Annotated in this window: 213 protein-coding genes, 1 tRNA gene, 5 pseudogenes and 1 riboswitch (2 of these 220 running past the window's edge); of the genes and pseudogenes, 110 read left to right on the top strand and 109 right to left on the bottom strand. The window is 62.2% G+C overall.

Annotated features, from left to right (window positions below; genetic code table 11):
- A protein-coding gene (locus ABIE49_RS11940; RefSeq protein ID WP_192740192.1) for a helix-turn-helix domain-containing protein crosses the window boundary here: on the bottom strand, positions 1-51 show its 5' end (the start). Its footprint begins 177 nt before the window's first position; 51 of the gene's 228 nt are visible here — the first part of the coding sequence; it begins with the start codon at positions 49-51; its stop codon lies off the left edge, out of view.
- 224 nt (positions 52-275) lie between these two features.
- Between ABIE49_RS11940 and ABIE49_RS11935 the strand changes: the two genes are divergently transcribed.
- The 23 genes from ABIE49_RS11935 (at position 276) to ABIE49_RS11825 (ending at position 20,611) form a co-directional block, all read left to right on the top strand.
- The gene (locus ABIE49_RS11935; protein WP_192740191.1) at positions 276-548 is read left to right on the top strand and encodes a DUF2285 domain-containing protein; all 273 of its coding nucleotides are present in this window, start codon (positions 276-278) and stop codon (positions 546-548) included.
- A gap of 164 nt (positions 549-712) precedes the next feature.
- Positions 713-925 carry a transcriptional regulator domain-containing protein gene (locus ABIE49_RS11930; RefSeq protein ID WP_192740190.1) on the top strand — a complete coding sequence of 71 codons (213 nt, stop codon included), beginning with the start codon at positions 713-715 and terminating at the stop codon, positions 923-925.
- A gap of 166 nt (positions 926-1,091) precedes the next feature.
- Complete coding sequence (locus tag ABIE49_RS11925) at positions 1,092-1,484, top strand: DUF2285 domain-containing protein (RefSeq protein ID WP_354066767.1); 393 nt, start codon at positions 1,092-1,094, stop codon at positions 1,482-1,484.
- 132 nt (positions 1,485-1,616) lie between these two features.
- The gene (locus ABIE49_RS11920) at positions 1,617-1,898 is read left to right on the top strand and encodes a helix-turn-helix transcriptional regulator (RefSeq protein WP_192740189.1); all 282 of its coding nucleotides are present in this window, start codon (positions 1,617-1,619) and stop codon (positions 1,896-1,898) included.
- A 22-nt stretch (positions 1,899-1,920) separates the two neighbouring features.
- Positions 1,921-2,802 (top strand): replication initiator protein A, encoded by an 882-nt coding sequence (locus ABIE49_RS11915; RefSeq protein WP_192740188.1) that lies wholly within the window; start codon positions 1,921-1,923, stop codon positions 2,800-2,802.
- Positions 2,803-3,103: 301 nt separating this feature from the next.
- Positions 3,104-3,568 (top strand): DUF2840 domain-containing protein, encoded by a 465-nt coding sequence (locus ABIE49_RS11910; RefSeq protein WP_192740187.1) that lies wholly within the window; start codon positions 3,104-3,106, stop codon positions 3,566-3,568.
- Positions 3,565-4,077, top strand: coding sequence for a S26 family signal peptidase (locus ABIE49_RS11905; protein WP_192740186.1), 513 nt, complete (start codon positions 3,565-3,567; stop codon positions 4,075-4,077). The genes ABIE49_RS11910 and ABIE49_RS11905 overlap by 4 nt, the downstream gene beginning before the upstream one ends.
- 390 nt (positions 4,078-4,467) lie before the next feature.
- Positions 4,468-4,935, top strand: coding sequence for a lytic transglycosylase domain-containing protein (locus ABIE49_RS11900; protein ID WP_354066766.1), 468 nt, complete (start codon positions 4,468-4,470; stop codon positions 4,933-4,935).
- A gap of 250 nt (positions 4,936-5,185) precedes the next feature.
- Positions 5,186-6,949 (top strand): relaxase/mobilization nuclease domain-containing protein, encoded by a 1,764-nt coding sequence (locus ABIE49_RS11895; RefSeq protein WP_192740185.1) that lies wholly within the window; start codon positions 5,186-5,188, stop codon positions 6,947-6,949.
- Positions 6,950-6,987: 38 nt separating this feature from the next.
- Positions 6,988-8,973, top strand: a complete 1,986-nt coding sequence (locus ABIE49_RS11890) for a conjugal transfer protein TraG (RefSeq protein WP_192740184.1) — start codon at positions 6,988-6,990, stop codon at positions 8,971-8,973.
- 5 nt (positions 8,974-8,978) lie between these two features.
- Positions 8,979-9,407, top strand: a complete 429-nt coding sequence (locus ABIE49_RS11885) for a CopG family transcriptional regulator (protein WP_192740183.1) — start codon at positions 8,979-8,981, stop codon at positions 9,405-9,407.
- A gap of 119 nt (positions 9,408-9,526) precedes the next feature.
- A complete protein-coding gene (locus ABIE49_RS11880; RefSeq protein WP_192740182.1) occupies positions 9,527-10,843 on the top strand; it encodes an MFS transporter in 1,317 nt (438 codons plus the stop codon).
- Between the two features lie 226 nt (positions 10,844-11,069).
- Positions 11,070-11,984 (top strand): P-type conjugative transfer ATPase TrbB, encoded by a 915-nt coding sequence (gene trbB, locus ABIE49_RS11875; RefSeq protein ID WP_192740181.1) that lies wholly within the window; start codon positions 11,070-11,072, stop codon positions 11,982-11,984.
- A gap of 1 nt (position 11,985) precedes the next feature.
- The gene (locus ABIE49_RS11870) at positions 11,986-12,312 is read left to right on the top strand and encodes a TrbC/VirB2 family type IV secretion system protein (protein ID WP_192740180.1); all 327 of its coding nucleotides are present in this window, start codon (positions 11,986-11,988) and stop codon (positions 12,310-12,312) included.
- Positions 12,312-12,575 (top strand): VirB3 family type IV secretion system protein, encoded by a 264-nt coding sequence (locus tag ABIE49_RS11865; RefSeq protein WP_192740179.1) that lies wholly within the window; start codon positions 12,312-12,314, stop codon positions 12,573-12,575. The genes ABIE49_RS11870 and ABIE49_RS11865 overlap by 1 nt, the downstream gene beginning before the upstream one ends.
- 9 nt (positions 12,576-12,584) lie before the next feature.
- Complete coding sequence (gene trbE, locus ABIE49_RS11860) at positions 12,585-15,020, top strand: conjugal transfer protein TrbE (protein ID WP_192740178.1); 2,436 nt, start codon at positions 12,585-12,587, stop codon at positions 15,018-15,020.
- Between the two features lies 1 nt (position 15,021).
- The gene (trbJ, locus tag ABIE49_RS11855) at positions 15,022-15,753 is read left to right on the top strand and encodes a P-type conjugative transfer protein TrbJ (RefSeq protein WP_192740177.1); all 732 of its coding nucleotides are present in this window, start codon (positions 15,022-15,024) and stop codon (positions 15,751-15,753) included.
- Complete coding sequence (gene trbK-alt, locus ABIE49_RS11850) at positions 15,753-16,124, top strand: putative entry exclusion protein TrbK-alt (RefSeq protein ID WP_192740176.1); 372 nt, start codon at positions 15,753-15,755, stop codon at positions 16,122-16,124. The genes trbJ and trbK-alt overlap by 1 nt, the downstream gene beginning before the upstream one ends.
- On the top strand, positions 16,121-17,350 hold the full coding sequence (gene trbL, locus ABIE49_RS11845; protein WP_192740175.1) for a P-type conjugative transfer protein TrbL: 1,230 nt from the start codon (positions 16,121-16,123) through the stop codon (positions 17,348-17,350). Before trbK-alt ends, trbL begins: the two co-directional genes overlap by 4 nt.
- Before the next feature lie 100 nt (positions 17,351-17,450).
- Entirely contained in the window at positions 17,451-18,134 is a 684-nt protein-coding gene (gene trbF / locus ABIE49_RS11840) for a conjugal transfer protein TrbF (RefSeq protein ID WP_192740174.1), read from the top strand.
- Positions 18,131-19,165 (top strand): P-type conjugative transfer protein TrbG, encoded by a 1,035-nt coding sequence (gene trbG, locus ABIE49_RS11835; protein ID WP_192740173.1) that lies wholly within the window; start codon positions 18,131-18,133, stop codon positions 19,163-19,165. Before trbF ends, trbG begins: the two co-directional genes overlap by 4 nt.
- A complete protein-coding gene (locus ABIE49_RS11830) occupies positions 19,162-20,367 on the top strand; it encodes a TraB/TrbI/VirB10 family type IV secretion system protein (RefSeq protein ID WP_192740172.1) in 1,206 nt (401 codons plus the stop codon). Before trbG ends, ABIE49_RS11830 begins: the two co-directional genes overlap by 4 nt.
- A 1-nt stretch (position 20,368) precedes the next feature.
- Positions 20,369-20,611 (top strand): DUF2274 domain-containing protein, encoded by a 243-nt coding sequence (locus ABIE49_RS11825; RefSeq protein ID WP_192740171.1) that lies wholly within the window; start codon positions 20,369-20,371, stop codon positions 20,609-20,611.
- On the opposite strand, the gene ABIE49_RS11820 is transcribed toward ABIE49_RS11825, so the two are convergent.
- The 9 genes from ABIE49_RS11820 to ABIE49_RS11780 all read right to left on the bottom strand — a co-directional run bounded on the left by ABIE49_RS11820 (position 20,584) and on the right by ABIE49_RS11780 (position 29,081).
- A complete protein-coding gene (locus tag ABIE49_RS11820; RefSeq protein ID WP_192740170.1) occupies positions 20,584-21,507 on the bottom strand; it encodes a LysR family transcriptional regulator in 924 nt (307 codons plus the stop codon). The genes ABIE49_RS11825 and ABIE49_RS11820 overlap by 28 nt on opposite strands.
- Positions 21,508-21,775: 268 nt before the next feature.
- Positions 21,776-22,963: an ABC transporter substrate-binding protein gene (locus tag ABIE49_RS11815; RefSeq protein ID WP_354066765.1), complete on the bottom strand. Its 1,188-nt coding sequence runs from the start codon at positions 22,961-22,963 to the stop codon at positions 21,776-21,778.
- Between the two features lie 202 nt (positions 22,964-23,165).
- A complete protein-coding gene (locus ABIE49_RS11810; protein WP_192740169.1) occupies positions 23,166-24,077 on the bottom strand; it encodes an NAD(P)-dependent oxidoreductase in 912 nt (303 codons plus the stop codon).
- A gap of 101 nt (positions 24,078-24,178) precedes the next feature.
- Positions 24,179-24,592: a (R)-mandelonitrile lyase gene (locus ABIE49_RS11805; RefSeq protein ID WP_192740168.1), complete on the bottom strand. Its 414-nt coding sequence runs from the start codon at positions 24,590-24,592 to the stop codon at positions 24,179-24,181.
- Between the two features lie 587 nt (positions 24,593-25,179).
- Entirely contained in the window at positions 25,180-25,461 is a 282-nt protein-coding gene (locus tag ABIE49_RS11800; protein ID WP_192740167.1) for a hypothetical protein, read from the bottom strand.
- A gap of 131 nt (positions 25,462-25,592) precedes the next feature.
- The gene (locus ABIE49_RS11795; protein ID WP_192740166.1) at positions 25,593-26,282 is read right to left on the bottom strand and encodes a type 1 glutamine amidotransferase domain-containing protein; all 690 of its coding nucleotides are present in this window, start codon (positions 26,280-26,282) and stop codon (positions 25,593-25,595) included.
- 130 nt (positions 26,283-26,412) lie between these two features.
- Positions 26,413-27,177, bottom strand: a complete 765-nt coding sequence (locus tag ABIE49_RS11790; RefSeq protein ID WP_192740165.1) for an alpha/beta fold hydrolase — start codon at positions 27,175-27,177, stop codon at positions 26,413-26,415.
- A 293-nt stretch (positions 27,178-27,470) separates the two neighbouring features.
- Positions 27,471-28,151, bottom strand: a complete 681-nt coding sequence (locus tag ABIE49_RS11785; protein ID WP_354066764.1) for a tripartite tricarboxylate transporter substrate-binding protein — start codon at positions 28,149-28,151, stop codon at positions 27,471-27,473.
- A gap of 57 nt (positions 28,152-28,208) precedes the next feature.
- A complete protein-coding gene (locus tag ABIE49_RS11780; RefSeq protein ID WP_192740163.1) occupies positions 28,209-29,081 on the bottom strand; it encodes a LysR family transcriptional regulator in 873 nt (290 codons plus the stop codon).
- A 159-nt stretch (positions 29,082-29,240) separates the two neighbouring features.
- On the opposite strand from ABIE49_RS11780, the gene ABIE49_RS11775 reads away from it, so the two are divergent.
- Both ABIE49_RS11775 and ABIE49_RS11770 read left to right on the top strand, forming a co-directional pair.
- The gene (locus ABIE49_RS11775; RefSeq protein ID WP_192740162.1) at positions 29,241-30,209 is read left to right on the top strand and encodes a Bug family tripartite tricarboxylate transporter substrate binding protein; all 969 of its coding nucleotides are present in this window, start codon (positions 29,241-29,243) and stop codon (positions 30,207-30,209) included.
- A gap of 182 nt (positions 30,210-30,391) precedes the next feature.
- Positions 30,392-31,375, top strand: a complete 984-nt coding sequence (locus ABIE49_RS11770) for a Bug family tripartite tricarboxylate transporter substrate binding protein (RefSeq protein ID WP_192740161.1) — start codon at positions 30,392-30,394, stop codon at positions 31,373-31,375.
- 492 nt (positions 31,376-31,867) lie between these two features.
- Here ABIE49_RS11770 and ABIE49_RS11765 read toward each other — a convergent pair whose 3' ends face one another.
- Entirely contained in the window at positions 31,868-32,503 is a 636-nt protein-coding gene (locus tag ABIE49_RS11765; protein ID WP_210337542.1) for a TetR/AcrR family transcriptional regulator, read from the bottom strand.
- Positions 32,504-32,572: 69 nt separating this feature from the next.
- Between ABIE49_RS11765 and ABIE49_RS11760 the strand changes: the two genes are divergently transcribed.
- The 4 genes from ABIE49_RS11760 (at position 32,573) to ABIE49_RS11745 (ending at position 36,984) form a co-directional block, all read left to right on the top strand.
- On the top strand, positions 32,573-33,442 hold the full coding sequence (locus ABIE49_RS11760; RefSeq protein ID WP_192740160.1) for an inositol monophosphatase family protein: 870 nt from the start codon (positions 32,573-32,575) through the stop codon (positions 33,440-33,442).
- A 38-nt stretch (positions 33,443-33,480) separates the two neighbouring features.
- Positions 33,481-34,119, top strand: coding sequence for an NADPH-dependent F420 reductase (locus tag ABIE49_RS11755; RefSeq protein ID WP_192740159.1), 639 nt, complete (start codon positions 33,481-33,483; stop codon positions 34,117-34,119).
- Between the two features lie 384 nt (positions 34,120-34,503).
- Positions 34,504-35,232 (top strand): helix-turn-helix transcriptional regulator, encoded by a 729-nt coding sequence (locus ABIE49_RS11750; RefSeq protein WP_210337541.1) that lies wholly within the window; start codon positions 34,504-34,506, stop codon positions 35,230-35,232.
- Positions 35,233-35,493: 261 nt separating this feature from the next.
- Positions 35,494-36,984 carry an amidase family protein gene (locus tag ABIE49_RS11745; RefSeq protein ID WP_192740158.1) on the top strand — a complete coding sequence of 497 codons (1,491 nt, stop codon included), beginning with the start codon at positions 35,494-35,496 and terminating at the stop codon, positions 36,982-36,984.
- Positions 36,985-37,540: 556 nt separating this feature from the next.
- Here ABIE49_RS11745 and ABIE49_RS11740 read toward each other — a convergent pair.
- Positions 37,541-37,825, bottom strand: a complete 285-nt coding sequence (locus ABIE49_RS11740) for a hypothetical protein (protein ID WP_354066763.1) — start codon at positions 37,823-37,825, stop codon at positions 37,541-37,543.
- A 491-nt stretch (positions 37,826-38,316) separates the two neighbouring features.
- Here ABIE49_RS11740 and ABIE49_RS11735 point away from each other — a divergent pair, with 491 nt between their 5' ends.
- Complete coding sequence (locus ABIE49_RS11735) at positions 38,317-39,558, top strand: tyrosine-type recombinase/integrase (RefSeq protein ID WP_192740157.1); 1,242 nt, start codon at positions 38,317-38,319, stop codon at positions 39,556-39,558.
- Positions 39,559-39,572: 14 nt separating this feature from the next.
- Here ABIE49_RS11735 and ABIE49_RS11730 read toward each other — a convergent pair.
- Together ABIE49_RS11730 and ABIE49_RS11725 are read right to left on the bottom strand one after the other, a co-directional pair.
- Positions 39,573-39,648, bottom strand: a tRNA-Ile gene (locus ABIE49_RS11730).
- A gap of 126 nt (positions 39,649-39,774) precedes the next feature.
- Positions 39,775-40,759: pseudogene (locus tag ABIE49_RS11725) on the bottom strand (Bug family tripartite tricarboxylate transporter substrate binding protein).
- Between the two features lie 122 nt (positions 40,760-40,881).
- Between ABIE49_RS11725 and ABIE49_RS11720 the strand changes: the two are divergent.
- On the top strand, positions 40,882-41,847 hold the full coding sequence (locus tag ABIE49_RS11720) for a TAXI family TRAP transporter solute-binding subunit (RefSeq protein ID WP_192740156.1): 966 nt from the start codon (positions 40,882-40,884) through the stop codon (positions 41,845-41,847).
- 172 nt (positions 41,848-42,019) lie between these two features.
- Here the strand turns inward: ABIE49_RS11720 and ABIE49_RS11715 are convergent, their stop codons facing one another.
- On the bottom strand, positions 42,020-43,231 hold the full coding sequence (locus tag ABIE49_RS11715; RefSeq protein ID WP_192740155.1) for an ABC transporter substrate-binding protein: 1,212 nt from the start codon (positions 43,229-43,231) through the stop codon (positions 42,020-42,022).
- Between the two features lie 207 nt (positions 43,232-43,438).
- On the opposite strand from ABIE49_RS11715, the pseudogene ABIE49_RS11710 reads away from it, so the two are divergent.
- From ABIE49_RS11710 to ABIE49_RS11700, 3 genes and pseudogenes are all read left to right on the top strand, one after another.
- A pseudogene (locus ABIE49_RS11710) lies at positions 43,439-44,552 on the top strand (molybdopterin-binding protein).
- Between the two features lie 13 nt (positions 44,553-44,565).
- Positions 44,566-46,515, top strand: a complete 1,950-nt coding sequence (locus tag ABIE49_RS11705) for a molybdopterin biosynthesis protein (RefSeq protein ID WP_192740153.1) — start codon at positions 44,566-44,568, stop codon at positions 46,513-46,515.
- 15 nt (positions 46,516-46,530) lie between these two features.
- On the top strand, positions 46,531-47,661 hold the full coding sequence (locus ABIE49_RS11700) for an FAD-dependent monooxygenase (protein WP_192740152.1): 1,131 nt from the start codon (positions 46,531-46,533) through the stop codon (positions 47,659-47,661).
- Positions 47,662-47,816: 155 nt separating this feature from the next.
- Here the strand turns inward: ABIE49_RS11700 and mobA are convergent, their stop codons facing one another.
- On the bottom strand, positions 47,817-48,440 hold the full coding sequence (gene mobA, locus ABIE49_RS11695; RefSeq protein ID WP_354066762.1) for a molybdenum cofactor guanylyltransferase MobA: 624 nt from the start codon (positions 48,438-48,440) through the stop codon (positions 47,817-47,819).
- Positions 48,430-49,320 (bottom strand): formate dehydrogenase accessory sulfurtransferase FdhD, encoded by an 891-nt coding sequence (locus ABIE49_RS11690; RefSeq protein ID WP_192740150.1) that lies wholly within the window; start codon positions 49,318-49,320, stop codon positions 48,430-48,432. Before ABIE49_RS11690 ends, mobA begins: the two co-directional genes overlap by 11 nt.
- 93 nt (positions 49,321-49,413) lie before the next feature.
- Between ABIE49_RS11690 and mobB the strand changes: the two genes are divergently transcribed.
- From mobB to fdhF, 5 genes are all read left to right on the top strand, one after another.
- Positions 49,414-49,941, top strand: coding sequence for a molybdopterin-guanine dinucleotide biosynthesis protein B (gene mobB / locus ABIE49_RS11685; protein ID WP_192740149.1), 528 nt, complete (start codon positions 49,414-49,416; stop codon positions 49,939-49,941).
- Between the two features lie 6 nt (positions 49,942-49,947).
- Entirely contained in the window at positions 49,948-51,201 is a 1,254-nt protein-coding gene (locus ABIE49_RS11680) for a molybdopterin molybdotransferase MoeA (protein ID WP_192740148.1), read from the top strand.
- A 42-nt stretch (positions 51,202-51,243) separates the two neighbouring features.
- Positions 51,244-51,483: a sulfurtransferase TusA family protein gene (locus ABIE49_RS11675; RefSeq protein WP_192740147.1), complete on the top strand. Its 240-nt coding sequence runs from the start codon at positions 51,244-51,246 to the stop codon at positions 51,481-51,483.
- A 282-nt stretch (positions 51,484-51,765) separates the two neighbouring features.
- Entirely contained in the window at positions 51,766-53,475 is a 1,710-nt protein-coding gene (locus ABIE49_RS11670) for an NADH-ubiquinone oxidoreductase-F iron-sulfur binding region domain-containing protein (RefSeq protein ID WP_192740146.1), read from the top strand.
- Positions 53,472-56,237: a formate dehydrogenase subunit alpha gene (gene fdhF, locus ABIE49_RS11665; RefSeq protein WP_192740145.1), complete on the top strand. Its 2,766-nt coding sequence runs from the start codon at positions 53,472-53,474 to the stop codon at positions 56,235-56,237. The genes ABIE49_RS11670 and fdhF overlap by 4 nt, the downstream gene beginning before the upstream one ends.
- Before the next feature lie 266 nt (positions 56,238-56,503).
- Here fdhF and ABIE49_RS11660 read toward each other — a convergent pair whose 3' ends face one another.
- The 4 genes from ABIE49_RS11660 to ABIE49_RS11645 all read right to left on the bottom strand — a co-directional run bounded on the left by ABIE49_RS11660 (position 56,504) and on the right by ABIE49_RS11645 (position 60,399).
- Positions 56,504-57,298: a Crp/Fnr family transcriptional regulator gene (locus tag ABIE49_RS11660; RefSeq protein ID WP_192740144.1), complete on the bottom strand. Its 795-nt coding sequence runs from the start codon at positions 57,296-57,298 to the stop codon at positions 56,504-56,506.
- A 430-nt stretch (positions 57,299-57,728) separates the two neighbouring features.
- The gene (locus tag ABIE49_RS11655) at positions 57,729-58,901 is read right to left on the bottom strand and encodes an Ig-like domain-containing protein (protein ID WP_354066761.1); all 1,173 of its coding nucleotides are present in this window, start codon (positions 58,899-58,901) and stop codon (positions 57,729-57,731) included.
- A gap of 117 nt (positions 58,902-59,018) precedes the next feature.
- A complete protein-coding gene (locus tag ABIE49_RS11650; RefSeq protein ID WP_192740142.1) occupies positions 59,019-60,035 on the bottom strand; it encodes a magnesium and cobalt transport protein CorA in 1,017 nt (338 codons plus the stop codon).
- 151 nt (positions 60,036-60,186) lie between these two features.
- Complete coding sequence (locus ABIE49_RS11645; protein ID WP_192740141.1) at positions 60,187-60,399, bottom strand: hypothetical protein; 213 nt, start codon at positions 60,397-60,399, stop codon at positions 60,187-60,189.
- A 303-nt stretch (positions 60,400-60,702) separates the two neighbouring features.
- On the opposite strand from ABIE49_RS11645, the gene ABIE49_RS11640 reads away from it, so the two are divergent.
- Both ABIE49_RS11640 and ABIE49_RS11635 read left to right on the top strand, forming a co-directional pair.
- On the top strand, positions 60,703-60,897 hold the full coding sequence (locus ABIE49_RS11640) for a hypothetical protein (protein ID WP_192740140.1): 195 nt from the start codon (positions 60,703-60,705) through the stop codon (positions 60,895-60,897).
- 49 nt (positions 60,898-60,946) lie between these two features.
- Complete coding sequence (locus ABIE49_RS11635) at positions 60,947-61,120, top strand: hypothetical protein (protein ID WP_192740139.1); 174 nt, start codon at positions 60,947-60,949, stop codon at positions 61,118-61,120.
- A 97-nt stretch (positions 61,121-61,217) separates the two neighbouring features.
- Here ABIE49_RS11635 and ABIE49_RS11630 read toward each other — a convergent pair whose 3' ends face one another.
- The 6 genes from ABIE49_RS11630 to ABIE49_RS11605 all read right to left on the bottom strand — a co-directional run bounded on the left by ABIE49_RS11630 (position 61,218) and on the right by ABIE49_RS11605 (position 64,250).
- Positions 61,218-61,556 carry a hypothetical protein gene (locus tag ABIE49_RS11630; protein WP_192740138.1) on the bottom strand — a complete coding sequence of 113 codons (339 nt, stop codon included), beginning with the start codon at positions 61,554-61,556 and terminating at the stop codon, positions 61,218-61,220.
- Between the two features lie 59 nt (positions 61,557-61,615).
- Positions 61,616-62,596 (bottom strand): 4-hydroxy-tetrahydrodipicolinate synthase, encoded by a 981-nt coding sequence (gene dapA, locus ABIE49_RS11625; RefSeq protein WP_192740137.1) that lies wholly within the window; start codon positions 62,594-62,596, stop codon positions 61,616-61,618.
- Between the two features lie 6 nt (positions 62,597-62,602).
- On the bottom strand, positions 62,603-63,010 hold the full coding sequence (locus tag ABIE49_RS11620) for a hypothetical protein (protein WP_354066760.1): 408 nt from the start codon (positions 63,008-63,010) through the stop codon (positions 62,603-62,605).
- A 71-nt stretch (positions 63,011-63,081) separates the two neighbouring features.
- On the bottom strand, positions 63,082-63,339 hold the full coding sequence (locus tag ABIE49_RS11615; protein ID WP_192740135.1) for a hypothetical protein: 258 nt from the start codon (positions 63,337-63,339) through the stop codon (positions 63,082-63,084).
- Between the two features lie 143 nt (positions 63,340-63,482).
- Positions 63,483-63,767, bottom strand: a complete 285-nt coding sequence (locus ABIE49_RS11610) for a hypothetical protein (protein ID WP_354066759.1) — start codon at positions 63,765-63,767, stop codon at positions 63,483-63,485.
- A 15-nt stretch (positions 63,768-63,782) separates the two neighbouring features.
- A complete protein-coding gene (locus ABIE49_RS11605; RefSeq protein WP_192740134.1) occupies positions 63,783-64,250 on the bottom strand; it encodes a hypothetical protein in 468 nt (155 codons plus the stop codon).
- Positions 64,251-64,732: 482 nt separating this feature from the next.
- On the opposite strand from ABIE49_RS11605, the gene ABIE49_RS11600 reads away from it, so the two are divergent.
- The 8 genes from ABIE49_RS11600 to ABIE49_RS11565 all read left to right on the top strand — a co-directional run bounded on the left by ABIE49_RS11600 (position 64,733) and on the right by ABIE49_RS11565 (position 73,613).
- Positions 64,733-64,822 carry a K(+)-transporting ATPase subunit F gene (locus ABIE49_RS11600; protein WP_016846764.1) on the top strand — a complete coding sequence of 30 codons (90 nt, stop codon included), beginning with the start codon at positions 64,733-64,735 and terminating at the stop codon, positions 64,820-64,822.
- Positions 64,823-64,938: 116 nt separating this feature from the next.
- Positions 64,939-66,642, top strand: coding sequence for a potassium-transporting ATPase subunit KdpA (gene kdpA / locus ABIE49_RS11595; RefSeq protein WP_192740133.1), 1,704 nt, complete (start codon positions 64,939-64,941; stop codon positions 66,640-66,642).
- A gap of 25 nt (positions 66,643-66,667) precedes the next feature.
- On the top strand, positions 66,668-68,782 hold the full coding sequence (gene kdpB, locus ABIE49_RS11590) for a potassium-transporting ATPase subunit KdpB (RefSeq protein WP_192740132.1): 2,115 nt from the start codon (positions 66,668-66,670) through the stop codon (positions 68,780-68,782).
- An 11-nt stretch (positions 68,783-68,793) separates the two neighbouring features.
- Positions 68,794-69,399 carry a K(+)-transporting ATPase subunit C gene (locus tag ABIE49_RS11585; protein WP_192740131.1) on the top strand — a complete coding sequence of 202 codons (606 nt, stop codon included), beginning with the start codon at positions 68,794-68,796 and terminating at the stop codon, positions 69,397-69,399.
- 42 nt (positions 69,400-69,441) lie between these two features.
- A complete protein-coding gene (locus ABIE49_RS11580) occupies positions 69,442-72,165 on the top strand; it encodes a DUF4118 domain-containing protein (protein ID WP_192740130.1) in 2,724 nt (907 codons plus the stop codon).
- Complete coding sequence (locus ABIE49_RS11575; protein ID WP_192740129.1) at positions 72,162-72,851, top strand: response regulator; 690 nt, start codon at positions 72,162-72,164, stop codon at positions 72,849-72,851. The genes ABIE49_RS11580 and ABIE49_RS11575 overlap by 4 nt, the downstream gene beginning before the upstream one ends.
- Positions 72,852-72,877: 26 nt before the next feature.
- Positions 72,878-73,318 (top strand): PTS sugar transporter subunit IIA, encoded by a 441-nt coding sequence (locus ABIE49_RS11570; RefSeq protein WP_192740128.1) that lies wholly within the window; start codon positions 72,878-72,880, stop codon positions 73,316-73,318.
- A gap of 64 nt (positions 73,319-73,382) precedes the next feature.
- Positions 73,383-73,613 carry a DUF6496 domain-containing protein gene (locus ABIE49_RS11565; RefSeq protein ID WP_192740127.1) on the top strand — a complete coding sequence of 77 codons (231 nt, stop codon included), beginning with the start codon at positions 73,383-73,385 and terminating at the stop codon, positions 73,611-73,613.
- A gap of 130 nt (positions 73,614-73,743) precedes the next feature.
- Here ABIE49_RS11565 and ku read toward each other — a convergent pair whose 3' ends face one another.
- Positions 73,744-74,628 (bottom strand): non-homologous end joining protein Ku, encoded by an 885-nt coding sequence (gene ku, locus ABIE49_RS11560; protein ID WP_192740126.1) that lies wholly within the window; start codon positions 74,626-74,628, stop codon positions 73,744-73,746.
- A gap of 896 nt (positions 74,629-75,524) precedes the next feature.
- Here ku and ligD point away from each other — a divergent pair.
- Entirely contained in the window at positions 75,525-78,236 is a 2,712-nt protein-coding gene (gene ligD / locus ABIE49_RS11555; RefSeq protein ID WP_192740125.1) for a DNA ligase D, read from the top strand.
- Positions 78,237-78,334: 98 nt separating this feature from the next.
- On the opposite strand, the gene ABIE49_RS11550 is transcribed toward ligD, so the two are convergent.
- Positions 78,335-78,499 carry a DUF3309 family protein gene (locus ABIE49_RS11550; RefSeq protein WP_192740124.1) on the bottom strand — a complete coding sequence of 55 codons (165 nt, stop codon included), beginning with the start codon at positions 78,497-78,499 and terminating at the stop codon, positions 78,335-78,337.
- A 165-nt stretch (positions 78,500-78,664) separates the two neighbouring features.
- Between ABIE49_RS11550 and ABIE49_RS11545 the strand changes: the two genes are divergently transcribed.
- Positions 78,665-78,976 (top strand): polyhydroxyalkanoic acid system family protein, encoded by a 312-nt coding sequence (locus ABIE49_RS11545; RefSeq protein WP_192740123.1) that lies wholly within the window; start codon positions 78,665-78,667, stop codon positions 78,974-78,976.
- A gap of 13 nt (positions 78,977-78,989) precedes the next feature.
- Here ABIE49_RS11545 and ABIE49_RS11540 read toward each other — a convergent pair.
- The 6 genes and pseudogenes from ABIE49_RS11540 to treS form a co-directional block, all read right to left on the bottom strand.
- Positions 78,990-79,747, bottom strand: a pseudogene (locus ABIE49_RS11540) (IS5 family transposase).
- A 76-nt stretch (positions 79,748-79,823) separates the two neighbouring features.
- Positions 79,824-82,619: a malto-oligosyltrehalose synthase gene (gene treY / locus ABIE49_RS11535; protein ID WP_192740113.1), complete on the bottom strand. Its 2,796-nt coding sequence runs from the start codon at positions 82,617-82,619 to the stop codon at positions 79,824-79,826.
- Between the two features lie 4 nt (positions 82,620-82,623).
- Positions 82,624-84,381 carry a malto-oligosyltrehalose trehalohydrolase gene (treZ, locus tag ABIE49_RS11530; RefSeq protein ID WP_192740112.1) on the bottom strand — a complete coding sequence of 586 codons (1,758 nt, stop codon included), beginning with the start codon at positions 84,379-84,381 and terminating at the stop codon, positions 82,624-82,626.
- Positions 84,378-86,453 (bottom strand): glycogen debranching protein GlgX, encoded by a 2,076-nt coding sequence (glgX, locus tag ABIE49_RS11525; RefSeq protein WP_192740111.1) that lies wholly within the window; start codon positions 86,451-86,453, stop codon positions 84,378-84,380. Before glgX ends, treZ begins: the two co-directional genes overlap by 4 nt.
- A gap of 3 nt (positions 86,454-86,456) precedes the next feature.
- Positions 86,457-88,604 carry a 1,4-alpha-glucan branching protein GlgB gene (gene glgB / locus ABIE49_RS11520; protein ID WP_192740110.1) on the bottom strand — a complete coding sequence of 716 codons (2,148 nt, stop codon included), beginning with the start codon at positions 88,602-88,604 and terminating at the stop codon, positions 86,457-86,459.
- Positions 88,601-91,891 (bottom strand): maltose alpha-D-glucosyltransferase, encoded by a 3,291-nt coding sequence (gene treS, locus ABIE49_RS11515; protein ID WP_192740122.1) that lies wholly within the window; start codon positions 91,889-91,891, stop codon positions 88,601-88,603. Before treS ends, glgB begins: the two co-directional genes overlap by 4 nt.
- 300 nt (positions 91,892-92,191) lie before the next feature.
- Here treS and malQ point away from each other — a divergent pair, with 300 nt between their 5' ends.
- Both malQ and ABIE49_RS11505 read left to right on the top strand, forming a co-directional pair.
- Positions 92,192-94,138, top strand: coding sequence for a 4-alpha-glucanotransferase (gene malQ / locus ABIE49_RS11510; protein ID WP_192740109.1), 1,947 nt, complete (start codon positions 92,192-92,194; stop codon positions 94,136-94,138).
- 24 nt (positions 94,139-94,162) lie between these two features.
- On the top strand, positions 94,163-95,962 hold the full coding sequence (locus tag ABIE49_RS11505; RefSeq protein ID WP_192740108.1) for a glycoside hydrolase family 15 protein: 1,800 nt from the start codon (positions 94,163-94,165) through the stop codon (positions 95,960-95,962).
- A 271-nt stretch (positions 95,963-96,233) separates the two neighbouring features.
- On the opposite strand, the gene ABIE49_RS11500 is transcribed toward ABIE49_RS11505, so the two are convergent.
- The 8 genes from ABIE49_RS11500 to ABIE49_RS11465 all read right to left on the bottom strand — a co-directional run bounded on the left by ABIE49_RS11500 (position 96,234) and on the right by ABIE49_RS11465 (position 105,048).
- The gene (locus ABIE49_RS11500) at positions 96,234-97,037 is read right to left on the bottom strand and encodes a Cof-type HAD-IIB family hydrolase (protein ID WP_192740107.1); all 804 of its coding nucleotides are present in this window, start codon (positions 97,035-97,037) and stop codon (positions 96,234-96,236) included.
- On the bottom strand, positions 97,034-97,519 hold the full coding sequence (locus tag ABIE49_RS11495; RefSeq protein WP_192740121.1) for a gluconokinase: 486 nt from the start codon (positions 97,517-97,519) through the stop codon (positions 97,034-97,036). Before ABIE49_RS11495 ends, ABIE49_RS11500 begins: the two co-directional genes overlap by 4 nt.
- Positions 97,520-97,547: 28 nt before the next feature.
- Complete coding sequence (pgl, locus tag ABIE49_RS11490) at positions 97,548-98,300, bottom strand: 6-phosphogluconolactonase (RefSeq protein WP_192740106.1); 753 nt, start codon at positions 98,298-98,300, stop codon at positions 97,548-97,550.
- Positions 98,301-98,302: 2 nt separating this feature from the next.
- Positions 98,303-99,814, bottom strand: a complete 1,512-nt coding sequence (zwf, locus tag ABIE49_RS11485) for a glucose-6-phosphate dehydrogenase (RefSeq protein ID WP_192740105.1) — start codon at positions 99,812-99,814, stop codon at positions 98,303-98,305.
- A gap of 5 nt (positions 99,815-99,819) precedes the next feature.
- A complete protein-coding gene (gnd, locus tag ABIE49_RS11480; RefSeq protein WP_192740104.1) occupies positions 99,820-100,815 on the bottom strand; it encodes a phosphogluconate dehydrogenase (NAD(+)-dependent, decarboxylating) in 996 nt (331 codons plus the stop codon).
- Positions 100,816-100,827: 12 nt separating this feature from the next.
- Positions 100,828-103,674, bottom strand: a complete 2,847-nt coding sequence (locus ABIE49_RS11475) for a bifunctional transaldolase/phosoglucose isomerase (RefSeq protein ID WP_192740103.1) — start codon at positions 103,672-103,674, stop codon at positions 100,828-100,830.
- Positions 103,675-103,955: 281 nt separating this feature from the next.
- On the bottom strand, positions 103,956-104,405 hold the full coding sequence (locus tag ABIE49_RS11470; protein ID WP_192740102.1) for a DsrE family protein: 450 nt from the start codon (positions 104,403-104,405) through the stop codon (positions 103,956-103,958).
- Between the two features lie 31 nt (positions 104,406-104,436).
- Positions 104,437-105,048: a hypothetical protein gene (locus tag ABIE49_RS11465; protein ID WP_192740120.1), complete on the bottom strand. Its 612-nt coding sequence runs from the start codon at positions 105,046-105,048 to the stop codon at positions 104,437-104,439.
- 952 nt (positions 105,049-106,000) lie between these two features.
- On the opposite strand from ABIE49_RS11465, the gene ABIE49_RS11460 reads away from it, so the two are divergent.
- From ABIE49_RS11460 to ABIE49_RS11450, 3 genes are read left to right on the top strand one after another with little or no spacing between them, the layout of a single operon-like run.
- Positions 106,001-107,944, top strand: coding sequence for a PrkA family serine protein kinase (locus ABIE49_RS11460; RefSeq protein WP_192740101.1), 1,944 nt, complete (start codon positions 106,001-106,003; stop codon positions 107,942-107,944).
- Positions 107,945-107,965: 21 nt separating this feature from the next.
- Complete coding sequence (locus ABIE49_RS11455; protein ID WP_192740119.1) at positions 107,966-109,237, top strand: YeaH/YhbH family protein; 1,272 nt, start codon at positions 107,966-107,968, stop codon at positions 109,235-109,237.
- Positions 109,234-110,772: a SpoVR family protein gene (locus tag ABIE49_RS11450; RefSeq protein WP_192740100.1), complete on the top strand. Its 1,539-nt coding sequence runs from the start codon at positions 109,234-109,236 to the stop codon at positions 110,770-110,772. Before ABIE49_RS11455 ends, ABIE49_RS11450 begins: the two co-directional genes overlap by 4 nt.
- 22 nt (positions 110,773-110,794) lie before the next feature.
- Here the strand turns inward: ABIE49_RS11450 and ABIE49_RS11445 are convergent, their stop codons facing one another.
- From ABIE49_RS11445 to pqqA, 12 genes are all read right to left on the bottom strand, one after another.
- Positions 110,795-111,199, bottom strand: coding sequence for a hypothetical protein (locus ABIE49_RS11445; RefSeq protein WP_192740099.1), 405 nt, complete (start codon positions 111,197-111,199; stop codon positions 110,795-110,797).
- A 442-nt stretch (positions 111,200-111,641) separates the two neighbouring features.
- The gene (locus ABIE49_RS11440) at positions 111,642-112,505 is read right to left on the bottom strand and encodes a DUF4344 domain-containing metallopeptidase (protein WP_354066757.1); all 864 of its coding nucleotides are present in this window, start codon (positions 112,503-112,505) and stop codon (positions 111,642-111,644) included.
- A 237-nt stretch (positions 112,506-112,742) separates the two neighbouring features.
- Positions 112,743-113,798: a 2-oxoacid:ferredoxin oxidoreductase subunit beta gene (locus tag ABIE49_RS11435; protein ID WP_192740097.1), complete on the bottom strand. Its 1,056-nt coding sequence runs from the start codon at positions 113,796-113,798 to the stop codon at positions 112,743-112,745.
- A complete protein-coding gene (locus ABIE49_RS11430; protein WP_192740096.1) occupies positions 113,795-115,645 on the bottom strand; it encodes a 2-oxoacid:acceptor oxidoreductase subunit alpha in 1,851 nt (616 codons plus the stop codon). Before ABIE49_RS11430 ends, ABIE49_RS11435 begins: the two co-directional genes overlap by 4 nt.
- A complete protein-coding gene (locus ABIE49_RS11425; protein WP_192740095.1) occupies positions 115,615-117,414 on the bottom strand; it encodes an FAD-dependent oxidoreductase in 1,800 nt (599 codons plus the stop codon). Before ABIE49_RS11425 ends, ABIE49_RS11430 begins: the two co-directional genes overlap by 31 nt.
- 239 nt (positions 117,415-117,653) lie before the next feature.
- Entirely contained in the window at positions 117,654-118,325 is a 672-nt protein-coding gene (locus ABIE49_RS11420; RefSeq protein ID WP_192740094.1) for a DUF4286 family protein, read from the bottom strand.
- Positions 118,326-118,457: 132 nt separating this feature from the next.
- Positions 118,458-119,438, bottom strand: a complete 981-nt coding sequence (gene pip / locus ABIE49_RS11415; protein ID WP_192740093.1) for a prolyl aminopeptidase — start codon at positions 119,436-119,438, stop codon at positions 118,458-118,460.
- Complete coding sequence (gene pqqE / locus ABIE49_RS11410; protein ID WP_192740092.1) at positions 119,428-120,633, bottom strand: pyrroloquinoline quinone biosynthesis protein PqqE; 1,206 nt, start codon at positions 120,631-120,633, stop codon at positions 119,428-119,430. Before pqqE ends, pip begins: the two co-directional genes overlap by 11 nt.
- A complete protein-coding gene (pqqD, locus tag ABIE49_RS11405; protein WP_192740091.1) occupies positions 120,630-120,941 on the bottom strand; it encodes a pyrroloquinoline quinone biosynthesis peptide chaperone PqqD in 312 nt (103 codons plus the stop codon). Before pqqD ends, pqqE begins: the two co-directional genes overlap by 4 nt.
- A 32-nt stretch (positions 120,942-120,973) precedes the next feature.
- A complete protein-coding gene (gene pqqC, locus ABIE49_RS11400) occupies positions 120,974-121,729 on the bottom strand; it encodes a pyrroloquinoline-quinone synthase PqqC (RefSeq protein ID WP_210337537.1) in 756 nt (251 codons plus the stop codon).
- 20 nt (positions 121,730-121,749) lie between these two features.
- Positions 121,750-122,679 carry a pyrroloquinoline quinone biosynthesis protein PqqB gene (gene pqqB, locus ABIE49_RS11395; RefSeq protein ID WP_192740089.1) on the bottom strand — a complete coding sequence of 310 codons (930 nt, stop codon included), beginning with the start codon at positions 122,677-122,679 and terminating at the stop codon, positions 121,750-121,752.
- Between the two features lie 148 nt (positions 122,680-122,827).
- A complete protein-coding gene (pqqA, locus tag ABIE49_RS11390) occupies positions 122,828-122,908 on the bottom strand; it encodes a pyrroloquinoline quinone precursor peptide PqqA (RefSeq protein ID WP_012029362.1) in 81 nt (26 codons plus the stop codon).
- 306 nt (positions 122,909-123,214) lie between these two features.
- Between pqqA and ABIE49_RS11385 the strand changes: the two genes are divergently transcribed.
- The 8 genes from ABIE49_RS11385 (at position 123,215) to serA (ending at position 130,647) form a co-directional block, all read left to right on the top strand.
- On the top strand, positions 123,215-123,472 hold the full coding sequence (locus tag ABIE49_RS11385) for a DUF6894 family protein (RefSeq protein WP_192740088.1): 258 nt from the start codon (positions 123,215-123,217) through the stop codon (positions 123,470-123,472).
- 265 nt (positions 123,473-123,737) lie between these two features.
- Positions 123,738-125,021 (top strand): PQQ-dependent sugar dehydrogenase, encoded by a 1,284-nt coding sequence (locus tag ABIE49_RS11380; protein WP_192740087.1) that lies wholly within the window; start codon positions 123,738-123,740, stop codon positions 125,019-125,021.
- A 147-nt stretch (positions 125,022-125,168) separates the two neighbouring features.
- A complete protein-coding gene (locus tag ABIE49_RS11375; RefSeq protein ID WP_192740086.1) occupies positions 125,169-125,735 on the top strand; it encodes a c-type cytochrome in 567 nt (188 codons plus the stop codon).
- A gap of 70 nt (positions 125,736-125,805) precedes the next feature.
- Positions 125,806-127,206 carry an amidase family protein gene (locus ABIE49_RS11370; RefSeq protein ID WP_192740085.1) on the top strand — a complete coding sequence of 467 codons (1,401 nt, stop codon included), beginning with the start codon at positions 125,806-125,808 and terminating at the stop codon, positions 127,204-127,206.
- A 72-nt stretch (positions 127,207-127,278) separates the two neighbouring features.
- Complete coding sequence (locus tag ABIE49_RS11365; RefSeq protein WP_192740084.1) at positions 127,279-127,755, top strand: glutathione peroxidase; 477 nt, start codon at positions 127,279-127,281, stop codon at positions 127,753-127,755.
- Positions 127,752-128,009, top strand: coding sequence for a DUF3297 family protein (locus tag ABIE49_RS11360; protein ID WP_192740083.1), 258 nt, complete (start codon positions 127,752-127,754; stop codon positions 128,007-128,009). The genes ABIE49_RS11365 and ABIE49_RS11360 overlap by 4 nt, the downstream gene beginning before the upstream one ends.
- 150 nt (positions 128,010-128,159) lie before the next feature.
- Entirely contained in the window at positions 128,160-129,329 is a 1,170-nt protein-coding gene (locus tag ABIE49_RS11355) for a mandelate racemase/muconate lactonizing enzyme family protein (protein ID WP_192740082.1), read from the top strand.
- 58 nt (positions 129,330-129,387) lie between these two features.
- Complete coding sequence (gene serA / locus ABIE49_RS11350; protein WP_192740081.1) at positions 129,388-130,647, top strand: phosphoglycerate dehydrogenase; 1,260 nt, start codon at positions 129,388-129,390, stop codon at positions 130,645-130,647.
- A 174-nt stretch (positions 130,648-130,821) separates the two neighbouring features.
- Here serA and ABIE49_RS11345 read toward each other — a convergent pair whose 3' ends face one another.
- Both ABIE49_RS11345 and ABIE49_RS11340 read right to left on the bottom strand, forming a co-directional pair.
- Positions 130,822-132,174, bottom strand: coding sequence for a malonyl-CoA decarboxylase (locus ABIE49_RS11345; RefSeq protein ID WP_192740080.1), 1,353 nt, complete (start codon positions 132,172-132,174; stop codon positions 130,822-130,824).
- A gap of 116 nt (positions 132,175-132,290) precedes the next feature.
- A complete protein-coding gene (locus ABIE49_RS11340; protein ID WP_354066756.1) occupies positions 132,291-133,091 on the bottom strand; it encodes an AraC family transcriptional regulator in 801 nt (266 codons plus the stop codon).
- Between the two features lie 126 nt (positions 133,092-133,217).
- Here ABIE49_RS11340 and ABIE49_RS11335 point away from each other — a divergent pair, with 126 nt between their 5' ends.
- Entirely contained in the window at positions 133,218-134,396 is a 1,179-nt protein-coding gene (locus ABIE49_RS11335) for an MFS transporter (protein WP_192740078.1), read from the top strand.
- Positions 134,397-134,434: 38 nt separating this feature from the next.
- On the opposite strand, the gene ABIE49_RS11330 is transcribed toward ABIE49_RS11335, so the two are convergent.
- Together ABIE49_RS11330 and ABIE49_RS11325 are read right to left on the bottom strand one after the other, a co-directional pair.
- Complete coding sequence (locus ABIE49_RS11330; RefSeq protein ID WP_192740118.1) at positions 134,435-136,051, bottom strand: GMC family oxidoreductase; 1,617 nt, start codon at positions 136,049-136,051, stop codon at positions 134,435-134,437.
- 78 nt (positions 136,052-136,129) lie between these two features.
- A complete protein-coding gene (locus ABIE49_RS11325) occupies positions 136,130-136,885 on the bottom strand; it encodes a bestrophin-like domain (RefSeq protein ID WP_192740077.1) in 756 nt (251 codons plus the stop codon).
- A gap of 157 nt (positions 136,886-137,042) precedes the next feature.
- Between ABIE49_RS11325 and ABIE49_RS11320 the strand changes: the two genes are divergently transcribed.
- From ABIE49_RS11320 to ABIE49_RS11310, 3 genes are all read left to right on the top strand, one after another.
- Positions 137,043-137,840, top strand: a complete 798-nt coding sequence (locus ABIE49_RS11320; protein WP_192740076.1) for a transporter substrate-binding domain-containing protein — start codon at positions 137,043-137,045, stop codon at positions 137,838-137,840.
- Between the two features lie 562 nt (positions 137,841-138,402).
- Positions 138,403-139,215, top strand: coding sequence for a formate/nitrite transporter family protein (locus ABIE49_RS11315; RefSeq protein ID WP_192740075.1), 813 nt, complete (start codon positions 138,403-138,405; stop codon positions 139,213-139,215).
- A 64-nt stretch (positions 139,216-139,279) separates the two neighbouring features.
- The gene (locus ABIE49_RS11310; RefSeq protein ID WP_192740074.1) at positions 139,280-141,019 is read left to right on the top strand and encodes a bifunctional protein-serine/threonine kinase/phosphatase; all 1,740 of its coding nucleotides are present in this window, start codon (positions 139,280-139,282) and stop codon (positions 141,017-141,019) included.
- Between the two features lie 141 nt (positions 141,020-141,160).
- Here ABIE49_RS11310 and ABIE49_RS11305 read toward each other — a convergent pair whose 3' ends face one another.
- Positions 141,161-141,955, bottom strand: a complete 795-nt coding sequence (locus tag ABIE49_RS11305) for a substrate-binding domain-containing protein (protein WP_192740073.1) — start codon at positions 141,953-141,955, stop codon at positions 141,161-141,163.
- Between the two features lie 319 nt (positions 141,956-142,274).
- Between ABIE49_RS11305 and ABIE49_RS11300 the strand changes: the two genes are divergently transcribed.
- Positions 142,275-142,907: a cupin domain-containing protein gene (locus ABIE49_RS11300; RefSeq protein WP_354066755.1), complete on the top strand. Its 633-nt coding sequence runs from the start codon at positions 142,275-142,277 to the stop codon at positions 142,905-142,907.
- A 214-nt stretch (positions 142,908-143,121) separates the two neighbouring features.
- Here ABIE49_RS11300 and ABIE49_RS11295 read toward each other — a convergent pair whose 3' ends face one another.
- Complete coding sequence (locus ABIE49_RS11295; protein WP_192740072.1) at positions 143,122-144,414, bottom strand: M20/M25/M40 family metallo-hydrolase; 1,293 nt, start codon at positions 144,412-144,414, stop codon at positions 143,122-143,124.
- Between the two features lie 165 nt (positions 144,415-144,579).
- Between ABIE49_RS11295 and ABIE49_RS11290 the strand changes: the two genes are divergently transcribed.
- Positions 144,580-144,963, top strand: coding sequence for a nuclear transport factor 2 family protein (locus ABIE49_RS11290; protein ID WP_192740071.1), 384 nt, complete (start codon positions 144,580-144,582; stop codon positions 144,961-144,963).
- Positions 144,964-145,196: 233 nt separating this feature from the next.
- Entirely contained in the window at positions 145,197-145,355 is a 159-nt protein-coding gene (locus tag ABIE49_RS11285) for a hypothetical protein (protein WP_192740070.1), read from the top strand.
- Between the two features lie 220 nt (positions 145,356-145,575).
- Here the strand turns inward: ABIE49_RS11285 and ABIE49_RS11280 are convergent, their stop codons facing one another.
- Complete coding sequence (locus ABIE49_RS11280) at positions 145,576-147,156, bottom strand: L,D-transpeptidase (protein WP_192740069.1); 1,581 nt, start codon at positions 147,154-147,156, stop codon at positions 145,576-145,578.
- Positions 147,157-147,613: 457 nt separating this feature from the next.
- Here ABIE49_RS11280 and ABIE49_RS11275 point away from each other — a divergent pair, with 457 nt between their 5' ends.
- Positions 147,614-148,543, top strand: coding sequence for a helix-turn-helix domain-containing protein (locus ABIE49_RS11275; RefSeq protein WP_192740068.1), 930 nt, complete (start codon positions 147,614-147,616; stop codon positions 148,541-148,543).
- A 785-nt stretch (positions 148,544-149,328) separates the two neighbouring features.
- On the opposite strand, the gene ABIE49_RS11270 is transcribed toward ABIE49_RS11275, so the two are convergent.
- Positions 149,329-150,552, bottom strand: coding sequence for a polyhydroxyalkanoate depolymerase (locus ABIE49_RS11270; RefSeq protein ID WP_192740116.1), 1,224 nt, complete (start codon positions 150,550-150,552; stop codon positions 149,329-149,331).
- A 191-nt stretch (positions 150,553-150,743) separates the two neighbouring features.
- On the opposite strand from ABIE49_RS11270, the gene ABIE49_RS11265 reads away from it, so the two are divergent.
- The 3 genes from ABIE49_RS11265 (at position 150,744) to ABIE49_RS11255 (ending at position 152,300) form a co-directional block, all read left to right on the top strand.
- Positions 150,744-151,397: a glutathione S-transferase family protein gene (locus ABIE49_RS11265; protein WP_192740067.1), complete on the top strand. Its 654-nt coding sequence runs from the start codon at positions 150,744-150,746 to the stop codon at positions 151,395-151,397.
- A gap of 312 nt (positions 151,398-151,709) precedes the next feature.
- The gene (locus ABIE49_RS11260; protein WP_192740066.1) at positions 151,710-152,144 is read left to right on the top strand and encodes a cupin domain-containing protein; all 435 of its coding nucleotides are present in this window, start codon (positions 151,710-151,712) and stop codon (positions 152,142-152,144) included.
- A gap of 18 nt (positions 152,145-152,162) precedes the next feature.
- Positions 152,163-152,300, top strand: coding sequence for a hypothetical protein (locus tag ABIE49_RS11255; protein ID WP_192740065.1), 138 nt, complete (start codon positions 152,163-152,165; stop codon positions 152,298-152,300).
- Between the two features lie 125 nt (positions 152,301-152,425).
- Here the strand turns inward: ABIE49_RS11255 and ABIE49_RS11250 are convergent, their stop codons facing one another.
- Positions 152,426-152,644 (bottom strand): hypothetical protein, encoded by a 219-nt coding sequence (locus ABIE49_RS11250; RefSeq protein ID WP_192740064.1) that lies wholly within the window; start codon positions 152,642-152,644, stop codon positions 152,426-152,428.
- Positions 152,645-152,870: 226 nt separating this feature from the next.
- Between ABIE49_RS11250 and ABIE49_RS11245 the strand changes: the two genes are divergently transcribed.
- The 5 genes from ABIE49_RS11245 to ABIE49_RS11225 all read left to right on the top strand — a co-directional run bounded on the left by ABIE49_RS11245 (position 152,871) and on the right by ABIE49_RS11225 (position 157,637).
- Positions 152,871-153,179 (top strand): hypothetical protein, encoded by a 309-nt coding sequence (locus ABIE49_RS11245; protein WP_192740115.1) that lies wholly within the window; start codon positions 152,871-152,873, stop codon positions 153,177-153,179.
- A gap of 135 nt (positions 153,180-153,314) precedes the next feature.
- On the top strand, positions 153,315-154,151 hold the full coding sequence (locus ABIE49_RS11240) for an AraC family transcriptional regulator (protein WP_192740063.1): 837 nt from the start codon (positions 153,315-153,317) through the stop codon (positions 154,149-154,151).
- Between the two features lie 162 nt (positions 154,152-154,313).
- The gene (locus ABIE49_RS11235) at positions 154,314-155,240 is read left to right on the top strand and encodes an SMP-30/gluconolactonase/LRE family protein (RefSeq protein ID WP_192740062.1); all 927 of its coding nucleotides are present in this window, start codon (positions 154,314-154,316) and stop codon (positions 155,238-155,240) included.
- 142 nt (positions 155,241-155,382) lie between these two features.
- Positions 155,383-155,976 (top strand): GNAT family N-acetyltransferase, encoded by a 594-nt coding sequence (locus ABIE49_RS11230; RefSeq protein ID WP_192740061.1) that lies wholly within the window; start codon positions 155,383-155,385, stop codon positions 155,974-155,976.
- A gap of 29 nt (positions 155,977-156,005) precedes the next feature.
- A complete protein-coding gene (locus tag ABIE49_RS11225) occupies positions 156,006-157,637 on the top strand; it encodes a GMC family oxidoreductase (RefSeq protein ID WP_192740060.1) in 1,632 nt (543 codons plus the stop codon).
- 128 nt (positions 157,638-157,765) lie between these two features.
- On the opposite strand, the gene ABIE49_RS11220 is transcribed toward ABIE49_RS11225, so the two are convergent.
- Genes ABIE49_RS11220 through ABIE49_RS11210 form a run of 3 tightly spaced genes read right to left on the bottom strand, consistent with a single transcriptional unit; the run spans position 157,766 to position 160,557 of the window.
- Positions 157,766-158,743, bottom strand: a complete 978-nt coding sequence (locus ABIE49_RS11220) for a PDR/VanB family oxidoreductase (protein ID WP_192740059.1) — start codon at positions 158,741-158,743, stop codon at positions 157,766-157,768.
- Positions 158,744-158,750: 7 nt separating this feature from the next.
- A complete protein-coding gene (locus tag ABIE49_RS11215) occupies positions 158,751-159,503 on the bottom strand; it encodes a GntR family transcriptional regulator (protein WP_192740058.1) in 753 nt (250 codons plus the stop codon).
- 4 nt (positions 159,504-159,507) lie between these two features.
- Positions 159,508-160,557, bottom strand: coding sequence for an aromatic ring-hydroxylating dioxygenase subunit alpha (locus ABIE49_RS11210; RefSeq protein WP_192740057.1), 1,050 nt, complete (start codon positions 160,555-160,557; stop codon positions 159,508-159,510).
- 174 nt (positions 160,558-160,731) lie between these two features.
- Here ABIE49_RS11210 and ABIE49_RS11205 point away from each other — a divergent pair, with 174 nt between their 5' ends.
- Genes ABIE49_RS11205 through ABIE49_RS11195 form a run of 3 tightly spaced genes read left to right on the top strand, consistent with a single transcriptional unit; the run spans position 160,732 to position 163,337 of the window.
- Positions 160,732-161,235, top strand: coding sequence for a MarR family winged helix-turn-helix transcriptional regulator (locus tag ABIE49_RS11205; RefSeq protein ID WP_192740056.1), 504 nt, complete (start codon positions 160,732-160,734; stop codon positions 161,233-161,235).
- 22 nt (positions 161,236-161,257) lie between these two features.
- Positions 161,258-162,301 carry a Bug family tripartite tricarboxylate transporter substrate binding protein gene (locus ABIE49_RS11200; RefSeq protein ID WP_354067457.1) on the top strand — a complete coding sequence of 348 codons (1,044 nt, stop codon included), beginning with the start codon at positions 161,258-161,260 and terminating at the stop codon, positions 162,299-162,301.
- 19 nt (positions 162,302-162,320) lie between these two features.
- A complete protein-coding gene (locus ABIE49_RS11195) occupies positions 162,321-163,337 on the top strand; it encodes a methyltransferase (protein WP_354067455.1) in 1,017 nt (338 codons plus the stop codon).
- A gap of 44 nt (positions 163,338-163,381) precedes the next feature.
- On the opposite strand, the gene ABIE49_RS11190 is transcribed toward ABIE49_RS11195, so the two are convergent.
- The 3 genes from ABIE49_RS11190 to ABIE49_RS11180 all read right to left on the bottom strand — a co-directional run bounded on the left by ABIE49_RS11190 (position 163,382) and on the right by ABIE49_RS11180 (position 166,154).
- Positions 163,382-164,887 carry a flavin-containing monooxygenase gene (locus ABIE49_RS11190; RefSeq protein WP_192740054.1) on the bottom strand — a complete coding sequence of 502 codons (1,506 nt, stop codon included), beginning with the start codon at positions 164,885-164,887 and terminating at the stop codon, positions 163,382-163,384.
- Between the two features lie 83 nt (positions 164,888-164,970).
- Positions 164,971-165,813 carry an AAA family ATPase gene (locus ABIE49_RS11185; protein WP_192740053.1) on the bottom strand — a complete coding sequence of 281 codons (843 nt, stop codon included), beginning with the start codon at positions 165,811-165,813 and terminating at the stop codon, positions 164,971-164,973.
- Between the two features lie 98 nt (positions 165,814-165,911).
- Entirely contained in the window at positions 165,912-166,154 is a 243-nt protein-coding gene (locus tag ABIE49_RS11180; RefSeq protein ID WP_192740052.1) for a GlsB/YeaQ/YmgE family stress response membrane protein, read from the bottom strand.
- 148 nt (positions 166,155-166,302) lie between these two features.
- On the opposite strand from ABIE49_RS11180, the gene ABIE49_RS11175 reads away from it, so the two are divergent.
- From ABIE49_RS11175 to sseA, 3 genes are all read left to right on the top strand, one after another.
- Positions 166,303-167,478 (top strand): vWA domain-containing protein, encoded by a 1,176-nt coding sequence (locus ABIE49_RS11175; RefSeq protein WP_192740051.1) that lies wholly within the window; start codon positions 166,303-166,305, stop codon positions 167,476-167,478.
- A 133-nt stretch (positions 167,479-167,611) separates the two neighbouring features.
- Positions 167,612-168,025 (top strand): rhodanese-like domain-containing protein, encoded by a 414-nt coding sequence (locus tag ABIE49_RS11170; protein ID WP_192740050.1) that lies wholly within the window; start codon positions 167,612-167,614, stop codon positions 168,023-168,025.
- Between the two features lie 91 nt (positions 168,026-168,116).
- On the top strand, positions 168,117-168,974 hold the full coding sequence (sseA, locus tag ABIE49_RS11165) for a 3-mercaptopyruvate sulfurtransferase (RefSeq protein ID WP_192740049.1): 858 nt from the start codon (positions 168,117-168,119) through the stop codon (positions 168,972-168,974).
- Between the two features lie 15 nt (positions 168,975-168,989).
- On the opposite strand, the gene ABIE49_RS11160 is transcribed toward sseA, so the two are convergent.
- Positions 168,990-169,946 (bottom strand): hypothetical protein, encoded by a 957-nt coding sequence (locus tag ABIE49_RS11160; RefSeq protein ID WP_192740048.1) that lies wholly within the window; start codon positions 169,944-169,946, stop codon positions 168,990-168,992.
- A 180-nt stretch (positions 169,947-170,126) separates the two neighbouring features.
- Between ABIE49_RS11160 and ABIE49_RS11155 the strand changes: the two genes are divergently transcribed.
- Positions 170,127-171,395 carry a L,D-transpeptidase family protein gene (locus ABIE49_RS11155; protein WP_354066754.1) on the top strand — a complete coding sequence of 423 codons (1,269 nt, stop codon included), beginning with the start codon at positions 170,127-170,129 and terminating at the stop codon, positions 171,393-171,395.
- Between the two features lie 327 nt (positions 171,396-171,722).
- Here ABIE49_RS11155 and ABIE49_RS11150 read toward each other — a convergent pair whose 3' ends face one another.
- Positions 171,723-172,682 carry a D-2-hydroxyacid dehydrogenase family protein gene (locus ABIE49_RS11150; protein WP_192740046.1) on the bottom strand — a complete coding sequence of 320 codons (960 nt, stop codon included), beginning with the start codon at positions 172,680-172,682 and terminating at the stop codon, positions 171,723-171,725.
- Positions 172,683-172,808: 126 nt separating this feature from the next.
- Positions 172,809-173,000 (bottom strand): hypothetical protein, encoded by a 192-nt coding sequence (locus ABIE49_RS11145; RefSeq protein WP_192740045.1) that lies wholly within the window; start codon positions 172,998-173,000, stop codon positions 172,809-172,811.
- Between the two features lie 263 nt (positions 173,001-173,263).
- Here ABIE49_RS11145 and ettA point away from each other — a divergent pair, with 263 nt between their 5' ends.
- The 3 genes from ettA to ABIE49_RS11130 all read left to right on the top strand — a co-directional run bounded on the left by ettA (position 173,264) and on the right by ABIE49_RS11130 (position 176,930).
- Positions 173,264-174,913 carry an energy-dependent translational throttle protein EttA gene (gene ettA / locus ABIE49_RS11140; RefSeq protein WP_192740044.1) on the top strand — a complete coding sequence of 550 codons (1,650 nt, stop codon included), beginning with the start codon at positions 173,264-173,266 and terminating at the stop codon, positions 174,911-174,913.
- A gap of 156 nt (positions 174,914-175,069) precedes the next feature.
- On the top strand, positions 175,070-175,663 hold the full coding sequence (locus ABIE49_RS11135; RefSeq protein ID WP_192740043.1) for a TIGR00645 family protein: 594 nt from the start codon (positions 175,070-175,072) through the stop codon (positions 175,661-175,663).
- Positions 175,664-175,694: 31 nt separating this feature from the next.
- Complete coding sequence (locus tag ABIE49_RS11130; protein ID WP_502915886.1) at positions 175,695-176,930, top strand: lytic murein transglycosylase; 1,236 nt, start codon at positions 175,695-175,697, stop codon at positions 176,928-176,930.
- A 104-nt stretch (positions 176,931-177,034) separates the two neighbouring features.
- On the opposite strand, the gene ABIE49_RS11125 is transcribed toward ABIE49_RS11130, so the two are convergent.
- Positions 177,035-177,310, bottom strand: coding sequence for a hypothetical protein (locus ABIE49_RS11125; RefSeq protein WP_192740041.1), 276 nt, complete (start codon positions 177,308-177,310; stop codon positions 177,035-177,037).
- Between the two features lie 286 nt (positions 177,311-177,596).
- Positions 177,597-177,917, bottom strand: a complete 321-nt coding sequence (locus ABIE49_RS11120; RefSeq protein ID WP_192740040.1) for a hypothetical protein — start codon at positions 177,915-177,917, stop codon at positions 177,597-177,599.
- Between the two features lie 126 nt (positions 177,918-178,043).
- Between ABIE49_RS11120 and ABIE49_RS11115 the strand changes: the two genes are divergently transcribed.
- From ABIE49_RS11115 to ABIE49_RS11100, 4 genes are all read left to right on the top strand, one after another.
- Positions 178,044-178,508 carry a hypothetical protein gene (locus tag ABIE49_RS11115; RefSeq protein WP_192740039.1) on the top strand — a complete coding sequence of 155 codons (465 nt, stop codon included), beginning with the start codon at positions 178,044-178,046 and terminating at the stop codon, positions 178,506-178,508.
- A 209-nt stretch (positions 178,509-178,717) separates the two neighbouring features.
- Positions 178,718-178,978, top strand: a complete 261-nt coding sequence (locus tag ABIE49_RS11110) for a (2Fe-2S)-binding protein (protein WP_192740038.1) — start codon at positions 178,718-178,720, stop codon at positions 178,976-178,978.
- Between the two features lie 130 nt (positions 178,979-179,108).
- The gene (gene bfr / locus ABIE49_RS11105; RefSeq protein ID WP_192740037.1) at positions 179,109-179,594 is read left to right on the top strand and encodes a bacterioferritin; all 486 of its coding nucleotides are present in this window, start codon (positions 179,109-179,111) and stop codon (positions 179,592-179,594) included.
- An 11-nt stretch (positions 179,595-179,605) separates the two neighbouring features.
- On the top strand, positions 179,606-179,992 hold the full coding sequence (locus ABIE49_RS11100) for a hypothetical protein (RefSeq protein ID WP_192740036.1): 387 nt from the start codon (positions 179,606-179,608) through the stop codon (positions 179,990-179,992).
- Between the two features lie 24 nt (positions 179,993-180,016).
- Here the strand turns inward: ABIE49_RS11100 and ABIE49_RS11095 are convergent, their stop codons facing one another.
- Positions 180,017-180,622: a pyridoxamine 5'-phosphate oxidase family protein gene (locus ABIE49_RS11095; RefSeq protein WP_192740035.1), complete on the bottom strand. Its 606-nt coding sequence runs from the start codon at positions 180,620-180,622 to the stop codon at positions 180,017-180,019.
- 306 nt (positions 180,623-180,928) lie between these two features.
- Between ABIE49_RS11095 and ABIE49_RS11090 the strand changes: the two genes are divergently transcribed.
- Positions 180,929-181,603, top strand: coding sequence for a hypothetical protein (locus ABIE49_RS11090; RefSeq protein ID WP_192740034.1), 675 nt, complete (start codon positions 180,929-180,931; stop codon positions 181,601-181,603).
- 38 nt (positions 181,604-181,641) lie between these two features.
- On the opposite strand, the gene ABIE49_RS11085 is transcribed toward ABIE49_RS11090, so the two are convergent.
- The 4 genes from ABIE49_RS11085 to ABIE49_RS11070 form a co-directional block, all read right to left on the bottom strand.
- On the bottom strand, positions 181,642-181,986 hold the full coding sequence (locus ABIE49_RS11085) for an MmcQ/YjbR family DNA-binding protein (RefSeq protein ID WP_192740033.1): 345 nt from the start codon (positions 181,984-181,986) through the stop codon (positions 181,642-181,644).
- Between the two features lie 18 nt (positions 181,987-182,004).
- The gene (locus ABIE49_RS11080; protein ID WP_192740032.1) at positions 182,005-183,063 is read right to left on the bottom strand and encodes an alpha/beta fold hydrolase; all 1,059 of its coding nucleotides are present in this window, start codon (positions 183,061-183,063) and stop codon (positions 182,005-182,007) included.
- Positions 183,064-183,130: 67 nt separating this feature from the next.
- Positions 183,131-183,730, bottom strand: a complete 600-nt coding sequence (locus ABIE49_RS11075) for a hypothetical protein (RefSeq protein ID WP_192740031.1) — start codon at positions 183,728-183,730, stop codon at positions 183,131-183,133.
- 85 nt (positions 183,731-183,815) lie between these two features.
- Positions 183,816-184,061, bottom strand: coding sequence for a DUF2188 domain-containing protein (locus ABIE49_RS11070; protein ID WP_192740030.1), 246 nt, complete (start codon positions 184,059-184,061; stop codon positions 183,816-183,818).
- Between the two features lie 133 nt (positions 184,062-184,194).
- Here ABIE49_RS11070 and ABIE49_RS11065 point away from each other — a divergent pair, with 133 nt between their 5' ends.
- Both ABIE49_RS11065 and ABIE49_RS11060 read left to right on the top strand, forming a co-directional pair.
- Positions 184,195-184,461 (top strand): DUF2277 domain-containing protein, encoded by a 267-nt coding sequence (locus ABIE49_RS11065; protein WP_192740029.1) that lies wholly within the window; start codon positions 184,195-184,197, stop codon positions 184,459-184,461.
- Between the two features lie 146 nt (positions 184,462-184,607).
- The gene (locus tag ABIE49_RS11060) at positions 184,608-184,829 is read left to right on the top strand and encodes a hypothetical protein (protein WP_192740028.1); all 222 of its coding nucleotides are present in this window, start codon (positions 184,608-184,610) and stop codon (positions 184,827-184,829) included.
- 147 nt (positions 184,830-184,976) lie between these two features.
- On the opposite strand, the gene ABIE49_RS11055 is transcribed toward ABIE49_RS11060, so the two are convergent.
- The 5 genes from ABIE49_RS11055 to ABIE49_RS11035 all read right to left on the bottom strand — a co-directional run bounded on the left by ABIE49_RS11055 (position 184,977) and on the right by ABIE49_RS11035 (position 188,524).
- Positions 184,977-185,483 carry a collagen-like protein gene (locus ABIE49_RS11055; protein ID WP_192740027.1) on the bottom strand — a complete coding sequence of 169 codons (507 nt, stop codon included), beginning with the start codon at positions 185,481-185,483 and terminating at the stop codon, positions 184,977-184,979.
- A 110-nt stretch (positions 185,484-185,593) separates the two neighbouring features.
- Positions 185,594-186,766 carry a cytochrome P450 gene (locus ABIE49_RS11050; RefSeq protein ID WP_192740026.1) on the bottom strand — a complete coding sequence of 391 codons (1,173 nt, stop codon included), beginning with the start codon at positions 186,764-186,766 and terminating at the stop codon, positions 185,594-185,596.
- Between the two features lie 118 nt (positions 186,767-186,884).
- A complete protein-coding gene (locus ABIE49_RS11045) occupies positions 186,885-187,652 on the bottom strand; it encodes an SDR family NAD(P)-dependent oxidoreductase (protein WP_192740025.1) in 768 nt (255 codons plus the stop codon).
- 190 nt (positions 187,653-187,842) lie between these two features.
- Positions 187,843-188,094 carry a hypothetical protein gene (locus tag ABIE49_RS11040; RefSeq protein ID WP_192740024.1) on the bottom strand — a complete coding sequence of 84 codons (252 nt, stop codon included), beginning with the start codon at positions 188,092-188,094 and terminating at the stop codon, positions 187,843-187,845.
- 175 nt (positions 188,095-188,269) lie between these two features.
- On the bottom strand, positions 188,270-188,524 hold the full coding sequence (locus ABIE49_RS11035) for a hypothetical protein (RefSeq protein ID WP_192740023.1): 255 nt from the start codon (positions 188,522-188,524) through the stop codon (positions 188,270-188,272).
- 274 nt (positions 188,525-188,798) lie between these two features.
- On the opposite strand from ABIE49_RS11035, the gene ABIE49_RS11030 reads away from it, so the two are divergent.
- Positions 188,799-189,239 (top strand): hypothetical protein, encoded by a 441-nt coding sequence (locus tag ABIE49_RS11030; RefSeq protein ID WP_192740022.1) that lies wholly within the window; start codon positions 188,799-188,801, stop codon positions 189,237-189,239.
- A gap of 107 nt (positions 189,240-189,346) precedes the next feature.
- Here ABIE49_RS11030 and ABIE49_RS11025 read toward each other — a convergent pair whose 3' ends face one another.
- A complete protein-coding gene (locus tag ABIE49_RS11025) occupies positions 189,347-190,039 on the bottom strand; it encodes a glutathione S-transferase family protein (RefSeq protein ID WP_192740021.1) in 693 nt (230 codons plus the stop codon).
- A gap of 4 nt (positions 190,040-190,043) precedes the next feature.
- Entirely contained in the window at positions 190,044-190,430 is a 387-nt protein-coding gene (locus ABIE49_RS11020) for a RidA family protein (RefSeq protein WP_192740020.1), read from the bottom strand.
- Between the two features lie 966 nt (positions 190,431-191,396).
- Between ABIE49_RS11020 and ABIE49_RS11015 the strand changes: the two genes are divergently transcribed.
- The gene (locus tag ABIE49_RS11015) at positions 191,397-193,169 is read left to right on the top strand and encodes a caspase family protein (protein WP_192740019.1); all 1,773 of its coding nucleotides are present in this window, start codon (positions 191,397-191,399) and stop codon (positions 193,167-193,169) included.
- Between the two features lie 365 nt (positions 193,170-193,534).
- Here the strand turns inward: ABIE49_RS11015 and ABIE49_RS11010 are convergent, their stop codons facing one another.
- From ABIE49_RS11010 to ABIE49_RS10955, 12 genes and pseudogenes are all read right to left on the bottom strand, one after another.
- Complete coding sequence (locus ABIE49_RS11010) at positions 193,535-194,575, bottom strand: IS110 family RNA-guided transposase (RefSeq protein ID WP_192740894.1); 1,041 nt, start codon at positions 194,573-194,575, stop codon at positions 193,535-193,537.
- Positions 194,576-194,790: 215 nt separating this feature from the next.
- Positions 194,791-195,072: a helix-turn-helix domain-containing protein gene (locus tag ABIE49_RS11005; protein ID WP_192738135.1), complete on the bottom strand. Its 282-nt coding sequence runs from the start codon at positions 195,070-195,072 to the stop codon at positions 194,791-194,793.
- Between the two features lie 151 nt (positions 195,073-195,223).
- The gene (locus ABIE49_RS11000) at positions 195,224-195,430 is read right to left on the bottom strand and encodes a type II toxin-antitoxin system RelE/ParE family toxin (RefSeq protein ID WP_192738134.1); all 207 of its coding nucleotides are present in this window, start codon (positions 195,428-195,430) and stop codon (positions 195,224-195,226) included.
- Positions 195,427-195,807, bottom strand: a complete 381-nt coding sequence (locus ABIE49_RS10995) for a hypothetical protein (protein ID WP_354066753.1) — start codon at positions 195,805-195,807, stop codon at positions 195,427-195,429. The genes ABIE49_RS11000 and ABIE49_RS10995 overlap by 4 nt, the downstream gene beginning before the upstream one ends.
- A gap of 63 nt (positions 195,808-195,870) precedes the next feature.
- On the bottom strand, positions 195,871-196,269 hold the full coding sequence (locus tag ABIE49_RS10990) for a hypothetical protein (RefSeq protein ID WP_192738133.1): 399 nt from the start codon (positions 196,267-196,269) through the stop codon (positions 195,871-195,873).
- Positions 196,270-196,393: 124 nt separating this feature from the next.
- Positions 196,394-196,753 carry a hypothetical protein gene (locus ABIE49_RS10985; RefSeq protein ID WP_192738132.1) on the bottom strand — a complete coding sequence of 120 codons (360 nt, stop codon included), beginning with the start codon at positions 196,751-196,753 and terminating at the stop codon, positions 196,394-196,396.
- A 72-nt stretch (positions 196,754-196,825) separates the two neighbouring features.
- Entirely contained in the window at positions 196,826-198,742 is a 1,917-nt protein-coding gene (gene thiC, locus ABIE49_RS10980; protein ID WP_192738131.1) for a phosphomethylpyrimidine synthase ThiC, read from the bottom strand.
- 220 nt (positions 198,743-198,962) lie between these two features.
- A pseudogene (locus ABIE49_RS10975) lies at positions 198,963-199,572 on the bottom strand (thiamine phosphate synthase).
- Positions 199,559-200,341, bottom strand: a complete 783-nt coding sequence (locus ABIE49_RS10970; protein WP_192738129.1) for a thiazole synthase — start codon at positions 200,339-200,341, stop codon at positions 199,559-199,561. Before ABIE49_RS10970 ends, ABIE49_RS10975 begins: the two are co-directional and overlap by 14 nt.
- 178 nt (positions 200,342-200,519) lie before the next feature.
- Positions 200,520-200,717, bottom strand: a complete 198-nt coding sequence (gene thiS, locus ABIE49_RS10965) for a sulfur carrier protein ThiS (protein WP_192738128.1) — start codon at positions 200,715-200,717, stop codon at positions 200,520-200,522.
- The gene (locus ABIE49_RS10960; protein ID WP_192738127.1) at positions 200,708-201,721 is read right to left on the bottom strand and encodes an FAD-dependent oxidoreductase; all 1,014 of its coding nucleotides are present in this window, start codon (positions 201,719-201,721) and stop codon (positions 200,708-200,710) included. The genes thiS and ABIE49_RS10960 overlap by 10 nt, the downstream gene beginning before the upstream one ends.
- Positions 201,709-201,840, bottom strand: a riboswitch (TPP riboswitch). It overlaps the preceding gene by 13 nt.
- Before the next feature lie 236 nt (positions 201,841-202,076).
- Positions 202,077-202,541, bottom strand: a pseudogene (locus tag ABIE49_RS10955) (transglycosylase SLT domain-containing protein); the annotation flags it as partial.
- Between the two features lie 40 nt (positions 202,542-202,581).
- Here ABIE49_RS10955 and ABIE49_RS10950 point away from each other — a divergent pair.
- Complete coding sequence (locus ABIE49_RS10950; protein WP_354066752.1) at positions 202,582-203,016, top strand: PaaD family protein; 435 nt, start codon at positions 202,582-202,584, stop codon at positions 203,014-203,016.
- A gap of 68 nt (positions 203,017-203,084) precedes the next feature.
- On the opposite strand, the gene ABIE49_RS10945 is transcribed toward ABIE49_RS10950, so the two are convergent.
- Complete coding sequence (locus tag ABIE49_RS10945) at positions 203,085-204,410, bottom strand: ATP-binding protein (protein ID WP_192738125.1); 1,326 nt, start codon at positions 204,408-204,410, stop codon at positions 203,085-203,087.
- Between the two features lie 2 nt (positions 204,411-204,412).
- Positions 204,413-205,162, bottom strand: coding sequence for a response regulator (locus ABIE49_RS10940; protein WP_192738124.1), 750 nt, complete (start codon positions 205,160-205,162; stop codon positions 204,413-204,415).
- Between the two features lie 183 nt (positions 205,163-205,345).
- On the opposite strand from ABIE49_RS10940, the gene ABIE49_RS10935 reads away from it, so the two are divergent.
- The 4 genes from ABIE49_RS10935 (at position 205,346) to ABIE49_RS10920 (ending at position 207,477) form a co-directional block, all read left to right on the top strand.
- Positions 205,346-205,933 carry a hypothetical protein gene (locus ABIE49_RS10935; RefSeq protein ID WP_192738123.1) on the top strand — a complete coding sequence of 196 codons (588 nt, stop codon included), beginning with the start codon at positions 205,346-205,348 and terminating at the stop codon, positions 205,931-205,933.
- A gap of 143 nt (positions 205,934-206,076) precedes the next feature.
- Entirely contained in the window at positions 206,077-206,454 is a 378-nt protein-coding gene (locus ABIE49_RS10930) for a PRC-barrel domain-containing protein (RefSeq protein WP_192738122.1), read from the top strand.
- A 91-nt stretch (positions 206,455-206,545) separates the two neighbouring features.
- On the top strand, positions 206,546-207,073 hold the full coding sequence (locus tag ABIE49_RS10925; protein WP_192738121.1) for a PRC-barrel domain-containing protein: 528 nt from the start codon (positions 206,546-206,548) through the stop codon (positions 207,071-207,073).
- Between the two features lie 191 nt (positions 207,074-207,264).
- Positions 207,265-207,477: a dodecin family protein gene (locus tag ABIE49_RS10920; protein ID WP_192738120.1), complete on the top strand. Its 213-nt coding sequence runs from the start codon at positions 207,265-207,267 to the stop codon at positions 207,475-207,477.
- A 227-nt stretch (positions 207,478-207,704) separates the two neighbouring features.
- Here ABIE49_RS10920 and ABIE49_RS10915 read toward each other — a convergent pair whose 3' ends face one another.
- The 6 genes from ABIE49_RS10915 to ABIE49_RS10890 form a co-directional block, all read right to left on the bottom strand.
- The gene (locus tag ABIE49_RS10915) at positions 207,705-209,273 is read right to left on the bottom strand and encodes a DUF4403 family protein (protein ID WP_192738119.1); all 1,569 of its coding nucleotides are present in this window, start codon (positions 209,271-209,273) and stop codon (positions 207,705-207,707) included.
- 215 nt (positions 209,274-209,488) lie between these two features.
- Positions 209,489-211,075, bottom strand: a complete 1,587-nt coding sequence (locus ABIE49_RS10910; RefSeq protein WP_192738118.1) for an N-acyl-D-amino-acid deacylase family protein — start codon at positions 211,073-211,075, stop codon at positions 209,489-209,491.
- A gap of 753 nt (positions 211,076-211,828) precedes the next feature.
- A complete protein-coding gene (locus ABIE49_RS10905; RefSeq protein WP_354066751.1) occupies positions 211,829-212,194 on the bottom strand; it encodes a GYD domain-containing protein in 366 nt (121 codons plus the stop codon).
- Between the two features lie 392 nt (positions 212,195-212,586).
- The gene (locus ABIE49_RS10900) at positions 212,587-213,564 is read right to left on the bottom strand and encodes a Bug family tripartite tricarboxylate transporter substrate binding protein (RefSeq protein WP_192738117.1); all 978 of its coding nucleotides are present in this window, start codon (positions 213,562-213,564) and stop codon (positions 212,587-212,589) included.
- Positions 213,565-213,785: 221 nt separating this feature from the next.
- Complete coding sequence (locus ABIE49_RS10895) at positions 213,786-214,484, bottom strand: L,D-transpeptidase (RefSeq protein WP_192738116.1); 699 nt, start codon at positions 214,482-214,484, stop codon at positions 213,786-213,788.
- A 228-nt stretch (positions 214,485-214,712) separates the two neighbouring features.
- Positions 214,713-216,113, bottom strand: a complete 1,401-nt coding sequence (locus tag ABIE49_RS10890; RefSeq protein ID WP_192738115.1) for a TAXI family TRAP transporter solute-binding subunit — start codon at positions 216,111-216,113, stop codon at positions 214,713-214,715.
- A gap of 135 nt (positions 216,114-216,248) precedes the next feature.
- Here ABIE49_RS10890 and ABIE49_RS10885 point away from each other — a divergent pair, with 135 nt between their 5' ends.
- From ABIE49_RS10885 to ABIE49_RS10875, 3 genes are all read left to right on the top strand, one after another.
- Entirely contained in the window at positions 216,249-217,304 is a 1,056-nt protein-coding gene (locus tag ABIE49_RS10885) for a glycosyltransferase family 4 protein (RefSeq protein WP_192738114.1), read from the top strand.
- Positions 217,305-217,341: 37 nt separating this feature from the next.
- Positions 217,342-218,031 (top strand): class I SAM-dependent methyltransferase, encoded by a 690-nt coding sequence (locus ABIE49_RS10880; protein WP_192738113.1) that lies wholly within the window; start codon positions 217,342-217,344, stop codon positions 218,029-218,031.
- A 124-nt stretch (positions 218,032-218,155) separates the two neighbouring features.
- On the top strand, positions 218,156-218,773 hold the full coding sequence (locus ABIE49_RS10875; protein ID WP_192738112.1) for a hypothetical protein: 618 nt from the start codon (positions 218,156-218,158) through the stop codon (positions 218,771-218,773).
- Positions 218,774-218,992: 219 nt separating this feature from the next.
- Here the strand turns inward: ABIE49_RS10875 and ABIE49_RS10870 are convergent, their stop codons facing one another.
- Positions 218,993-220,657: an aminotransferase class III-fold pyridoxal phosphate-dependent enzyme gene (locus ABIE49_RS10870; RefSeq protein WP_192738111.1), complete on the bottom strand. Its 1,665-nt coding sequence runs from the start codon at positions 220,655-220,657 to the stop codon at positions 218,993-218,995.
- 34 nt (positions 220,658-220,691) lie between these two features.
- Here ABIE49_RS10870 and asd point away from each other — a divergent pair, with 34 nt between their 5' ends.
- Complete coding sequence (asd, locus tag ABIE49_RS10865) at positions 220,692-221,561, top strand: archaetidylserine decarboxylase (protein WP_192738110.1); 870 nt, start codon at positions 220,692-220,694, stop codon at positions 221,559-221,561.
- Between the two features lie 111 nt (positions 221,562-221,672).
- Complete coding sequence (locus ABIE49_RS10860) at positions 221,673-221,843, top strand: hypothetical protein (protein WP_192738109.1); 171 nt, start codon at positions 221,673-221,675, stop codon at positions 221,841-221,843.
- A 111-nt stretch (positions 221,844-221,954) separates the two neighbouring features.
- Here ABIE49_RS10860 and ABIE49_RS10855 read toward each other — a convergent pair whose 3' ends face one another.
- Positions 221,955-222,386, bottom strand: coding sequence for an NUDIX hydrolase (locus ABIE49_RS10855; RefSeq protein WP_192738108.1), 432 nt, complete (start codon positions 222,384-222,386; stop codon positions 221,955-221,957).
- Positions 222,387-222,481: 95 nt separating this feature from the next.
- Between ABIE49_RS10855 and ABIE49_RS10850 the strand changes: the two genes are divergently transcribed.
- On the top strand, positions 222,482-222,673 hold the 5' portion of the coding sequence (locus ABIE49_RS10850; protein WP_192738107.1) for an NUDIX hydrolase. It continues 345 nt past the right edge of the window; 192 of the gene's 537 nt are visible here — the first part of the coding sequence; the start codon lies at positions 222,482-222,484; the stop codon falls past the right edge of the window.

Below are 222,673 nucleotides of genomic sequence, written 5' to 3'. Positions count from 1 at the left end.
GGCCAGCCGGAATCGTCGTGCGTTTCCTCCAAAGACCTTGCGGATATCCATCCGCAGGATAGGAGGCAATCGCGTATTTTGGCGCTACGTGTTATAATACGCGGACGTGGCACCCGCTGATGCTCGCGGATGGAGGTTCGTTTGCCGAAATGTAGAGAAATGGGTTCCCGGGCGGTTCCCGTTGGCATGCCATATGCTACACTCGCAAACTATGAGAGGTGGCAGGATGCGTACGCCTCAATTTTTATTTCGATTATTCGTGCGGCGTAGGGCCGATGTCAAAACCATTACTTGATCCTGACGTCGCGGATGTCGCGCCAACCGATTCAGCGCTGACTCCCTATGATGAGCAGCATGTCGTAACGTACACGCGCCTTTTGCAGGCCGAAAGCGAAGGGGCTGACTGGCGAGAGGTCGTGCGGATAGTCTTGCACATCGATCCAGAGCGAGAACCTGATCGTGCGCGGAATGCATACCTGAGTCATCTGGAGCGCGCTAAGTGGGTGACCGAGCAGGGCCGTCTGTTGCGCGGTGCCGGCTCGAATTAGAAGAAATCTACCGACCCTATAAGCGCCGTCAGCACAATTTTCTTCGGCTGTTTGGTGGTCATCCAGGGGCACCACGTGGTGCTAAACCAGAGTCTTCCCACAACCCAATCGATCAGAATTATTGCGCCGCAATCCTCGTTAGCTGTGCGAAAGGGGCGGGAGCAATGCCTGCATTCGATTGGCGGTCGCCGGAGTCTTACAAGAGCCTGCAAAGTGCAGACATCACCGACATCGCCTGGGAATGTCTGCGTCGCAATACCGACTATCAACGCGACTACGAAGCGATGATCGCCAACAGTCCTCATGGCGAGGTAACCCCGGAATTCAGGAGGAGGTGGGGCATCTGCTTTCGCTCACGATCCGCACGGGTCCTCTAGCGAACAGACCATCTTTTGGGCGCCCGAGGTTCTGCCGACTGTCGTTCTCGTCGCAGCGACCACGTCGCCTCCTAATGATGACGCGCCTCCATCACTGCTAGATCTTAGGGCAGGCGAGGTGCGGCGTGCCTCCGATGGATGGCACGCCGTCTTTCGCTTGGGCGCAGTGGAGCATCGCGTCTGGCTCGAAGAGCCGCCAGCTATTGGCGCTAGCTACGTAGCAGAGTTGCCGTTCGACGGCGACTTCGACGCACGCGCGTATGCTGCCCGACGGCTGTGGCGCGCAATGAATGGGCGCGCGCCAGGGCCTGCTTTTCATGAGCTATCCAAACAGCGGCGTGAGCGACTAGGCGCCGCTATTCGCGCGCTTGATGCCCGTGCATCCGGCAGCACATATCGTGCGATCGCCGAAGCAATCTTCGGCAAGAAACGCATCCCGGACCACGCCTGGAAAACGCACGATTTGCGTACCCGAACCATCCGCCTCGTGCAGAGCGGCCTTGCGCTGATGCGCGGTGGTTATCGCCAACTTCTGCGGCCCGGACGCAAAGACAAATAGCACCTCGGCTTGGGGTATCGAAAATCACCCCCTCAATATTCGGCATCCCCCTCCGAGAGTGCGCTTCTCCATGATGACCGCACACGCGCCGGCACCGCCATTGGTGGTGGGGCGACATCCTGGAGTTCTCAAATGCCCGATCCGATGGCCGGCCTGCCCCCGCGCTTCCTGCGTACACCGGAGGCCGCGCGTTACCTTGGGCTTTCCGGTCGTACGCTTGAGAAGCACCGCACCTACGGGACCGGACCGACCTATCGGAAGATCGGCGGTCGTGTCGTCTACGCACTGGATGATCTGAAAGCCTGGGCCGATCTCGGCGCCAAGACATCGACGTCCGACCCGGGCAGGGGAACCGTGCTGCCCGCCAAGAAGCATCCGACCTTGCGCCCGTATGCTGGCCAGGAACGCCGCTGATTGCCAGACGAGAGCAGTAGCAATGCGGCGCAAAAACCAATCCGAACGCGATCAGCTTGAGCTCTTTCGGGCGTTGCCCGGTGATTTGGCGCCGCGCGACGCGCAGGACCTGATGGCCTATCCATTCTTTTCGCTCGCAAAGACCAAGCGCGTCGTGCCGATCGATTTCCGTGCCGGAGCGATCTCCATTCGTGTCGAGGCCGTGCCGGAGCACGGCGTGGCGACCATCTGGGATGCTGACGTCCTGATCTGGGCTGCGTCGCAGATCGTCGAAGCGCGGGACGCGGGCTTGAAGACCTCGCGCCTGATGGGTGCAACTCCGTACGAGATTCTAACGTTCGTCGGCCGCGGAACCAGCGCGCGTGATTACGATCGGCTCAAAGCCGGTCTCGACAGATTGCAATCGACAACCGTGCTGACCTCGATCCGCCAGCCTGCGGAACGGCGGCGCCATCGGTTCTCCTGGATTAACGAGTGGAAGGAGACCGCGGACGCAAACGGACGTCCGTTCGGGCTGGAGCTGATCTTGCCAGACTGGTTCTATGCCGGGGTGGTCGATGACGCCCTCGTGCTCACCATTGACCGTGCGTATTTTGATCTGACGGGCGGACTTGAGCGCTGGCTTTATCGTCTCGTGCGCAAGCACGGCGGGCGGCAAGAGGGCGGCTGGAGTTTCGACCTTGTGCATCTCCATGCCAAGTCCGGCAGCCTGTCACCACTCAAGCACTTTGCATACGACGTGCGCCAAATCGTCCAGCGGCAGACGTTGCCCGGCTACCAACTTGTGCTCTCGCGCGACGCGAATGGCGCCGAGCGCTTGAATTTCGCGCTCACACCCGTCGATCCATTCACGGAGCGCCTTCGCAAGCGCGGTCTCACTCCTCAGTCGGGAGATAGCCTGTGAATCCGCTCGTGCTATCGGGGACCACAACCCTCGTGCCATCAGGGACCGGATCCTCGTGCTATCGGGGACCGAAATCAGGCCTAAGTCCTTGTCTCCTAGCGCTTTCCAGCCGCCGTAACTCTTCTAACCAGAAATCCTTCGGATTTCCTCTAACGGACCGCGGCTTTCGCTCCGCTGTGGACAACTATCCGCAACCATCCGCCTGTTCTGCCTCGTCTCGCTGTCAGCGACGGCGACCACGCGCTGTCGCAATCGCGCTCCAGCCAGGCAATCGGAACGTATCTCAAGCCCGGAGCGTCTCATGAGCGATCTCACCGAAGTCGAGCTCCTTTGGCTCGAGAAGCGAATCGAGAACCGCATTCGCTTCGGGCGTGCTGTCGAGGAAAAACCCCTCGATCGTCGCCGGCGGCTGCTGTCGTTTGCGCCAGGCAGTATCTTCGCATTCGTTCGCTGGACGTCGAACGACTTCGGAACGGCGATCTCGCGGATCGACATTCTGCGAGCGGTCGCACCCGGACAACGCTGCTCGACCGTGCCCTATGTGAAGCCGGGTGGTGAAATCCTTCTGCGGCTGTCCGGCTGGCCCAAGGTCGAACGGGCGCTCCAGCTGATCGATGCTGTCGAAGCGTTGGACATCAATCCCGCAGACGCGGCACCAGACTATTGGCATCACGTTCATAACCGACTGTCCGTCAACGAAAGCCCGCGTCTCTACACGAAAGCGCGCCACCAGGCGTGGCTTCACCTGCAGAGGGTCATGCGATGACCAGACGCCTGAAGACGTTGACAGCAATGCTTGTGGGGACGGCCGCCCTCATCGCGCCGACGGTTCTCGAAACGACACCGCTATATGTCTGGAATGCATCCGAGAGCGTGCCGATTGGCCTCTATCGCTTACAGCCCGCGGATGACCTCTTCGTCACAGATTTGGTCGCCGTTCAGCCGCCGGAGCCGCTTGCGACCTTCCTCGACCTGAGCGGTTATCTGCCGGCGGGGGTGCTAATGCTCAAGCGCGTGCTGGCGCTTCCAGGGCAGACCGTCTGCAGAAGCGGATTCGCCGTTTCCGTTGATGCGATCGAAGTGGGCGAGGCGCAAGAGCGCGATGACCGCGGCCGTCCGCTGCCGAAATGGCAGGGCTGCCGCGTCGTCGGCGAGGGCGAACTCTTTGTCATGAACTGGCAGTCCACCAGCTCGCTGGATGGCCGCTATTTCGGGTTCCTGCCGGCGTCAACCGTCGTTGGCCGTGCGCTGCCAGTGTGGACTTGGGAGGAGTGACCATGCGCATTGTGGGAATCTGCTCTGCCGTTCCTTTGTTTGGCCGAATGATGCACCATTCCTCCGTCCCGACCAACGATTGCACAATCGTCGCGCGCAGCGGCGGTTCAGGGCGGCCGAAAGGCCGGCGCGCAGCGACTTTACCCTGGACGGGCGCGAGCACGACGCCATGCTTGCGCTCATTCAGGAGGAGCGTTGGCGTCCTCGCATCGATGGTGTTTGTGCTGACAGCGTGCGACTTTTCTGCCGCGGCGGAGACGAGATCCGTCGCGCGTATAGCGAGTTCCCAAACTAACGATCCCTTTGCGGATTTCATTGACGATGCCTCGCGTCGCTTCGGCGTGCCAGTGCAATGGATACGCTCGGTCTTAAGCGTGGAGAGCGCGGGAGATGTGCGCGCCACGTCACCGAAAGGCGCAATGGGCCTTCCGGCATGGCCTCGGCAACGATCCCTATGATGCCTGCGACAACATACTTGCGGGTACGGCGTATCTTCGTGAACTGCACGACCGCTATGGATCAATCGGCTTCCTGGCGGCCTACAACGCAGGACCTGCTCGCTACGAAGAGCATCTCGCCGGCCGATCGTTGCCCGCTGAGACCCAGGCGTATTTGCAGAAACTTGCGCCGATGATCGCTAGCGACATTGCCGGTTTGAGCGCAGTGGCGAATCTGCGGCCATCGGCAGCGTCGCTCTTTATTGTGCGCTCTGACCGCCCAATTACCGCTGACCAGGTGCAACTTGAGCGGCTGCCGAAGCGATTTCCGACAGCTGCGTCCATTCATGACATCTCGGCGATTGTTCCACATGCGACCGGCCTGTTCGTCGCGAGATCTGATGCGGGCGAACCGCGATGATCGTTGGCTCAAACTGGCATGCAATAGCGTGCCTTGGAAAAACATCGGGGGGATGGCGAGCACAGTGGGGAAGCACGACGGCAGGACGGCGAGATAAAAGGGGCTCGCCGGTCGAACCGCAAGCCATTGGCATGGCTTGGGTTCTGGCGTGCCGGTCGGTCGGGGCGCGTGCCGTGCCCGAGGTTTTCGCCAGAAGATTCAAGCATGTTTTCGGCACTGTAGACACCGGTCCGATTTTCGGGGCCCGATCATGACCGTGGGCGACAGCGATCTGCGGATTCGACCCGGGCGCATCCGCGGCACTCGCGCCCCGAAGGCGAAGAGCTTCATCAACCAGGTGCTACGTGCCGCGAAGAAGTCCGGACACACCTCGGGTCAGGCTGCCACTGGCAGGCGTTCCGCGGCTTATTTGCGCTCAACGTTTGGCCGCGGCCGGCTTGCCTTTAGTCGCAGCCGGTTGTTCAGCCCGACACGTCGCGTCGTGGTGAAGGCGCGCGTGGCTCGCCACAAAGGGCGCGCCTTCCGCTCAGCACCACTGACGGCCCATCTCTCATACCTGAAGCGCGACGGCGTGACCCGGAGCGGGGAGAGGGCCGAGATGTTCGATGCCGGTAGCGACCGTGCTGACGGCACGGCTTTCGCGGAACGCTGCAAGGACGACCGCCATCATTTCCGGTTTATCGTCTCGCCCGAGGACGCCAGCGACATGACCGACCTTAGGGCTTTCACCCGCGACCTCGCCAAGCAGATGGAGACCGATCTCGGCACGCGGCTCGATTGGGTGGCCATCGATCACTGGAACACGGACAACCCTCACGTCCATCTTCTCGTTCGAGGGGTCGATAAGGATCGGGCCGATCTCGTGATCTCCCGCGATTACATCGGCCGGGGCCTGCGCTCACAGGCCGAGGAACTGGTCGCCATCGAACTGGGTCCAAAGCCGGAGCGCGAGATCCGCAATTCGCTGGAGATGGAAGTCACGGCAGAGCGATGGACGCGGCTCGATCGGGAGATCCGGCTCGCAGCCGACGAAACCGGCTCCATCGATCTACGCCCCGAGAATCCCGGACCTTTCGACCCCGAAATCCGGCGCCTGATGGTTGGTCGCCTTCAGCACCTGGAGAAGATTGGCCTTGCCGCGTCCGCCGCGCCAGGGGAATGGATGGTCGGCCTTGAGGCGGAGCGTAGCCTGCGCGACCTCGGCATGTGCGGTGACATCATCAAAACCATTCACCGCGCCTTTACCGAGCGTGGGGAAGCGCGCGGCGTGGCCGACTATGTCATCGAAGGTGGACAGCCATCGTCCCAGATCATCGGACGACTGGTCGATCGGGGATTGCATGATGAACTGACGGGCGAGGCCTACGCCCTGATCGACGGAACAGATGGACGCGCACACCACGTTCGCCTCCGTGGGGTCGAGGCCTTCGAACAGGCGCCACCGGTCGGCGGCATCGTCGAAGTCCGGCGCTTCGGCCCTACCGGCGATCCGCGTCCTACCGTGGTGCTCGCGATCCGCTCTGATCTCGATCTTAGTGAGCAGGTCACCGCGAGAGGAGCGACCTGGCTTGACCACCGGCTGGTCGAACGCGATCCGATGTCGCTCGCGATGAGCGGCTTCGGCCGCGAGACACGCGACGCCATGGAAGCCCGTACTGAGCATCTGATCCGGGACGGCCTGGCGCGGCGAGAGGGCCAGCGCATCATCCTGCAGCGCGACCTCCTCAACACGTTGCGCCGTCGCGAACTGGACGAGGTGGCAGCAAAAGTCTCGGCCAGTACCGGACTGCCCCAGATGAACGCCACCTCCGGGGAACACGTGGCGGGCACGTATCGCCAGCGGCTGATACTCGCCTCGGGACGCTTTGCCATGATCGACAACGGTCTTGGCTTTCAGCTCGTGCCCTGGTCCCGCGAACTCGAAAAGAGGCTCGGCCAACACGTCACCGGCGTCGTGAAAGACGGCGGCGGCATCGAATGGGGTTTTGGTCGCAAACGCGACCTGGGCCTCTAGCTATCTCGCCAACTCAGTTTACGGAAGGACGTTTCGGGATGTCTGGAACCAAGATCCTCTGGGGACAGGTGATCGTCGTCGGTCTGATCGTTTTGCTTGCTATCTGGGGAGCAACAGAATGGACGGCATGGCGGCTTGCCTACCAGCCCGAGCTTGGGCGGCCCTGGTTCGAACTGGCTGGCTTCAAGGTCTATTACCCGCCAATCTTCTTCTGGTGGTGGTTCGTCTACGACGCCTATGCGCCACAGGTCTTTGTCGAGGGTGCTTTCATCGCGGCGTCGGGCACCTTTGTTTCGATCGCGGTGGCGATCGGCATGTCGGTCTGGCGGGCGCGTGAAGCCAAGGATGTCGTCACCTATGGATCGGCCCGCTGGGCTGACGGGGAAGAGGTTCGAGCGGCCGGGCTTCTCGATTCGGATGGTGTGGTGCTGGGCAAGCTCGATCACGACTACCTCCGCCATGACGGGCCGGAGCACGTGTTGTGTTTTGCGCCCACCCGGTCAGGCAAGGGTGTCGGTCTCGTCGTTCCCTCGTTGTTGGCTTGGCCCGGCTCCGCGATCGTGCACGACATCAAGGGGGAGAACTGGCAACTGACCGCTGGCTTCCGCTCGCGCCATGGCCGGGTCGTGTTGTTCGACCCGACCAACCCAAAGTCCTCGGGTTACAATCCGCTCCTCGAAGTCCGGCGGGGAGAATGGGAGGTCCGCGACGTTCAGAACGTCGCCGACGTCCTAGTCGACCCCGAAGGCTCGCTCGACAAGCGGAACCATTGGGAGAAGACAAGTCATTCGCTCCTGGTCGGCGCCATCCTCCATGTCCTCTATGCCGAGGCGGACAAGTCTTTGGCCGGCGTGGCCGCCTTTCTGTCTGACCCGAAGCGGCCAATCGAAGCCACGTTGAAGGCGATGATGACTACGCCGCACCTTGGCGAGCAGGGCGCTCATCCCGTGGTCGCCTCGACCGCGCGCGAACTTCTCAACAAGTCGGAGAACGAACGGTCCGGCGTCCTGTCCACGACTATGTCGTTCCTGGGTCTTTACCGCGATCCCGTGGTGGCCAAGGTGACCTGCCGTTGCGACTGGCGGATCGCGGATCTGATCGCCGATGGCAGCCCGACGACGCTCTACCTCGTGGTGCCACCCTCCGACATCTCGCGGACCAAGCCTCTTATCCGCCTGGTGCTAAATCAAATCGGCCGGCGCCTCACCGAGGACTTGCACGCTCACGATCGCCGGCATCGTGTCCTGATGATGCTTGACGAGTTCCCGGCGCTGGGTCGGCTTGATTTCTTCGAGTCCGCGCTCGCCTTCATGGCGGGGTACGGGATCAAGAGCTTCTTGATCGCGCAGTCGCTCAATCAGATCGAGAAGGCCTATGGGCCCAACAATGCGATCCTCGACAACTGCCACGTCCGGGTCAGCTTTGCGACCAATGACGAGCGGACCGCCAAGCGCGTGTCAGATGCATTAGGTACGGCGACCGAGATGCGGGCGATGAAGAACTATGCCGGGCATCGGTTGAACCCGTGGCTGGGGCACCTCATGGTCTCCCGCCAGGAGACGGCGAGGCCGCTTTTGACTCCAGGCGAAATCATGCAGCTTCCGCCGATGGACGAGGTCGTCATGATCGCGGGTACGCCGCCGATCCGGGCGAAGAAGGTGCGTTACTACGAAGATCGGCGGTTCACGGAACGGGTCTTGCCGCCGCCCGATCCCGCGGCCTCCGGTCAATCATCTCGAGCGGACGGGTGGTCAACGGTTGGAACGCTGAAGTCGACGCCACTTCAAGCCGACGCAGAGCCAGGAGACGATGACACGGCGAACAGCGGCCTCCGCCGCGAGCCCGCACTCCCTGATCACGTCGCGATCGTCAAGGAGACGGCGGAGCCAACCCCGGCAGAGGAATTTGCCGCCGTTCTTGACGACGACGACGATGCGGTCCGCCAGTCTCGACTTATTCGTCAGCAGATGCGTGGCGTCGTTCGTCAAGTGGCGATGGATCCGAATGACGGGATGGAGCTCTGAGGCATATGCGCGACCGCATGAATGTGTATTTCGCCCCAGAGCTTCTGAAGCAGATCTCGGACCTGGCGGATCGCAAGAAGCTTTCGCGGTCTGCGATCGTGGAAGCGGCAGTCGTTTCGTTTCTGTCACCGGACGGAGCGGACCGGCGGGAGGCAGCGTTCGCCCGTCGCCTGGATCGGTTGTCGCGTCAGATGCAGAGGCTGGAGCGTGACGTTGGCTTAACGGCCGAGACCTTGGCCCTCTTCATTCGCTTCTGGCTGACGATCACGCCGCCGCTGCCCAACGACGCGCAAGCGGCCGCGCAGATAAAGGGCAGGGAACGCTTTGAAGGATTCATCGAGGCGCTCGGCCGCCGTTTGCAAAAAGGGCAGAGCTTTTTGCGCGAGATTCCGGAGGAGATCGTCCGCGAGGAGCCCGTCAGCAAAGCTGACTGAGGCCCTGACCGCCGGCCCCTCCGTTTTCTACGCCAGCCTACGACGGCAGCAATTTTGCCGAACTGACAAAAGCTGGACGCGCTATCGGCTCGAACGAGCTGAGAGCAAAAGGGGCCAGCATGCAAATCCCAATAGCATGGTGTCGAATCGCGCGCATTTTCCTCCCTTTTGCCGTTGGATATTATCTCTCGTATCTGTTTCGAACGATCAACGCTTTGATCGCCGGTCATCTCAGCTCGGATATTGGGCTTGGGACTGCCGACCTCGGGTTGCTTACGTCAGTCTATTTCCTTGTGTTTGCGGCGGCTCAGATCCCCGTCGGCATTATGCTGGACTGCTTCGGTCCGCGTCGCGTCCAGAGCGCTTTGCTTTTGATCGCCGCGGCGGGCGCCGGATTGTTCGCAGTATCGACCGGCTTCCTGTCGCTTTTGATCGCGCGTGCAATGATCGGGCTTGGCGTGGCGGCGGCGCTGATGGCCGGACTGAAGTCCACACTTCTATGGTTTCCCAGGGAACGAGTAGCCTTGTTGAACGGCTACATGATTATGCTGGGGTCATTAGGGGCGGTGACCGCCACGGCTCCCGCCGAACACCTACTCACCTGGATGGACTGGCGGCGACTCTTCGAAATCCTGGCGGCCGCGACCGGCGCCACGGCTATCCTCATCTATGTCGTAGTTCCTGAACGAGCCATTGTCCCATCGACAGCGTCAGCACCCGCTACTCTCGGCTCGGTTTTTGGCGATAGGCGCTTTTGGCGTATTGCCCCGCTGTCGGCCACTTGCGTCGGATCGGCCTGGTCTCTGCAGGGATTGTGGGCATCGCCGTGGCTCGCGGATGTAGAAGGCCTAAATCGCGCGGATCTGGTCGGACAATTGTTCATAATGTCGCTCGTACTTAGCGGCGGTGCCTGGTTGTTCGGGACGACGGTCCATTGCATCAGGCGACGAGGAATCGGAGCAGAGACCATACTGGCGACGATCGCTCTGCTGTTCATCGTGGCGCAGATCGCCTTGATCCTGCGCGCGCCTTTGCCATCCATTGCGTCGTGGTCCGTTGTAGCGATCGTCGGAGCTGCAACCGTGGTCAGCTTCGCGGTGATCGCTGACTATTATCCGCCGGAACTTGCCGGTCGTGCCAACGGCGCCTTGAACGTTCTGCATTTCGGTTGGGCATTTCTGGCCCAATACGCGACGGGTGTGGTCCTGGAACAATGGTCCACAAACAATGGGCATAGAGCCATCGTGGCCTATCAGGTCGCGTTTGGTCTCAACGTCACACTACAGGTCGCGGCGTTGGCCTGGTTCGCGCTACCTTGGCTCCAATCCTTCACTTTGCCGATGGCTTCTGCTCCCTCCATTATGCCGATCAGTGCCTTCGACGCCGTCGAAGCAGCCATCTTCTGCGAGCAAACCGATGACGATGCAGAGTGGTAAACTGCGCCTGCAACGGGCCGATGCAGCCGAGTAGGCATCAATAGCAGTTCGCAGCATTTCCTTTTCTACGCTGATCTACGATCGCCGAAAGCACTCGTTGCCTTTGATCGCTTGGTGCCTTTTCTAATCATCCCATCTGAGGACGCCCTTTGGACGTTCTCATTCGGTGGGGACCGCGGTGACAATCCATTCCATTCAATCGGAAGCGAATTCGCGCGGTGCGCGAATGCTGCGTAGTGCACTCGGAGCGGCGATAGCGAGTTACCTCGAAGATGAATCGATCATCGAAGTCATGCTCAACCCAGATGGGCGGCTGTGGATCGATCGGTTGTCGAGCGGGCTCTCCGATACCGGCGCAACGCTGTCGGCGGCGGACGGCGAACGCATCGTTCGGCTGGTGGCGCACCATGTAGGCGCGGAGGTGCATGCCGGCTCGCCGCGCGTCTCGGCCGAATTGCCTGGAACCGGCGAGCGCTTCGAGGGCCTCTTGCCTCCGGTCGTTGCCGCACCGGCGTTTGCTATCCGCAAGCCCGCGGTCGCTGTGTTTACGCTCGATGACTACGTCGCCAAGGAGATCATGACCTCGGCGCAGGCCAAAATCCTGAAGAATGCGGTCACTGCACGGAAGAACATCCTTGTCGCCGGTGGGACATCGACTGGCAAGACCACCTTGACGAATGCGCTTTTGGCCGAGGTGGCAAAGACCTCCGATCGGGTCGTGTTGATCGAAGATACTCGCGAACTTCAGTGCAAGGCGCCCAATCTTGTCGCGCTACGGACCAAAGACGGCGTGGCCACGCTGTCGGACCTCGTTCGATCCTCGTTGCGACTGCGACCTGATCGCATCCCTGTTGGCGAAGTCCGCGGTGCGGAAGCGTTGGACTTGCTTAAGGCCTGGGGCACCGGTCACCCCGGCGGTATCGGCACTATTCACGCGGGCACCGCGCTCGGCGCGCTGCGGCGACTCGAGCAACTCATCCAGGAAGCCGTCATCACGGTTCCGCGCACCCTGATCGCCGAGACCATCAACCTCGTCGCCGTTCTTGCGGGCCGCGGTAGCGATCGCCGCCTCGCCGAACTTGCTGCTGTCTCAGAGCTCGGGGCCGCCGGCGACTACAGCCTTTCATCCGCAGGAGACTGACATGCGTCAGCAGTTTCGTATTTCTTCGCAATTTACAACTTTGGTTGCCTCCGGGGCAGTTCTCTTGACGACGGCGCCGGCATGGGCGGCCGGCTCGAACATGCCGTGGGAGCAGCCACTCAATCAGATCCTGCAGTCGGTCGAGGGGCCGGTAGCCAAGATCATCGCCGTCATCATCATCGTCGTGACCGGGCTGACACTTGCGTTCGGGGATTCGTCCGGTGGCTTCCGCAGGTTGATCCAGATCGTGTTTGGTCTGTCGATCGCGTTTGCCGCCTCGAGCTTCTTCCTGTCGTTCTTCTCCTTCGGCGGCGGCGTGGTGATCTGATGGATGAGCAGGTCGCAGGCTTTGTCGTGCCGGTTCACCGTGCCCTGACCGAACCGATCTTGATGGGCGGCGCGCCGCGAGCGGTCGCGATCGTCAACGGCACGCTTGCGGCGGCCCTCGGACTTGGACTGCGACTGTGGATCGCGGGTCTCGTGCTCTGGTTCATGGGTCACATGGCCGCCGTCTGGGCCGCCAAGCGCGACCCCGCCTTCGTCGACGTGGTGCGCCGGCACCTGCGCATCCCCGGTCATCTCAACACTTGAGCTCTCGTCATGATGAATCTCGCCGAATACCGCCATTTCAACGCGCGTCTCGCCGACTTCTTGCCTTGGGCAGCTCTGGTTGATGAAGGAATCATCCTGAACAAGGACGGTTCTTTCCAACGGACAGCGAAGTTTCGGGGACCTGACCTCGACAGTGCGGTACCGGCTGAACTTGTTGGCGTCTCCGGTCGTTTGAACAACGCCCTGCGTCGCTTGGGATCGGGCTGGGCCGTGTTCGTTGAGGCGCAGCGTCATTCTGCGGGTGCTTACCCGCCGAACAACTTTCCGGATGTCGCGTCTGCACTGGTCGACGCCGAACGCAGAGCGCAGTTCGAGGAGGCGGGTGCTCACTATGAGTCCAGCTATTTCCTGACCTTCCTCTATCTGCCGCCGGAGGAGGGGGCCGCCAGGGCAGAGCGCCTGCTCTATGAGGGCCGCGATCGCGCCGTTGGAGCCGATGCGCGCGAGGTGCTCCGCGGGTTCGTCGATCAAACCAACCGCGTGCTGCAGCTTGTCGAGGGATTCATGCCCGAATGCGCCTGGCTCGATGATCAGGACACGCTGACCTACCTGCACTCGACGATTTCGACCAGGCGTCATCGGGTTCGGGTGCCCGAAATTCCTATGTACATCGACGCGCTGTTGGCCGACCAGCCGCTGACCGGCGGGCTCGAGCCGATGCTGGGTTCAGCCAATGTGCGAGTGCTGACGATTGTCGGCTTTCCGGGCGCGACGACGCCGGGAATTCTGGACGATCTGAATCGGCTGCCATTCTCGTATCGCTGGTCGACCCGGGCGATCATGCTCGACAAGACCGATGCCACGAAACTGCTGACCAAGATTCGCCGCCAGTGGTTCGCGAAGAGAAAATCGATCGGCGCCATTCTTAAGGAGGTCATGACCAACGAGGCGTCGACGCTCCTCGACACCGACGCCCACAACAAGGCGATCGATGCCGACGCGGCGCTGCAGGAACTGGGGTCGGATCAGATCGGACAAGCTTTTGTCACGGCAACCATCACCGTATGGGACGGTGATCCCAATGCTGCCGACGAAAAACTCCGCCTGGTCGAGAAGGTCATTCAAGGTCGCGATTTCACCTGCATGATCGAAACGGTGAACGCCGTTGAAGCCTGGCTCGGCAGCCTGCCCGGGCACGTCTACGCCAACGTGCGGCAACCGCCGGTTTCGACCCTCAACCTCGCCCACATGATTCCGATGTCGGCCGTATGGGCCGGCGAGGCCAGGGATCCTCACTTCAAGGGTCCACCCCTCCTGTTCGGGAAGACCGAAGGCTCGACTCCGTTCCGATTCTCGCTTCACGTCGGCGACGTCGGCCATACCCTGGTCGTGGGACCGACGGGCGCCGGCAAGTCTGTGTTGCTGGCGCTGATGGCGCTCCAGTTCCGCCGCTACCCGAACGCTCAGGTCTTTGCGTTCGATTTCGGTGGTTCGATCCGGGCGGCCGCGCTCGCGATGGGCGGCGACTGGCATGACCTCGGCGGAGCATTGTCTGACGGAAGCGAAAACTCTGTCGCCCTGCAACCGTTGGCCTGGATCGACGATTCCATGGAGCGCGGATGGGCGACGGAATGGATCGCGGCGATCCTGGCACGCGAAAAGATCGAGATCACCCCGGAGGTCAAGGATCATCTGTGGTCAGCGCTGACGTCGCTAGCCTCGGCGCCGATGCAGGAACGCACGCTGACGGGCCTATCTGTCCTGCTGCAATCAAACTCCCTGAAACGTGCCTTACAACCCTATTGCCTGGGTGGCCCCTCCGGGCGCCTGCTTGATGCCGAATTTGAGCGGCTTGGCGAGGCTTCGGTCCAGGCGTTCGAAACCGAAGGGTTGATCGGGACTAGCGCGGCCCCGGCCGTGTTGGCCTATCTCTTCCATCGCATTGGGGATCGCCTCGACGGCCGGCCTACGCTCCTGATTGTCGACGAAGGCTGGCTTGCCCTCGACGACGAGGATTTTGCCGGCCAGCTCAGGGAATGGCTGAAGACGCTTCGGAAGAAGAACGCGTCCGTGATCTTCGCCACCCAGTCGCTTTCGGACATCGACGGATCTGCCATTGCGCCGGCGATCATCGAGAGCTGCCCGACGCGTTTGCTGTTGCCGAACGAACGCGCCATCGAGCCGCAGATCACTGCGATCTACCGTCGCTTCGGCCTCAATGATCGCCAGATCGAGCTGCTGAGCCGGGCAACGCCAAAGCGCGACTACTACTGCCAGTCCCGCCGGGGCAACCGGATGTTCGAACTTGGCCTTGGCGAGATTGCGCTCGCATTCACCGCAGCCTCTTCCAAGACAGACCAGGCCGCCATCGCGCATTTCCTCGCCGAACATGGACCTGACGGCTTTGTGCCGGCCTGGCTCCAGAACCGTGGCATCGCCTGGGCCACCGACCTGATCCCCAATCTCGGCAACCTGGAGAAATAGGATGAGGCGTCTTGGCCTATTGGCTGCCGTTGGCACCGTCGCGCTGGCGCTTGGCCTCACGGTACCGGCACGAGCGCAGTTGGTCGTCTTTGATCCCAACAATTACGCCCAGAATGTTCTGACCGCGGCGCGGGCGCTGCAGCAGATCAACAACCAGATCACCTCGCTGCAGAACCAAGCGCAGATGCTGATCAATCAGGCAAAGAATCTGGCAAACTTGCCGTACTCGTCGCTGCAGCAACTGCAATCATCGATCCAGCGGACCCAGCAATTGCTGGCCCAGGCCCAGCGCATTGCCTACGACGTCCAGCAGATCGATCGCGCGTTCTCGACCAGCTATGCGCCGGTCACCGGCAGCCAGTCCAGCCAGGCGTTGATCACCAACGCTCAATCGCGGTGGCAGAACTCTGTTGCTGCATTGCAGGACTCTCTTCGCGTCCAGGCCGGTGTGGTCGGCAACCTCGACACCAATCGCATCCAGACGTCGGCGCTCGTAACTTCGAGCCAGGGTGCCAGTGGCGCCCTACAGGCAACCCAGGCCGGCAATCAGATCCTGGCGCTCCAGGCGCAACAACTCGCCGATCTCACAGCCGCCGTGGCGGCGCAGGGCAGGGCGCAGAGCCTGGAAGCAGCTCAGCGCGCCTCGGCCCAGGATCAGGGGCGAGAACAGCTGAGGCGGTTCCTGACTCCCGGACAGGGATATCAGTCCCAAGACGTGCGGATGTTCCACTGATGACCGATGTAAGAGTGTTCAAGGCGTTGTCGCTACTTACGACAATCGGCGTATTCGCCGTCGCTGCCTGCACGATTCAACTTCGTGGCGGGGAGGAATCTCCGCCGCCGCTCAAGGCAGAGCAGACGACAGCCGCAACGAGCTCAGACCTCGCACGCTGCCGCAGCGTCACTTCGGAGGACACGGCAGGCTATCAACATTGCAAGCGGGTTTGGGACGAAAACCGCCGTCGCTTCTTCGGCAAGAAAGATGGTCCGGAGGCTCTTGGCCACGGTGATTCCGCCGCAGGTTTGGCGCCCGCCCCAAAGGATCAGAGCCGGATCCCGCGAGGATATCCGCACGTAGCGATACCTGAGGCGAGCAAGCCATGACCGGCACCGGAATCATCGACCAGTTCCTGGAAACGTTCACGCGTTATATCGACAACGGCTTCGGGCTGCTGGGTAGCGATGTCGGATATCTCGCAACGACCCTTGCCGCGATAGACATCACGCTCGCCGCGTTGTTCTGGAGTTGGGGGCCGGACGAGGACATCATCGCGCGCCTCGTCAAGAAGACATTGTTCGTGAGCGTCTTTGCCTACCTCATCGGCAACTGGAACAGCCTGGCGCGCATCGTCTTCGAGAGCTTTGCCGGTCTTGGCCTGAAAGCTTCCGGCGCAAGCCTCTCCGCATCGGATTTCCTGCGACCGGGAAAAATCGCCCAAGTTGGGCTCGATGCTGGTCGACCGCTGCTCGATTCGATCTCGAACCTGATGGGCTACATCAGTTTCTTCGAGAATTTCGTCCAGATCGTCGTTCTCCTGTTCGCGTGGGTCGTGGTGCTGCTCGCCTTCTTCATTCTGGCGATCCAGCTCTTCGTCACCCTGATCGAGTTCAAGCTCACGACGCTGGCCGGCTTCGTCCTCATTCCTTTTGGCTTGTTTGGCAAGACTGCGTTTGCGGCAGAGCGGGTCTTGGGCAACGTCATATCGTCCGGGATCAAGGTCCTGGTTCTAGCCGTCATTGTCGGCATTGGATCGACCCTGTTCTCTCAGTTCACCTCTGGCTTTGCTGGCGGCCAGCCGACGATCGAAGACGCTATGACGCTGGTGCTCGCGGCGCTCTCCTTGCTGGGCCTCGGTATCTTCGGTCCGGGTATTGCAAACGGCCTGGTTTCCGGCGGTCCGCAGCTTGGCGCTGGCGCCGCGATTGGAACGGGCCTCGCCGCTGGCGGCGTTGTTGCTGCCGGCGCAGGTCTTGCTGCAGGTGGTGCGGGTCTTGCTGGCGGCGCAATTGCAAGCGGCACGCGCGCTGGCGGTGCCGTCTTGAGCGGCGCATCGGCCGCCTATCGGAGCGGCGGCCTTGCCGGCGTTGTGGAAGCTGGTGGCTCGGCTGCCGTGAGCCCGTTGCGCCGCGTCGGGGCTGCCCTCGGCGGAGGTGGGCAAGCGGGCGAGCACGCCGCGAGCACTTCGGCCGAAGGGCAGCCCGATTGGGCGCGGCGCATGAAGCGTGCCGAGACCATTCGGCATGGCGCGTCGGCAGCCGGACAGGCGGTCCGCTCAGGCGATCACGGCGGCAGCGGCTCTTCCGTCGATTTGTCGGAAGGAGAGCGCTGACGCGCGGCCAATGCGCGTTCGTCACACGTCACGGACCGCACCGGAAATCCGGATACCGCACGACTTGAAACCGGTCACTTCATCTCAGGGGCAATTATAGATGTTCAAACGACCTTCCGTTCATTACGGGCGCATGCCCGAGCCGATTACGCCTTACCAAAAGGCGGCGCAGGTTTGGGACGAACGCATTGGCTCGGCGCGCGTGCAAGCCAAGAATTGGCGCCTGATGGCGTTCGGCTGCCTCATGCTGTCCGCCGGCCTCGCTGGGGGCCTTGTCTGGCATTCGAGCCAGGGATCGATCACGCCATGGGTGGTCGAAGTCGATCATCTCGGCCAGGCCCAAAGGGTTGCGCCGGCCAACTTCGACTATCAACCCACTGACGCTCAGATCGCCTACCATCTGGCGCGTTTTATCGAGGACGTCAGGGGCCTGCCGGCCGACGGCATCGTTTTGCGCCAAAACTGGCTCCGGGCCTATGATTTTACGACTGATCGCGGAGCGGCCGCACTCAATGACTACGCGCGCAACAATGACCCCTTTGCCAAGTTGGGCAAGGCGCAAATCTCCGTCGACGTCTCGAGCGTCATACGCGCGTCTTCAGAGAGTTTCCGGATCGCGTGGACCCAGCGCACCTACGACAACGGCTCGTTGAGTACGACCGAGCGTTGGACTGCCATTCTCACGATCGTGACCGAGACGCCGCGCGATGCCGAACGCCTGCGCAAGAATCCGCTTGGCGTCTACGTCCGCGCCATCAACTGGTCGAAGGAGTTGAGTCAGTGACCAAGACGCAGTCTGACGTTCATTTGAAGCGCCCCAATCCGAACGCCAAGCTCAATTCGACTTGGTGCGAGTTCGTGACCGCCAAGCGAGCGTTTCTGTCCGCTCTCCTGCTTTGTTCGTCGGTGCTCGGCGGGTGCGCGACCTACATACCGCCGGAGATCAGTTACGACGCAGAAGTCCCTCCGCCGTCGGCGCCGCCACCCCCTCTGGATGATAGGACGCGGCCGCCTCACGTTCCGCCGCTTTGGAAACCGGCTCTCGGAGGTAAGTCGGGAGAAAAGGAAGACGCTGAGCCCGTGAGCCGGGTCGAGACGGCAAACAGCGCGGCGCGTGTCGAACCGCGCAAGCGGGGATATTTCAACGCGGCGCAAATCTACGCTTACAGCCCGGGCGCGCTGTACCAGATATACGCCGCTCCCGGACAGATCACGGATATCGCGCTCGAGGAGGGCGAGCAGTTGACGGGATCAGGGCCCATCGCGGCCGGAGATACCGTACGCTGGGTCGTGGGCGATACCGAGAGCGGGAGCGGCGACACGCGGCGCGTCCATATCCTGGTCAAGCCGACCCGCGCATCGATCGAGACCAACCTGGTCGTCAATACCGACCGGCGCACCTACCTGATCGAGCTCCGCTCCCGCGAGCGGCCATACATGCCATCCGTTGCCTGGTACTATCCGGAAACAGTGAAGGAGCGATCGCGTTCAGTCGCTTTGAGGCCCGTTCTTCCGGAGCCAGCGCAGCGCATCTTCCGCTACGCGATTGAAGGGGACAAGCCAGCCTGGCGGCCGGTAGCCGCGTATGACGATGGCCGCAAGGTCTATGTCGAATTCCCTAAAGGTATCGTGCAAGGCGAGATGCCACCGCTCTTCGTCATCGGCCCGGACGGCAAGACCGAACTCGTCAACTATCGCGCATACGGCAATGTGTTGATCGTGGATCGGCTGTTTGCAGCCGCAGAACTACGACTCGGGGGTGAGCGCCAGCAAAAGGTCAGAATTGTCAGGACTGACGGGAGGCCGTCGTCATGAATGCCCAGAATGGGAGCGATCACGAGCAGGCGAGTCCAGCGCAAGCATCGGACAAGAAGTCCGGGAGCTTCCGATTAAGAGCGGAGCGCCCGCGTGTGACACGGTTGTCGCGGAAGGCTCTGGCGGTAGGGAGCGCGGTTGCCTTGCTTTTCATCGGCGGAACTGTGTTGTGGTCGCTGCACAACAATCGCTCCTTGAACCAGGCGGCCGATGAACTGTACAGTACCGACCATCATAACGTCGCCGATGGCATTACGGCGCTACCGAAAGACTACACTACTATTCCACAACTTGGACCGCCGCTCCCTGGAGACCTTGGTCGGCCGATCCTAGCCACACAGGCCCAGCCACCGACGATCGGCGCTACGGCTGTGGATCCGGAACAGCAGCGCCGGGACCAGGAAACCGAAGCAGCCCGAGTAAGCCATTTGTTCGCTTCGACGAATGGGAGAGAAAAGCGTCCGCCCGCTGCCGCGGCTCAGGGGAGCGACCGCAATGCTCCATCGATCTCGACTACCAATAGCGACGAAGGATCCGCGCAGAATGGTCAGGACAGGAAACTCGCCTTCGTCAATGCATCCGTGGATCGCCGTACAGTAAGCCCCGACCGCGTCGCCAAGCCGGCTTCACCGTATATCGTGCAGGCTGGAACTGTCATTCCGGGAGCCCTGATCACCGGGATCCGATCGGACCTTCCCGGCCAGATCACTGCACAGGTCACAGAGAGCGTCTTCGATTCTCCGACCGGGCGCCTTCTGCTCATCCCGCAGGGGGCGCGCTTGATCGGCGTTTACGACAGCCAGGTCACGTTCGGCCAGTCTCGCGTCCTTCTGGTTTGGACTCGCCTTATCATGCCGAACGGTCGTTCGATTGTTCTTGAGCGGCAACCGGGTGCAGACGCGGCAGGATATGCCGGCCTCGAAGACGAAGTCGACAACCATTGGGGCGAATTGCTCAAAGCCGCTGCCCTTTCGACGCTGCTTGCTGTCGGCACCGAACTCGGCGCGGGCTCCGACACCAACAGCAACGATAGTGCCATCATCCAGGCTTTGCGGCACGGGGCAGGGGACTCACTGAATCAAACTGGCCAGCAGGTTGTCCGCCGTAGCCTGAATATTCAGCCGACTCTGACCATCCGTCCAGGGTTGCCCGTGCGAGTGATTGTCAATCGCGATATCGTTCTCGAGCCATACAGAGGGTGATATGACCAAACTTAAGATTGGGGAGCTTCCAGACGAAAGACCGGTCAAGGTCAGCGCTGAACTGCCAGCTTCGGTGCACCGAGACCTGCTGGCCTACGCGAAAGCCCTCGCAAGTGAATCCGGCCAACCCATCGTCGAACCGGGTAAGCTTATCGCACCCATGCTCGCGCGATTCATGGCTACGGATCGTGGCTTTGCGAAGCTCCGGCGCGCGGTTCATTCGCCTGAGGTCAGTAGAGGGTAGCGTTCAGCCAAGAGTTTGAGAAAACCACCCAAGGCAGGATTGTCGTTATCGGCTCGCCAGTGTGCCGAAAAGTCCACGTGCGTCGGACCGGTCCCATCGCGCAATTCGCGGTAGACCAAGCCGGCGAAGCTTGCGCCAACATCTGATTCCAGGACTAAGCTGATCCCAAGATTCATGCTGATGAGGCTCTTGATAATACCTCGGCTGACGTCATGGCGCTCGATCTTTGGGCGATCTTCAGGGGAAACAAGCTTTGAGATCAAGAGATCCTCGAGTTCACTTCCGTGATCGTGCTGGCTCAATAGAATGGTCTCGTTCCGTAGGTCCGTCCAATGGATCACGCTGCGCGCGGCCAATGGATGATTTTCCGCCAGGGAAACCAGGATGCGCTCACTCCAGAGGGCGCGAACGTTATTGTCGGGCAGCGGCACCTCCCCAGTCACGAGTAGAATGTTGACCGTACCGTTCCGTAGTGCAGTTGCCAGGCCTGCTCGCGACCGCTCGACGGTGGCGAGTTCTATTCGAGGAAACCGATTCTTGTATTCGATCAGTGTCGCTCGCAGATTACCCGCGGAAATGGAGGTACAAAAGCCGATCGAAAGGCGGCCAGCTTCCCCACGTCCATTCGATTTTGCTGTTGCGACCAGCACATCAACTTGTTCCAGAATTAATCTGGCCATCCAGAGAACGCTTAGCCCCGCGGGCGTTGGCTTTACACCTCCGCCCGAGCGCTCGAATACGGCAACGCCGATCAGATGCTCAAGCTGACGGATGGACCGGCTCAGGATCGAATGTCGAACGGACAGTAACTCGGCAGCTTGCCGAATACTCCCACAATCGGCGGCTGCGACCGCAAACCGGAGCTGCTGCAGGTCAACGGCGTGCGCCCAGGACATGCTTGGTCATCCACCATCTCGTTCTCACAAAGCGGCCGAAGCAGGCAGATGCATTGCACCGCGCTGGGGGCAGCGATGTCGTGAGAGAACCAACAGAACTGGTAGCCTTGGGTTAGCATCAGGTGATCGCGAGAACGACCGGCGCCCAAGGACGGGAGCGGTGAACCCCTCATCGCTACGAATCCCGGCCAGTATCTGAGTGAATATCTCGAGGTAACCCGTAACGGCCGAAGTATTTGCAAGATTGCACATGCGTCGTCTTCAACCCTCACTCGGACAGAAGCACCCAACGCTTTCCTTCGAATCGCATCAGTCTCACCTTTTTTATTAGGCGATAGTCAGTTCTACTCGTTTCAAGAGAGATGCCCGGCAACAATAGGGGAACGCGGAAGTTAATGTTCGTAGCGATCGACATGATGTTCTTCCGAGAGAGATCGCTTCCTGCCCGTTCCAGAATCTTCACCATTGCGGCGCCCTGCGCGTAGGAATTCACATTGAGCAAGTCGTTCACGTCACCTTGGGGATTGTACTTGGCCATCCAGGCGCGCCACGCCTTCATTTCCGGGTCGTCAGACCACTCTGGATCATTTGGGTCTTTAAGGAATGCGGATGAAATTATGCCCTGCGCTCGCTCAAGCCCCGCCGGTTCGATAGTGCCAGCGATACTACTTGTGACCGACGCGACGAAAGTGGCCGGTTTCCAACCGAGGTCGTAAATGCCGCGCAGAATCTGTGCACCAAATTTCGGCGTTGAGTGAAAGAAGAACACGGTAGCGCCCGACGCTTTAAGGCGCGCGAGTTGCGACGTAACCGTAGGATCTGAGGTTTCGTAGGTCGCTTCTTCTGCAAGAAGAGAGATCTTATCGGAAAGTCCCGCTTTGAAACCCTCGGCGTAATCCTTGCCTGAATCATCCCTGGCATAGAGGATAGCAATCCGTTCGCCCGGCTTCTCCTGCAAAACACGCTTTGCATATGCCGATGCTTCATCGAAGTAATTCGGTTGCCACGTCATCGTAAGAGGGTAGTTCTTTGGATCAGTAAGAATTGTCGCACCTGCGGTGAGCAGAAGACTTGGAACGCCCTTGCTGTTCAAGTATTTCCGGACTGCGAGATTTGTCGGAGTACCAGTACTACCGAAGATCAGTGCGACCTCTTCTTGTTCGACGAGACGGCGGGTTTGCTCGACTGTCTTTGGCGGACTATAAGCATCATCAAATGATACGAGCGTAATTTTTCGTCCGTTGATCCCGCCGCCGTCGTTTATCATTGCAAAGTACGCTGCGTGCGCCTTTCCAATGACACCGTAAGATGATGCTGGGCCAGAATACGGCAACGTCTGGCCGAGTTTGATTTCGGTCGGTGTGATGCCAATGGCCTCATCGGCGGCAAACAACGAAGTGTTTGAGCCCGCAGCGATCAATATAGAAGCCACGGCCTCGCGTCGCGTCATCTTCATCGTTGTTCCCTCCCGGTGAGTTTGTTGTGATTTTGCCTGCAAGCCTTAGCGGAACCGTTGTCGCTCTGAACTACAGCGCAAATCCGCTTTGTTCACCTGTGCGACCGCCTTGGTAGGTGATAGAGAAAGCGACGGAGCCACTCTGGCTCCGATCGAGAGGAAATGTGCTGTGACCAACAGCCCATACAGTCTAGGGGCGGCATCATTGGCCTATATCAGGCGTCTTGATCCGCGCCTCAACACCGGTGAAACCTTCGTAGACCTTCAGTACGGCTGAACAGTCGAGAGCGCCGTAGCCAAGGTTGCGTGCAATCTTGAGAATAGACAACGCAGGGCTACTCATGATCGAAGGAATCTCCAACTCGGCTTCCAGCGCAACTGCCAGGGCGAAGTCCTTGTGTGCTAGCTCAAGCGCAAACTGGGGGCTGAAGTCGTTGTTCATTGGCTTTCCTGCGATTAGGCGAAAGCCAGCACTAAAACCGGATCCATTCCTGACAACGTCTGCGAATTTCTCCAGATCGAGTCCAGCCTTTGCCGCCATCGCCATTCCCTCGGCCGCCGCCGCCAAATTACAAAGAACGAGCATATTGTTGATTAGTTTTACGGTCGACGCGGCGCCGGTCGGTCCAACAAATACAGGCTTCGTCGAAATGTGACCGTATAGGTTCGCGCTACGCTGGAAGACCGCTTCATCGCCGCCGACCATGATCGTAAGCGTTCCGTCCTTCGCCTTCGCAACGCCGCCAGTCACGGGCGATTCCAGATAAGCGACACCGGATTGCGATAGGCGCCGCTCGACGCGTTTGGCAACGGACGGGGAATTGGTGCTCAGATCGATTACGACGGCGTCGCGATTGGCACCGCTTATGAAGCCGTTCTCTGCGGTCAAGACGCTTTCGACCAATCCCGGCGTGGGAAGGGAAACGTAAATGACATCGCATTCCTTCGCCAACGAAGCGGCGTCGGTGGCCGCTCGCGCGCCGGCCTTCACGCAGGACGCCATAGCCTCCTGCCGAGTATCGAACACGACGACTTCCCGACCAGCCTTGGCTAAGACGTTCAGAGCCATAGGCCCGCCCATGTTACCCAGGCCGATGAATCCAATGCTTTTCATGGTGTGTCTCTAAAGAGTATGTGAATGGTAACAGCCGCCGCCCAAATCGACACGCTGCCGCTGGTATGGCGAACACGACGCGCTACGTTGGTTGTTTCCGATTATTCCGCGTTGAGCTGTGCGGCCGCATATTGGTCGTCGGTGACGTGCTCGAGCCATGAGGCGTACGAACCGTCCGATCGCTCGTGAATCGCGATGTGCGTCATCGACGTTCGAGCCGTGGCACCGTGCCAGTGCGTTTCTCCGGGAGCGATCCATACGGAGTCTCCTGCTCGAATAAGGTTGGCGGGCTCTCCGTGGATCTGCACGAGTCCTGTGCCCGAAGTGACGTAGAGCGTCTGACCATAGGGGTGGTGATGCCAAGCAGTCCGGGCGCCGGGCAAGAAGCTGACCCGAGCGGCTGCCACACGTGCTGGGTCGGGCGCAGTGTTGATAGGCTCGGAATGCACGATGCCGGTGAACGTCTTCTCCGAAGCTCGATTGGCAGGAATATTATCGCAGCGTGTGATTTTCATATGGTCTCTCATTTCTGGTTGAGGTCATCGGCAGTAAATCAACCCGCCTCGTCAACCTTTTCGGGTGACGACGTGGCAGTGCGTGTCGATGCGACAGGCGTATTCACATCGAGCGGAGCCGACCAATACGTTTTAGTCGGAACGGCGATATCGATTTGATATGAGCCCGCATGCGACAGCGCGCATTTGCCACCAGGAGCGTCAACTTCCAAGCGTCAATCGTCTCTTGTGTCGGAGTGGCACAGTCAGCAAAGCCGACAGGACTATGACATCCGTATACTCAATCTAAGGAGTCGCGAATTGTCGGCACAAAAGGCATGAGCGTTATGGATGCCGCTCTATTGCCTGGCCAAGTACATCCAGCGCAGACCGCGTTCCCCGGCGTAGCGTCGCCGGAACATCGTTTCCGCATCAGGCGACTGCCTGCAGAAACCGACAATCACATCGCCGTCAGGATCTTCAGCGCCGCAGTCAATCGAACGCGATCCCAGTTTCGAAGGCCACCACCAATGTCGCGATCACGCGCCGGATCATCAGTCTGCACTAGTGTAACAAACCGCCTCGCGGGAACCGCGAGGCGACAAGTGTCAGGTTGTTTGACGGCTCAGAGATAAGGCGTCCGCCATGCGACCGAGCAACGCAGCGCGTTCGCCCGCCGGACCACGCTTTGAAGGCGGTGTGCGCCGCGTCGATGGCTGGCGTGTCTCAGTGGCGCCCACCCACGGGATGTCGCCGATCCGAGTCGCGGTGGCCGGATCATCCACACCGATGATGCGACCGTCATCGGCAGCGACCCATGCGCCGCCGATATAATTGGATTGCTTGAGCCAGCCAGCAGCTTTGATCTGCTCGAGCGAGTAGATCGTCATGATGTGCTTTCGAGGGATAGAGGATTTCGATTATCGTTCGCGCCCCTCCAGGTGAGATTGGCGCGCGGTTTCGTTCTAGAATTCAGAGTGGTGTTCCGGGAGGAAGGCGATGCCCTCCCGGAATCGTCGCGTCAGGCAGCCTTGCTGGCGAGTTTGTCGATCAGCGCCTTTGCCGCCGGGCCGGACGATGCCGGGTTTTGACCGGTGATCAGAAGGCCATCTGTTACGACAAAGGCGCCCCAATCCGGCCCCTTGGAATAGTTACCGCCTTTGGCCTTGAGTTCGTCCTCAACCAAGAACGGCACAACGTTTGTCAGACCGACGGCTTCTTCTTCGGTGTTGGTAAAACCCGTCACCTTTTTACCATCGACCAGCGGCTTGCCGTTTGGCGTTGTCACGTGGCGCAGAACGCCGGGCGCGTGGCAGACGAGTGCGACGGGCTTATCAGCCGCGATAAATGACTGAATCAGCGCGATCGAATTCTTGTCTTCGGCGAGATCCCACAGTGGACCGTGTCCGCCCGGATAGAACACGGTGTCGAAATCCACCTGCTTGACGCCGTCGAGACGCACCGTGGCGGCGAGTTGGGCAGTTGCTTTGGCGTCCGCCTCAAAGCGACGCGTGAGGTCGGTCTGATTGGCGGGCTCGTTGCTCTTGGGATCGAGCGGCGGCTGGCCGCCTTTGGGGGACGCGAGCACGATGTCTGCACCGGCATCCTGGAACGCGTAGTAAGGCGCCGCAAGCTCTTCGAGCCAGAAGCCGGTCTTGCGGCCAGTATTGCCGAGTTGGTCGTGCGAGGTGAGGATTATAAGAATCTTCATAGGGCTAGTCCTTGCTTGGAAAGGGCCGAATGGTCCGGGAAATGCCCTGCCCGGGAGTAGAGCATCTGAGTAGACTGGTCGTTTTATAAATTGCCGGATCAGAGCGCCTAAGCGGCCAATCCTTCAAGATTTATCTGGCGGCTTTGATGATGAGGTCCGCGACAACCTTCGGGTAAGTGAGCATGGCGACGTGGCTGGAAGGGACTTCCACCGTGACGGCGTTCATGCGCTTGGCCTCGTCTCGTTCGAGTTGGGGCGAAATGATCGTGTCATTGCCTGCCACGACGAAGAACGACGGCGTCTTGGTCCAGGCCGGGTGACTGACGGGTTGGCCCAATGCCGCGCCGTTCAAAGGCCCCTGGGTAGCGGCGACGAGTTGCTGTTCAGGCCGCGGGAGGCCCGCGGCGAAATGCTTGAAGATGCCTTCGTCGCTGATCTTCACATGGCCCGCGTCCTCCTTCACGAAGAAGGCCCGGCCCGGGATCTGCGGATAGCTTTTGACGGTATCGAGGACGGACTGTCCCTCTTTCGGAGCATAGGCCGCAACATAGACTAGCGAACGATCCTTCTCGTTCACGCCGGCTTCGGTGATCACGGCGCCGCCCCAGGAGTGACCGACTAGCACGACCGGCCCCTCTTCATTCGCGATAGCACGGTTTGTCGCGGCGACATCGCTCGCCAGTGAATCGAGCGGGTTCTGCACCGCGACGACCTTTAACCCAGCCTTTTCGAGCAACGGGATCACCTTATTCCACGACGATCCGTCCGCGAAGGCACCGTGAACCAGCACCACGGTCCTGGCAGGAACCGAACCAGCCGGAGGCGCGGCGGCCGCAGACCCGAGCTGAAGCGATGATGCAAGGAGGGATGCGAGAAGCTCGTGTCGTAGTTTCATTGAAAAATCCTATGGAGTGGTGATTGAAGAAAGTTGAGCAGACCGGCCGTCTACAAAGACTACGATGCGATGTGTGAGTCCCTTCTTGTGATTTTGTTTCAGTTTGCGAGATCGAAGCCGAGCGCGGCGTCATTCTCGCACCAGAGCTGATGTGCCTACCCCGGCCCGAAGCTCTGGAAGGCGTTTTGGCACGTCGCGACGTGAGCGGAAATCGTTGCTCGATTCACCCTCGCACACGCGCATTTGCCGCGCAGTCCTCTTTTGCCGTGCGACGGCTTGCGGCGATGCCGCGGTCAATTGATCGACAAGTTGATTTCCTTAGCCAGCGCGCCGAACCGATCGAGCTCCGACTGAATGAATGTCTGATAGGCCTCGGGCGTGCCCCCACTGGGCGTTGCGCCGTTGACGAGGACCTGCTTGCGGATGTCCTCGAGCGCTAGGATTTCATTAATCTCCCTGTTTAGCTCCTCGACAATTGCGGGCGGCGTCTTGGCCGGCGCGGAAAGCCCATACCAAGCGGTCACGTCGAACCCCGGCAATCCTTGTTCCGCCAACGTCGGGATATCAGCAGCCGCTGGCGAGCGGTCGATGCTGGTCACGCCGATTGCCCGAAGGCGGCCGTCCGCAATTAAGGGGAGGGTGGAGGCAAGGCCGTTAATCATCAGCGGCACCCTGCCAGCGATCACGTCCTGCACCGCCTGCGATCCGCCGCGGTAAGGGACGTGCTGCATTTCGATCTTCGCCGCGCGCTTGAACATCTCGCCGGACAGATGCGTCGATTGGGCAATGCCGGTCGATGCGTAACTCAAGGTCTCTTTGTTGTTGCGTGACGCTGTAGCAGACGTACGAACGTCTAGCCCTGCCGGCCAATATTTTTTGGTCAAAGTTAGTATATCGCTTTGATATGAATATACGCGCGCTACTACTCTCGCGATAAAGCGATTGGAATGCCAGAGTTCACCGGCAACTATCACCCGAAACACTTCGGACTTGCGGCCGCGTATCGACAAACGCTAGCAGAGCGTCCAATGCTATTTGGTCGCAATCGCCAAAAAATGCTTACCTGCGGCTGTCAACTTTTCCTTGTTCCAAATTAGATGAAATTCCGCCAGGGTTTGGATCCCCGTAAGCTGCCGATACAAAACTCCGGGAACTGCCATGCAGCGCAATGATGAAGGCACGATGGCTATTCCAATGCCGGAACTTACAAGCCCGATAGACGCTTCCAATTGAGAAACCTCCTGGACGACAGTAGGTCGATACCCGGCCCGCGCGAAAACGTTTGAAAGCTGCTGATATGTTCCGGTGCCAGATCGCGGTGGAAGCATGATCAACGGCTGCCCTTTCAGGTCGTCGATGTGCAAGCGGGTCTTTTTGCTTAATGGATGGCCCTTGGGGATAGCGCAGATAAATGGTTCTGTGGCAATAACATTCTGACCGAGAGTTAGGGTCTCGTCCGCCGAACGAGCGAAGCCAAAATCGAGATCGTCCGTACTGAGTTGTTGAAATTGCTCATTGGTGGCCATTTGCCGAAGATTGATTACGATATTCGGAAATTCCTCCCGGAACGCGCGCAGGATTCGTGGCAACAAAAAGTAGGTCGCTGACGATACGTAGCCGATACGCAGTCGACCAACTAGTCCGTGCTGGGCCAAGGCGGCGATCGCAATCCCGTCTTCCAAGCTTTTGACAGCTTCTCTCGCGTACACACAAAAATGCTCGCCGGCCTCTGTTAATGAAACGCCCCCCGCTGACCTCACGTAGAGTTGAAAGCCCAACTCCTTTTCCAACCGCTTCATCGCGAGGGTAAGTGGAGCTTGCTCAATGTGAACCCGAGCGGCCGCTCGGGTTACATTTCGCTCATCCGCAATGGCTAAAAGATACTGTAGCGCGCGTATGTTCATATCGTTGCTGTCCCAGCGAGAAGCGTGAGTCTATTTCAGTTTTTGCGGCCGCGGTCGAATATATCAATACGATATGAATGATGGGATAAAAACATATTGGCGGAAATGATCTTCTCTAAATAGCGTCCCTCCAAGCCCGCGCTTTAGACGGAGACAAGAATGAAAATTATTTCGTGGGTTAAGGCATTGGCGCTCAGCGTAGTGCTGGCCGGAACGGCGCATGCCGCCGGTCCATATCCCTCCAGGCCAGTCCTTGTTGTAGTTGGGTACAGTCCCGGTGGAGCCACCGATTCGTACGCTCGCGTCTATGCTCAAAAGCTCGGCGAAAAACTCGGACAACCGTTCATCGTCGAAAACAGGCCAGGGGCCGGCGGAAACATAGCAGCCACCGCGATCGCGCAGGCTTCCGGCGACGGCTACACCATCCTAATGGCTGCGAACTATCTTGCGATTAATGCGGCTCTTAACCTGAACAAGTACGACTTCGAGAAAGATCTGACGCCGATCGCGCTTATTGCATCCAACCCCAATCTGCTTGTCGTCCCAGAAAGCTCACCCATCAAATCAGTTTCGGATCTGATTGCCGCGGCCAAGCAGAAAGACTCGCACCTGACCTTCGGCTCCCCAGGAACCGGTGGATCGGTCCACATGGCAGGCGAACTGTTCAAGGCAACTGCGGGGGTGGATCTGACCCATGTTCCATACAGGGGCATCTCACCGGCGGAAGTCGACCTAATGGCCGGCAGGATCGACTTGATGTTCGGAAATATTTCTACGGCTCTACCGTTGGTAGAAAGCAAACGATTACGAGCCATTGCAGTGACAGGGAAGCGCCGTGTGGCTGCGTTGCCAAACATTCCGACGCTGGATGAATCCGGCCTCAAGGGGTTTGACGTTGAGGCGACGTTTCTACTGGTGGCGCCGGCGACCACACCCCCCGAAATCGTTACTCGGTTGAGCGCAACAGTCGAAGAGATAACAAAAGATGCCAGTGTGCAGAAGTTCATCGCCGCCCTTTATGCCGACCCGCGGTATGGCGGGAGCGATGAAGCAAAAGCGTACTTACGATCTGAATTCAAGAAGTGGCAATCCGTTGTCCAAACAACTGGGCTAAAGGTCGAAAACTAACGCGTATTCTCTTGTTCTCGTAAGGGGCTTCGAGGTCTGAGCAAGTCAAAGGGAGAACTGCAATCTTCTTCGGCTAAGCCCCCCGCCCTGGATGAATCGGCGAAGATCGACCGTTCTCAGATTGTGAACGCTCGATGACACAGACCCAGCGACAGCCGAGAGGGCGGAAGGGGTAGAATGTTATGAAAAAGGTTTCGCGACGCGATGTGATCAAGGTCGGAGCGGCAACGATCGCTGCGGCGCCATTTGCTTCGGCTCGGGCGCAATCCTGGCCGACACGGCCGATCAAGATCGTGGTCTCGGCGGCGCCCGGGGGACTTACAAATGCATTCGCCCGCGTCTACGGCGAGTATATTTCGACGAAACTCGGCCAAACGGTTATCGTCGAGAACAAGCCCGGCGGGAGCGGGATTCCGGCGGCTCAGTACGTCAAGTCGGCGGACCCGGATGGAAACACGCTCCTGTATACGAACTCGTCCACGCTGCTGGGCAACAGGGTCGTTTTCAAGACTCTGCCCTATGATCCCGACAAGGACTTCGCGTTCATTTCGATGACGCCATCTGGCCACCTGCCTCTCATCGTCCATGCCTCGACCGGAGCTACGACGCTAAAGGAGTTTATCGATTACGCACGCAACAACAAGATAACGGCAGGATCATATGGCACGGGTTCGTTCGCGCATATCGTGGCGATCCAACTGAAGCAGGAGTTTGGCCTCGACTTGGAAGTCGCTCAATATCGAGGAGAGGCCCCGATGTGGCACGACTTTCTTTCCGGCTCTATTCAACTAGCGACTGGTAGCTATCAGGCGGCTGTTCCTGCATTCGAAACCGGCAAGGGGCGTGCTATTGCTGTGCCGTCGCCGGTACGCATGAAGAAACTACCCGACGTTCCAACGTTTTTGGAGCAAGGTTACACGGCAAAGGTCTTCCAGGCTGTGGGGTGGACCGGATTGTTGGGACCGGCGGACATGCCCCAGGGCCGGGTTGAACTGCTTTCACGTTTGATGGTCGAGGCTGGCAGCGGTGAGGCTGTGCAGAAGATGCTGGACACTTTCGCAATCGACGAGGCCGCACAGGACCGGACGACGTTCCTGAAGGTCTACAAGACCGAGGGGCCGATCTGGATCGATGCAGTGAAACAACTCGGCATTGATCCGGTGTGAACTGCTTGAACGCGCTATGAAATTACACCATCTACCGACGCAGTTTCTGACGACAGGTGGGGCTCTTTTGTGGAATTATCAAAGGTGACGGTAGCCAAGCATTTCTCGAAAACGCCCTTGCGATCTCTGGGAGGGCGTAGGGCGGAGAATGTAACTACCATGCCTCGCCGATCTCGGCCGTCTTGAAAGCGTTTTTTATTGTTCTGGGAGTTCTCCCGAGACTAGGTCGGACGCATGGGTGCAAACCTATGCGCCCGACCGTTTTTTCTGGTGCGCTCGGGTACCGCGTAACACTCTAATGATAGGCGACCATTGTCAGCACTGACGGGTTGGACGATCGAGATCGACGAACTTGTGCAACTGATCCGATCATCTCAGGCGAGCGCAATTATCTCCGCGCTCCGTTTCGCTTTTGCCCAACCACCTGGCACGGCCTTAGTGAGAAGCCCGATATAGTTGCCTGACAGCGCGAGTATTCAATCTCTCAGCGTATCACACCGTCCCGCACCGAACACCCAGATATCCACGCAACGCTCCCTCGATAGCGTCCGCCAACAACGTTGCATCGACGTGCTCTCGGGTGCCGGCGGCGTCGGTCAGGGCTCTGATTATCTCCATCACGTCGAGGGTTGCGGTCCTGGTCTCCGAGGCTGGCAAACCATAGCACCTTTGCAGAAACGCCATGATGCCGGCACGGGCGGCCGCCGCGTTCGTTGAAGGCGGCATGCTCGTCGCCAGTCGAGCCTCTTCAAAATCGAGCAATCGTGCCAGCTTTGGGCGGCGCAGTTGGTTGCGAACCGCCGCCTCGATCATCTCTCTAAGCGCCCTTTTCGGATCTTCCAGGCAGAGGGCGGCATTTATCTCGTCGACCAGAGCCGTCGATTCTCTTTGAACCAGGGCGAGGGTGATTGCGTCCTTGGTCGGGAAATATTGATAGAGCGATCCAATGCTAACGCCGGCGCGAGCCGCGATTTCGTTAGTCGTGTACCCGTCCAAGCCGCGCCCTTCGAGAATATGAGCCGCGCCTTCCAATATTGCCTCAACCGTTTGAGAGGAGCGCAATTGGCCCGGCTTTTTCCGGGGGGTTAGCCGTGCGCGGCGCGTCCTGGTCAAATGCGAGTTTTTCATGTGAGCAATTGCTCGTATAAATAACAAATGAAGTCAATGCGGATGATCTTCTCACTTTCGGGAACCTAAATGACCAATCAGATTGCCAACCCGCCCACTACGTTCGCGACGAGCGATCGGCGACAGGACGTTGTGAAGACTGCGAGCCCAGACGACGTGGCGCTGCTACCCACTGTCGTTGCTGCTGTTCAATCTGCGGGTAGCGAGATGAAGATCCGCTTTTCCCGCGATAGTCGGCGAACCAGTCGACAAGACATCAATGCATCGATCGGCAATAACGACGACGTGTCGCTGGGTCTACTGCAGGCCCCCCTGTTGGCCGCGCGTCCAAGCGCGAAATGGGTTGAGGATGAGCTCGCAGGCGGTGCCTTGCCTCCCGGTGAATGGTGGGTGACCGATCCCGTTGAGGGTGCCATAAACAATGTTCACGGAATGACGGACTGGGGAGTAACCGCAACCTTGGTCCGCGAGAATCTCCCAGTTCTGGCGGTGGTGCATTTGCCGCTGACCGGAGAGACCTATACGGCCGTAAGGGGCGATGGTGCATATCTTGATGGCACGCGGCTATATCACTCAGCCAAGAGCGATCTGAAGGCCGCCCTGGTCGGCACCGGGCAGGCCGCGCCCGGCGAGGACCACGACACCCACCGCCGTATCGGGCAATCCGTAACGGCCATGTTGGAAGCTGCCTTGGTTGTGCGCGTCTCCGTGCCGGCGACACTGCAACTCATCCAGGTCGCCGCCGGAAGGATGGATGCTTTCTGGCAGTTCAGTCAGGTCCGATCGGGATTGCTGGCCGGTGCGCTACTCGTGGAAGAGGCGGGCGGCATACTCTCGGATGTTTGTGGCCGTCCATGGAATCTTGCGAGCAGCGACTTCCTGGCTGCAGCGCCGGGCGTGCATGCGGCCGCGGTCAGGGCCCTTCTGCCCATCCGTTGAAGCTTCCTTCTCTCGTTTCAAATCTTTTGGAGTACTTCATGGCAGACATTGGTATTTTGGGCTCGGGACGCGTCGCCACGGCCCTCGCGAACAAGCTCGCAGGCGCACGTTACACACTGTCGGTCGGCGTCCTTGGCGTGGCGGCGGCCGCAGCGAAATGGCAAGGCCCCGAAGTTTCCTTCGGGAGTCACGCGGAGACGGCGCGCGCCGCGCCGGTGATCTTCAACGCGACGCCGGGCCATACCACCCTGGACATGCTGAGCTCCCTTCGGGAAGACTTGGCAGGGAAGATCCTGATCGACGTTTCCAATGCGACCCTGCGCGCCGAAAACGGGATGCCTGGCAACCTTCTTTATCCTAACGGTAGTCTTGCCGAGCAGATCCAGAAAGCCCTGCCGGAAACCCGAATCGTCAAGACGCTAAACACGATGCTGTTCACCGTGATGACAAATCCGTCGGGCCTGAAGGTGCCGCCTACCGTATTCGTTTCCGGGGATGATGCGAATGCCAAGGGAGTGGCCAAGGATCTGTTGGAAGATCTGGGCTGGCGGCCTGAGTGGATCGAAGATCTCGGGGATATAGCCTCGGCCCGCGGGCCGGAAGCGATGGCGCTCCTCGTGCCTTCCGTCATTCGCGCGCATGGCTTGGCGCCTTTCGCATTTGCCATCGCGAGGTGACGGTGGTGCTGAGGTGCGACGAATAGAAGCCCCTAAGTCGATCGGTGCATTCTGCTGGCCAGGCGTGTTGCAATCCCGGCCGCAGCTTGCTCGCATTTTTCGCAAGCGTAAAAGATGGCTCCGAAGTCACTGAATTGGCTTTGCATAATGACGCTCGCTAAGACGCGCCTGTGAGGTACGTGAAGCAGTTACTCGCATTTGGCGGTCATCTTGTGCATGGAGTGAATCTTTCAGGCGAAAATTGAACGGTCCACCGAAGCGGTCGCCGTCGCATTCGTCGAATTGACAGATATCGAGACGTCGTGCACGCTTCACAGGAAGAATATTGCTTCCGGTACTTTCGAGTGATGCGTTGCTTGTTGATCTTTGAATCCCGGGACACGCGTGCGCTTATCAGCCCGTCAAGTTTCTTCTCTTTCCCGCGTCATGAAGACGCTCGCCGAACCTTATTCCGAGAGCGAAGTTCGAGCCAAAGTTGCGGCGGAATTGCTCGAATTGCTCGAAGCGCAGTTCTGCGCCAGCTACGTCTGGCAACCCGATACCAAATGCTTCGATCAACGGGTCAATCTACACATGGATCCGGAGAATCTCGTTCGCTACGAACAACACTATCAATTTCACGATCCGATCACGCCTGACCTGCAGAAGCATCGAGCGGCAGTGAAAGTTAGTGATGTCATGCCGCAGTCCGAACTCGCCAAAACTGAGTTCTTTAACGACTTTCTTTCGCGGGACGGGTTGCATTGGGGTGTCAACCTCTTTGCGTGGGACGGCGAGGAAAATATCGGAGATCTGCGTATTTGGCGCGATCGGAGACGGGAAGACTTTTCGAAGCTGAATCTGCAAGTTCTCGATCTCGTGCGGCCTGCCTTCGTCGCCGCATTGGTCAGGAGCCGCCAGCATCGGCGATCGACGGCCGGCCTGAGCGAGCCAGCCGTCCTGTCCGCTCGAGAATCGCAGATCGCACGTTTGGCAGCGTCCGGCCTAATGGACAAACAGATAGCGCGTCATCTGGCCATCTCCGTGACCACAGTGCGGACACATATCGAACACGTGTTTCGCAAGCTAAGCGTCAGCAACCGCACCATGCTTGCGCACAGGATGAAACCCTAGCCATTTTAGACAGCCTAGGGGTGAGAGCCGGTCCGACCGCGTTGTCAATCGGGATCCTGCGACGTCGTCGAGCGCTACGCCAAGCGTTTTTCCGAACAGCGGGTACGTGCCGTGCTTGGCGGATAGCTATCGCAGAGGCCTGGACAGGAGGAGTCGCATCCTCAATCCTGAGGATAGCAACGAAGTGCCCTGGTTCCTATGCTCGCCGAGCGATTGCTGAATCATCGACGCCTGAACATGGCGACGAGAAACGGGGGAAACATGATACGACGCCGCGAATTTCTCGCAGGAGCAGCCGCTTCGCTGGTTGCGTCCACGAGGCCAACGACCTCGAGCGCGGAGATTCAAACCTCCCCCGATTTGTCCGCGACGGCTGCAATAAGGGCGATGCAACGGGGAGAACTTAAAGCGGAAGCCTATGCGGGAGCGCTTTTGGAAAGAGCGCGTGTCCACAAGGCGTTGAACGCGTTTATCACACTCGATCCCGAAGCGGTTTTGGAGGCAGCTCGCGCCGCCGACAAGAAACGCCAATCGGGTGGGCCACTGGCTCTCATGCACGGACTCCCTATACCGATCAAGGACAGCATGAACACACGAGTTCTGCCGACCTCAAATGGAACCAAATCGCTTCGTAACTTCAAACCGGCGAACGATGCCGCTCTCGTCAGGCGGTTGCTCGACCAGGGGGCCATCGTGATGGGCAAGACCAACATGACGGAGCTTTCCTTCGGTTGGACCAGCAACAATGAAGCGTTCGGTCCGGTCCACAATCCCTATGACCCCGAACGAATCCCGGGAGGAAGCAGCGGGGGGGCGGCGGCAGCTGTCGCGGCACGTATTGCGCCTCTCGCAACCGCGGCAGATACGTTGGGCTCCATACGTGTGCCCGCCGCCATGTGCGGAGTTTCTGGCTTGCGTCCGACCTATGGCCGCTATCCCGCAGATGGAATAATGCCCTTGACCACGAACAAGTTCGATCAGGGGGGCTGTGTAGCCCGGACGGTCGAGGATCTTGCCCTATTCGACGCAGTTCAAACTGGAGAAACTGCGCCCCTTCCGGCCAAGCCGCTCAAAGGTGTAAGGATTGGCGTCCCGCCGTTCTACATGGCTGGCCTGGATCCCGAAATAGCCAAGACGGCCGAGCAAACGTTTCGGCGTCTGCGCGACGGCGGCGCAGTGATTGTCGAAGCCGAAATTCCCGACGTGCTCAAGTCCGCTTTCAATGTGGCTGCGACTATCATGCTCTACGAAAGTCATCCGACGATTGCAGCGTATCTCGAGCAGCAGGGAACCGGTATCAACTTCGACCAGATGTTCTCGCAGGTCTCGGAGCATCTAGGTCAGTTCTTCCGCAAGGTTGCCATGCCGCCGGGGCGTCCGCCCAAGGATGCCTACGACGCGATGATAGCTAAGAGGGAAGAATTGAAGGAAGCGGTCCGCGCCCACTTCAACCAGCAAAGGATCGAGGTACTTGCGTTCCCGGCGATAGCTGCGTTGCCCCCGAGGATCGGTGTCGACGGCGAAGTCGACATTGCCGGCAAGAATGTATCGTTCTTCGAGGCTTTCGGTCGCAATACGTCGTTAGGCCCGGTAACCGGTATGCCCGGATTGGTCCTTCCGATGGGGCTGTCTGAACACGGGCTACCCATCGCAATCGAGTTCGAGGGCCTCCCGGGAGACGACAGGAATCTGCTCTCGTTGGGCATGAGCATCGAAAAGTTGCTTGGCCCAATTCCCTCTCCGAAGGCGTGATTTGCTGGCGGGCCGTTTGTTGCCTATCGTCACGTGCGGTCAGGCTTTCGCCGCCGGTGAAATGCAATTCGGACTGGACCGTGGCTCAAATGGTGGGTTTTGGTCTGGGAAAGTGGAAAACGCTTTATCTTTCAATGGGGATTGACTGACACTCTCTCCGCCGCACCGCTTCTCCATCGTATCCCGCTGTTCTAAGCGACAGTAAATGGAATGAATCGCGCGACGACGACTGTTGGCATTAGTTCCCTGATGTTACCCTGAGTCACCACGCAAACCGTAGCTTCGGAACGTAGGATCGGAGGAGGGTTTCGCGTTGAAGAGCATGGCGGGGCGCGAGATGCACAAGTGTCGACTACTATCACACGAGCTTCTCATGGATTGAATAGGGGCAACTTTAACCAGCGAGACGAGAGGTTGCCTCATTCCTGCGCGGCTCCCTTGATCGGCATCACCTTCTTGGGATCGAGCCATTGGTCGATCCGATCGGCCCAATGTTGCATCAGCTTCGTCCGCGAGCCGATTAGCGCGAGCGGTCCGTGCTTCTTGTGGAGACCTTCTACAGTAGAGTTATCGAGATGCGCGAGCTGTAGCTCGACGACATCGCCATCCCGTCCTTGGCGTCCTTGATCTCTTCGTGGTGAGACAGAGTCGAGAACGTTGTCCGGAATCCGTGGGCACAATGATCAGTCTTGGTCAATGCCAAGCAGCCGCCTGGACGCTTGATGTCCTGCCTGCACAGCTTGCCGAAGCGATCCTTGACGTAGCCGACGCGGAGCTCAAGCACCTCGATGGTCTTGGGGTCGTGCACCGCGACGATCCTGCCGCGTTTGACTTTCTCCACCTTCTGGGATCGGATGACGAACACCGATGTACGGGGAAGTGCATTTTTTCAAGGCGAGCACTTCGCGGGCGGTTGCGGGCGTTTTAGAACGAGCTTGAACAGCCGTGTCGGTCCCCTGGCCGGAATCGAACTGAGGAGCGACCTGAGACGCCTTGCGGTCCACCGTGTACCTTCGATTGTACGATGACGTACTCAGTCGTGCGACAGAGGGATTCGCTGCTTTATGTTGAAGTAAGCCTTTGCGATACTTTTGATCACGCTGCGACTGCGCCTTGCATGTCTAGGAAGCGTCGATAAATGGATCGAAGGCAACCTGAAATTACACCGGATACGCCGCTTCGCCTTGCTGATGCCGCGAAGATCGCGTTTCCTATGGGTGGAATGACGGTCGCAGGTTTGCGGCGTGAGCGCGATCGCAACCGATTAGTAATTGAAAAAATTGCCGGCAAGGAATTTACTACGCTGGCTCACATTGAACGGATGCGAGAGCTATGCCGCGACGAAGCAAGGGAGCCAGACTCCAGCTTAAGGCAGCCCGCCGTGACGAGGGCGGAAACATCACCCACCGTGCAACATGGATCATCAGAGACAACGGTCGGGATGTCAGCACAGGCTGCGCTGCAGATGAGATTGCAGCCGCGGAAGCAAAGCTAAAGGACTACATAGCCACCAAATACACGCCGAAGCGGCGTGTACGCCACATAGACGATATCGCAATCGCAGATGTTCTCTCGATTTATTTGGATGCTCAACTTGATAAGCTGCGCGATCGCTTCAATGTCGATAGCGACAACGAGGATACCATTCCCGCTATCCGCAAGTTCAAGAGGCGTGTCGAGCGTTTGAACGAGTGGTGGGGCGCCAAAATGCTTGGCGAAGTCAATGGAGAAGCATGTCGTGCCTACGCTAGGCAGCGTCGCAAGAAGGGCGGTGCGCGCCGGGACCTTGAGGATTTCCGTGCGGCTATTGGTCATCATGCAGCTGAAGGATATCACAGGGAAATCGTCAAAATTTCGCTGCCGGAAAAGGGCGGACCGCGCGACAAGTGGTTGACTCGCAGCGATGCGGCCAAACTGATCTGGACTTGCTGGCGCTATCGCGAACTGCAAAAGAAGTCGCGTCAACCGATGGACGAGGTGAAGGTCCCCACGCGCAAGCGTCCGCTGCGACATCTTGCTCGCTTCATACTTTTGGGCATTTACAGCGGGACGCGGGCCGGAGCCATTGCCGCGGCATCACCCATCCCAGCGGTCGGTCGCTCTTATGTCGACTTGGAGCGCGGACGCTACTATCGTCAGAAGCAGGGCAGCGCGAGGACTAACAAGAGGCAACCGACAGTTCCGATCCCCTCACGCTTGCTCAGCCACTTACGGCGTTGGCACCGCATTGATCCGGAGGCGAAACACTTCGTTGAGTTCAACGGTGAGCCAGTGACTTCGGTCAAAACGGCATTCAAAAGCGCCGTTAGACTGGCGGGGCTTGGTCCCGGAATATCTCCTCATACTCTGCGACACACGGCGGCGACGTGGCTGATGCAGAGGGGGGCAGATCCATGGCAGGCAGCTGGCTATCTCGGAATGTCGCTGGAGGTCCTGCTGAACACCTATGGTCATCACCACCCTGATTATCTTTCTGATGCCGTCGAGAAGATCGCCATGCGCGAACGAAAAGAGCACGTATCTGGTGCGGTTTCTGGTGCGGTGATCCCGCTCCGGCCAAATAAAATCCAATAAGCAATTGATATCCTTGGTGGGCCCGGCAGGACTCGAACCTGCAACCAGACCGTTATGAGCGGCCGGCTCTAACCATTGAGCTACAGGCCCCGCCGCGAGCGGCCGTTTGAGGCGGCCGGCAACGGTGCGGGCATCGTTTACAGTGATGATCTCGATCCCGCAATGCGGTGATTGCAATCCCGCACTTGCGGTGATTACGATCCCGCAATGCCGGGGTTAATCCACCGAAACGCCGGCAAATTCCACGACTTTGCGCCATTTCTCGGTCTCGCCGGCGACGAGCTTGCCGAATTCGGCTGGTGTCATCGGCTTCGGAATTCCGCCGACCTCGGCGAGCCGCGCCACCAGCTTGGGGTCTTTCAGTGCTTCGCCGACCGCCTTGTTGAGGATATCGATGACTTCCTGCGGCGTGCCCTTCGGCACCGAGATGCCGTAAAAGCCGACGGACTCGAAGCCCGGCACGGTTTCGGCGATCGCGGGCACGTCCGGCACCGTCGGCCAGCGCTGCGGGGAGGTGACCCCGAGCGCGCGAACGGTGCCGCCCCGAACCTGTTCGAGCGCCGACGGCAGATTGTCGAAGATCAGCTGCACCTTGTCGGAAATGCAATGCCAGCGCCGAGCCGCGATAGGGCACGTGCAGCATGTCGCATTTGGTCATCGCCTTGAACAGTTCTGCCGACATGTGCACCGACGTGCCATTGCCCGATGACGCATAGGAGATCTTGCCGGGGTTCGCCTTGCAGTAGTCGATGAACTCCTGAACGGTTTTCGCCGGCGTCGCGTTCGACACCACGAACATATTGGTGAGTTGCATGATGCTGGCGACCGGCGCGGTATCGCGCAGGAAGTCGAACGGCAGTTTTTTGTAGAGCGAGGTCGAGATAGCGTTGTTGGGCGCGACGAACAGCAGCGTGTAGCCGTCCGGCGGCGAGCTGATCGCCGCAGCCGCGGCGATATTGCCACCGGAGCCGGTGCGGTTCTCGACCACGAATTGCTGGTTGAAATGGTCCGACAACCACTGGCTCATGATACGCGCGACGATGTCGACCGGGCCGCCGGCGGCGAAGCCGATCACCCATTTCACCGGGCGGTTAGGGTAGTCGGCGGCGACGGAAGGGAAGGTGTTGGCCGCAAAGCTCAAAAGGAAAACCAGACCAAACAAGGCTTTTCGCGAAAATCGGATCATTATGCTTTCCGTCATTTTCTTGTTACCGTTGCGCCCATGCTTTCATAAAAGCCCGAGCTTGCCTACAACCTCCACTGGCGTTGATTGGTCATTCCTCGGGAGTAGACTTGCTCCTGGAAACATGCTTGAGGCCAAACATGAAACTCGCTCATATCGTCTGCGCCGGCGTTCTCCTGCTGGCAGGCGGCGCGGCGGCGCAAGATGGAGGCAAGGCTATTACAAAAACAACAATCAGCCTTGGAACTGCGACACCGGGCGGCGGCTTCCCGGTCTATGGCAATGCGTTCGCGGAAGTCATGAACGCCGCCGATCCGACGCTGTCGATCGAGCCGCGCAACACCAAGGGCAGCAGCGAGAACATTCCGCTGCTCGAGACGGACGGCCTCGATATCGCGCTGGTGGCGGGGGAGCCTTCCTACGAGGCCTTCATGGGCATCGGGCGGGCGCCGACCAGGCTGAAGATCCTGACCGCGATGTACTCCAGCCCGGGCATGTTCGTGGTGCGCGCCGACAGCCCCTACAAGACCATTCGCGATCTCGTCGGCCAGCCGGTGGCGTTCGGCGCCAGGGGCTCGGGTCTGCCGATCCTGTCGCGCTACATGCTCGACGGCATCGGGCTGAAGCAGGACGAGGATTTCAAGTCGATCTATCTCGACCGCGCCGGCGACGGTCCGGCCATGGTGCAGGACGGTCGTGCCGCGGCGCTATGGGGCGCGGGCATCGGCTGGCCCGGCTTCAAGAGCATGGCGGAAAGCCCCGGCGGCGCCCGCTTCATCGCGCCCGACGCCGGCGAGATTGCCAGGGTCCGCGCCAAGCATACCTTTCTCAAGCCGCTGACGGTGCCCGCCAACAGCTACCCGAACCAGCCGGCGGCGATCGATTCGATCGGCTCATGGAGTTTTGTCCTCGCGCGCGAAAGCCTGCCGGATGATGTCGCGTACCGGTTGGCGAAGACGCTGCACGGCGCGGAAGGGGCGTTGTGCAAGAAACTGCCGCAGGCCTGCGAGACAACGGCGGCGAACACCGCCGCCGCTGCGCCGAATGTGGGGCTGATCCATCCGGGCGTGCTGAAATATTTCCGCGAGGTTGGGGTGGTGAAATAGGGCGCTGCTCTTTCAACACGTCGTCCCGGCGAACGCCGGGACCCATACGCCGCGGCGGTTATTGTTGAGCACAATACTCGACAACCTTTTCCATCAACAGATGACCGGGATTATGGGTCCCGGCGTTCGCCGGGACGACGATGGTGTGTAGTGGCGTAACGATGGTGAGAATCTACTTCTTCGCCATCGCACATGCCGGATCAATAGGCCCGAACGCCTCGTCGCCGGGGATCTTGGCCAGGATCTTGTAATAGTCCCACGGATATTTCGATTCTTCCGGCTTCTTGACCTCGACCAGCCAGAGGTCATGCACCATCAGATTGTCCTCGCGCAGCCTGCCGTTGCGGGAGAAGAAATCCTCGATCGGCTTTTCGCGCATCTTCGCCGCCACTTTCAGCGGCTCGTCCGTACCCGCCTCCTTGATGGCGTTGAGATAAGATATGACCGAGGAATAGACGCCGGCCTGCCACATCGTCGGCATCCGGTTCATCTTGGCGAAATAGCGCTTCGACCATTCGCGGGTCTTGTCGTCCATGTCCCAGTAGAACGAGGTCGTCAGCAAGAGGCCCTGCGCCGCCGGCAATCCCAGCGAATGAATGTCGGTGATCAGCGCCAGCAATGCCGCCATCTGCTGGCCGCCCTTTAAGACACCAAACTCCGAGGCGGTCTTGATCTCGTTCATGTTGTTGGGCGGGCCGGCGGCGATGCCGATGATCTTGGCCTTGGAAGCCTGCGCCTGCAGCACGAAGGACGACAGGTCGGGGGTCGCAAGCGGCGGTCGCACCGAACCCAGCACCTTGCCGCCATTGGCGGTGACCACCGCAGAGGCGTCGCGTTCGAGCGCGTGGCCGAACGCATAATCATCGGTGATGAAGAACCAGCTGTTGCCGCCGCGCTTCACGACTGCCTGCGCGGTGCCGGCCGCGAGCGAGCGGGTGTCGATCACCCATTGCATCGCATAGGGTGAGCAGAATTTGCCGTGGAAATCCGCGGCCAGGGTCGAGTGTGTGATGAAGAGCTTCTTCTTCTCGTTGGCGACGTTCTGTACCGCAAGGCCGACCGCCGACACCGGAACGTCGACGATCAGGTCGACCTGGTCGACATCGTACCAGCGCCGCGCCATGCCGCCGCCGATATCCGGCTTCAACTGATGGTCGCCGACGATCAGGCTGATCGGCTTGCCCAGCACCTTGCCACCGAAATCGTCGATCGCCATCTGCGCGGCCGTGACAGAGCCCTGACCGGTTGGCGTCGCCGCCGGGCCGTTCATGTCGGTGAGAACGCCGATCTTGACGATGTCATCTGAAACTTGCGCGAGCGCCGCAGGCGACGCCAGCATCGCGGCCGCAAGCGCGCCAAGTATGGATAGGTTTTTGACGAGCATCCGCTCTTCTCCCTGTGCATCGGCTCGTTGGCCGTGTGTGTCTTCAGGCGGTTGCTTTCCGCCAATTAGTCCCATCTGCAACTAAAGCCAATTGGTCCCAATTGCAACTAATTTGAGCTGGCGTCAACTTGGCCGGAAGGAGGGGGCCCGGCCGCCAGCGGTATCGGGTTCTGTTTATTTTCGGACCGATTCAGGGCATAGCGGGCCATGACCCCGAACCAGCGCCTGCCGACCTCGCTTACGCCGCTCGATGTGGCGCTCGCCGCCCTGTTGCACGGCGTCGAGCCGGTAACGCCTGCGGAACTGCCGCTAGCGGAGGCGCTGCGTTGTATTGCCGCCGACATGCCGCCATCCAGTGCGTTGCCGCCGCACGACATCGCCGCCAGCGACGGCTTTGCGTTGTGCGCCCGCGATCTCGTCGGCGCGTCGTCCTATTCGCCATTGCCATTGGCGGCGTTGCCGGTCTGGGTCGAACTGGGGGACGCGATGCCCGCCGGCTGCGACTGCGTGCTCGATGCCGATTCCGTCGAGCTATCAGGCCCGATGCCGCAGGTGCTGGCGGAAGCGATCCCGGGGCAGGGTGTGCGCCGGGCCGGTGGTGACATTGCCGCAGGCAGCAGTGTGGTCGAGGCCGGGCGGCGCGTGCTGGCACGTGACCTCATGATCGCGCGGGCGGCGGGAATAGAGCGGCTGAAGGTGCGCCAGCCGCGCCTGCGCATCGTCAACATTCCCGGCGGCTCGGTGACGTCGGACCTGATCGCGGAAAGCGTGCGCACCGCCGGCGCCGATGTGGTGTCCGTTACCGCTGCCGGCCGCGATGCCGCATCGATTATCGCGGCGATCGACGTCGGCGCATGCGACCTGCTGTTGATTGTCGGCGGCAGCGGCGTCGGCCGCACCGACGCGACGGTGTCGGCATTGGCCGGGTGTGGCGAGGTTCTCGCCCACGGCATCGCCGTGCAGCCCGGCCGCACCTCGGCGGTCGGCCGCATCGGCAACACGCCCGTGGTCGTGCTGCCGGGCGCGCCCGATCAGGCGTTCGCGGCCTGGTGGACGCTGGCGTTGCCCGCACTCGACCGGCTGTCGGGCCGGCGGCCGCGCAAGACGCTCAATTCTGCCGCTGGCGCGCAAGATCGCCTCTGGAGTTGGCATTGCGGAAGTCGTGCTGCTGGAGCGAAAAGCGGGAGCCTGGGTGACGCTGGCGGCCGGGGAACTGTCGCTCGATGCGATCGCACGCGCCGAGGCCTGGTTAACCGTGCCGGGCGGCGCGGAAGGATTTGCGGCAGGCAGCGGCGTCGATGGCTATATGCTGCGGGAATGATATGGATGCCGGCATGACCCGTACACCCTCGCCGAAAGACCGTGAACCCGTCGATCAGGATCAGTTCTTGATCATCCTGTCGCGCGAGGAAGCTCTGGCGCGGTTTGAAGCCGCGCTGTTTCCGCGCGCGGTGCCCGGCGAGCGGTGGGCGCTAGCGGATGCACTCGGCTGCGCGTTGGCCGAAGATGTCGTGGCGCCGATCGACGTGCCGCCGTTCGATCGTTCCAACGTCGATGGTTTTGCGGTGCGTTCCGCCGATCTCGCTTCAGCCGGCGAAGCAACGCCGGCGCGGATGATGCTGAATGACGAGGTGATCGCCTGCGGCACCGCGCCGACGCGGCCGGTGCTATCGGGAACCGCCACGTCGATTGCGACCGGCGGTCCGGTGCCACGCGGCGCCGATGCCATCGTCATGGTCGAGCACACCCAGCCGTCAGGAACCCGCGCGATCGAAATTCGCCGCGCCGCTTCGCCCGGTCAGTTCGTCTCTTATGCGGGCTCCGACATCGCGCGCGGCGAGGTGCTGCTGCGCACAGGCACCATGATTGGCTCGCGCGAGATCGGGATGCTGGCGGCCTGCGGCATCGCGCAAGTCGCCGTCGCGCGCCCGCTGCGCGTCGCCATTATCTCGACCGGCGACGAACTGGTGCAGCCGGGTTCGCCGCTGCGCCCGGCCGCGATCTACGACACCAACGGCGCGATCGTCACCGCGGCGATATCGGAGAACGGCGGCGAGGCGATATTTCTGGGCGCCATTCCCGACGACGAGGCGCAGCTTGAATCTGCGATGCGCAGCGCGCTGCAGATCAGCGACATGCTGGTGCTCTCGGGCGGCACCTCGAAAGGTGCGGGAGATGTGACCCACCGCATCATCGCGCGGCTCGGCAAGCCCGGCATCATTGCGCATGGCGTCGCGCTGAAGCCGGGCAAGCCGCTATGCCTTGCGGTCTGCGACGGCAAGCCGGTGGTGATCCTGCCGGGATTTCCAACCTCGGCGATGTTCACCTTCCACGATATGATCGTGCCGGTGCTGCGGCGCATGGCGGGGCTGCCGCCGCGTTTGGACGCCAAGGTCAGCGCCAGAATTCCGGTGCGGATCGCCTCCGAACTCGGCCGCACCGAATTCGTCATGGTCTCGCTGGTCGAGGGAACGGACGGTCTGATCGCCTATCCCACAGGCAAGGGCTCGGGCGCGATCACCTCATTCGCGCAGGCCGATGGTTTTCTGCGCATCGATGCGCTGGCCGACCAGATGCCGGCAGGCACTGATGCCGAAGTGACGCTGTTCACGCCCCATGTGCGGGTGCCTGATCTCGTGATCGTCGGCAGCCACTGCACCGGGCTCGATCTCGTCACCGCGCCGCTGGCGCGCGCCGGGCTTTCGGTGCGGTCGATCGCGGTCGGCAGTCTCGGCGGATTGGCGGCGGCAAAACGCGGTGAGTGCGATTTCGCGCCGATCCATCTGTTCGATGACAAGACCGAAACCTACAACACGCCTTATCTCACCGACGGACTTGAACTGGTGCCGGGCTGGCGGCGGATGCAGGGCATCGTGTTCCGCAAGGGCGATGCACGCTTCGAGGGCTTGGGCGCCGAGGCCGCGGTGCGTGTGGCGCTCGCCGATCCCGCCTGCATCATGGTCAACCGCAACCAGGGCGCCGGCACGCGCATCCTGATCGACCGGCTGCTGGCGGGCGCGAGGCCCGACGGGTACTGGAATCAGCCGCGCTCGCATAACGCGGTCGCCGCTGCCGTGGCGCAGCATCGCGCCGACTGGGGCATGACCATCGCGCCGGTGGCCCATGCATCCGACCTGGGTTTCATTCCCTTTGCCGAAGAGCATTATGATTTCGCGCTGGTGACGGCGCGCAAGCAGCGGGCGGCGGTACAGGCTTTTCTCGACGCGCTGGCGTCGGAAGAAGGTCGCGCGGCACTGGAAAGAGCCGGGTTCCGACCGGCCTGAAATGGCGGGGAGGCGATGACGCGGCGTCTTTCGATTGCAATCATCGGCGCTGGCATGGGCGGCCTCGCTTCGGCCGCGGCGCTGCGGCGGGTCGGCATCGACGTCACCGTCTATGAGCAGGCCTCGCAATTCGCGCGATTGGGTGCCGGCATCCAGATCGGCTGCAACGCCATGAAGGTGCTGCGCGGGCTGGGGCTCGAGGAAAGGTTGCGCAGCCAGTCGTTCTATCCACGCTCCTGGAACAACCGCGACTGGCGCACCGGCGAAGTCAAGTTCGACATGATTTTTGGCGAGAGCGCCGAACAGAAGTTTGGCGCGCCCTACCTGCTGGCGCATCGCGGCGATTTGCATGCAGCGCTGGCGAGCGCCGTTCCCGATGAATGCGCCAGGTTAAACCATAAGCTGGTCGGGCTGGATGAGATCGGCGGTGGCATCCGACTCTCTTTCGCGAATGGCGAAACCGCGGTCGCTGACGCGGTCATCGGCGCCGATGGCATTCACTCTGTCGTGCGGGACATCCTGTTCGACACCTCGCCGGTGCACTTTACTGGGCGTATCGCCTACCGCACGACCTATCCCGCAGCACTGCTCGGCGGTGAGAAAATCGACGACTGCACCAAATGGTGGGGCGAGGACCGGCACATCGTCATCTACTACGTCAAGCCGGACCGCAGCGAAATCTATCTCGTCACCAGCCAGCCGGAGCCGGAATTCCGGATCGAGTCGTGGTCGGCCAAGGGCGACGTCAGGGAGTTGCGCAAGGCGTTTGCGGGCTTCGATCGCCAGGTCGAGCAGGTGTTGGCCGCCTGCCCGGACGTGCACAAATGGGCGATCGTCGATCGCAATGCGCTGAAACGCTGGGGTGAGGGCAACGTGACGCTGCTCGGCGACGCCTGCCACCCGATGACGCCCTACATGGCGCAGGGGGCGGCGATGGCGATCGAGGACGCCGCGGTACTGTCACGCTGTCTCGACGGCGTCGAGCGCGATGGCGTGCCGAATGCGTTTCGAAGGTTTGAGGCAACCCGCAAGGCGCGAACCGCGCGGATCCAGCAGACCTCGCGAACCAATACCTGGCTCAGCGGAAAGACCGATACAGATTGGGTCTATGGCTACGATGCCTGGACCGTGCCGCTGGCGGCGTGAGTTGCGCTGGCCACGCCGCTTCGTCGTCCCCGCGAACGCGGGGACCCATACGCTGCGGCCTGGCTGATGAAAGGCGGTGGTTGATGCCTTGCTTAACTGACAACGTCCTGTGGCTATGGGTCCCCGCGTTCGCGGGGACGACGGAGAGAGTTGAATCAACCCCCGTCCAGCGCGGCCAGCCGCTCCGCTTCGGCAATGTCGTCCATGGTGTTGGCGTTGAAGAACGGGTCGAGCGGCTGTATCGGCCAGGTCACGGTGGCGAGCCTGTAGCGTGCGGTCCAGCGATCGATCTTCCTGACGTCCTCGACCACAAGCGCGTGGCGGAGTTGTTCGCGCAAAGCCACGCTCCACAGGCCGATCACAGGATGCGACTGGCCGTCGGACGCGGCGACCGCAAGCTCTGCGTTCTCGTCGCGTAGCGCCCCAACGAGACGCGCCACGAGATCGCGCGGTAGGAACGGGCAGTCTGCCGCGGCGCTTAGCACCCACTTGACCTCCGGCCGGTTGGCCGCGGCCCAATCCAGCGCCGCCAGGATGCCGGCCAGCGGACCGGGAAAATCGGCGACGCCGTCCGCGATGACAGGCAGCCCGAACGCCGCAAAGCGCGCGGGATCGCCATTGGCGTTGAGAATGAGCCCGTCGCATTGCGGCTGCAGCCGCGCGATCACGCGGTCGAGGATGGTGCGGCCGCCGATCGTGCGCATCGGCTTGTCGCCGCCGCCCATCCGCCGCGCCAAGCCGCCGGCAAGCAGCACGCCCGGTATTACTTCACTCGTCACGGTCTTCGCCCTTGCGCTTGTGCCGCGCCGATTCTTCCTCGACAAAGGCGAGATTCTGGTCGAACACGATGCGCTCCTGGCCTGACAGCGCGATGAACCGCTTGCCGCGCGTGCGCCCGACCAGCGTCAGCCCGACCTGCCGCGCCAGTTCGACGCCCCATGCCGTGAAACCCGAGCGCGATACCAGGATGGGAATTCCCATCCGCACCGTCTTGATCACCATCTCGGACGTCAGCCGTCCCGTGGTGTAGAGAATCTTGTCGCCGGGATCGACGCCGTGGCGATAGATCCAGCCCGCGATCTTGTCGACGGCGTTATGGCGGCCGACATCCTCGGTGTAGCAGACCGGCGTGCCCTCCTTGCACAGCACGCAGCCATGGATCGCGCCGGCTTCGAGATAGAGCGAGGGCATGGTGTTGATCGCATGCGTCATCTCGTAGAGCCACGAGGTGCGCAGTTCCGCCTTCGGCAGTGCGACGCTTTCTACGGCTTCCAGCAGGTCGCCGAACGCGGTGCCCTGCGCGCAGCCCGAGGTCTGCGTGCGCTTTTTCAGCTTGGCCTCGAAATTGGTGTGGTGCTCGGTGCGTACCACCACCACCTGCAGGTCGTCGTCATATTCGACTTCGGTGACGACGTCGTCGTATTTCAGCATGTTCTGGTTCAACAGATACCCGAGCGCGAGATATTCCGGGTAGTCGCCGATCGTCATCATGGTGACGATCTCCTGCGCGTTCAAATACAGCGTCAGCGGCCGCTCCACCGGCACCCTGATTTCCACCGTGGCGCCGGTCTGGTCGGTCCCGGTGACGCGCTCGGTCAGCCTGGGATCATCAGGATTGGGCACGATCAGGGGGACGGGGGCTTTTTCGATCTTCATCATTTCCGCAGGTTAGCATGACATTGGCTCGCAGCCGATATAAAGCACCTCAGGAGAAAGCCCAGCCCGGTTCCGGCTAGGGTTGCGGAGAATGCAATGAAAGTGATTGGCCTCGCGGGATGGAGCGGCGCCGGCAAGACCACCTTGCTGGCGCGGGTGATCCCGCATTTGCTGAAAGACGGCCTGCGGGTTTCCGTGATCAAGCACGCCCATCACGCCTTCGACGTCGATATCCCGGGTAAGGATTCCTGGCGGCATCGCGAGGCCGGCGCCACCGAGGTGCTGGTGTCTTCCGCGCGGCGCTGGGCCCTGATGCATGAATTGCGCGGCGCCGAGGAGCCGCGTCTGCCGGAGCTATTGACCAAAATGTCGCGGGTCGATCTCGTCGTCATCGAGGGTTTTAAGCGCGAGCCGCATCGCAAGATCGAGGTTTATCGCGCCGCCAACGGCAAGCCGTTTTTGTTCCCCGATGATCCCGGCGTGGTCGGCCTCGCCACCGATACCGCGGTTGAAACCAGGCTTCCCACCGCCCATCTCGATGATATCGAGGCAATTGCCGCGATGATGCTGCGCTCGGCGATATCGGTCGAAGAGGTGCTGGCAAAGAGCGAAGCGGAGAGCTAATTCGCGATGGCGCAATTGTCCGACGATTGCTTTGCCTTCGGCGGTCCGATGATGTCGGTCGATGAGGCCGTCGGCATCATCGCTGCGCGCGTCACGGCCGTGCAGGAGGTCGAGACCGTCGCGCTCGCCAATGCCGACGGACGCGTGCTTGCGCAGGATGTTTCGGCACCGCTGCCGCTGCCGCCCTTCACCAATTCCGCCGTCGACGGCTACGCAGTGTCGAGCCGCGATCTGCCCAAAGACAAGGAGCAGGCGTTTGCGGTGACAGGCCGCGTTCAGGCCGGCGCTTCCGCAGGCGCGCCGATCAAGCCGCGCGAGGCGGTGCGGATCTTTACCGGCGCGCCGATGCCCGGCGGCGCCGATACCGTGTTCATGCAGGAAGATGTTCGCGTTGAGGGTGGCAAGGTGGTGCTTCCGGCGGGGCTGAAGCCCGGCGCCAATGTGCGTCCCGCGGGCGAGGATATCCCGTTGGGCCACGCGGCATTGAAGGCCGGACAAAGGCTCCGGCCGCAGGATGTGGCGCTGGCAGCCGCATTCGGCCTGACCGAACTTGGCGTCAACAGGCGCATCCGCGTCGCGGTGTTCTCCACCGGCAATGAGCTGGTCTCGCCGGGCGAGCCACGCGCGGCGGCGCAGCTGTTTGATTCAAACCGTTTCATGCTGATGGCGATGCTGGCGCGACTCGGCTGCGAGGTCAGCGACCTCGGCATTATCAGGGACGAACCCACCGCGCTCGCTGCCGCGCTGCAAAAGGTCGCCGGCGCCCATGATCTGATCCTCACCACCGGCGGCGTATCGACCGGCGAAGAAGATCACGTCAAGGCCAGTGTCGAAAGCGTGGGCTCGCTCGTGCTGTGGCGAATGGCGATCAAGCCGGGACGTCCCGTGGCGATGGGGATCATCGGCGGCACACCGTTCATCGGCCTGCCGGGCAATCCGGTGGCGAGTTTTGTCACCTTCGCCCACGTGGTGCGGCCGACCATTTTTGCTTTGTCAGGCGCGCAGCAACAGAAGCTGTTGCCGATGCCGGTTCGCGCCGCCTTCGCCTACAAGAAGAAAATCGCCCGTCGCGAATATGTGCGCGTCACTTTGCGCAAGGCTTCGGATGGCGCGCTCGAAGCGGTGAAGTTTCCGCGCGAGGGTGCGGGGCTGTTGTCCTCGCTGGTCGACACCGACGGGCTGATCGAACTCGGCGAAGAGATCACGCTCGTCGAGCCTGGCCAGACCGTCGGCTTCCTGTCCTATGCAAGCTTGATCTGATGGCGCATTGACGATGCGCATGCGCTTCGCCATGTTCCCGGCATGACCACGACAAAGCTCGATCTCACCGGTCTCAAATGTCCGCTGCCGGCGCTGAAGACGCGCAAGGCGCTCAAATCGGTCAAACCCGGCGAGCGGCTTGAAGTCCACTGCACCGATCCGCTGTCGGTGATCGATATCCCGAATCTGATCCGGGAAACCGGTGACAAGGTCGAGATCACGGAACGCGCGGAAGCCCGAATCGTATTCCTGATCGAGAAGGCGGACGGTGGCGTCAGTTGAGCCAGTTCATTCTGAATCTGTATCGACCGATTGCAAAACCAAATCGATGCGCATTCCCTATCGCATCATGAGACAGCTTTATTGATCTTTAGATCGATTCCAGTTCTCATTCGCTGATCGAAAAGATGGGCTTCGACGCGAAGCCTCGTCCGGGCGGCGAGCGGCATGACCGCGCCGGGCGTGCCCGCTTAAATGCTTATCAAAACGCGACAATTCTCTTGGCATCTGGCATGCCACGATTTATGATCGCGGAAACATACAGGCAGGAACGAGACATTTTCCATGGTTCAAGACGTGCAGAAAGTGCGTTCGTTCGAGCACCCCGGCGCCGGGCGGAAGCGGGCCAAGGCGACGCCGAAGGGCCGCCAGGTTGATCCGACCGCCGCGCACGAGATTGAACAGCTGCTCGGCGACCGGTCGCGGCAGCGCGATCTCTTGATCGAACATCTGCATCTGATCCAGGACACGTATCACCAGATTTCCGCTGCGCATCTCGCGGCACTCGCGGACGAGATGAAGCTGTCGTTTGCCGAAGTGTTCGAGACCGCGACCTTCTACGCGCATTTCGATATCGTGAAGGAAGGCGAGCCGGATATTGCGCCGCTGACCATTCGCGTCTGCGATTCGCTGACCTGCGCAATGTTGGGCGCGGAAAAGCTGTTGCATGAATTGCAGGATAGCGCCGGCCCCGGCATTCGCGTGGTGCGCGCGCCCTGCGTCGGCCGCTGCGATACCGCACCCGCTGCTGAAGTCGGCCATCACTTTGTCGACCATGCCACCACTGCAAGCGTGCTCGCCGCCGCGAAAGCCGGCGAGACCCATGCGCATTTGCCTGAGTATGTCGACTACGACACCTATGTCGCCGGCGGTGGTTACGCGCTGCTCAATCGCTTGCGCTCTGGCGCGCTTTCCAAGGAAGACTTGCTCAAATCGCTCGACGACGCCTCGCTGCGCGGCCTCGGCGGCGCCGGCTTCCCGACCGGGCGCAAATGGCGCGCGGTGCTCGGCGAGCCCGGCCCGCGGCTGATGGCGATCAATGGCGACGAGGGCGAGCCCGGCACCTTCAAGGATCGCTTTTACCTTGAAACCGACCCGCATCGCTTCCTCGAGGGCATGCTGATCGGCGCGCACGTGGTCGAGGCCACCGATGTCTACATCTACCTGCGCGACGAATATCCGGCCTCGCGCGAAATTCTCGAGCGCGAGATCGCAAAGCTGCCGCCGGGTGGACCGGTGCTGCATATGCGCCGCGGCGCCGGCGCCTATATCTGCGGCGAGGAATCCTCGCTGCTTGAAAGCATCGAGGGCAAGCGCGGGCTGCCCCGCCACAAGCCGCCATATCCGTTCCAGGTCGGCCTGTTCGGCCTGCCGACGCTGATCAACAATATCGAGACGCTGTGGTGGGTGCGCGACATCGTCGAGAAGGGCGCGGACTGGTGGAAGGGCAACGGCCGCAACGACCGCCACGGCCTGCGCAGCTATTCGGTGTCGGGCCGCGTCAAGAACCCCGGCATGAAGCTGGCTCCCGCGGGCGTCACCGTGCGCGAACTGATCGACGAGTTCTGCGGCGGCATGGCGCACGGACATACGTTCCACGCCTACCTGCCGGGCGGTGCGTCCGGCGGCATCCTGCCGGCGTCGATGGACAACATCCCGCTCGATTTCGGCACGCTGGAAAAATACGGCTGCTTCATCGGCTCGGCCGCGGTCGTGATCCTGTCCGAACAGGACAGCGTGCGGGGCGCGGCGCTGAACCTGATGCGCTTCTTCGAGGATGAGAGCTGCGGCCAGTGCACGCCGTGCCGGGTCGGCACCCAGAAGGCGGCGATCCTGATGGAACGTCCGGTCTGGAACCGCGAATTGCTCGACCAGTTGAGCCAGGCGATGCGCGATGCCTCGATCTGCGGGCTCGGGCAGGCGGCCTCGAATCCCCTGACGTCAGTGATTAAGTATTTTCCGGAAGAATTCGTGCCGAAAGAAGCCGCGGAATGACCAAGATCAAATTCGAACTCGACGGCAAGCAGGTTGAGGCCAACGCAGGCGAAACCATCTGGCAGGTGGCAAAGCGCCAGGGCCAGGAAATCCCGCATTTGTGCTATTCGCCCGCACCGGACTATCGGCCCGACGGCAATTGCCGCGCCTGCATGGTGGAGATCGAGGGCGAGCGCGTGCTGGCGGCATCCTGCAAGCGCACGCCTACCGTCGGCATGAAGGTGAAATCCGAAAGCGCGCGCGCGGTCGCAGCGCAGAAGATGGTGATGGAACTCTTGGTCGCCGACCAGCCGGCGCGCGAGACTTCCCACGATCCTGACTCAAAATTCTGGCATTGGGCCGAGAAGGTCGAGGTCACCGAAAGCCGTTTTCCCGCGGCGGAGCGCTGGGAAAGCGACGTCAGCCATCCCGCGATGAGCGTCAATCTCGACGCCTGCATCCAGTGCGGCCTGTGCGTGCGCGCCTGCCGGGAAGTGCAGGTCAACGACGTCATCGGCATGGCCTATCGCAGTCACGGGTCGAAAATCGTATTCGACTTCGATGATCCCATGGGTGAATCGACCTGCGTGGCCTGCGGCGAATGCGTGCAGGCGTGCCCGACCGGCGCATTGATGCCGTCGGTGATGCTGGACGAGAATCAGACCCGCGTGACCTATGCGGACAAGGAAGTCGACTCGCTGTGCCCGTTCTGCGGCGTCGGATGCCAGGTCACCTACCAGGTCAAGGACGAGAAGATCATTTACGCCGAGGGCCGTGACGGCCCGGCCAACCACAACCGGCTCTGCGTCAAGGGCCGCTTTGGATTTGACTACATCCATCACCCGCATCGCCTGACAAAGCCGCTGGTGCGGCTGCCGAACGCGAAGAAGGATGCCAACGACCAGGTCGATCCGGCCAATCCGTTCACGCATTTCCGCGAAGCGTCGTGGGAAGAGGCGCTCGATATCGCCGCCAACGGCCTTGTGAAGATCCGCGATGAGAAGGGCGTCAAGGCGCTGGCCGGTTTCGGCTCCGCCAAAGGCTCCAACGAAGAGGCTTATCTGTTCCAGAAGCTGGTGCGCACCGGCTTCGGCTCCAACAATGTCGATCACTGCACGCGGCTGTGCCACGCATCGTCAGTGGCGGCTCTGTTCGAAGGCCTGAGCTCCGGCGCGGTGTCGGCCCCGTTCGCGGCGGCGATGGACGCCGAAGTCATCATCGTGATCGGCGCAAATCCGACCGTCAACCACCCGGTCGCTGCAACCTACATCAAGAACGCGGCGAAGAAGGGCGCAAAGCTCTTCGTCCTGGATCCACGTCGGCAAACGCTGTCGCGCCACGCGACCAAGCATCTGCAGTTCAAGCCCGGCTCCGACGTCGCCATGCTGAATGCGATGATCAACACGATCATCACCGAAGGCCTGACCGACGATCAGTACATCGCGGGCTACACCGAGGGCTTTCAGGATCTCGAGGAAAAGATCAAGGAGTTCACGCCGGAGAAGATGGAGCCGATCTGCGGCATCCCGGCAGAAACCTTGCGCGAGGTGGCGCGGACCTATGCGCGCGCCAAATCGTCGATCATCTTCTGGGGCATGGGCATCAGCCAGCATGTCCACGGCACCGACAATGCCCGCTGCCTGATCGCGCTGGCGCTGATCACCGGACAAGTCGGCCGTCCCGGCACCGGCCTGCATCCGCTGCGCGGCCAGAACAACGTTCAGGGCGCGTCCGACGCCGGCCTGATCCCGATGTTCCTGCCGGACTACCAGCCGGTTTCCCGCGACGACATGCGCGGCAATTTCGAGAAGCTGTGGAACCAGGAGCTCGATCCGGTACGCGGCCTGACCGTGGTGGAGATCATGAACGCGATCCACGCCGGTGAGATCAAGGGCATGTATATCGAGGGCGAAAACCCCGCGATGTCCGATCCCGATCTTCAGCATGCGCGCGGAGCGCTCGCCATGCTCGATCATCTCGTGGTGCAGGACCTCTTCGTCACCGAGACCGCGTTCCACGCCGACGTCATCCTGCCGGCCTCGGCCTTTGCGGAAAAGGACGGCTCCTTCACCAACACCGACCGCCGCGTGCAGCTTGCGCGCCAGGTGATCAAGCCGCCGGGCGACGCGCGACAGGATCTCTGGATCATCCAGGAGATCGGCAAGCGCATGGGGCTGCCGTGGGATTATTCGGGTCCCGGCGACGTCTACACCGAGATGGCGCAGCTGATGCCGTCGCTCAAGAACATCAGCTGGGAGCGGCTGGTCCGTGAAGGGGCCGTCACCTATCCGGCGGATGACCCGAACAAGCCCGGCAACGAGATCATCTTCACCACCGGCTTCCCGACCGAGAGCGGTCGCGGCAAGATCGTGCCGGCCAAGGTCATTCCGCCGGACGAACTGCCGGACACCGAATATCCGATGGTGCTGTCGACCGGCCGCGTGCTCGAACATTGGCACACCGGCTCGATGACGCGCCGCTCCAATGTGCTCGACCAGATCGAGCCGGAGGCGGTCGCGTTCATGTCGCCGAAGGATATGCGGCGCCTCAGCGTATGGCCCGGCGATTTCATCAAGCTGGAAACCCGCCGCGGCGCGGTCGAGATCAAGGTGCGCTCCGACCGTGACGTGCCGGAGAACATGGTGTTCATGCCGTTCTGCTACGCCGAGGCGGCGGCAAACCTCTTGACCAACCCGGCGCTCGATCCATTCGGCAAGATCCCAGAATTCAAGTTCTGCGCGGTGCGCGCCGAAAGGGCCGAGCTGCGGACGGCAGCGGAGTAGGTTCGAACGTGCCAGCCCGCTAAAGCGCGACGTGATGAGTTGAATTGGTCTGGCGGCGACTTGCTGCACCTCTCCCGCTTGCGGGGTCGAGACGAGCGAAGCTCGCTCTTAGGTCGGCGCGGAGCGCCGGGTGGGGGCTCTCTCCGCATTGGGAGTGTTCATTGTGGAGACACCCCCACCCCAGCCCTCCCCCGCAAGCGGGAGAGGGAGCGCACCTCCTCCGCAGCTCACAACCAGACCTGAATCATCCTGCTTTAGCGCGCTGCTCAGTTGGGGCCGTTCGCAGCCGCGGCCTGCTGCAAGGACTTGTGTTGCGCGACAATCCCTTCCAGTCGCGCAATGTTTTCCAACAGGCGCTGGCTGGTCAGGACCAGGAAGTAATAGCCGAACTGCGGATTCTGAAAGTAGATCTCGAGCAGCTTGTCATAAGTGATGGTCAGCACATGACCATCCTCGATGCACTCGATCGTCGCCGTGCGCCGGTTATCGGGCGTGAGGAAACCAAATTCGCCCATCAGGCGTCCCGGCGGAAGTTCGACGCTGATTTCCTTGACCAGGAATTTTCCGGTGACGGTCAGCAGCATCTCATGGGCGGCATCGTCTTTTTTGAACAGAACATCGCCCTTGCGATATTTGCGCTCGGTCATGAACGGCTTGAGCCATTCCAGCGAGGTATCGCCCTTCGTTGCGCTGCGGGCCTTCTTCACCAGAACGAGCATCTGTCGGAGGCGATACGCATTGATGGGGACCATCAGGAGATACAACAGGAAGGTCGTGACGGATGCCGTGAGCGCGCCGAACAGGGCGAAGAATGCGCAACCGATCATGTTGGCGACGCGCAGCGGCACCATGGTCTGCGTCAGCAAGGTGGCGACGAAGAAGATGGCGCCGACCAGGGCGAACATGTTGGCCAGGGTGATATTGTGGAGAAAAATCTCCAGCAGGCGATTGAACAGCGCGTCGTAGGTGACGTTGTTGGGGTCGAGGCCCAGCTGGACCAGGATTTTCGCTATCCTGAGATTATCCGCGGCCGCGTCGAGAATTCGATCAAATATTGTCACTGGTCTGCACCGCTACACTTCATTTAGCCGCTACACAGGAGAATACAGGCGGGTTGTACCGCCTCAAAGCCCCGCAGGGAAGCGTACCAAGGTGAAGGCGCCTTGGCACAAATGATTAAAAGCCGAAAGGTCTCCGAGGCACCGTGTGGGCCAAGGCCGGGCTGTGGACCGCGGCGGAGCGAAGAGAGCTAGTCGTTCACCCGAGACGTGGCGGTCGTCATGCGCGTCCAGCAGAACCGCCGCACCTAGAGCGTTTTCGAGCGAAGTGGATACCGGTTCGCATAGCAATCAAGTTTGCGCAGATTGCGTAGACTCATCTGCGGTAGAAAACGCGTCAAAACAAGCGTCTAGAGCTTCGGTTCTGATTCAATCAGAACCGAAGCTCTAATCGAGCGCGAGCTAGAAAGCCGCGCAATCTCTCGCGCAGACGCTATGGCCGCGATTCAGGCATCGGAACGACAAAAACCTGGCCGGGATAAATCAGGTTGGGATTGCGGATCTGTTCCCGATTCGCCTTGTAAATGACGGCGTAGCGCGTGCCCGCTCCGTAGGAGAGTTGGCTGATGCGCCAGAGGCTGTCCCCGCGCGAGACGGTGGTGGTGTTGATCTTCGGCACGACCACGGTGGAGGGCGAGCCCTTGTCTGGCGGCGAGTCCTTGTCTGGCAGAACGGCGGCCATGGCGGCCGCCAGCTCCGGCGGCCGTGCAGCGGCAACTTCCAGCCGCTTGGCCGCGGTGGCCTGCGCCGGCACGGAGGCCGTGACCATCGTGTCGGGAACGTTGAACGGCACCTCGGCGCGTGCGCGCACCGCGCCGGAACTCTGCTCCATTTCGTCCAGCCTCACGCGGTAGCTGCCGGAGGCGACCCCCTCATTGATCGTGACCGCAAAACGTCCATCTGCGCCAGCCGTTGCCGACGCAATAAAGCTGTCGTTGAGATAAAGCTTCACCGCGGCACCGGGGCGGGCGCGGCCGCTGACATGGAGCTTGCCGCCCGGCTCGATCTCAACCGTCTCCGCAACCACTGCACCGGCCATCGGCTTTGGCGCAGCCGGCTGCGACAGCACGACAGTGGGTTTGTCCGGCGCCATCAACGCAACGACCGGCCGGTCGGTTGATTTCGGCTCAAGCGCCACCGTCACGCTCTGTTTGGACGAGGTCTGCTTGCCGTCCGGCTCTTTAGCCCGCAGCGTCAGGTCATAGGTCCCTGAGGGAAGCCGGGGCGGAACCATGACGAATTGTCCGGATTGATCCGCCACCACGCGATCGTGGACCTCGCCGTTGCGCAGCAGTTCCACCGCTGCCCCCGGCATGGCCCGGCCGGCGATGACAGCTTCGCCCGTCGGCTCGATGCGGGCAATGTCGAATGACGGCACGCTGTCCGGCGGCGGCGGTCCGCCCAGCGTGGCGGTCACGGCGTTTGCTTCCGCTTGCGCCGCTGCAAGCGCTCCCTGCTTGGGGGCGTCCAATGCCGGCTTCGAGATCGTCGGCGCGGCGGTTGCGGCCCTGGTATCGACCCGCGGCTCGTGGCGGACGTAATAGATGGCGACGATGGCCGCCACACTACATGCCGCGACCATGGACGGTACGATTATTCGACTCATCGATGTCGCAATCATGATGCTCATCCATCGGCCAAATCACTGGCTCGACGGCATTCTATAGCGTCTTGGGCAAAGTTGGTACCCGTTTGCGTTGCGAAAACGAGGTAGGCCGTTCAGCTACAGCCATCCGGCACGCCGGAAGCGCCAGAACAGGCCTGCGCAAACGGTCAGGATCGTGCCGATAATGGCGAAGTAGCCATACTCCCACTCCAGTTCCGGCATGTGCTTGAAGTTCATGCCGTAGATGCCGGCGATCGCGGTCGGGACCGCGATGATGGCAAGCCATGAGGCGAGTTTCTTGGAGACCGCGGTTTCCTGGGCCTGACCCACCAGCAGGCTCGCCTCGAAGGCAAAAGCGAGGACTTCGCGGAGCGAGTCGATCTGCTCCTGGACGGTGCGGACGTGGTCCGTGACGTCGCGGAACAGCGGCTGCATGGTGGGGCGGATCATCGGCAGATTGTCGTGTTCAAGCCGGCGGCAGACCTCCACCAGAGGTCCCACCGCATTCCGCAGGCGCAACAGATCGCGCCGCAACAAATAGAGCCGTTCGATCTGCGCCCGCGTCATCGCGCTCGCGAGCACCTGCTCCTCCATCGCTTCGACCTCTTCCTGGATGGTCTCGAGCACCGGGGAGTAGTTGTCGACGATGAAATCGAGGATGGCGTAGAGGATATAATCCTCACCGCGGGCCAGCGCCCGCGGGCAGCTTTCACAGCGCGCGCGCACCGGCGCGTAGGACGTCGAGGCGCCATGGCGAACGGAGACGAGATATCCTTCGCCGACGAACAGATGGGTTTCGCCGAACGCGATGCTGTCGCCGACGAGCTGCGCGGTGCGTGCCACGATGAACAGGCCGTCGCCATATTGCTCGATCTTCGGCCGCTGATGGGCGTTGTTCGCGTCTTCAATGGCAAGATCATGCAACTGGAACTGCTGCTGCACGCTCGTCAGGATCGTCATGTCCGGTTCGTGCAGCCCGATCCAGACCACATGGCCGGGCTTGCTGCGCCAGCTCGAAGCTTCCTCGATGGCGATATTGGCGACCCGCCGGCCGTCGACATAGGCTCCGGCCGCGACCACGCCATCGGAAGCAACGGGATCGTGCGTCGTGCCCGCTTGCGGCGCTATGTTCATGGCTTCCATCCCTCAAATGATCGCGGCTGAAACCTGCGCCGACGCCGTGTTCGCGGCAAGGCTAGCTACCCGGGAATTTGTGGTCAAATGTATGTTCGGCCTCCTGGAACGCGATTGTTAAGAGCGTTTTTCGCGCGTCGTTCGGCCTGCATCAATAGCTGATGCGCGAAAGGGCGATCATGGTCTTGAGCGCGATGATGCCGGCTACCCCACCACCTATGAGCAGGACCACAAGAGCGGAGAGGCAGAATCGCCTGAGCATCGCAATGTGTCCGCCACCCGTAATCGCGCCCGATATCTCCGGCCGTCCTGATAGATAGGAGGCGGGTTTGTATCGGCTGCCAGGATGGGTCAGCATCGTCATGTCCAAATCCTCATCGTTGATCTTGTTGGCTGTGCGCCAACAATTGACCGGCCCGCGCGGCCCTCCTGAAAGCTCGGAGGTCTTCGATGTGCCGTTGATGCCATAGGTTTGCGAGATGAAAGGGCATCCCATCTCATAGGAAAGTTATAGGAATTCCGGAGATGGAATGGTGTCGCCGCGATCCGGGCCGCCGCTTATGCCGCGGCTATGCGAACGTGCGGAAGTCTGCCTCGATTTCCTATGCCGGCCTGCGCATCTTCAGCGTCTGATGCTCGCGCAGCGAGCCGACCGTGGAGATACAAGATGGCTCACTTGATCACCAGCGATTACCGGTTTGGCCGGATCCAGCATGAAAGCGTACGCACGCGCGGTGCGTTGGGCCGCGTCAACGGTTTCCTGAAAAGCATGATCGAGGCCATCGCCGATTCAAAGATGCGCCGTATCGAGCGCGAGATTGCGCTTCGCGGTTATCGCTACGACCGGTCCAATAAGGGCTGAAAGCAGCGGCTTTGTCGCTCCCAGGCTCATCGTTCGCGTGGAGGATTACATGCGGCAGCTTCCATTCCGGGCATCGGCCCTTGTTTCTCAAATGCGCCGCGTTATCGGTGTCGTGGTCACGTTTCTGAGTCCATCCTGGGACGGCGAGGTCGTGAAATATCGTCCGGAAGATCACTACATGCGCGGTCCCGGACCGAAATGGCGGGAGAAGCACGGCCGTTGAAGCGCAGTCTCTTTCAAGGGCGTCTTGGGCGCGGGTCGCTCGGTTGAACGCGAGGCCTCGATCCGGCCACGCACTGCAGGCTTGATGACTCCCGCGCTCAATGATTGCTGCGGGAGGAAAGCCCCTTCCACAGCTCGTTGCGCTGTCGAGCGGCCCGGCTGATCGGAGAGACGACCGGCTGCGGACTGGCATCGATCGCAGCTGCAAAGGCCCGCTTGAGACGGTCATCGTCAAGCCGCCCCAGATATTGCTGGAGTACCGCGGGCGCGCGCTCATTCGGTTGCAGGATCGCCGCGCAAAGCTCTGCGCTGGTGCGGCGAAAAAATTCGAACTCGGAGCTGCCGTCCTGCCGCGGATGGAGCCCGTCGATTTCACGGGCGATCCGGAGCACGGCCAGCCGGTCGGCGTTATCAAGCGTCACGGCATAGCGCAGCATCGCCAGTTGCCAGGCGCGTAGCGTGGCGGCAAACCAATCCGTGCCATGAAACTCGGAAGTCATCCGTGCCGTGCCTGGGACGCCGTCACGGCATCCTCGTGAAGCCGAGGCCCGTGCCAGTGCTCGACCGGGCAGGCGATATCCTCGTCGCCGATTGCTGCGATCGCGCTCGCGACTTCCGCTTTCGCGTCGTCGGTGAGTTCGACGATGGGCAGGCGGGTGGCCGGGGACATGAAGCCGAGCAGGAAAAGCGCGTATTTCAGCGCCGCCGGGCTTTCATTCGCAAGGCAGGCGGTCAGTGGCAACAGGCGGTTGTGCAGGTATCGCGCGGTCTGCGGCCGCGCCAGCCGGCAATTGGAGAATACCGCCTGGCACAGTTCCGGCGCGACGTTGGAGACAACGGAAATACAACCGTCCCCGCCGTTGGCGATAAAGGGCAGCGCCGTCGTGTCGTCGCCGGACAATAGTCGAAAGCCCGCGGGCAGAAGCTGACGCAACCGGCATAGCCGGGCGATGTCGCCGGTCGCATCCCTCAACCCGATGAAGTGTTTTGAGTGGGCGAGCCGCAACAGCGTGTCATCGGACAGTTCGCGCATGGTCCGCGATGGAACGTCGTGCAGGATGATCGGCAGCGCGGTGGAGATCGCGATCGCCCTGAAATGGGCCTGAATGCCGGCCTGCATCGGCTTGTTGTAGTAAGGCACCACCGAAAGCACCGCATCGGCGCCGGCCGCTTCAGCGCGCTGCGCCAGCTCGATCGCGTGGCTGGTCGAATTGGATCCGGCGCCGGCTACGACACGGACGCGGCCCCGCGCCGCTCTGACGGCGGTGCGAATAATGCCTTCCTGTTCCGCAGGTGTCAGCGTCGAGGCTTCACCGGTGGTTTCGCTGACCAGGATGGCGCTGACGCAGGCGTCAACCTGGCGCTCGCACAGCATCGCAAGGGTTGCCAGATCCACGGCGCCGTGTTCATCGAACGGGGTGGGAATGTCGGGTATGTAGCCCGCCAGCCAGGTGGCGGGAGTTGAAATCGACGTCATGGGGATTCACGCCGCCTTTTCCATCTGGCCAAAACCGTGCCGGATGGCTGACAGTACGAACCCCTCCTGGCACCTGACACCGGCTTCGATTCGAAAGCCCATCTGCTCCAGCCTTTCCCGGATGCGCAGGCCGGCACCGGTTTCCCGACAGTCGATCAGGACCGCGATGGCGGCGCTGGTGCCAAGGAACGGCAATAGCTCCACCATCGCGGCTTCGATTGCCTGGAGGGAGTTGCTTCCCGCGATCAGCCCGACGGGGTGCTGGCCTTTCGGAATCCGGCAGGTTTGGGCGGTGGCTACGCGCGGGAAGCCGCGCCGTCGCAGCGCAAGATAGAATTCCATGCTGCTGCTGCCCGCAATGATCGCGCGGTGCAGATGTGCCAGGCGCGTGAGGCCAATCATGGTATCGACCACCTGCTCCCGCTCCGCAACCGAATGAAGCTGAACCATCACACTCTCCTGGAAACGGGTATCCGATCGGCCGGCTACGCGACACGCCGAACGGCGCTGGAGATCGTGGGCGCTTCGCCCATGTCGAGTTCGATCTCGCGCGCCAGTTCGACGATGCTTTCGGGATGACGGCCGTTCTCGAACAGCGCATATTTGACGGCTTGCGCACGGCTGACGAACAGGCCGCCATAAAGACCGTTTTGTTCCTGGGCGACCCATTGGCCGCGCCGGTTCCTGCCGATGAAGACGATTGCAGAGGGAGAGCTACACGAGGGAGGTTCGACGAGCTTCACGTTGGTATTCCTTCTAGTGGTGAGCCGCGCGATCTGAGAGACGGCTTGGCTCATGCCGCCAATATCTTCCCGGCTGGATATGAATTCGAGAGTGGTGGGACGGCGATCGCATAGGAGCCGCATAGGATCGCGCGTCGGGCGCTTCAAACCGGAGCGGTTCGGATGAAGCCGACGGCCAGGCTGCACAAGGCTGCGTAGGCCATCAGTTCATCCCAGTGGTTGAGAACCGTGTCGAATGGCGGCTCGCGCCGCATGGCGCCAACGACGGCGCTGAGGATGGCGGCCATCCACAGCAATGCGACGAGGCTTCTGGCGAATCCGATGCTGTCGAACGCCGCGAAAGCCATCAGAATGGCCATGCGCAGGGAAAAGCGAGCCAGTACCTGGATCGATTTCAGTTCTCGCGGCAGGTTCGGGAGCTGCGCCAAGGTTTGCTCGCGGCTTCAGGCGAAATTGTCGCTCAGGACCGGCTGGTAAAATGCGTCTGCCTTTTGTGGCACCATCGGGACGCTGGTCCGGTCTGTCCGCGCGCTGAGGCGCTGCGCCTCGACGAAGGCGCTCAGGATCGCCAGCGCCAGATCGGCGTGACGGCCCTCGGCCGATTGATCGAGCCAGTCCGGCAATTCGCGTTCGCGCGACAGCGCGCAGTGCCATTCGCCTTCGTCGTAAGCAATACGGCGCAGCTGCCATTGCGGCAATTCCAGGTCGATCAGGGCCAGCGCGGCATCGGTCCAGGCGCCGGATTGAATCAGACGCTCAATGCGGGCGGTCTTGCCGCTCTGGCTCACGGACGGAAAGCGCCGGCAGGTCTGGCTGACGATGTCGGAAAGGAATTCAGCGGTCACGGCATACGCGTTGCGCAGCCGGTCACCGAGTTCAGCGGGGGTTTGGGATTCTGCGAGAATAAACATGGCTATGTCTCACTCGTGGGGCGACTGCCACCGCAGCCGTGGGTCCAAGGTGGTCAGAACGCCATTTGAAAACGAGATGCGGCGAGGGACGAAGAAATAGGGATTTCATAAGTGGGATTCTTCCCTTCTCCCCTTGTGGGAGAAGGTGGCGCGGACGAAGTCCGTGCCGGATGAGGGGTCTCTATCCACGGCGCGAACCCGTCTCGTCGTCGCTTCGCGCCGCCGATCCACCCTCTCCCACAAGGGGAGAGGGAAGGGATGATCCTTATGAGATTCCTATAACGTCGCCATTGCCCCCATCTCGAAAACCTATGCGCAAGGTGGCACTTCAGCCATCCAAAGCGAGCCGTCCGTTCGGCCCGCGGCTCATGTCGCACAGGAACATCCCATGCTGGACATTATCATGCTGGTGCTAGGCGCAGGCTTCTTCCTGGCGGGCATCGGTTACGCCTACGCCTGCGAACGGTTGTGAGGGTAAGGCCATGATCTTCGATTATTCGCTCGCCGGGCTCGTGTCGTTGGGTCTCTTGTTCTACCTGACCTACGCGCTGCTGCGGCCCGAACGCTTCTGAGGGCGCCATGATCACGCTGGTCCAAGTCGTTCTGGCGTTTGTCGTTACCTCGGCGCTGCTGATTGCGCTCATTCACCTGCTGCTGCCTGCAAAAAGATTCTGAAGGATTCCCGACCATGACCGTCATCGGCTGGATTCAAATTTTCCTGTACTGCGCCATCGTGGTCGCGCTGGTCAAACCGCTCGGCTGGTACATGACCCGCGTCTTTAACGGCGAGTCCACCTTTCTGTCGCCCGTGCTGCGGCCGGTCGAACGCGGACTGTACTGGATCGGCGGCGTCGATGAGAAGCGCGAGCAGCATTGGCTGACCTATACGGTCGCGATGCTGCTGTTCCATGTCGGCGGCTTCCTGATCATCTATGGACTGATGCGGCTGCAGGCGCTGTTGCCGTTCAATCCGCAGGATCAGTCCGCGGTCGCCCCGGATCTGTCGTTCAACACCGCGATCTCCTTCATCACCAACACCAACTGGCAGAACTACGGCGGCGAAAGCACGCTGTCCTATCTGGTCCAGATGCTGGGCCTGACGCACCAGAACTTCCTGTCGGCCGCGACCGGTATCGCGCTCGCGGTGGCGCTGATCCGCGGTTTTTCGCGTTCCTCGATGCGCACCATCGGCAATTTCTGGGTCGACGTCACGCGCTGTACACTCTACGTGCTGCTGCCGATCTGCGTGGTCTACACGCTGTTCCTGGTCTGGCAGGGCATGCCGCAGACGCTGGGCGCCTATGTCGACGCCACGATGCTGGAAGGCGGCAAGCAGACCATCGCGGTCGGCCCGGTCGCCTCGCAGGTCGCGATCAAGATGCTGGGCACCAACGGCGGCGGCTTCTTCAACGCCAACGCCGCGCATCCGTTCGAGAACCCCACCGCGCTGTCGAACTTCGTGCAGATGCTTTCGATCTTTGTGATCGGCGCCGCCATGACCAACGTGTTCGGCCGTATGGTCGGCGACCAGCGCCAGGGCTGGGCGATCCTCGGCGTCATGGGCGTGCTGTTCCTCGCGGGCGTCGCCATCACCTATTGGGCCGAGGCCAACGGTACGTCGACGCTCAGCACGCTCGGGCTGACCGGCGGCAACATGGAAGGCAAGGAAATCCGTTTCGGCATCGTTGCATCCTCATTGTTCGCCGTGATCACCACGGCGGCCTCCTGCGGCGCGGTCAACGCCATGCATGACTCGTTCACCGCGCTCGGCGGCATGATCCCGCTGATCAACATGCAGCTCGGCGAGATCATCGTCGGCGGCGTCGGCGCCGGCCTCTATGGCATGCTGCTGTTCGTCGTGCTGGCGATCTTCGTCGCCGGGCTGATGGTCGGCCGTACGCCGGAATATGTCGGCAAGAAGATCGAGGCGCGCGAGGTCAAGATGGCGATGCTTGCGATCCTGGTGCTGCCGTTGATGTATCTCGGCTGGACTGCTGTCGCCGTGGTGTTCCCGCCGGCGGTGGCGTCGATGGCCAATGCCGGGCCGCATGGCTTTACCGAGGTGCTCTATGCCTTCACCTCGGCGACCGGCAACAACGGTTCGGCGTTCGGCGGCCTGACCGGCAACACCTTCTTCTACAATCTGACGCTGGCCAGTTCGATGTTCGTCGGCCGCTTCTTCATGATCGTGCCGGCGATGGCCATCGCGGGATCGCTGGCGGCCAAGAAGTCGATCCCGCCATCAGCCGGCACGCTGCCGACCACCGGTGGCCTGTTCGTCGGCCTCGTCGTCGGCGTGATCCTGATCATCGGCGGTCTCACCTTCTTCCCGGCGCTGGCGCTCGGGCCGATCGTCGAGCATCTCGCGATGAACGCCAACAATCTGTTCTGATCGATCCCTCTTCGGAGTTACGTCCATGGAAGCCATGAAACTGCAGAAAAAGGCGACGGCCTCGGCGATGCTTGACCCGAAGATCCTGGTGCCGGCGATCAGGTCGTCGTTCGTCAAGCTCGACCCGCGGCTGATGATCAAGAGCCCGGTGATGTTCGTGGTCGAGATTGTGGCGGCGCTGACCACAATCATATTTGTGCGCGATCTCCTCACCGGCGGCGCGAACCTCGGCTTCACGTTCCAGATCATCCTGTGGCTGTGGTTCACGGTGCTGTTCGCCAATTTCGCGGAAGCGGTGGCGGAAGGTCGCGGCAAGGCGCAGGCTGAATCGCTGAAGAAGACCCGCACCGAGAGCCAGGCCAAGCTGCTGACGGGTTCGGACAAGACGTTTCGCCTGGTGCCCGGCACCGCGCTGAAAGTCGGCGATATCGTTCTGGTCGAAGCCGGCGACAACATCCCGTCCGACGGCGAAGTGATCGAGGGCGTCGCTTCCGTCAACGAGGCTGCGATCACAGGCGAATCCGCGCCCGTGATCCGGGAATCCGGCGGCGACCGCTCGGCGGTGACCGGCGGCACCCAGGTGCTGTCGGACTGGATCCGTGTCCGCATCACCGCGGCGCAGGGCTCGACCTTCATCGACCGCATGATCAGGCTGGTGGAAGGCGCCGAGCGGCAGAAGACGCCGAACGAGATCGCGCTCAACATCCTGCTTGCGGGTCTCACCATCATCTTCGTGTTCGCGACCGTGACGATCCCGAGCTATGCCGCCTATGCCGGCGGCTCGATTTCCGTGGTCGTGCTGGTGGCGCTGTTCGTGACGCTGATCCCGACCACCATCGGCGCATTGCTGTCGGCGATCGGCATCGCCGGCATGGACCGGCTGGTGCGCTTCAACGTGCTGGCGATGTCCGGCCGCGCGGTCGAGGCCGCCGGCGACGTCGATACCCTGCTGCTCGACAAGACCGGCACGATCACGCTCGGCAACCGGCAGGCAACGGTGTTTCGCCCGGTCCGCGGCGTGACCGAGCAGGAGCTGGCCGATGCGGCGCAACTGGCGTCGCTCGCCGACGAGACGCCTGAGGGCCGCTCCATCGTGGTGCTGGCCAAGGAGAAATACGGCATCCGCGGCCGCGACATGAAGGAGCTTGCGGCGACGTTCGTGCCTTTCACTGCGCAAACCCGCATGAGCGGCATCGACGCCGGTTCATCGTCCGTCCGCAAGGGTGCAGTGGAGGCGATCCTCAATTACATCGGCGGCGGCACCGCGCAGTCCATGGCCAGCGGCAACGCGGTTCGTGCGATCCAGCCTTCGGTCGGTACCGAAGCTGCCCGCGAACTCCAGGCCATCGCGGACGAAGTCGCAAAGGAAGGCGGCACGCCGCTGGCTGTCGCCAAGGACGGCCGCCTGCTCGGAATCATCCACCTCAAGGACATCGTCAAGGGCGGCATCCGTGAGCGCTTTGCTGAACTCCGCCGCATGGGTATCCGCACGGTGATGATCACTGGCGACAACCCGATGACGGCAGCCGCGATCGCGGCCGAGGCCGGCGTCGATGACTTCCTCGCTCAGGCAACCCCCGAGGACAAACTGAAGCTGATCCGCGACGAGCAGGCCAAGGGCAAGCTGGTGGCGATGTGCGGCGACGGCACCAACGACGCGCCCGCGCTGGCGCAAGCGGACGTCGGCGTCGCCATGAACACCGGCACCCAGGCCGCGCGCGAAGCCGGCAACATGGTCGATCTCGATTCCAATCCGACAAAACTGATCGAGGTGGTCGAGATCGGCAAGCAGCTATTGATGACGCGGGGTGCGCTGACCACGTTCTCGATCGCCAACGACGTCGCGAAGTATTTCGCCATCATCCCCGCGATGTTTCTGGCGTTCTATCCGCAGCTCGAGGTGCTCAACGTCATGCATCTGGCGAGCCCGCAAAGCGCGATCCTGTCGGCGATCATCTTCAACGCGCTTGTCATCATCGCGCTGATTCCGCTGGCGCTGAAAGGCGTCGCCTACCGTGCCGTCGGCGCCGGCGCGCTGCTGCGCCGAAACCTGCTGATCTATGGTCTCGGCGGCATCATCATTCCCTTTATCGGCATCAAGGCGATCGATCTCGTGGTCACCGCTTTGAACCTGGCCTGAGGAGACACACCATGCTTCGCGAAATTCGCCCCGCCATCATCCTGCTGCTCTTGCTAACCGCCATCACCGGTCTCGCCTATCCGCTCGCGATGACCGCGATTGCCGGCGTGATCTTTCCGAAGCAGGCGCAAGGCAGCCTGATCGAGAAGGATGGCAAGGTGATCGGCTCGGCCCTGATCGGGCAGGAGTTCAAGGAAGACAAATATTTCCACGGGCGGCCCTCGGCGACCTCGGCGCCGGACCCCGCCGATTCCAGCAAGACGGTATCGGCGCCCTATAATGCTGCCAATTCCGGCGGCTCCAACCTCGGCCCGACCAGCAAGGCTTTGGCCGACCGGCTCAAGGAGGATGTCGACAAGCTGAAGGCCGAAAACCCCAACGCTTCCGTCCCCGTCGACCTCGTCACGACCTCTGCCAGCGGCCTCGATCCCGACATCTCGCCGGCGGCGGCGCTATTCCAGGTGCCGCGGGTGGCAAAGGCGCGGAAGATGCCGGAAGAGCGCGTCCGCCAGCTGGTCACGGAGCACACCCAGGGCCGCATGGCTGGATTGCTCGGCGAGGTCAGGGTTAACGTTCTGGCGCTGAATCTGGCGCTGGATGCCGCCACAGCCAAATGACGGGAGCTAGGCCGCGCCGGATGACATGACTATAATTGCCGCATGGCAAATCAGCGCCAAGATCATGAAAAACGACCCTCGCCGGACGCGCTGCTGGAGGCTGCGCGCCGCGAGAACGATCGGGCCGGGAAGCTCAAGATATTCGTCGGCGCCGCCCCCGGCGTCGGCAAGACCTACGAGATGCTGCAAAGCGCCCATGCCAAGAGGAAGGCCGGGATAGATGTCGTGGTCGGCGTGGTCGAGACCCACGGCCGGGCAGAGACCGAGGCGCTGCTGCATGGGCTTGAGGTCATTCCGCGCAAGAAGCTGGAATACAAGGACCAGATTCTCCAGGAGATGGACCTCGATGCCCTGATCGCGCGGCGTCCGCAGATTGCCCTGGTCGACGAACTCGCTCACACCAACGCGCCGGGCAGCCGCCATCCCAAGCGCTACCTCGACGTCGAGGAGCTGCTGTCCCACGGCATCGATGTCTATACGGCGGTCAACATCCAGCACATCGAGAGTCTCAATGACGTGGTCGCGCAGATCACGCATGTGCGGGTGCGAGAGACCGTGCCGGACAAGGTGTTCGACCGCGCCGACGCCATCGAGCTGATCGACCTCACGCCGGATGATTTGATCCAGCGGCTGAAGGAGGGCAAGGTCTATGTCCCCAAGCAGGCTGAACGCGCGCTCGAGCACTATTTCTCACCGGGCAATCTGACTGCGCTGCGCGAACTGGCCTTGCGACGCACCGCCGAACGTGTCGACGAGCAACTCCTGACCCACATGCAAGCCAACGCGATCGCCGGGCCCTGGGCCGCAGGCGAGCGGGTTCTGGTTTGCATCAGTGAGGATCCGCGATCGGCGGGGCTGGTGCGCTACACCAAGCGGCTGGCCGACCGGTTGCACGCGCAATGGACGGCGATCAGCATCGAGACGCGGCGCAGCCTGCAACTGACCGACGAGCAGCGCGACCGGTTGGCCGACACGCTGCGGCTCGCCGAAGCGCTCGGTGGCGAGGCTATCACCGTTCCCGGTGTCGGGCGGCGCATTGCCGATGACGTGGTCCAGTTCGCGCAAGCCAACAATGTGACCCAGATCATCATCGGCAAGTCGACGCGTTCGTGGTGGTTTGAACTCACGCGCGGCTCGGTCGTGCACGATCTGGTGCGCCGCGCCGGCAATATCACCGTCAACGTCATCGCCGGCGAGGAGCTCGCGGCCGAACCCGTTCCGAAGAACACGGTGCGCACGGCCGAACGGCAGGAGCCGTTCGATCCGATTCCCTATGCAATATCCCTGACGTTCGTCGCCATTGCGCTCGGTGCCGGCCTGCTGGTTCATCCGCGGCTCGGCATCGAAAACGTCGACCTCGTGTTCCTGACGGCCGTGGTCGGGGCTGCCGTCCGTTACGGGCTGTTGCCGTCGATTTTTGCAAGCGTGGTGGGCTCGCTTTGCTACAATTTCTTCTTTCTGCCGCCGCTCTATAATTTCACGATCACCGATCCACCCAATGTCACCGCCTTCTTCTTCTTCATGCTGATTGCGATCCTGGTCTCCAACGTCGCAGCGCGGGTACGAACACAGGCTGTGACCGCGATGGGCCGGGTCCGCACCACGGAATCGCTCTACGCCTTCAGCCGCAAGCTCGCGGGCACCGCGACACTCGACGACGTGTTGTGGGCGACCGCCTACCAGACGGCCTTGATGTTGAAGGTGCGGGTAGTGCTGCTGTTGCCTGAGGACGGCATCATCACCGTCAAGGCCGGCTATCCGCCCGAAGATCAGCTCGATCAGGCCGATCTCGCCGCCGCGAACTGGGCATGGGGCAACGACCGCGCCGCCGGGCGCGGCGCCGATACGCTGCCGGGCGCCAAGCGCCTGTTCCTGCCGATGCGGACCGGACGCGGACCGATCGGCGTCATCGGCATCGATGATGATAAGACCGGGCCGTTGCTCACCCCGGATCAACGCCGCTTGCTCGATGCCTTGATGGATCAGGGCGCGCTGGCGATCGAGCGCGTGCTGCTGGTTGAGGATATGGATCGCGTCAAGCGCACCGTGGAGTCGGATCGTCTGCGCTCGGCGCTGTTGACCTCGATCTCGCACGATCTCAAGACACCGCTGGCCTCGGTGCTCGGCGCCGCAAGCGCGATACGGGACCTTGACAGCGGCCTGAGCGACACCGAAAAGCGGGATCTGCTGGCAACCGTGATCGACGAGTCCGAACGGCTCAACCGCTTCATCGCCAACCTTCTCGACATGACAAAGCTGGAATCCGGCGCCGTGGTGCCTAATACGGCGCTGCATGATATCGGCGAGATCGTCGGCAGCGTGCTTCGGCGCGCCAGCAAGATTCTTGGAGGCCACAAGGTTTCGCTCGAGCTTGCCGCCGACTTGCCGATGCTGCAGCTTGACGCGGTGCTGTTCGAGCAGGTGCTGTTTAATCTGCTGGACAACGCGGCGAAATATGCGCCGGCCAACACCATGATTTCGATCAGGGGTTCGCGGGAAAGGGATTGGGTGTCCCTGCAGATCATTGACGAAGGCGATGGTATACCGCCCGAGGAGGTGGATATGATATTCGACAAGTTCCATCGCGCGCAAAAGGGCGATCACGTCCGTCCGGGCACCGGCCTTGGCCTGGCGATTTCGCGCGGCTTTGTCGAGGCGATGCATGGCACGATCTCGGCCGCCAACCGGCTTGACCGGAGCGGCGCCGTGCTGACGATCCGCTTGCCGGTCCCGGCCGTATCAGATGCACTGGACACCGCCGCATGAGTGCCGCGCCGATCAAGGTCCTGGTGATCGACGATGAGCCGCCGATCCGTAAACTGCTGCGGATGGGACTGAGCACGCAGGGCTACGAGATCCTGGAAGCTTCCAACGGCAAGATCGGGCTTGAACTGCTTGCGCAGGATCCCGCTTTGATCATTCTCGATCTCGGATTGCCGGATATCCAGGGCCATGAATTGCTGCGCATGATCCGCGGACGCAACGACAGCGTTCCGGTCATTGTGCTGTCGAGCCGCGGCGACGAGGTCGGCAAGGTGCAGGCGCTCGATCTCGGCGCCGACGATTATCTCACCAAGCCGTTCGGAATGGACGAACTGCTCGCCCGCATGCGCGCCGCGCTGCGGCATCAGTTGCAGGTTCATGGCGAACGACCGGTATTTCGATCCGGTGATCTTTCGGTCGATCTTGTGCGCCGCATCGTCAAAGTGGGTGACAAGGATGTCAAATTGTCACCCAAGGAGTATGAATTACTGCGCGTGCTGGTTCAGCATGCCGGCAAGGTGCTGACCCACCGGTTCCTGCTGAAGGAGCTGTGGGATGAGTTGACTGACGCGCAATATCTGCGGGTCTATGTGCGCCAGGTCAGGCAGAAGATCGAGATGGATCCGGAGCGCCCGCAGTTCGTTCTGACTGAAACCGGAATAGGCTATCGGCTGCGCGCGCCGGATTAACATGCAGCGGCCGGCCTGGAGTTACGATGAAGATTTCCGATCTGCTATCGCCAACCGACGTCATGATCGACGTTCGGGCCTCGCAGAAGGGGCCGCTGTTGCAGGAATTGGCGGCCATGGCCGCAGCCAATCTCGGTTTGGCCGTCGATCAGGTGACGTCGCATCTCCTGAAGCGGGAAGAACTGGGATCGACGGGGACCGGCAACGGCATCGCCATTCCGCACGCCCGGCTGACGGGCTTGAAGCGGCCCTATGGGCTGCTTGCAAAGCTGAAGCAGGGCATCGAATTTGATGCCATCGACGGACGAGCGGTGGACGTGGTGTTCGTCCTGCTGCTGCCTGCGGCAGTGGAGAGCGAAGCGCTCACCGCCCTGGCGCTGGTCGCCCGAACGCTGAGATCGCCGGATACGCTTGCGCGATTGCGGGCCGCGAAAAACCCGGCCGAACTCCATGCCGCGATGGCGTGAGGATTTTGGGCGGGAACCTTCGTGTAATGCGACGATTGATTTCCCGGCAACCGGGAGGTCATCCATGGCACGAAAGTACTCGAAGAAAGCGTCCACCGACGTTAAGCGCGCAATGAAGAAACGTAAGGCCGGCACCTTGAAGAGCGGCCGTTCCGGCAGGACGGTGAAGAGCAGGAAGCAGGCGATCGCGATCGGACTTTCCGAGGCGCGGGCCAAGGGCAAGAAGGTGCCGAAGAAGGCCAAGAAGACAGCCAAGAAGCGGAAGACGTCGAAGAAGCGGAAGGCGAAGAAGTAATTGTCGCGTTCCCATTCTCGTCATGGCCGGGCTTGACCCGGCCATCCACGTCTTTGCTGCAAGCTAAAGGAAGTCGTGGATGCCCGGTTCAAGCCCGGGCATGACGAATGAGTGGGCTGCGTTTTCGAAATCACCCCGCCTTGCGGGCCCGCGCCGCCGACCGGTGCGCCTTCTTCGCCGCGCGCCGTTGCGGGGCCCGGCGCGAGGCCGGCGCGCTCGCCCGCCGCTTGGTAGCAGCCTTGCCTTTCAGGCTCTGTTTCAGCGCGTCCATCAGGTTGATGACGTTATCCGCCTTCTCCTCACGCGGGGCGGCCTTCACCGGCTTGCCGGAGGCCTTGCGGCGGACCAGCGCCTTCAGCGCGTTTTCGTATTCGTCCTTGAACTTCGACGGATCGAAATGCGCCGCCTTGGTATCGAGGATGTGGCTGGCGAGTTCGATCATGTCTTTCGATATCCTCGGATTCTTGATGTCGTCGAAATAGCTGTCCTCGTCGCGCAGCTCGTAGGGGTAACGCAGCGTGGTGCCGAGCAAGCCCTTGCCGAGCGGTTCGATCGCGATGATGTGCTCGCGGTTGGTGAGCACGATGCGCGCCAGCGCGACGCGGTCCTGGTCCTTCATGGCGTCGCGGATCACGGCAAAGGCGTCGATACCGGCCTTGCCGTCCGGCGCGATATAATAGGGGTTGTTGAGATAGCGCTTGTCGATCTCGTCACGGGGCACGAAGCTGTCGATGTCGATGGTGTGGTTGCTCTCGATCTGGACGGCCTCCAGCTCCTCTTTCTCGACCTCGACATACTCGCCCTTTTTCAGCTCGTAGCCGCGGCCCTTCTGGTCGCTCTCGACGACATCGCCGGTTTCGGCATCCACCATCTGCTGCTTCAGCCGGTTGCCGGTCTCCCTGTTGATCATGTGGAAGCGGGTTTTCTCGGCAGAGGTCGAGGCCGGATACAGCGCGATCGGGCATGACACCAGCGACAGTTTCAGCGAGCCTTTCCAATAGGCGCGAGGGGCCATGACAATCTCCGAGGGTTTTGGTTTCGGAGTTTCAACGGTTGGTGTTGGGTTTGGTTCCTGTTGCTGCCGTCCGAGGGCGACGCGGTCGTTCCGTCATTGGGAGCCGTTGGCTCGCAATGACGGTTGAGTGTGACAAAACAACCCGACGGGCAAATAACTTCCGGTTTACAGAAATCATGTCAAGCAGAAAATTTCTGCAAATCAAAAATAATTCTGTTGTCGTCCGACCCAAATCAGTGCGCATCTATCGCCATCCCGTCCCACTCAGAGGGCGTCGGCCGTCGTCACGGACGTTGGACGGGTTGCGGTGGACGCTGGTTCACGTCTGACGACGGCGTGGACGGGCGTACGGCAAAACCGTGTGGTCCTGGCGCCCGTTGCAGGCGTCAAGCTGTCGGAGAAGCGCAAGCGGGAACGGCAGCGACGGAGTCAACCAAGAACTCGTCTCCGGGGAGATCACGGCATAAGCCGTAAAGCCATTGCGCAGGGAAGGCCGGGTGTTCTCCGCTGCCCTGTATGCTCGTGTGCAGCATTTCTTGTGCTAATCGCACACGGGACCGCGGGTGCAGCGCGCACCCGGTCTTCCCTGCGCCCTCTCTATGAGAGGGCAAGGAAGTTACTCACAAACCTCGGGCGCAATGCGTCGCGAGAACGCGAGCACATATTCAGGTGTCATCGCCCGGCTTGACCGGGCGACCCAGTATTCCAGAGACGCCAATGATATAACCGAAAAGCCGCGGTGTACTGGGTCCCCCGCTTTCGCGGAGGACGACAGTATTGTGTGGAGCAACCCCGGTTTCCAATGACGGGGTTGGCTTTGGAACTTCCCCGGTTAGTATGGGTTTTCGTTCCTGTTGCCGCCGTATGCAGTGGCGCTTGAAGGGTGGGATTTGACCTTGCCGCCGAAGAGCCTGACCACCTACCGGAAAAAACGCGATTTCGAAAAAACCAGCGAGCCGTCCGGTGACGCCAAGGTGGCGCCTTCAAAACAGCGGCGGTTCGTGATCCAGAAGCATGACGCGACCCGGCTGCATTACGATCTCCGGCTGGAGTTCGACGGCGTCTTCAAATCGTGGGCGGTGACGCGCGGTCCCTCGCTCGATCCGCACGACAAGCGCCTCGCAGTCGAGGTCGAGGACCATCCGCTCGACTACGGCGATTTCGAAGGCACCATTCCCGATGACCAGTATGGCGGTGGCACCGTGCAGCTCTGGGATCGCGGCTATTGGGAATCCGATGATCCCGATCGCGGCTTCAAGAAGGGCGACCTGAAATTCATCCTGCACGGCGAGAAGCTGCACGGCAGCTGGGTGCTGGTGCGCATGAAGGGCGACCGCTATGGCGGCAAGCGCACCAACTGGTTGCTGATCAAGCACCGCGACGAATTCGTCAAGGAAGGGGACGCAAGCGACATCCTCGACGATGACAGATCGGTCGCGTCGGGCCGCTCGATGGATCAGATCGCGACAGGCAAGGGAAGGGCGCCAAAGCCGTTCATGCTGGCGAAGGGCGGCAAGACCAAAGCCGATGCGGTGTGGAATTCCAACCGCGGCGAGGCGGCGGAAGCGCGGGCGCAGGGAAAAACATCGATCAGGACGTCGATATCGCGACCCGCGCCTCCAACGAAGGCGCGCGCCGCGGCCAAGACTAAGGCGGCCAAGACTAAGGCGGCCAAGACTAAGGCGACCAAGACTAAGGCGACCAAGGCGAAGAAGGTCGATGCGATGCCGGATTTCGTCGCGCCGCAACTTTGCGCCTCGGCCGAAAGCCCACCCAATTCGGACGGCTGGTGCCACGAGATCAAATTCGACGGCTACCGCATGCAATTGCGGGTCGAGGATGGCGACGCCGTCCTGAAAACCCGTAAAGCACTGGACTGGACGGAAAAGTTCGGCGCCATCGCCAGGGAGGCGACATCGCTGCCGGATGTGCTGATCGACGGCGAGATCGCCGCGCTCGACCATCATGGCGTGCCGCATTTCTCGACGCTGCAGGCCGCGATCTCCGACGGCAAGACCGGCGCGCTGATCTTCTTCGCGTTCGATCTGCTGTTCGCCGGCGGTGAGGATCTGCGCGGCCTGCCGCTGGGCGAGCGCAAGGCGCGCTTGAGGAAACTCCTGGAAGCGCGGAAGGGCAAGGGTCGCCTGATTCAATATGTCGAGCATTTCGAGGAAGGCGGCGCTTCCATCCTGGAAGCTGCCAACAAATTGGCGCTGGAAGGCATCATCTCCAAAAAGCTGGATGCGCCGTATCGATCCGGGCGGTCCGAAAGCTGGACCAAATCCAAGACCCGGGCCGGACACGAGGTGGTGCTGGGCGGCTGGAAGACCACCAACGGCAAATTCCGCTCGCTGATGGCCGGCGTCTATCGCGACGGTCATTTGGCCTTTGTCGGTCTCGTGGGCACCGGCTTTGGGCAGGACACGGTCCGGCGCATCATGCCGGCGCTGAAGGCGGCGAGTTCGGACAAGAGCCCGTTTGGCGGCAAGGACGCGCCGAACAAGACCCGCGACGTGCATTGGCTGAAGCCGGAGCTTGTTGCCGAGATCGAGTTCGCGGGGTGGACCGACGGCGGCAACATCAGGCAGGCGGCGTTCAAGGGGCTGCGGCAGGACAAGCCGGCGAACGAGGTTGAAGCGGAGAGGCCTGTCATGACCAAGGTGACAAAACCTTTGATCAGGTCCGGCAAGTCGTCGGCCAGCAAATCCGCTGAGGTGATGGGCGTCGTCATCTCAAAACCCGACAAGGCGCTGTGGCCCGACGGTGGGGACGGCAAGGGCGTGACCAAGCTCGATCTTGCGCGCTACTTCGAAGCCGTCGGCGAATGGATGATCGGCCATCTCAAGGGGCGGCCGTGCTCGGTGGTTCGCGCGCCCGATGGCATCAAGGGAGAGACGTTCTTTCAGCGTCATGGCATGCCGGGCAAGTCGGAGCTGCTCGAACTCGTCAAGGTCTCAGGCGACCGCAAGCCGTACCTGCAGATCGATCGCGTCGAGGGCCTGGCCGCCGTCGCGCAGAGCGGCGGGCTGGAGCTGCATCCCTGGAATTGCGCGCCTGATGCGCCTGACGTGCCGGGCCGGCTGGTGTTCGACCTCGACCCCGCGCCCAATGTCGGGTTTGCCGACGTGATCGAGGCCGCCAAGGAGATGCGGCAGCGGCTGACCGCCGTGGGTCTGGAGAGCTTCTGCAAGACCACCGGCGGCAAGGGACTGCACGTGGTGACGCCATTGCTGTACGGCGCCAAAGACAAGGTGACCTGGAAGGAAGCGAAGGCGTTCGCACAGGGCGTTTGCCAGTGGATGGCGAACGACGATCCCGAGCGCTATCTGCTCAACATGTCGAAGAAGCAGCGCCAGGGAAAGATCTTCCTCGACTACCTGCGCAACGACCGGATGTCGACCGCGGTCGCCGTGCTGTCGCCGCGCGCGCGCGAAGGCGCCACGGTTTCAATGCCGCTGACCTGGGCCCAGGTGCGCGGCGATCTCGACCCAAAGAAATACACCGTGCGCACGGTGCCGGCGTTGCTGGCCAAAACCAAGGCGTGGCAGGACTACGATGAGGCGGCGGCGTCGATCAAGGCGGCGACGAAAAAGCTGGCTTCAGCGTAGGGTGGGCAAAGCGCAAGCGTGCCCACCATCTTGTCTTGTGAGAAAGAGGTGGGCACGGCGCAAGCGCGCCTTTGCCCACCCTACGATCTCCAAATTGTCTACAGCTTCCCGAGCAACAACAATATCAGCAGGATCACGATCACCAGGCCGAGGCCGCCGCCACCGTAATAGCCGGTGCCGTAGAACGGCCCGCCGCCAATGCCGGAAAAGCCGCCAAGCAGCGCGATGATAAGAATGATCAGGATAATTGTTCCGAGTGACATGTAACTCTCCTCAGCCCATTGGGCGCCCGTTTGCCTTGCCCTCAACCGGAAAAACAAATGGCAATCGCGAAAGTTCCGCCTATTGCAGTGCACATATCGCGCCCGCCTCTTCCTTTCGAACGGAACGGAATTACATCCGAAAGATCAGACCCGAGGATTTGTCCAATGTCCGCACCGCTCGTCGTTTCCATTCCGCACAGCCTCGGCCGCGAAGAGGCCATGCGCCGTCTCAAGTCCGGTTTATCGCGCGCGGCATCGAGCGTGCCGGTGCTGAGCGTCGATGAGGAGCGATGGGAAGACAACCGCATGGTCTTTCGCGTCCGCGCGCTCGGGCAGGCGGCTGCCGGCCATGTCGATGTCGCCGAAGATCATGTGAAGGTAGAGGTCGTGCTGCCGTGGTTGCTGCAGCGCTTCGCCGAAGTGGCACAGGCCGCGATCCGAAGTCGCGGCAATCTGTTGCTGACCAAGAAGAACTAGGGCCGATCGACATTCATTGCCCCCAAATCATTGCTGCGGCGAGGTGGATGAAGCCGGCAAAGTGGGAAGATCGTCTGTCGTAGCGTGTGGCCAAGCGCCGGAAGTGCTTGAGGCGACAGAAGCAGCGCTCGATGCGATTGCGCTGTTTGTAGGCCATGGTGTCGTGCGGGATGATGATCCTGCGGGTTCGGTTGGACGGGATGACCGCTGTTGCGCCCATATCAGCGATGATCGCGCGCATGGCGTTGCTGTCATAGGCTTTGTCGGCGAGCACGGCATCGCCGTTCTGACCGTGAAGTAAGGCAGGCGCCTGGGTGACGTCGCCAGTCTGGCCGGCCGTAATGACGAAGCGGAGCGGGCGACCGAGCGCGTCGGCCAGCATGTGGATCTTCGTCGTCAGTCCACCTCGGGAGCGCCCCAGCGCCTGATCTTTGGCCCCCCTTTTCCGCTCGCTGCCTGCTGATGGGCACGAACGATGGTGCTGTCGATCATCAGATACTGATTGTCACGGTCCGCCGTCAGGGCTGTGAACACACGTTCCCAGACGCCCGCATGGCACCAGCGGCTGAACCGCCGGTGCACCGATTTCCACTTGCCGTACCGCTCCGGCAGGTCGCACCAATGCGCCCCAGAGCGCAGAACCCACAAACATCCGTTCACGAACAGACGGTTATCCGCGGCCGTCCGGCCAGGGTCGCCACCCTTGCCCGGCAGCAGTGGTGAAATCTTTACCCACTGCGCCTCGTTCAGCTCGTATCTTCTCGTCGCCATCATCCGCTCCGTGCAAATCACGGAACCCTATGAATCAGCGATTACACCTCTTGGGAATCCTGAATGTCGATCGGCCCTAGAGCGTTGGCATCAAGCGCCTGCGCTTTGGCACGGGCTGCGCCGCGCCGTGATATCTGGCCTTCAGCACGGCCACGGGGAGGTGCGCCAACAGGTCGGACAACCGCAATTGTGAGGCATCGGCGTCGGCAAATCCTTCCGCCGAAAAGCCGCTGACATCGAGGGTGGCATCATAGCTTTCCGCACGGGGCCACGCCCGGCCGCTCTCCGAGAACGCCGCGGACGATTTCGTGACGACGACGATTGCGGCCTCGCGGCCACGACGGCGGGCAAAGGCGATAAAGTGGTCGCGATGAGGTCCGCTGATATCCAGTGGCTGATAATCGCCGTTCGTGAAGACATCGGCAAGCCCAGTGCGTAATTTGAGCAGATGCCGCGTCCAGGCCAGTTTCAACTTGCCGCTCGGCCAATCCTGCACCAACTGGTCCCAGTCCGGTGCCTGCAGTGAAGCGAGCAGGCGGACACGTTCGGCAAAGTCGACTGGCCGCCGGTTGTCGGGGTCGACCAGCGAGAAATCCCAAAGCTCGGTACCCTGATAGAAATCCGGCACGCCTGGCATCGTTGCCTTCAGCGTGATCTGGCTCAGCGAGTTCAGGGCGCCCAATAGCGATACCCGCCGCGCCAGTGCGTCAAGCGCGTCCAGAAACTCGGCGGAAACGGAGCGGTCCAGGATGCGCGCGATGAAGGTCTTCAGTCCCGCCTCATAGGCCTCGTGCGGATTGAGCCAGCTGGTCTCCTCCTTGCCCTCGCGCGCGGCCTTCAGCGCGTAGGCCTGCATCCGTTCCAGGAACGCCGCGTCGTCCGGCTGCCAGGCGCCCAGCAGGGCCTGATAGAGCATGTATTCGAATGTCGCCGAGGGCGCCCGCATCTCGCCGTCGATCACCAGATGGGGCGCGTTGAGAACCTTCCACCGCGCCACGGCGCTGGTCCACTCGCCATGGATCTCGGACAGCGCCATGATCCGGGCGCGGGCGTCCTCGCCCCGCTTGGTGTCGTGCGTTGCAGTCGCGGTCATGCCGTGCGGCCATTCCAGGGCGCGCGTCTGCATGATCTGATGAAAATCATCGACAGAGAGCGCCCTGGCAGACGGGTCGCCGCCGACCTCGTTGAGCGCGAGCAGGCGGTGGTAGCGATAGAACGTGGTGTCCTCGAGCGATTTCGCCATTATCGGCCCGGTGAATTGCTGCACCTTCAGCGCAAACCGGCGCACGCGCGGCGCGCTGTGTGGCGGCCGGCCGGGCTTGAGCAGGTCCATGGTCAGGGTATCGCGCACGAAATCGAAAATGCCGTCATCGGCGGCGAACCAGTCGGCGCGCGCCTTCGCGATCGTTTGCGAGATCAGCGCGCGGTCATGGGCGTTCGGACCCGACGACGTCAGATAGGTACGATAGACCGGGAAATGCAGTACATAGAGTTCGAGCGCCTGCCGCAGGCTGTCGGCGGAATAGTCCCGTGTCGAGTAGTGTCCGCTGGCGATGCGCGCCAGGAGGCGCGTCAGCACCGTGAATTCGCTGGTCAGCAGGGTTTCGAGCACCCGGCGCTTGGCCTCCTTCAGGATAGGTTCGAGTTTCGGCGACTGGCTGCTGATCTGGCGGAAGATCTCGCTGAGCGGTTCGAGCCCATTGCCGTCGACCAGCGCTTGCGTGATCGTGTTCATCCACTCGTAGCCGGTGGTGCCGTGAACCCCGGTGAAGGAAGGCAACTTCTCGTCTTCGCCGAGAATCTTCTCGATCACCATGTAAAATGGTTTGGCGCCCTGCGCGCCGCGGATCAGCCGGCGCAGGCGCTGAAAGTATTGAACGGGATCGCGCAGGCCGTCGATGTGGTCGAGCCGCAGTCCCTGCAGCTTTCCTTCCGCGATCAACCGCCTGACGAGTTGATGGATGGCCTCAAAGGTGCCGGCGTCCTCGACGCGCAATCCCGCGAGCGAATTGACGTCGAAGAAGCGGCGATAGTTGATGTCGCTGGAGGCAAGCCGCCAGTGACCGAGCTTGTAATGCTGGCGTTCGAGAAGGTGATGCAGCGCCAGCGTCTGGGCGGGACGATCCGGTCCGGCGCGATAGGCATCGATCCCGTGCGCAATGGTCTCAGTGCTTCCGGCAATCGCCCGTAGCCCCTCTTTGAACGCCGGGGCTTCCTTCCGGTTCGGGCGGCGCAGTCCGTGGTAGCGCGCGGCGAGGGCGAGGATGTCCTTGCCGGCCGGACTGTCTTCGCCGCCGGCTTCCCTGACCACGGTTCGCAGGATCTCGCTGTAGCGCTCGGGTGCGATCGGCAGCCGATGCTCGAAATACCATGCCGAGAAGCTGCCTTCGCTCGCATCATAGCGCAGTTCGATCTCGCCGCTTTCCAGCGCCTGGCCGTAGGAGGAGCCGATGATCGGCAGCAGCACGCCGCCGCGCGCGCGATACGGCAGCAGTTCCCAGTCGATATCGAAGGATGCCGCTTGCGGCGAGGTCTGACCCCATTCCAGCACGTCGAGCCACCACGGATTGTCCGCAAAGTGCACGCCGACATGGTTGGGCACGAAGTCGAGGATCAGTCCGAGATCGTATTTCCGCAGCGCCGCGCTCAACCGTTCGAAGCCGGCTTCGCCGCCGAGTTCGGGATTGAACCTTGTGTGATCGGTGATGTCGTAGCCATGCGTGCTGCCCTTGCGCGCCGTCATGAAGGGCGAAGCGTAGAGATGCGTGATTCCGAGCGCCCTCAAATAGGGGACGACGGAAGCGGCCGCGTCGAAATCGAAATCCGCCGAAAGCTGCAGGCGGTAGGTCGCGATCGGGATCGCCGGGGGCATTTTCCTATCCGATGCGCCAGTGCACCGACCATGGCGGGACGCGCTCTCCCAACTCGCTGCCCCAGATCAGGGTTCCCTTGAATTCACCCGAAGTATTGGCGATCTCCTGGTCCGACAGGTTGGCGAGCAGGCGAAGCGTGGCGCCATCGCCCATGCGCCAACTGGCGGTCATGAGGCCATTGCCGGCGGCCGTTGCGTCGCCGAACGCCGCGCCGGCGAGGCGAGGCACGATCTCCCGCCGGCGGATCGCCAGCATCTGCTGCACGGTTGACTGCCGTCGTTGTGCCGCCGGCTCGGCACGTTCATTCCAGTCGAGGACAGCCGAATGGAAGGTGGATAGCGCCAACGCGTCGGGGACCTCGTCGCCATATTCGGCGTAGGCCCAGGCGTATTCGCTGCGGCGGCCCTTGCGGACCGCGTCCGCCAGTCCGCCCTTGAAATCACAGAAGAATGCGAAGGGTGTCTTCGAGCCCCATTCCTCGCCCATGAACAGCATCGGGATCGCAGGCGCCAGCAGCATCACGGCGAGCGCGGCTTCGATCGCTTTGGGATCCGCCACCGCTTCGAGCCGGTCACCAAAGGCGCGGTTGCCGATCTGGTCGTGGTTCTGCAGGAAATTGATGAAAGCCGTCGGTGCGAGCTTGCCGCTCGGTTCGCCGCGCCTGCCGCCGCGAAATTCCGACATCTCGCCCTGGTAGACAAACCCTGAGGATAGCGATCTGACGATGTCGCCCAGCGGCGAGCGCTGATAGTCGCAATAATATCCCTGCTTCTCGCGGGTCATCAGCACGCGCCAGGCGTGATGATAATCGTCGTTCCACTGCGCGCGATATTTGCCGCGCGGCGGGTCCTGCGCCGCGTCCAGGATGCTGGCGCGGTTGTCGCCGTTTTCCAGCACCAGATGAATGTGACGCCCGGTAGCCGCGGCGAGCTTGCCCACAGCAATGCTGAGATCGTGCAGCAGCGAGAGCCCGCCGGGCTCGACGATGCTGTTCACAGCATCCAGCCGTAATCCGTCGAAGCGATAATCACGCAGCCAATGCAGCGCATTCTCGATCGCGAAGGCGCGCACTTGCGGCACGCGGTAATCGATCGCGCTGCCCCACGGGGTGTGGGCCTCGGTAAAGAACCCCGGCGCGTAGCGGCCGAGATAATTTCCCTCGGGGCCGAAATGGTTATAGACCACGTCGAGAAACACCATCAGGCCGCGCAGATGCGCCTCGTCGATCAGCGCCTTGAGGTCCTCCGGCCGGCCATAGGCGCTGTCGGGCGCATACCACAGCACGCCGTCATACCCCCAGTTGCGGCTGCCGGCGAAGTCGGCCAGCGGCAGCAATTCCAGCGCGGTGATGCCGGTCTGCACGAGATGATCGAACCTCCCGATCATGGCGCGGTAGCTGCCGTCCTGCGTGAAGGTTCCGACATGAGCCTCGATGATGACGGCTTCCTGCCAGGGCCGCCCGCGCCACTCCGTCGCGCGCCACGGAAAGGCGGCGTGGTCGATCACCTCGCTCGGACCGAAGACGTCTTCGGGCTGGAAATCGGCGGCGGGGTCGGGGACATCGATCTCGTCGTCGATGCGGAATTTGTAGCGGGCTCCGGCTGTCGTGCCCGGGATTTCGGCGGAAAACCATCCATCGTCGCCGCGCTGCATCGCATGGGGGTGTTGCAGCAGCAGATCGACGCGCTTGGCCGCCGGCGCCCACAGGCGAAAGCGCGTGCCGTCTTTCGTCAGCTTGGGGCCAAATTGTCGGTCATTCATGCTGAGCCCGCAAAGGCGAGCACCGAGCGCGGCGGTGCCTTCAGGTCGGCGCCCGCAGCGAAGTCGGCCGTCGCTTGCGCGATTTCGGTGGTATTCAGCACCCGCTGCCAGCTCTTGTATTTGCTCATCTTGGGCAATTTGAATGCGATCTCTTCGGGGGCGGCGTTCAGAACGATAAAGATCGGCGCTTGTCCTTGTTCCATCGGCCCAAGCACGTAGGCCAGAAATCGCCCTTCCGGAAACTTCCAGTCGGATTCCTTCATTTCCTCGGCCGCCGGGGTCAGCCACAGCACGCCGTAGGAGCCGTCGGCGCGACGGCCGTCGAGCCAGCGCTGGCAGCGGATCTGGCCGAACCGCCGGCGCAGGGCGGTCAAATGGCCGATGAAGTCGGTGAGGTCCTCGCCTTCCTTGCCGAGGTTTTCCCAACCAACCCAGCCGATCTCGTTGTCCTGGCAATAGGCGTTGTTGTTGCCGTTCTGCGAGTTGCCGACTTCATCGCCGGCCAGCATCAGCGGCGTGCCCTGCGCGAGCATCAGGCACGCCAGCTGGTTCTTGCGGAGCTGGCGGCGCAACGCAATGATCGCAGCGTCATCGGTCGGGCCTTCATGCCCGCAATTGTTGCTGTCGTTGTGGCTGGAGCCGTCGCGGTTGTCTTCGCCGTTGGCCTCGTTGTGCTTCTCGTTGTAGCTGAACAGATCCGCCAGCGTGAAGCCGTCGTGAACAGTGATGTGATTGATGCCGGCGCGCGGGGCGCGATTGTCATGGTGAAACAGATCGGAGGAAGCGGTCATGCGGCTTGATATTTCGCCGATCAGGCTGCCTTCGCCGCTCCAGTAGCGCCGCATCGCGCTGCGGTATCGGTCGTTCCATTCCGACCATTGTGACGGAAACGCGCCGACCTGATAGCCGCCCAAACCGAGATCCCAGGGTTCGGCGACCAGTTTGACGGTTGCCAGCACCGGATCCTGACGCACGGCGGTGAGGAAGGCGGCGTTGCGGTCGTAACCGTTCGGCCCGCGCGCCAGCGCGGTGGCGAGATCGAAGCGGAAGCCGTCGACGTGGCAGACCTCGACCCAGTAGCGCAGTGAATCCATCACCATTTGCAGCACGCGCGGATGGGTCAGATTGACCGAGCTGCCGCAGCCGGTGAAGTCGTCATAGAAACGCCGATTGTCCGGTTTGAGCCAGTAGTAGGACGCATTGTCGATGCCGCGAAACGACAGCGTCGGGCCGAGATGATTGCCTTCGGCAGTGTGATTGTAGACGACGTCGAGCATCACCTCGATGCCGGCATCGTGCAGCCGCGCCACCGTGGTGCGGAACGCATCGAGCGGATTGTCCTGCGCGTAGCGCCCTTCGGGCGCGAAGAACGCCAGTGTGTTGTAGCCCCAGTAGTTCGCCAGCTTCTTTTCGACCAGCACGCGGTCGTCGATCAGCCCGTGGACCGGCAGCAATTCGATGGTGGTGACGCCAAGGCGCTTGAGATGATCGATCATCGCAGGCGAGGCGAGCCCGCCATAAGTGCCGCGCAGCCCTGGCGGCACGTCGTCGCGCTTCTGCGTCAGGCCCTTGACGTGGGCCTCATAGATGATCGTGTCTTCCCAGGAAATGTTGGGCCGCATCTCGCGGCGGCCCCAATTGAAGGTCTCGTCGACGACGACCGCCTTGGGCATGCCGCGGGCATTGTCGCGCCGGTCAAAGGAGAGATCCTCGCGCGAGCTGCCGGCCCGATAGCCGAAATGCGCGTCGCTCCAGACCAGCCGGCCGGCCAGCCGCCTTGCATAGGGATCGAGCAGCAGCTTGTTGGCGTTGAAGCGGTGGCCGTGCTCGGGATGGTAGGGCCCGTGGACCCGATAGCCGTAGAGCTGCCCGGGCGAGACGTCGTTGAGATAGCCGTGCCAGACATCCTCGGTACGCTCGGGCAGTTCGATGCGCTCGAGTTCGCGGCGGCCCTGGCCGTCGAACAGGCAGAGTTCGACTTTCTCTGCGTTGGCCGAGAACAGCGCAAAATTGGTGCCTCTTCCGTCCCAGCTTGCGCCAAGGCGTGAGGGCGTTCCCGCGGTCAGGCGCATGCGTCAGCTTTCCGGTACGAGAAAGATCGCGGCCAGCGGCGGAATCGTCAGCTTGAGTTCGGGGATGTTGCCCTCCAGCGTCCGGACCTCGCCGACATTGCCGACATTGCTGCCGCCATAATGCGCGGAGTCCGAATTGAACACTTCTTTCCAATTGCCGGCAAACGGCACACGTACCCGGTAATCGTAGTAGACGTTGGGCGAGAAGTTCACGACCACGAGGCAGCGCGCTCGCGCATCAAGGCCCTTGCGGACCCAGGCAAAGACGTTGCCGCCGGAATCATGGGTGATGACCCATTCGAAGCCCGGCTGGCTGCAATCCAGCTCGTGCAGCGCCGGCACCGTGCGATAGAGGTGGTTGAGGTCGCGGACCAGGCTGTGGATGCCGGCATGCCTCGGTTGTTGCAGCAGGTGCCAATCCAGTGAGTGATCGTGATTCCACTCGCGCTCCTGGCCGAACTCGCAGCCCATGAACATCAGCTTCTTGCCGGGATGCCCGAACATGAAGCCGTAATAGGCGCGCAAATTCGCAAAACGCTGCCAGTCGTCGCCGGGCATCCGTCCCAGGATCGAGCGTTTGCCGTGCACGACTTCGTCATGCGACAGCGGCAGGATGAAGTTCTCCGAGAACGCATATTGCAGGCCGAACAGGATGTCGCCGTGATGAAATTTACGGTGGATCGGATCCTTGCCGATGTATTTCAGCGTGTCGTGCATCCAGCCCATGTTCCACTTGTAGCCGAAGCCGAGCCCGCCATATTCGACCGGGCGGGAGACCTGCGGCCAGGCGGTGGATTCTTCCGCCGCGGTGGTGGCGTCCGGGAAGCGTCCGAACACTTCGGTGTTGAAGCGGCGCAGAAAGCCGATGGCTTCGAGATTTTCCCGCCCGCCATGCTGGTTCGGAATCCATTCGCCGGCGGGCCTCGAGTAGTCGAGATAGAGCATTGAGGCCACCGCATCGACGCGGAGCCCGTCGACGGCGTAGCGCTCCAGCCAGAACAGCGCGTTCGACACCAGGAAGTTCACCACTTCGGTGCGGCCGTAATTGTAGATCAGCGTGCCCCAGTCGAGATGGCGGCCCTGCAAGGGGTTGGCGTGTTCGTACAATGCGGTGCCGTCGAAATGACCGAGGCCATGGGGATCGTCGGGGAAGTGTCCGGGCACCCAGTCGAGCAGCACGGCAATGCCCTCGCGATGGAAGGCATCTACCAGCGCGGCAAAATCCTCGGGCGTGCCGAACCGGCTGGTCGGTGCGAACAAGCCGGTCGGCTGATAGCCCCATGAGCCGTCGAACGGATGTTCGCTGATGGGAAGAAGTTCGACATGGGTAAATCCGAGATTCTTGACATAAGCCGGAAGCTGCTCGGCGAGCTCGCGGTAAGTCAGCCACTCGTTGCTGCCCTTGCGCCGCCATGAGCCGAGATGAACCTCGTAAATCGACATCGGCGCGTTCAACGCATTCATTCCCGTCGGTGCCGGGCGCGGACGCGGCAGATTGGCCTGGTCGAAAACGATCGAGGCGGTCTTGGGACGCACTTCGGCGGCAAAGGCGACCGGATCGGACTTCAGCGGCAAATGTTGTCCGTTGGGTTCGATGATGTCGAACTTGTAGTGGTCGCCGACGCTGGCGCGAGGAATGAACAGCTCCCAATAGCCGACGCCGCGCACCCGCATCGGGTGCCGGCGCGGATTCCAGTAATTGAAATCGCCGACCACGCTGACGCCGCGGGCGTTCGGAGCCAGCACGACGAAGGCCACGCCCTCGACGCCTTCCAGCGTCATCGGATGGGCGCCGAGTTTGTCGTAGATGCGCTGATGGGTGCCTTCGCCGAGCAGGTAAAGGTCGAAGTCGCTCAGGACGGGCGGAAAGCGGTAGGGGTCGTCGAGTTCGACCAGTTTGTCGCCGAACTGGGCGCGCAATTGATAGCGCGTAGAGCCGTTCGGCAGCGCACCGGCAAACAGCCCGGCATCATGGATCCGCGCCAGCGGCGCCCGTTCACCATGTTCACCGATTGCCTCGACATTGGAGGCTTCCGGCAGGAACGCACGCACGATCTTGCGGTCGCCCTCGGTATGGAGACCGAGATAATGGAAGGGGTCGGTGTGATTGCCCTGGATGATCGCATAGGCCTCGGCGGGTAGCTTGGTCATAAGGCCTCAAGCGACTGTTGCGGCAAAATACGGAGCATTCCGGTCAAGGCCGTTCGTAGCCAATCCGGCCGGTAGGATAGTTCATATTCGATCTCGTAGCATGCCTTCTCCAGCAGGAAGAAGTTGAGCATCGACTCGGCGGCTTCGGGGTCGGCCGGCCAAAGGCGCTTGTTAACCATGGCTTCGCGATAGGCGGACAGGAACGCGGCGGTCGCCCGATTCCGCCATTCGGCGAGCGCAGCCCCGAGCCTGCCGTTTTCATCGTGGGCCACCTTGAGCGCCCGCTCAAGCGCTGCAGTCGTCGAATAATCGATCGAACGGACCATGCTGGCGACGTCGCGCGCCGCGGGCGCCTTGCGCCGACGCTCGGCGATGGAGCGCCGCGGATCGCCGTCGAAATCGACGATGAAGATGTCGTCCTTGACGATCAGCAGCCGGCCAAGATGGAAGTCGCCGTGATGGCGAATATTGAGCCCGGCGTTTTCTCGCGGCAACAGCGCCTTCAGCCGATCGGGCAGGCCGGATGGCTGGGCCAATAGCTGATCGACCAGCGGACGATCGGCCTCTTTCAGCGTATCGCGTCGCTGCTTCAGCGTGTCGAAGACGCGCTCGACGCGGGCCAGGGTGTCGCCGAACCAGCGCTCGACATCCTCGTGCTTGATGGGCTCCGGCACGAAGTCGGGAAGCTCATTGTTGCCAGCCAGTGCGACATGCATCTCGGCGACGCGGCGGCCGGCCTGCGACATGTAGCGCAGAAACGAGACCTGATCCTCGCTCTCCCTGACACGCTCGCTTGCCGCCAGCAGGCGCTGCTCGTCGACGAAGCGGTCAAGATAGGCCGCGGTCACGGTCCAGGCGTCGCCCTGGTTGGCGACGAAAGCATGCAGGACCCCGATCGCGTTTCGTTCGTCGCCATCAATCAGTTCGACGCTGCCGAGCAGCGCCGGCGTGTTGGCAAAGCCGGCGATCTCGGTCAGGAAGCGCCCCATCTCGATCTCGGGACTGATGCCGGCCTGCAGCGTGCGGTAGATCTTGACGACATAATCGTCGTCCACTTGCGCAGTACTGTCGGCCCGCTCGGTCTCGATCGTGCGGATGTGTTCGGGCTGCTTGATCGCCTTGTCGGAGAAACGGCTGGTCGGCCGGAATTCCAGCTTCAAACCCTGCTCGCTTTCGTCGACGATCAGCGACTCCTTGAGGTTTCGCAGCAGGATCGCGATGAAAATCTGGTCGTTGGCGACGTCGAGCAGCGTTCCTTCGCGGGCGCCCTGACGCACGGCGGCCAAGGCGCGCGGGTTGTAGCGCTCGCGATCGAACCGAACCCATTCGATCTGCAACGGCAGCACGTAGCGCGTGGTGACGCCACGCTGCGTCGACTTGAAGAAGGCAAGCCACGGCCGGTTGTCGCCGATATCGCAGAACGGGATTGCCGAAATCAGCGTCGGCTGGATCGCCTTGGCCGATCGCTCCGGGTACCAGCGCGTCCGCGCCAAATGCCCGGGCAGCACGTCGCGCTCGAACACGCCGCGGGTGCGCGCCAGCGACACCCAGGTCGCGCCCAGTGGCACCACCAGCGTTTCGAATTCGGGCACCGCCCGCTGCACCACCGGCTCAGACTTGTCGCGCTCCTGCAACTCGAACCAGTAGAAGCCGTACGGCGCCAGCGTGACCATGTAGGGCAGCTCGCCGATCGCGGGGAAACGCGTGCGGCCGAGCATCTCCAGGGGAATCCGGTCCTTCCACGCCGAGAGATCGAGTTCGGTGGCCTGTGCGGATCGCGACAGATTGGCGACGCAGAGAATGGCCTCGTCCTCGTACTGGCGCACATAGCACAGCACCGAGCGGTTTTCCGGGCGGATGAACGTCATGGTGCCGCGGCCGAAAGCCAGTGTCGATTTGCGGACCGCGATCAGCCGTTTGGTGGCTGACAGCAGCGACGACAGGCTGCGCGACTGCGCCTCGACGTTGACGGATTCATAGCCGTAGACGGGATCCATGATGGTGGGCGCATAGAGCCGTGCGGGATCGGCGCGGGAGAAGCCGCCATTGCGGTCCGGGCTCCATTGCATCGGCGTGCGCACGCCGTTGCGGTCGCCGAGATAGATGTTGTCGCCCATGCCGATTTCGTCGCCGTAATAGATGATCGGCGTGCCCGGGAACGACAGCAGCAGCGAGTTCATCAGCTCGATCTTGCGCCGGTCGTTGTCCATCAGCGGCGCCAGGCGCCGGCGGATGCCGACATTGATGCGGGCGCGCGGGTCGTTGGCGTAGGTCGACCACAAATAATCGCGCTCGACGTCGGTGACCATTTCCAGCGTCAGCTCGTCATGGTTGCGCAGGAACAGCGCCCATTGGCAATTGCTCGGAATGTCGGGCGTCTGCCGCAGGATGTCGGTGATCGGAAAGCGGTCTTCCTGGGCGATCGCCATGTAGATGCGCGGCATCAGCGGGAAGTGATAGGCCATGTGGCATTCATCGCTGCGGCCGAAATATTCCTGCACGTCCTCGGGCCATTGGTTGGCCTCCGCCAGCAACACCTTGCCTTTGGCATAGGCGTCGAGCTCGGTGCGCAGCCGCTTGATGATGGCGTGGGTCTCGGGCAGGTTTTCGTTGTTGGTGCCGTCGCGCTCGCACAAATAGGGAATGGCATCGAGGCGGAAACCGTCGACGCCGGTATCGAGCCAGCGCTTCATCACCTTCACCAGCGCGCTGACCACGCGCGGATTGTCGAAATTGAGATCCGGCTGGTGCGCGAAGAAGCGATGCCAGTAGAACTGGCCGGCTTCCGGGTCCCAGGTCCAGTTCGACTTCTCGGTATCGGTGAAGATGATCCGCGTGCCCTGGTATTTCTGGTCGGTATCGCTCCAGACGTACCAGTTGCGCGCGCTCGAATCCGGGCCGCTGCGCCGGGCGCGCTTGAACCAGTCGTGCTGGTCGGAGGTGTGATTGACGACGAGCTCGGTGATGACGCGCAGGCCGCGCCGCTTGGCTTCCTGGATGAAGCGTCGGAAATCCTTCATCGTCCCGAAATCGGGATTGATGTCGCCATAGTCGGCGATGTCGTAGCCGTCATCACGCCCGGGTGAGGGGTAGAACGGCAACAGCCATAGCGTGGTGACGCCGAGGTCCTGCAGGTAACCCAGCTTCTCCGTCAGTCCTGCGAAATCGCCGATGCCGTCATTGTTGCTGTCGGCAAAGGCCTTGACGTGGAGCTGATAGATGATGGCATCCTTGTACCAGAGCTCATCGTCGCTGGACTCGACGGCTGGCACCTCGCTTGCATCGATCGCAAAGCTGCCGCCGTCATTCAGCGGATCGGCAGCATCGAATCGGAAGGAGACGCCGGCCTTGGAGCTTTCGCCGGTTTGGACTTTTTTGTTCACGGTGATGCCATAGCCATGGAAACGACGCCCCCATTTCACTTGCGAGAAAGGAGACGTTCCGGAGATATGTAGAAAGCCGCTCGGCCGACTTTGGTTCCCTTGGAACCGATTGAGGGGCTGAGCGTTAGACACCGTCTATCCCCTTCCTGTATTTGGACAATTTCGCGACGCCTCTGAGACGTTTGCGTGCAAACCGCGTGCCGAATGGACCTTTTCGCTCAAGCTGCCAGCCAGGGAATCCAGACCGAATTCGTGGACGGTCAGGGTCACCGCCGTGTGACGGATACGGCCGCCCTCAAAATCATCCTCGATGCCTTGCCGCCGCAGACCCCGGGCCCGTTCATCGGCGGCCCGGTCGTGGTGCGGTCTGGGTTGCCTGCGCGGACCGAGCTTTCGGCTGCCGCAAGGCTCCCGGTTCGATGGAAAATCGTGGCCAATCACAAGGTTATCGCGGAAGGCGAGGCCGTCGATCGCGTCATTGCGTGGCCGCTGGATCTGCCGCTGGGCGTCCATCGGCTGCAACTGACCGATGCCGCCTCCACCACCGAAGACGTGCCGCTGCTATCGGCGCCGCCAAGCGCTTTTGGCGGCGATTTCGACCGCTGCTGGCTGCTCGCGGTCCAGCTCTACAGCGTCCGCTCGGCGCGCAATTGGGGGATCGGCGACTTCACCGACCTCAAAGGCCTGATCGAGCTCGCGAACCATCTGGGCGCCGATGGCGTCGGCCTCAATCCGCTGCATGCCCTGTTCGACGATCGTCCCGGTGATTGCAGTCCGTATTCGCCGAACAGCCGGCTGTTTCTCAACCCGCTCTATGTCGATGTCGAGAACATCCCGGAATTCCGCATCGACGCCGGGACAAGGGATGCGCTGGCGCGGGTCAGAGAAGGCGAAATGATCGACTATGTCGCTGTCGCCGGATTGAAATGGCGCGCACTGCAATCGGCATTCGCCGCCTTTGAAGCCGATGCGACACAAGGGCGCAGGCAGGAGTTCGAAAAATTTCGCGCCGAGCGCGGCTCGCTATTGTCGCACTTCGCCTGCTTCGAGACGCTCCGGCACAAATTCAAAAAGCCCTGGTGGGAATGGCCGGACGAATGGCGGCAACCGGACGACGCCAAATGCGCCGAGCTGCGCAAGGGTCCGGACGCGACCGAAATCGCGTTTGTCGAATTCGTGCAATGGACGGCCGACCGGCAATTGGCGGCCGCGAAAGACCGCGCGCTTGAGCTCGGCATGAGGGTAGGGCTCTATCTCGACGTCGCCGTTGGCGTGCAAGCCGACGGTTTCGACGCGTGGAACGAACAGGTGGCGATCTCGCGGCATCTCGGCGTCGGCGCGCCGCCCGATCCGCTCAACACCGCCGGCCAGAGCTGGGGCCTTGCCGGCTTCAACGCGACCGGGCTGGAGCTCAAATCGTTCGCGCCCTATCGCGAAATGCTGCGCGCCTCGATGCGGCACGCCGGCGCGATCCGGCTCGACCACGTATTGGGCCTGAAGCGGCTTTATCTGGTGCCGCAAGGCTTCAGCGCCGCCGACGGCGTCTACGTGCCGATGCCGTTCGAGGCGTTATTGGCGGCAACCGCGCAGGAAAGCATCGCGCAGCGCTGCGTCGTGATCGGCGAAGACCTTGGCACCGTGCCGGAAGGTTTTCGCGACCAGATTGCCGGATGGGGCATCTGGTCCTATCTGGTGATGATGTTCGAGCGCGAGGACCACGGTCCGTTCAAAAGCCTCGATCACTATCTCGCCAATGCGCTGGTCACCTTCAACACCCACGATCTGTCGACCTATGCCGGCTGGCGCTCTTTTGGCGACCTCAAGACCAAGCGCGCGCTCGGCATCGACCCCGGCGAAAGCGACGATGCGCGCTGGCACGCGCTGGCGATGCTGGACGATTTGCTGCGCGGTAACGGCATCGACAATAACGACCTCTATTCCGTGACGAATTTCCTCGCGCGGACTCCATCACGGCTGCTCGCGATCGCGCTGGAGGATTTTTTGGGTCTGGTGGACCAGCCCAATATTCCCGGCACGGTCGACGAACACCCGAACTGGCGTCGCCGGCTGCCGGTGCCGCTTGAGCAGATCGCGTCCACGATCGACGTCGCCGCGCTGAAGGCCGCGACACGCGAGCGGTCGCGCGGATAGGTCCGATCCAGGTGGTAGCAAGCCTTGTCGTGCAGGATAGAAGACTACGGATTGATCGGCGATTGCGAGACGGCGGCGCTGGTCGGTCGCGACGGCTCGATCGACTGGCTGTGCTGGCCGGCGTTCGATTCCGACGCCTGCTTTGCTGCGCTGCTCGGCACCCACAAGCATGGCCGCTGGCTGATCGCGCCCGCAGAAGAGATCACCAACACGTCACGCCGCTACCGGGGCGACACGCTGATCCTGGAGACGCGGTTTGAAATCGCCAATGGCGTGGTCGAGCTGATCGATTTCATGCCGCCGCGCGGCAATGCGTCCGACGTGGTGCGGCTGGTGCGCGGGGTCAGCGGCCGGGTCAAGCTGCGGATGCAGCTGGTGATCCGCTTTGGTTTTGGCGCCGACATTCCCTGGGTCAGGAAAACCGAAGACGGCTCGGGACTGCTCGCGATTTGCGGGCCTGACATGACCGTGCTGCGAACGCCGGTCGCGACCCGCGGCGAGGACCTGACCACGGTGGCGGAGTTCTGGGTAGGCGAGGGCGATACCGTGCCCTTTGTCCTCACCTACGGGCCCTCGCATCTGGCGGTGCCGGCGCCGATCGATCCCGCGGTCGCATTGCAGGAAACCGAGGTGTTCTGGAGCGAATGGAGCGGCCGCTGTGCTTACGAAGGCGAACATCGCGACCTCGTGATGCGCTCGCTGATTACACTCAAAGCGCTGACCTATGCGCCGACCGGCGGCATCGTCGCGGCGCCTACCACCTCGTTGCCGGAAAAGCTCGGCGGCGGGCGCAACTGGGACTATCGCTTCTGCTGGCTGCGCGATGCCACCTTTACGCTGCTGGCGCTGATGAACTCGGGCTATACCGAGGAAGCTCTCGCCTGGCACAATTGGCTGTTGCGCGCGGTGGCGGGATCGCCGGCCAACATGCAGATCATGTACGGCATCATGGGAGAGCGGCGGCTGCTGGAATGGGAGGCGGGCTGGCTCCCGGGCTATGAGGGCGCGCAGCCGGTCCGCGTCGGCAACGCCGCGCATGCGCAGCTGCAACTCGACGTCTATGGCGAGCTGATCGACGCCTTCCATCAATGGCGAATAGCCAAGCTACAACTCTATGAAGGAAGCTGGGCGCTGGAATGCACGGTGCTGGAGCATCTCGCCGAACAATGGGATCAGCCGGATCACGGCATCTGGGAGCGCCGCGGCGACGGCAAGCACTATGTCTCGTCCAAGGTGATGACCTGGGTCGCCTTCGACCGTGGCATCAAGAGCGTCGAAAAATTCGGCTTCAAGGCGCCACTGGAAAAGTGGCGGACACTGCGCGACACCATCCATCGCGACGTCTGCGAAAAGGGTTTTGATCGCGAGCTGAACGCGTTCGTCGAATCCTACGGTTCGAAAATGCTGGACGCCAGCATCCTGTTGCTGCCCTCGGTTGGGTTCCTGGAACCGACGGATCCCCGCGTGCGGGGAACGCTGGCCGCCATCGAGAAATACCTGATGCGGGACGGCTTCGTGTTGCGGCATGACCCCCGTGAAGTCGAGCAGCAGCCGGCGGAAGGCGCATTCCTGGCCTGCAGCCTCTGGCTCGCCGATGCCTATGTGCTGATGGGAGAACCCGACAAGGCGAGGGCGTTGTTCGAGCGCGTGGTTGCGATTGCCAATGATGTCGGCCTGTTGGCCGAGGAGTTCGACACCGGCGCTGGCCGCCAGACCGGTAATTTCCCGCAAGCGTTGACGCATATCGCGCTGATCAATACCGCGCATAACCTCAGCGCGGCAAAGCAAACCACCGAGAAGCCGGCGATGCAGCGGTCGAAGTAGCGCTGTCCCTAAATCAACGTCACGCGAGCCGGCACCCGGTCACACGGCGGCAGGCGGGGCTGGGTGCCTGCGTACCTCTGGATGAATACCGGCTCGCGCTTGCCGATTCACACCCGTTGGCGGAAATGGTGTGGGGTATCGGCAACCCCGAAAACCGGGGCGACCAATGCAATAAAGCGGATTTGCCGGGCGAAAGCTTTGGCGACTTATGGATTTATTCTTGAGACGTGCTTGATTTCGCACTCTCACGGCGACGATACGAAACGGTCGGCTAGTCGACCTTCAGAATCGTCTCCATCGCGCGGGCAAAACCGTCGCGTTCGTTGGTATCGGTGACATGCGTCGCGCGCTGCTTGATGTCATCGGCCGCGTTGCCCATCGCGAACGACATGCCGCTTCTGGCAAACATCGGCAGGTCGTTCTGCATGTCGCCGATGGTGGCGACGGCGTCGGTCGCAATGCCGAGCCGTTTGGCGATGTTCTCGACGAACGTGCCCTTGTCGTAGCCCGCGGGAGTGACGTCGAGGTAATAGGTTTGCGAGCGAACCGCGGTGGCCTCTGCGCCCACCGCCTGCTGCATGGCCGCTTCGCAGCGCGCCAGCAGCGCCGCGTCGGAACTGGCGCCGACGATCTTGCAGGCCTCCAGCAGATGCGGCGTGAAATCCTCAATGATCGTCGGATCGGCCTTGATCGCGCGCTTCTCGTGCGGAACGTATTCGCCGTCGGGATTGCGGGTGTACCAGCGCTCGTTGCTGAACAGCCAGATATCGACGCCGAATTCATTGAGCACGTCGAGACTGCGCTGTGCGACCGCGGGCGCGATCAGATGCTGTTCAATCGGCTGCAGCTTCGCATTGACGATCGAGCTGCCGTTGAAGGCGCCGACCGGCAGCGTGATCGCAAGCGGTTCGATCAGAAAGCCCATGCCGATGGTCGGGCGGCTGGAGACGATGGTGAAGCCGATGCCGGCGCCGTGCAGCGCCCGCACCGCGTTCCTTGCGTCGTCGGTGAGGATCTTGTCCTTGGTCAACAGCGTGCCATCGACATCGGATACGACAAGCGCAATGCGGCTCATGAGGGCACTTTCAATTGACTGACAATGTCGTCGACGATGGTCTCAATCGGGGCGGCGATCGACACCGTAATGGGACGTTCGCCTGGCTGCGGCGGCTCCAGCGTCCTGAACTGGCTGGCGAGCAGCCCCGGCGGCATGAAATGGCCCTTGCGGGCAGCGAGCCGATCCGCGATCAGGTCCTGCGTCCCGTTCAGGAAGACGATGCGGATATCATCGCGTCCATGCACGAGAATGTCGCGATAGCTGCGCTTGAGCGCCGAGCAGGCGACGACAGCGCGTTGTCCGGCCGCCGAGAGGCGGTCGATCTCGTCGGCAATCGCCTGCAGCCAGGGCCAGCGGTCTTCATCCGTCAGCGGCTGGCCCGCGCTCATCTTCGCGACATTGGCGGGCGGGTGAAATTTGTCCGCATCCTCGTAGCGCCACCCCAGCCGCGCGGCCAGCCGGTCCGCGATGGTGCTCTTGCCCGAGCCGGAGACGCCCATCACCACCAGCGCGCAGGGGCTTGTCGCATCACGCACGAAAATTCTCCGGCAATGCCGCCTGATCCACCAGCCAGATCGTCTCGCCGCTGGATCGCGCGCGGCCCGCCGGCAGGTTCTCGCCTGCGAACACGCGCGTCAAGATCGCGCGTTTGTCTGATCCTGCGACCTCGAACAGCATTTCGCGGCAGCAACCGAGTGTCGGCAGCGTGAGCGTGATGCGCGGGACGAACGGTTCGACATTGGCTTTGTGTACGCCGACCACCCAACGCCTGACCTCGTCGAGCAAGGGATCGCCGGGAAACAGCGACGCGGTATGGCCGTCGGGCCCGACGCCCATCAGCACGAGATCGAACAGCGGCCGGGCCGGGTCGAGATCGTCTGCGCCATAGAACGCTTTCAGTTCGCCCTCGTAAAGCGCCGCACCGCGATCGGGATCGGCGGGATCGGCCGTACTCGTCGGGATTGGATGGATGTTGGATGCCGGCGCGCATCGGTCCAGAAACGTTTCCCGTGCCACGCGCATGTTGTTGAGGGGATCATCCGCGGGCACGAAGCGCTCGTCGCCGATGAACCAGTGCACGCGTTGCCACGGAATCCGGCTTCGCCAGGGATCGGTCCCGAGCAATTCATAGAGCTGTTTCGGGCTCGATCCGCCGGTCAGGCAGATCGCGACGCGGCCGGGGTTTTCCGATATCCGCGCGATGACGCGCTCGGCGGCGGCCTCGGCCATCGCGGCTGGATCGGCAACTGACGTCACATGGCGATTGTCGTTCGACATCATCTCTAACTGAGCTTGCGCCAGCTGCGGCCGTCTCGTTCCAAGAGGTCGTTGGCTTCCTCCGGGCCCTCGCTGCCGGGCTCATAGACCTTGAGCCCCTTGCCGCCGGCGTTCTTCCAGGCATCGAGAAATGGCTGCACTGCCCGCCAGCCGGCCTCGACGCTGTCGGCGCGCTGAAACAGGATGTTGTCACCGATCATACAGTCGTAGATCAGGGTCTCATAGCCGGTCGATGGCTCGGCCTTGAAGTAATCCTTGTAGCGAAACTTCATCTCGACGCCGTCGATATTGATGGTCGGGCCCGGCACCTTGGTGTTGAACTGCAGCGCGATGCCTTCGGTCGGTTCGGTCGAGATGATCAGGTAGTTCTGCGAGAGCCGGTCCACCGGCGTGTCGCGGAACATCGCGAACGGGGCCTGCTTGAACTTGATCGCGATCTCGGTGCGCTTGATTCCCAGCGCCTTGCCGGTGCGCAGATAAAAGGGAACGCCGGCCCAGCGCCAATTGTCGATGGTCAGTTTCAGCGCGGCATAGGTTTCCGTGGTGCTGGCGGGTTTGACATCGGCGGTCCGGCGATAATCCTCGATCTCGGTGTCGCCGACCATGCCGGCGCGATATTGCCCGCGCACCGAATTGTGCAGCGCCTCCTGCTCGCTCTGGGTCTGGATCGCGGCCAGCACGTCGGCCTTTTCCGAGCGCACTGAATGCGCGTCGAATTTCGACGGCGGCTCCATCGCAACCAGCGACAGCAGCTGAAACAGATGGTTCGGCACCATGTCCCGCAACGCGCCGGTGGCGTCGTAGAAACTGCCACGATGGCCAACGCCGAGTTTTTCATCGACCGTGATCTGGATGTGGTCGATATGATTGCGGTTCCAGATCGGCTCGAACATGCCGTTGGCGAAGCGCAGCACGAGGATGTTCTGGACGGTCTCCTTGCCGAGATAATGATCGATCCGGTAGATCTGATGCTCTTCGACCAGCTTCAGGAGTTCGCTGTTGAGCTCTCTTGCCGATGCCAGATCGGTGCCGAACGGCTTTTCCACCACCAGGCGCCGCCATGTGCCGTTCTCGACCAGCATGCCGGTGCGGCCGAGTTCGCGGCTGATCGGCAGGAAGGCGCTCGGCGGCGTCGCGAGATAGAACAGACGATTGCCTTGCGTGTTTCGCGCGGCTTCCAATTTGTCGAGCTGCTCGCTCATGGCGTCGAATGAGGCGGGATCCCTCGGGTCAGCCTCGATGCAGGTGACGCATGCGAGCAGGCGCATCGCGATCTCCTCGTCCACCTGGCGCGTGGCGTATTGATGCAGCCCTTTCATCAGGCTGTCGCGCAAGCCGTCGCTCGTCATGCCCTTGCGGGCAATGCCGACGACGCAGAATTTTTCCGGCAGCAGATCGGCTGCCGCCAGATTGTAGAGGGCCGGGATCACCAGCCGGTGCGCGAGATCGCCGGTGACGCCGAAGATGACGAAAGAGCAGGGATCGGGTTTCGTCTGTGCCAGTTTGCCGACCGCCATGGGCGTTAAGCCTTCGAGCCCGGCTTCTTCGGCGGCTCCTTGTGGCCGCCGAAACCTGCGCGCATCGCGGAAAGGATCTTCTCCGCGAATGTGTGGTCCTTGCGCGAGCGGAAGCGCGCGTAGAGCGCTGCCGTCAGCACCTCGGCCGGCACCGCCTCGTTGATCGCGGCATTGACGGTCCAGCGGCCTTCGCCGGAATCCTCGACATGGCCGGAATAATTATCCAGCGTCTGGTTCTCGGCGAGCGCCGACGAAGTGAGATCGAGCAGCCACGAAGGAATCACGCTGCCGCGCCGCCACACCTCGGCGATATCGGCGATGTCGAGATCAAACCGATGCTCCGCCGGCAGCGCCTCGATATTGGCGTTCTTCAGGATATCAAAACCCTCGGCATAGGCCTGCATCAGGCCATATTCGATGCCGTTATGGATCATCTTGACGAAATGCCCGGCGCCGCTGGGGCCGGCATGGATATAGCCCTGCTCGATGCGGGGATCTCGGCCGTCGCGGCCGCCGGTGCGCGGGATGTCGCCGATCCCCGGCGCCAGCGTCTTGAAGATCGGATCGAGCCGGTCGACTACGGCCCTGTCGCCGCCGATCATCATGCAATAGCCGCGCTCGATGCCCCAGACGCCGCCGCTGGTGCCGACGTCGACATAATGCAGCCCGCGCTCTTTCAGCGTCTTGCCGCGGCGGACGTCGTCCTGCCAGAACGTGTTGCCGCCGTCGATGATGACGTCACCGGGCTCCATCAGTTTTGCGAGTGCTTCGATGGTCGCCTCGGTGATCTTGCCGGCGGGCAGCATCACCCAGGCGGTGCGCGGCTTCTCCAGTTTCGCCACGAAAGCTTCCAGCGTGTCGGCGCCGGCAGCGCCTTCGGCCGCCAGCGCGGCAACGGCCTTGGCGTCCTTGTCGTAGACCACCGACGTGTGGCCGTTCCTCATCAGCCGCCGCACGATGTTGCCGCCCATCCGGCCGAGGCCGATCATGCCAAGCTGCATGCCAATACTTCCCTAATTGAGCGCTTCTGATATCGCGGCATCCAGCGCGGCAAGCGCCGGCTTGAGGTCGCCCTTGAGATGAACCCGCAATGCGCGCCGGCCGCGTTCGGTCAGCACGTCGAAATCGCCGCGCGCCTGCGCCGCCTTGACGACGCCGAAGCTGGCCTTCTGGCCGGGCACGGCCAGGTCCTTGGCATCGTCGGCGGTGATCTGCAGGAACACGCCGCTGTCGGGCCCACCCTTGTAGGCCTGGCCGGTCGAATGCAGGAAGCGCGGTCCGAATTCGGCGCAGGTCGCCACATGCCTGACGTCACGCACCGCCAGCCGCATCTTCTGCAGCGTGTCGATCGAAGCGCCATCGCGCGCGATATAGGCCAGCAGCGCGAAATAATCGCCGCTGCCCGGACGCGTCAGATGTGCCTTGATCCAGGATTCCAACGTGCCATTGGCGCCGGCCTTGCGCAGCGCGTCGGCATTGGCTTCGTCGGTGTAGATGTCGGCTTCGGCGGTGGCGACCACCGGCTGCTCGGCCGGCAGTGCGCCGGTTTTCTCGAACGCCGCGGTCAGTTCGCGCGTCTTGATCTTGGCCGCCTCGACATCGGGCTGGTTGAACGGGTTGATGCCGAGGATGGCGCCGGCGACCGCCGTGGCCATCTCGAAGCGGAAGAACTCCTGGCCGATATGGTCGATCGACTTCATCACGATGCGCACCACCGGATGCCCGGCGGCTTCAAGGGCGGCAAGCTTGTCGTTATGCGCCGAATCGTCTTCGCCCTCGGTCCGGATATCGATGAAGAAGCGGTCGCTACCGTAGACGGCGGGATCGGCGAGCGGTTCGCCGTCGATCGGGATCAGGCCCTTGCCGTCCTTGCCGGTGGACTCTGCGATCAATTGCTCGGCCCAGGCTCCGAAATCGGCGATCTTCTTCGACGAGGATATCGTCACCTTGTCGCGGCCTTCGAGCCCGGCTAGGCCGAGCGCAAGCCCAAGCTGTACGCCGGGGTTTTCGTGCGGCGGCACGTCGGCGCCGCAGGAGCGCACCATCGCCAGCGTGTGCTTGATCAGGCTTTTGACATCGATGCCGGCGGCAGCCGCCGGCACCAGCCCGAACGGCGACAGCACCGAGTATCGTCCGCCGATCGATGGATCGCCGTAGAAAATGCGCGCGAAACCCTGCTTGGTCGCGACCTTCTCCATCGACGAGCCGGGGTCGGTCACCGCAATGAAGCGATGGCCCGCCTTGTCGGCGCCGATGGTCTTGGCGACGCGATCGAAGAAATAATCCTTCATCGCATTCGGCTCGGTGGTGCCGCCGGATTTGCTGGAGACGATGAACAGGGTTTTTGCCAGGTCGACCTTCTTCTCCATCGCGCGCACCTGCGCGGGGTCGGTGGAGTCGAGCACGTGCAGTTTCGGGAAGCCGGATTTCTTCGGGAAGGTTTCCGCCAGCACTTCCGGACCAAGGCTCGATCCGCCCATGCCGAGCACGACAGCGTCCGAAAAGTTCTGCCCCTTCACGCGCCTGGCAAAATCCTCGTAGTCGGCGACATCTGCGGCAGCCGGGCTGTTCAACCAGCCCAGCCACTTATTCTCGTCGTCATTGCTCCAGACCGATTTGTCCTTGTGCCAGAGCCGTCGGATTTTGGCTGACGCCCGCCAGTCCTCGGTGCCTTTCTCGACCGCCTTCTTGATGCCATCGCCGAGCACGAGGTGCTGCTTGTCGATTCCGCCGCCGAGCGACGCCGCCCGCTTGTGCGCGACGGCGCCGTAAAGCTTGTCGGCGGCGTCGGCAAATAGCTTGACACCGTCCGTGACCAGTTCGGCCGTGATCGCGTCGAGCGAGATGCCGGACTTTTCCAATTCCTCCAGTACCCGTCGGGCGTCCTCGACATTCTCTTCAAGGCTGTCACGCACCTTGCCGTGATCGCGGAACGCGTCCAGCGTCGCCGGCGGCACCGTGTTGACGGTGTTGGGGCCGATCAGTTCCTCGACATAGAGGACGTCGCTGTAGTCTTTGTTCTTGGTGCCGGTCGAAGCCCACAGCAGCCGCTGCGGCTTTGCACCCTTGGCCTTGAGCTTGTCCCAGCGCGCGCCCGAAAACAGGCCCTTGTAGTCCTGATAGGCCATCTTGGCGTTTGCGATCGCGACCTTGCCCTTGAGCGCGCTCAGGCGTTCCTTTTCGCTGGGGTCATTGGCCTTTGCGATCTTGTCGTCGAGCTGCTTGTCGACGGCGCTGTCGATCCGGCTGACGAAGAAGCTGGCGACGCTGGCCACGCGCGAAGGATCGCCGCCTTCGGCGACGAGTTTCTCCAGCCCGTCGAGATAGGCTTCCGCCACCTGGCGATAGACCTTTTGCGAGAACAATAGCGTGATGTTGATGCTGATGCCTTCGCCGATCAGATGTTCGATCGCAGGCAGGCCTTCCGGCGTCGCCGGCACCTTCACCATCAAATTCCTGCGCTTGACGTCCTTCCACAGCCGCTCGGCCTCGGCGATGGTGCCTTTTGTGTCCATCGCCAGATAGGGCGAGACCTCGAGGCTGACGAAACCGTCCTCGCCCTTCAGCCGGTCGTAGACCGGCCGCAACACGTCAGCGGCGTTCTGGATGTCTTCAATGGCGACATGTTCGAACAGGTCGGCGACCGGGCGGTCGCCCTTCTTCAGCGCCTGGCCGATCGCGCCGTCATATTCGTCCGAACTGCCGATGGCTTTCTCGAAGATCGCGGGGTTCGAGGTCACGCCTTTGACGCCGTCGGTGTCGATCAGATTCTTCAGATCGCCTTTGGCGACGAAGCCGCGGGCGAGGAAATCCAGCCAGACGGCCTGACCGTGGTTTTCGAGTGCTTTGACGGGATTCATGATGCCTGTTCTGTCCGGTCGTCGGTTTTCGGGTTCCCCGGCAGCTTTCGGGTGCGAGGCGGGAATGTCAACAATTGGATGGCAAGTCGATGGAATGGCTGCCGGACGGAATGGGTGTATCCAGTGGGATAACGCCATTTATGTCAGTTCGATCCCCGGGGATGAGCACCCGGGGAGTTGCCTAAATCCAGCACTATTTTGTGACGGGAAAGCGGACGCCGCGATCACGATCGCAAATTGCGATCCCGATCGCAAATTGCGATCCCGATCGCAGACTGCGATCAGGGTCTCAGATAGAGATAGCCCTGCGATTGCAACTCGGCGATGCGCACCACGCCGCCCTGGTCGGCGGAAATGAAGCCCGGCAAGAGATCGGCGAGGCCGACTTTCTGGGATTTCATGGTGTTGCTGCAGACAGCGAGTTCAATTCCGGCCCTGGCGAACTGGCCGATATGCCGTGTCAGATCGGGATTGGCCGCGGACGCGTGGAACGCGCGCAGCGCCTGGCCGTGAACGACCAGAGCGATGGTGACGTTGTCAGGCCCGCCGACGCCGTCGAGGTGGTTCTGGATGTTGCCGACGACAGAGCTGACCTTGTCGAGGTCGTTGAGGTGGTAGACCACTTTCAGTTTTTTCGTCGGCGGCGCCTCGGTGGCTGCGCCGGCGCGCGAGGCAGCAAGGGCGGCGCCGAAAGCGGAAGCCGCGGCCCACAAGATGCTGCGTCGATGCATGGCGGCCTCCAACTCGGTTGCCTTAAAGCTGTCACTTAGGCCTGAGCGCCGCGAGTTCCTTGCGGTCGGTCACCAGCTCGGCACATTCGCGCAGATCGGCGCGATCGACCCGGAAAACCTTGTCGTCGGCGCCGGCTACCAGATCGTTGCTGGAATCGTCGTCGGGCTTGTTGCGGTCCCAGATCCTGATCCGCTCCAGCTGGATGATGGCTGATTTGTCGTCCTTCATCGCGATATCGATGCCGCCGCCGTCGCAATCGACGCCGCAGCCGAAGTGGATTTCGTTGCCTTTGTCTTCAGTGACGACATGGTTGCAATAACCACTGGAGTCGAAATTGCCTGGCCGATGCCGATATTTGACGCCGATGCGGAAGGAGTAATTGGTGATCTTCTCTTCTGGCGGATTTTCGGCCGTGACCAGCAGCTTCATCGCGCTGACTTTTTGCTTGGGATGCTGCGCCAGGTGGTTGGCGTCATAGCGGCGGACGAAGCAGGCATAGGTCTTTTGACCGAGGGGGCCGGCGAACATCCTGTTGTCGAAGGCGGCAGCCCTGGTCTTGTCGACGCCATCCTGGGCGAGGCTGGGGCTGGCAAGCGAGGTCATCGCGGCCAGCGTGAGGGTACACAGGAAGATACGCTTCATGATCGTCCTTAAATGCGTGACACACCGACCGTCCGCACGGAAGTGGTGCGGGCGCCAGGAGCCGCCATGGGGCGGCTTCGATCTGTTGATTGGTCGCAGGCGGCCGCGCCTGCGTTCAATTTCAGGCAGTTGGCGGGAAAACCCTGCTGCTGGCAGCCGGTTGCCTAAATATTGGGCGACGCGCCCATTCGCGCCCCATGATTTTGCCCGCATTGTGCCTTGCACAATAAATCCCGGCCGGTGTCCAATTCGGACCGTGACATGGAGCACACCTGTGCCGATTGGCGGCAGGACGGATTTCGTTTTGCGCCGCACTCAGGAGGACCGGCGAATTGGTTGCACCGGACTAATCCAAAAGTACTAGCGCGCGAGCCTCTTGTATCGGTTCGCCGCGCTCGGGACTTGATTACAGTCGCAATGCACGCCGCCTTGACGGCATTCATGCCGACGAGAGCGCAAACAACACGCGTCGTGGTGAGCGGCATAAGCCCTGGAAACGGAATTCGCGCGTTCGGATTCGTCGAACGACACCGAACAGAGAGATGATCTACCGAGGATGACGCAGCCTGGAGTGATCTGGATCTCAGATCGTCCGTTATGGTCCAACGCGCTGAACGGACGCCGCGCGCGGCGCGCATTAATGAATCGACAAGCATTGCGGCGGCGCGTTTTCAACCGCGCGAATTCTGCAGGTTCGTTCATCTACCTGAAAAACCAGTACTTCTCCGGATGCCGCATGTTGCACTCCGGTTACAGATTCGGTGGATTCCAGCACATTCTTGAGCTGCCGAGTCGTTTAGCATGACTATTGCATTGCGTGATGGAGTCACTCGCGTGTCAGATATCACATCTGCTGTTGGTGATTCGCGATTGGATACGCAGGAGGCTTGCCGGGGCTTGGAACTTGGCCAGCGCATCCTACGTTATAGCTGAACCATGAGGAGATGAATCTATGTACAACGATTCTCTGTTCAACGCCTTCGCCCGCTCCTTCGAAGCCAGAAGTCAGAGCGACATGTCGATGGCGGATTATCTGGAATCGTGTCGAAGCGATCCGCTTAAATATGCGAATGCGGCCGAACGGTTGCTAGCGGCAATCGGCGAACCTCAGATGATCGACACGGCCAGGGATCAACGCCTTGGCCGTATTTTTTTGAACCGCACCATGCGCACCTATCCGGCCTTTGCCGGCTTCTATGGCATGGAAGAAACCATCGAGCGCATCGTCGGGTTCTTCCGGCACGCCGCTCAAGGCCTCGAAGAGCGCAAGCAGATCCTCTATCTGCTCGGGCCCGTCGGCGGCGGCAAGTCATCGCTCGCCGAACGCCTCAAGGCGTTGATGGAAGTTCACCCCATTTATGTCTTGAAGGCCGGCGACGAACTCAGTCCCGTCTTCGAAAGCCCGCTCAGCCTGTTCGACCCGGAAACACTCGGGCCGATGCTCGAGGAAAAATACGGCATTCCGCGCCGCCGGCTCACCGGGCTGATGAGCCCGTGGTGCTACAAGCGGCTCGAATCGTTCGGCGGCGACATCTCGCAATTCCGTGTCGCCAAGATCCAGCCGTCGCGGCTGCGGCAGATCGCGGTCGCCAAGACCGAGCCGGGTGATGAAAACAACCAGGACATCTCCTCGCTGGTCGGCAAGGTCGACATCCGCAAGCTGGAAACCTTCGCCCAGAACGACCCCGACGCCTACAGCTATTCCGGCGGCTTGAACCGCGCCAACCAGGGCATCCTCGAATTCGTCGAGATGTTCAAGGCGCCGATCAAGATGCTGCATCCGCTGCTGACGGCGACGCAGGAAGGCAACTATATCGGCACCGAGAATATCGGTGCGATCCCCTTCACCGGCGTCATTCTCGCGCACTCCAACGAATCCGAATGGCAGAGCTTCAAGACTAACAAGAACAACGAAGCCTTCATCGACCGCATCTGCGTCATCAAGGTGCCGTATTGCCTGCGCGTCACCGAAGAACAGAAGATCTACGAGAAGCTGATCCAGGGCTCCGAGCTCGCCGCCGCGCCTTGCGCGCCGTCGACGCTGGAGACGCTGGCGCGCTTCTCGGTGATGTCGCGGCTGCGCCGTCACGAAAACTCCACCGTGTTTGCAAAGATGCGGGTTTATGACGGCGAAAGCCTGAAAGAGTCCGATCCCAAGGCCCGCAGCGTCCAGGAATACAAGGATGCCGCCGGCGTCGACGAAGGCATGGACGGCGTCTCGACCCGCTTCGCGTTCAAGGTGCTCGCCGCAACCTACAATCACGACACGTCGGAGGTCGGCGCGGATGCCGTTCACCTGATGTATGCGCTGGAACAGTCGATCCGTCGCGAGCAGCTCCCTGATGAAACCGAGAAACGCTACCTCGAATTCATCAAGGCTGAACTCGTGCCGCGATATGCCGAATTCATCGGAAACGAGATTCAGAAAGCCTATCTCGAATCCTATTCGGATTATGGCCAGAACCTGTTCGACCGTTACGTGGATTACGCCGACGCCTGGATCGAGGATCAGGACTTCAAGGATCCCGACACCGGACAATTGCTCGATCGTGAATTGCTCAATCAGGAGCTGACCAAGATCGAGAAGCCTGCGGGCATCGCCAACCCGAAGGACTTCCGTAACGAGGTCGTGAAGTTCTCGCTGCGGTCGCGGGCCCAGAACGGAGGCAAGAATCCGGGCTGGACCAGCTATGAAAAGGTTCGCGAGGTGATCGAAAAGCGGATATTCTCGCAAGTGGAAGATCTGCTGCCCGTCATTTCGTTCGGCTCGAAAAAGGACGGCGAAACCGAGAAGAAGCACGACGATTTCGTCGCGCGGATGGTGGACCGCGGTTACACCGAACGTCAGGTCCGCCGGCTCGTCGAATGGTACATGCGCGTGAAGCAAGCCGGCTGAGGCGGATGCGAAGTGGTTGCTATTCACATCGTCGACCGGCGGCTGAATCCGGGTAGCAAGAGTCTCGAGAACCGTCAGCGGTTCCTGCGCCGGGCGAAGGCGCTGGTTCAGCAGGCGGTGAAGAAGACCTCGCACGACCGGGACATCAAGGATGTCCTGGAAGGCGGCGAGGTCAGCATCCCGCTCGACGGCATGGACGAGCCGCGGTTCCGCCGTGAAGGCGGCACCCGCGACATGATACTTCCTGGAAACAAGAAGTTCATCGAAGGCGACATCCTGCCGCGCTCGGGCGGCTCGGGCGGCAAGGCCGGCGGCGCGGGGGAGGGCGACAGCGAAGACGCGTTCCGCTTCGTTCTCAGCCGCGAGGAATTCGTCGATCTGTTCCTGGACGATCTCGAATTGCCTGATCTCGCCAAGCGCAAGCTTGCCGAGGTGGAGAGCGAAGGCATCCGCCGCGCCGGTTATGCGACATCAGGCTCGCCCGCGAATATTTCGATTTCCCGTACCGTGAGCCGCGCGATGGCGCGGCGGGTGGCATTGCGGCGGCCGAAGCCGGAAGAGATTGCGGCCCTTGAAGCCGAGCTGCTGATTTGCGGCGACGAGGCGCGCCGCGCCGAACTGCTGGCCGAGATTGAAGCCCTGAAAGCCAAGGCCAAGCGGATTCCGTTCATCGATCCGATCGACATCCGATATCGGCGGTTCGAGACCACACCGAAGCCGATTGCCCAGGCCGTGATGTTCTGCCTGATGGACGTCTCGGGCTCGATGACCGAGCACATGAAGGACCTCGCCAAGCGCTTCTACACGCTGCTCTATGTCTTCCTGAAGCGGCGCTACCGCCATGTCGAGATCGTCTTCATCCGCCATACCGACCGCGCCGAAGAGGTCGACGAGGATACATTCTTCCATGGCCCGGCATCGGGTGGCACGCTGGTGTCGAGTGCGCTGCAGGAAATGCACGAGATCGTGCGTTCGCGGTTCCGCCCGGCGGACTGGAATATCTACGCCGCGCAGGCTTCCGATGGCGACAATTCCACGTCCGACGGCGAGGTGGCGGGCCGGCTGCTGACCGAGAAGATTCTTCCCGTCAGCCAGTTCTTTGCCTATCTCGAGGTCGGGCAGGATGCCGGCCTTACCTTCGAGATGCCGGATTCGTCGCTATGGACGCTGTATGAGCGCCTGCGCCTCGCCGGTGCGCCGTTGTCAATGCGCAAGGTCTGCGAGCGCAGCGAAATCTTCCCGGTGTTTCACGATCTCTTCCAGCGCCGCGTAAGACAAGAGAGGGCACCATGACAGGCGAACGGCTGTTTCAGGGTGCTGATTGGGATTTCCCGACGCTGCAGCGGATCCACGACGCCTGCGAGGAGATCGCGGAGTCCGAACTCGGACTCAACGTCTATCCGAACCAGATCGAGGTGATCACGGCCGAGCAGATGCTGGACGCCTATTGCTCGGTCGGCATGCCCTTGTTCTACAAGCATTGGTCGTTCGGCAAGCACTTCGCCTATCAGCAGGCTTCCTATCGCAAGGGCCTGATGGGCCTGGCCTATGAGATCGTCATCAACTCGTCGCCGTGCATTTCCTATCTGATGGAGGAGAACACCGCGACCATGCAGACGCTGGTGATCGCGCACGCCGCCTTCGGCCACAATCATTTCTTCAAGAACAATTATCTGTTCAAGCAATGGACCGACGCCGACGGCATTCTCGATTATCTCGAATTCGCCAAGACCTACGTCGCCCAGTGCGAGGATCGCCACGGCCGGCTGGCGGTCGAGCAGACGCTCGATGCGGCGCACGCGCTGATGTCGCATGGCATCAACCGCTATCCCGGCAAGAAGTTGCCGGATTTGCGCGTCGAGGAGAAACGGGCCCAGTACCGCCGCCAGCACGAAGAAAGCGTGTTCAATGATTTGTGGCGGACCATTCCAACCGGACCGGTCAAGAGCGTGGCAACGCTGAGCGCCGATCGCCGCCGCGCGCTGCTCGGCCTGCCGCAGGAAAACATCCTGTACTTCCTGGAAAAGACCGCGCCGCGCCTGGCGCCCTGGCAGCGCGAGTTGCTGCGCATCGTGCGGCACATCGCCCAGTATTTTTACCCGCAGAGCCAGACCAAGGTCATGAACGAGGGCACCGCGACCTACGTTCATTACCGCATCATGAACCGGCTGCACCTGCAGGGGCAGCTCTCCGACGGCAATTTCCTCGAATTCCTGTCGTCGCACACCAACGTCGTGTTCCAGCCCGACTTCGACAGTAAATATTTCTCGGGCTTCAACCCCTACGCGCTCGGTTTCGCGATGATGCAGGATATCGAGCGCATCGTCACCAACCCCGACGACGAGGATCGCGAATGGTTTCCGGATATCGCCGGCAAGGGCGATACGATGGGCGTGCTCCGCGATGTCTGGGCCAATTACCGCGACGAGAGCTTCATCAGCCAGTTCCTCTCACCGCGGCTGATGCGGCACTTCCGCATGTTCCACTTGCATGACGATCCGGCCGAGACCGCCGGCATCAGGGTCGATGCGATCCACGACGAGCGTGGCTACAGGCGCGTGCGCCGCGCCCTGTCGCGGACGTACGATGTCGGCTTCATCGATGCCAATATCGAAGTCGTCGATGTCGATCTCGCCGGCGATCGTCATCTGATGCTGCGCCATACCGTGCTGCACGGCGCGCAGCTCAATGACACCGATGCCAAGCGCGTGCTTCAGCACCTCGCCGACCTCTGGACTTACAACGTCTCGCTGGTCGAGGTCGACGCGACCGGCAAGGTGCTGAAGGAATACGTCGCCAACCCGCGCGGGCTGGCCGCGGTGGCGTAGCTACTCTGGCGTTCCCGAGCGATCAGCGCCCGCGCGTCGGCAGTTTCGGCAGTTTGTGCGGATCGAATGTTGGCAGGGGCTCGCTCGCCTCCGGAGGACGCGACTGCTCGTTGTAAATCAGCGTTCCCTCCAGGAGCAGGCCTGGGAACTGTTCCGCCGTTCCGATGTAGGTCGCTATCTTGCCGGTGCAGGTTCCCTGCAGCTTGAGCTCGAGCTCCTGATCATCGCCGAATACGGTTGGCAGCCCGCCGGTGTGTTTTTTTGTGATGACGACCGCGGTGAACCGGTCGCCGTCGACTTCGCATGACCCCTCGTAGGTCATGACGCCGTCGCGCCCCCAGATCCTGCCGTCTGCAACATGGACGATGCCAGTGCCTTGGCTTACCGGGGTCTTGAACCAAGCCGAATAAGTGCCATCCTTGAGCACGGCGGAACCTCTTGCTTGAGCGTTCACAAGAGGTCGATCATCGGCACGACTAGCCTAAGACTCCATTAATCGCCGCCCTCTCGGAAAGGGCGGCTCTTCTTTTGCCGTAGTCTTACGGAGCAAAACTCCATTGTTCCGACTGGTTTCGTACACATCCTATCGAGATGGGCCAGCCAATACGGGAAATCCGAGTATGCGAAAAGTGCCACGCCGAAATGCGGCTGTTAGGCAAGCTGCCCGCTATCGGAGCCAAGCCACTCATCAAGGTTTTCCGTTGCTACCAGTGCAACCGCATTGAGACGCGCACAATAAGGTCGGCTGCATTCGGCAGGCCCATTTTTCATACGTCCCGCTCTGCCGCAGGTAGGCGTTGACCTTTTCCAGCGCTGACGAGCCGGGGCACAATTCCCTGGCCGGCCGCGGTGCTCAGACGTCGAAAATCCTACTGGCGCGCAAGGAATGCGCGACGAGTACTGACGGTTCGCGCCCAGACTTCGTGAAATCTCCCGGCCAGACGCTTGTCAATGTGCGGACCGATCAGCTTTGTCATGGCAAAGTTGAGATCATCATACTCCCGCGCGCAGACTTCGGCCCGGTCGTTGGGGAGGAGTTCCTTTTCGACGATGTCGGCGAACAGTTTCTTGTCCGCACCATAGGCGACACACAAGATGTTGAACGTCCGCTGCGCCGGCGTCGAATGCTCACCTGAAAGCGCCCGGATCGGAACGGTGACCTGCGGTCCTGGCATCTGGATCGCATGGTGATAGGCGGAGCCCAGGATCATTCTGCGGGCTTCATCCTTCCCCAGTCTGAGCATCACGTAGGCGGCGAACTGATCGGCTGCGTCTTCCTCGCGGCCGAGCACCGGTATTTGCAGCATGTTGAAAACCGCATGCGCGGTCTCGTGCAAAAACACCGCCAGACTCGAGCCAAGGACCGTATCCGCCCGGGAAACCCCGATAGGAAGATCTTGCTTCGGCGCGCTCTTCAAAATTTCCGCCAGCATTTCGTAACACACGGTGATGACTTCATCGTTGTACCAGGCGTTTGGGACGCCGTCGCAACCCGCGACCTTGAGCGTCAGCGGGTAGGGAAGGCGGATCGGACTAAGCAATTCCTGCAGGTGCTCGAGTGCGCGGCCCTGTCTCATTTGGTCGAGGATCGGCTGGTGCGCCGGATCCTTTGGCGGCACGTACTCGTACTTGATTTGGTTGGACTTGCTCTTGGAGGCTGCGTTTGCGTTGCCGGTGGTCCAAAAGATCGTTGCCGCCAGAATTGCGACGATCGCAGCAGGTTTATGCCACATCATATTTCTCAACTATGAATGATAAAAATTTACGGCGGGAAGTGCATCGACGCGTGGTCGAGCAATCATAGCACGCCCGCCGGATTCCGTGGATAGCGAACTCTGTCGGGCTTGTTGTCAGAAGCGCGGTCGCGATGATTGCCTGTACGCAAGCAGGCACGCCAGCCGATGCCTGCTTCCGAGGCTAACGCTCACATTGCAGGATGCACCGACGTTGCGACCTGACGACGACGTGCCCTACCGCAGGCTGGCGTTGATCTTATCCAGCGCTGACGAGCCGGGGCACAATTCCTTGGCTTCCAGCGTATTGAGCGGCGTCTCGACGGTGTCGAGATGGGTGTGCATGTCCTCGGCGTCGGGATCGACATAGAGCAAGCCGGTCACCACCTGGCCCTTGGCGGCGTGCTTCTGCAGGAAGGTCATCGCCGCCAGCCGGTCATTGGCGTCGTAATCGGCGTCGATCTTGCGCAGCGCCAGCCTGGTGCCGTCGTGCTGCTCCACCACCTGCACCGAGCCCGGGGCATAATCGACGGTGATGGGGTCGCGGCTGGTGATGACGTCGAGGCGGTTGACCGCGTCATTATGTTCGCGGACGTAGTCAAAACTCTTGGTCGAGCCGGCGTGGTTGTTGAAGGCGATGCAGGGGCTGATGACGTCGATGAATGACGCGCCCTTGTGGCGGATGGCGGCCGCGATCAGCGGCACCAGCTGGGTCTTGTCGCCGGAGAAGCTGCGCGCCACGAAACTGGCGCCGAGCTGCAGCGCGATCGCCACCAGATCGATGGCGTTGTCGGTGTTCATCACACCCTTCTTGGATTTCGAGCCGCGGTCGGCGGTGGCCGAGAACTGGCCCTTGGTCAGGCCGTAAACGCCGTTGTTCTCGACGATATAGGTCATGTTGACGCCGCGCCGGATCGAATGGGCGAATTGGCCGAAGCCGATCGAGGCGCTGTCGCCGTCGCCGGAGACGCCGAGATAGATCAGGTCGCGGTTGGCAAGGTTGGCGCCGGTCAGGACCGACGGCATGCGGCCGTGCACCGAGTTGAAGCCGTGCGAATTGCCGAGGAAATAATCCGGCGTTTTCGAGGAACAGCCGATGCCGGAGATCTTGGCGACGCGATGCGGCTCGATCGACAGCTCGTAGCAGGCCTCGATGATCGAGGCGGTGATCGAGTCGTGACCGCAGCCGGCGCACAGCGTCGAAATCTTGCCCTCGTAGTCCCGGTGGGTGTAGCCGAGATCGTTCTTCGGCAGGCCGGGATGGTGGAATTTCGGTTTTGCAATGTAGGTCATGACACGGCCTTGCGGAGAGGAGTCACTTTCAGATGGTCCTGATGGTCGCCGATGGCGCTGGCGATGAAGCGCGCGGTGATCGGGGTGCCGTCATAGTGCAGGATCGGCACCAGTCGCACCGGATCGATGTCGTTCTCGTTGACGATCAACTGGCGCAGCTGGGCATCGCGGTTTTGCTCGACCACGTACACGAAGTCATGGTCGGCAATGAAGCTGGCGAGGCTGGAGTGGAACGGAAAGGCGCGGATCCGCATGCGGTCGAGCTGGTGCCCGCGCGCCTCCAGTAGGCCGATCGCCTCGTCCATCGCCGGCGCGGTCGAGCCGAAATAGATCACGCCGTATTTGGTCGGCTTGGTGGCGTTGGCCTGTAGCGGCCGCGGCACCATGTCCTGCGCGGTCTCGAACTTGCGCACCAGCCGCTGCATGTTGTCGGCGTAAACCGCGCCTTCCTCGGAATAGCGCGCATAGCGGTCGCGCGAGGTGCCGCGGGTGAAGAACGAGCCTTTGGTCGGATGCGTGCCGGGATAGGTGCGATAGGGAATGCCGTCGCCGTCGACGTCGAGATAGCGGCCGAAATCGCGGCCGGGCTCGTCGAGCATCTCTGCGGTCATCACCTTGCCGCGGTCATACTGCCTGGCGTCGTCCCACTTCAGGGGACGGCACAGCCGGTGGTTCATGCCGATGTCGAGGTCGAGCATCAGGAAGATCATGGTCTGCAGCCGTTCGGCGAGGTCGAACGATTGCGCCGCGAACTCGAACGCCTCCGCCGGGTCTTCCGGGAACAACAGGATATGCTTGGTGTCGCCGTGCGAAGCATAGGCGCAGGCGATGATGTCGCATTGCTGGGTGCGCGTCGGCATGCCGGTCGAGGGGCCGGCACGCTGGATGTTCATGATCACGCCGGGAATTTCGGCAAAGTAGGAAAGCCCGATGAACTCCGTCATCAGCGAGACGCCGGGCCCGGAAGTCGCGGTGAAGGCGCGCGCGCCGTTCCAGGAGGCGCCGATCACCATGCCGATCGATGCGAGCTCATCCTCGCCCTGCACGATGGCGTATTTGGCCTTGCCGGTTTCGGGGTCGTGCCGCAGCTTCTTGCAGTGGCTGGTGAAGGCCTCGGCCACCGACGACGACGGCGTGATCGGATACCAGGCGCAGACGGTGGCGCCGCCATAGACGGCGCCAAGCGCAGCCGCGCTGTTGCCTTCCATGAAGATGCGGTCGCCGACCTTGTCCGCCTTCTTCACCTGCAAGCCGATCGGGCATTTCAGGTTTTGCAGCGCCCAGTCGCGGCCGAGATGCAGCGCGTGGACGTTCGAGGACAACAGTTTTTCCTTGCCCTTGTACTGTTCTGATATCAATTGCTCGACGATCTTCGGGTCCATGTCGAGCAGGGCGCACATCGCGCCGAGATAGATGATGTTCTTGAACAGCTGGCGCTGACGCGGATCGGTATAGGTCGAGTTGGTGATCGCGGTCAGCGGCACGCCGATGACGTTGATGTCGGCGCGGAATTTCGACGTCGGCATCGGCTTGGTGGAATCGTAGAACAGATAGCCGCCGGGCTCGATCGAGGCGACGTCCTTGTCCCAGGTCTGCGGGTTCATCGCCACCATCATGTCGACGCCGCCGCGGGCGCCGAGATGGCCTTCCTCGGTCACCCGCACCTCGTACCAGGTCGGCAGCCCCTGGATGTTGGAAGGGAAGATGTTGCGCGGGCTCACCGGCACGCCGTGACGCAGGATCGAGCGCGCGAACAGCTCGTTGGCGCTGGCCGAACCCGAGCCGTTGACGTTGGCGAAACGGACGACGAAGTCGTTTACGCTGCTGATCGGGCTTTGGACTGACATGTTGATCCCGCGTGAGTCATATCGATGAGGTACTTCTGCATGTCCCAGGCTCCGGTGGGGCAACGCTCGGCGCAGAGCCCGCAATGCAGGCAGACGTCTTCGTCCTTCACCATGACGCGCCCGGTCTTGAGCCCGTCGGCGAGATAGAGCGCCTGGTCGTTACGCGGTGAGGGCGCTTTCAGCCGGGTCCGCAGATCCTCTTCCTCGCCGTTCTCCGTGAAGGTGATGCAATCCATCGGGCAGATGTCGACGCAGGCGTCGCATTCGATGCAGGCGGGCGCGCTGAAAATCGTCTGAATGTCGCAGTTCAGGCAGCGCTGCGCCTCGCCGAGCGCGAGCTTGACGTCGTAGCCGAGTTCGACCTCGGCGCGGATGTCCTTGAGCGCAATCACCTTGTCGCGGTGCGGCACCTTGTAGCGCTTGTCGGCGGAGATGTCGTTGTCGTAGCTCCACTCGTGGATGCCCATCTTCTGCGAAGAGACATTCACTTCGGGGAGCGGGCGCTCGGTGATATCCTCGCCGGAGAGCATCTTGTGGATCGACAGCGCGGCGTCATGGCCATGCGCCACCGCCCAGATGATGTTCTTGGGGCCGAACGCCGCGTCGCCGCCGAAGAACACCTTCGGGTTGGTCGAAGCGAACGTCTTGGCATCGACCTGCGGCATGTTCCACTTGTCGAACTCGATGCCGCAGTCGCGCTCGATCCAGGGGAAGGCGTTTTCCTGTCCGACCGCGACCAGCACGTCGTCGCAGGGAATGGTCTGGTCCGGCTCGCCCGCGGGCACGAGATTGCGCCGGCCCTTGGCGTCGTATTCCGCCTTCACCTTCTGGAAGGTGACGCCGATGAGCTTGCCGGCAACATGCTTGAATCCCACCGGCACCATGAAATTGAGGATCGGAATGTCCTCGTGAATGGCGTCTTCCTTTTCCCAGGGGCTCGCCTTCATTTCCTCGAAGCCGGAACGCACGATCACCTTGACGTCTTCGCCGCCGAGGCGGCGCGCGGTGCGGCAGCAATCCATCGCGGTATTGCCGCCGCCGAGCACGATCACGCGGCGGCCGATCTTCTCGACATGGCCGAACGAAACCGAAGCCAGCCATTCGATGCCGATATGGATGTTGGCGGCGGCCTCCTTGCGGCCGGGGATGTCGAGTTCGCGGCCGCGCGGTGCGCCAGAGCCGACGAAAATCGCATCATAATTTTCAGCCATCAGCTGCTTCAGGCTGTCGATGCGATGACCGCCCTTGAACTCGATGCCGAGGTTTAGGATGTAATCGGTTTCCTCGTCGATCACCGAATCCGGCAGCCGGAACTTTGGAATCTGGCTGCGCATCATGCCGCCCGCCTTGGGATCGGCATCGAACACCGTGCAATGATAGCCGAGCGGCGCGAGATCGCGCGCCACCGCAAGCGAAGCGGGACCACCGCCGACCAGCGCGATGCGCTTGCCATTCTTCGCCGATACCTTCGGCATGCGGTGCTTGACGTCGTCCTTGAAGTCGGCGGCGACGCGCTTCAGCCGGCAGATCGCAACGGGTGTTTCCTCGACGCGGCCGCGGCGGCAGGCCGGCTCGCATGGGCGATCGCAGGTGCGTCCCAGAATTCCGGGAAACACGTTCGATTTCCAGTTGATCATGTAGGCGTCGCTATAACGCCCCTCGGCAATCAAACGGATGTATTCGGGAACTGGCGTGTGAGCGGGACAGGCCCATTGGCAATCAACCACTTTGTGAAAGTAGTCCGGCGCCGAGATGTCAGTCGGTTTCATTCCTGCCTTTTCCGCGTCAGCAATCCAAACGCGGCCTTGTTGCCTGAACGCTCAGTAGGCGTTCTTGTGGTTTTTGAATTGGATCATAGGCTTATCTTATCGGAGCTTAGAGCCATTCCAGACGAGTCACAAAGGCAATTTTGCGCGATCGCCAGCTTTCAATGCAGGCACGCGTGAACGTTAATACTCGCTGATATTATATGGCGGTGCAGCATGAACGCAGCGCATTGTCGCCAATGCTACGCGCTGGGCAGATCGCTCTTCGCGAGGTCCCACATCAGCCGGTAAACGCCGCTCGTCACCACCAGCGGCTTGATCGCGGCGTTGTCCTTGAAGCGCGCCGCGGCCGCCGGGACTGCGCCGACATCGGTGGCGTCGATCAGCACGAACCAGTCGCCGGCGCCGGGATTGGGCGCTGCGGGGTCATCGGTGATCGGTTTCGACAGCGTCGGATTGTTCTCCAGCAGGTGCATGGAGATGATGCCGTCGAGTTTCGCGGGATCGAGTTGATCCCGCAGTGCGGTACGTAGTTTGTCCTCGCCGCCGGCCGAAGGCCGCAGCCGGATGATGCCCAGCACGGCGCCACGACCGGTGCCGCGGCTGATCGTGATACGCGATACGCCCCGGATCATGTTCTTGAAGCGGGCAATGTTGGCCTTCGACCAGGCGGTCTGGTTGGCGAGCGCGGTGCGGTAGAACGGGCTGTCCAGCACCTCGATGCTTTCGGTGGAATAAAGGCTGAGATATTTCGGGTCGCCGTCGTGCGCGACATAGCGCCGCGCTTCGAGGAAACCGGGCATCGCGACGCGCTCTTCGAGATGTTCGCGGTCGTACCAGCGGTTGAATTCGGCCTCGTCGGCGGCATCGATGTTCATCGACGTCAGCAGCATGCCTTTTCCGGCTATCGGCATTTCCTTACTCCTTCGCCATCAAGCCCTCATGGTGAGGAGCCGCAACGCGGCGTCTCGAACCATGCAGGCCCAACTGGTGGCCTCGTCCTTCGAGACGCCGCTTCGCGGCTCCTCAGGATGAGGAGATAGAGCTCATTTGACAATTCTCGAAGCCATATCCGCGACCGCTTTCATCACGGCGTCACGGACGCCGGAATCGTACAGCGTGTGGCCGGCGCCTTCGACCAGGCGAATTTCGGCTTCGCGCCACACCGCGGCAAGCGCATGCGAGGTCGCCGGCGGGCACAGCAAATCATAACGGCCCTGCACGATGATACCGGGAATGTCAGCAAGCTTGCCGGCCTCTTCGATGAGCTGGTTCGGCCGCATGAAGCAGTCATTGGCGAAATAATGCGCTTCCATGAACGGCGTGGCGGGCAGGGCGCGCGACGAGTTGACCGGATCGAGCCGGGCGCGACTAGGTGTGTGCTCGGAGAGGATGCGTTCGGTCTCGCCCCAGGCCCGTGCGGCCGGGCCATGCACGGCGGTATCGGGATCAAGGATACGGCGGAAATAAGCATCGATCGGTTGCGTGCGTTCCGCTGGCGGCAACACGTCGAGGAACTCCGCATGCAGCGCCGGATAGAAGCGCGGCAGCACGTCGAGGAATCCATCCTCGATCTCCTTGCGGGTGCCAAGGAAAGTGGCGCGCAGCACGATGCCGGTGACGCGGTCGGGATGCGCTTGCGCATAGGCCAGCGCCAGCGTCGCGCCCCAGGAGCCGCCGACGATCATCCAGCCCTCAAAACCGAATTTCTCGCGGATCTTCTCCATGTCCGCAATCAGATGCGGCAGGGTATTGTCTTCACGCCGGCCCTTGGGGCGGCTGCGGCCGGCGCCGCGCTGGTCGAACAACACGGCATGGAATCTTTCAGGGTCGAACAGCCGGCGGTGATCGGGCTGGCAACCGCTGCCGGGCCCGCCATGCAGATAGACCGCCGCAATGCCGCCGATGCGGCCGACGCTCTCGACATAGATGTCGTGGCCATCGCCGACATCGAACTGCTCCGAGGTCAGCGGTGCAAACGGATCGGCGCGTTTGGCGGATTTTCCGGCGTCGGCGTCAGGCGCCATGCTCGCCTTCCGTCTCCAGCGTGCCGCCGGCGAAATTGCGATAGAGGAAACGGTTATTGTCGGAGGCTGCTTCCTGCTCGGCCTGCTTGAAGATCTGCTCATGCATCGGCGACAGCGTGCAGGCCGGATCGGTGTTGCCGGCATCGCCGGTCAGCGCGAAGGCCTGGCAGCGGCAACCGCCGAAATCGATCTCCTTGAACTCACAGCTCTGACACGGCTCGGGCATCCAGCCGGTGCCGCGATAGCGGTTGAAGGCTTCGGAGTTCTGCCAGATCCAGGCGATCGAGTGATTGGATCGCACCGAAAGGAATTCGAGCCCGGTGATGCTCTCGGCGGCGTGACACGGCAGGATCTTGCCCGCGGGCGAGATGTTGAAGAATTGCCGGCCCCAGCCACCCATGCATTTCTTCGGCCGCAGCGCGTAATAATCCGGCACGACGTAGTCGATCGCGAGAATGCCCTTCAGCCGCACTTCGGCTTCCTCGACGATGCGGCTGGTCTCCTCGATTTGCGCCACGGTCGGCATCAAGGCGGCGCGGTTCTTCAGCGCCCAGCCGTAGTACTGCACGTTGGCGACCTCGAGCCGGTCGGCGTCGAGATCGACCGCCATCTGGATGATGTCGGACAGCTGATGCAGGTTCTGGCGGTGCATGACCGCGTTGACCGTCAGCGGCAGGTCGAGTTCGCGCGTCCACTTCGCGACCTCCAGCTTCTTCTCATGCGACTTCTTCAGGCCCGCGACGCGGTCGGCCACCATGGGCTCGTTGCCCTGAAAACTGATCTGCACGTGGCACAGCCCGGCATCAGCCAGATCAGACAGTTTTGGTTTTGTCAGCAACACAGCGGAAGTAATGAGATTGCTGTAGAGCCCGACATCGCTGGCGTGCTGGACCAGTTCGACCAGATCCTTGCGCGCGGTCGGCTCGCCGCCGGAGAAATGGATCTGCAGCACGCCGATTTCGGCAAGCTCGGTCAAAACCTTCTTCCATTCCTCGGTGGTGAGCTCAGTGCCGCCGCGGTCGAGTTCGAGCGGATTGGAGCAATAGGGGCATTGCAGCGGGCAGCGGTGCGTCAGCTCGGCCAGCACCGCGAGCGGAATGCCGAACGTCTCCGCCGTCGAGCGCCGCTGCTCCAGCACCGAGAGCCCGTCATGGGGCGCAGTTGCCGCTTTGCCGTCGGTGAGAATGTCGCTCATGACGTCTTCTCGCGCGCTTCGGTCAGAAAGCCCTTGTCGGCGAGGTCCTGCAGCATCGTGATGACGTCGGTTGCAATTGCCTCACGGGGCGCGGCGTATTTCGCGGTCAGCTGATCGATCATATCAGAGACGCTGCGAACACCGTCGCAAAGCTGCAGCACTTCGACCGCGATCTCGTCCGGCGCCAGCACGCGCTCCGGCGCCAGGATCACCCAGACCTGCCGCGTCTCATCGAATTTCAGCTTGGCGTGCCGCGGCAATTTCGGCCGGCTCGCCTCGCTGACACTGATGTTGCGGCTTACTGCCATCGATCGCTAATTCCTGGTTTGTGGTTTCGGCTTCAGCCCTCTTGGGGGACGAACGCGCCGGGCGGTATATGGCCGTCGACATAGGCATGATACAGCGCATCGAGCTGAACCCATAGCACATTGGTTTTGAAGATCAGGGCGTTGCAGACCGCCTCGCGCTCCGCCGGCGTCCTGGCGTGCGCCTTGACGTAGTCGAGCGCGAATCCGGCGTCGCGCGGCGCCTGCTGCAGGCGGCGGCTGAAATAGCTCATGATGTCGGGGTTGACGAAATCATAGTGCTGCAGCATGCCCGAGATGCGCTCTTCATGCAGGTTCGGCGCGAACAGTTCCGTCAGCGAAGAGGCGATCGCCTCAAGCGGCGTCTTGTCGCGGCAGAAATGCACGTAGGCCTCGACCGCAAAACGCGTCGCGGGAAGGATGCCTTCGGTCGATTCCACATAGGCGCTGTCGAGCCCGAGGCCCTCGGTCAGCTTGAGCCAGCGCTCAATGCCGCCTTCGCTGCCCAAATCGCCGTCATGGTCCTCGATCCGGTGCCGCCATTCGACGCGGGTCGTACGGTCGCGGAACCGCGAGATCACCATCGCATCCTTGAGCGGGATCGTGCTCTGGTAAAAATACCGGTTCAGCGCCCAGGCCTGCACCTGGCCCTTGTTGAGCTTGCCGCCATGCAGCAGCCGGTGGAACGGATGCAGATTGTGATAGCGCGTCGCGCCGATGTGGCGCAGCGTCGCCTCCAGTTCCTCGGCGTTATTGAGCGAAATGCCTTTGCCGATCGATAGCGCGGTCATTCTGGTGACGGGCACGACGCTCACAGCGTGATCTCCATTCCATCGGCGGGGATGTGCCAGCCGGCCTGCTCGGCGGTTTTGCGCTCGTCCGAGCTGTGCAGCAAGGCGGGGTTGGAGTTGTTGATATGCAAAAACATCTTGCGCCCGATGTCGAGTCCTTCAAGGCTTGCGATCGCGCCGTCCTCGCCTGACATCGATATGTGTCCCATGCTTTGCCCGGTCTTGTTGCCGAGGCCCGCGGCAACCAGTTCGTCGTCGCGCCACACCGTGCCGTCAAAGAACACCAGTGCGGCACCTTTCAGCCGCGCCTTCAGATCGTCGGTCACCCGCGCGCAGGCGGCAACAAAATAGAGATATTTGCCGCTTGTCTTGTCCAGGATGCGAAGCCCGAGCGTATCGCCCACGCCACTGCCGCCGGCCGGATGCGCCTTGCCTTCGAGATACCACGCGCCCTTGCCGGGAACCTCGAAGGGGAGGATTTCGATGCCGGATGGCGAACCATCGGGCAACTCAGGCTCGAACGCCTGGTCGACCGCGATCGGCTGGCGTTTCACGTTCGTTTCGCTCAGCACATTAAAGATGCTGTTGGATTTGAGGATCGCAAGCACCCGTTCATGCGCATAGAGGGTGAAGGGCGATCCCTCGCGCATCGACAACAGGCCTGCGACCGCGTCGATCTCGCCATTGGTCAGAATGACGCCCGCAATCGGACTGTGACGGAGCTGGCCTGCCTTGGGATGAAGCTGCGGCGTCGCGGTCAATTGCTGGCGCAGATCGGGCGAGGCGTTGACCAGGAACCAGTGCTCGCCGTCGGCGCTGACCGCGATCGAGGCCTGCGTGCTCTGGAGCTCGGGATGTTCGTTGCGGGCCGTCCGGCACACCGGACATCCGCAGTTCCACTGCGGAACGCCGCCGCCCGCCGCGGCGCCCAGGACGACGACGCGAAGCATGATCCGTCTCCTGGCAAATTCAAAACTTGAGCACAAACGGTGGGGTCGAAACGCCACGAGGTGGATCAGGGCCAAAGACACAGTTCCGCGTTCGGGAACGTGTCAGGACCAAAGATCCACCTCGTTAAGCCTTGGCGATCGCTGCCGGTTACTTCCGGGCGGCGCACGCATACATGTTGATTTCCATGCCGACCGGCACTTCGACGATTTTTGGTGCTTTCCAGGCCATTAGGCGCTCCTTTTGATACCGGACGAACTTCGCCCTCGGAGATAAGGTACTGCGGATCAGAAAGTTCGCCAGTGAAATCTTTTTGCCGTATGTCCTCCCTGTTTTCATGTTGCATCGCGAGATAATTCACGTTTTTGTGCGGAGGCCCGTGGTCAAAACGGCGTGGGATCAAGCGTTTCCGGGTTGATCGCAACGCCGCGAATGCTGATTTTCCGTTGGACGGAGCGCTGCCGGCTTCAGATAAAGAACTTGTGAAAAATGGGCTGGCCTCCGGCTGCGGGGCATCCATGGAGTAGGTTACCGCCGATGCCACGCTATTTTTTCAACACCCGTATCGGCGATGAGCTGATTTCCGATCCCGATGGCGAAGTGCTGCGGGATCCCGACCGCGCCTGGGAAATGGCGCGCGCCATGATCCGGGAACTGCTCAAGACCGAGGGCACTGACGGCGCGCTGCTGAACGCGACCATCGAGGTCACCGACGACGAGGGCGAGATCGTGCTCGAGTTTCCGTTTACGGAGGCCATCCTCGACACGCCGGATCGCTCCATCACCCGGCATTGATTCAGCCTCCGTCATTCCGGGGCGCGCGATAGCGTGAACCGCAGGTGCGCAATTGCGCACCGGGGAATCTCGAGATTCCCCGGTGTGCAAATGCACATCTGAGGTTCGATGCTGCGCATCGCCCCGGAATGACGGTGAGTGACCGATCGCCACCGATGTTTTCCGATTGCAAATGTACGGACAAATATTAGAGAGTGCCGCCCGGGGGGCCACCGGCGGATCATGTTTGCCGCGCGAGGATAAGGCTCCCGCCAGGGAGAATGCCATGAAGAGCTATTCGTCGGCGCCGCGCAGCCTGTTGCTGGCCGGTGCTTTTTTCGGTGCATTGACGTTGACCGCTGCAGCGCAGCAGCCCGCCACGCCGCCTGCGGCAGGTGCGGCGCCGGCAGCCGCAGCCCCGCTTCCGCCGGGCTCGCCCTTGATCGGCCGGCCTGCCGATAACGAAGCCGCCGCCAAGCTCGCGCCGATCGCACCGCCGCCGATCCCCGCCGCGCCCGACAAATTGCCGACCGCCAAGCTGAAGGTGCCGGCCGGCTTCAACATCGAAGTCTACGCCGCCGGGATGGCCAACGCGCGCTCGCTGATCGAAGGCGACAAGGGCACGGTGTTTGCCGGCACCCGCCTCATCGACAAGGTCTACGCGGTCGTCAACAAGGACGGCAAGCGTTCGGTGAAGGTGATCGCTTCCGGCCTCTATCGTCCGAACGGCCTCGCGTTCAAGGACGGCACGCTCTACATCGCCGAACTGTCGAAGATCTCCAGGATCGACAAGATCGAGGACAATCTGGACAACGCGCGGAAGCCGACCGTGATCTACGACAATCTGCCGAAGGACGAAGCCCATGGCTGGAAGTTCATCGGCATCGGCCCCGACAACAAGCTGTACGTTCCGGTCGGGCAGCCCGGCAACAACGTGCTGCATTCCGATGCCCACGGCCAGATCAGGCGCATGAATCTCGACGGCTCCGGCGCCGAAGTGCTCGCGCGCGGCGTGCGCCAGACAGTGGGATTCGACTGGCACCCGGAAACCAAGCAGCTCTATTTCACCGACAACGGCCGCGACTGGATGTCGGAGGACGTGCCGGAGGATGAGCTCAACCGCATCACCAAGGTCGGCGAACATTTCGGCGCGCCCTATTGCCTGCAGGGCAATATCGTCGATCCCGAATTCGGCTGGGGGAAATCCTGCAGCGACTACACCGCGCCGGTCGGCCTGCTCGGCCCTCATTCCGCAGCGCTGGGCATGCGGTTCTACACCGGCAACATGTTCCCGAAGTCCTACAAGAACGCGATCTTCATCGCCCGCCATGGTTCGTGGAACCGGACCAAAAAGGTTGGCGGTGACGTCCTCATCGCCCGGCTGAACAAGGACGGGTCAGTCAAATCCGTGGAGCCGTTCCTCACCGGGTTCGTCGAGGACAACAAGTATATCGGTCGCCCGGTCGATGTGCTGCAGCTGAAGGACGGCTCGCTGCTGGTCTCCGACGACTACAACGGCGCCGTCTATCGCATCACCTACGGCAAGCAGAAGGTGGCTGGCGCTAAGTGATTGGCGTTCGTCGTGAGTAGCAACGCGACGAATACGCTACTTGGTCATTCCGGGCTGGTGCGTAAGCACCAGACCCGGAATCTCGAGATTCCGGGTTCGATGCCTTGCATCGCCCCGGAATGACGACGAAACATTGCTGGAAGCTCGATGCGTAAAACAATAACAGCGCTGGCGTTCACCCTGATCGCCTCAATCGCAAGCGCGGAAACCTTCCAGGAGCGCATCGCGCCGTGTCTGGCCTGTCATGGCGAACGCGGACAGTCGGAGACCGAAAACACGCCCTCGCTCGGCGCGCAGCAGGCGCCTTACACGCTGATCCAGCTCTTCATGTTTCGCGAGAAGCTGCGCAGCTTTGAGCCGATGAACGAGATGGCGAAGGCGCTGACCGACGACGATCTGCGCACCTTCTCCGATTTCATCGCGAAGATACCCAAACCCACACCACCAGCTGAGGCCGGCGATCCCGCGCGGATGCAGCGCGGCCAGGCGCTGGGGCGGCAGCATCGCTGCAACAGCTGTCACAACCCGGATTATTCCGGCAAGGAAAACGTGCCGCGGATCGCCAACCAGCGCGAGGATTATCTGGCCAAGACGCTCGGCGAATACAAGGACAATAGCCGCCACGGCTATGACGGCAGCATGGCCGACGTGATGGGCCCGATCACATCAGAGCAGATCGCCGATCTCGCTCATTTCATTGCCCATTTGCGCTAAACCCCCGTTCACGGCCCCGGCTGGCGTTGCCGTTCGCGCGGCGCTACAAGGCGGTCAAACGGAGTTTCCCATGCAAGAAATCTGGCGCCTGTCGGCCGCGGAGCTGGCCTCGCTGATCAAGACAAAAAAGGTCTCGGCAACGGAGGCGGCCACGTCAGCATTGGCGCGGCTGGACGCGGTCAATCCCCAGATCAATGCCGTGGTCGACCACAAGCCGGCCGAGGTGCTGGCGCAGGCCGCGGCGATCGATGCCGCGATCGGGCGGGGCGAGGATGTCGGCCCCTTGGGCGGCGTACCCATTACCGTGAAGGTCAATATCGACCAGAAGGGCTTTGCCACCACCAACGGCCTGAAGCTGCAGCGCGAGGCCATTGCGGCGGACAACAGCCCCGTGATCGATAACCTCTACAAGGCCGGCGCCGTCATTTTGGGGCGGACCAATTGCCCGGCCTTTTCCTATCGCTGGTTCACCACCAATCTCGTGCATGGCGATACCAAAAATCCCCGCGATCCCGGCATCACGCCGGGCGGCTCCTCGGGCGGCGCGGGTGCTGCGGTCGCGGCCGGCATCGGGCATATCGCGCACGGCACCGATATCGCGGGCTCGATCCGCTACCCGGCCTATGCCTGCGGCGTCCATGGCCTGCGGCCGACGATGGGCCGGATCCCGGCGTTCAACGCCGCGCTCCCCGAGCGCACGATTGGTCCCCAGATCAGCGCCGTGTCAGGCCCTCTGGCGCGGACGATCGGCGATATCCGGATCGCCCTGGCGGCGATGTCGGCCCGGGATTGTCGCGATCCCTGGTGGGTGCCGGCGCCGCTGGAAGGCCCGCCGGTGCCAAAGCGCGTCGCGATGTGCCTCAATCCTGATGGCCTCGATCCCGTACCGGAGGTGAAAGCCGCCGTTGCCGACGCCGGCAAGCGGCTGGAGCGCGCGGGCTGGATCGTCGAGGAAATCGCCAATACGCCGCCGCTGCGCGAGCCCGCCAATCTGCAGACCAAGCTCTGGCTCGGCGACAGCTATGAGGCGCAGCTGGAGACCGCCGAGCGTGAGGGCGATCCCGGCGCGCTGGCCTGTCTGCGCGGCAACCGGACAAAAGTGTTTCCGTTCGATGCCGCTTCGTTCTCGAAGGCGCTGACCCGGCGCGCGACGCTGACCCGTGAATGGCTGGAATTCTTCGAACAATACCCGGTGCTGCTGATGCCGGTATCGGGCGAATTGCCGTTCCCCGACCACCTTGACCGCAAGGACGAGGCGTCTTTTGCGAGGGTCTGGCACGCCCAATTGCCGCAGATTGCCATTCCCTTCATGGGGCTGCCCGGGCTAACGGTCTCGACAGGCTTGGTGGGACGGATTCCGGTCGGCGTTCAGCTGGTCTCCGGCCGTTACCGGGAGGATCTCTGCCTTGCCGCGGGCGAGGCGATCGAAGCCGGCGGAACGCCGTCGGCGGCGATCGATCCGGCAAGCTAACAGAGCGTTTTCAAGCGAAGTGGACACCGGTTCGCGTAAAGAAAACGCGTCAAACAAGAGACCGAAGGTTCGATGTCAGCTATCTATGATTTCACGGCACAGTCGCTGGCCGGCGAAGAGGTTCCGCTCAGGCGGTTCGAGGGTCAGGTGCTGCTGATCGTCAACACCGCCAGCGCCTGCGGATTCACGCCGCAATACAAGGGCCTGGAAACCTTGCATCGCGAACTTTCGCCGCGCGGTTTTGCGGTGCTGGGTTTTCCCTGCAACCAGTTCGGCGCGCAGGAGCCGGGCGACGCAAAACAAATCGAGGCGTTCTGCGAAACCAGATTTCACGTGACGTTTCCGATGTTCGCCAAGATCGACGTCAACGGCAGCAAGGCGCACCCGCTGTATGAATACCTGAAGAACGAACGATCGGGCCTGCTGGGCTCGTCGATCAAATGGAATTTCACCAAATTCGTGATCGACCGTTCGGGCAAGGTGGTGGGGCGCCATGCACCGACCGTGACCCCCGAAGCACTGAGAAGAGAAATCGAGGCACTGCTATGAACGAGAAAACCGAAACCGACGCGTTCCCCGACCGCCTGTCGACCAATCCGAGCAGCCCCTACTACAACGAAGAACTGCTGTCGCGCGACGTCGGCATCCGCTTCAAGGGCGCCGAGAAGACCAATGTCGAGGAATACTGCATCAGCGAGGGCTGGATCCGCGTCACCGCGGGAAATGCCAAGGACCGCTTCGGCAATCCATTGACGATCAAGGTTCATGGCCCGGTCGAGCCGTACTTCCGGGACAAAGCGTAACCCCGAACGATGCCTCCTCGTCATTGCGAGGAGCGAAGCGACGAAGCAATCCATTCTTTCTTTCCCTGCGGCTAGATGGATTGCTTCGCTTTGCTCGCAATGACGGGATAGAGACCCTCGACCTAAATTCTGCTTTCGAAAGCCACCACCATGTCCGTCCGCATCGTCGACGTCTGCGAAATCACAAAGCCGATCTCCTCGCCGATCCGTAACGCCTATATCGACTTCACCAAAATGACGACGAGCCTCGTCGCCGTCGTCACCGACGTCGTGCGCGATGGCAGGCGCGTGGTCGGCTATGGCTTCAATTCCAACGGCCGCTACGGGCAGGGCGGCCTGATCCGCGAGCGCTTTGCGCCGCGGCTCAAGGAGGCCGATCCGAAGTCGCTGCTCGATGCATCAGGCGCAAATCTCGATCCCGACAAGGTCTGGTCGACATTGATGTCCAACGAAAAACCCGGCGGCCATGGCGAGCGCTCGGTCGCGGTCGGCACCATCGACATGGCGGTGTGGGATGCGGTGGCGAAGATCGGGGGCAAGCCGTTGTTCCGGCTGCTTGCCGAGCGCCATGGCCTTAAAGCCAATCCGCGCGTCTTCGTATATGCCGCCGGTGGTTACTACTATCCCGGCAAGGATCTCTCCGCGCTGCGCGGCGAAATGCGCGGCTATCTCGACCGTGGCTACAACGTCGTCAAGATGAAGGTCGGCGGCGCGCCGATCGCGGAAGACCGCGAACGCATCGAAGCGGTGCTGAAGGAAATCGGCAATCAGGCGCAGCTCGCGGTGGACGCGAATGGCCGCTTCGATCTGGAAACCGCGATTGCGTATGCAAAAATGCTGCGGGAGTATCCGCTGTTCTGGTACGAGGAGGCTGGCGACCCCCTCGATTACGCGCTGCAGGCAGCTCTCGCCGAATTCTATCCGGCGCCGATGGCGACCGGTGAAAATCTCTTCAGCCATCAGGATGCGAAGAACTTGATCCGCTACGGCGGCATGCGGCCGGACCGCGACTGGCTGCAATTCGACTGCGCGCTGTCCTACGGCCTCTGCGAATATCAGCGCACGCTTGAAGCCTTGAAGACCCATGGCTGGTCGGCCAGCCGCTGCATCCCGCATGGCGGCCACCAGATGTCGCTCAATATCGCCGCCGGTCTCGGGCTCGGCGGCAATGAGAGCTATCCCGACCTGTTCCAGCCCTATGGCGGTTTTCCGGATGGCGTTCGCGTCGAGAATGGCCACATCACCATGCCTGATTTGCCGGGTATCGTCTTTGAGGGCAAATCCGATCTCTACAAGGAAATGAAGGCGCTGGCGGCGTGAGAATGGTTTTCCGAGCCGTCAGTTCACCAATCATCTATCTCTAAAGGACGCTGCGATCTTGACCAGCAAACTTCCCCAACTCTCGCTCGCCAAGGACAAGATTCGGGTCTTGCTCCTTGAAGGCGTCAACGACAGCGCCGTGCAGCTGATCGAGACGGCTGGCTATTCCAGCATGACGCGCTTGTCCAAGGCGCTGGAGGGCGATGCGCTCAAGGAAGCCATCAAGGGCGTGCATCTGCTCGGCATCCGCTCCCGCACGCAGATCACCCCGGATGTACTGGAAGCCGCGGACCGGCTGATCGCGATCGGCTGCTTCAGCGTCGGCACCAACCAGGTGGATGTCGACGCCGCGCGCCGCAGCGGCATTCCGGTGTTCAACGCGCCGTTTTCCAACACGCGAAGCGTGGCCGAACTGGTGATCGGCGAGATCGTCATCCTGCTGCGCCGGATCGTGGCGCGTTCCAACGCGGCCCATCAGGGGCGCTGGGACAAGTCCGCCAGTGACAGCTATGAGGTGAGGGGCAAGACGCTCGGCATCATCGGCTACGGCAATATCGGCTCGCAGCTCTCCAATCTCGCCGAAGCGCTGGGCATGAAGGTGATCTTCTACGATCACACGGACCGGCTTCGCCACGGCAACACCGAACCGGTCGCGAGCTTGCATGAGCTATTGGCGCAAAGCGACGTCGTGTCGTTGCACGTGCCGGAGACGCCAGCCACGGCTGGGATGATCGGGCGCGAGGAGATCGCGGCGATCAAGCCTGGCGCGTATTTCATCAACAACAGCCGCGGCACCGTCGTCGATCTGGAGGCGCTCGCCGACGCGCTGCGCGAAGGCAGGCTCCGTGGCGCCGCGGTGGACGTTTTCCCGGTCGAGCCGCGCTCGAACGCGGATCGCTTCGTATCGCCGTTGCAGGGGCTGGAAAATGTCATCCTGACGCCGCACATCGGCGGTTCGACCGAGGAGGCGCAGGAGCGCATCGGCGCCGAGGTGGCGCGCAAGCTGGTCGATTACAGCGATTCCGGCTCCACCATGGGCGCCGTCAATTTCCCGCAGGTCCAGCTGCCGCCGCGGCCGTCGGGTACACGGTTCATCCAGGTGCAGCGCAATCTGCCGGGCATGCTGGGCCGTTTGAATGAAGTGCTGGCGCGCCATTCGGTCAACATCGCCGCGCAGTATTACGAGACCGATCACGACGTCGGCTATGTCGTGCTCGACGCCGATGCCTCCGCTGCCGACGGCCAGCGCGTGCTTGCGGACATCCGGGCCCTGGAAGGCACCATCCGCGCCCGGTTGCTCTACGAATACAAGATCTGAGCAGGGATGAATGCGCTGGCGGCTAGCCCGTCATGGCCGGGCATAGCCGTCTGAAGGACGGCGTCGCTTCCGCTCGCCTATGTCCCGGCCATCCACGTCTTTCTTTGCTGCCGCCAAGTCGTGGATGCCCGGGACAGCCCAGGCATCACGGGTCAAACATCTTGATCAGGGGCCCTACGACAGCCGCATATCCAGCAGCCGCCGGCCTTCGGTCTTGAGCAATTTCTTCACCGCGCTGGAGGCGGCGATCTCGCCCTGGTTGGCGTAGGCTTCGTGGTTCTTTTCGATGTCGTCGAGCCGGTAGAGGTAATTGACCATGATGCCGGCGGACTCGCGAACGCCCTTCGGCGAGAGATCGCCGAGCCAGTCGATCCGCTCCAGCCGCGCGCCGTTGCCGATATGGAAGCGCGCCACCGAATCGATCAGCCGGCCTTTCGAGGTGCGGGCTTTGAGGAAATAATGCGCCGCCAGCGGCTCGAGCACCGCGCGCAGTTGCGTGGTGGTCTCCGCGTTCTCGAACCAGCCGGGCTGGTTGAGCTTTTCCAGCAGCGTGCGTTCGTCGTCGGACAAGGGAACGTCGTCGGCTTCCTTCAGCCATTGCATGAAGCCCGGCACCGGCGACAGCGTCACGAAGGTGTCGAGCTTCGGCAATTCGCGCCGCAATTCCTCGACCACCTGCTTGATCAGGAAGCTGCCGAACGAGATGCCGCCAAGTCCCTTCTGGGTGTTCGAGATCGAATAGAACACGGCGGTACGGGCGCGTTCGATCGCCACCGGCTGGCGTTCGGCGGCGAGCAATGGTGCGATCGCGGTCGGGATCGTTTCGGTCAGCGCGACCTCGACGAAGATCAGCGGCTCGTCGGTCAGTTGCGGATGGAAGAACGCGTAGCAGCGGCGGTCGATCGGGTCGATGCGGCGGCGCAGATCGTTCCAGTCGTGGATTTCATGCACTGCTTCATAACGGATGATCTGTTCCAGAATGTTCGCTGGCGTCGACCAGTCAATCCTGCGCAGCACGAGAAATCCCCTGTTGAACCAAGAAGACAGCAGATGCACCACGTCGCGGTCCAGCGCTGCCAGATCCTTGTTGCCCTTCATGAGCGAAAGCAGATCGGCGCGCATCGCGACCAGATCGCTGGTGCCGCCCGGCGCGCGGTTGAGCCGGCGCACCAGTTCCTGGCGCCGTGGCTCGGAAGCAAAATGAAGATCGCTGGCGTCGGCGTCGCTCGGCTGCGCGCGCCAGCTCTCGATCGCCCGCGAAAGCCGTTCGCGGTCGGGACCGTAGTCGCGGGCGAGGGCGGCAAAGAACGAGAGCCGGCCGGCTGTGTCGAGGTCATGGTAGCGATCGAGCACTTCACGGGCCATCGCGGTGCCCGTAGCCTCGCCGCGGCCCGACAGCAGCGCTTCGCACAGTTCAAGCAGTTCGGAGGCGTCTTCCTTGGTGTCCGAAGATCCGCCGCGCCGTAGCAGCGTGCGGCCGCGTTCGGAAATCGTCGAAAGCAGGTCGGAGAAGAAGGCGTTGGCCATGGGCTAAGTCGATTCCGGAGGTGATGCCGAACCTTATATCGAATCTAGGGCGCGGCCGATCTTATTCAAGCGCATGGATCGTACGGAAATATGTCAGGCTTCGACGAAGGTATAATTCAGGCCTTTTCCGCAAATTCGGTCGGCGTCTTGCCGGTGACCTGCCGGAAGGCGTGCGAAAACGCCGGTACGCTGGCATAGCCGAGGTCGGAAGCCAGCTGCTTGACCGAGACGTTGACGTCGGTGGAGAGTTTTTCGATCGCGGCCGCGACACGGGCGCGCTGGCACCAGCTCTTGAAGCTGAGTTGCGTCTCGGCCGAAAACAGCCGCGACAGCGTCCGCGCCGAGGTGCCGACCTCGCGCGCCAGCGTTTCGATCTCATGGGCGCCGGTCGGATCCGACAGCACGATGTCGGCGGCGCGCCGACAGCGCGGCTCGTGCGGCAGCGGGATGAAGGTCGCGGAATCTTCGGCCTGGTGCAGCTCCAGCATTGCGAGTTTGACCAAAAGGCCGGTCCGCTCAGCCGTGGTGTGCTCGTCGAACAGCGCCAGAATTGCCTGATGCAACAGCGGCGACACCCGCACCACGAATTCTGACCTGAGGCTCTCGCTGCGCTCCTCGCGGGCCAGCCAGTCGAGGTCGAAATACAGGGTGCGCATTTCGATGTCGGCGAGCACGTCGATGGCATGCGCCAGCCGCGCCGGCACCCAGACCGCGCGGTCGGGCGGCACCAGCCAGCGACCCTTCGGGGTAGTGACCTGCATGGTGCCCCGGGCGGCGTAAACCAGCTGCGCCTCGCGGTGCATGTGGGTGTCGATCCGGAAGCCCTTCTTGTAGTTGTTGGCGATCATATGGATGCCGTCGCCGGTCGAGATGCGGCGCCCGATAATGGCGGCGATTGGCTTTTCGGCGATATTCATTGGCGACATCCCGTCAGGACAACTCCCTATAACCTATTTTGGAAAGTTGCGGGATTCGGGCCAGCCCTCGGACCGGGACCCGCCCGCCAAGAAACGCCCAACAAGCGCCAAGGACTGGACCAGACCATGAACAGCCCCAGCCGGGTGATCGGCTTCGTCAACGCCGCCCATTTCATCGACCATTACGCGATGCTGATCTTCGCCGCCGCGGTCATCATCATGGGGCCGGCATTCGGCATGGCCTATTCGGAGCTATTGCCTTACGCCACCCCGGGCTTCGTCGCCTTCGGCGCGGGCTCGCTGATCACAGGCTGGCTCGGCGACCGCTGGAGCCGCCGCCACATGATGGTGATCTTCTTTGCCGGCATCGGCGCCTCGATGATCGCGGTCGGCTTCGTGCAGACCCCGCTGCAGCTCGGCGCGGTGCTGCTCTCGATCGGCCTGTTCGCCTCGATCTATCACCCCGTCGGCACTGCCATGATCGTATCCTATGCCGACAAGCTCGGCCGCGAGATGGGCCTGAACGGGGTCTGGGGCAATCTCGGCGTGGCGTCGTCGGCGCTGGTCACCGGCGTGATCGGTCAATATCTCGGCTGGCGCTGGGCCTTCATCGTGCCGGGGGTCGTCACCATGTTGATCGGCGTGGCCTTCGCCATGCTGGTCGTGCACGAGGATCGAACCGGCTCCAGGCAGGCGGCGGCGCAGGCGCGCATCGCCAAAGAGGACATGTGGCGGGTGATCCTGGCGCTGCTGATCGTCGTGATCGCGATCTCGACCACCTTCAACGCCGTCACCGTGGCGCTGCCCAAGCTGTTCGCGGAGCGGCTGGCCGACTTGACCGCGAGCCCGGCGCTGCTCGGCGTCATCGCGGCCGGCGTCTATGTATTCGGCGCGATGACGCAATACACCATCGGCAAGCTGATCGATCACTACTCGCTCAAGACCGTGATGCTGCCGCTGTCGTTCCTGCTGGCGCCGTTCCTGTATTTCGCGGCGACGCTGTCGAACCTGCCGCTGATCATCGCCTCGATCGGCATCGTGATGGGCGCGTTCGGCCAGGTCACGGTCAATGACGCCATGGTCGGCAAATACACGACAGATGAATGGCGTTCGCGCGCTTACTCCGTGCGCTACTTCATCGGCTTCACGGCGGCGGGCGCTTCCGTCGGGCTGGTGGCGTGGCTGTACGAGAAGGGCGGCTTCGTCACCATGCTGCAGGCGTTTGGCGCGCTGTGCCTGCTGGTGATCGTCGCCGCGATCATCCTGCCGCAGGAAATCAAGGTGCCGGCGGCGCGGACGAATTGATCGCAGTCGAGTTTTCGCGGGCTGTCAGTTCGCCAGCGTCAGTTAGCCAGCGCCTTGCCGATGATATCGGAGCTCTTCTCTGCGACCATGATCGTCGCCGGGTGAATGTTCGGCGAGGGCATCGCCGGCATGACGGACGCGTCGACGACCCGCAGGCCTTCGATGCCGCGAACGCGGAGCTGGCTATCGACGACGGCCCCGTCATCCTCGCCCATCCGGCAGGTGCCGCAGGGATGATAGACGGTCGAGCCGACGTTCCGTAAGTAGTCGGCGGCCTGTTCGTCGTTTGTAACTTCCGGACCGGGCCTGATCTGTTCGACCACCAGCGATCGGAAAGGCTCTGTCGCGACGATTTGCCGGGCGATGCGAAAGCCCGCCAGCATGATCCGCATATCGTCAGGGTCGGTCAGGTAATTGGCGCGGATGTGCGGCGGCGTGCGGCCCTCCGCGTCGCGCAGCGTGATTTCACCGCGGCTCTTCGGCCGGCAAACGCTGAAGATGAAGGTAAAGCCCGGCCAGCGATGCAGGCCGTTCTTGAACCCGTCCGTCGAAAAATTGAGGCACTGATACTGGATGTCAGGCACCGGTTCGGCGGGGTCTGATTTCGCAAACAGCGTCGCTTCGGTCGCGCCGACCGAGAGTTGTCCGGATCCCCTGAGCAGCCATTCGAGCGCGAGTTTGACCGACTTGGCCGGGCTCATCACGGCTTCGTTCAAGGTATCCGTCGCATTGGTCTTGAATGTGAAGTTCGATTGATAATGGTCTTGCAGCTTCTTGCCGACGCCGGGCAGATCGCATTTCACGTCGATGCCGAGTTTTGCCAGTTCTGCGGCCGGGCCAATGCCGGAGGCGAGCAACAGCACCGGAGAGTTGATCGCGCCGCTTGAGACGATGAGCTCGCGCCGCGCGCCGATGCGCTGGATCTGGCCGTCGCGTTCGACTTCCACGCCGATGGCGCGGCTTCCATCGAACAGGATGCGGCGGACGCGGGTCTTCGTCATCAGTTCGAGGTTTTTGCGGGCAAGGTTCGGCTTGAGATAACCGACCGCCGTCGAGCGGCGCCAGCCATTGTGGACGTTGAGCGGGGCGAAGCCGACGCCGTCAATGCGCTCGCCGTTGAAATCGGGGTTGCGCTGATATTGCAGGCGCTCGCAGGCCTCGACGAAGGCCTTCGCCGCCGTCGAAGGGCGTTTGATGTTCGACACCGTCATCGGACCGCCGGTGCCGCGCCATTCGTTGGCGCCATCAACGCTGTGCTCCATCCGCTTGAAATAGGGCAGCACGTCATTGTAGCCCCAGCCACGCGCGCCAAGGCGCTGCCATTCGTCATAGTCGCTGGGCGCGCCGCGCAGGAAGACGAGGCCATTGATGGAGCCGGAGCCGCCCAAGACCTTGCCGCGCGGCCAGATCACGGTTCGGCCGCCCAGACCCGGTTCGGGTTCGGTTTCGTAACCCCAGTTCATCTTGGGGTTAGGGACCAGTTTGCCGAAACCCATCGGAATGTGAATCCAGGGATTGCGATCGCGTCCGCCGGCCTCGATGACGCAAAGCGACACGTTTGGATTTTCCGTCAGTCGTGCCGACAGAACGCAGCCGGCGGAGCCGCCGCCCACCACGACGACATCGAATTCCGCATCAAAACCGGATTTACCCATCAAGACGTTTCGCTCCCGATCTGCTTTTGCGGCAGAGCATAGTGGGCGACGCATGGTCTGGATAGGCTCGCGTTCGCGCTACTCGACCTTCGGCAGCACCGCGTGCAGATGGTGGTTGGAGATCTGCATCAGGCCGCTGAAGGGTTGGCTGAGATCGACGATCAGGAACAGCGCGCTCGACACCGAGAGCGCGAACACCAGAATGGCCGCTATGACGATTGGGCCAGGGTCGGCGAACAGGCTGAAGCTCGCGAAGATCACCACCAGCCAGAACGTCAGCACGATGAAGAACGGCACCGGTATCGCATTGTCGCTTTGCGTGAAAACCAGCAACCGCGTCCGGCCCATGTCGGTGGTGATCTCGATGATCCGGGATTTCAGCGAAGTCTGTTCGGCATTGGCCGGCTTCAGGCCCTCGACCGCGTTGTAAAATCGCTCGGCATTCCTGCCGATCGCGAGCGTCGATCCGCCGTCTTCGCCGATGCTCTGCTGCCAGATCCGTAGCGCTGCCGACGGGATGATTTCCCGTAGCAGGGTCCGCGCGGCCTTTGCTTCCGGGCCGTATTTGGCGAGCAGCTGATCGACCAGAACGGCGTTGGTGCCGAGCTGGCGTATATTGCTGCTCTGGGCATCAAAGGTGTTTTTGGCGGAGGCAATCATCAGGCCGATCACGAGGGCGGCCAGTGTCGCGAGAAATCCCGCACCGAGGCGGATGGTTTCCCTGGAGCCGCCGTCGAGCCGCTCCGCCAGCAATGATCTTTTCAGAATCATGCCGATGGCCGTACCGATCAGGATCGATACGAAGGAGGCCAGGAACGCGGTCGTCGAACTCATGGCATAGGCACCTGTGTGGTCGCCGGGCAGGGGTATTTCATTTTCTGCGCTTCGCCAATCCGCATATGCATGGCGGATAGCTGTACCCGCCATCGTCCCTGCGCTAAAAGCAGGCCTCCAGAACTGACCGGGCGCGAGACCCGGCGTGGAGGAAACGATGTCCCATCAATTGCCGCGACTTGCCGGCCTCGTCCTTGGAGCTATGATGATAGCCATGCCGGCAAATGCCGATGCCCTGAAAGATGAAATCGCGCCGACCGGCAAGCTGCGGGTGGCGATTGCGATCAGCCCGGCGGGCGGCGCGTTCTGGTCGACCAAAACCGAATCCGGCTATGCCGGCGTCCCGGTCGATCTCGGCAAGGCGATGGCGGCGCAGCTCGGCGTTCCCGTCGAATATGTCGTGCACCAGAATTCCGGCCAGATCGTTGACGCCGCGTCGAAGGGCACCTGGGACGTCACCTTCCTGCCGAAGGATCCGGAGCGTGAGGGCAAGATGTCGTTCGGGCCGATCTATGAGGTCGCGGACGCCACCTACATCGTCAAGCCCGGCTCGACGGTGACTGACTTTGCGACCCTCGATCAAACCGGCGTCAAGATCGCCGCCGTCAACAACACCACGACCATGCGCGGCGCGATCGTGCATCTGAAGAATGCCAAGGTCACCGGCTACCAGACCTTTGACGAAATCGCCGGCCTGCTCGCGAAGGGCGAGATCGATGCCTTCGCATTGTCGCGCGAAACGCTCAATGCCATGGCCAAGAAGATTCCGGGCACGCGCGTACTCGACGAAACCTTCAAGCAGACGGTGACCGCGGTCGCGGTGCCGCTCAATCATCCGTTGTCGCACGCGTTTGCGGTCAAGTTCCTGACCGAGTCGATCTCGAACGGCACACTGCGCAAGGCCTATGACAATAACGGCCTGAAGGACTCGCCGATCCGGACTCAGACGAAGTGAGCGGTTAGAGCGTTAGATCTCACTGCTTCCACGAGCACGCAAGCGCTCCCTCTCCCGCGCTTGCGGGGGAGGGTTGGGGTGGGGGTGTCGCCTCGAGTCAGACTGCTCGTGTGAGGACGTCGCGCCCTGCGCTACATCTGTGCAACTGCACAAATACAAGGCATGAGAGCCATGCCCCTGGATGCGATCCGGGGCGATTAATCCTGTAAAATCACGGGGTTTTTGCCACTTCCGCGCCAGCGCCCTGTTGGCACATCGATTGCTTAAATACATCTCAGTCAATGACGACTGCCGTCCTACGGATTGCCAAAGCCAGTGTTGGCCAAGGCGCAGGGATCAGGCGACCTCCATGAGGCGCCTGGAGCAGTCATCGGGACCACTCCACAAACATCTCTGTCTCAGATCAAGCGTGAGCGTGTGACCCGCGGCGCCCAGCAGAAGCGTTTGCTTCTGCGGCCGGTTGCGGCATGCGCGCGCGAGGACGGCTCGCCACACCTCACATCGGCGCGGGCCAAAGGGCTGCCGGCGCCGGTTAGATTTTTGCGAAACAGGGGGAACTGCAATGGCCTATCTCGTGCCTTCGGAATTCGTGACCAAGATGGTCGATGCCGGAGAATCCAAGATCTTCATGTCGACGCGCGACACCATCATCCGCGCCTATATGGCCGGCGCGATCCTCGCGCTCGCCGCAGCCTTTGCGGTCAGCATCAATGTGCAGACCGGCGTGCCGATCGTCGGTGCGGCGCTGTTTCCGGTCGGCTTCTGCATGCTCTATCTGTTCGGCTTCGACCTCCTGACCGGCGTGTTCGTGCTGTGTCCGCTGGCGCTGATCGACAAGCGTCCGGGCGTGACGCTGGCCGGCGTGCTGCGCAACTGGGGCCTGGTGTTCGTCGGCAATTTCGGCGGCGCGTTCACGGTCGCCGTGATGATGTCGATCGTCTTCACGTTCGGCTTCTCGACGCCGCCGGACAAGGTCGGCCAGGTGATAGGCACCATCGGCGAAAGCCGCACCGTCGGTTACGCCTCGCACGGCGCCTCCGGCATGCTGACGCTGTTCATCCGCGGCATGCTCTGCAACTGGATGGTCTCGGCTGGCGTCGTCGGCGCGATGATCTCGACCACGGTCAGCGGCAAGGTGATCGCGATGTGGATGCCGATCATGCTGTTCTTCTACATGACGTTTGAGCATTCGATCGTGAACATGTTCCTGTTCCCGTCGGGCCTCCTGATGGGCGGCCACTTCACCGTCTGGGATTACCTGATCTGGAACGAGATTCCGACCGTGGTCGGCAATCTCGTCGGCGGCCTCGCCTTCACCGGCCTGACGCTGTACGCCACCCACGTCAAGACGGCGCCGAAGCGCGCGGTGGGTTGACCATCTCTACCTCCGGGGTCTCAACTCTGTCGTGAGTTGAGGCCCCCTGCCTTTGACGGGACAGATGCCGCGTGAACTGAAAATATCGGTCGGGCAATATTCTGACAAAGGTCGCAAGGAGACCAATCAGGATTTTCACGGCGTCCTGATTCCGGCCGAGCCGCTATTGAGCCTCAAGGGCATCGCCATCGTGCTGGCGGACGGCATCTCGAGCAGCAATGTCAGCCGGATCGCCGCCGAGTCCGCGGTCAAAGGTTTTCTGACCGACTATTACTGCACCTCGGAATCCTGGTCGGTGCGAACCTCAGCCCAGCGCGTGCTGGAGGCGACCAATTCCTGGCTGCATTCGCAAACGCGAAGAAGCCAGTATTCCTACGAGCGGGACCGCGGCTACGTCTGCACGCTGAGCGCCATCGTCCTCAAGTCGACCACGGCGCATCTGTTTCACGTCGGCGATTCCAGGATCTATCGCCTGTCCGGCAACTCGCTGGAGCAGCTGACCAACGACCATCGCGTCATCATTTCGTCGGAACAGTCCTATCTCGGCCGCGCGCTCGGGGTGAATCCGCAGATCGAAATCGACTACCTGATGTCCCGGGTCGAGAAGGGCGACACCTTCGTGCTGGTGACCGACGGCGTCTACGAACATGTCAGCGACCGCCATATCGCCAGAACGGTTCGGGATAACGCCGCCGATCTCGACCAGGCGGCAAAAGCCGTCGCCGAACTCGCCTTTGAACTCGGCAGCAAGGACAATCTCACCATCCAGATCGTTCGCGTCGACGAGCTGCCCGAAAGCGCCGCCAGCGAAGTGTTCGGGCAGCCGAGAGAACTGCCGCTGCCGCCGCTATTGGAAGCGCGGCAGGTTTTCGATGGCTACCGGATCGTCAGGGAATTGCACGGCTCTAGCCGCAGCCACATCTACCTCGCCGTCGACATCGAGAGCGAGGAGGTCGTCACGCTCAAGATCCCCTCGATCGACCTGCGCGACGACCCGGAATATCTGAAGCGGTTCATGATGGAAGAATGGGTGGCGCGGCGGATCGACAGCCCGCACGTGCTGAAGCCGTGTTTGCCGTCACGCAAGCGCAACTTCCTCTATGTCGCGACCGAGTACATCGACGGCCAGACGCTGACGCAATGGATGATCGATAACCCCCGACCGACGCTGGAGACGGTGCGCGGCATCGTCGAGCAGATCGCCAAGGGTCTGCGCGCCTTTCACCGCAAGGAGATGCTGCATCAGGACCTGCGGCCCGACAACATCATGATCGACAGGACCGGAACGGTGAAGATCATCGATTTCGGCTCGACCAAGATCACCGGCGTCATCGAGGCCGCTCCATCCGGCAACCGCAACGACATTCTCGGCACCGCGCAATACACCGCGCCGGAATACTTTCTGGGCGAGCCGGTCTCGTCGCGCTCCGACCTGTTCTCGCTCGGGGTCATCACCTATCACATGCTGACGGGAAAGCTGCCCTATGGCGCCGCAGCGGCGAAAGCCCGAACCCGCTCGCAGTTCAACCGGCTGGTCTACAGTCCCGCCTCGCACCGCGACCGCGAGGTGCCGGTATGGGTCGACGGCACGCTGGAGCGCGCGGTGCATCCGAACCCTTACAAGCGATACGACAGCCTGTCGGAATTCCTGCACGATTTGCGTCATCCCAACGCGAACTATCTCAGCACCTCGTCAACACCGCTGATCGAGCGCAACCCGCTGCTGTTCTGGAAATCGACCACGGTGGTGCTGGCGCTGGCGATCATCGTGCTGCTGGCGATGCAGCACGGCATGCATCGGTGAGGGCGCTTCACCTCTCCCGCTTGCGGGGGAGGTGAAGCGAAAGCGCCGGGTGGGGGCTCTCTCCACACGAAGAGTTTGACTCGTGGCAGCACCCCCACCCCGACCCTCCCCCGCAAGCGGGAGAGGGAGCGCCAGCACCGCCTAATTCCCCGCCCCCACGATCGGGTCCATCCCGCTCTTGACGATCTCCGGCCGCGCCGCGGGCGAGGCGAGGAACTTGATCAGCGCCTTGCCGGCGTCGGGTTCCTTGGAGACGCTGGCAATCGCAGCGGAGAACACCGTGATCTTCTGCAATTCGTCGGGCAGGGGACCGACGATGTCGATGCCTTCTACCGGCCGCAGCTCGCTGATCTGCTGGAAGCCGATCTCGGCGTTGCCGTGCGCGACGATTTCGCCGACCGGGGTCGCCGGAATTTTTCGCGCCTTGTCCTTCATGGCGTCCTTGATGCCGAGCTTGTCGAACATCTCGGTCGAGACATAGACGCCGCTGGCGCTGTCGGAATAGGCGATGGTCTTGGCGGCCAGCAGCGCGCGCTTGACCGCGTCCGCGTTGCTGATGTCCGGCTTCGGGGCGCCTGCCTTCACCGCAACCCCGATCGGCGATTTGACCAGGTCGATCTTGCTGTCCGCAATCACCTTGCCCTGCCTGGCGAGATCGTCGATCGCATAGCCGACCATGATCAGCACGTCTGCGGCCTCGCCGCGCTCCAGCCGCACCGGGATCGCATTCGCCGTGGTGCCCATCGACGGACCGTAGGCGGTCAGCACCTTGTGGCCGGTGGCACGCTCGAATTCGGGGACCAGCGCCTTATAGGCAGCCGCCAATCCGCCGGAGATCATGACGCGCACCTCGGCGGCCGAGGCTGAGACTGAAAACGCAAGAGCGGCAACGAAGCCGAGTGCGAGTGCGCGGAAGTTAGTTGAATTCAGCCGCATGGTTATTCCTCCCGGGGCGCTTCTTGAGCGGACGTCCTTGTGACGATGTTACTGCGCGTAAGGCCAAGCGGCTATCCCAAATGAAGCCTTCGCCACCTTGCATACGACACTCTCACTGGTTGCACGTTACGCCTAAGGTCTAGTTCCACGAGCCTGCTTGCTTCGGCACAAATAGTCCTGACGACAACGAAAACCAAACAGGCGGAGGATGCAGATGGGCAGGCTCTCGTGGCGCCGGTGGACACGAAACAAGGACAAATCCGCAAGCGAGAGGACGCCCCCGTCCGAAGAGTTTGCAGGCGGGGATCGGCGCCAGCTGTTGCAAGCCCTTTCCGCGATCGCCGGCAGCGGCGCGCTGGCTGTGATGTCGCAACCCGCCGAAGCGAAAGACTCGAGCGAGCTGCCGCCTCCCAAGCTGGCGCTGACCGGGCGCGATGCAGCCGGCAAGTCGGTGTTCAAGTCCTTTGACGTCACGTCGAAGGTCGTGGAGATCGACAGCAATCCGGGGCTGACATTCTACGAGCTCTACATGACCGAAGGTGTGCCGCAGCTCACGGGCCTCGAGCCGGACCCGATGCTCAAGGGCACGATAGGCTTTCCCGGCCCGGGCGGCACGATGTTCCGCCTGATCTCGTATCCGCCGAGGCGGCCCGAAGGCTACAAGCCGCCGGCCGGGGTCACGTTCGAAAGCGGACTGAAGGAATTGTCCGACAAGCTCCCCGGCATGGGTGACGTTTTCGACCGCAGCGCGCCGGGCATGCATACGTCCGATACCGTCGACTACGGCGTCGTGGTTCGCGGCGAGATGACGCTTGAACTGGACGACGGCCAGAAGGTCCATCTGCGCCAGGGCGATTGCATCGTGCAGAACGGCACAAGGCATCGCTGGCGCAACCCGCTATCGGAGCCCTGTCTGATGGCCTTCGTCTCGATCGGCGGCAAGCGCGCCTAGGGCTTGCGCTGTTAGCGACGCGACAGCCTTCGTAGTTCAGGACACCGTATTTGCCCGGAATCCACAATAGAACGGTTCTGCGCTATCAAAGTGCCAGGCAGGATTTCATACTTAAAAATTTTAACGAGGGCCGCTGACATCACTCAGCGGCCTTTTAATTTTTGGAACCGTGACAACGAGGCAGGTTCCAGCGGCGCACCATCGCTGCACCGCCTCATTTCACCTTGTCCTGCGACACATCCATGATCATGCGCGCCGACAGATAAAGCCGCGGCACGATGGTCTCCAGCTTGACGTATTCGGCGTCGTTGGAGTGGGCGCCAAAGCTGCTGAGACCAAAACCCTCGATGACCGGGGCCTTGGTCTTCAGCGCGGCAAACGCGGCGTCGGTGCCGCCGCCAGTGGCGACCTCGAGCACTTTCAGGGGCAGCCCGAGTTCCTCGTAGATGGCGGCGCCGTGGGCGGCCAGGCGGCGCGAGGCCGGGGTTGCTTCCAGCGGCGGGCGGCGCATCTCGAACTTCAGCTGCACCTTGGCGTCGGGGATCCGCTGGGTCTTGATGCGTTGCTGCAGCGTGGCCTCCAGCTCGGCGAAGTCAGACACTTTCAGCGCCCTTGCGTCGCCTTGCGCGGTGGCCTGCGCCGGGATCACATTGCGGTTGGTGCCGGACTGCGAGACGGTCCAGTTCAGGGACAGGCCCTGTTCGCGCCGCGACAGGTCGCTCAATTGCAGCATCTGGTGTGACAGCTCGTACAGCGCGTTGACGCCCTTTTCCGGCGCCGCACCGGCGTGCGAGGCCTTGCCGTCCACCGTCAGGTACGCCGCGCCGATGCCGCTGGTGGCCAGGCGCAGATTGCCATCCATTCCGCCGCCCTCATAGGAGAACACCGCGTCCTGCTCGCCCGCCATGCGCGTGATGGTGCTGCGCGAGCCCGGCGAACTGATCTCCTCGTCGCCGTTGATCAGCACGGTCAGCATGCCGTAATCCGTAAACTTCAGTTTTTGCAGCATCGCCACCGCGTGCAGGATCAGTGCGATTCCCTGCTTGTCGTCGCCGACGGCGAGGCCATAGGCGCGGTCGCCGTCGATGCGGAAGGGTTGGTCCTTCAGCATGCCCTTCAGATAGACGGTGTCCATGTGGGCGATCAGCATGATCTTCCTGGTTCCCGTCCCCTTGAACTCCGCATGCACCATGGAACCCGGCTTCGGCGGCGTGTCGTCCATCCGGTAGATGTCGGTCGGCTCGATGATCGCGACCTTGCCGCCGAGCCTGGTCAGGCGCTCGGCGATCAACGCCGCCAGCTGCGCCAGGCCCTCGGCATCCTTGCTGCCGGACTCGATGTTGACGAGGTCACGCAGCGTGTCGAGCAGCGGGGCCTTTTCCTGCTGCGCCAGCTCGTGGATGCTGGCCACCGGCGCGGCCGGTGCGGGCAGGGGCGACAGGGCCAGGGTGCAGGCGGCGATACAGGCCAGTGGGAAACGCAGAGGGAACCGGGCGGGACGCGACATGGCGAGCCTTTCGAATGATCTGACCATACTGATTGTTCGTAGCGTGGCTCTACCCACCCTACGGTCCTTGCTTCAAGCATTCGAGCGAGGCGTTCTGGAGTCTACAGCTAAATGAATGCGATGGTTTCGGAAAATAATAGCCGGAAGCACAGGTAGGAGATTGCAATGGATGATCGAACCGTGCGGGCGAGGCTGGAGCGCCATTGGGATGCTTCGGACGCGAGCGATTTCGAGGCCGAACATGAAATCTACCGCGAGGATGCGGTGCTTGATTATCCGCAATCGGGCGAGCGGATCCGCGGCCGGCGCAATATTCAAGAAAGCCGAACCGTCCAGCCGAACAAGAAACATTTTGCGGTGCGGCGAATGATCGGCAGCAGCGATCTCTGGATCACTGAATTCGTACTTACCTATGACGGCGTACCATCTTACGCCGTGAGCATCATGGAGTTCTGCGAAGGATTGGTGGCCCACGAAACGCAATATTTCGCCGATCGCTTTGACCCTGCAGCCTCGCGTGCGCATCTTGTTGAGCGAGTGCAGCCCTGATGAGCCAACGGGCCGCGCGATGACAGGCTCCACGATTTCAGGGTTTTCGCTGTGACGTGATCCCGTATGGCACTTCGCTTGTACGGGCTACTTGCTGAGGCGCTCACACCCGTGCGCTCCCATGCGCGCGTTTGGGGTCTCCGCAATCACACGGGCGAAAATCGCTGGCCGCGTCTCATTGCCATACATACTGTACGAGGGCTGCCAAACATGGCGGCGTGGAAGGGGTTCAAATGAACGCCATGATGCAAAAGATCAAAGAGCACACCTGCGCTGCCTGCAATGGAACGGGATTCCCTGCGGTGAAGCAGCCCGTGCTGGCAACTCGCAAGATCTATCCGGCGAAGTGCGAGGCCTGTGCCGGCAAGGGAAGAATTACGGACGCCGACTGAATTCAGCGAGCGTATCCCGGATGAGCCAACGGGTCGTGCAAATGCGCGCCCGATCCGCGACATCCGGGTTTTCGCGGCGATGACGTGATCCCGTTTGGCGCGTCGTAAGGCTACTTGCTGAGACCGAGGCGCTCGCGGGGCGGATTGAGCCGCGCCGCTAATCGGACATCGAGAGGCTGATCAAATCGGCGCGAATGACCTGCGCCCAGCGTGCCTTGCCCTACCACCAGTTCGTGCCCGGTTGCCAGTACTGTTGGCCGCCGCCCCGCCGGCGCGTATTGGCGGGTTGGGGAGGCTGGGGTTCCCAGCTGCGCTGGAAAAACGGGTTGAAGCCGTCGCTCTGGACGGTGTCGTTCGCCGCGTAGACATCGATCGGGGGCGTCGGCTTGCGCGTGATGAAGCCGCCTTGCGGCTGAGTGCTCAGCACCGCGACGAACTCGGTACGATAATTGGTCTCGGCGCTCAGCGGCTCGTCCGAGATGACGATCGAGGATCGCGGCACGGCGGTCGGCGCGATGCGATCCAGCACCTCCTGCGGGATGGTGATGCGGTCAAGCGCGGCCTTGGCGTTGTCGGCGTCATCGATGGTGACCGCGGTCCAGCGCAGGCCGGAATCGTTTTGCGCCACCGCCGTGAACACGTGCGTGCCGATCGGCCTGTCGGAATTGCGGATCGTGACCGGAACCTCGATCGTCGCATCGAACACAATGCCGCCGCCGTCAGGCGCCGGCTTATGCGTCGGGCGGCGCACGTACAGCTTTTGCGTCGCGCGGCTGATGTAGATCGAGACCGGCTCGAGCGCGAGCTTGGCCTCGCTCGCCGCTTTGGCGGTGTCGGCCTTCCTGGTCTGGGCCGCCTTGGCCGCTTCCTTGGCCGCGGCGGCGCCGTCGAGCTTCGATTTTGCGTCGGCCTTGGCGGTGTCGAGCTGGGTCCCGACGTCCGCGGCCTTGGCGGCGGCCTTTTGCTTGAGGTCCTCGGCCTTCGCCTTGGCCTCGTCGGTCTTGGCACCGGCGACCGCCTTCTCGGCGGAGGCAAGCTCGCCGTCGGCGCGGGCCTTCAGTCCCTGCAACTTGCGCAGCGACGCCGTCAGCGACGCGGTCTCGCGCGTCGTCGTCGCGATGGCTTTCTTCGCCTCGTCGGCCGCCTTGGCAGCCTCGGCCGCCTCGCGGGGCAGCGCTTCGGCCTTGGCCGGCGCGGCCGCGATGGCTTCGCGGTTCGGCGAGAACAGCGCCGGATGGGAGAGTTCCACTGGCTCGGCGTCGTTGGGCGAGATGATCACCCGCATCCCGATCCGCGTCTTGTCGAACGTCTTGTCGGCAAAGCCGAACGGCATCCGCACGCAGCCGTGCGAGGCCGCATAGCCGGGCAGCGGCCCGCCATGAAGCGCGATGCCGTTCCAGGTGATGCGCTGCATGTTCGGCATCTCGGCATCGTCGTACATGTTCGAGCGGTGTTCCCTGTTCTTCTCGAGGATGGCGAAGACGCCGGCGGGCGTCTCGCGTCCCTTGGTGCCGGTCGACACCGGCGCGCGCAGGATCCAGCCGTCGGCGTCGTAGAACGTGACCTGCTGGCTCTTGATCGACACGATCGCCATCAGCGGCTCGCCGGCATCGCGCGGGGCCGTCGCCTCAGTAGCGGGCTTCGGGCGCGCCTGTTTCGGCGCGGCGTCGGCGGCCAGTCCCGTCAAGGCCGTCAGTGCGGCCACCGCCGCGAATGTCACAATGGCAGGAACACCCCGGGCAGGAACACCCCGACGCCGCATCGCCACGGAGGGTCGCGCCGTCGTAGATCGAATTACCATTCCTTGCCCCGGTTCAAATGTCTGTCCGCGCGTGCGTCGATCAGATGTCAGATTCATGAATTTTGGATCAACCAGTGCCACCACCATCCACGCCGCGAATGCGGCCCGTTCCGGGGCGATTCACTTTTATACGACAGCCTGCGCAGGAGAAAGAGCAGCCCGCGGCCCGGATTGTAACGATCCGGATACATCGGTGCGACAAAACAACCCGGACGGGCGGATCACCAACGGTCTCTTGCCCTAACCGCGTCCGGTCCTGAGGTGGACAAGCATCCCGTCATGGAGTCCAAGTTCCGAAATTCGCTCGAAGCGGACCGCGGCATCCATGATACCTTGAAGTAGCAGCGTAAACGGTCCGGTATCGGCCGCTGGACGGCCCCTCGCTGATCTACGATAATGCGGGGCGGCGCAGCAATGATGCTGATCCGCCGGCCGCGTTACCCATGGCTAGACGCATATGACACAGAGCGGTTTTCACGGTCAGGCGTTCAAGGACCTGCTGCACCTTCAGGATACACCGTCATCGCTGATCACGCGGTCTACGCGCGGTGTCGAGGTCACAGCCACCGAAACGCGCGATGACAATCCCGTGCCGGGCCTTTGCGGCGCCATTGCACCGGAGGATGCCTATCTCGTTAGCTTGAAACTTCGCGATTATCCCGACTGCGAATACTGGGAGCATGGTAAGTGCGTGGCCAAGCCCAATATCCGGGCAGGCACGACATATCTGTACGACATGAAGTGCGATCCGCGCTTTGTAATCGAAAAGCCGTTCCACTCCGTTCATTTCTATGTTCCGGCTTTGGCGCTCAACGGCGTCGCGGAGCGGTTCGGCGCGCGGCGTGTCGGCCAGCTCGACTGTCAGTTCGGTACCGGCTTTGACGACAACGCTGTACATCACATCGGCGCAGCGCTCCTGCAGGGATTGCGCCGGCCATCCGAAGCGAACCAGCTTTTCGTCGATCACATGATGCTGGCGCTCACGGCGCACGTCGCTCGGGCGTATGGCGGGCTTCGCAACGCCGAACCCGTCTATCGCGGCCTTGCTCCGTGGCAGACGAAGCGTGCCTGCGAAAGGCTCCAGTCTGATCTCAGTGGTAAATTCACGTTGCAGGAGATCGCTGCTGAATTGGGTCTGTCGGTCAGCCATTTTTCTCGAGCGTTTCGGGCGTCCGTCGGCCTGCCGCCACACCAGTGGCTCCTTCGCCAACGCGTTGACGCCGCCAAGCAGTTGATGACTGTCCGTGGCCTGTCACTTGCGGAGATCGCAATATCGGCCGGGTTTGCCAATCAAAGCCACTTTACGAGGGTATTTTCGGCCCTGGTCGGCGTCAGCCCGGCGGTGTGGCGCCGCGAAGCACAGGGGGCTGCGGAAAGCGAGACGTGAGCTGAAACGATGGCTGTCGCACTTGAATGTTGCCGCCCACCGATGAACTGCGTCGCCTCGTGCGCAAGAGCATTGTGAGCGCGGCGGGTGCGGCAAAACAACCCGACGGGCAAATCACTTCTGATTTGCGGAATTCGTGTCAAGCCCCGAAGTAAAAAATATTTCGCTTTTCACGAAGGGCAAATCAGGGGCATGTTTGTCGCCATCCCGTCCTGGTCAGAAGGGCGTCGGCCGTCGTCACGGACGTTGGGCGGGTTGCGGTGGACGCTTGTTTGCGCTGAGACGACGGCGTGGATTAAGCGTACGGCAAAACCGTGTGGTCCTGGCGCCCGTTGCAGGCGTCAAGCTGTCGGAGAAGCGCAAGCGGAACCGGCAGCGACGGAGTCAACCAAGAACTCGTCTCCGGGGAGATCACGGCATAAGCCGTAAAGCCATTGCGCAGGGAAGGCCGGGTGTTCCCCGCTGCCCTGTATGCTCGTGTGCACTTTGTTTTGTGCAAACCGCACACGAGACCGCGGGTGCAGCGCGCACCCGGTCTTCCCTGCGCCCTCTGTATTCGAGGGCGGGAAGTTACTTGCAAAGCTCGGGCGCAATGCGTCGCGAGAACGCGGCCGCATATTCAGCTGTCATCGCCCGGCTTGACCGGGCGACCCAGTATTCCAGAGGCGTCAGTGATAGAACCGAGAAGCCGCGGCGTACTGGATCACCCGCCTGCGCGGGTGACGACAGCATCGTGTGAAGCTGCGTCCGACCACATCATCGCGATGATGCGAGGAGAAGCCCCCTCACGAATTCACATGAACAAAATCCCGCAGCAGCGGATAGATCTCGTTGTTCCAGCGTTTTCCCGAGAACACGCCGTAATGGCCGACACCGGCCTGCATGTGATGGACGCGGCGATAGGCGCGCACGCCGGTGCAGAGGTCCTGGGCGGCCAGCGTCTGGCCGATCGAGCAGATGTCGTCCTTTTCACCTTCGACCGTCATCAGGCCCATGCGCTTGATCGCGGCCGGGTTCACCGGCTTGCCACGATGCATCAGCTTGCCCAGCGGCAGCAGATGCTCCTGAAACACGTCGCGCACGGTCTCGATGTAAAATTCCGCCGGCAGGTCCATCACGGCGAAATATTCGTCGTAGAAGGTCTTGATGACTTCCGCCTTCTCCTTCTCGCCCTTGGCCAGATGCTGGGCAAGATCGATATGCTGCTTGATGTGGCGTTCGAGATTCATCGAGACGAACGCCGTGAGCTGCACGAAGCCCGGATAGACCTGGCGGAATGCGCCCTTGCATTGAACGGGTACGTAATTGATCAAATTCTCCTCGAACCATTTGATCGGTTTGCTTTTGGCGAAATCATTGACCTTGGTCGGCTGGATGCGGGTGTCGATCGGCCCCGCCATCAGTGTCAGCGTGGCAGGCCGCGCCGGGTGGTTTTGCTCCGACATCACGGCGGCCGCCGCCAGCGCCGAGACCGACGGCTGGCAGATCGCCACCATGTGCGAGCGCGGGCCCATCTTGTCGAGGAAGGTGATCAGGTGGTCGGTATAATCCTCGAGCCCGAAGCGGCCGGCATGGAGCGGGATCTCGCGCGGATTATGCCAGTCGGTGATGTAGACGTCGTGGTCCTGCAGCAAGGTCTTCACGGTGCCGCGCAGCAGCGTCGCGAAATGGCCGGACATCGGCGCCACCAAAAGCAGTTTGGGTTGCTCCGGCGCGTGCTCCTTCTTGAACCGCAGCAGCGATCCGAACGGCGTGGCAAAGGCAACTTCCTCGGTCACCGCCAGTTCCTGATTGCCGACCATCACCTTGTCGATGCCGTAGGCCGGGCGGGTGTAGGTCAGCGAGGTGCGCGAGATCAGTTCGAGCGCCGCGGCCAGCCGCCCGAACGCCTTGTCGGACACGCCTTGCGGCACGAGGTTGAGATATCTGAGCGCCGCTCCAGCCCCGGTCCGCCACGGCGCCGTGAGGTCCATATGGTTCTGATAAGCTTGGTACATCAATGACATCATACGCATCCGCCCTTGCCCGATGATGCCATGCAATATCGAAGCCAAGCGGAGCGAACCGCCCGAAAAACTGGCACGTGGCTTGCTGCGGAACGTGACCGGCGCAAGTGACCGGCGTAAGCTATCGGCGGCGCGCTGGTGCGGCCGGCTCAGCCTTGCGATAGACGTTCCGTTCAGGCGTGAGGGAAGGCCCTATGGCGAATACGACACTGACCATCAGCAGCAAGAACTATTCGTCCTGGTCGCTGCGCGGCTGGCTGCTCGCGAAATTCTCAGGTCTTCCCTTCGAAGAGGTCGTGACCGCACCCGACGACGCGTCGGCGCGGGCCGAAATCCTGCTGCTGTCGTCGTCGATCCTGGTGCCGTGCCTGCGGCACGAGGGCGCCACCGTCTGGGACACGCTGGCGATCGCCGAATACCTCAACGAGGTGATGCCGGACGCCGGCCTGCTGCCGGCGGACCGGGTGCGGCGGGCGCACTGCCGCTCGATCTGCGGTGAAATCCATTCCGGCTTCACCACGCTGCGGGCCTCATTGCCGGTCAATCTCAAGGGCCATTTCCCGAACTTCAAGATCTGGTCGCGCGCGCAATCCGATATCGACCGGGTCTGCACCATCTGGCGCGAGTGCCTGGCCCAGTCCGGCGGGCCGTTCCTGTTCGGCGAGCGCACCATGGCGGACGCGATGTACGCGCCGGTCGTGACCCGCTTCATGACCTATGACGTCAAGCTCGACCCGAAGCTCGCGGCCTACGCAAAAACCATCATGGCGATGCCCGAGATGGTCGAGTGGATCGAAGCCGCCAAGGCCGAGCCCGCCGACATCGAGGAGCTCGAGGTGGAATATTAGGCAGCGCGCGCCAAGCGCTGCCCGTTTGACGGGCTCAAGCTTCGGGCAGGGTTTGCTTAAAGCCGGTGCCATCGAGCTCTATCGCCGCTGACATCCGCGATGCAGCAACGCTGCAGCGGAAATCGCCCGGCGCGGATTCCAGTCTCCCGTCAAGCGCTTCGGCCGGTCACTGGTGTGATCGCCGCAGTGCAACGCGACTGGCGCGGATTTCGCATAGCAGCATGCAGCCGTGAACGCGACGATGCGACGCTGCCGAAAATTTGGACGCCTTGCGTGATCGCGATCTCGCGAACGAGAACCGTGGAGGCTTCAATGAATCAGACTGCAATCGTCAGCAAATTCTCCCACGTCAAACCAGGCGATACCGAGTTCAAGGGCGGGGGGCTGCGCGACTTCTTCCTTTACCGCGACCTCGGCATCGCCGACGCCACCGGCGGCCAGGTGATCTGCCATCTGGTCAAGGCCAATCCCGATCTGCCGCCCGAAGAAGGCACCGGCTGGCACAAGCACCTCTGCGAATTCCAGATCGTGATCATGACCAAGGGCTGGGCGCGCTTCATGTACGAGGACAAGTCGACGCTGGTGCAGGCCGGCGACGTCGTGCATCAGCGCCCGGGCATCACGCACTACCTCTACGACTACTCGGAAGACATGGAATACCTGGAGATCGTCAGCCCGGCCGACTTCAAGACCGTCGATGTGGACCCGGCGGTCGAGCACGTGCCGCCGCCGACACCCTGGAAGTGACCGCCAAAGGAGATCGTCATGTCATCCCCGGAGGAATTAACCTTTGTCGTCGGCCGCTGGTTGCGGCCGATCGTGGCGGTGCTGCATGTGGTGCGCCGGATCACGTTCCAGCCGATATCTAGCCGTGAACAGAGGAGTACAGCCGCCAAGCAGTGATTCGGGCGCGATTCGTTCCGTCCGCGTTCCGAAACTTAAGACCGCTCCGGAAGACGCGCGTTATCGTCGCTTTCTGGAACAATGCGCCGCGCGTCCGGCTGGCCTGCGGCCCCGGAAAATGCCCGTCAAACCTGACTGCTCACCCGTGGCAGCCGCCAGCCGACCACGGTCGCCTCAAGGGCGCCGCCGGTCCGCTCATTGCGCCATTGGCCCTCGATCCAGCGGCAGGCGAACGGTAACTGATATGTGCCGCTGTGGTCCTCGCAAAGCACCTCCACCGGCCGGTCCGGCGGCGGTTCCCCGTTGCCATCGAACTGTGCCAGCCGCCTCTCGCGCGTTGCCATGTGTTCAATCTCCACTGCCGGGGCGTGCAAACCTGACGTTTGGGTTCCCCAGCGAAAGTCCATCCGCACCCATAAAGGGGAAGCTCACCGCCTGAATGCGGTATCAGTGTGGTATCGCTGCAGCCAGCGGCCTGATACGAGCAAATTGATGTGATTGACCGAATGAAGTTTGAGTGAGGATTGGATGATCGCCCGGATTGCAAGAACCGCTGTTGCCGTTGCAGTAATGCTGATGCCCTGCACAAGCTACGGGCAGGATGTTCCCGGCATCGAAATCTGCACCGTCGAAAAAACCATGGAGCGGCGCACCTCCTGCCTGCAAAGCAATGTCGACTTCCTGCAAAAGACCATCAACAAAATGACGCAGGATAATCAGCAGAAGCTCGATGCCGCCAACCGGCAGATCGAGGCGCTGAAGGGCAGCGTCATCGCCTTGCAGAAGTTCGTGGACGATCTGCAGAAGAAGACGGCGGAAGAATTGAAGAAGAAGGCCGATGCGCCGGCGAAGGATGCGGCGCCGGCTGCGGCGAAGTAACGCCGTCATTCCGGGCGATGTGTAGCACACCCGCGGTTCCCCGCGACGCTATGGCGACCGCGAGAGCAACGCCGGTCAAATGCGGCGCATTGCAAGCGTTCATGATGCGGCCGCTTCAAAGGAAAGCTGTCACCGATGAATCCAGCCCAGAAGGCGCTCTGGTACATCGAAAGTCATCTCGCCGGGCCGTTGAACCTCGACGAGATATCCGCGATCGCCGGCGTCTCGCGCTTCCATCTGGTGCGGGCGTTCGCGGCCGCGACCGGATATTCGGTCATGCGCTATGTGCGCGCGCGTCGTCTCTCTAACGCGGCGCGTGCGCTTGGCGCCGGCGCGCCTGACATTCTCAGCCTCGCGCTGGATGCGGATTACAGCTCTCACGAAGCCTTCACCCGTGCGTTCCGCGACCATTTCGGCATCACGCCCGAGATGGTTCGATCAGGAACGTGCCTCGATCGTCTCAAGCTTCAGGAGCCCATCGTCATGATTTCAACCGCGCTCGATCATCTCAAGCCCCCGCGTTTCGAGACCGGCAGGGCCCTGCTGGTCGCCGGTATCGGCGAACGCTGCACCCACGAAAACGAAGGCGCCTTCATTCCGAGCCTGTGGCAGCGTTTCAATCAGACCATCGACCATGTCCCCGGCCGGGTCGGCAAGGTGGCCTATGGCGTCTGCTGCAACGCCGACGATGCCGGCAATTTCGACTATGTCGCCGCCGTCGAAGTGACCGACTTCTCCGACCTGCCGCGCGAATTCCAGCGGGTGCGGATTCCCGAACAGAAATACGCCGTGTTTACCCACGCCGAGCGCATCTCGACCATTCGCCGCACCGTCCACACGATCTGGAATCACTGGCTGCCGTCATCCGGCATGAAAGCCGCTGACGCGCCGAGCTTCGAGCGCTATGACGAGAAGTTCGATCCCGCGACCGGCAATGGCGGACTGGAAATCTGGATACCGGTTCGCGAGTAGGGGCAGACGCAATCTCCCGCAGGGCTGCCCTGCGTGTCCCAATGGCCTACGGTTGCTTGGCAAGCGTGATCTGCTTTGCCATAACATGACGCAACGTCAGCGTTGCGCGTGCGGAAATGAGCTTGGAGTCCGCCTGCAGCCATAAAAAGCCGGGAGGATTTCATGGGAAATGTCCGCGTTCTCGCCACCGATCTGGAGTTTCCGGAAGGCCCGGTGGTCATGCCGGATGGATCAGTCGTGCTGGTCGAAATCCGCGGGAAACGGCTGACGCGGATCTGGCCGGACGGGCGCAAGGAAGTGGTCGCGGAGGTCCCCGGTGGTCCCAATGGCGCGGCGCTTGGCCCCGACGGAAAAATGTACTTCTGCAACAATGGCGGCTTTAGCTGGATTCCGACGGGCAAGGTGATCATGCCGGGTCCGCAGCCCGATGACTATCTCGGTGGCTCGATTCAGCGCGTCGACCTCTCGAACGGCAAGGTCGAGACGGTGGTCGACAAATGCGGCGAGTATCCGCTGCGGGGTCCTAACGACCTCGTTTTCGACAAGCATGGCGGCCTGTGGTTCTCCGAACTCGGCAAGCGCCGGGCCCGCGACATGGACGTCGGCGGCGTCTACTACGTCAAGCCCGGCATGAAGGAGATCGTCGAAATCGTGCACGGCGTGCTGCCGGCCAACGGCATCGGGCTGTCGCCGGACGAAAACACCGTCTACATCGCCGAAACGCCGACCGCGCGGCTATGGGCCTACGAACTCTCCGCGCCCGGCACGCTGAAGCCGCGTGAGCCGATCTATCGCGGTGAACGCGGCAAGCCGATCACGGGTCTCGGCGGCTACCAGATGTTCGACTCGCTCGCGGTCGAAGCCTCAGGCAATGTCTGCGTCGCGACGCTGATCTCGGGCTGCATCTCCGTGATCGCGCCCGATGGCACCCTGGTCGAGCAGGTGCCGACCGGCGACCGCATGACCACCAATATCGCCTTCGGCGGGCCTGACCTGAAGACCGCCTACATCACGCTGTCAGGCAAGGGCGAACTGGTCGCGATGGACTGGCCGCGCCCCGGCCTGCCGCTGAATTTCTTGAATCAATAATGGCGCTGCTTGCGATACCCTCATGGTGAGGAGCGTCGCACTTGCGACGCGTCTCGAACCATGAATGAATTGCGATGGCCTCATCCTTCGAGACGCGCTTCAAGTGAAGCGCTCCTCAGGATGAGGGGAGAGGACAAATACGATGCCCTGGCTTGAACCGGTTACCCTTCGCGGTGCTTACGCGCGGCTCGAACCGCTGTCGCACGATCAACGCGACGGCCTGACCGAAGCGGTGCGGGACGGGGAGCTGTGGAATCTCTGGTACACCTTCGTGCCGGCGCCGGAAGGCATGATCAAGGAGATCGATCGCCGGCTCGGCTTGCAGGCATCAGGCTCGATGCTACCGTTCACGGTGTTCGATGCCGACGGCAAGATCGCGGGCATGACGACCTACATGAACGTCGATGCCGCCAACCGGCGCGTCGAGATCGGCTCCACCTGGTACGCCAAGCGCGTGCAGCGCAGCGCCGTCAATACGCAGTGCAAATTGCTGCTGCTGACGCATGCCTTCGAGACGCTCGATTGCATCGCGGTAGAATTCCGCACGCACTTCTTCAACCAGCAGAGCCGCCGCGGCATCGAACGCCTGGGCGCCAAGCAGGATGGCATCTTGCGCAACCATGTGATCGCGCCGAATGGCACGTTGCGCGATACCGTGGTCTTCAGCATTATCGCCAGCGAGTGGCCGACGGTGAAGGCGCATCTCAATTATCAACTCAACGATAGACTGCGGTAGTTCTTCAGTCCGCGGCAGAAAAAAGTGTGATGGAAACGTTCGATTATGTGATCATCGGCGCGGGCTCCGCAGGCAGCGTGCTCGCCAATCGCCTGAGCGAAGATGCAGGCACCCGCGTGTGTGTGCTCGAAGCAGGGGGCAAGGACTGGCATCCCTACATTCATCTGCCGGCGGGCTTCATCAAGACGTTCCACATGAAGAGCATCAACTGGGCGTATCAGCAGGAGCCGGGGCCGTGGACCGGCGGCCGCAGCATCTACGCGCCGCGCGGCAAGACGCTCGGCGGTTCGTCGTCGATCAACGGCCATATCTATAACCGTGGCCAGCGCCAGGATTTTGACACCTGGGCGCAGCTCGGCAATCGCAGCTGGGGCTACCCGGACATTCTGCCCTATTTCAGGCGGCTGGAGCGGCGCGTCGGCGAGGGCGATGAAACCTATCGCGGGCGCAACGGCAACCTGACCGTCACGACCATGGATTGGCGCGATCCGCTGTGCGAGGCGTTCATGGCGGGCGCCATGAGTCTGGGCATTCCGCGCAACCCCGATTACAACGGCGCGATCCAGGAAGGCGTTTCCTACGCCCAGCGCACCATTCAAAACGGCCTGCGCGTCAGCGCCGCGACCGCGTTCCTGCATCCGGCGGTAAAGCGCGGGAATGTCGATGTGCGGACGCATGCACATGTCACCAACATCATCTTCGAGGGCAAGCGCGCGGTCGGCGTCCGCTACCTGAAGGGCGGCAAGGGCGGCACGCCCACCGAAGTGCGCGCCAACAAGGAAGTTATCCTGTCCGGCGGCACCTACAATTCACCTCAGGTGTTGCAATTGTCCGGCGTCGGCTCGCCGGAGCTGTTGCAGTCGCACGGCATCGAGGTGCGTCACGCCCTATCAGGCGTCGGCGAAGGCTTGCAGGATCACTACGCGCCGCGTTCGGTCGCGCGCGTCAAGAACATCAGGACCATCAACGAACTGCGGCGCGGGCTCAGCCTCTGGGTCGAGGCGCTGAAATGGGCGACGACGCGGCGCGGGCTGCTGTCGCTGTCGCCGACCATGGTCTATTGCTTTTGGCATTCCGGCGAGACCACCGAAAGCTCCGACCTGCAGCTGACGTTCACGCCGGCAAGCTACAAGGAGGGCGTGCAAGGCCAGCTCGAAGACGAGCCCGGCATGACCATCGCATCCTGGCAGCAGCGCCCGGAAAGCCGCGGCTATGTCCGCATCCGTTCGGCCGATCCGTTTGCGCCGCCGATCATCCAGACCAATTACCTGGTCGAGGAGCTCGATCGCCGCGTCGTCGTCGCCGGCATGAAGCTGGCGCGCCGGCTGCTCGCCTCCGCGCCGCTATCGCAATATTACGCCTATGAGGATTTCCCCGGACCGAAAGTGCAGAGCGACGACGAGTTTCTCGCAGCGGCCACCGAGCGCGGCACCACCACGTTCCACCCCGGCTGCACCTGCCGGATGGGACCGGCCGATACCAAATGGGCCGTCGTCGACGACCAGCTGCGCGTGCACGGGCTTCAGGGCCTCCGGGTGGTCGATGCCTCGATCATGCCGCGGATGATCTCGGCCAATCTTAACGCCTCGACCATGATGATCGCCGACAAGGCCTCCGACATGATCCGTGGCAAGGCCGCGCCGGAGGCGGCGCGGGTCTAAGCCTAAACCCTCATGGTGAGGAGCCGCGAAGCGGCGTCTCGAACCATGAGGCCCCAGTCGGGCCTACATCCTTCGAGACGCGCGCAAGCGCGCTCCTCAGGATGAGGGGTGGAACTGACGCAGTGGGCCTAAGTTGTTTCTGCCCGGTACAGCGTGTCGATCGTGACCACGCCCACCGCGCGTGACACGCACGGGCAGATCTTGCGGTTGCCCTGCTTCTGCTGGTCGCTGAAGAACACGTCGCGGTGGTCGATCTCGCCGTCGACCGCGATGACATCGACCGCGCAGACGCCGCATTCGCCGCGCTGGCAGTCCGAGATCACCTCGAAGCCGGCGTCGTTGAGCACGTCGAGCATCGAGCTGTTGGGCGAGACCACCAGTTCGGCGCCGGTGTCCTTCAGGCGCACACGGAATTCCGCCGTCGGCAGCAGGCCGCTGGAGCCGAAGGTTTCGTAGCGCAGATCGGCGGGAGACCGCCCGGCATCATTCCAGGCGCGCCGCGCCGCCTCCAGCATCCGCATCGGTCCGCACATGATGGCGATCGCATCCGATGGTAGTGCGCGGAAGGTGGCATCGAGATCGAGCCGCGTGCCTTCGTCGCTGGCGTGGACGACCAGCCGGTCATCGAGTACGGATGAAAGTTCGTCGAGATAGGCGGCGTCGCTGCGCGACCTCACCGCGTAGTGCAGGGTGAGGTCGATGTTCCGGCGGTGCAGGGCGCTGGCGATGCCTGATATCGGGGTGATGCCGATGCCACCCGCAATCAGGCAATAATTTTGCCTGTTCCAGTCGATATCGAGCAGCGATGTTGGATTGGAGATTTCGATCCGCGCGCCCGGCTTGAGGCTCCACATCGCGCGCGAGCCGCCGCGGCTGTCCGGCGCCAGCCGCACCGCGATGCGATAGCTGTGTGGATCGCGATCACCGACCAGCGAATAGGACCGCCGTGCCGGCTGCCCGTCGATCAGCACCGCGACGTTGAGATGGCTGCCGGCCGGGTAGGGCGCTACGCCGCCGTCCGGGCGCAGGCGGAATTCGCGGATGCCAGGCGTGACGTCACGGATCGCGTCGACCGTGCACCAGCTCCATTGTTCGGCAAAGCGCATGACTAACCTATACGGCCGGAGATTGAAGCCGAGCGAGCGCCGGCAGCAAATCGAGATGCGTGCGATTACGCAGCGCCAGCCGCAGGTTGCGCGCGGCGAGGCGCGAATGCTCGCGCATGATGGCTTCGGCGCGCGCGCCCTCGCGGTTCTCGATCGCGTCCACCACGATGCGGTGATGGTCCTGGCCGATCAGCAGGATCTGGTGCGCTTCCGGCAGCGCCGACTGCGCCATCACGAAGCCGCTCGGCGACGCAAACGGCAATGCCGAGACGCGGTCGATCTGCCGGATCAGCGGCGGGCTGGCGGAAAGCTCGGTGAGCAGCGCGTGAAAGCGCGCGTTCATGGTCACATAGGCGGAAAAGGCTTCGACCGAGACCGGATCCTGCCGAACCAGCTGATCGAGGTCGGCGAGGCATTCCTTCAGCGGCTCGAGGTTGCGCGCGCTGGCGCCGCGTTCGGCGGCGAAACGGGCGGCGAGGCCTTCCAGCGTGCCGCGCAGCTCGATCGAATCCAGAATGTCGCGCTCGGTGAATGCCTTCACCATGAAGCCGCCGGAGGGGATCGCCTGCAGCAGGCCTTCGTCTTCGAGCCGGACCAGCGCCAGCCGCACCGGCGTCCGCGACACGCTGGTGATCTCGACCGCCTGCAACTCGCTGATGCGCTCGCCCGGCCGCAATTGCCCGGACAGGATCATGTCGCGCAGCGCGAGCTGGGCCCGCACAGTCTGCGAGATCGAGCGTTCGGAATCGCGTTCGCTCATGGCCTCACTCCGCGGCTTGTGCGGTCGGCGGCGAATTCTCGTGGGCCACCATGCGGTCGATCACGCGCCGCGCCCACATCGCGCCGGCGTCAATGTTGAGATTGTAGAAGGTGCGGTCCGGGTTCTCGTCCATGGCGCGCTGCTGCGCCTCGAGGATGATCTCGTCCTCGTGAAAAATGTTGGAAACGCCCTCGCGGATCTCGGTGGTCAGCTTCTGTTCGGTGAGACGGTGGTTGCGGACGAAGGCCCAGAAATAGTGGCAGGTGGTGTCGGTCTCCGGCGTCATGGTGTTGAGCACAAAACCGTTGACGCCCTGCGAGCGGTCGCCTTCCGGCGCGCCGGTGCCGGCGGGCGCCACGCCGACGTCGATATTGACGGTGCCGGGCGCCTGGAAATGGATGATCTGCCAGCGGTCGACCGGACCGGGCTTGCCGAGCTGTGCGGCCCAGAACGGCGGCGCCTCGATGCCGCGCATCCAGCGCGTCACCGTCACGGTGCGCTCGCCATGGGTAACGTCGAACGGGGCTTCGGCGACGTGGTCGTTGCCGATGCTGGAGCCGTGCACGAAGGTCTCGTGGGTGAGGTCCATCAGATTGTCGACCACGAGGCGGTAATCGCATTTCACCTGAATGGTCTTGCCGTCGCCGGCCCAGGCCGGATCGTCGTTCCAGTGCATGTCAGGCACCAGCGCCGGATCGGCCAGGGCCGGGTCGCCCATCCACAGCCAGATGAAGCGATGCCGCTCGACCACGGGATATGATCGCACGCAGGCGGAAGGGTTGATGGTCTCCTGCGAGGGCATGTAGGTGCAGCGGCCCTGCGCGTTGTATTTCAGCCCGTGATAGCCGCAGACGACGGTGTCGCCGTCGAGTCGCCCCTTCGACAGCGGCACAAGCCGGTGCCAGCAGGCGTCCTCCAGCGCGGCCACCTGGCCGTCGGAGCGACGGTACATCACCACATGCTTGCCGCAGATCGTGCGGGGAAACAGCGCGTGCTTGAGATCGACGTCCCAAGCGGCGGCGTACCAGGCATTGAGCGGGAACGATGACGGCATGGCTGCACTCCATGACACTATGAATTCAGGATGTATACAGTAGTACGCGATAGATGGCAAATTATAGAGATTGCAGGCTATATAGTACCTCTAAGGTATACATACATGAATTTTCCTGTTTTTGACATATCGTGTGAATTATTATAATAATAATTCTTATCTTTGGAGATGATCATGGCCGAGGCGCACACTTCTCCGGAAGTATTACCGTCTCACCGGGTGCCGGCTCATTTGGCCCGTCGCTTCAATCAAATTTGCCTTGGTGTCACCGCCGAAATACTGGGCGGGGAAGATCTGACGCCGATGCTGTTTGGCGTCCTCGTGGCCGTCGTGGAGCAGCCGGGGAGAGGCCAGAGACAGGTGGCCGAACGTATGGGCGTCGATGTGGTCAATTTTGGCCAGATGATCGACGAACTGGAGGGCAAGGGCCTCGTCGAGCGGAAGATCGACCCCGATGACCGGCGCGCGCGCAAGCTCTACGTCACCGAACGAGGCGCGGCGTTGCGCCGCCGCTTAAGTCCCGACTTGCTTGCCGCCCAGGAGCGCCTGCTGGCGCCGCTATCGCCAGATGACCGGCGCGCGTTGCTGGACATGCTCGTGCGCGTCATTGAAGCGAATGATTCCTACGCCCGTCCCGGAAACGGTCGTCGAAAGCCGCAACGCAAATCCAGCCAGTAATGAATGGGAGGCAGTCGTGACAATGTCCTCGCAAATGTCTCATGGTTCAACATGGTCGGCCCGTCGCTCAGCTCAAGGAAAATCCACCTGGTGCAAGTCGCGAGGGCTGCGCTCGATCGCTGTTCTTGCGGCTTGTGTCACGGCGTTTATTGCGCCGATGTCCGCAAGAGCGGATTGGCCCGAGCGGCAGGTCAAATTGATTGTGACCTTTCCGCCCGGAAGCGCCAATGATGCCGCTGCCCGAATCTTCGCCGATGCTTTAGGCAAAAAATGGGGCAAGCCGGTCGTAGTTGAGGATCGGCCTGGCGCTGAAGGAACGATTGGCGTCGGATCGTTCGTCGCAAGCCAGGACGATCATACGCTGTTGTATACGGTGGCCGGCTCCATCACGGTGGCGCCGCTGCTCGTCGACCGGCTGCCATACGACGTCAACCACGATCTGGTGCCGATTGCGTCGACCACAGCGATCGTTTTGACGCTAGCGGTCAGCAACCAGCTCTCGGTCAACAGCATTCCGGAATTGATCGCGGCGCTGCGGACCAACCCCGAGAAATACGCCTGGGCGTCCGGACCGACCCTGCCGCGATTTGTATTTTCAGCTTTCCTGAAACAACACGATCTAAAGATGAATTTCGTCAGTTATCGCGACGCCTCCCAGCCGCAGGCTGACCTGGGTGAGGGCCGGATCCAGGCGCTTCTGACCTCCTTGACCGCCTCGTCCTCGCCCGTTCAGGCCGGAAAGGCGCGCTTCCTTGCCGTCGTCAATCCAAGCCGCGCAGCCACGCTGCCGGACATCAAGACCGTGCGCGAACTCGGTTACCCCGAGCTTGAAATCGATGGGTTGGCGGGAATTTATGGCGGCAAGGCCTTGTCCGAAGCCGTGAGAAACCGGATTGCCGCTGATGTCGCCGCGATCTGCCGCGACGCCGATGTTCGCCGAAAACTGGAGACAAGCGGGCATAATGTGCTCAACGGAACGACCGAGGAGTTGAAACAAGCGATCGAAAAGCAACGAGCCGCGGTCAACCAACTCACCAAAGTGATTGATATCCGGAACCCGCAATAGACCTGCGATCGGAGAAGCCATGTCGTCACAACAGCCGGCCCTCAAGCTTCTCGACTTGATACAGTCGCACCGCGTTACAGCGGCGATCCATGTCGCGGTGCGACTGGGGCTGGCGGAGCTTCTGCGAGGCGGCCCGCAGACCGTGGGCAAGCTTGCGGAGGCGACCGGCGCGGAGGAGCGCTCGCTTGGGCGTCTGCTCACCGCGCTTTCCACCATCGGCCTGTGCGAGCGGACCAGCGAAAATTCCTACGCACTGACTGAGGTGGGGGCCTGCCTCGACGGCGCATCCGAGCAATCATTCAAGGCGTGGGCCATCTTGGAAGCGGAGATGCTCACGAAGTCTTGGAGCGGCATGCTCGAATCGGTCGTGACCGGCAAAACCGCCGCGCAACTTCTGGGCATCGAGAACAGCTTTGATCTGATGGCTCAAACGCCGGGCAACGTCGCCAAATTCAATGCTGCGATGACGGACCTGACGCGGGCTGTAACGCCGGAAATTCTGCGATGCTACGACTTCAGCGGATTGTCCCATTTGATGGATGTGGGAGGCGGGTCCGGTGAATTACTCGGCGCTATCGCGAGGCAAAACCGGCAGCTGCGCGGCACTGTCTTCGACCTTCCGAGGTGCGCAGAGGCGGCAACCAGCCATCTTCGACACATCGGTGTGAGTGACCGCGTCGATTTCGCGGCCGGCGATTTCTTTCAGCGCGTGCCACCGGCCACCGACGCGATCATCCTCAAGAGCGTGATCCACGATTGGGATGACGCCCGTAGTACTTCAATCCTGCGCAACTGCCGCGAGGCGCTGCCGGGCGACGGCAAATTGCTGCTGGTCGAACGGCTGATGCCGGAATCGCCAACGACGACTGAAGAGGACAGGGCGCACGCACTGAGCGACCTGAACATGCTTCGCGGGCCGGGCGGGCTCGAGCGCACCGAGCGGCAGTATGCCGAATTGCTTGCCCAAAGCGGCTTCCGCCTCGCCGCGATCTATCCGGCCGGCCGCTTCAACGTGATTGAGGCTCATCTCAACTGACAGCTGCCCGAGTGACGGATGTCTCCGTCACTCGGCGCCCATCATCAGGAGCCGTAGACGAAGACGTGGTCCTTCAGATCGATGGCCGGGAATTCATCCTTCTCCGCCCAGTAGTCCTGGTTGTGCTGCCATTCCGGCTTGTCGCCGCGTTTGGGCAACAGGTGCATGCCGCGCATCATGTAGCCGGGATTGAAATTTTCCGGATCGATCCAGGGCAGCAGCGGCATGTTGTGGTCTTCCGGCCGAAGCTTCGGCACTACTTTCTTCGCGCCGGTTTCCTTCATGTGGTTGAGCAGCCGGCACACGAAGTCGGCGACGAGGTCGACGCGCAAGGTCCAGCTGGCGCGGAAATATCCGAACACCCAGACCAGGTTCGGCACGCCGGTGAACATCATGCCGCGATAGGTCACGGTATCGGCGAAATCCAGCTTCTTGCCGTCGACCGCGAATTCGATGTCGCCGTTTGCACTGAGGTTGAAGCCGGTCGCGGTGACGATGATGTCGGCTTCCAGTTCCCTGCCGGATTTCAGCAGGATGCCCTTCTCGGTGAAGCGCTCGATCTCGTCGGTGACGACCGAAGCCTTGCCCGACTTGATGCCCTGGAACAAATCGCCATCGGGAATGAACGCGATGCGCTGCCGCCACGGCCGGTATTTTGGCGTGAAGTGGGTCGCGATGTCGTAGTCCTCGCCGAGATAGGCTTCCACTGCCGACAACAAATCCTTCTTCGCCGCTTCCGGCTCCTCGAAGGTCTTGCGGGTGAACGCGTCCTGATCGAACAGGATTTTCCGCCGGGTGATTTCGTGGATCCACTTCTCGTCGACCTGCAACTGCCGCAGTTGCTCGGCGATTTCGATGGCGTTGCGACCGGTGCGGAAATAGGTCGGCGAACGCTGCAGCATGGTGACATGCGCGACGTCATTGGCCAGCGCCGGGATCAGCGTTGCGGCCGTGGCGCCGGAGCCGATCACGATGACGCGCTTGTTCTTGTAGTCGAGATCTTCAGGCCATTTCTGCGGATGGACGATTTGGCCCTTGAATTTGGCCATGTCCTTCCACTCCGGCGTATAGCCTTCGGTGTGGCGATAATAGCCCTGGCACATCCAGAAGAAATTGGCGGTGAAGCGAAGCTTTGCGCCGGTGTCGCTCCGCGTGGCCGCGATGGTCCAGAGGTTCTGTTCGCTCGACCAGGTCGCCGAAGTGATGGTGTGCTGGTAGCGGATATGGCGGGCGAGATCGTTCTCCTCGATCACGTCGCCCATATATTTGAGGATCTCGGCCGCGCTGGCGATCGGCGCCGAGGTCCACGGCTTGAAGCGATAGCCGAACGTATGCAGGTCGCTGTCGGAGCGGATGCCCGGATAGCGGTGCGTGCTCCAGGTGCCGCCGAACGTCTTCTGGGTTTCGAGGGCGACGAAACTCGTGCCCGGACATTGCGTGGTGAGATGATAGGCCGCGCCGACGCCGGAGATCCCGGCGCCGGCGATCAGGACGTCGAAATGCTCGGTATGGCTGGGCGAAGCGGCATGAATCTGGGTTTGAACGTTCATCTTCCCTGTTCTTCTTGTCGTTGGATTTTTCGTTTTCAAAAGCAAAACGCCAGAACCGAGGTTCTGGCGTTCTCGTCTTCCGATTACACTTCGCGGCGGCTCAGGAACGCCAGCCGTTCGAACAGATGCACGTCCTGCTCGTTCTTCAGGAGCGCGCCGTGCAGCGGCGGGATCAGCTTGCGCGGATCGCGCTCCCGCAGCATTTCCGGGGTGATGTCCTCGTTGAGCAGCAGCTTGAGCCAGTCGAGGAGCTCCGACGTCGAGGGCTTCTTCTTCAGGCCCGGCACTTCGCGCACCTCGAAGAAGATCCGCAGCGCTTCCTCGACCAGACGCTTCTTGATGCCGGGGAAGTGCACGTCGACGATCCGGTTCATGGTGTCGGCGTCGGGGAACTTGATGTAGTGGAAGAAGCAGCGGCGCAGGAAAGCGTCCGGCAATTCCTTCTCGTTGTTCGAGGTGATCATCACGATCGGCCGCAGGCTCGCCTTGATGTTCTCGCCGGTCTCGTAGACGAAGAACTCCATGCGATCGAGTTCGAGCAGGAGGTCGTTGGGGAATTCGATGTCGGCCTTATCGATTTCGTCGATCAGCAGCACCGGGCGCTTGTCATGGGTAAAGGCTTCCCACAGCTTGCCGCGCTTGATGTAGTTGGAGATGTCGGAGACCCTGGAATCGCCGAGCTGGCTGTCGCGTAAGCGCGATACCGCATCGTATTCGTAAAGGCCCTGCTGCGCCTTGGTGGTGGACTTGATGTGCCAGGTGAGTAGCGGCGCGCCGAGCGCCTTGGCGACTTCCTCGGCTAGCACGGTCTTGCCGGTACCGGGCTCGCCCTTGATCAGCAGCGGGCGCTCGAGCACGATCGAGGCGTTGACCGCGACCTTGAGGTCTTCGGTGGCGACGTAGTCCTTGGTGCCGGTAAATTTCATCTATCTCTTTGCCTTGTTGTTCGTTCTTGCGCCGCTTGCGGCCTGAACAGTAAACGACCGCCGGCTCGGCGGTCGCGATGGGAGGTGATGCGCGTCTCTCAGCGTTTGACCAGCGAGAGGATCACCAGGATGATCACGGCGCCGATGGTGGCGTTGACGATGTCGCGGATCCAGCCGGCGCCGAGGCTGACGCCCAGTTGCGGCAGCAGCCAGCTCGCGAGAAACGCGCCGATGATGCCGATCACGATGTTGCCGATCAGCCCAAAACCCGCGCCGCGCACGATCTTACCGGCCAGCCAGCCTGCAATCGCACCGATGATCAGTGCAGCTATGATCCCCATTGAATTTCCCCTGCCGGAATAAGCCCTTTATGGCTCAATTCTAGAGGAAAAACCCTCCCGGTCTAGGCCTGTCTGGTATGCGTTGGCCTTCCCCGTCGGGAATCCGCCGGCCCTTGACGTCAGCGGCCCGGCGGGCAATCTGTATTCCATGTTCTTGCAATTCTTCACATCGCTGCGCGACGCACAGGTCCCGGTGACCTTGCGCGAATATTTGACGCTGATGGAGGCGCTCGACGCCGACCTCGCCGACCAGACGGTGGAGAATTTCTATTACCTCTCCCGCGCCGCTTTGGTGAAGGATGAACGCAACCTCGACAAATTCGACCGCGTGTTCGGCTCCGTGTTCAAGGGGCTGGAGAACCTGCTCGACGCCATGGAGAAGGCGGACATTCCCGCCGAATGGCTGAAGAAGCTCGCGGAGAAATACCTCACCGAGGAAGAGAAGAAGCAGATCGAGGCGATGGGCTGGGACAAGCTCATGGAGACGCTTCGCAAGCGGCTTGAGGAACAGAAGGGCCGCCATCAGGGCGGCAGCAAGTGGATCGGCACGGCAGGCACCTCGCCGTTCGGCGCCCACGGCTACAATCCCGAAGGGGTGCGGATCGGCCAGGAAAAGAACCGTAACAACCGCGCCGTCAAGGTGTGGGACAAGCGCGAGTTCAAGGATCTCGACGGCAATGTCGAGCTCGGCATCCGCAACATCAAGATCGCGCTGCGGCGGTTGCGCAAATTCGCCCGCACCGGCGCGCCTGATGAGCTCGACCTCGACACCACGATCAAGGAGACCGCCAACCACGGCTATCTCGACGTGCATATGCGCCCCGAGCGGCGCAACGCGGTCAAGGTATTGGTCTTCTTCGACATCGGTGGGTCCATGGATTCGCATATCGAGCAGGTCGAGGAGTTGTTCTCGGCGGCGAAGACCGAATTCAAGCACATGGAATATTTCTACTTCCACAACTGCCTTTATGAAGGCGTCTGGAAGCAGAACAAGCGGCGCTTCACCGACCGCACGCCGACCTGGGACGTGCTGCACAAGTACCCGCACGACTACAAGGTGGTGTTCGTCGGCGACGCCTCGATGTCGCCTTATGAAATCATGGTCCCCGGCGGCTCGGTCGAGCACGTCAACGAGGAGGCCGGCTCGGTCTGGCTCGATCGCATCACGCGCACCTACCCGCACGCGGTGTGGCTCAATCCGGTGGCGAAAAAGCACTGGGACTATTCGGAATCCACCACCATCATTCGCCGGCTGTTCTCGGAGCGGATGTACCCGATCACGATCGAAGGCCTCGAAGGCGCGATGAAGGAATTGGTGCGGTAAGGACTATCGTCGTCGTTCCGGGGCGCGCGCAGCGCGAACCCGGAACCTCGATGTAATAAGAAATGAAGCGATCGAGATTCCGGGTTCGATGCTGCCGCATCGCCCCGGAATGACGGATCAAGAGGGAACACCAATGCCCCAGACCATCCACCGCGGTATCAAATCCCTGATCGACGAAGCCAATGCCGAGATCGAAACCCTTAGCGCTGTGGATTCGATCAAGGCGGCTGTCAGCGACGACGTCATAATCGTCGATATCCGCGATCCCCGCGAGATCGAGCGCGACGGCCGCATTCCCGGCGCGTTCTCCTGCACCCGCGGCATGCTGGAGTTCTGGATCGACCCGGAAAGCCCCTACGCCAAGCCGGTGTTCCAGCAGGACAAGAAATTTATCTTCCACTGCGCCGGCGGCATGCGTTCGGCGCTGGCGGCCAAGACCGCGAAAGACATGGGCCTCAAGCCGGTCGCGCACATGGCCGGCGGCTTCGCCGCCTGGCGCGACGCCGGTGGCCCGGTCGAGAAGTGGGAGCCGAAGAAGAAGGGCTGAAGGTCGTCAGCCACAACCACCGCCGTCATGCCCGGGCTGGACCCGGGCATCCACGTCTTACGGTAGTTGCAACACCATAGGGATTTCGTGCATGTCTTCCACCGACGATCCGCTTGTCTCCACCGACTGGCTCGCCGCCCATTTCGACGATCCCAAAATCAAGATCATCGACGCGTCGTTCAAGATGCCGGGCATTCTGCCGCTGCCGAAGGACGATTATCTCGCGTCCCACCTTCCGGGCGCGGTGTTCTTCGACGTCGACGCGGTGTCCGATCATTCCAATCCGCTGCCGCACATGTTCCCGGGCGCCGAGCAGTTCGGCCGCGATGTCGGCGGGCTTGGAATAGGCAACGGCGATACGGTCGTGCTCTACGATTCCGGCGGATGGGTCGCAGCCCCCCGCGTGTGGTGGATGTTCCTGTCGTTCGGACACCAGAACGTCCGGATCCTGAATGGCGGCCTGAAGAAGTGGCGTGCCGAAGGCCGCAAGGTCGAGAGCGGTGAGGTCACGCCGAAGCCGGCGACGTTCAAGGCGACCTTCGATCCCAGTTACACGCGCAACATCCAGCAGATGGTCGACAACCTCGAAAGCCGCAACGAGCAGGTGCTCGATGCCCGCGCCAACGAACGTTATCAGGGCAAGGTGCCCGAGCCGCGTCCGGGCCTGCGTTCGGGTCATATCCCTGGCAGCCTCAGCGTGCCCTACAACCAGCTGTTCGATGCCTCGACCGGCGCGATGAAGTCGCTCGAGGAGCTGCGCGCCGTGTTTGTCGGCGCCGGCGTCAAGCTCGACGCGCCGATCGTGACGAGTTGCGGTTCCGGCGTCTCCGCCCTGGTGCTGACGCTGGCGCTTTATCGCCTCGGCGTGCGCGGCAGTGCGCTGTATGACGGCTCATGGACCGAATGGGGCGTGCAGGGCGGGCCGCCGGTTGCGACCGGCCCGACCTGAACGGGGCGCGTTTTATTATCTGGTGCGCGCGGTCAGTTGCGCAAACGGGTCGACCGCTTGCTGCACCACCTGCCGTGCCTGCAGCGCGCGTCGCGCGGCCGCGATGCGCCGGCGCTCCTTGGCGCGCTGCGCCCGCTTCCGGTTGACGCTGCGATCTGGTTTCGCGGCCGCCGGTTTCACCGAAGCCGTTTCCTGGATAGTGACGGCAGGACCGCCCAGCGTGGCGATCTTCAGCGCGGCGAGGTTGCCTTCCAGGGAGGGCGCCTCCACCACCGGTGCTGTCTCGGTCGACGTGGCTGATGTCGCCGGCGGCGGCGTTTCCGCAATCGCCGCGAGCTTCACTTGCTCATTGGCCGCAGGCGTCTCGGCAGCAGGCGCCTCGGCGGCAGGCATCTCCGCCGGCGCGGCCTGAACAGCCGGTATTGTTTCTGCCGCCGGGATTTCCGCTTTCACCGTTTCGGCCGGCGCGACCTCGTTCAGCTTCGTGGGCTCGTCCAGCTTCAGCGCAGCCGTCTTTTCCGGTTCAGCCGGCGGCGCTTCCGGAGCTTGAGCCGCAGGGGTCACGGTCTCGATAATCGTCGCCGCGGCATTGTCAGGCACCTTCTCCGCCACATCGGGCTCGACGCGCAGCAGGGCCAGCGTCGGCATGGGTGGTTCGTTCTGCCTGACAAAGACGGGTTCGGGCGGTGGCCGTCGCGACGGGATGCTGGCAAATTGCTCATGCGAGGCACGCAGCAACGCTGCCGCTCCAAGCCCAAAGACCAGAACCGACATCGACAGCACGATCGCGGCGAACAGAAAGCGAAAACCGGGGAGCATGGACGCGAGTTCCGCCTTGCCGGGAAATGCAGGGCTGTTGATGCCAAGGGAACGCGGTGACCACTGGGAAGCGGCTGGATTCGCACCGCGAATCAGGCCGATTCGAGAGTATCTCAACGTCTCGAACCTGTTTGTTACAAAATTGGCGGCCAATGGCGGCGAGGGGCTGGTAATCTATGTTTTTCGCGCCGTGCGGCATCTTTGCCGCAGCGTTCACGGACCATCACAAAACGACCGATTTGGCCCGAATTTGCTGATTTGTCTTGAATGCGCCGCTATCTTCCGTCATCTGCCGTTAACGGTCCGGTGTGGCTTGGGGACTATACAAGAGCGATGATGATTAACCGTATTCTGACGATCAGCGCTGCCATTGCTGCTGCAATGGCAGGAACTTCGCTTGCCCAGGCACAGCAGGGCTATCCGCTGCCCCCAGGCCCCGTCTATTCGGCGGCTCCGGGACAGTATGTTCCCGGTGGCTATGGCGTCGATGAACGCCGCGGACCCAGCACAGCCGATTTCGACGACCTGGAAGACGACGAGGCGCCGAACGCCCAGAGTTCGACCGCGCTGCCGCCGCCTGGCCCGGTGCTTTCGCCGAACGATCCGCGCTACGGCCGCCCGGTTTATAGCGACCGCGGCCCGCCGATGCCCACAGGCCCCGTCCTTTCGCCCGATGATCCGCGTTACGGCCGTCCCGCCGGCGCGCCGGTTTATTCGGACCGCGGCCAGCCGATGCCTACGGGCCCGATTCTTTCGCCAGATGATCCGCGCTACGGTCGGCCGGCCGGTCCGCCACCTGTGATCTATTCGGACCGCGGTGATGGTCGTCGCGTTCCCGGTGATGACCGCTTGCGTCCGCCGGAAGCCGTCGGCGGCGGACCCGCCGTCACCGGCGCCGTGCAACCGCAGCAGCCGGCCGTCGGCGCCGACGGCAGGCCGATGGTGCTTTCCGCCTTGCCGCCGGAAGAACAGCCGGAAGCAGCGCCCGTGCAGCTGCCGCCGCATCTGCGCCGTCAGGAAGTTTCGTTCGCGACCAAGGAGCCCCCGGGCACGCTGGTCGTCGATACGCCGAACACCTACCTTTATTACGTGCTCGGCGGTGGCCGCGCGATCCGCTATGGCGTCCGTGTCGGCCGCGACGGCTTCACCTGGACCGGCGTGCAGAAGGTCAGCCGCAAGGCCGAGTGGCCCGATTGGCATCCGCCGTCCGAGATGATCGAGCGCCAGCCCTATCTGCCGCGCTTCATGGCCGGTGGCCCCGGCAACCCGATGGGTGCCCGCGCGATGTATCTGGGTTCGACCGTCTACCGTATCCACGGCACCAACCAGCCGTCGACAATCGGCAAGTTCGTCTCGTCGGGTTGCATCGGCATGCTGAACGAGGACGTGTCCGACCTGTTTGAACGCGTCAAAGTCGGCACCCGCGTCGTCGTGATGCCCGGCGGCCCGCCACCTGGAATCGCGACCGCTTCGGCCGCGCCTGCACAAGGCTTGCCGCCTGCCGCTGCTCAGGGTGCGCCGACTCAGGCGCAGCTCGCCCCGGTTCCCGGCATGCAGCCGACCGTGGTCCCCCCGCTGCCCGCGCCGGTGACGGTGCGCTAAGCCTAGACACGATCGCTATAAAAAAAGGCCCGCACAGCGGGCCTTTTTTCGTCATTGCGAGCGAAGCGAAGCAATCCAGCTTTCTTTGCGCGGTGAGATGGATTGCTTCGCCTCGCTCGCAATGACGTTGTGAGCGCTCGCGCCCTCAGACGAGCTTCGTCGGTGACGTAGCCGAGGTGCGGCGTCAGCACGAGATGACCGGGTTTGCGGGATGCTGAAATCTGCCTCCCGACGTGTCAAAGTTCAAAGCATCGATGCCGGCAGCTGCCCGTTTCTTTGCATGGGGTTGTTTTCGATATTTTTGGTTGAGGGCCGGGGCCTGCGATCTCAGGCCAGCTTCCTTGGCGCCTCGCCCTTGAACCAGCCGTCGATGCCTTCGACCATCTGGCGATAGTGGTTGCGAAAGCTGTCCTCGGTGACGTAGCCGAGATGCGGCGTCAGCACGAGGTTGTCGAGCTTGCGGAAGGGATGGTCGACCGGCAGCGGCTCGACCGAGAACACGTCGATGCCGGCGCCCGCGATCTTTTTCTGTTGCAGCGCTTCCAGCAGCGCGCCTTCATCGACGATCGGCCCTCGCGCCGTGTTGACGAGGTAGGCGGTCGGTTTCATGCGGGCGAGGTCCTCACGTCCGACCAGCCCGCGTGAGCGCGGGCCCAGCACGACGTGCACGGTGATGATGTCTGATGTGGCGAACAGTTCCTCCTTGGAGGCGTAGCCGACGCCGGCTTCCGCGCATTTCTCGGGCGTCAGGTTCGGGCTCCAGGCGATCACGTTCATGCCGAACGCCTGCGCCAGTTTTGATACTTTGGTGCCGAGCTTGCCGAGGCCGATCACGCCCAGCGTGCGGCCCTCAATTTCCATGCCGACGAATTTCTGCAGGGGTTCACCGGCATGCATGCGCGCGTTCTCCCGGCCGATATTGCGGGTCAATTCCAGGATCAGGCCCATGGTCAGCGGCGCGGTGGGATCGCGGCCCCATTGGGTGCCGCACAGCACCACGCCATGGTCCTTGGCGGCTTCCATGTCGATAGCGGCGTTGCGCATGCCCGAGGTGATCAGCAGCTTCAGCTTCGGCAGCGCCGCAAACATCGTGCGCGGAAACGGCGTGCGCTCGCGCATCGCGCAGATGATCTCGAAATCCTTCAGCGCACTGGCGGCGGTTTCCGCGTTCGCAAACGGCTGGTTGAAGACGGTGACATCGACCCGGTCGGCGATCTCCGACCAGTCCGCGACCTTCAGGGCCACATCGAGATAGTCGTCGAGGATTGCACAGCGCAGCCGCGTCATTGGAAGGTCCGATCATGGCGAGGGTGACGGCGGAATTGGGCCGTCAGGGGAGATCGCCATGGTCGCGCGCAATCGACAGGCGCGCAAGCGGCCTGAAAGCAGGGCCAGGTCAAAATTCCGGGAAGCTCAGTTCGAGCGGGCGAGGTGCTTGGCGCGCCAGGCGGGGCCGGGGCCGCGCATATAGTGCAGTTCCGGACGGTAGGGGTTGAAGGCCTTGGCCACGAACTGGCGCCAGAAGTTGCGGAGTTCGGCGAGCGGCTTGGCAAGGCCGTGGCCATGCGCCGCGGTGGAAAGGGATGCCGAACTGGTCGTCGCCATGACTCAGGTCTCTGGTTTGCCATTCGCGGTTTCGCCGCGGAGACGCCGTTTTTCGGCGTCTTGAACGACTTTTGGCCTGATTTATTAAAAGTTGGTTTCAATTGTCGTGATCCGGCGCACACATGCCCGCACATGGTGACCATCCCGTATTCATCCGTGGTGAACGAACAGAAAACGCGTTCCCGCGGTTGCCCTTTGGGGGCCGCGCCGCTACATCAGCGGCAGCAAAATTTCCATAAATCCTCTGGTTTCAAGGGATCGCGATGGCTCGCCAGTTCGTCTATTTCATGCAGGGTCTGACCAAGAGCTACCCGACCCGCAAGGTGCTCGATAACGTCCATTTGTCGTTCTACCCGGACGCCAAGATCGGCGTGCTCGGCGTCAACGGTTCCGGCAAATCGACCCTGCTGCGGATCATGGCCGGCCTCGACAAGGAATATAACGGCGAGGCCTGGGTCGCCGAGGGCGCCCGGGTCGGCTACCTCGAGCAGGAGCCGCATCTCGATGAGACCAAGACGGTCCGCGAGAACGTCATGCTGGGCGTCGCCAAGCAGAAGGCGATCCTCGATCGCTATAACGAACTGGCGATGAACTACTCGGAAGAGACCGCCGACGAGATGACCAAGCTGCAGGACGAGATCGAGGCCGCCGGCCTCTGGGATCTCGACAGCAAGGTCGACCAGGCGATGGACGCGTTGCGCTGCCCGCCCGACGATGCCGACGTCACCAAGCTGTCGGGCGGTGAGCGCCGCCGCGTCGCACTATGCAAGCTGCTGCTCGACCAGCCGGACCTGCTGCTGCTGGACGAACCGACCAACCATCTCGACGCCGAGTCGGTGTCGTGGCTGGAGGGCCATTTGCGCAACTATCCCGGCGCGATCCTGATCGTGACCCATGACCGCTACTTCCTCGACAACGTCACGAGCTGGATCCTCGAGCTCGATCGCGGCAAGGGCATTCCCTACGAGGGCAATTATTCGTCCTGGCTGGTGCAGAAGCAGAAGCGCCTCTTGCAGGAAGGCCGCGAGGACGCCGCGCATCAGAAGACGCTTGAGCGCGAACAGGAATGGATCGCGTCCTCGCCCAAGGCACGCCAGGCCAAGTCCAAGGCGCGCTACCAGCGTTACGAGGACCTGTTGAAACAGGCCAGCGAGAAGCAGACCCAGACCGCGCAGATCACGATTCCCGTGGCCGAGCGGCTCGGCCAGAACGTCGTCGATTTCGAAGGCCTCAGCAAAGGTTTTGGCGACCGCATGCTGATCGACGATCTCACCTTCAAGCTGCCGCCCGGCGGCATCGTCGGCGTGATTGGCGCCAACGGCGCCGGCAAGACCACGCTGTTCCGCATGATCACCCAGCAGGAGACGCCGGACAAGGGCACGATCACCGTCGGTGAAAGCGTGCATCTCGGTTATGTCGACCAGTCGCGCGACGACCTCGACGGCAAGAAGAACGTGTGGGAGGAAATCTCCGGCGGCAACGAACTGATCCTCTTGGGCAAGCGTGAGGTGAACTCACGCGGCTATTGCTCGTCGTTCAACTTCAAGGGCGCCGACCAGCAGAAGAAGGTCGGCGCGCTGTCGGGCGGCGAGCGCAACCGCGTGCACCTGGCCAAGATGCTGAAATCCGGCGCCAACCTGCTGCTGCTCGACGAACCGACCAACGACCTCGACGTCGACACGCTGCGCGCGCTGGAAGAGGCGCTGGAGAATTTCGCCGGCTGCGCCGTCATCATCAGCCATGACCGCTGGTTCCTCGACCGCATCGCCACCCATATCCTGGCCTTCGAAGGCGACAGCCATGTCGAATGGTTCGAAGGCAATTTCCAGGATTACGAGAAGGACAAGATGCGCCGGCTCGGCCAGGATTCCATCATCCCGCATCGCGTGAAGTACAAGAAGCTGACGCGCTGAGTTGTGTTTCGCGCTGAGATGACGAAGCCGTGTCGCAGGCGCTATTCTGCCTGCGCCAAATGGCCGCTAAATCCCGCTTGTCCGGAAGGCGCCATATCCGGCTATTAGATTGGCCGCGATTGCCCACTTGAGTCCCGCACAGAGAGACCCCCGACCATGTCCATGACGCCGGAAACGCCGTTGCCGCCCCCAGCTGAGAGGAAGGCATTGCGTCCGATCCCGTTCCTGATCTTCAGCTCCCGCTGGCTGCAATTGCCGCTTTATATCGGCCTGATCGTCGCGCAGGGCGTCTATGTCGTGCTGTTTTTGAAGGAGCTGTGGCACCTGTTCGCCCACGCCTTCGATTTCAGCGAGCAGCAGATCATGCTGGCGGTCCTCGGTCTCATCGACGTGGTGATGATTTCGAACCTCCTGGTGATGGTCATCGTCGGCGGCTATGAGACGTTCGTCTCCCGTCTCAATCTGCAAGGGCATCCCGACCAGCCGGAATGGCTCAGCCACGTCAACGCCAGCGTGCTTAAGATCAAGCTCGCGATGGCGATCATCGGCATCTCGTCGATCCATCTGCTGCGGACCTTCATCGAGGCCGGGAATCTCGCTTCGGGCAAGGGCTCCTACACCGAAACCGGCGTGATGTGGCAGACCATCATCCATACGGTTTTCATTCTGTCCGCGATCGGCATTGCCTATGTCGACAAGCTGTCGAATGATTCCGCCGAAAATGCCAAACACGCCGCCGCTACGCATTGAGGGGTGGTATGTCGATCGAAGGGATTCGGTCTTGCGACAGAGCGCGATAGCGGCGGTTCTGATTTTGGCGGCGACGACGCTGGGAGCAACGCGCCCGGTTCACGCCGCCGATGCTGGCTTCACGCAGTTCATCGCCTCGCTGTGGCCGGAGGCGCAGGCCGCCGGCGTGTCGCGGGCGACGTTTGACGCCGAGACCCGCGGCCTCGAGCCGGATTACAAATTGCCCGACCTGATCCTGCCCGGGCGGCCCGCCACCGGCGCGCCGTCGCAGGCCGAGTTCGTGCAGGTGCCGGCCGATTATGTGAAGGAGGTCTCGATCGCGCGGCTGGCGGCGGAGGGGCAGAAGCTGATGCAAAAGCATCGTGCCGCGCTCAGCCAGATCGAGAGCCGCTTCGGCGTGCCCGCCACAATCGTGCTCGCGATCTGGGGGCGCGAAACCGATTACGGCCGTCACCGATTGCCTTACGACACCGTGCGCGTGGTGGCGACACAGGCCTATGTCGGCCGGCGCAAGGATCAGTACCGCGCCGAATTTATCCTGGCGCTGAAGATCCTCGGCGAGGGCGCGGTGACGCGCAATGACATGCGCTCGTCCTGGGCCGGCGCCACCGGGCTCACGCAATTCCTGCCGGGCGAATATTACAAGCATGGTGTCGATTTCGATGGCGATGGCCGCATCGACATCTGGAATTCGGTACCGGATGCGCTCGCCTCCGCGGCCCAGCAACTCGTCAACAAGGGCTGGCAGCCGGGCTTGCGCTGGGCCTATGAAGTGCGCGCGCCTGATAATGCCGACTGCACCATGGGCGTGCCCGAGGTGACGAAGCCGATCGGCGAATGGCTGCGCGCGGGCTTCGTGCCGGTGCGCGGCGCGAAGCTGAGTGCGGCCGAGCAGGCGCAGCCGGCCTCGCTGCTGCAGCCCGAAGGCATCTATGGTCCGGCGTTCCTGACCACCAAGAACTACTTCGTGATCAAGGAATATAACTTCTCTGATTTGTACGTGCTGTTCGTCGGCCATCTCGCCGATCGCATGTCGAACCCGTTGCCATTCGCGACGCCATGGTCGGCATCGACGCAATTGCGCAGCAAGGATGTCGAAGCCATGCAGCGTCATCTGACGCGGATCGGCCTCTACAAGGACAAGCTCGACGGCAAGGCTGGGATGCAGACCCGCGCGGCGCTGGGGGCCTATCAGAAGTCCGCGGGATTGAAGGTCGATTGCTGGCCGAGCGAAGCGGTGCTGCGTTCGATCAGCTCGTCGCGTTGACTTGGTTGAGCTACAAGAGCTGCACGAGACCATCAAAAAAAAACCCGGCCGAGGATCCCGGCCGGGCTTGAAATGCAAGGCGCGCAGCGCGCCGGTCGGTCAGATCAGTGGCAGACCTCGACGCGGCGGTAGGCCCAGCCGTAGCCGTCCCAGAAGCGCTCGCGAACCAGGCGGCAGGCCGGGGGGCCGTCTTCCACATACACCGGTCCGCCGTAAGCCGGGCGGCTGGAGGCGATCGCGCCACCGATGATCGCGCCGCCGATCAGGCCGCCGACCACGCCAGCTGCCACGCCACGCTGGGCGTTCGCGGGTGCCGGTGCCGCAGCGAGCGAACCGGCAATCGTTGCGGCCGCGACGAAGGCAGCAAATGTCTTCTTCATGTTGAGGGCTCTCCTGGAGATGGCGCCTGATCAGCCGACGCCGGGTTTAGGGTTAGGCACACACGCCGTACTCGAATTGGCCGCTTCGAAAAGAGCGCACAACGGTCAACCGAAAGTAAACGTGCGGGATTGATGGCCGAACAAAGCGGTTTTTTCTGGCCTTGGAACGCCAAAGCCCCGGAGAACCATGCGGCTTTCCGGGGCTTCGCGTACGATTTAATGAAGGTGAACGGGTGTTCAGAGCATTTCGAGCGAAGGTTCCGATCCGATCAGAACCGACAATGCGCTAGTCGCAAACCCGGACGCTGCGGACCCGCCAGCCATAGCCGTCCCAGAAGCGCTGCTTCTGCCAGATGCAGTCGGGACCGTAACCGGGTTCGGCAACATAGGCCGGGCCGCCGTAATAGCCGGGGGCCGGCGCATAATAGCCCGGACCACCGTAATAGCCGTTCTGCGAGGCGATCGCGCCGCCGACAATGGCGCCGCCGATCAATCCGGCCGCGACGCCGGCCGCTACGCCACGCTGCGCATGGGCAGGAGCTGGAACAGCTACCGCGGAAACAGCCAAAGCGGTGACGGCAGTCAGCGCCATCAATGTCTTCTTCATGGGCCTCACCTTTCTGATGGAGCAAAGGACGGCTGGGAAAGCGGTCCGTCGCAGCGGAAAGTTCCATATTTTGCTGAAATTATCAATGAACGGGATTGCCTCATTTGGCGACGAAGGGGCGTGCGGTTGGGCTTCATTGCGGTGCAAAAGGCCCGTTTCCCAACCGTTTTTGAAGAGGATTCAGGGATGAGCGGGATGCCAATATATCTGGTCGCACTCGGCGGCATGGCGGTGATGTTCTATTGGGTGATCGCCCGGACGTATAACATCAGCGCATGGCCCAGCGGCTCGTCGCGCGACAGCGACCGCTATCGCGACCGCAATGATGACAGCTATGGTTCCAGTAGCGGCGGCGGCAGCAGTGGCTCGAGCATCGCGAACCTGTTCAGCAGCGATAATTCCAGTTCGAACTGCTCGTCCGACAATTCCACGCCGTCCGATAATTCCAGCTCCAACTGTTCGTCCGACAATTTCAGCTCGCCCGACGACTCCAGCTCGTCGAGTGATTCCTCCCGCGATGATAGCGGGGGAGGCGACAGCGACAGCGGTAGTGACAGCGACAGCGATAGCGGCGGTAGTAGCGATGATTGATAGTGGCGGAGGTGGTGGTGGTGATTAAGGTCACAGTGCCTGCGCGGGAAGCCTGCGATTGTGCCTGTAAGACAAGGCTTTTTTAGACTCATTCCAAACTGAGTTGGGCTCACTTTGGAATTGCTTGAAAGTGTTGTTTTTCCTTTTGCATCGCGACCGCCGCTTCAATATCGAAGTGGGTAAGCATCACCGAAGGGCCTGCCGACTTCATGATTGTTTGTTCCTGTAACGTTATCAGTGACCATGATGTCCGCAATGCCGTCAGTGCAGCTTCGGGCGTGGCGCGCAATCCCAAGCAGGTCTATGGATGCCTCGGCTGCAGCGCCGAGTGCGGCCGCTGCGCGCGCACCATCAAGGCCATCATCGACGAAGCGCTGGGTCCCTGCGCCAAGGCCTGCTGCTCGGGCTGCCCGCATAGTCATGCCGTGACCGAAGAGCAGGCCCACGAGTTCGCGCTCGCCGCCTCCTGATACCTCTCGAATCCGCAGGATAGTTCGGTTCCTTTTTGAGGGAACCATTGCTCTTGCCTCCAAACTGTTTTAGAAACGTTCTAAATACAGTTTCGGGCCGATTTGGCCTCAAAAACCCCGGAGTGCACCAATGCAGGGCGACCCAAAAGTCATCGATTATCTCAACAAGGGCCTGCGCAGCGAGCTTACCGCGATCAGCCAGTACTGGCTGCATTACCGGCTCCTGAACAATTGGGGCCTGCTGAATATGGCCAAGGTCTGGCGCAAGGAATCCATCGAGGAGATGGAACACGCCGACAAGTTCACCGACCGGATCCTGTTCCTCGACGGCTTTCCCAACCTGCAGGTGCTCGATCCCCTGCGGATCGGCCAGAACGTCCTGGAAATCATCGAATGCGATCTGGCCTCGGAGATTTCAGCGCGCGCGCTGTACCAGGAAGCCGCTACCCACTGCCACGGCGTCAAGGATTACGTCTCACGCGACCTGTTCGAGCAACTGATGAAGGACGAGGAGCATCATATCGATTTCCTCGAGACCCAACTCGACCTGATCAAGCGCATCGGGCTTGAACTCTACACCCAGAAGCATGTCGGCGGGCTCGAGAGCGAGCACTGAGCGGAGGCGCGATGGCGCCCTCTGAGGAAATTGCCCGGCTCGAGCGAGATCTGGCGGAGCTGAGATCGCATTATGCGCATCTCGAGCGTAATGGGCAGGTGATGAAGCGCGGCAGCATGTTCATGCTCGCCGCGCTTGCCGTTTTCCTTGGCTATCTCTTGTGGGCCGATTTCGTGATGGGCGCGCTCGCTGTGGTCGTGGCGGCGGCTATTGCCGTGCTTGTCTGGCTCTTGCCTGCCAGCAACCGGCGATGGATCGATGCGGGCACGCCGAGGGGGGAATTCGAGTTCGGCCCAAGCCAGGCTCAAAAAGTAGAGCAATGGATTGCCGACAGGGAAGCGCGACTGGCCGAACTTCGCCTGGCCGGTAGCGCTGGCAATCCCGCGACCGATCGCTGATCCCGGGACCAGCCTCGGCGTTCCCTATAGTTGCGTCTTGTAGCGCTCGTAAATCACTTCCTGGCTTTCCCGTTCGCCAAGGCCGGTCTGGTCGTGAATGACTTCGCCGATGCTGGGCATCACGGCGCGTTCGACCCGCGTATCGCCCGCCCACAGCTTTGAGCGCATCAGCGCCTTGCCGCAATGGAAGTAGGCTTCGTGCACGTCGATGTGCAGCACCGCACGCGGCGGCTTGCCGAACTCGACCATCGACGCCATCACCTCCGGATCCACCGATACCTTGCCCTTGCCGCCGACGCGCAGCGTCTCGTCGATCCCCGGCACGAAGAAGATCAGCTGCACGAAGCCGCTTCCCTCGACGATGTTGCGAAAACTGTCGATCCGGTTGTTGCCGGAGCGGTCGGGCATCAGCAGCGCCTTCGGTCCGGCGACATGGATGAAGCCGGGATTGCCGCCGCGCGGCGAGGCGTCGACGCTGCCGTCCGAGCCCGAAGTGGCCAGCACGCAGAACGGCGACATGCCGATGAACTTCTTGGCATGGACGTCGATCTCGGGGCGCGCCTTCGCGATCACGCGCGGCGAGGGGGCAGGATAGATCGCGGCGAGGTCGCTGGCGGCAAAATCGGTCAAGGCACATCTCCTGAATGCGGCGCGATGACGTGAAGATACCATCGCGGTATTCCGGCAGCCACCCATTATCTTTGGAATGATCCTACGATCCAGGATCCTGCGTCCGCGGGCACAAAACAGCTGGCTGGCTCATGCGTCGCGCCGGGCTGATTGCTGGCTTGAAATAGGCGCAGCACGAACGTGCTATCGACCATTCGTGCAGATTCGTGGTGAGCTGTGCGCTGCAAGTTGCCTAATATCCGGCCTGACTTCCCGTGGTTGGGGGCAGCAACCGCTCTACTGTCAATCTTCACGATTGGAAACGCGTTGAGCACGAACCCGAAGATTGCGATAGGCCTGCTTTCACCCGTGGGATTGCTGTTTGCGCTCCCCGTCTTGCTCTGGGCTTTCAGCTTTACCGAACTCGTCGGGCTGGAGAAATGCAGCGTCGGTTCGATTAGCGTTGCTGAATACGAGCGCATCCTGTCTCGGGCCGGCGCGCAACGCTGGACAGTATGGCCCGGTCTGTCGAATGGGGTGTTTTGGCCGTCGGACAATGGCTTTCGGGGCCCGACAGCATCTTTCAACAGCAACCTCAATGATCAGCTTCTCTCACACATCAGAGAGCTTGCTGGGTCCGATCCGTCCGTTAATCGTCAACTGGCCTCGGCCCATGCCGTGATGCGCAGCATGGGTGCAGAATACGTCCAAACGCAGGAAGTGTCGGACAAGGGCGGGGACCGCGCCAGTTCGCGCGTCCATTTCCAATACTACTTGCCTCAAGTGCGTTTCGCGCCTGTGTGCGTTCTCTGCCTGATATGGTCGCACACGACCATTGACGTGATCTTTTCTCATGACTTTGCCACCGATCGATATGGGTTGCAGGAAGTGAACGTTCTGCACGCCGGGTTGAAAGGTACCCCCGACAAAAATCGCGCGCGCAACGTCCCATGGGGTAGTTGTCCCGAGTTTCGAATATCCCGGCAGGTCGACGATAAATGATGCAGCAATCGGAAGGAGCTATAGGGTTGCAGCAACAGCTACTGCGGCATCCCGCGTCGCTTGGCGGAAGCCTTTGGCGCGACATTCTGCCAGGCCATTGTCAGCGCGCTTTTTAGCGTCGCCGCATTGGCCTTGGCCAGGCGAACATTGGTGTAGCCTTGTTTGCCCCATCTTCCCGGCACCGGGCGGAAGATTTCGGGCTCCGCCTCTACCAGCAACGATTGCTGCTCGTACGTCAGCTTCACCGTGCCCCAGTTTTCGTCGGGATGACCCAGCGTAGCGAAGATACGTTTGCCGACGCGGAAATCGGCCTTGCCGTGATGCGCGCTCTCCACCGTGTCGGAAAGCGCGAGTGCGGTCCGACGAAAACGGCTGGTTGACATTGCACGCCTTCTTCCGGGCTACATCGTCCGCTGCGGCGCGGTTTGCAGCAATTCCTGCAATTGCTTCTTGTAGAATGCCGCATTGCCTGTCGTGAGGTGCCCACGCGTCTCGGTCGAGGCCGGGATCAGGAACAGGCGCCCGTTCTTGACGCGCTTCATCGCTGCATCGGTGACGCCGGTTTCCGGCGGATTGCGCTCATCGTCGGCGGCGTTGATCGCAAGCAGCGTCGCTTCGATCTTGTCGAGCCCTGCGGACGGATTGTAGTCGCGCGAGGCTTCCCACTGATAGATGAAGTCGTTGGCATCGGCCGTAATCGGCAGCGCCAGCCGGTCGTCCACCATCTTGTCCGCCTTTGCGCCCGTCGGCGCCAGCATCTGATAGGCCAGCGTGCCGCCGCCGGTGGCGATGCCGTAGGCGGCGATGGCGTATTTCATCATGCGTGGCTGGGTGATGTAATTGCCGCGGTTGTAGTCGGGATCGTTCCGGATGGTCTCCAGCATCATCCGCCGCAGCATCCAGTTGCGCGCGGCCATCTCGGTCGGCTGCGCGGCCATCGGCACCAGCGCGTCCATGTACTGCGGATATTTGCCGCCCCAGATCCAGGTATGCATGCCGCCCATCGAATTGCCGATCACCAGCCTCAGGTGCTTCACGCCGAGGCCTTCCTTGAGCAGCCGATAATGCGCGTCGACCATGTCCTCGTAATTGTATTTCGGGAATGCCGTCTTCATGCCGTCGGAGGGCTTTGACGATTTGCCGTGGCCGAGCCCGTCCGGGATGATGATGTAGTATTTCGCTGCGTCCAGCGGCTGGCCGGGGCCGAACAATTCACCGGCAAAGGTCGGCGTCAGCATGTTGGTGGCCGAGCCACCCGATCCATGCAGCACCAGCACCGGCTGGCCGGTCGGCTCGCCGATCGTGGTGTAGTGCAGCCGCAGCTCCATGGTTTCGCCGGAGTGGAATTTGAAATCCTTGGCGATCCAGTCGCCTTGTTTGGGCGCCGGATAATCTGCTGCAGAGGCGGCGAAGGAGGTCAAGGCGAGTGCAGCCGTTAAGGTGATTTGAGAAAAATTCATGCTGATCTCCCCTGATGCGGCGCTCTTTTTAGGGCCACTTGTCAGGGAGCCTATCACAACGGCGGTTTCACCGCACCAGATTGCCGTACAGCGTGTAATTGGCTTTCGGGCCCTGCATCACCAGCGTCCAGTGCGTAAAGTCGACCCCGGAGGTGCAGGAATTGCCGCCGCCCTGCAGGATCAGCGTCAGGATCTGCTGCCTTGCGATACCAGGCTGAAAGACGCCGCTTCCTGAGGCGGGCGCTGACAGTTTCCATTCCTTGTAGAGCGTCGGTCCCTGGCCCCTGTCGGGCCGGTCGCGCGGATCGACCTCGAACACCGAGATCGTTGGGGGACGCGTCAACGATAACGTGCCGGTGTGGTTGGCGGCGTCGCGGAACGAAAGCACGAGCCTGTCCTCGCGCCATTGCGCCGAAAGCTTGTAGGTGCCGGCGGGCGTGGCGATGCCTTGGATGCCCTCGACGTCGCCTTCGCCCGTGAACAAGGTCGCCTTGCTGCCGAAACGCAGGCTTTCAATCTCATGCTGCTTGCCGGAATCCAGCGCCACGGTGGCGACGTTGCGCTGACCTTCATTGGTGCAGCAGGCACAGGCGAAAGCTGAGGATGTCTGGCCGAGGAGATAAATGGCGAGCGCACGGCCGAGGCCGCGGCGGATCGGAGCGAGCATCGGAAGCCTTTCGCTGTCGCGCTACCGTTGGTCGCGGCTTTCACCCCTTGCGTTCACCAGACTTGAGGCGTGCGCCCCTGTGTGGCTAGGCGGTGTCCTCGACATCAGTCTCCGGCCGGTCGTTGCCGGCCGCGGTCTCGGTCTGCCACTTGCCGTCAGCGGTTTCGTATTCGATCACCTCGGTGCGCCCGGGCACCCGCTGCTCGGCCGCCGCGCGCCGCGCGGCCGCGAGCGCCGCGGCATGGGTCGGATACGGTTCGGAGAATACGCCATTGGCGGTATAGGCCCAGCCGCCGTCATGCTCGACGATCTTGTAGGTCACGTGGCTCATCGGGAACTCGCTGTTGCCATTGCCGAGAGGGTGAACGCGCCGCTCAATCTATGACAGGATAGTCGAAACTGTCGGATTTTGCATCGGCCGTTCGTCCTTGCAATGGCCAGCCTGCATCCCGGAGGAGAGAACCATGTGCCGCAACATCAAGACCCTGTTCAATTTCGAGCCGCCGGCGGCGCACGCGGAAATCCATGCTTCGGCGCTGCAGTTCGTGCGCAAGCTTTCCGGGTTCAACTCGCCGTCGCAGGCCAATGCGGAGGCCTTCAACCGCGCGGTCTCCGAGGTATCCGACAGCGCCCGCCGCCTGCTGGCCTCGCTGCAGACCAACGCGCCGGCCCGAGACCGCGAGGTCGAGGCCGAGAAGGCACGGGAGCGTTCGCGGGCGAGATTCGGATAAGACGGGCTGCGTTCGCCGCCCCGCAATTGAATTGGAGACGTTCCTGATCGCGTTTTCCTGGGTTCCGTAGCCCACGTGACGTAGCTCACAGTGCGGCCGGTCGCCCGGGCATAGGTTGGCACCATCCGATTGCCGTGGAGGGTGTCATGCAGCCGACGATTCCCCTGAAACTGAGCGCCATCGCTTTCACCGTGCTGTGGTCCGGCTGGATGCTGTGGATGGGCGGAAGCTACGAGCCCGCCATCATCACCATTCTGGCGATCTCGGGCTCCATTGCGGGTTTTCTCTGGTATCGCGTCATGCGCTGGTGCTTCCGGCTGATGCGCCTGCTGCCCGATATTGGCGCCGGGCCCAGCGCCGCGCATTGAATCGCGCGTCTGTTGGGCCGGGCGTTGCTGATGTTGTTCTGGACTGGCGACGGCCTGGCTGCGTGGCCAGGTCGATCCCATGATCCCTTTGGGCGAATGGTAGGCGACGCTCACGGGCCTGTTGGTCAGCGGCGCTGAGCAGCGCGCTTACTTCTTGTCCTTGTCCTTGTGTTTGCGCTTGTGCTTCTTCTTTTCCTTGTGGCGATCGTCGTCATCATCAGCGTTGCCATCATCACCGTGCAGGGCCGTCTCCAGCGCCTCTCGCTCCGCAGCTTCACGTTCGGCGTCCTCGAGTGCCGCGGCTTCGCGCTCCGCCGCCTCGCGCTCGCGCATTTTCCGGTGATCTTCCCAGGCATCGAAAATCAGATGCAGCCACGGCATCACCTGCTCGATCGAGGGCAACTGGCCAGGCGGTCCGGGTTCGCCGCGCGGACCGGCTGCGCCTTGCGGACCGGGCTTGCCCTGTGGGCCAGCCTCGCCGCGCTTGCCTTGCGGTCCGGCCTTACCTTGCGCGCCGGCCTTGCCGTCCGCTCCAGGCTTGCCGCGCGGGCCTTCAAGGCCGGGCGGTCCAGGATGCCCCTGCGGTCCGGGACGTCCGGGCTCGCCGCGCGGGCCCTGTGGTCCCTGTCGTCCCTGTTTGGTATCGTTGGCCACGTGCTTACTCCGCCTGTCAACGCAGGCTGCGTCATATCAGACGTTAGATGACGGCTTCAATTACGCAACCGCATCTGCGGCCGCGATCAACAACCTAGTGAAGCGTGACACTAGTTCGCGTTCCACCTCACCGGCAGATTGAGCAGGCCGCGAAACGCCCAGCCGCCGATCCGCACCGGCTCGCTGTCGTCGAGCCGCAGACCCTTCAGCCGCGCGAAGATGCCGGGCAGCGCGACATCCGCGACCATCGCGCGCGAGGCGAAGGCGCCGGCGCAGTAATGCGGGCCGGCGCCGAAGGCGATGCTCTTCGACGTGTTGCGGGTGATGTCGAAACGGTCAGGGTCGCCGAAACAGGATTCGTCACGGTTGGCGGAGCCGAACATGAAGAACACGCGATCCTCCGGCTCGAAATCGACGCCGCCATAGGACCACGGTTTCGCAACGCGCCGCGGCGACATGCCGATCGGCGCGATCCAGCGCGCATATTCCTCGAACACGTCGAGCCATTTTGCCTTGCCCTCGCGGACCAGCGCGAGCTGTTCGGGATGCGTCAGCAGCGCCCAGGTCGCGCCCGCGATGGCGTCGCGCGGCTCGTTCTGGCCGCCCGAGATCGCCAGCTTGATGTTGGCGCGGATGCTTTCCATGTTCTGGCCCGAGGCCAGGAGCACGCTGAGGATCGAGGTATTGGGATGTTTGGTCACCACCGGGACCATGTCGTCGATCGCGGCGTCGATGCCCGCTGTGGCGGCATGGCAGCGCGCCTCGACTTCCTTGTTGCCGGTGTAATTCGCGATCCCGTCGATCATCGCCTGCGACCAGGCGTCCATGTCCTGGTAGCGCATATTGGTCAGCCCGGTGACGTCTTTCAGGCATTCGGCCGATAGCGGCAGCGCCAGCGCCTTGCACAGATCGGCTTTGCCCTGCGGCACGAGTTCGTCGAGGATGCGGTCGGCATGGGCCTGGAACTGGCGCACCCAGGTGTCGCGCACCGTGCGTGGCGACACCGCCGGAAACATCGCCGCGCGCTCCGACATATGCGCATCGCCATCCTTGCGCATCATGTTGTGGCCCATCAACGTGTTCATCAGCCCCGCCGGCTGATGCGAGGAGAACACGTCGATGCGTTTTTCCTGGGTGAAGATGTCGTCGCGCCGGGTGAACACGGTCGAACCCAGCTGCGGCACGAACGCGATCGGCGCCTCCTTCCGCATCCGCGCCAGGGCCGGATAGGGATCGGCCCAGAACGTTGGTACGTCGATGTCGAAATGCGGGGCGTTGGACATGATCGGTTGCCGTGGGTGGGAGAGCTAACTAGTTGCCTAGGCAAGTATGTCATTGCCGGGCCTGACCCGGCAATCCGTTTTTCTCGGGTTCCCGCACCAAATCGCGGGTCCCGTCGGCTCAGACCGTCCGGTAGCCGCCATCCACCATCACGATCGACCCCGACACATAGGCAGACAGATCGGACGCCAGGAAGACCGCGGGGCCGACAATGTCTTCGGCGGTGCCGGCGCGGCCGAGCGGGGTGTGGTCGACGAACACTTTTACCAGCGCCGGATTGCTGGCGCGGACCTTTTCGTTCAGCGGCGTCTCGATGAAGCCCGGGCCGATCGCGTTGACGCGGACGCCGTCCTTGCCGAGTTCGGCGGCGAGCGCCTTGGTGAAGCCGAGCACGCCGTGCTTGGAGGCGGTGTAGGCCGGCGAACTCGGCGTCTTCAGATGCACGAACGACTGGATCGAGCCGATATTGACGATGCGCCCCTTGGCTGATCGCAGCGGTTCGAGGAACGCATGCGTCACGTTGAAGACACCGGTGAGGTTGATCGCGATGATGTCTTCCCAATCGTTGATCACGGCTTCCGCCGCGCCCAGCATGCCGTTGCGGCGGGCAATGCCGGCATTGTTGACCAGGATCGAGACCTGGCCAACTTTTTCGGCGACGCGCCTGGCGATCGCGACGCAGTCGTCGCGTTTGGTGACGTCGAGCAGGAAGCTCTCCGCCTTGCCGCCGGCGTCGCGGATTTCGCCGGCGACGCTGGCCGCCGCCTGCTCGTTCATGTCGAGCAGCACCACGCGCGCGCCCTCGCTGGCATAGCCTTTCGCGATCGCGCGCCCGATGCCGGAGCCTGCGCCGGTGATGACAGCGATGTGATTCTGGAGCAGGGGCATGGATGTTTCCTCAACGGTTCTGTTTTTGTGTGAGGACCATATTAGGATGCGGATCGCGGGCCGTCAGCCCCCGGAGGCCGCCGTCATGCGCGGGGCAGGTGTGTGCGGAGCATGGAGCAACGACATGAAAAAGGCCGGGGCATCGCCACCGGCCTTGATCGACGAATTGATGATGATTGAGCGCGCAAGCTTAGATATTGCAGGCGCCCTTCTTCAACATGCCGTCCTTCATTGCGAGTGCGGCGGCGAAGGTCGGGACCGGCTTGCTGACGGTCTTGTAGTTCGAGGGGATCGGCTTGGTCGGAACGCTCTCGTCCCAGATCTGGCAGGCGCCGGTGCCTTCCCAGCGGATCAGATGAAACGCGGCTTCGGCAGGCGCGGTCGCGGCAAAAGCGGACAGCGCGATAGCGGCGGCGGCACTGAGAGCGGTAACTCGAAGCATGGATAAAGGTCTCCTGTTGGGAAATGTCTGGCCGCCCCCGCAATGCGTGCTGGCGGGGACGGCGCCCGATGGGGATCCAGGCATTCATTGAGTGTGGCGAAAGCGTGATTGGTTCAATTTTTTCGCCGCGAAGAAGGCCGGCGGGGCCGGCCTCGATCGAAGCGTTAACGCGCGCTCAGAACGAGCAGGTGCCGTTGTGCAGCAGGCCGTCTTTCAGCACCAGTGCATCGCCGAAGGTCGGCACTTCGCTGCCGACGACGACGGTGTAGTTGCCCGGATACGGCGCGGTCGGGATGTTCTGGTCCCAGATCTGGCAGAAGCCCGAATCCTGCCAGCGGATCAGGTGGAACGAGGCCTCGGCGGGGCTCATGGCGGCAAGCGTGGTGACGGCAACAGCGGCGGTGGCGGCGAACAGGCAAAGACGGCGCATCGGGGGTCTCCTGGATATCAAGGGGTTTGCTGCTCTCCCGCGTGCCATCGGGGAGGCGCCCGAGGCGTCATGCCCCGGTCATGAATTATGTCCCGCTAGCGCCCGATTGGTTCAAAGCCGGGTTGCGTAAATGGCCGGGCCTGAGGCGCGGTGGAACCCTGCAAATAGCGCGGCGCGAATAGGCTTTGTCGATCCCGTCAATCGGTTACAATCGGTGGAGCGCGACCTGATTCACTGTCGCGGCGCTCGCTCCCTACTTTTAAGGAAACAATCCATGAAGAAGTCATCCGCCATTGGTATCGCGCTCGCCGCGCTCATCGCTTTCGCCGGCGCTACGCTGTCCTCCGTCGCCCGCGCCGATGAGGGCACCATCGCGATGACGATCTACAAGGCCGGATGGGTCATCGGCGGCTCCGGCGGCAGCGGCACGTTGAACTTCCGCGGCCGGCGCTACGCGCTCTCCACCGGCGGGCTGGATTACGGCCTGGTGTTCGGCGGCTCGAAGACGGTGCTGCGCGGCCGCGTCAGCAACATCTACCGCCCGTCCGACGTCGCCGGCGTCTATGGCGCGGCGGGCGCGGGCCTTGCCATCGGCCGCGGCGCGCGCGCGATCGTGCTGACCAACCAGAAGGGCGCGGTGCTCGAGCTCGCCGGCCAGCAGACCGGGTTGATGGCGAATGCGGATTTGAGCGGCCTGGCGATTACGCTGAGGTAGTAGCTGCGTAGGGTGGGCAAAGGTGCGAAGCGCCGTGCCCACTGTCCAGCATTCCGCTCGTGATGGTGGGCACGCTTGCGCTTTGCCCATCCTACGTTCCCACCCACCTACTTGCTCACCATTGCGTGGATCGTTTCGCAATGGCGCACGAGATTGGGATGATCCGATACGAACGCTTTCAGCGGCGTCGGGATCGGGAAGAAGTGGATGTTGGCGATGAAGCCGTAGATCCCGGCATCGACGCTGGTCGGCGTCACCCCATGCACATATCCATCCGCCGGGATCAGATCGGCCAGTACTTGCAGATCCGCAAGCCCGCGCGCGTAAGCCTGGTCGGGCGTGTAGCGGCCGATGCCCTGGAAATAATAGCGCTGCGCGTTGTAGTCCCGCGCCTTGTTCAGCCCGGCCGCGTCGATCTGCGCATGCTGCGCCATGAAGCCGTCGCGGAAGGCGGGGAAATACCGATCGTCTTTCCAGCGCGAATACGACATCACCCAATAGAGATCGTCGAGCATGCGCGTGACCAGATGATCGGTCATGCGTTGCGCCGGCGTCAGTGCGGCGTCGATGGTCAGGCGATATTTTCGCACCAGATGCGCGATGATGGTCTCGCTGTCGCCGATCGTCTCGCCGTCGTCGACGATGTAGGGCAGTTGCCCGCGCGGCGCCGCCGAGGCGTCGAACAGGTGCTCGTGGACGAACGGAACGCCCGCGAGCTTGAGGAAGGCGAACACTTTCAGCCCATAGCCGTTATTGTCGGCGACGCCGAACAGTTCTGGATAGGAATAAAGCGTCAGCATCGCATCACTGCGCCTTCAGCGAAGCCACGCCCTCGATCTCGATCAGCATCTGCGGGTTCGGCAGCGCCACCACCACGCAGGTGGTGCGCGCCGGATAGGGCGCCGGCCCGAACGCTTCCGCATAGAGCTTGTTCATGGCGGCGACGTCGGATGCGCGCGTCAGCAGCACGTTGACCTTGACCAGGTCGCGGAACGTCGCGTTGGCCTCAACGAGGATGCGCTTGATGTTGATCACGACGTTGCCGAACTGCGCCTCGAAGCCGTCGGGCAGCGCGCCTTTTTCGTCGAAGCCGGGAATCCCCGAGATGAACAGCAGATCGCCGACGCGGGCGGCAAACGACAGCGGCGGGGACTTGATGCCGGCGGGAGGGAGAAAGTGCTGAATGGGCATGGGGCGCCTCTGTTGATCTGAATTGTAGCCCGCATGAGCATAGCGACATGCGGGAATTCTGCCAGTCCCCGGATATCCGCGCGGTGCATCGTGGTGCACTACGTCGTCCCGGCGAAGGCCGGGACCCATACGCCGTGACGCATGTTGTTGCAGAAGGTCGCTAACGTCAGAGTCTCACCGATGGGCCGCGGCGTATGGGTCCCCCGATGCGCAATTGCGCATCTGAGGTCAAGCCCGGGACGACGGTTGTGTTTGTCGCTACACCATTATCCAAACGCAGTTTCGCGATCTCGCGACGCATCGCGCCCGAGCTTTGCCAGAAATTCCTCGCCCTCAAACAGAGGGCGCAGGGAATGCCGGATGCGCGCTGCACCCGCGGTCTCATGTGCGGTTTGCACAAAACAAAGTGCACATGAGCATACAGGGCAGCGGAGAACATCCGACATTCCCTGCGCAATGGCTTTACGGCTTATGCCGTGATCTCCCCGGAGACGAGTTCTTGGTTGACTCCGTCACCGCCGGTTCAGCTTGCGCCTAGCCGACGGCTTGACGCCTGCAACGGGCGCCAGGACCACACGGTTTTGCCGTACGCTTAATCCACGCCCATCGTCTCAGCGCAAACAAGCGTCCATCGCAACCCGCCCAACGTCCGTGACGACGGCCGACGCCCTTCTGAGTAGGACGGGATGGGCAAACATATGCACCTGATTTACCTTCTGGTAAACAGAAATATTGTTCATTTCGGGGCTTGACATGATTTCCGTAAATCGGAACTGATTTGCCCGTCGGGTTGTTTTGTCGCAGTCCGGGCAGAAAATTGTGCTTGCCAGCGAGGCGACGCACTTGGCTCAGGGGTGATGATACGCTCTTTCAAAGTGCCGGACTGAGCCTTTAAGATGCTGCTCGAACCGATCGTAGGTTTTTCAGGCGGCATAGCCGCTGCAGTTTTATTTCAAGGACGAACTCTTGCGTTCCGCACCTAAATCCGCCATTCGCGCGACCTTCGCCGTTTTCGCCCTTGTTGCGGCGGTGTCGGCGACCCCGGCGCGCGCGGAAAAGCGCCTCGCGCTGGTGGTGGGCAACAATGCCTATGAGAGCGTGCCAAAACTCGAGAAGGCGGTGAACGATGCGAAGGCGGTTTCGTCCTCGCTGCAGTCGCTCGGCTTCCAGGTTCAGCTTGCGACCGATCTGAACCGGCGCGATTTCATCCGGCAGCTTTCCGCCTTCATGGACGAGGTGTCTGCGGGCGATCTTGCGCTAATCTATTACGCCGGACATGGCATCGAGGTTCGTGGCGTCAACTACATCCTGCCGACCGACATTCCGCCGGTGAAGCAGGGTCAGGAAAGCCTGCTCACCGGCGAGGCGGTGCAAACCGAAAAGATCATCACCGATTTGCAGGACCGCGGCGCGCGCGCTTCGGTGTTCGTGCTGGATGCCTGCCGCGACAATCCGTTCAAGACCGGCACGACCCGAAGCCTGGGTGGCGCGCGCGGGCTGGCGCAGGGCACGCCGCCGGAAGGGGTGTTCGTGCTCTATTCGGCTGGTGTCGGGCAGGCGGCGCTCGACCGCATGTCGGACCGCGACGCCGATCCGAATTCGGTGTTCACGCGGGTCTTCCTCAAGGAGGTCCAGAAGAAAGAGAACACGCTGGTCGCGATCGCGAAATCCACCCAGGTCGCGGTGCGTGACCTTTCGTTGACGGTCAGCCACACCCAGGTGCCGGCCTATTACGACCAGATCATCGGGCAATTGTATCTCGCCAGCGATGGTGCAGCGCCCGCGAAGGGCGCGCAGGAAGCGCCTGTCGCGAGCAACAAGCCGGCCAGGCCGCCGGTGGTGGCCAGCCTGCCGCCGCAGCCGTCACAGCCCAAACCGTCACAGCCCACGGCTCGCGCGGTGTTCAACAATCGCGCCTTCAACGACTATCTCAAGCGGCAGCCGCAAATGGTGCGCGCCGATCTCGCCAATCCGAACGCGGTCGCGAATTGCGATCGCCTCGCCAGCTACGGCTCCGACGTCCCGGACTCGCGGGCGCCGCGCGTCAGGCGGGACGACATCCGCGTCAAGGAGGCCGTACCGGCCTGCGTCGCCGCGATTCTGCAGGAGCCCGGCACGCCGCGCCTGCGCGCCCAGTTGGCCCGCGCGTTGCTGGACGCGCCGGCCAAGCGCGACAAGGTCGCCGGCCTCGACATGCTGCTTGATCTCGCGAAGGACGGCTATCCCGCGGCGATGTGGCGGATCGGCATTTGCTATTATGGCGGCGAACTCCTCAAGGAAAACAAGCGCGCAGCCGCCTTCTGGTTTCGGCAGGCCGCCGACAAGGGGCTTGGCGCGGCGATGTCGGATCTTGCCTATCTCTACGAGCGCGGAGAGGGAGTTGAGAAGGATGGCGTGGAAGCGGCGCGCTGGTTCGAACGTGCGGCGGCCGGCGGCCATCCCGGCGGCATGCGCAACTATGCGCTGGTGCTGGACCAGGGCGAAGCGGTGCCGCGCAACCCCAAGCAATCGGCCGAGTATCTTTTGACCGCCTTCCGCATGGGCTCGCCGGACGCACGCGAAAGCCTGTTCAGGAAACACGCCAGCTGGCGCGCCGACACCAGGGCCCTGGTGCAGGAACTGCTGAGGGAGTTCGGCTTCCAGGTGTGGCGCACGGACGGTGAGTTTGACGGCGATACGTTCACGGCGCTTGAGGCGCTGCGGGCGTCGAACCCGATCAATGCGGGGCGGGTGGAGTAGGGATCAGTGAGGTGCGACTCGCGGTTGCGCCGTGTAGCCCGAATGAGCGTAGCGACATGCGGGATTCCCACCATCCCCGGATGTCGCTTGCGCTCATCCGGGCTTCTGTAACGGGCCTCGATTAGTCAATCCCTTTTGCGTCATCCGCTCGCCGGGAACTTGCTTCTGTACGGGATCGGCGCAAGGGCCGTCGCCTGATGGGGTTCGTAAGAGGATAGGTCGGCCAATCTACGGAAGCGTGATCACATCGTTCGATGTGTCGACATCCCGGATGTCGGCCTGACCTGATCCATCGTCCCGGCGAAGGGACTTCGCTTCGGGAAGGCTGGTGTCGTGACCCGCCCGAAAACCTGTCGTTTTTGCTCCTAAGCCGTTGCAGCGTTAGCCTTGGTGGCCGGATTGAAGGGCGCACCGTCCTTGAGTATGCGATGCATGATCACGGCGAGCTTGCGGGCCAGCGCGACCTTAGCCTTGTTCATGCCGGCCCGTTTGGCGATCCGCATCGCCCAGCTCTTGAGCTGCGAACATCCCTTGATCGGCTTCGTCAGCATGATGTGAGCGGCCTGGTAGAGCGCCTCGCGCACGGAAGCGTCGCCGATCTTGCTGATCCGGCCCGATCGGTCGGTCTCGCCGGACTGGTGCTTCTTCGGCGTCAACCCAAAATGCGACCCGGCTTGCTTGGAGGATGTGAACCGCGCGGGATCATCGATCGCTGCGGCATAGGTCAGTGAGATGATTGGCCCCACCGCAGGCGTCGACATCAACAACCTGGCCTTGGCATTCATCAGCGACATCCTGCCTGCCCGCTTCTCGAAGGCCTTGAACTCGCTCAGCAGGACGGTCCGCACCTTGAGCAGCGCTTCTGCGATCACTTCCAGGTTGGGATGCCCCTTCACCAACTCGTTGATCCGTCCAGCAAAATCTGTTCCCGTCGTTTTGCCGACCTTCAGCCCAAAGCCGCGCAAGATCCCGCGCAGGCTGTTCTCGACGTCCAGAAGCTTGCTCTGAACCAGCTTGCGCGCCGTCAGCAAGGCTCTCACTTCCTGCGCCGCCACCGACTTGCAGTGAACCGGCCGGAACCAGCCCAGCCGCATCAGTTGCGCGATCCCCCGTGCGTCATTGCGGTCCGACTTCACTGGCATCGCCTTGAACGCGTCGTGCACGTGCCGCGTCTCCAACAGCTCAACTGCGAGCCCAGCCTGCTTCATCACCGCGTACAGCCATTGCGACAGCGGCCCAGCTTCCAGCCCGATCCGGCCCAGCCCGATCCCGAGCGAGGTGAACCAACCGATCAGCGCCGCCGGCTCGCTTGCCACCTTGCTCTCGCGGAAAATCTTGCCGTTCCCATCAACAACGCACACGCTTGAGCATTCCAATGACACGTCGATTCCTGCATAATACTCCATGGTCGTCTCTCCTTGATGCTTGGAGCGAGGTCCATCCTCGACTCCGTAAACACCATCCATGTGAGGGACGACCGCCCGCCTTCCAAGCAAGCCGCGCGAAGCGCGCACCCAACAGCGCCGTAGCAAGCGCGGCTTGCTTGGAAGGCAGACCGGGGCCCGTTACCCCATCTACGCGGGTTGTCTGATCCACCCTGCAAGCCAGCAATGCGCCGCCTCTACTCCGGCCCGGGAACGTCGAGCCCGTCGGTGGTGTACTGACGGATCTTGTTGCGCAGCGTGCGCACGGAAAGGCCGAGCACGCGCGCGGCGCGGGTGCGATTGCCGTCGCACCGCACCAGCGTCTGCACCACGAGCTCGCGCTCGACCGCTTCGACGGTGGAACCGATCAGCATCGGAACAATTTCATGGGGCGCTAGGTCGTGGGGATGCGGCGGCGTAAACTCCGGCGCGCCGGCAAAGGACTGCTCAAGGGACTGAGCACGAAACTCCTGGGACATACAACACCTCCCGATCAACGCTAGCCCCCAAACACGGAGCAGAAGCATCAGGAATCAACGGCCCCCAAGCCGCTGAGGGGAAGGTGGGCGGAAATGGTTAACGAAATCCTAACGGGGGGACAGGCAGCGTGCAGTCGTGCGAGAAACGAAGTCAGGTCCGTGCCTCGCGGCCGTGCCATATCCGGGTGATGAGGATGTCCATGGTTGCGTGGAGGGCGGCATAGCGCACGATGTAACCGGACGCAGCAAACCGGACCACGATCTGCCGGATGTCGGCGTCCGCGCCGGGATTGTTCTCGTCGAGAAAGCTTCGCAATCGCTCGACGTCTTCAATGGCGTCGGGCGAAAGCAGGATCATCCGATCTTGCGCGGCGCGGGGCGTGGTCGTTCGTTCGCCGAACCCCAGCTTGCCACCCAGTCCTTCACATCGTCGAGCGGCACGGCGGCGCGGGTCCGGTTGAACGCATCGAGCCGCCGGCGGTCCTCCGCGATGTCGGGACCTGCGATATCGACCACGGAATCCAGCAGCGCCACCGCTTCCGCGAGCACCGCCGCGACTTCCTGCCCGCGCTCACTCGCCATCTCGCGCAAGCGCGCATCGGTGTCGGCGTCGATATCCAGCGTGCGGCGGATGATGTTCATGCAGAGAGGATAGTAGCAGAGAGGCGCCATGTCGAGATGGTAGAGCGACCGCGTCCGCGGAAGCTCAACCCGGAAGGAGCAAGCGAAACCCATCGAAGCAATCGCGACAGCCGATGGGTTTGGGAAGGGCTCAACCCATCCTACGAGCTGCGTCCGCTAGCGCACCGGCTCCTTGACCTGTTCTTCGGCTGCGGTCGTTTCCGCCGTCTTGCTCGAGCGGACCATCAAAAATGTCCCCGAGAGCGTGGCGCCCGGCAATCGCCAACGGCCGCTGATTTCCGTGGCGTCTGCATTGACCGCGCCTTCATAGAAGACGTTGTCATAGCCGTAGCCCGGCGGTTCGTACGTCTTGATGAACGACACCATGGTGCCGGAGCGTTGACCAGCGATCGAGGCATTGTGGGTCCTCACCGGGCAGCCTGATGTCATGCAAGGTTCGGTCACGCTTCCTCCGAGCGCGCCACCGGAATCGATGAGCGTCGTCAGGAACGTGACCATTCCAACTGACGGCTGAATATAAGTGCCGTCCCAGACGCCGGTCAGATCGTCGGTCATTTATGGTCCTATTTTGTGGAGCGCGCATAAGCGTAGCAATATACGGGACTGCTGCCATCCCCGGATAACGCTGCGCTCATCCGGGTTACGCTTGCTGAAAAAGCTGCTTAGCCTTTATTGGTTGCTACACATTACTCATCGCGGGCGGAGGTCGAAGGGATTTGGCAATTCGCCCTACCAGAAGAACGCCAGCGGTCGTCAGTAACGCCAGGCAGTCCCATAGAAAAGCCAACCAACGCTCGGTGGTTGTTGGGAACGGAACCCCTTTCTCGTAGTGCAGGATGGCGGCGTAAGCAGCGCAGCCAACCGCAACAAGCGCAATATAGGACAGGAGATTCCACGGGATCCCAAATTTGTTGGCGATGAAATCGGCGCCGAACAGATAAGCGAATACCGGAATTGCGACAAATGTACCAACGAAGAGAGCAAGCACCGTTGCAATCCCCACGTCCTTGCATGTCACGCCGTCGACACAAGCAATCATCCAGATGCTGGTGCCATGAAAGGCACCAGCATCAGCAAGACAAGTCCGACGATCCGCATTTGAGCGGAAGCCTCACAACACCTTGTTGCTCTCCTTCACCTTCTCCGCATCCAGATAGACCTGCCCGCCCATTTCCTTGAACTTCTGGCTCATCGTCGCCATGCCGTCCTCGATCACGCCTGACATCGACATGCCGACGCTGCCGGCGACCGCGCGTTTATCAGGGTCGTTCAGCGTGGCGGCGTAGTCGCGCACGTCCTGCGTGATCTTCATCGAGCAGAACTTTGGGCCGCACATCGAGCAGAAATGGGCGACCTTGTGGGCTTCCTTGGGCAGCGTCTCGTCGTGATAGGCGCGGGCGGTTTCGGGATCGAGGCCGAGGTTGAACTGGTCCTCCCAGCGGAAGTCGAAGCGGGCGCGGGACAGGGCGTCGTCGCGCAGCTGGGCTGCGGGGTGGCCCTTGCCGAGATCGGAAGCGTGGGCGGCGATCTTGTAGGTGATGACGCCGACTTTGACGTCGTCGCGGTTGGGCAGGCCGAGATGCTCCTTCGGCGTGACGTAGCAGAGCATCGCGCAGCCGAACCAGCCGATCATGGCGGCGCCGATGCCTGACGTGATGTGGTCGTAGCCCGGCGCGATGTCCGTGGTCAGCGGCCCAAGCGTATAGAACGGCGCCTCGCCGCATTCCTTGAGCTGCTTGTCCATGTTGATCTTGATCTTGTGCAACGGCACGTGGCCGGGGCCTTCGATCATGACCTGGCAGCCCTTCTTCCAGGCGATCTGCGTGAGTTCGCCGAGCGTCTCCAGTTCGGCGAATTGCGCGCGGTCGTTGGCGTCGGCGATCGAGCCCGGACGCAGGCCGTCGCCGAGCGAGAACGACACGTCGTATTTGCGCATGAGATCGCAAATCTCTTCGAAGTGGGTGTAGAGGAAGCTCTCCTTGTGATGCGCCAGGCACCACTTCGCCATGATCGAGCCGCCGCGCGAGACGATGCCGGTGACGCGGTTGGCGGTGAGGTGGATGTAGGGCAGGCGCACGCCGGCGTGGATGGTGAAATAGTCGACGCCCTGTTCGCACTGCTCGATCAGCGTGTCCTTGTAGAGCTCCCAGGTCAGTTTCACCGGATCGCCGTCGCACTTCTCCAGCGCCTGATAGATCGGCACGGTGCCGATCGGGATCGGGGCGTTGCGCAGAATCCATTCGCGCGTGGTGTGGATGTTGCGGCCGGTGGAAAGGTCCATCACGGTGTCGGCGCCCCAGCGGATCGCCCACACCATCTTGTCGACTTCCTCCTCGACCGACGAGGTCACCGCGGAGTTGCCGATATTGGCGTTGATCTTGGTCAGGAAGTTGCGGCCGATGATCATCGGCTCGAGTTCGCCATGGTTGATGTTGCAGGGAATGATGGCGCGGCCGCGCGCGATCTCAGAGCGCACGAATTCCGGCGTCACGAACGCGGGCACCGCGGCGCCAAAGCTTTCGCCGTCGGCAATCGCCGCTTCCGCGCGCTCGAGCTGTACCTTGCGGCCGAGATTCTCGCGGGTCGCGACGTAGATCATCTCCTTGGTGATGATGCCGGCGCGGGCGAATTCGAGCTGCGTGATCATGTGGCCGTCCAGCCCGCGCAGCGGCTTGTGGTGCGCGGTGAAGGCCTTGGCGGCGTGGGAAGCGCCGACATTGCCATTGTCTTCCGGCTTGATGTCGCGGCCCTGATATTCCTCGACGCCGCCGCGCTCCTTCACCCACTCGATGCGGGCACGCTTCAGGCCGGCGTTGACGTCGATGGTGACATCAGGATCGGTGTAGGGGCCGGAGGTGTCGTAGACAGGCAGGTTCGGCTCGCCGGCGCCTTCGCTCAAGATGATCTCGCGCAGGGGAACGCGGACATCCGCTGCCTCGTCGGGCGTGACCCAGATTTTGCGCGAGGCGGGGAGCGGCCCGGTGGTGACGGCGGGCAGGGTGGTATCGGGGTTGGAGCGGATGTTCATGTTATCCTCCGTTGAATTTCTGATTGTCAGTTTGTCCGGCGCGCTGCGCGGGCCGATCCAGGAATAGAGTTTGTGGCGCGAGCCCCCACCCGTCGCGCGCCGACGCGCGCGCCACCCTCCCCCGCAAGAGCGGGAGAGGGAAGATAAGGGCGAGGTCCGCTCCCTCTCCCGCTCTTGCGGGGGAGGGTTGGGGTGGGGGTGTATCCGCGGGCGATATTCATCAAGCAGCCTTCGACTGTTCGCCGAGCCATTGCTTCACCCGCGCGTCGGGGTCGGTATTCTGGGTGACGTCGGAGACCACCGCGATCGAGTCGGCGCCGGCGGCGAAAATCTCCGCAGCCTGTTCGAACTTGATGCCGCCGATCGCGACCAGCGGGATGTCGCCGATGCGCTTTTTCCATTCGGTGATTTTTGGAATACCCTGCGGGGCAAAACGCATCGATTTGAGCGTGGTCGGGAAGATCGGCCCGAGGGCGATGTAATCCGGCGCGGCGCGCAAGGCCGTCGCCAGTTCTTCATCGTCGTGGGTGGAGATGCCGAGCGTCAGCTTTGCTTTGCGGATTTCATCGAGGTCGGCGTCAACGAGATCTTCCTGGCCGATGATGCAGATGCTCCGCGCCGGCGACGATCGCCGCGCGCCAGTAATCATTGACCACGAGCTTTGTCGCCGTGCCCTTGGTCACCGCGAGCGCGTCGCTGACGATCTGCAGCGCCTCGGAGTCATTCAAATCCTTGGCGCGCAGCTGGATGGTGCCGACGCCGAGCGCGGTTAGCCGCGCCACCCATTTGACGCTGTCGACGACAGGATAGAATTTATCAGGATACGGCATGCCAGAACGGTGTCCCGATGACAGGGGTTGAAGGGGAGGCGAAATCGCGGGCTTCCATCAGCCCGGCCTCATAGGCGGTACGTCCAGCCTCGACGCCGAGACGAAACGCATTCGCCATCGCGACGGGGTCGGCGGCTTTTGCAATGGCGGTGTTGAGCAGCACCGCGTCGTAGCCGAGTTCGAGCGCGTGGGCGGCGTGCGACGGCGCGCCCAGGCCGGCGTCGACCACCAGCGTGATGTCAGGCAGCCGGTCGCGCAGCAGCTTTAGCGCATCGCGGTTGGTGATGCCCTTGGCGCTGCCGATTGGGGCTGCCCATGGCATCACGACCTTGCAGCCGGCGTCGACGAGGCGCATCGCGACGCCGAGGTCTTCGGTGCAGTAGGGAAATACTTCAAAGCCTTCCTTGATCAGGATGGAGGCTGCCTCGACGAGGCCGACCACGTCGGGCTGCAGCGTGTCGTTGTCGGCGATCACTTCCAGCTTGATCCAGGGCGTGCCGAACAATTCGCGCGCCAGCTTCGCGGTGGTCACGGCTTCCTTCACGCTGCGGCAGCCCGCGGTGTTCGGCAGCACTGATACGTCGAGCTCGCGGATCAGCGACCAGAACGCATCGCCGGTCTTGCCGCCGGCGGCTTCCCGCCGCAGCGACACGGTGACGATGCTGGCGCCGGACGCGCGGATCGCGCCTTGCATGATCGCGGGCGAGGGATAGAGCGCGCTGCCGATCAGCAGGCGGGAAGAGAAGGTTTTGCCGTAGAAGTTCAGCATGGTCGGTATCCCAGCATACAGGCTGTCATCCCCGCGAAGGCGGGGATCCAGTATTCCAGAGGCCGTGATGTTGAATCGAGAGGCCGCGGCGTACTGGGTCGCCCGGTCAATCCGGGCGATGACAGCGGAGTTTGACGCGGCCGGGACGACGTGGGGAGAGAGTTTTCGTGAACCATCCTCACCCTCCCTGCCTCGGCGTGATGATCTCGATCTCGTCGCCGTTCTTGATCGGCGTTTCGGCCCAGCGGCTCTTCGGCAGCACGTCGTAGTTCAGCGCGATCGCGAAATGGGTGCCTTCGTATTCGAGCTCGCGCAGCAGCGCATCGACGCTCGACGCGTTGATCTCGCGCGCCTCGCCATTGATGGTCACACGCATTGCATCACCTCATTGTCGATCACGCCGCGCTTGATGTAGCCAAGCGTCAGCTCTGCGAGCGCAGGCGCCAGCAGGAAGCCGTGGCGATAGAGTCCGTTGACGGCGATCTTTTCATCGTTGATGGCGATTCGCGGCAGATTGTCGGGAAAGGCCGGGCGCAGTCCCGAGCCGAATTCGACGATGCGCGCTTCGGCGAATGCCGGGTGCACGGCGTAGGCGGCGCCCAATAGCTCCAGCGCCGAGCGCACGCTGACGCCGGTGTCTTCGGCTTCGATCGAGGTGGCGCCCAGCATGAACCTGCCGTCGCCGCGCGGGATCACATAAAGCGGCCAGCGCGGATGGATCAGCCGGATCGGGCGCGCCAGTTCGACCTCCGAGGTCTCGACGATGATCATCTCGCCCTTGACGCCGCGCAGCTCCGGCTGGGCGTCGCGCGCGGCAAGGCCGCGGCAATCGATCACGATGCCGTCGAGATCGTCCGCGCTGGCATCGCTCTCGAATTTGATCTTTCCGCCGGCCGCGGCGATGCGCGCGTGAAGTTCCGGCAGCACGCGCCGCGGCTCGACATGGCCCTCATCGGCGTAAAACAGCCCGTCGCGGAAACGCCCCTCCAGCGACGGCTCGAGTTCGCGCAGGCCCTGCGCGTCGAGCCTCTTGTGACCGGTGGTGAGTTTCGCAAAACGTTCGAAATCGGCGCGGTCGCGCGGATGCGCCACGACCAGCGAACCGTTGAACGGCGTTTCCGGGAAATGCTCGCGCCAGAGGTCGAGCGAGCGGATGCCGAGCCGGCCGATCACGGGTTCCGACGCTTCGGCCTCGCACCACGGCGCCAGCATGCCGCCGGCCCAATGGCTGGTGGACAGCGTCATCCCGGCGTCACTGCGCTCGTACAGAGTGACGGCATGGCCGGCCTCTGCGAACAGCAACGCCTGCCACGCACCGGCAATGCCGGCGCCGATAATAGATACAGGGGAATCCCCCCGCGGCTTGAAACCCTGAAACATCCCTGTCCCTTCGCCGGCATGACCCGGATCAGGTTCAAAGGGTCACCGCGGTCCCGGGCCAGAACGAACCCAAGCTTGCGGTATCTCAGCTCCTCATCGGAGCTCCCCTCGGAACAGGTCTAATGTAGGCCGATGTGGGGGCGTGTCAACGCGGCTTTGCGGCGTTTGCACCTGATATGGCGTCTGGCGGGTGCGGAACCTGCGGCTTCGCTTCGGCGAGTTTCTTCGGACGCTTCTTCGGGATCGGGACGAGCGTAGCCGCCGCTTTCGGCCTTTCGACCGCTTCAGCCGGTTTCGAAGCTTCTTTCGGCTCAATAGCTGCTTCGTTCGCCTCCCCCGGGGCGTCCCTGGCCGGCGCGACGTTCATTGGCGGGGCGCTCGCCAGCACCGGTCCGGGCTGGTTCAGCCGTTCCAGCCGCTGGCGCTTTGCGACGTAATAATAGCCGCCGGCATAAAGGCGCACGGCGCGGTCCTGGTTGCCGTTGGCGGCGCGCCAGGCGCCTGCGAGGTATTTCACGCCATAGGCGAGGTTGGTGGCGGGATCGCGCAGGCCCGCCGCGTCGCCGGTGTAACCGACGCCGCGCGCGGTCGCGAGCTTGATCTGCATCAGCCCGATGGTGCCGCCGCGTCCGACCAGATCCGGATGATATTTGCTCTCGCGAACGATCACGCGGTGCACCAGCGCCTCCGGCACATTGTTGGCCTGGGCATGGGCGGCGACAAGGCTTTCATATTGCGCGCGCTGTTGCGCCGCAGCTGGTGGCGCAACCAAAAAAGTTGCCACGACGGCGAACGCGGCCAGGTTCAGCAAAGCTTTCATCAACAAATCAAAGCCTTCATCAAAGAGTCTCGAGCGCAACTTGCGCGTTAACGGTTTGCGTATCACGATTATTGCGGAGGATCGACCGTCAATAGCGGAAAAATTCGACGCCATTGCGGCGATTGGTTCGAACAGGATTGCGGCGATTCGCCCGAGCATGAATGTCGTGCAAATGATTCGAGGAAGGTTTAAAAGACTTCGCGACAGCGTGTTCAGTTTCGACAGCAAAGCTGTCTATTTCAAATACAAAGCAAAAAATATCAGCGAGGGGAGATGCGCCATGGCTCGATTGGATTCCAGCTATTTGCCCCGTGAGAATCCCTGTGCCCAATGCGGAACGCCGATCTCGAGACCCGACTGGATCGAAAGCAACGCGGGCCGTACGTCCTTCCTGTGGTATTGCCGCGCCTGCGACTATCAGTTCGAGGCGGTCGCGATCTACGAGGAATCGCATCCGGATTCGCTGGCGGCTTAACCAGCCATAGCGTTTTCGAGCGAAGTGGATTCCGGTTCGCGTAAACAAAACGCGTCAAAAACTGGAATCTACGCCGCAACGCTCTGCTGGTGAACCGGCAGCTGGATGCGCACCACAAGCCCACGCGGCTCACGGTCGTGCAGTGACAGCGTACCGCCATGCGCGAGCACGATGGCGTTGGCGATGGAAAGGCCGAGGCCGAAGCCCGCGGCTTCATCCATGTTGCGGGCGTCGTCGCCGCGCACGAACGGCTCCAGCATGTTCTGCTTCTGCGCGTCCGAAATGCCGGGGCCGTCGTCTTCGACGTCGATGGTGATCTGGTCATCAGATACGCGAAGCCGGATGACGGCCTCGGCGCCGAACCGCACGGCATTTTCCACGAGGTTGGTGACGCTGCGGTGCAGATCGTCCGGCCGCACCGTCGCCATCGCATGCGCGGGGCCGTCGTATGCGACCTTGCGCCCCATGTCGCCGAATTGATCGGTGATCAATTGCAGCGTGCTGGCGACGTCGGCCAGCGTCATCGATTCAAGCCTGCGGTCGTTGCGCAGGAACGACAGCACCGATTCCAGCATCGAACGCATCTGGTCGAGATCGCAAAGCATGCGGCTGCGATGGGTTTCGTCCTCGATGAACTCGGAGCGCAGCCGCATTCGTGTGATCGGCGTGCGCAGGTCGTGGCTGATGGCGGCGAGCATTTTGGTGCGGTCGTCGATCAGCCCGGTGATGCGCGCACGCATCCGGTTCAGCGCCCGTGCGACCGAGCGGATTTCCTCCGGTCCGCGCTCGGGCAGCGGCGCCGCCGCACCGTTGAGGCTGAAACTTTCGGCGGCCTTGGCGAACGACGACAATGGCGCGGTCAGCGCGCGGGCCGCCCAAAGGCCGAGCAGGGTGACGCTGATGACCGCAAACAGCAGCGTCATCATCCACGGCCCGCCCAGGAAGGGTGGCCGGTGCTGGTCCGGCATCAGGTTCGCCGAAACCATCGCGCCGTCCGGCAAGGCCACGCCGATCTTGCGGACGTCTCGGTCAGGCGGCAGCGCGAAGATGCGATAATCGCGGCCGAGCCGCCGCTGCAGGCCGCGCAGATTGCCCTCGGGTTCGCGCAACTCCGGCGTCAAACCCGGCGGCAGGATCTGGAGGCCGAGTTGCGGAAAGGCGCGCGCGATGTCGCCTGACAGCCGCGGCCGTTCGGGGGCGGGCGCCGCACCGAGCAGTTGGACCGCGCTGGCAAGCTCGCCGTGCCCGCGGTCGAATGACGGGTCGGGCTGGTCCGGCCGGTGCAGCCAGAAACCCGCGGTGATGATCAGATGCAGCGCTGCGATCGAGACGATGACGAGGGCCGCGATCTGGCCGCTGATGCCGCGAAGATTCAAAAAGCCCAAAAGCTTCATGGTCACCTGCCGCCGGCGGTCACTGCCTCTATTCCTGTCGCTTCAACCCTCGGCGTGAACATGTAGCCCCCCGAGCGCACCGTCTTGATCATGGTGGCGTCCTGCGGATCGGGTTCGATCTTGCGGCGGATGCGGCTGACCAGCACGTCGATAGAGCGCTCGAGCGAGCCGGCGTTGCGGCCCTGGGTGAGGTCGAGCAGGCTGTCGCGCGACAGCACGCGGCCGGGCCGCTCGCAGAAGGTCCGCAGCAGGTCGAACTCGGCGCTGGTCATGGCGACGCGTGCGCCCTCGGGATTGCGCAGCTCGCGCAGCCGGCAGTCGATCCGCCAACCCAGGAATGTCAGCACGCTGCCTTCGACCGCGCTGGCGGTTTGCGCGGCGGCCTGCCGGCGCAGCACCGCGTTGATCCGCGCCAGCAATTCGCGCGGGTTGAACGGTTTTGGCAGATAATCGTCGGCGCCCATCTCGAGGCCAAGGATGCGGTCGACGTCCTCGCCGCGCGCGGTGAGCATGATGATCGGGGTCTGCGACGTCGCGCGCACCTTGCGGCACAGGCTGAGACCGTCCTCGCCGGGCAGCATCACGTCGAGGATCAGCAAGTCGACGCGATGGTCGGTCATGGCGCGGGCCATCTCCTTTCCGTCGCTCGCCGTCGTGACGTTGCAGGAATTGTTGCGCAGATATTTCGCGATCAGCGTACGCGTCTCGCGATCGTCCTCGACGACGAGGATGTTGGGTTGTGCCTGGGCCATGTCGACCTTTTGTCGGTGATTCGGGGATGCCGGCGAAGGATTTTTGTTTCCGAATGTTTCCAGTTGGAGTCGGGCAATACGGGGCAACAGGCCAGGGAGCGGCTGCAAAGACCTCGTTAAGACCGTTAACCCTACGGTCGCGACGTCTCTTATCACTGCTTGCTACGAAACTTTGGAGCCATCATGACCTCGATTTCGGCGGCCTCGGCCCAGTCCTACCAGTCGCCCCTTCAGAAGTTGCAGAACGAGTTGCTGTCCGAAGTCAATTCCGGCGTCATCAGCTCGTCGGACAAGGATGCGCTGTCGGCGGCGCTGACCGATATCGACTCGGCGATGCAGTCCAGCCGGGCCAGCGACCAGGCCAGCGGCACGAGGCCCTCGCCCGAGGAGATGAAGTCGAAGATCGACGATCTGATCAGCAGCCAGGTTTCCAGCGGCAAGCTGACCAGCGAGCAGGCCACCGAATTGCAGGGCGTCTTCAAGGCCGCCTTCGCCAATGGCCCCGGCGGGGCTGGTCCGGGCGGTCCGGGTGGACCCGGGGGCGCCGGTGGTCTGCCTCCCGGCGGTCCGCCGCCCGCTGATAGCGCGTCCTCGAGTGACGACAGTTCTTCGAGCAACACTTCGCTCGACGACATCCTCAAGCAGTTTTTGCAGACGCTGCAGGAATCACTGTCGGCGTCGTCATCCACGAGCTACAGCGCGACCGGCAGTTCGGGCACATCGAGCACCAGTGCGTCGTTCTCGGCGCTGCTGATCGACTACCGGAGCTGACGTCTTTTTTCTGCGCAGCGTGCAACGCAGCCATCCTTTGCAGCCATCCTTGCCAAAAGGGAAGGGTGGCTGTCTCATTTTGCGGTGCGGGAACCGGCCACCGGCTGGAACGTTAGACCCTTGATTCATGTGTGGAGGGTCCGATGGCAATCGACGTCATGACCAAGCCGCATCAGTTGATCGCGAGCGATCGTGTCGAAGGCACCGCGGTGCGACGACCGAATGGCGACATGATCGGTCATATCGAACGGCTGATGATCGACAAGATCTCCGGCAAAGTATCTTACGCCGTGTTGAGCTTCGGCGGGTTCCTGGGCATGGGCACCAGCCTGCTTCCGTTGCCCTGGGGCCGGCTGAGATACAACAGCAAATTCGAAGCTTACGAACTCGATATCGACGATGAAGAGTTGAGGCGCGCGCCGTCGTTCCGCGCCGACAAGGATTTCGATTGGGGCGATCGCGCGCAGGAGGCGGAACTGCATCGCTACTACGGCATGCCACCGTACTGGGGTGGATTCTGAAATCGTTCCTGTGTTCCATCATTAAATCGCTGGAACAGTTGCTCGTGTGGCGGGTTTTCTCAGCACGATTTCGAAACTGAGGAGAACCGATATGTTAGCCAAATATACCATCGCCGGCCTGGCCGGCTCTGCGTTGCTTGCATCTGTCGCGTTCGCACAGTCGCCGACGACTCCCGCTGAACCGAGCAAGGCGCCAGCGCCTGCGACAGCGTCGGACATGTCTTCGTCGTTCCAGGGTACCTGGCGCGCCTCGAAGATGGTCGGCTTGAACGTGTACAACGACAAGAATGAAAGCCTTGGCTCGATCAACGACCTGCTCACCGACAAGAGCGGTGACATCAAGGCCGTCGTGATCGGCGTTGGCGGCTTCCTCGGCGTCGGCGAGCATCTGGTTGCGGTGCCGCTCGACAAGGTGAAGTTCGTCATGGAGCCCGTCGCCTATACCGGCGCCGCAAACGCGCCCGCCAGCGGCGGCGCACGGCCGGGATCGACCACGACCACGGGTGCGGCCACGGCGCCTGCGGCAAAGCCGAATCCCTGGTATCCGGATCACGCCGTGCTCAGCGCGACCAAGGATGAGCTGAAGGCGATGAGCGAGTTCAAATATTCGACCAACTAAGCTCGCGACTTTAAGTCGGGACTGATCTGAAAGGCCGGACGGCATCATTGCCGCCCGGCCTTTTGTTTTGCTGGAGCTCGCTCTGCGTGCAATTGCTGCACCGCATCCTATCAGGCCTGAAATTGCGATGTTAGGCTGAGGCGCGGCAGGAGCACCTTACGTCCTGCCTGTAACATCAACGGGAGGACGACATGGCTGAGAGCGTCTACAAGGTGATTGAGCTGATCGGTACCAGCAAGGACTCCTGGGAAAAGGCCGCGACCGCGGCCGTCGCGAGGGCCGGAAAATCCTTGCGCAATCTTCGCGTCGCCGAAATCGTGCAGCTCGATCTGCAACTGGACGCCAAGGGCAAGGTCGAAGCCTACCGCGCCAAGGTGAAAGTCTCGTTCAAATTCGAAGGGTGAGAGAAGAAGCGTAGGGTGGGCAAAGGCGCGCAAGCGCCGTGCCCACCATTTTCTTTGCCTGCCGCCTTCCGTCCTCATCCCCGGATGAGCGCTTTGCGCTCACCGAGGGAGCGGCGTCTTCGCCGCGTCTCGAAGGATGGCGGCATCGGGGCTCTCATGGTTCGAGACGGCGCAAGGGCGCTTCCTCACCATGAGGGTCGCGCAGTAGTCCTGTCGCATTCCCGCGCTCACAATCCCGGCAGCGTGGTCACAAACACATTGATGGCGCCTTCGGCTTCCGCGATCACGCGCAGCGTTTTTGAATCGAAGGCGATGTCGGCCAATCTGAGCTTGGTGATCTCGGCGGCGACGCGAATGCCGTCTTCGTTCTTCTGGAAATCCGCGATCACGGCGGCGATTTTTTTCTGCGCATTGCTGGCGAATGGCTTGAGGTCGACGGTGGCCTTGTCCGCCAGCGCCTTCTGCAGATGAGGCATCGCCGCGCGCGCGGCGGCACCGAGCAGGCCGAACGCCGCTTCCGACTCGACCGCGAGCTCGACATCTGTCAGCCGCAGGGTCTGCTGCGCCTGATCGAGCACCGGCTTGCCCCAGATATGAACATTGGCCTCGCCGCCGAAGCCGAAGAAACTCTTCTTCTCCTTGGCGTTCACCAACAGCGAAATCAGCAGGCGATTGCCGGATGCCGCTACCGTGGCGCGCTTCACGGTGACGTCGACCGAACCCGAACCGTCCTCGGGAAAGGTCTTTCCGGCGAACTGCGCCTCGACGATCTTGTTGATGTCGGTGAAGGGCATGTCGACGGGGACGCCGATCGCGACCCGGCCCGGCGTCGGCGGCACGATCGAGATGGTGGCGGGGAACGGGCAACTGGGCTTGGTCTCGACAGGGGTGATGCGGGTCTCCGCCTCGATGCCGAGCGTCAGTATCAGCGCCTGCGCGTCGACACGCGGTTGGGCGGCGATCGCCCGGGTCGGCCGCAGCTCCAGCCACAGCGCCGGCAGCGATGAGCTGGCGCCGGTGCCCTGCAGCGGGATCGAGCGGCAGGCCTTGGCCCATTGCACCTTCGCGTTGTTTTCAAATGCCGGATCGTTACGCATCCGCGCCTGCACCAGATTGATCTGATCGGCGACCGTCTTGTCGATCAGCGGCTTGACCTGGGCCGGCACGTTGATGCGGGCACCGGCCATCATAAGGCTGGTGTCGCCCAGATTCACCTGCGCGGCGAGATTGGGCTCGATGCGCCAGGCGGCGGCGATCTTCGGTCGCGCGGTGATGACGACATTGCCCTTGATCTCGGCTGACGCGTTGAGGTTCTTGATGTTCACGCTGCCGATCTGTTTGGCGACGTTGCCGCCGAGCAGGCCGCCGAGCGCGTCGCCGACCGCGCCCGTTGCCTTGGCAGACAGCGAACCGGTGACGTTGAGCGTCCCGGTCAGCGGCGTCGTCAGCGTCAGCGCGTCCTGCGCGCCGGTGGCGGCGATCGGTCCGCGCGAGGCGGTCCAGCCGATATCGGCGTTCTGCAGGATCTGCGAAATGGGATTTTCGGCCTTGCCGTTGAAGGCGCGCGGCGAACTGCGATCGGCGGCGTCGCGGATCGCCGTCAGCGCCACCGCGATCGGCGCCATCACGGTGGAGCTGCGCGGGGCGGGAGCGAGCGGCGGCAATTCGACAAGCGGCGGCGGCTTGACCGTGCCGCGCGGCGCCAGCCAATCCATCGCTTTCAGGCTGATCAGAAACGAGACCGCGATCACCGCGGCCCCGATCAGGATCGTCTTGGAATGCATCGGCAGACGCATCGTCCCCCCGGACCGATTAAGCCCTGGCATTTTCGGACCGCTTCGCGCGAAGAAAACGCGTCAAAAACAAGGCTGGAGCCCTACCGGCTCCGGCGGGAGTTTTACAGGGACGGGGCGGGCGGCGCCAGAGCGGGATCAGGCCGGTCGTCGGATGCGTTAACGCCGGCGCCCGGCGAGCCCGTTGCTGTTCGGCCAGCCCGCGGCACCGTCGGTTCTCAAGGGCAGGTTCCAGCTGGCGGCGTGTGCTTGAGCGCGCGGCCGGCAGCTACGGCGGTCAGTTTGCCGTTCAGAACGGAGGCCGCCCCATTGACCAATAGTGTCTGCACGCCGACGCTCAGTTCGCGAGGGCGCACATAGTCCGCCCTGGGGGCGTAGCGGGCAGGGTCGAACACCACGACGTCGGCAAAATAGCCGGGCCGCAAATAACCGCGCCGGTCGAGCTTGAAAATGTCGGCCGACAGGCCGGTGGACTGGCGGATGAACGTCTTCAGGTCGATGACGTGCCTCTCCTGGACATAGACCGAATATTTTTGCGGAAAGGTCGCATATTGGCGGGGATGGCCATCGGTGCCGTCAGAGCCGGTGACCACCCACGGTTGCTTCATGACGAGGTCGACGTCGCTGTCGATCATGTTGAACGAGGCGATCGAGTCCTTGACATTGGCGCGGAGAATCCGCACCGCGGCGTCGACCGGTTCGACCTTCCATGTTTCCGCCATCTCCGAAAGCCGCTTGCCGGTCCATGGCCGCTCGACGCTGGTCAGCAGGATCGATTCGGCGCCGCCGCGGCGTCGCAGGTTCTCGATCATCTCAACGCGTATCCTGACCATCGCCGCCGGATCATCGAAGCGCTGGATCATGGCCGGATAGCCACCGTCGACCGCCCAGCGCGGCACGAGCGCAGCGTCGAGGCTGGTGCTCGACGCCAGCCATGGATACTGGTCGGCCGTCACCCGCTGGCCGGTCGCTCTCGCCGCCTCGATCAGCCGGATCACATCCGGCACCTGTCCCTGCAGATCGACGCCGAGCGCTTTCAGATGCGCGAAATGGACTGGGATCTCGGCTTCGCGGCCGATCTGCAAAACCTCCCTGGCCGAGTTCATCAGGCCGATGGAGTAGGAGCTCTCGTCGCGCTGATGGGTGTCATAGATGCCGTCGCGCCGGGCGGCCTCCCTGGCCAGGGCCACCACCTCGTCAGTCTTGGCGAAACTCTGCGGGGCGTAGAACAGCCCGGCGGAAAGCCCGATCGCCCCCTCGCACATGCCCTTGGCGACGAGTTCCTTCATGCGCTCCAGTTCCGGTGGGGTGGGCGCGCGGGCATTATGGCCGAGCACCGCCTCGCGCACCGCGCCGAACCCGACATAGCTGGCGATGTTGGTGCCGATCTTCTCCGCTTCCAGCCGGGCGTGATCGGCGGCCACCGCCGGATCGCCCCTGCCGTCGACGCCGATGAAGATGGTCGAGACACCCTGCATCTGCCACGGCGCGTTCAGGCGCTTGGCCGCATCGGGCGAGCGGATGAAGCTCTCCGGGTGGGTATGAACGTCAATGAATCCGGGCGCCACGATCATGCCCTGCCCGGCGATGTTCGCTGTTGCGGCAGGTGCGCCGGCGGAAGGGCCGACATAGACGATCTTGTCCGCGGTGACCGCGATGTCGCCGACAAGCGGGGCTTCGTCGCCACCGGTGTAGATGGTGCCACCCCGGATGGCGAGATCGGCAGTCTGCTGTGCGACGGCTGCGCCGGCGTTCGCGATGAATCCGGCGCACACGGCGGCAAGCAGGGCAGGCGTGCATTTCATTGGCAATCTCCGCAGGCGGACGGCGTCCCTGGAACAGCGCGGCGAGGAGCGTCATCGTCGTTGCCGCCAAGTCTTGGGAATTGAAAGTCTTGGGAATTGATCGTGATGTCCGGCGGGATACTAGTTGGCGCGATCTGACCGATCCAATGCAAAATTCACATTGGACAGGCCGGACCTGGCACGAGGATTTGCGCTGGTGGCGACGGTGTAGATTCACTCGAAGTCAGCGAACCGTAGTTGACGAAGGCCTCAGCACTGCTGAGGTTGATCCTGTCCGTGAGGCTGGATTGGCTTCGGCTCGCTGGCGCTTCCGCTTTGACGAGGCTTCGACGGAGCCGGCCCGACGACGGGGGCATTAATTGCAAATTTCTTGAATGGATTTCCGTGAAGACCGACCTGATTGACTGCGAATGCTCGGATCGCCTCGGCGAGGAAATCGAGCGCTGACAAAACAGTCCACACGCAAATTTGCGCGGGCGGCGATGGATGTATAGGTTCAACCCGGTCAGCGAGCCGACGGTGACGAAGGCCTCAGCAACGCTGAGGTTGATCCTGTCCGTGAGGCTGGATTGGGCGCCGGCTCGCTGGCGACCGGCTTTCGCCAAGGATCAGCGAAGGCGCCGCGCATCTTCACCAAGATCTCCGCCTATCGAGCGCGGACGACGATCGTTCGTCGTCGGCGCAGGATAGAGTTGCGAGCGGGGCCCAACGGGCAGCGCTTTGCGCGGGCCCGTTGGGCTCACCCTCTACTGACTAGCCGCCGGGCGGCGTGTAGGAGCCACGAAGCTGGACCGCCTTCTGGCGAACCAGCGTGATTTCATCCTGCGTCCACAAACGAGTGAGGTGTACATTGTGGATGGTACCGGATGCCACCACCGTGCCTGAAATGGCCGGTGCTGCATTGGGGTCTGGTACATCGAAGATTACCAGAACGCCGGGACCATCGGCGGCGGTGCTGTACATCGAGAGTAATTTGCCACCAGCTGCTTCGATCAGCTTCTTCGCCGCTTCATGGCGATTGGTCTTGGGATTTTCCATGATCTTGTTGAGAGCCTGAGGCGTATATTGTGCTGTCATACAAAAATGCATGATGTTCTCCTGTTGGGTGTGGTTGATCAACGAGGCGCACGCCTTCCTGCCGACTCCATTGAGAATGGATCGGGCCCCAAAACGTGGAGATGAACATTGCAATGCCCGCCGTGGGCAAAAATACCGCTAGTACTCCGACGGGCCTTCGGCACTGCCCGCGTGCGGTTATCCATTAGTCTACATCAATCACGGGTCATGCGGAAGAGCGCTTGGCCTCGGGCCGTTCGGCTCAATTGAAAATCTCCGACCAAACAATCCGCCCGCAAATTTGCACAGCCTATGACGCATGTGTAGGTTGAGCTTAAGTCAGCGAGCCGACGTTGACGAAGGCCTCAGCAACGCTGAGGTTGATCCTGTCCGTGAGGCTGGATTGGGCGACGGCTCGCTGGCGACCGGCTTCTCAAGGTCCCCGACGAACCCGGTCATTCCGCCTTGATGTTAGCCGTGCGGATCACCTTGCCCCATTTCTCGGTTTCATCGGCGATGAACTTGCCGAAGTCGGCAGGCGAGCCTGAAAGCATCGTGCCGCCGAGATCGGTAAGCCGCGCCCTTGCCACAGGGCTGGCGAGGATCGCGTTGATCTCCTTGTTGAGCAGGGCAACAATTTCGGCGGGCGTGTCCTTCGGGGCGCCGACGCCGAAAAACGCGCTCGCCTCGAAGCCCGGGACGCTGTCGCCTACCGTCGGAATATCCGGCAAGCCATGCCAGCGTGTCGCGGTTGTGACCGCCAATGCGCGCAGTCGGCCAGTTCTGATGTGTTCGATCGAGTTGGAGACGTTATCGAAGGCGACCTGTATTCGGCCACTCAGCAGGTCGGTCAGCACGCCCGGCATGCCGCGATACGGCACATGAACCATGTCGACGCCGGTCATTTGCTTGAACAACTCGGCGCAGACATGGACGGAGGTTCCGATGCCGGCCGACCCGTAGCTGATGCTGCCGGGATTGGCCTTGGCATAAGCAATGAGTTCGGGAACGTTTTTGACCGGCAGGGATGGAGTTACCTCCATGACATTCGGTACACGCATGATGGCCGCGACCGGTGAGATGTCGCGGATGAAATTGAAACTGAGATTGTCGTAGAGCGCCGGGCTGATTGCATTGCCGACGCTGATCAGGAGCAGCGTATGGCCATCGGGCGACGCTCGAACGACGGCTTCGGTGGCGATGTTGCTGCCGGCGCCCAGACGGTTCTCGACGACGAAGGGTTGTCCGAGGCGCTCCGACAACGCCTGGCCAATGATGCGCGCCAGGATGTCGACGATGCCGCCGGCAGCAAAGCCTGCGATGATCCGAACCGGCCGCGACGGGTAGGTCTGCGCCCGCGCCATCCGCGTAGCAGCCGGGAACGCGGCAGCACCCGCTGCCAGATTCAAAAATCGACGGCGCTGAAGCTTCATGAATCCTCCCTTTAATCGACGGCGGCGTTATTCCGCCTTTTATGACCGCTGAACACAGCGACGGCGTTGCTTCCACTTGCCGAGTTCTCAATGAACGTATCGCACTTCGGCCGTGCGTGGAGATGTTTTTGGAGGATTGGATTGGCGAGCGCGAACGCCGCAACGCAAAAACGGCCCCGGCGAATGCCGGAGCCGTTTTTGGATTTCGAAGATTGAAAGTCTTAGCGGATGGTGCGGCCGAGGTCGGCGCGGCGATCCGTCATCGGCAGCACGATCACCTTGGTGCCGACGCTGACCCGCGAATAGAGGTCGCTGACGTCTTCATTGGTGAGGCGCAGACAACCGGAGGAAACGCGGGTGCCAATCGTCTCCGGCATGTTGGTGCCGTGGATCCGATAGATGGTGCCGCCGAGATACATCGCGCGGGCGCCGAGCGGGTTACCCGGGCCACCGGTCATGTGGCGCGGCAGGTAGGGCTGGCGGGCAATCATTTCCGGGGGTGGCGTCCAGGCCGGCCATTCCGCCTTCTTGGTGATCGTCTGCGTGCCGGACCAGGTGAAACCGTCGCGGCCGATGCCGATGCCGTAGCGCATCGCCTGGCCGTTGCCCATCACCAGATAGAGATAGGTGTTGGGAGTGTCGATGATGATGGTGCCCGGAGCTTCGCGGGTGTTGTAGTTCACGACCTGGCGGCGCAGGCGGGCGGGCAGTTCGAAGCGCTCTTCGTCCTGCGAGGGGGCAACCGCGACCGGCGGCGGAGCGGCTTCAACCGGGGGCGCCATGAAGAAGGGAAACAGCGGCAGCGGGGCCGCGGCGGCGGGTGCGGAAAATGCAGTCGCGCCAATCGCGATGGCGCCGAAAGCGGCGGCGGCGAGGCGGGTATTCAATTTGCGAGGATTCAGCTTGAATGAGTTGAACATCGGTCGTCCCCTTCAGTTTGCGCCCTGTCGCGCCAGTTCCAGCGCGTCGTTGAGGCAAACCAGTACAGGCGAACCGTTTCAGGACATTTGCACAATGCCGCCAAAATGGTTTCGTCGCGTTAGGGAATTGTTTCAGGACGGCTTCGTCGCAGGGTTTGGGGACGTGACGGCGCTGCGCTGTTCGTGCGCAAAGCATTAAAAAAAATGGAGAAAAAGCCGCCGTTTTGCTTAGGCCTGCAGCGCCCGCAGCCGCTGCGCGTCGGGTGCCATGGCAGCGATCGTGGCGCGGCGGTCGGTCACCGCATGGTGGAATTGCTCGAGCGCCAGCCCGATCGCGGCTAATTCCCCGTCCTCGATCGCACCGTCCTCGTGACAGTCGAGCGCCTCGCGCAGCAGCGCATCCGCCGTGCCCTGCATCTCGAACAATTCTTCAGGCGTTTCAGCCGTGCGCGCCTTCGAAATCAGGTCGAGCAGATTGTCGCGATGCCCGGCATATTGCGCGCGCTCTTCGCGCTTCCAGTAATGCTGCAGCCACGCCCATGCCGAGCCGATGCCCGAGAACACCATGACCGCGAACCAGAGATAGTCGCTGTTTCTTTCGAGGAACGTCCGCTCGTTGCCGTCGATATAGGCGGCGGCGCCGGTATGCGCGGGCAGCGCGGCGTCCTTGTCGGTGTCCGGTTTCTCGATTTGCGAGGCGCTCGGCAATTCGCGCGCCAGCTGCTGGCGATGGGTAAAGATCTGGCGTGCGAGCGCGCCGACCGCGGTGTCGGACAGCAACTTCGGCGCGATGATCAGATGGTTGACGCTGACGGTATCGATCTTGTCTTCGGGGCGCGCCGGAGATGATGCGAAGATGCTGCCGGGAATTTCTTCGGCTTCATAGACCGGATGCTTCTTAGAAATCGTCTCCGACACGTCGATCGGGAGAAACTTCGGTTCGCCGCGGACCGCCACGGTGGCGTTGATCGCATCGACGGTGATCTTGCTGTTGAGCGGGCCGACCGTCATGAACGCGTCGACGGTCTGGTCGCGCGCCATCTCGGCGAGCTGATTGACGCCGAACTGGGTGATCGTCACCTTGTCGACCTTGATGCCGGCCTCGGTCAGGATCGTGCGCAGCAGCTTGACGTTGGCCTCTGTTCGTCCGACGACGCCGACGCGGTGTCCGGCGAGTTCGTCGAGGCTCTTGATCTTGGCCACTGGCGTTTTCTTGGAGCCCTTTGGCGCGATGCCTGACGGCGCCCACAGCACGACGACGTTCTTGCGCAGGATGGCAACCGACTCGGCATTGGCCGGCAGGTTCAGATCGCCGCGCGCCACCGCAAGGTCGGCCTTGCCGGTGTTGAACAGCGCGATGCTCTCGACCGCGCCCGGGGTCGAAACGAGCGACAGCCGAACCGAGCTGTGGTCGCGCGCGAAGGTCTGCGCCATCAGCTGGATCAGTTTCTGATCGTCGCTTCCGGGCGGGCCAACCGCAATCCGCAAGGTGGTCGGCTGCAACAGATAATAAAGCGTGGCGGCGGCGGCGCCGAAAATGAAAATTCCGGCGGCGAGCACCAGCAGCGAATTGTTCTTTCGCTTCCGGCGCGGGCGGGATGGAGCGGAATTTGCGTTCGGGTTTGACATCGTACTGTCACGTTACACGAAAAAGCGCCGGGGCGACGGGAAAAACATCCTTACAGATCGATGACGTCATACGCTTGAAATATCCATGAACGAACGTCGGGAAGTGAGAATCATGGATAATCCCGGGGTCCCGACATGCGGGTATTGATAGCAACCGACGCCTGGCATCCGCAGGTGAATGGCGTGGTCCGGACGTTAACCTCGCTGGCGCGCAGTGCGTCCAAGCTTGACGCCGAGATCAGCTTCCTGACGCCTGACGGATTTCCGTCCGTCGGCGTTCCCACCTATCCCGGCTTGCGCATCGCGCTGCCGAACCGCCGCGAGATCGCTCGCCGGATCGAGGCGGCGGCGCCCGAGGCAATTCATATCGCGACCGAAGGCCCGATCGGCTGGGCGGTGCGCGGCTATTGCCGCCGCCGCAAGCTCGCGTTTACCACGTCCTACACCACGCGCTTCCCGGAATATGTCGCGGTCCGCACCATGATCCCGGCCGGCGTCGGCTACGCCTTGTTGCGGCATTTTCATGCGGCGGCGTCGACCACGATGGTCGCGACCGCCTCCTTGCGGCAGGAGCTCAGCGAGCGCGGTTTTCGCAAGCTTGGCTTCTGGACGCGCGGCGTCGACACCGATTTGTTCTCGCCTGAAAGCCCGGCCACGATCGACCTGCCGCGCCCGATCTTCATGACCATGGGCCGCGTTGCCGTTGAAAAGAATCTCGAAGCGTTTCTCGCGCTCGATCTGCCGGGAACGAAAGTCGTTGTCGGCGACGGGCCGCAGCGGGCGCAGCTCGCGCAGAAATATCCGCACGCCGTCTTCCTCGGCGAGAAGAAGGGCGAGGATCTCAGGTCGCATCTCGCCGCCGCCGATGTCTTTGTGTTTCCGAGCCTCACCGACACGTTCGGCGTGGTGCAGCTGGAAGCGCTGGCCTGCGGCACGCCGGTTGCGGCGTTTCCGGTTACCGGGCCGTTGGACGTCATCGCCGATCATCCGATCGGCGCGCTGGACTGGGATCTGCGCAGCGCCTGCCTGCGCGCGCTGACGATGTCGCGCGAGGCGTGCCGGAATTTTGCGCTGGGACGCTCCTGGGAGAACAGCGCCCGTCAGTTCATCGGCAATCTGGCCGCGCTGCAGCCCAGTCGCGCCACGCTGCCGGCGCGCCGCATCCCCGGCACCAGCGCCGTACAGGGTTAGTTCAATCTACTTTTGAAGAGAGACGAGAAGGCAGACCATGGCAGACATCATCAAGCTTGACGGCACCAGAGCGTTGGACTTCGACCGCGAGACGGTCGAGCAGGCCTACGACCGCTGGGCGCCGGTATATGACCTCGTGTTCGGCGGCGTGTTCAGCAAGGGCCGCAAGGCGGCCATTCAGGCCACCAACAAGATCGGCGGCCGGGTACTCGAGGTCGGTGTCGGCACCGGCATCTCGCTGCCGCAATACGCGGCCCACTTACGCATCTTCGGCACCGACATTTCCGAAGCGATGCTGCAGAAGGCCAAGAAGCGTGTCGACGAGCTCAAGCTGAAGAACGTCGAGGGCCTGGCTGTCATGGACGCCGAGAAGCTCGAATTCCCCGACAACTCCTTCGACGTGGTGATGGCGCAGTATGTCGTCACGGCCGTGCCGAACCCGGAAGCGGCGCTCGACGAATTCGCCCGCGTGCTGCGGCCCGGCGGCGAACTCATCATCCTGACCCGCGTCAGTGCGGACGCCGGTGTGCGCCGCTTCATCGAGCAGCGCCTGCAGCCGGTGGTTCGCCCGCTCGGCTTCCGCACCGCCGAGTTCGCCTGGTCGCGCTACGCGCAGTGGCTCGCCGGCGCGCGCGGCATGGAGCTGGCGGAGCGCCGCCTGGTGCCGCCGCTCGGCCACTTCTCGCTGGTGCGTTTTCGCAAAGTCGACGTCGCGAAGGCAGCGTAGCGCGCCGTAGCGGCGCTGCGTCAATGCGGCGCCGCGAAACTTCATATGACATTTAGATGATGTCATACGCCGGACATCGAATCCCGTTAATCCTTAACCCGAAAGAATTTTGGGGGAGATCATCATGATCAAGAACTTCATGCAGGAACTGCGAACCCAGCGCTGGGACGACCATCGCTACTATCACCACAGCCGCATCAACCAGTCGCTGCACTTCGTCAGCGCCGCGAGCTTTCTGTTCGCCTATGTCATGCTCTTCATCGATCCGGTGGTGTCGGCGCTGGTCGGCTGGCTGGTGTCGATGACGTCGCGCCAGGCCGGGCATTTCTTCTTCGAGCCCAAAGGCTATGACCACGTCAACCATGCCACCCACGAGCACAAGGAAGAGATCAAGGTCGGCTATAATCTGCAGCGCAAGGTCGTGCTGATGGTGATCTGGGCGCTGTCGCCCGCGGTGCTGTATCTCGATCCGACCCTGCTTGGCATGTTCGCGCCGTGGGAGACGACGGCGGACTTCATGCGTCAGGTCGCCAAGATCTGGCTGGCGATCGGTATCGGCGGGCTGCTGTTCCGCACCATCCACCTGTTCTTCATCCGCGACGTCGAGACTGGCCTGGTCTGGATGACCAAGATCATCACCGACCCGTTCAGCGACCTCAAGCTCTACTACAAGGCGCCGCTCGCCCTGATGAAGGGCGAGCTGATCGACCCGGGCCTCGAGAAGCATGTCAAGCACGCCTGATCGATTTGACTTGTCACGAAATGCGTCATGCCCGGGCTCGTCCCGGGCATCCACGTCTTTGGAGCTCCGTCATTGCGAGCGAAGCGAAGCAATCCACCCCTCGACACGAGGATAGATGGATTGCTTCGTCGCTTCGCTCCCTTGCGCAAACGCTTCGCGTTTGTCGCAGGCAATGACGGAGGAGGTAGCCGGGCTGTGATGACTATCGAAAGCGCACTCTCAGCGCCCGAAACGCTTTGCAAACAGTTCTTTGAGGATCTGCCGCTTGATGTTCTTGTTGGTGAGCGCAGCACCCTGCCACCACCAGCCGTCGCGCTTCATCTTCTCGGTGGCGCTAACGAAGCGGTCGGCGACCACGGAAAAATCGTCATCGGTATAGTTCAGGCTGAAGATCAGCCGGCCGGTGCCGACCCAGCTCAGCGCCAGCCCTTCGGCGCGCAGGTAATATTGCAGCATCCAGTTGTAACGGGACGGCTCGGTATAATGCACCATCCAGATCGACGACAGATTGCTGACGCGCACGGGAAGGTCCTGCGCGGCGAGCCGGTCGTTGAGCGTCTTGGCGCGCGCGTTCCAGGTCTCGTCGAGCCCGCTATAGACCGAATTGAAATTCGGGCTGGCGAGCCGGCCGAGGAATTCGTCCATCGCCGTCATGACGTAGGGATGCGAATTGAAGGTGCCGCGGGCAAAGCAGATGTCGGCGGGGCGATCGTCGCGAAAACGCCGCATCAGATCCTTAGCGCCGCAGACCACGCCGACCGGAAGTCCACCCGCAAGGCTTTTTCCGTACGTCACCATGTCGGCGCGGACGCCAAAGTATTCCTGCGCGCCGCCGGCGGCGAGGCGGAAGCCGACAAAGACCTCGTCAAAGATCAGCACGATGCCGCGTTCGGTGCAGACCTCGCGGAGCTTCTTCAGCCATTCGGTATAGGCGGCGCGATCGAAATTGCCGGACCGGGAGCTGTCGACCAGCGCGGAATCGCCGGGCGCGTTGGCGTTCGGGTGCAGCGCCTGCAGAGGATTGACCAGCACGCAGGCGATGTCGCGGCGGGTCTTCAAAACGTGCAGCGTGCGCTCGGACATATCGGCGAGCGTATAGGTCTCGTGCGGCGACACGGGATTGCCGACGCCGGGCTGCACGTCGCCCCACCAGCCGTGATAGGCGCCGGCAAAGCGAACCAGATGCGTGCGCTTGGTGTGGTAGCGCGCCAGCCGGACCGCCTGCATCACGGCTTCGGTGCCGGACATGTGGAACGAGACTTCGTCGAGGCCGGAAATCTCGCAGAGACGCTTGACGTTGTCGGTGATGACGGGGTGATAGGGGCCGAGCACCGGTCCGAGCGCCTGCGCGCGCTTTTCCGACTCGGTGATGCAGTCCTTGTAGAAGTCGTTACCGAAAATGTTGACGCCGTACGAGCCGGTCAGGTCGTAGGAGACATTGCCGTCGACATCGGTGACGGTGACGCCGGACGAGGACTGCACGAAGGCGCTGGTGGAAAGATGCTCGCGCACCAGGCGGCTGTACTGGAACGGCACCCGGTAGGCTTCGGTGAATTGCAGGTCGGAAATGTGCTCGGCCGCCTCGGCGGTCATCTGCCGGCCCTTGGGATAACGGTCCTGATACACGCCGGCGAGCCGGAAGAAGCCGTCCTGGCGCTGCGCCGCGACATCGGCCGGCGCGCCGTCGGAGCGGAAGAAGTCGCCGATATCGAATTCGTAATGCGGCATCAGCCGCGCGACGATCTTGGACATCTTGGAATGGCCGGTCAGCGAGCGGTGCTTGGCGCGCGACAGCGCCAGCCGCGCCTGCAATTTGGGGAAGGTCACCGCGGCGCCGGCAATCGCAACGGCGGACAGCGACAGAATCGAAAGGGGCGAATCCATGCCACCAGCGCTAGCTAATCCTGCTAACAGATTCATGACAGTCAAAGGCCTGATTTCGGCCTTTACCCAGCAGGAAGACCTCAATTTCCTGCTGACCAACCGGATTCCCCGGGCGGCGATCACTCGCTTCATGGGGTGGTTCAGCAAGATCGAGAACCCGCTGGTGCGGGACGCCTCGATCGCCTGCTGGCGGCTGTTCTCCGATCTCGACCTGTCGGAGGCGAAGAAGACGGAGTTCAAGAGCCTGCATGATTGCTTTACCCGCGAGCTGCGGCCGGGCCTGCGCCCCGCCGACCCGGATCCGGGCGTCGTCGCCAGCCCCTCCGACGGCATCATCGGGGCGTTCGGCCGGATCGAAGATACAAGACTGTTCCAGATCAAGGGCGCGCCGTATTCGCTGCTGGACCTGCTCGGCGATCCCGCTTTGGTGGAGCGTCACCGCAACGGCCGTTACCTGACGCTGCGGCTGACCTCGAGCATGTATCACCGCTTCCACGCGCCCTATGACGCCACGATCGAGCGGGTGAGGTTCATCCATGGCGACGTCTGGAACGTCAATCCGATTGCGTTGAAGAGGGTGGAGCGGCTGTTCTGCAAGAACGAGCGCGCGGTGCTGGAGACGCGGCTTGCCTCCGGCGAAGCGCTGACCTTGGTGCCGGTCGCCGCGATCCTGGTCGCCAGTATCCGCCTGCACTTTCTGGATGTGACCCTCAACGCGCAGAGCAGGGGGCCGGTGGAGTTTCCCTGTGACGCGCGCGTGCGCAAGGGTGATGAGCTCGGCTGGTTCGAGCACGGTTCGACCATCATCGTGCTGGCGCCGGAAAATTTTGAGTTCGCCGACAATGTCATTGAGGGTGCGCGCGTTCACGCCGGCGAGGCGCTGCTGTGGAAACCGGCGGGATGATTGTGTTGCAAGCTCTGGCCGCGACTGTGAGCTGGATCACCGAGGCGCCACTACATGGTGCGATTATCCTGGCTCCGCTAACACCTCCCCAGCAAACAAGGGAGCAGTGCCATGACGCAGACCAGCAAGTCGATCAATGGAATCCCGCGCACATTGGGCGAGCAAGTCTTGAAGGATGCTGAGCTTGAGTCCATCTCCGGTGGCGCCATGTTCCGAAGCTCGTTCTCTGACGCCCTGAAGTCAATCGGGGAAGGACTTTCAGCAATGGCACGCAAGGGCTGACCGCGTTGTCAGCGCCGAAGCGACCCGGCGGCGTGGCTCAGTAAATCAATCAGTAAAATCAAAATGAGAGAAGCCGCCGCGAGCGGCCCTGCTTTCGCTGCGTGCCGGCCGTCAGGGGCGGACGCCTCCTGCTATGCCGAGCTCGGCAAGGGAGGGATAGTCGGCGTCCACGATGTTCGCGAGTCCGCGCATCTCGCCGATGCTGAACCATCGCAGTTCGGTATGTTCATCGCACATATTGGCGGGATCGCCGCCTTGCCAGGCGGTCACGGCATAGATGTGATGCAGCGCATCGCCATAGAGCTCTGGCCGGCGCTCCCTGACCGCTGTGATCAGGCGGAACTCGGTCGGTGTCACCCCGGTCTCTTCCTGAACCTCACGGATCAAGGCATCATCAAGGTTCTCGCCATCCTCGACATGTCCGCCGATCGTGTCCCAATGGCCTGGCCAAACCTTTTTCGAGGGCGCGCGCAAGCCGAGAAGGACCTTCCCGGTTGATCCGATCAACAGAGCACCGACGGTTCTGGCGGCTTTGTCGTGCATGGCGGCGTCTCTGGGCTGACGAACACAGACGGTAGCATCGCCGCGTGAAATTCTCTATGTGTGGGGAATTCCAACGATGATCGGAGAGGGTGGCGATGGCGCGGACGCCTGTGTTGGCGGCGGGAGGCATTGTATTGCGGCAGGCGGCGACGCCGCTGGTCGCGATCGTGCGCCTGCGCAAGCGCAACGAATGGGTTCTGCCCAAGGGCAAGCTCGATCGCGGCGAGACGCCGCGCGACGCGGCCGAGCGCGAAGTCAATGAAGAGACCGGGCACGATGTCGCCGTG

Source organism: Bradyrhizobium sp. OAE829 (assembly GCF_040546575.1).
GTDB lineage: Bacteria > Pseudomonadota > Alphaproteobacteria > Rhizobiales > Xanthobacteraceae > Bradyrhizobium.
Note: the sequence above shows the minus strand (reverse complement) of the source record. Positions and strands in the feature narration are given on the sequence as shown.

What these genes read in the sequence shown, in the direction of transcription:
- ABIE49_RS11935 (WP_192740191.1), top strand. Translation starts at nt 276, where the DNA reads ATGTCAAAACCATTACTTGATCCTGACGTCGCGGATGTCGCGCCAACC.
- ABIE49_RS11930 (WP_192740190.1), top strand. Translation starts at nt 713, where the DNA reads ATGCCTGCATTCGATTGGCGGTCGCCGGAGTCTTACAAGAGCCTGCAA.
- ABIE49_RS11920 (WP_192740189.1), top strand. Translation starts at nt 1,617, where the DNA reads ATGCCCGATCCGATGGCCGGCCTGCCCCCGCGCTTCCTGCGTACACCG.
- ABIE49_RS11915 (WP_192740188.1), top strand. Translation starts at nt 1,921, where the DNA reads ATGCGGCGCAAAAACCAATCCGAACGCGATCAGCTTGAGCTCTTTCGG.
- ABIE49_RS11910 (WP_192740187.1), top strand. Translation starts at nt 3,104, where the DNA reads ATGAGCGATCTCACCGAAGTCGAGCTCCTTTGGCTCGAGAAGCGAATC.
- ABIE49_RS11905 (WP_192740186.1), top strand. Translation starts at nt 3,565, where the DNA reads ATGACCAGACGCCTGAAGACGTTGACAGCAATGCTTGTGGGGACGGCC.
- ABIE49_RS11900 (WP_354066766.1), top strand. Translation starts at nt 4,468, where the DNA reads ATGTGCGCGCCACGTCACCGAAAGGCGCAATGGGCCTTCCGGCATGGC.
- ABIE49_RS11895 (WP_192740185.1), top strand. Translation starts at nt 5,186, where the DNA reads ATGACCGTGGGCGACAGCGATCTGCGGATTCGACCCGGGCGCATCCGC.
- ABIE49_RS11890 (WP_192740184.1), top strand. Translation starts at nt 6,988, where the DNA reads ATGTCTGGAACCAAGATCCTCTGGGGACAGGTGATCGTCGTCGGTCTG.
- ABIE49_RS11885 (WP_192740183.1), top strand. Translation starts at nt 8,979, where the DNA reads ATGCGCGACCGCATGAATGTGTATTTCGCCCCAGAGCTTCTGAAGCAG.
- ABIE49_RS11880 (WP_192740182.1), top strand. Translation starts at nt 9,527, where the DNA reads ATGCAAATCCCAATAGCATGGTGTCGAATCGCGCGCATTTTCCTCCCT.
- trbB (WP_192740181.1), top strand. Translation starts at nt 11,070, where the DNA reads ATGCTGCGTAGTGCACTCGGAGCGGCGATAGCGAGTTACCTCGAAGAT.
- ABIE49_RS11870 (WP_192740180.1), top strand. Translation starts at nt 11,986, where the DNA reads ATGCGTCAGCAGTTTCGTATTTCTTCGCAATTTACAACTTTGGTTGCC.
- ABIE49_RS11865 (WP_192740179.1), top strand. Translation starts at nt 12,312, where the DNA reads ATGGATGAGCAGGTCGCAGGCTTTGTCGTGCCGGTTCACCGTGCCCTG.
- trbE (WP_192740178.1), top strand. Translation starts at nt 12,585, where the DNA reads ATGATGAATCTCGCCGAATACCGCCATTTCAACGCGCGTCTCGCCGAC.
- trbJ (WP_192740177.1), top strand. Translation starts at nt 15,022, where the DNA reads ATGAGGCGTCTTGGCCTATTGGCTGCCGTTGGCACCGTCGCGCTGGCG.
- trbK-alt (WP_192740176.1), top strand. Translation starts at nt 15,753, where the DNA reads ATGACCGATGTAAGAGTGTTCAAGGCGTTGTCGCTACTTACGACAATC.
- trbL (WP_192740175.1), top strand. Translation starts at nt 16,121, where the DNA reads ATGACCGGCACCGGAATCATCGACCAGTTCCTGGAAACGTTCACGCGT.
- trbF (WP_192740174.1), top strand. Translation starts at nt 17,451, where the DNA reads ATGTTCAAACGACCTTCCGTTCATTACGGGCGCATGCCCGAGCCGATT.
- ABIE49_RS11830 (WP_192740172.1), top strand. Translation starts at nt 19,162, where the DNA reads ATGAATGCCCAGAATGGGAGCGATCACGAGCAGGCGAGTCCAGCGCAA.
- ABIE49_RS11825 (WP_192740171.1), top strand. Translation starts at nt 20,369, where the DNA reads ATGACCAAACTTAAGATTGGGGAGCTTCCAGACGAAAGACCGGTCAAG.
- ABIE49_RS11820 (WP_192740170.1), bottom strand. Translation starts at nt 21,507, where the DNA reads ATGTCCTGGGCGCACGCCGTTGACCTGCAGCAGCTCCGGTTTGCGGTC.
- ABIE49_RS11815 (WP_354066765.1), bottom strand. Translation starts at nt 22,963, where the DNA reads ATGAAGATGACGCGACGCGAGGCCGTGGCTTCTATATTGATCGCTGCG.
- ABIE49_RS11810 (WP_192740169.1), bottom strand. Translation starts at nt 24,077, where the DNA reads ATGAAAAGCATTGGATTCATCGGCCTGGGTAACATGGGCGGGCCTATG.
- ABIE49_RS11805 (WP_192740168.1), bottom strand. Translation starts at nt 24,592, where the DNA reads ATGAAAATCACACGCTGCGATAATATTCCTGCCAATCGAGCTTCGGAG.
- ABIE49_RS11800 (WP_192740167.1), bottom strand. Translation starts at nt 25,461, where the DNA reads ATGACGATCTACTCGCTCGAGCAGATCAAAGCTGCTGGCTGGCTCAAG.
- ABIE49_RS11795 (WP_192740166.1), bottom strand. Translation starts at nt 26,282, where the DNA reads ATGAAGATTCTTATAATCCTCACCTCGCACGACCAACTCGGCAATACT.
- ABIE49_RS11790 (WP_192740165.1), bottom strand. Translation starts at nt 27,177, where the DNA reads ATGAAACTACGACACGAGCTTCTCGCATCCCTCCTTGCATCATCGCTT.
- ABIE49_RS11780 (WP_192740163.1), bottom strand. Translation starts at nt 29,081, where the DNA reads ATGAACATACGCGCGCTACAGTATCTTTTAGCCATTGCGGATGAGCGA.
- ABIE49_RS11775 (WP_192740162.1), top strand. Translation starts at nt 29,241, where the DNA reads ATGAAAATTATTTCGTGGGTTAAGGCATTGGCGCTCAGCGTAGTGCTG.
- ABIE49_RS11770 (WP_192740161.1), top strand. Translation starts at nt 30,392, where the DNA reads ATGAAAAAGGTTTCGCGACGCGATGTGATCAAGGTCGGAGCGGCAACG.
- ABIE49_RS11765 (WP_210337542.1), bottom strand. Translation starts at nt 32,503, where the DNA reads ATGAAAAACTCGCATTTGACCAGGACGCGCCGCGCACGGCTAACCCCC.
- ABIE49_RS11760 (WP_192740160.1), top strand. Translation starts at nt 32,573, where the DNA reads ATGACCAATCAGATTGCCAACCCGCCCACTACGTTCGCGACGAGCGAT.
- ABIE49_RS11755 (WP_192740159.1), top strand. Translation starts at nt 33,481, where the DNA reads ATGGCAGACATTGGTATTTTGGGCTCGGGACGCGTCGCCACGGCCCTC.
- ABIE49_RS11745 (WP_192740158.1), top strand. Translation starts at nt 35,494, where the DNA reads ATGATACGACGCCGCGAATTTCTCGCAGGAGCAGCCGCTTCGCTGGTT.
- ABIE49_RS11735 (WP_192740157.1), top strand. Translation starts at nt 38,317, where the DNA reads ATGCCGCGACGAAGCAAGGGAGCCAGACTCCAGCTTAAGGCAGCCCGC.
- ABIE49_RS11720 (WP_192740156.1), top strand. Translation starts at nt 40,882, where the DNA reads ATGAAACTCGCTCATATCGTCTGCGCCGGCGTTCTCCTGCTGGCAGGC.
- ABIE49_RS11715 (WP_192740155.1), bottom strand. Translation starts at nt 43,231, where the DNA reads ATGCTCGTCAAAAACCTATCCATACTTGGCGCGCTTGCGGCCGCGATG.
- ABIE49_RS11705 (WP_192740153.1), top strand. Translation starts at nt 44,566, where the DNA reads ATGACCCGTACACCCTCGCCGAAAGACCGTGAACCCGTCGATCAGGAT.
- ABIE49_RS11700 (WP_192740152.1), top strand. Translation starts at nt 46,531, where the DNA reads ATGACGCGGCGTCTTTCGATTGCAATCATCGGCGCTGGCATGGGCGGC.
- ABIE49_RS11690 (WP_192740150.1), bottom strand. Translation starts at nt 49,320, where the DNA reads ATGATGAAGATCGAAAAAGCCCCCGTCCCCCTGATCGTGCCCAATCCT.
- mobB (WP_192740149.1), top strand. Translation starts at nt 49,414, where the DNA reads ATGAAAGTGATTGGCCTCGCGGGATGGAGCGGCGCCGGCAAGACCACC.
- ABIE49_RS11680 (WP_192740148.1), top strand. Translation starts at nt 49,948, where the DNA reads ATGGCGCAATTGTCCGACGATTGCTTTGCCTTCGGCGGTCCGATGATG.
- ABIE49_RS11675 (WP_192740147.1), top strand. Translation starts at nt 51,244, where the DNA reads ATGACCACGACAAAGCTCGATCTCACCGGTCTCAAATGTCCGCTGCCG.
- ABIE49_RS11670 (WP_192740146.1), top strand. Translation starts at nt 51,766, where the DNA reads ATGGTTCAAGACGTGCAGAAAGTGCGTTCGTTCGAGCACCCCGGCGCC.
- fdhF (WP_192740145.1), top strand. Translation starts at nt 53,472, where the DNA reads ATGACCAAGATCAAATTCGAACTCGACGGCAAGCAGGTTGAGGCCAAC.
- ABIE49_RS11655 (WP_354066761.1), bottom strand. Translation starts at nt 58,901, where the DNA reads ATGAGTCGAATAATCGTACCGTCCATGGTCGCGGCATGTAGTGTGGCG.
- ABIE49_RS11650 (WP_192740142.1), bottom strand. Translation starts at nt 60,035, where the DNA reads ATGAACATAGCGCCGCAAGCGGGCACGACGCACGATCCCGTTGCTTCC.
- ABIE49_RS11645 (WP_192740141.1), bottom strand. Translation starts at nt 60,399, where the DNA reads ATGACGATGCTGACCCATCCTGGCAGCCGATACAAACCCGCCTCCTAT.
- ABIE49_RS11640 (WP_192740140.1), top strand. Translation starts at nt 60,703, where the DNA reads ATGGCTCACTTGATCACCAGCGATTACCGGTTTGGCCGGATCCAGCAT.
- ABIE49_RS11635 (WP_192740139.1), top strand. Translation starts at nt 60,947, where the DNA reads ATGCGGCAGCTTCCATTCCGGGCATCGGCCCTTGTTTCTCAAATGCGC.
- ABIE49_RS11630 (WP_192740138.1), bottom strand. Translation starts at nt 61,556, where the DNA reads ATGCTGCGCTATGCCGTGACGCTTGATAACGCCGACCGGCTGGCCGTG.
- dapA (WP_192740137.1), bottom strand. Translation starts at nt 62,596, where the DNA reads ATGACGTCGATTTCAACTCCCGCCACCTGGCTGGCGGGCTACATACCC.
- ABIE49_RS11605 (WP_192740134.1), bottom strand. Translation starts at nt 64,250, where the DNA reads ATGTTTATTCTCGCAGAATCCCAAACCCCCGCTGAACTCGGTGACCGG.
- ABIE49_RS11600 (WP_016846764.1), top strand. Translation starts at nt 64,733, where the DNA reads ATGATCTTCGATTATTCGCTCGCCGGGCTCGTGTCGTTGGGTCTCTTG.
- kdpA (WP_192740133.1), top strand. Translation starts at nt 64,939, where the DNA reads ATGACCGTCATCGGCTGGATTCAAATTTTCCTGTACTGCGCCATCGTG.
- kdpB (WP_192740132.1), top strand. Translation starts at nt 66,668, where the DNA reads ATGGAAGCCATGAAACTGCAGAAAAAGGCGACGGCCTCGGCGATGCTT.
- ABIE49_RS11585 (WP_192740131.1), top strand. Translation starts at nt 68,794, where the DNA reads ATGCTTCGCGAAATTCGCCCCGCCATCATCCTGCTGCTCTTGCTAACC.
- ABIE49_RS11580 (WP_192740130.1), top strand. Translation starts at nt 69,442, where the DNA reads ATGGCAAATCAGCGCCAAGATCATGAAAAACGACCCTCGCCGGACGCG.
- ABIE49_RS11575 (WP_192740129.1), top strand. Translation starts at nt 72,162, where the DNA reads ATGAGTGCCGCGCCGATCAAGGTCCTGGTGATCGACGATGAGCCGCCG.
- ABIE49_RS11570 (WP_192740128.1), top strand. Translation starts at nt 72,878, where the DNA reads ATGAAGATTTCCGATCTGCTATCGCCAACCGACGTCATGATCGACGTT.
- ABIE49_RS11565 (WP_192740127.1), top strand. Translation starts at nt 73,383, where the DNA reads ATGGCACGAAAGTACTCGAAGAAAGCGTCCACCGACGTTAAGCGCGCA.
- ku (WP_192740126.1), bottom strand. Translation starts at nt 74,628, where the DNA reads ATGGCCCCTCGCGCCTATTGGAAAGGCTCGCTGAAACTGTCGCTGGTG.
- ABIE49_RS11550 (WP_192740124.1), bottom strand. Translation starts at nt 78,499, where the DNA reads ATGTCACTCGGAACAATTATCCTGATCATTCTTATCATCGCGCTGCTT.
- ABIE49_RS11545 (WP_192740123.1), top strand. Translation starts at nt 78,665, where the DNA reads ATGTCCGCACCGCTCGTCGTTTCCATTCCGCACAGCCTCGGCCGCGAA.
- treY (WP_192740113.1), bottom strand. Translation starts at nt 82,619, where the DNA reads ATGCCCCCGGCGATCCCGATCGCGACCTACCGCCTGCAGCTTTCGGCG.
- treZ (WP_192740112.1), bottom strand. Translation starts at nt 84,381, where the DNA reads ATGAATGACCGACAATTTGGCCCCAAGCTGACGAAAGACGGCACGCGC.
- glgX (WP_192740111.1), bottom strand. Translation starts at nt 86,453, where the DNA reads ATGCGCCTGACCGCGGGAACGCCCTCACGCCTTGGCGCAAGCTGGGAC.
- glgB (WP_192740110.1), bottom strand. Translation starts at nt 88,604, where the DNA reads ATGACCAAGCTACCCGCCGAGGCCTATGCGATCATCCAGGGCAATCAC.
- malQ (WP_192740109.1), top strand. Translation starts at nt 92,192, where the DNA reads ATGGACCTTTTCGCTCAAGCTGCCAGCCAGGGAATCCAGACCGAATTC.
- ABIE49_RS11500 (WP_192740107.1), bottom strand. Translation starts at nt 97,037, where the DNA reads ATGAGCCGCATTGCGCTTGTCGTATCCGATGTCGATGGCACGCTGTTG.
- ABIE49_RS11495 (WP_192740121.1), bottom strand. Translation starts at nt 97,519, where the DNA reads ATGGGCGTCTCCGGCTCGGGCAAGAGCACCATCGCGGACCGGCTGGCC.
- pgl (WP_192740106.1), bottom strand. Translation starts at nt 98,300, where the DNA reads ATGATGTCGAACGACAATCGCCATGTGACGTCAGTTGCCGATCCAGCC.
- zwf (WP_192740105.1), bottom strand. Translation starts at nt 99,814, where the DNA reads ATGGCGGTCGGCAAACTGGCACAGACGAAACCCGATCCCTGCTCTTTC.
- gnd (WP_192740104.1), bottom strand. Translation starts at nt 100,815, where the DNA reads ATGCAGCTTGGCATGATCGGCCTCGGCCGGATGGGCGGCAACATCGTG.
- ABIE49_RS11475 (WP_192740103.1), bottom strand. Translation starts at nt 103,674, where the DNA reads ATGAATCCCGTCAAAGCACTCGAAAACCACGGTCAGGCCGTCTGGCTG.
- ABIE49_RS11470 (WP_192740102.1), bottom strand. Translation starts at nt 104,405, where the DNA reads ATGCATCGACGCAGCATCTTGTGGGCCGCGGCTTCCGCTTTCGGCGCC.
- ABIE49_RS11465 (WP_192740120.1), bottom strand. Translation starts at nt 105,048, where the DNA reads ATGAAGCGTATCTTCCTGTGTACCCTCACGCTGGCCGCGATGACCTCG.
- ABIE49_RS11460 (WP_192740101.1), top strand. Translation starts at nt 106,001, where the DNA reads ATGTACAACGATTCTCTGTTCAACGCCTTCGCCCGCTCCTTCGAAGCC.
- ABIE49_RS11450 (WP_192740100.1), top strand. Translation starts at nt 109,234, where the DNA reads ATGACAGGCGAACGGCTGTTTCAGGGTGCTGATTGGGATTTCCCGACG.
- ABIE49_RS11440 (WP_354066757.1), bottom strand. Translation starts at nt 112,505, where the DNA reads ATGTGGCATAAACCTGCTGCGATCGTCGCAATTCTGGCGGCAACGATC.
- ABIE49_RS11435 (WP_192740097.1), bottom strand. Translation starts at nt 113,798, where the DNA reads ATGACCTACATTGCAAAACCGAAATTCCACCATCCCGGCCTGCCGAAG.
- ABIE49_RS11430 (WP_192740096.1), bottom strand. Translation starts at nt 115,645, where the DNA reads ATGTCAGTCCAAAGCCCGATCAGCAGCGTAAACGACTTCGTCGTCCGT.
- ABIE49_RS11425 (WP_192740095.1), bottom strand. Translation starts at nt 117,414, where the DNA reads ATGAAACCGACTGACATCTCGGCGCCGGACTACTTTCACAAAGTGGTT.
- ABIE49_RS11420 (WP_192740094.1), bottom strand. Translation starts at nt 118,325, where the DNA reads ATGCCGATAGCCGGAAAAGGCATGCTGCTGACGTCGATGAACATCGAT.
- pip (WP_192740093.1), bottom strand. Translation starts at nt 119,438, where the DNA reads ATGGCGCCTGACGCCGACGCCGGAAAATCCGCCAAACGCGCCGATCCG.
- pqqE (WP_192740092.1), bottom strand. Translation starts at nt 120,633, where the DNA reads ATGAGCGACATTCTCACCGACGGCAAAGCGGCAACTGCGCCCCATGAC.
- pqqD (WP_192740091.1), bottom strand. Translation starts at nt 120,941, where the DNA reads ATGGCAGTAAGCCGCAACATCAGTGTCAGCGAGGCGAGCCGGCCGAAA.
- pqqC (WP_210337537.1), bottom strand. Translation starts at nt 121,729, where the DNA reads ATGACCGCGCTATCGATCGGCAAAGGCATTTCGCTCAATAACGCCGAG.
- pqqB (WP_192740089.1), bottom strand. Translation starts at nt 122,679, where the DNA reads ATGCTTCGCGTCGTCGTCCTGGGCGCCGCGGCGGGCGGCGGCGTTCCG.
- pqqA (WP_012029362.1), bottom strand. Translation starts at nt 122,908, where the DNA reads ATGGCCTGGAAAGCACCAAAAATCGTCGAAGTGCCGGTCGGCATGGAA.
- ABIE49_RS11385 (WP_192740088.1), top strand. Translation starts at nt 123,215, where the DNA reads ATGCCACGCTATTTTTTCAACACCCGTATCGGCGATGAGCTGATTTCC.
- ABIE49_RS11380 (WP_192740087.1), top strand. Translation starts at nt 123,738, where the DNA reads ATGAAGAGCTATTCGTCGGCGCCGCGCAGCCTGTTGCTGGCCGGTGCT.
- ABIE49_RS11375 (WP_192740086.1), top strand. Translation starts at nt 125,169, where the DNA reads ATGCGTAAAACAATAACAGCGCTGGCGTTCACCCTGATCGCCTCAATC.
- ABIE49_RS11370 (WP_192740085.1), top strand. Translation starts at nt 125,806, where the DNA reads ATGCAAGAAATCTGGCGCCTGTCGGCCGCGGAGCTGGCCTCGCTGATC.
- ABIE49_RS11365 (WP_192740084.1), top strand. Translation starts at nt 127,279, where the DNA reads ATGTCAGCTATCTATGATTTCACGGCACAGTCGCTGGCCGGCGAAGAG.
- ABIE49_RS11360 (WP_192740083.1), top strand. Translation starts at nt 127,752, where the DNA reads ATGAACGAGAAAACCGAAACCGACGCGTTCCCCGACCGCCTGTCGACC.
- ABIE49_RS11355 (WP_192740082.1), top strand. Translation starts at nt 128,160, where the DNA reads ATGTCCGTCCGCATCGTCGACGTCTGCGAAATCACAAAGCCGATCTCC.
- ABIE49_RS11345 (WP_192740080.1), bottom strand. Translation starts at nt 132,174, where the DNA reads ATGGCCAACGCCTTCTTCTCCGACCTGCTTTCGACGATTTCCGAACGC.
- ABIE49_RS11340 (WP_354066756.1), bottom strand. Translation starts at nt 133,091, where the DNA reads ATGAATATCGCCGAAAAGCCAATCGCCGCCATTATCGGGCGCCGCATC.
- ABIE49_RS11335 (WP_192740078.1), top strand. Translation starts at nt 133,218, where the DNA reads ATGAACAGCCCCAGCCGGGTGATCGGCTTCGTCAACGCCGCCCATTTC.
- ABIE49_RS11330 (WP_192740118.1), bottom strand. Translation starts at nt 136,051, where the DNA reads ATGGGTAAATCCGGTTTTGATGCGGAATTCGATGTCGTCGTGGTGGGC.
- ABIE49_RS11325 (WP_192740077.1), bottom strand. Translation starts at nt 136,885, where the DNA reads ATGAGTTCGACGACCGCGTTCCTGGCCTCCTTCGTATCGATCCTGATC.
- ABIE49_RS11320 (WP_192740076.1), top strand. Translation starts at nt 137,043, where the DNA reads ATGTCCCATCAATTGCCGCGACTTGCCGGCCTCGTCCTTGGAGCTATG.
- ABIE49_RS11315 (WP_192740075.1), top strand. Translation starts at nt 138,403, where the DNA reads ATGGCCTATCTCGTGCCTTCGGAATTCGTGACCAAGATGGTCGATGCC.
- ABIE49_RS11310 (WP_192740074.1), top strand. Translation starts at nt 139,280, where the DNA reads ATGCCGCGTGAACTGAAAATATCGGTCGGGCAATATTCTGACAAAGGT.
- ABIE49_RS11305 (WP_192740073.1), bottom strand. Translation starts at nt 141,955, where the DNA reads ATGCGGCTGAATTCAACTAACTTCCGCGCACTCGCACTCGGCTTCGTT.
- ABIE49_RS11295 (WP_192740072.1), bottom strand. Translation starts at nt 144,414, where the DNA reads ATGTCGCGTCCCGCCCGGTTCCCTCTGCGTTTCCCACTGGCCTGTATC.
- ABIE49_RS11290 (WP_192740071.1), top strand. Translation starts at nt 144,580, where the DNA reads ATGGATGATCGAACCGTGCGGGCGAGGCTGGAGCGCCATTGGGATGCT.
- ABIE49_RS11285 (WP_192740070.1), top strand. Translation starts at nt 145,197, where the DNA reads ATGAACGCCATGATGCAAAAGATCAAAGAGCACACCTGCGCTGCCTGC.
- ABIE49_RS11280 (WP_192740069.1), bottom strand. Translation starts at nt 147,156, where the DNA reads ATGGTAATTCGATCTACGACGGCGCGACCCTCCGTGGCGATGCGGCGT.
- ABIE49_RS11275 (WP_192740068.1), top strand. Translation starts at nt 147,614, where the DNA reads ATGACACAGAGCGGTTTTCACGGTCAGGCGTTCAAGGACCTGCTGCAC.
- ABIE49_RS11270 (WP_192740116.1), bottom strand. Translation starts at nt 150,552, where the DNA reads ATGATGTCATTGATGTACCAAGCTTATCAGAACCATATGGACCTCACG.
- ABIE49_RS11265 (WP_192740067.1), top strand. Translation starts at nt 150,744, where the DNA reads ATGGCGAATACGACACTGACCATCAGCAGCAAGAACTATTCGTCCTGG.
- ABIE49_RS11260 (WP_192740066.1), top strand. Translation starts at nt 151,710, where the DNA reads ATGAATCAGACTGCAATCGTCAGCAAATTCTCCCACGTCAAACCAGGC.
- ABIE49_RS11255 (WP_192740065.1), top strand. Translation starts at nt 152,163, where the DNA reads ATGTCATCCCCGGAGGAATTAACCTTTGTCGTCGGCCGCTGGTTGCGG.
- ABIE49_RS11250 (WP_192740064.1), bottom strand. Translation starts at nt 152,644, where the DNA reads ATGGCAACGCGCGAGAGGCGGCTGGCACAGTTCGATGGCAACGGGGAA.
- ABIE49_RS11245 (WP_192740115.1), top strand. Translation starts at nt 152,871, where the DNA reads ATGCTGATGCCCTGCACAAGCTACGGGCAGGATGTTCCCGGCATCGAA.
- ABIE49_RS11240 (WP_192740063.1), top strand. Translation starts at nt 153,315, where the DNA reads ATGAATCCAGCCCAGAAGGCGCTCTGGTACATCGAAAGTCATCTCGCC.
- ABIE49_RS11235 (WP_192740062.1), top strand. Translation starts at nt 154,314, where the DNA reads ATGGGAAATGTCCGCGTTCTCGCCACCGATCTGGAGTTTCCGGAAGGC.
- ABIE49_RS11230 (WP_192740061.1), top strand. Translation starts at nt 155,383, where the DNA reads ATGCCCTGGCTTGAACCGGTTACCCTTCGCGGTGCTTACGCGCGGCTC.
- ABIE49_RS11225 (WP_192740060.1), top strand. Translation starts at nt 156,006, where the DNA reads ATGGAAACGTTCGATTATGTGATCATCGGCGCGGGCTCCGCAGGCAGC.
- ABIE49_RS11220 (WP_192740059.1), bottom strand. Translation starts at nt 158,743, where the DNA reads ATGCGCTTTGCCGAACAATGGAGCTGGTGCACGGTCGACGCGATCCGT.
- ABIE49_RS11215 (WP_192740058.1), bottom strand. Translation starts at nt 159,503, where the DNA reads ATGAGCGAACGCGATTCCGAACGCTCGATCTCGCAGACTGTGCGGGCC.
- ABIE49_RS11210 (WP_192740057.1), bottom strand. Translation starts at nt 160,557, where the DNA reads ATGCCGTCATCGTTCCCGCTCAATGCCTGGTACGCCGCCGCTTGGGAC.
- ABIE49_RS11205 (WP_192740056.1), top strand. Translation starts at nt 160,732, where the DNA reads ATGGCCGAGGCGCACACTTCTCCGGAAGTATTACCGTCTCACCGGGTG.
- ABIE49_RS11200 (WP_354067457.1), top strand. Translation starts at nt 161,258, where the DNA reads ATGTCCTCGCAAATGTCTCATGGTTCAACATGGTCGGCCCGTCGCTCA.
- ABIE49_RS11195 (WP_354067455.1), top strand. Translation starts at nt 162,321, where the DNA reads ATGTCGTCACAACAGCCGGCCCTCAAGCTTCTCGACTTGATACAGTCG.
- ABIE49_RS11190 (WP_192740054.1), bottom strand. Translation starts at nt 164,887, where the DNA reads ATGAACGTTCAAACCCAGATTCATGCCGCTTCGCCCAGCCATACCGAG.
- ABIE49_RS11185 (WP_192740053.1), bottom strand. Translation starts at nt 165,813, where the DNA reads ATGAAATTTACCGGCACCAAGGACTACGTCGCCACCGAAGACCTCAAG.
- ABIE49_RS11180 (WP_192740052.1), bottom strand. Translation starts at nt 166,154, where the DNA reads ATGGGGATCATAGCTGCACTGATCATCGGTGCGATTGCAGGCTGGCTG.
- ABIE49_RS11175 (WP_192740051.1), top strand. Translation starts at nt 166,303, where the DNA reads ATGTTCTTGCAATTCTTCACATCGCTGCGCGACGCACAGGTCCCGGTG.
- ABIE49_RS11170 (WP_192740050.1), top strand. Translation starts at nt 167,612, where the DNA reads ATGCCCCAGACCATCCACCGCGGTATCAAATCCCTGATCGACGAAGCC.
- sseA (WP_192740049.1), top strand. Translation starts at nt 168,117, where the DNA reads ATGTCTTCCACCGACGATCCGCTTGTCTCCACCGACTGGCTCGCCGCC.
- ABIE49_RS11155 (WP_354066754.1), top strand. Translation starts at nt 170,127, where the DNA reads ATGATGATTAACCGTATTCTGACGATCAGCGCTGCCATTGCTGCTGCA.
- ABIE49_RS11150 (WP_192740046.1), bottom strand. Translation starts at nt 172,682, where the DNA reads ATGACGCGGCTGCGCTGTGCAATCCTCGACGACTATCTCGATGTGGCC.
- ABIE49_RS11145 (WP_192740045.1), bottom strand. Translation starts at nt 173,000, where the DNA reads ATGGCGACGACCAGTTCGGCATCCCTTTCCACCGCGGCGCATGGCCAC.
- ettA (WP_192740044.1), top strand. Translation starts at nt 173,264, where the DNA reads ATGGCTCGCCAGTTCGTCTATTTCATGCAGGGTCTGACCAAGAGCTAC.
- ABIE49_RS11135 (WP_192740043.1), top strand. Translation starts at nt 175,070, where the DNA reads ATGTCCATGACGCCGGAAACGCCGTTGCCGCCCCCAGCTGAGAGGAAG.
- ABIE49_RS11125 (WP_192740041.1), bottom strand. Translation starts at nt 177,310, where the DNA reads ATGAAGAAGACATTTGCTGCCTTCGTCGCGGCCGCAACGATTGCCGGT.
- ABIE49_RS11120 (WP_192740040.1), bottom strand. Translation starts at nt 177,917, where the DNA reads ATGAAGAAGACATTGATGGCGCTGACTGCCGTCACCGCTTTGGCTGTT.
- ABIE49_RS11110 (WP_192740038.1), top strand. Translation starts at nt 178,718, where the DNA reads ATGATTGTTTGTTCCTGTAACGTTATCAGTGACCATGATGTCCGCAAT.
- bfr (WP_192740037.1), top strand. Translation starts at nt 179,109, where the DNA reads ATGCAGGGCGACCCAAAAGTCATCGATTATCTCAACAAGGGCCTGCGC.
- ABIE49_RS11100 (WP_192740036.1), top strand. Translation starts at nt 179,606, where the DNA reads ATGGCGCCCTCTGAGGAAATTGCCCGGCTCGAGCGAGATCTGGCGGAG.
- ABIE49_RS11085 (WP_192740033.1), bottom strand. Translation starts at nt 181,986, where the DNA reads ATGTCAACCAGCCGTTTTCGTCGGACCGCACTCGCGCTTTCCGACACG.
- ABIE49_RS11080 (WP_192740032.1), bottom strand. Translation starts at nt 183,063, where the DNA reads ATGAATTTTTCTCAAATCACCTTAACGGCTGCACTCGCCTTGACCTCC.
- ABIE49_RS11075 (WP_192740031.1), bottom strand. Translation starts at nt 183,730, where the DNA reads ATGCTCGCTCCGATCCGCCGCGGCCTCGGCCGTGCGCTCGCCATTTAT.
- ABIE49_RS11070 (WP_192740030.1), bottom strand. Translation starts at nt 184,061, where the DNA reads ATGAGCCACGTGACCTACAAGATCGTCGAGCATGACGGCGGCTGGGCC.
- ABIE49_RS11065 (WP_192740029.1), top strand. Translation starts at nt 184,195, where the DNA reads ATGTGCCGCAACATCAAGACCCTGTTCAATTTCGAGCCGCCGGCGGCG.
- ABIE49_RS11060 (WP_192740028.1), top strand. Translation starts at nt 184,608, where the DNA reads ATGCAGCCGACGATTCCCCTGAAACTGAGCGCCATCGCTTTCACCGTG.
- ABIE49_RS11050 (WP_192740026.1), bottom strand. Translation starts at nt 186,766, where the DNA reads ATGTCCAACGCCCCGCATTTCGACATCGACGTACCAACGTTCTGGGCC.
- ABIE49_RS11045 (WP_192740025.1), bottom strand. Translation starts at nt 187,652, where the DNA reads ATGCCCCTGCTCCAGAATCACATCGCTGTCATCACCGGCGCAGGCTCC.
- ABIE49_RS11040 (WP_192740024.1), bottom strand. Translation starts at nt 188,094, where the DNA reads ATGCTTCGAGTTACCGCTCTCAGTGCCGCCGCCGCTATCGCGCTGTCC.
- ABIE49_RS11035 (WP_192740023.1), bottom strand. Translation starts at nt 188,524, where the DNA reads ATGCGCCGTCTTTGCCTGTTCGCCGCCACCGCCGCTGTTGCCGTCACC.
- ABIE49_RS11030 (WP_192740022.1), top strand. Translation starts at nt 188,799, where the DNA reads ATGAAGAAGTCATCCGCCATTGGTATCGCGCTCGCCGCGCTCATCGCT.
- ABIE49_RS11025 (WP_192740021.1), bottom strand. Translation starts at nt 190,039, where the DNA reads ATGCTGACGCTTTATTCCTATCCAGAACTGTTCGGCGTCGCCGACAAT.
- ABIE49_RS11020 (WP_192740020.1), bottom strand. Translation starts at nt 190,430, where the DNA reads ATGCCCATTCAGCACTTTCTCCCTCCCGCCGGCATCAAGTCCCCGCCG.
- ABIE49_RS11010 (WP_192740894.1), bottom strand. Translation starts at nt 194,575, where the DNA reads ATGGAGTATTATGCAGGAATCGACGTGTCATTGGAATGCTCAAGCGTG.
- ABIE49_RS11005 (WP_192738135.1), bottom strand. Translation starts at nt 195,072, where the DNA reads ATGTCCCAGGAGTTTCGTGCTCAGTCCCTTGAGCAGTCCTTTGCCGGC.
- ABIE49_RS11000 (WP_192738134.1), bottom strand. Translation starts at nt 195,430, where the DNA reads ATGATCCTGCTTTCGCCCGACGCCATTGAAGACGTCGAGCGATTGCGA.
- ABIE49_RS10995 (WP_354066753.1), bottom strand. Translation starts at nt 195,807, where the DNA reads ATGGGTTTCGCTTGCTCCTTCCGGGTTGAGCTTCCGCGGACGCGGTCG.
- ABIE49_RS10990 (WP_192738133.1), bottom strand. Translation starts at nt 196,269, where the DNA reads ATGACCGACGATCTGACCGGCGTCTGGGACGGCACTTATATTCAGCCG.
- ABIE49_RS10985 (WP_192738132.1), bottom strand. Translation starts at nt 196,753, where the DNA reads ATGATTGCTTGTGTCGACGGCGTGACATGCAAGGACGTGGGGATTGCA.
- thiC (WP_192738131.1), bottom strand. Translation starts at nt 198,742, where the DNA reads ATGAACATCCGCTCCAACCCCGATACCACCCTGCCCGCCGTCACCACC.
- ABIE49_RS10970 (WP_192738129.1), bottom strand. Translation starts at nt 200,341, where the DNA reads ATGCTGAACTTCTACGGCAAAACCTTCTCTTCCCGCCTGCTGATCGGC.
- thiS (WP_192738128.1), bottom strand. Translation starts at nt 200,717, where the DNA reads ATGCGTGTGACCATCAATGGCGAGGCGCGCGAGATCAACGCGTCGAGC.
- ABIE49_RS10960 (WP_192738127.1), bottom strand. Translation starts at nt 201,721, where the DNA reads ATGTTTCAGGGTTTCAAGCCGCGGGGGGATTCCCCTGTATCTATTATC.
- ABIE49_RS10945 (WP_192738125.1), bottom strand. Translation starts at nt 204,410, where the DNA reads ATGAAGCTTTTGGGCTTTTTGAATCTTCGCGGCATCAGCGGCCAGATC.
- ABIE49_RS10940 (WP_192738124.1), bottom strand. Translation starts at nt 205,162, where the DNA reads ATGGCCCAGGCACAACCCAACATCCTCGTCGTCGAGGACGATCGCGAG.
- ABIE49_RS10935 (WP_192738123.1), top strand. Translation starts at nt 205,346, where the DNA reads ATGACCTCGATTTCGGCGGCCTCGGCCCAGTCCTACCAGTCGCCCCTT.
- ABIE49_RS10930 (WP_192738122.1), top strand. Translation starts at nt 206,077, where the DNA reads ATGGCAATCGACGTCATGACCAAGCCGCATCAGTTGATCGCGAGCGAT.
- ABIE49_RS10925 (WP_192738121.1), top strand. Translation starts at nt 206,546, where the DNA reads ATGTTAGCCAAATATACCATCGCCGGCCTGGCCGGCTCTGCGTTGCTT.
- ABIE49_RS10920 (WP_192738120.1), top strand. Translation starts at nt 207,265, where the DNA reads ATGGCTGAGAGCGTCTACAAGGTGATTGAGCTGATCGGTACCAGCAAG.
- ABIE49_RS10915 (WP_192738119.1), bottom strand. Translation starts at nt 209,273, where the DNA reads ATGCGTCTGCCGATGCATTCCAAGACGATCCTGATCGGGGCCGCGGTG.
- ABIE49_RS10910 (WP_192738118.1), bottom strand. Translation starts at nt 211,075, where the DNA reads ATGAAATGCACGCCTGCCCTGCTTGCCGCCGTGTGCGCCGGATTCATC.
- ABIE49_RS10900 (WP_192738117.1), bottom strand. Translation starts at nt 213,564, where the DNA reads ATGAAGCTTCAGCGCCGTCGATTTTTGAATCTGGCAGCGGGTGCTGCC.
- ABIE49_RS10895 (WP_192738116.1), bottom strand. Translation starts at nt 214,484, where the DNA reads ATGTTCAACTCATTCAAGCTGAATCCTCGCAAATTGAATACCCGCCTC.
- ABIE49_RS10890 (WP_192738115.1), bottom strand. Translation starts at nt 216,113, where the DNA reads ATGTCAAACCCGAACGCAAATTCCGCTCCATCCCGCCCGCGCCGGAAG.
- ABIE49_RS10885 (WP_192738114.1), top strand. Translation starts at nt 216,249, where the DNA reads ATGCGGGTATTGATAGCAACCGACGCCTGGCATCCGCAGGTGAATGGC.
- ABIE49_RS10880 (WP_192738113.1), top strand. Translation starts at nt 217,342, where the DNA reads ATGGCAGACATCATCAAGCTTGACGGCACCAGAGCGTTGGACTTCGAC.
- ABIE49_RS10875 (WP_192738112.1), top strand. Translation starts at nt 218,156, where the DNA reads ATGATCAAGAACTTCATGCAGGAACTGCGAACCCAGCGCTGGGACGAC.
- ABIE49_RS10870 (WP_192738111.1), bottom strand. Translation starts at nt 220,657, where the DNA reads ATGGATTCGCCCCTTTCGATTCTGTCGCTGTCCGCCGTTGCGATTGCC.
- asd (WP_192738110.1), top strand. Translation starts at nt 220,692, where the DNA reads ATGACAGTCAAAGGCCTGATTTCGGCCTTTACCCAGCAGGAAGACCTC.
- ABIE49_RS10860 (WP_192738109.1), top strand. Translation starts at nt 221,673, where the DNA reads ATGACGCAGACCAGCAAGTCGATCAATGGAATCCCGCGCACATTGGGC.
- ABIE49_RS10855 (WP_192738108.1), bottom strand. Translation starts at nt 222,386, where the DNA reads ATGCACGACAAAGCCGCCAGAACCGTCGGTGCTCTGTTGATCGGATCA.